This window comes from Arcobacter rhizosphaerae, assembly GCF_049472155.1.
Lineage (GTDB): Bacteria > Campylobacterota > Campylobacteria > Campylobacterales > Arcobacteraceae > Arcobacter_B.
Window position 1 is genome coordinate 100196 of sequence record NZ_JBMOVW010000004.1, and the last position, 201555, is coordinate 301750.

General features: G+C 27.7%; 187 protein-coding genes, 5 tRNA genes, 2 rRNA genes and 1 CRISPR repeat array (1 of these 195 running past the window's edge). Of the genes, 47 read left to right on the plus strand and 147 right to left on the minus strand.

All coding sequences use genetic code 11. The annotated features are described in order from the left end of the window. Positions 1-2457 carry the 5' portion of a hypothetical protein gene (locus ACH5BH_RS08015; RefSeq protein ID WP_423298009.1) on the minus strand. It extends 1302 nt beyond the left edge of the window, so 2457 of the gene's 3759 nt are visible here — the first part of the coding sequence; its start codon is at positions 2455-2457; its stop codon lies beyond the left edge, outside the window. Positions 2458-2666: 209 nt separating this feature from the next. Between ACH5BH_RS08015 and ACH5BH_RS08020 the strand changes: the two genes are divergently transcribed. Together ACH5BH_RS08020 and ACH5BH_RS08025 are read left to right on the plus strand one after the other, a co-directional pair. Then, entirely contained in the window at positions 2667-3854 is a 1188-nt protein-coding gene (locus ACH5BH_RS08020; protein ID WP_423298010.1) for an HNH endonuclease signature motif containing protein, read from the plus strand. 65 nt (positions 3855-3919) lie between these two features. After that, positions 3920-4252 carry a hypothetical protein gene (locus tag ACH5BH_RS08025; protein WP_423298011.1) on the plus strand — a complete coding sequence of 111 codons (333 nt, stop codon included), beginning with the start codon at positions 3920-3922 and terminating at the stop codon, positions 4250-4252. A gap of 596 nt (positions 4253-4848) precedes the next feature. Here the strand turns inward: ACH5BH_RS08025 and ACH5BH_RS08030 are convergent. Then, complete coding sequence (locus tag ACH5BH_RS08030) at positions 4849-5625, minus strand: NYN domain-containing protein (protein ID WP_404305474.1); 777 nt, start codon at positions 5623-5625, stop codon at positions 4849-4851. Between the two features lie 123 nt (positions 5626-5748). Between ACH5BH_RS08030 and ACH5BH_RS08035 the strand changes: the two genes are divergently transcribed. Then, entirely contained in the window at positions 5749-6081 is a 333-nt protein-coding gene (locus tag ACH5BH_RS08035) for a hypothetical protein (protein WP_404305476.1), read from the plus strand. 246 nt (positions 6082-6327) lie between these two features. Here the strand turns inward: ACH5BH_RS08035 and ACH5BH_RS08040 are convergent, their stop codons facing one another. Beyond that, positions 6328-9171 carry an EAL domain-containing protein gene (locus tag ACH5BH_RS08040; RefSeq protein ID WP_423298012.1) on the minus strand — a complete coding sequence of 948 codons (2844 nt, stop codon included), beginning with the start codon at positions 9169-9171 and terminating at the stop codon, positions 6328-6330. Between the two features lie 3 nt (positions 9172-9174). Beyond that, positions 9175-10113 (minus strand): cytochrome-c peroxidase, encoded by a 939-nt coding sequence (locus tag ACH5BH_RS08045; RefSeq protein WP_423298013.1) that lies wholly within the window; start codon positions 10111-10113, stop codon positions 9175-9177. Between the two features lie 121 nt (positions 10114-10234). On the opposite strand from ACH5BH_RS08045, the gene ACH5BH_RS08050 reads away from it, so the two are divergent. The 6 genes from ACH5BH_RS08050 to ACH5BH_RS08075 all read left to right on the plus strand — a co-directional run bounded on the left by ACH5BH_RS08050 (position 10235) and on the right by ACH5BH_RS08075 (position 13899). Next, positions 10235-10534: a hypothetical protein gene (locus ACH5BH_RS08050; RefSeq protein WP_423298014.1), complete on the plus strand. Its 300-nt coding sequence runs from the start codon at positions 10235-10237 to the stop codon at positions 10532-10534. A gap of 83 nt (positions 10535-10617) precedes the next feature. After that, positions 10618-10845 (plus strand): hypothetical protein, encoded by a 228-nt coding sequence (locus ACH5BH_RS08055; RefSeq protein ID WP_423298015.1) that lies wholly within the window; start codon positions 10618-10620, stop codon positions 10843-10845. A 113-nt stretch (positions 10846-10958) separates the two neighbouring features. Continuing rightward, positions 10959-12047: an Opr family porin gene (locus ACH5BH_RS08060; RefSeq protein ID WP_423298016.1), complete on the plus strand. Its 1089-nt coding sequence runs from the start codon at positions 10959-10961 to the stop codon at positions 12045-12047. 238 nt (positions 12048-12285) lie between these two features. Further along, positions 12286-12618, plus strand: a complete 333-nt coding sequence (locus ACH5BH_RS08065) for a DUF2325 domain-containing protein (protein WP_404305485.1) — start codon at positions 12286-12288, stop codon at positions 12616-12618. 1 nt (position 12619) lies between these two features. Beyond that, positions 12620-13387, plus strand: coding sequence for a hypothetical protein (locus tag ACH5BH_RS08070; RefSeq protein WP_423298017.1), 768 nt, complete (start codon positions 12620-12622; stop codon positions 13385-13387). 17 nt (positions 13388-13404) lie between these two features. Further along, on the plus strand, positions 13405-13899 hold the full coding sequence (locus ACH5BH_RS08075) for a flavodoxin (RefSeq protein WP_423298018.1): 495 nt from the start codon (positions 13405-13407) through the stop codon (positions 13897-13899). 26 nt (positions 13900-13925) lie between these two features. Here ACH5BH_RS08075 and ACH5BH_RS08080 read toward each other — a convergent pair whose 3' ends face one another. From ACH5BH_RS08080 to ACH5BH_RS08120, 9 genes are all read right to left on the minus strand, one after another. After that, entirely contained in the window at positions 13926-14369 is a 444-nt protein-coding gene (locus tag ACH5BH_RS08080) for a Fur family transcriptional regulator (protein ID WP_404305491.1), read from the minus strand. 65 nt (positions 14370-14434) lie between these two features. Beyond that, positions 14435-14686 (minus strand): hypothetical protein, encoded by a 252-nt coding sequence (locus ACH5BH_RS08085; protein WP_423298019.1) that lies wholly within the window; start codon positions 14684-14686, stop codon positions 14435-14437. Further along, positions 14673-14795, minus strand: coding sequence for a hypothetical protein (locus ACH5BH_RS08090; protein ID WP_404305495.1), 123 nt, complete (start codon positions 14793-14795; stop codon positions 14673-14675). The genes ACH5BH_RS08085 and ACH5BH_RS08090 overlap by 14 nt, the downstream gene beginning before the upstream one ends. Before the next feature lie 82 nt (positions 14796-14877). Further along, positions 14878-16992 carry a heavy metal translocating P-type ATPase gene (locus ACH5BH_RS08095; RefSeq protein WP_404305497.1) on the minus strand — a complete coding sequence of 705 codons (2115 nt, stop codon included), beginning with the start codon at positions 16990-16992 and terminating at the stop codon, positions 14878-14880. Between the two features lie 8 nt (positions 16993-17000). Then, positions 17001-17456, minus strand: coding sequence for a YtxH domain-containing protein (locus tag ACH5BH_RS08100; protein WP_423298020.1), 456 nt, complete (start codon positions 17454-17456; stop codon positions 17001-17003). Then, entirely contained in the window at positions 17449-17814 is a 366-nt protein-coding gene (locus ACH5BH_RS08105; RefSeq protein ID WP_404305501.1) for a hypothetical protein, read from the minus strand. Before ACH5BH_RS08105 ends, ACH5BH_RS08100 begins: the two co-directional genes overlap by 8 nt. Then, complete coding sequence (locus ACH5BH_RS08110; protein ID WP_404305503.1) at positions 17804-18064, minus strand: hypothetical protein; 261 nt, start codon at positions 18062-18064, stop codon at positions 17804-17806. Before ACH5BH_RS08110 ends, ACH5BH_RS08105 begins: the two co-directional genes overlap by 11 nt. An 11-nt stretch (positions 18065-18075) precedes the next feature. After that, the gene (locus tag ACH5BH_RS08115) at positions 18076-18780 is read right to left on the minus strand and encodes a ferritin-like domain-containing protein (protein WP_404305505.1); all 705 of its coding nucleotides are present in this window, start codon (positions 18778-18780) and stop codon (positions 18076-18078) included. Continuing rightward, complete coding sequence (locus tag ACH5BH_RS08120) at positions 18781-19095, minus strand: hypothetical protein (protein WP_404305507.1); 315 nt, start codon at positions 19093-19095, stop codon at positions 18781-18783. 292 nt (positions 19096-19387) lie between these two features. On the opposite strand from ACH5BH_RS08120, the gene ACH5BH_RS08125 reads away from it, so the two are divergent. Then, complete coding sequence (locus ACH5BH_RS08125; RefSeq protein ID WP_404305509.1) at positions 19388-19612, plus strand: FeoA family protein; 225 nt, start codon at positions 19388-19390, stop codon at positions 19610-19612. Further along, positions 19606-21732 carry a ferrous iron transport protein B gene (feoB, locus tag ACH5BH_RS08130; RefSeq protein ID WP_423298021.1) on the plus strand — a complete coding sequence of 709 codons (2127 nt, stop codon included), beginning with the start codon at positions 19606-19608 and terminating at the stop codon, positions 21730-21732. The genes ACH5BH_RS08125 and feoB overlap by 7 nt, the downstream gene beginning before the upstream one ends. A 13-nt stretch (positions 21733-21745) precedes the next feature. Here the strand turns inward: feoB and ACH5BH_RS08135 are convergent, their stop codons facing one another. The 3 genes from ACH5BH_RS08135 to ACH5BH_RS08145 form a co-directional block, all read right to left on the minus strand. Then, positions 21746-23557, minus strand: coding sequence for a sensor domain-containing diguanylate cyclase (locus ACH5BH_RS08135; RefSeq protein ID WP_423298022.1), 1812 nt, complete (start codon positions 23555-23557; stop codon positions 21746-21748). Positions 23558-23640: 83 nt separating this feature from the next. Then, a complete protein-coding gene (locus ACH5BH_RS08140; RefSeq protein WP_404305515.1) occupies positions 23641-24087 on the minus strand; it encodes a Fur family transcriptional regulator in 447 nt (148 codons plus the stop codon). Continuing rightward, positions 24087-24212: a hypothetical protein gene (locus ACH5BH_RS08145; RefSeq protein WP_404305517.1), complete on the minus strand. Its 126-nt coding sequence runs from the start codon at positions 24210-24212 to the stop codon at positions 24087-24089. The genes ACH5BH_RS08140 and ACH5BH_RS08145 overlap by 1 nt, the downstream gene beginning before the upstream one ends. 136 nt (positions 24213-24348) lie before the next feature. Between ACH5BH_RS08145 and ACH5BH_RS08150 the strand changes: the two genes are divergently transcribed. Continuing rightward, positions 24349-24771: a hypothetical protein gene (locus ACH5BH_RS08150; protein WP_404305519.1), complete on the plus strand. Its 423-nt coding sequence runs from the start codon at positions 24349-24351 to the stop codon at positions 24769-24771. Here the strand turns inward: ACH5BH_RS08150 and ACH5BH_RS08155 are convergent, their stop codons facing one another. The 5 genes from ACH5BH_RS08155 to ACH5BH_RS08175 all read right to left on the minus strand — a co-directional run bounded on the left by ACH5BH_RS08155 (position 24772) and on the right by ACH5BH_RS08175 (position 30435). Continuing rightward, a complete protein-coding gene (locus ACH5BH_RS08155) occupies positions 24772-25128 on the minus strand; it encodes a hypothetical protein (protein WP_404305521.1) in 357 nt (118 codons plus the stop codon). Then, positions 25121-25351: a hypothetical protein gene (locus ACH5BH_RS08160; protein ID WP_404305523.1), complete on the minus strand. Its 231-nt coding sequence runs from the start codon at positions 25349-25351 to the stop codon at positions 25121-25123. The genes ACH5BH_RS08155 and ACH5BH_RS08160 overlap by 8 nt, the downstream gene beginning before the upstream one ends. Next, positions 25341-26078 carry an arginyltransferase gene (locus ACH5BH_RS08165; protein ID WP_404305524.1) on the minus strand — a complete coding sequence of 246 codons (738 nt, stop codon included), beginning with the start codon at positions 26076-26078 and terminating at the stop codon, positions 25341-25343. Before ACH5BH_RS08165 ends, ACH5BH_RS08160 begins: the two co-directional genes overlap by 11 nt. A gap of 1 nt (position 26079) precedes the next feature. Next, positions 26080-26835: a tryptophan synthase subunit alpha gene (trpA, locus tag ACH5BH_RS08170; protein ID WP_404305527.1), complete on the minus strand. Its 756-nt coding sequence runs from the start codon at positions 26833-26835 to the stop codon at positions 26080-26082. A 78-nt stretch (positions 26836-26913) separates the two neighbouring features. Beyond that, the gene (locus ACH5BH_RS08175; RefSeq protein WP_423298023.1) at positions 26914-30435 is read right to left on the minus strand and encodes a transporter substrate-binding domain-containing protein; all 3522 of its coding nucleotides are present in this window, start codon (positions 30433-30435) and stop codon (positions 26914-26916) included. 143 nt (positions 30436-30578) lie between these two features. Here ACH5BH_RS08175 and panB point away from each other — a divergent pair, with 143 nt between their 5' ends. From panB to ACH5BH_RS08190, 3 genes are read left to right on the plus strand one after another with little or no spacing between them, the layout of a single operon-like run. Beyond that, positions 30579-31388, plus strand: a complete 810-nt coding sequence (gene panB, locus ACH5BH_RS08180; RefSeq protein WP_404305531.1) for a 3-methyl-2-oxobutanoate hydroxymethyltransferase — start codon at positions 30579-30581, stop codon at positions 31386-31388. Between the two features lie 2 nt (positions 31389-31390). Beyond that, entirely contained in the window at positions 31391-32422 is a 1032-nt protein-coding gene (ruvB, locus tag ACH5BH_RS08185; protein ID WP_404305533.1) for a Holliday junction branch migration DNA helicase RuvB, read from the plus strand. Further along, on the plus strand, positions 32419-33465 hold the full coding sequence (locus ACH5BH_RS08190) for an AI-2E family transporter (protein ID WP_423298024.1): 1047 nt from the start codon (positions 32419-32421) through the stop codon (positions 33463-33465). Before ruvB ends, ACH5BH_RS08190 begins: the two co-directional genes overlap by 4 nt. Positions 33466-33493: 28 nt before the next feature. Here ACH5BH_RS08190 and lipA read toward each other — a convergent pair whose 3' ends face one another. Together lipA and ACH5BH_RS08200 are read right to left on the minus strand one after the other, a co-directional pair. After that, complete coding sequence (gene lipA / locus ACH5BH_RS08195) at positions 33494-34411, minus strand: lipoyl synthase (protein WP_423298025.1); 918 nt, start codon at positions 34409-34411, stop codon at positions 33494-33496. Beyond that, positions 34395-35138, minus strand: a complete 744-nt coding sequence (locus ACH5BH_RS08200; RefSeq protein ID WP_423298026.1) for a lipoate--protein ligase family protein — start codon at positions 35136-35138, stop codon at positions 34395-34397. The genes lipA and ACH5BH_RS08200 overlap by 17 nt, the downstream gene beginning before the upstream one ends. A 234-nt stretch (positions 35139-35372) precedes the next feature. Here ACH5BH_RS08200 and aceE point away from each other — a divergent pair, with 234 nt between their 5' ends. The 3 genes from aceE to lpdA are packed head-to-tail and all read left to right on the plus strand — an operon-like array spanning position 35373 to position 41580. Then, the gene (gene aceE / locus ACH5BH_RS08205) at positions 35373-38057 is read left to right on the plus strand and encodes a pyruvate dehydrogenase (acetyl-transferring), homodimeric type (protein WP_423298027.1); all 2685 of its coding nucleotides are present in this window, start codon (positions 35373-35375) and stop codon (positions 38055-38057) included. Between the two features lie 10 nt (positions 38058-38067). Continuing rightward, positions 38068-39798: a dihydrolipoyllysine-residue acetyltransferase gene (aceF, locus tag ACH5BH_RS08210; protein WP_423298028.1), complete on the plus strand. Its 1731-nt coding sequence runs from the start codon at positions 38068-38070 to the stop codon at positions 39796-39798. A gap of 9 nt (positions 39799-39807) precedes the next feature. Beyond that, the gene (gene lpdA / locus ACH5BH_RS08215; RefSeq protein ID WP_423298029.1) at positions 39808-41580 is read left to right on the plus strand and encodes a dihydrolipoyl dehydrogenase; all 1773 of its coding nucleotides are present in this window, start codon (positions 39808-39810) and stop codon (positions 41578-41580) included. A gap of 36 nt (positions 41581-41616) precedes the next feature. Here the strand turns inward: lpdA and ACH5BH_RS08220 are convergent, their stop codons facing one another. Next, on the minus strand, positions 41617-42366 hold the full coding sequence (locus tag ACH5BH_RS08220) for a ferredoxin-thioredoxin reductase catalytic domain-containing protein (RefSeq protein WP_423298030.1): 750 nt from the start codon (positions 42364-42366) through the stop codon (positions 41617-41619). Between the two features lie 279 nt (positions 42367-42645). Here ACH5BH_RS08220 and ACH5BH_RS08225 point away from each other — a divergent pair, with 279 nt between their 5' ends. Beyond that, positions 42646-44991 (plus strand): HD domain-containing phosphohydrolase, encoded by a 2346-nt coding sequence (locus ACH5BH_RS08225; RefSeq protein WP_423298031.1) that lies wholly within the window; start codon positions 42646-42648, stop codon positions 44989-44991. 77 nt (positions 44992-45068) lie between these two features. Then, positions 45069-49350: direct repeats of the CRISPR family, unit length 30 nt; unit sequence ATTTCAATACATTATATGTTTTGGTTCAAG. 164 nt (positions 49351-49514) lie between these two features. Here ACH5BH_RS08225 and cas2 read toward each other — a convergent pair. From cas2 to cas6, 9 genes are all read right to left on the minus strand, one after another. After that, the gene (cas2, locus tag ACH5BH_RS08230; RefSeq protein WP_423298032.1) at positions 49515-49832 is read right to left on the minus strand and encodes a CRISPR-associated endonuclease Cas2; all 318 of its coding nucleotides are present in this window, start codon (positions 49830-49832) and stop codon (positions 49515-49517) included. A 10-nt stretch (positions 49833-49842) separates the two neighbouring features. Beyond that, a complete protein-coding gene (cas1b, locus tag ACH5BH_RS08235; protein ID WP_423298033.1) occupies positions 49843-50847 on the minus strand; it encodes a type I-B CRISPR-associated endonuclease Cas1b in 1005 nt (334 codons plus the stop codon). A 17-nt stretch (positions 50848-50864) separates the two neighbouring features. After that, positions 50865-51356, minus strand: coding sequence for a CRISPR-associated protein Cas4 (gene cas4, locus ACH5BH_RS08240; RefSeq protein ID WP_423298034.1), 492 nt, complete (start codon positions 51354-51356; stop codon positions 50865-50867). Beyond that, entirely contained in the window at positions 51350-53788 is a 2439-nt protein-coding gene (gene cas3 / locus ACH5BH_RS08245; RefSeq protein ID WP_423298035.1) for a CRISPR-associated helicase Cas3', read from the minus strand. The genes cas4 and cas3 overlap by 7 nt, the downstream gene beginning before the upstream one ends. Before the next feature lie 8 nt (positions 53789-53796). After that, positions 53797-54606 (minus strand): type I-B CRISPR-associated protein Cas5b, encoded by an 810-nt coding sequence (cas5b, locus tag ACH5BH_RS08250; RefSeq protein ID WP_423298036.1) that lies wholly within the window; start codon positions 54604-54606, stop codon positions 53797-53799. Between the two features lies 1 nt (position 54607). Continuing rightward, positions 54608-55489: a type I CRISPR-associated protein Cas7 gene (locus tag ACH5BH_RS08255; protein WP_423298037.1), complete on the minus strand. Its 882-nt coding sequence runs from the start codon at positions 55487-55489 to the stop codon at positions 54608-54610. A 1-nt stretch (position 55490) separates the two neighbouring features. Then, on the minus strand, positions 55491-57233 hold the full coding sequence (locus ACH5BH_RS08260) for a hypothetical protein (protein ID WP_423298038.1): 1743 nt from the start codon (positions 57231-57233) through the stop codon (positions 55491-55493). Further along, a complete protein-coding gene (locus ACH5BH_RS08265) occupies positions 57223-57924 on the minus strand; it encodes a hypothetical protein (protein ID WP_423298039.1) in 702 nt (233 codons plus the stop codon). Before ACH5BH_RS08265 ends, ACH5BH_RS08260 begins: the two co-directional genes overlap by 11 nt. Before the next feature lie 304 nt (positions 57925-58228). Then, a complete protein-coding gene (gene cas6 / locus ACH5BH_RS08270; RefSeq protein WP_423298040.1) occupies positions 58229-58960 on the minus strand; it encodes a CRISPR-associated endoribonuclease Cas6 in 732 nt (243 codons plus the stop codon). Between the two features lie 227 nt (positions 58961-59187). On the opposite strand from cas6, the gene ACH5BH_RS08275 reads away from it, so the two are divergent. Then, entirely contained in the window at positions 59188-60114 is a 927-nt protein-coding gene (locus ACH5BH_RS08275) for a helix-turn-helix transcriptional regulator (RefSeq protein WP_423298041.1), read from the plus strand. Here the strand turns inward: ACH5BH_RS08275 and aat are convergent. From aat to ACH5BH_RS08300, 5 genes are all read right to left on the minus strand, one after another. After that, positions 60111-60782, minus strand: a complete 672-nt coding sequence (gene aat / locus ACH5BH_RS08280) for a leucyl/phenylalanyl-tRNA--protein transferase (protein ID WP_404305569.1) — start codon at positions 60780-60782, stop codon at positions 60111-60113. The two genes, ACH5BH_RS08275 and aat, sit on opposite strands and share 4 nt — an antisense overlap. Positions 60783-60860: 78 nt before the next feature. Continuing rightward, positions 60861-61523, minus strand: coding sequence for a c-type cytochrome (locus ACH5BH_RS08285; RefSeq protein ID WP_423298042.1), 663 nt, complete (start codon positions 61521-61523; stop codon positions 60861-60863). Positions 61524-61641: 118 nt separating this feature from the next. Continuing rightward, positions 61642-62490, minus strand: coding sequence for a flagellin (locus ACH5BH_RS08290; RefSeq protein ID WP_423298043.1), 849 nt, complete (start codon positions 62488-62490; stop codon positions 61642-61644). 130 nt (positions 62491-62620) lie between these two features. Then, positions 62621-64843 carry an ATP-dependent Clp protease ATP-binding subunit ClpA gene (gene clpA / locus ACH5BH_RS08295; protein WP_423298044.1) on the minus strand — a complete coding sequence of 741 codons (2223 nt, stop codon included), beginning with the start codon at positions 64841-64843 and terminating at the stop codon, positions 62621-62623. Positions 64844-64846: 3 nt separating this feature from the next. Next, the gene (locus ACH5BH_RS08300; protein WP_404305577.1) at positions 64847-65146 is read right to left on the minus strand and encodes an ATP-dependent Clp protease adaptor ClpS; all 300 of its coding nucleotides are present in this window, start codon (positions 65144-65146) and stop codon (positions 64847-64849) included. Positions 65147-65217: 71 nt separating this feature from the next. On the opposite strand from ACH5BH_RS08300, the gene bioD reads away from it, so the two are divergent. From bioD to ACH5BH_RS08335, 7 genes are all read left to right on the plus strand, one after another. Then, on the plus strand, positions 65218-65850 hold the full coding sequence (bioD, locus tag ACH5BH_RS08305) for a dethiobiotin synthase (RefSeq protein ID WP_423298045.1): 633 nt from the start codon (positions 65218-65220) through the stop codon (positions 65848-65850). A 335-nt stretch (positions 65851-66185) separates the two neighbouring features. Then, positions 66186-67316, plus strand: coding sequence for an HpcH/HpaI aldolase/citrate lyase family protein (locus tag ACH5BH_RS08310; protein ID WP_404305581.1), 1131 nt, complete (start codon positions 66186-66188; stop codon positions 67314-67316). Positions 67317-67330: 14 nt separating this feature from the next. Further along, positions 67331-69850: an aldolase/citrate lyase family protein gene (locus tag ACH5BH_RS08315; RefSeq protein WP_423298046.1), complete on the plus strand. Its 2520-nt coding sequence runs from the start codon at positions 67331-67333 to the stop codon at positions 69848-69850. Between the two features lie 10 nt (positions 69851-69860). Next, the gene (locus tag ACH5BH_RS08320; protein ID WP_423298047.1) at positions 69861-70919 is read left to right on the plus strand and encodes a MaoC family dehydratase; all 1059 of its coding nucleotides are present in this window, start codon (positions 69861-69863) and stop codon (positions 70917-70919) included. A gap of 30 nt (positions 70920-70949) precedes the next feature. Continuing rightward, positions 70950-71933: an HpcH/HpaI aldolase/citrate lyase family protein gene (locus tag ACH5BH_RS08325; RefSeq protein WP_404305587.1), complete on the plus strand. Its 984-nt coding sequence runs from the start codon at positions 70950-70952 to the stop codon at positions 71931-71933. 234 nt (positions 71934-72167) lie between these two features. After that, entirely contained in the window at positions 72168-73658 is a 1491-nt protein-coding gene (locus ACH5BH_RS08330) for a fumarate hydratase (RefSeq protein WP_423298048.1), read from the plus strand. Positions 73659-73839: 181 nt separating this feature from the next. Further along, the gene (locus ACH5BH_RS08335) at positions 73840-74673 is read left to right on the plus strand and encodes a DUF5718 family protein (RefSeq protein WP_423298049.1); all 834 of its coding nucleotides are present in this window, start codon (positions 73840-73842) and stop codon (positions 74671-74673) included. A gap of 26 nt (positions 74674-74699) precedes the next feature. Here the strand turns inward: ACH5BH_RS08335 and ACH5BH_RS08340 are convergent, their stop codons facing one another. The 40 genes from ACH5BH_RS08340 to ACH5BH_RS08535 form a co-directional block, all read right to left on the minus strand. After that, positions 74700-77654, minus strand: a complete 2955-nt coding sequence (locus ACH5BH_RS08340; RefSeq protein ID WP_423298050.1) for a methyl-accepting chemotaxis protein — start codon at positions 77652-77654, stop codon at positions 74700-74702. Between the two features lie 202 nt (positions 77655-77856). After that, positions 77857-78423: a flavin reductase family protein gene (locus ACH5BH_RS08345; RefSeq protein WP_423298051.1), complete on the minus strand. Its 567-nt coding sequence runs from the start codon at positions 78421-78423 to the stop codon at positions 77857-77859. Between the two features lie 112 nt (positions 78424-78535). Continuing rightward, positions 78536-80536: a sensor histidine kinase gene (locus tag ACH5BH_RS08350; protein ID WP_423298052.1), complete on the minus strand. Its 2001-nt coding sequence runs from the start codon at positions 80534-80536 to the stop codon at positions 78536-78538. Between the two features lie 4 nt (positions 80537-80540). After that, positions 80541-80765: a hypothetical protein gene (locus tag ACH5BH_RS08355; RefSeq protein WP_404305600.1), complete on the minus strand. Its 225-nt coding sequence runs from the start codon at positions 80763-80765 to the stop codon at positions 80541-80543. Further along, on the minus strand, positions 80756-81937 hold the full coding sequence (locus ACH5BH_RS08360; RefSeq protein WP_404305602.1) for an MFS transporter: 1182 nt from the start codon (positions 81935-81937) through the stop codon (positions 80756-80758). Before ACH5BH_RS08360 ends, ACH5BH_RS08355 begins: the two co-directional genes overlap by 10 nt. After that, positions 81924-83630 (minus strand): molybdopterin-dependent oxidoreductase, encoded by a 1707-nt coding sequence (locus tag ACH5BH_RS08365; protein ID WP_423298053.1) that lies wholly within the window; start codon positions 83628-83630, stop codon positions 81924-81926. Before ACH5BH_RS08365 ends, ACH5BH_RS08360 begins: the two co-directional genes overlap by 14 nt. Continuing rightward, positions 83617-84324: an efflux RND transporter periplasmic adaptor subunit gene (locus tag ACH5BH_RS08370; protein ID WP_423298054.1), complete on the minus strand. Its 708-nt coding sequence runs from the start codon at positions 84322-84324 to the stop codon at positions 83617-83619. The genes ACH5BH_RS08365 and ACH5BH_RS08370 overlap by 14 nt, the downstream gene beginning before the upstream one ends. A 3-nt stretch (positions 84325-84327) precedes the next feature. After that, positions 84328-85815 carry a BatD family protein gene (locus tag ACH5BH_RS08375; RefSeq protein WP_423298055.1) on the minus strand — a complete coding sequence of 496 codons (1488 nt, stop codon included), beginning with the start codon at positions 85813-85815 and terminating at the stop codon, positions 84328-84330. Positions 85816-85817: 2 nt separating this feature from the next. Next, positions 85818-87944, minus strand: coding sequence for a flagellar biosynthesis protein FlhA (gene flhA / locus ACH5BH_RS08380; protein ID WP_423298056.1), 2127 nt, complete (start codon positions 87942-87944; stop codon positions 85818-85820). Positions 87945-87973: 29 nt separating this feature from the next. Beyond that, positions 87974-89128: a flagellin N-terminal helical domain-containing protein gene (locus tag ACH5BH_RS08385; protein WP_423298057.1), complete on the minus strand. Its 1155-nt coding sequence runs from the start codon at positions 89126-89128 to the stop codon at positions 87974-87976. Beyond that, positions 89125-90429 carry a flagellar protein export ATPase FliI gene (gene fliI / locus ACH5BH_RS08390; RefSeq protein ID WP_404305614.1) on the minus strand — a complete coding sequence of 435 codons (1305 nt, stop codon included), beginning with the start codon at positions 90427-90429 and terminating at the stop codon, positions 89125-89127. Before fliI ends, ACH5BH_RS08385 begins: the two co-directional genes overlap by 4 nt. Beyond that, positions 90429-92423, minus strand: a complete 1995-nt coding sequence (locus ACH5BH_RS08395; RefSeq protein ID WP_423298058.1) for a tetratricopeptide repeat protein — start codon at positions 92421-92423, stop codon at positions 90429-90431. The genes fliI and ACH5BH_RS08395 overlap by 1 nt, the downstream gene beginning before the upstream one ends. 3 nt (positions 92424-92426) lie before the next feature. Beyond that, positions 92427-93479 (minus strand): flagellar biosynthesis protein FlhB, encoded by a 1053-nt coding sequence (gene flhB, locus ACH5BH_RS08400; protein ID WP_404305618.1) that lies wholly within the window; start codon positions 93477-93479, stop codon positions 92427-92429. A gap of 11 nt (positions 93480-93490) precedes the next feature. Continuing rightward, positions 93491-94240, minus strand: a complete 750-nt coding sequence (locus tag ACH5BH_RS08405; RefSeq protein WP_404305620.1) for a flagellar biosynthetic protein FliR — start codon at positions 94238-94240, stop codon at positions 93491-93493. 7 nt (positions 94241-94247) lie between these two features. After that, entirely contained in the window at positions 94248-96716 is a 2469-nt protein-coding gene (locus tag ACH5BH_RS08410; RefSeq protein ID WP_423298059.1) for a flagellar hook-length control protein FliK, read from the minus strand. A 3-nt stretch (positions 96717-96719) separates the two neighbouring features. Then, on the minus strand, positions 96720-97190 hold the full coding sequence (gene flgC, locus ACH5BH_RS08415; protein WP_404305624.1) for a flagellar basal body rod protein FlgC: 471 nt from the start codon (positions 97188-97190) through the stop codon (positions 96720-96722). A gap of 12 nt (positions 97191-97202) precedes the next feature. Further along, on the minus strand, positions 97203-97499 hold the full coding sequence (gene fliE, locus ACH5BH_RS08420; RefSeq protein WP_404305626.1) for a flagellar hook-basal body complex protein FliE: 297 nt from the start codon (positions 97497-97499) through the stop codon (positions 97203-97205). 10 nt (positions 97500-97509) lie between these two features. Beyond that, positions 97510-97851 carry a hypothetical protein gene (locus tag ACH5BH_RS08425; RefSeq protein WP_423298060.1) on the minus strand — a complete coding sequence of 114 codons (342 nt, stop codon included), beginning with the start codon at positions 97849-97851 and terminating at the stop codon, positions 97510-97512. A 68-nt stretch (positions 97852-97919) separates the two neighbouring features. Then, positions 97920-98747, minus strand: a complete 828-nt coding sequence (locus ACH5BH_RS08430) for a P-loop NTPase (RefSeq protein WP_423298061.1) — start codon at positions 98745-98747, stop codon at positions 97920-97922. Continuing rightward, a complete protein-coding gene (gene flhF / locus ACH5BH_RS08435; protein ID WP_404305632.1) occupies positions 98744-99898 on the minus strand; it encodes a flagellar biosynthesis GTPase FlhF in 1155 nt (384 codons plus the stop codon). Before flhF ends, ACH5BH_RS08430 begins: the two co-directional genes overlap by 4 nt. Beyond that, complete coding sequence (locus ACH5BH_RS08440) at positions 99895-100287, minus strand: hypothetical protein (protein WP_404305634.1); 393 nt, start codon at positions 100285-100287, stop codon at positions 99895-99897. Before ACH5BH_RS08440 ends, flhF begins: the two co-directional genes overlap by 4 nt. After that, entirely contained in the window at positions 100274-100651 is a 378-nt protein-coding gene (locus tag ACH5BH_RS08445; RefSeq protein ID WP_404305635.1) for a hypothetical protein, read from the minus strand. The genes ACH5BH_RS08440 and ACH5BH_RS08445 overlap by 14 nt, the downstream gene beginning before the upstream one ends. 9 nt (positions 100652-100660) lie before the next feature. Next, entirely contained in the window at positions 100661-100960 is a 300-nt protein-coding gene (locus ACH5BH_RS08450; protein WP_404305637.1) for a hypothetical protein, read from the minus strand. Further along, positions 100960-101736, minus strand: a complete 777-nt coding sequence (locus tag ACH5BH_RS08455) for an OmpA/MotB family protein (RefSeq protein WP_404305639.1) — start codon at positions 101734-101736, stop codon at positions 100960-100962. Before ACH5BH_RS08455 ends, ACH5BH_RS08450 begins: the two co-directional genes overlap by 1 nt. 4 nt (positions 101737-101740) lie before the next feature. Beyond that, positions 101741-102496, minus strand: a complete 756-nt coding sequence (locus ACH5BH_RS08460) for a motility protein A (RefSeq protein WP_404305641.1) — start codon at positions 102494-102496, stop codon at positions 101741-101743. A 3-nt stretch (positions 102497-102499) separates the two neighbouring features. After that, positions 102500-103372, minus strand: a complete 873-nt coding sequence (locus ACH5BH_RS08465) for a FliM/FliN family flagellar motor switch protein (RefSeq protein ID WP_423298062.1) — start codon at positions 103370-103372, stop codon at positions 102500-102502. Positions 103373-103383: 11 nt separating this feature from the next. Beyond that, entirely contained in the window at positions 103384-103701 is a 318-nt protein-coding gene (locus tag ACH5BH_RS08470) for a flagellin (RefSeq protein WP_404305645.1), read from the minus strand. Between the two features lie 87 nt (positions 103702-103788). Continuing rightward, positions 103789-105822: a tetratricopeptide repeat protein gene (locus ACH5BH_RS08475; protein ID WP_423298063.1), complete on the minus strand. Its 2034-nt coding sequence runs from the start codon at positions 105820-105822 to the stop codon at positions 103789-103791. Continuing rightward, positions 105797-106126 carry a hypothetical protein gene (locus ACH5BH_RS08480; RefSeq protein ID WP_404305649.1) on the minus strand — a complete coding sequence of 110 codons (330 nt, stop codon included), beginning with the start codon at positions 106124-106126 and terminating at the stop codon, positions 105797-105799. Before ACH5BH_RS08480 ends, ACH5BH_RS08475 begins: the two co-directional genes overlap by 26 nt. A gap of 46 nt (positions 106127-106172) precedes the next feature. Beyond that, the gene (locus tag ACH5BH_RS08485) at positions 106173-108404 is read right to left on the minus strand and encodes a flagellar hook-basal body complex protein (protein WP_423298064.1); all 2232 of its coding nucleotides are present in this window, start codon (positions 108402-108404) and stop codon (positions 106173-106175) included. A gap of 85 nt (positions 108405-108489) precedes the next feature. Then, the gene (locus ACH5BH_RS08490) at positions 108490-109950 is read right to left on the minus strand and encodes a flagellar hook-basal body complex protein (RefSeq protein WP_404305653.1); all 1461 of its coding nucleotides are present in this window, start codon (positions 109948-109950) and stop codon (positions 108490-108492) included. Between the two features lie 8 nt (positions 109951-109958). Next, on the minus strand, positions 109959-110717 hold the full coding sequence (locus ACH5BH_RS08495; RefSeq protein WP_423298065.1) for a flagellar hook assembly protein FlgD: 759 nt from the start codon (positions 110715-110717) through the stop codon (positions 109959-109961). Between the two features lie 11 nt (positions 110718-110728). Continuing rightward, on the minus strand, positions 110729-111016 hold the full coding sequence (locus tag ACH5BH_RS08500) for a FliM/FliN family flagellar motor switch protein (RefSeq protein WP_404305657.1): 288 nt from the start codon (positions 111014-111016) through the stop codon (positions 110729-110731). Positions 111017-111096: 80 nt separating this feature from the next. Next, the gene (locus ACH5BH_RS08505) at positions 111097-111762 is read right to left on the minus strand and encodes a FliH/SctL family protein (RefSeq protein ID WP_404305659.1); all 666 of its coding nucleotides are present in this window, start codon (positions 111760-111762) and stop codon (positions 111097-111099) included. Then, positions 111762-112775, minus strand: coding sequence for a flagellar motor switch protein FliG (fliG, locus tag ACH5BH_RS08510; protein WP_404305661.1), 1014 nt, complete (start codon positions 112773-112775; stop codon positions 111762-111764). Before fliG ends, ACH5BH_RS08505 begins: the two co-directional genes overlap by 1 nt. Continuing rightward, entirely contained in the window at positions 112775-114508 is a 1734-nt protein-coding gene (fliF, locus tag ACH5BH_RS08515) for a flagellar basal-body MS-ring/collar protein FliF (RefSeq protein ID WP_423298066.1), read from the minus strand. The genes fliG and fliF overlap by 1 nt, the downstream gene beginning before the upstream one ends. A 16-nt stretch (positions 114509-114524) precedes the next feature. Then, the gene (gene flgB, locus ACH5BH_RS08520) at positions 114525-114932 is read right to left on the minus strand and encodes a flagellar basal body rod protein FlgB (protein WP_404305665.1); all 408 of its coding nucleotides are present in this window, start codon (positions 114930-114932) and stop codon (positions 114525-114527) included. Then, positions 114932-115651, minus strand: coding sequence for a flagellar hook-basal body protein (locus ACH5BH_RS08525; RefSeq protein ID WP_404305667.1), 720 nt, complete (start codon positions 115649-115651; stop codon positions 114932-114934). Before ACH5BH_RS08525 ends, flgB begins: the two co-directional genes overlap by 1 nt. 9 nt (positions 115652-115660) lie before the next feature. Beyond that, entirely contained in the window at positions 115661-116734 is a 1074-nt protein-coding gene (locus ACH5BH_RS08530) for a hypothetical protein (RefSeq protein ID WP_423298067.1), read from the minus strand. A 16-nt stretch (positions 116735-116750) separates the two neighbouring features. Further along, a complete protein-coding gene (locus ACH5BH_RS08535; protein ID WP_404305671.1) occupies positions 116751-117122 on the minus strand; it encodes a response regulator in 372 nt (123 codons plus the stop codon). Positions 117123-117287: 165 nt separating this feature from the next. Here ACH5BH_RS08535 and flgG point away from each other — a divergent pair, with 165 nt between their 5' ends. From flgG to ACH5BH_RS08550, 3 genes are read left to right on the plus strand one after another with little or no spacing between them, the layout of a single operon-like run. Continuing rightward, the gene (flgG, locus tag ACH5BH_RS08540; RefSeq protein WP_404305673.1) at positions 117288-118076 is read left to right on the plus strand and encodes a flagellar basal-body rod protein FlgG; all 789 of its coding nucleotides are present in this window, start codon (positions 117288-117290) and stop codon (positions 118074-118076) included. Between the two features lie 15 nt (positions 118077-118091). Next, complete coding sequence (locus tag ACH5BH_RS08545; protein ID WP_404305675.1) at positions 118092-118505, plus strand: hypothetical protein; 414 nt, start codon at positions 118092-118094, stop codon at positions 118503-118505. Further along, a complete protein-coding gene (locus ACH5BH_RS08550) occupies positions 118505-119554 on the plus strand; it encodes a coiled-coil domain-containing protein (RefSeq protein WP_404305677.1) in 1050 nt (349 codons plus the stop codon). The genes ACH5BH_RS08545 and ACH5BH_RS08550 overlap by 1 nt, the downstream gene beginning before the upstream one ends. An 11-nt stretch (positions 119555-119565) precedes the next feature. Here ACH5BH_RS08550 and rimM read toward each other — a convergent pair whose 3' ends face one another. From rimM to rpsL, 31 genes are all read right to left on the minus strand, one after another. Then, on the minus strand, positions 119566-120096 hold the full coding sequence (rimM, locus tag ACH5BH_RS08555; protein ID WP_404305679.1) for a ribosome maturation factor RimM: 531 nt from the start codon (positions 120094-120096) through the stop codon (positions 119566-119568). 6 nt (positions 120097-120102) lie between these two features. Then, positions 120103-120342: a KH domain-containing protein gene (locus ACH5BH_RS08560; RefSeq protein ID WP_404305681.1), complete on the minus strand. Its 240-nt coding sequence runs from the start codon at positions 120340-120342 to the stop codon at positions 120103-120105. Between the two features lie 16 nt (positions 120343-120358). Next, positions 120359-120586 carry a 30S ribosomal protein S16 gene (rpsP, locus tag ACH5BH_RS08565; protein WP_404305683.1) on the minus strand — a complete coding sequence of 76 codons (228 nt, stop codon included), beginning with the start codon at positions 120584-120586 and terminating at the stop codon, positions 120359-120361. Positions 120587-120665: 79 nt separating this feature from the next. Continuing rightward, positions 120666-122018 (minus strand): signal recognition particle protein, encoded by a 1353-nt coding sequence (gene ffh / locus ACH5BH_RS08570; RefSeq protein ID WP_423298068.1) that lies wholly within the window; start codon positions 122016-122018, stop codon positions 120666-120668. A gap of 170 nt (positions 122019-122188) precedes the next feature. Beyond that, positions 122189-122944 (minus strand): pseudouridine synthase family protein, encoded by a 756-nt coding sequence (locus ACH5BH_RS08575; protein ID WP_404305687.1) that lies wholly within the window; start codon positions 122942-122944, stop codon positions 122189-122191. Beyond that, on the minus strand, positions 122931-124079 hold the full coding sequence (gene waaA / locus ACH5BH_RS08580; protein WP_423298069.1) for a lipid IV(A) 3-deoxy-D-manno-octulosonic acid transferase: 1149 nt from the start codon (positions 124077-124079) through the stop codon (positions 122931-122933). The genes ACH5BH_RS08575 and waaA overlap by 14 nt, the downstream gene beginning before the upstream one ends. Before the next feature lie 2 nt (positions 124080-124081). After that, positions 124082-124801, minus strand: a complete 720-nt coding sequence (locus ACH5BH_RS08585) for a zinc ribbon domain-containing protein (RefSeq protein WP_423298070.1) — start codon at positions 124799-124801, stop codon at positions 124082-124084. Then, positions 124794-125549, minus strand: a complete 756-nt coding sequence (locus ACH5BH_RS08590; protein ID WP_423298071.1) for a Nif3-like dinuclear metal center hexameric protein — start codon at positions 125547-125549, stop codon at positions 124794-124796. The genes ACH5BH_RS08585 and ACH5BH_RS08590 overlap by 8 nt, the downstream gene beginning before the upstream one ends. Positions 125550-125558: 9 nt before the next feature. Further along, positions 125559-126497 (minus strand): glycine--tRNA ligase subunit alpha, encoded by a 939-nt coding sequence (gene glyQ, locus ACH5BH_RS08595; RefSeq protein WP_404305694.1) that lies wholly within the window; start codon positions 126495-126497, stop codon positions 125559-125561. A 176-nt stretch (positions 126498-126673) separates the two neighbouring features. Further along, positions 126674-127978: a glycosyltransferase family protein gene (locus tag ACH5BH_RS08600; protein WP_423298072.1), complete on the minus strand. Its 1305-nt coding sequence runs from the start codon at positions 127976-127978 to the stop codon at positions 126674-126676. A gap of 10 nt (positions 127979-127988) precedes the next feature. Then, positions 127989-129269, minus strand: coding sequence for a peptidase U32 family protein (locus tag ACH5BH_RS08605; protein ID WP_423298073.1), 1281 nt, complete (start codon positions 129267-129269; stop codon positions 127989-127991). A 100-nt stretch (positions 129270-129369) separates the two neighbouring features. Then, complete coding sequence (locus ACH5BH_RS08610; RefSeq protein WP_423298074.1) at positions 129370-132162, minus strand: methyl-accepting chemotaxis protein; 2793 nt, start codon at positions 132160-132162, stop codon at positions 129370-129372. Between the two features lie 69 nt (positions 132163-132231). Then, positions 132232-133389, minus strand: coding sequence for an HD-GYP domain-containing protein (locus ACH5BH_RS08615; RefSeq protein ID WP_423298075.1), 1158 nt, complete (start codon positions 133387-133389; stop codon positions 132232-132234). A gap of 38 nt (positions 133390-133427) precedes the next feature. After that, positions 133428-134210, minus strand: coding sequence for an alpha/beta hydrolase (locus ACH5BH_RS08620; RefSeq protein WP_423298076.1), 783 nt, complete (start codon positions 134208-134210; stop codon positions 133428-133430). Positions 134211-134226: 16 nt separating this feature from the next. Continuing rightward, entirely contained in the window at positions 134227-134664 is a 438-nt protein-coding gene (locus ACH5BH_RS08625; protein ID WP_404305706.1) for a DsrE family protein, read from the minus strand. A 10-nt stretch (positions 134665-134674) separates the two neighbouring features. Beyond that, positions 134675-135115, minus strand: coding sequence for an MOSC domain-containing protein (locus ACH5BH_RS08630; RefSeq protein WP_404305708.1), 441 nt, complete (start codon positions 135113-135115; stop codon positions 134675-134677). Next, positions 135115-135903 carry a thioredoxin family protein gene (locus ACH5BH_RS08635; protein ID WP_423298077.1) on the minus strand — a complete coding sequence of 263 codons (789 nt, stop codon included), beginning with the start codon at positions 135901-135903 and terminating at the stop codon, positions 135115-135117. Before ACH5BH_RS08635 ends, ACH5BH_RS08630 begins: the two co-directional genes overlap by 1 nt. Before the next feature lie 89 nt (positions 135904-135992). Then, on the minus strand, positions 135993-137759 hold the full coding sequence (gene soxB, locus ACH5BH_RS08640) for a thiosulfohydrolase SoxB (protein WP_404305712.1): 1767 nt from the start codon (positions 137757-137759) through the stop codon (positions 135993-135995). A gap of 18 nt (positions 137760-137777) precedes the next feature. Further along, positions 137778-138431 (minus strand): rhodanese-like domain-containing protein, encoded by a 654-nt coding sequence (locus tag ACH5BH_RS08645; protein ID WP_404305713.1) that lies wholly within the window; start codon positions 138429-138431, stop codon positions 137778-137780. 105 nt (positions 138432-138536) lie between these two features. Then, a complete protein-coding gene (locus ACH5BH_RS08650) occupies positions 138537-138971 on the minus strand; it encodes a hypothetical protein (protein WP_404305715.1) in 435 nt (144 codons plus the stop codon). A gap of 12 nt (positions 138972-138983) precedes the next feature. Further along, entirely contained in the window at positions 138984-139919 is a 936-nt protein-coding gene (gene soxA, locus ACH5BH_RS08655; protein WP_404305716.1) for a sulfur oxidation c-type cytochrome SoxA, read from the minus strand. A gap of 40 nt (positions 139920-139959) precedes the next feature. Beyond that, positions 139960-140277 (minus strand): thiosulfate oxidation carrier complex protein SoxZ, encoded by a 318-nt coding sequence (gene soxZ, locus ACH5BH_RS08660; protein ID WP_404305718.1) that lies wholly within the window; start codon positions 140275-140277, stop codon positions 139960-139962. Between the two features lie 63 nt (positions 140278-140340). Next, positions 140341-140790, minus strand: a complete 450-nt coding sequence (gene soxY / locus ACH5BH_RS08665) for a thiosulfate oxidation carrier protein SoxY (protein ID WP_404305719.1) — start codon at positions 140788-140790, stop codon at positions 140341-140343. Positions 140791-140806: 16 nt separating this feature from the next. Further along, the gene (soxX, locus tag ACH5BH_RS08670; protein ID WP_404305721.1) at positions 140807-141157 is read right to left on the minus strand and encodes a sulfur oxidation c-type cytochrome SoxX; all 351 of its coding nucleotides are present in this window, start codon (positions 141155-141157) and stop codon (positions 140807-140809) included. Positions 141158-141168: 11 nt separating this feature from the next. Next, positions 141169-142350, minus strand: a complete 1182-nt coding sequence (locus ACH5BH_RS08675; protein ID WP_423298078.1) for a c-type cytochrome — start codon at positions 142348-142350, stop codon at positions 141169-141171. Next, on the minus strand, positions 142322-143656 hold the full coding sequence (gene soxC, locus ACH5BH_RS08680; RefSeq protein ID WP_404305725.1) for a sulfite dehydrogenase: 1335 nt from the start codon (positions 143654-143656) through the stop codon (positions 142322-142324). Before soxC ends, ACH5BH_RS08675 begins: the two co-directional genes overlap by 29 nt. Before the next feature lie 422 nt (positions 143657-144078). Further along, positions 144079-145608: an AAA family ATPase gene (locus ACH5BH_RS08685; RefSeq protein ID WP_423298079.1), complete on the minus strand. Its 1530-nt coding sequence runs from the start codon at positions 145606-145608 to the stop codon at positions 144079-144081. Next, entirely contained in the window at positions 145608-146474 is an 867-nt protein-coding gene (locus tag ACH5BH_RS08690) for an NAD(+)/NADH kinase (RefSeq protein WP_423298080.1), read from the minus strand. Before ACH5BH_RS08690 ends, ACH5BH_RS08685 begins: the two co-directional genes overlap by 1 nt. A 204-nt stretch (positions 146475-146678) precedes the next feature. Then, on the minus strand, positions 146679-148787 hold the full coding sequence (fusA, locus tag ACH5BH_RS08695; protein WP_423298081.1) for an elongation factor G: 2109 nt from the start codon (positions 148785-148787) through the stop codon (positions 146679-146681). A 112-nt stretch (positions 148788-148899) separates the two neighbouring features. After that, positions 148900-149367 (minus strand): 30S ribosomal protein S7, encoded by a 468-nt coding sequence (rpsG, locus tag ACH5BH_RS08700; protein WP_404305732.1) that lies wholly within the window; start codon positions 149365-149367, stop codon positions 148900-148902. A gap of 16 nt (positions 149368-149383) precedes the next feature. Next, a complete protein-coding gene (rpsL, locus tag ACH5BH_RS08705; RefSeq protein WP_152190696.1) occupies positions 149384-149758 on the minus strand; it encodes a 30S ribosomal protein S12 in 375 nt (124 codons plus the stop codon). A gap of 357 nt (positions 149759-150115) precedes the next feature. On the opposite strand from rpsL, the gene ACH5BH_RS08710 reads away from it, so the two are divergent. From ACH5BH_RS08710 to ACH5BH_RS08745, 8 genes are all read left to right on the plus strand, one after another. After that, entirely contained in the window at positions 150116-150991 is an 876-nt protein-coding gene (locus ACH5BH_RS08710) for a LysR substrate-binding domain-containing protein (RefSeq protein WP_404305735.1), read from the plus strand. Positions 150992-151143: 152 nt separating this feature from the next. After that, positions 151144-152142, plus strand: a complete 999-nt coding sequence (gene cuyA, locus ACH5BH_RS08715; RefSeq protein ID WP_423298082.1) for a D-cysteate sulfo-lyase — start codon at positions 151144-151146, stop codon at positions 152140-152142. Positions 152143-152144: 2 nt separating this feature from the next. Next, the gene (gene dctP / locus ACH5BH_RS08720) at positions 152145-153104 is read left to right on the plus strand and encodes a TRAP transporter substrate-binding protein DctP (protein ID WP_423298083.1); all 960 of its coding nucleotides are present in this window, start codon (positions 152145-152147) and stop codon (positions 153102-153104) included. Beyond that, a complete protein-coding gene (locus ACH5BH_RS08725; RefSeq protein ID WP_404305741.1) occupies positions 153101-153562 on the plus strand; it encodes a TRAP transporter small permease in 462 nt (153 codons plus the stop codon). Before dctP ends, ACH5BH_RS08725 begins: the two co-directional genes overlap by 4 nt. Positions 153563-153564: 2 nt before the next feature. Next, the gene (locus ACH5BH_RS08730) at positions 153565-154860 is read left to right on the plus strand and encodes a TRAP transporter large permease (RefSeq protein ID WP_404305743.1); all 1296 of its coding nucleotides are present in this window, start codon (positions 153565-153567) and stop codon (positions 154858-154860) included. Positions 154861-154862: 2 nt separating this feature from the next. Next, positions 154863-155621 (plus strand): alpha/beta fold hydrolase, encoded by a 759-nt coding sequence (locus ACH5BH_RS08735; RefSeq protein WP_404305745.1) that lies wholly within the window; start codon positions 154863-154865, stop codon positions 155619-155621. Between the two features lie 16 nt (positions 155622-155637). Continuing rightward, the gene (locus ACH5BH_RS08740) at positions 155638-156021 is read left to right on the plus strand and encodes a RidA family protein (RefSeq protein ID WP_404305747.1); all 384 of its coding nucleotides are present in this window, start codon (positions 155638-155640) and stop codon (positions 156019-156021) included. A gap of 200 nt (positions 156022-156221) precedes the next feature. Next, a complete protein-coding gene (locus ACH5BH_RS08745) occupies positions 156222-157253 on the plus strand; it encodes a YeiH family protein (protein ID WP_423298084.1) in 1032 nt (343 codons plus the stop codon). A 94-nt stretch (positions 157254-157347) separates the two neighbouring features. Here ACH5BH_RS08745 and ACH5BH_RS08750 read toward each other — a convergent pair whose 3' ends face one another. The 3 genes from ACH5BH_RS08750 to ACH5BH_RS08760 are packed head-to-tail and all read right to left on the minus strand — an operon-like array spanning position 157348 to position 158474. After that, complete coding sequence (locus ACH5BH_RS08750) at positions 157348-157791, minus strand: YaiI/YqxD family protein (RefSeq protein WP_423298085.1); 444 nt, start codon at positions 157789-157791, stop codon at positions 157348-157350. Then, complete coding sequence (locus ACH5BH_RS08755; protein ID WP_254576207.1) at positions 157791-157985, minus strand: YwbE family protein; 195 nt, start codon at positions 157983-157985, stop codon at positions 157791-157793. Before ACH5BH_RS08755 ends, ACH5BH_RS08750 begins: the two co-directional genes overlap by 1 nt. Positions 157986-157988: 3 nt before the next feature. Next, positions 157989-158474 (minus strand): hypothetical protein, encoded by a 486-nt coding sequence (locus ACH5BH_RS08760; protein WP_404305753.1) that lies wholly within the window; start codon positions 158472-158474, stop codon positions 157989-157991. 128 nt (positions 158475-158602) lie between these two features. On the opposite strand from ACH5BH_RS08760, the gene ACH5BH_RS08765 reads away from it, so the two are divergent. Then, entirely contained in the window at positions 158603-159967 is a 1365-nt protein-coding gene (locus ACH5BH_RS08765) for a chloride channel protein (protein ID WP_423298086.1), read from the plus strand. A gap of 2 nt (positions 159968-159969) precedes the next feature. On the opposite strand, the gene ACH5BH_RS08770 is transcribed toward ACH5BH_RS08765, so the two are convergent. Genes ACH5BH_RS08770 through ACH5BH_RS08800 form a run of 7 tightly spaced genes read right to left on the minus strand, consistent with a single transcriptional unit; the run spans position 159970 to position 165263 of the window. After that, positions 159970-161259, minus strand: coding sequence for a sensor domain-containing diguanylate cyclase (locus ACH5BH_RS08770; RefSeq protein WP_423298087.1), 1290 nt, complete (start codon positions 161257-161259; stop codon positions 159970-159972). A gap of 33 nt (positions 161260-161292) precedes the next feature. Then, complete coding sequence (locus ACH5BH_RS08775; RefSeq protein WP_404305759.1) at positions 161293-162108, minus strand: DUF2971 domain-containing protein; 816 nt, start codon at positions 162106-162108, stop codon at positions 161293-161295. A 38-nt stretch (positions 162109-162146) separates the two neighbouring features. Further along, positions 162147-162803 (minus strand): energy-coupling factor ABC transporter ATP-binding protein, encoded by a 657-nt coding sequence (locus ACH5BH_RS08780; protein ID WP_404305761.1) that lies wholly within the window; start codon positions 162801-162803, stop codon positions 162147-162149. Beyond that, positions 162787-163446: a CbiQ family ECF transporter T component gene (locus ACH5BH_RS08785; protein ID WP_423298088.1), complete on the minus strand. Its 660-nt coding sequence runs from the start codon at positions 163444-163446 to the stop codon at positions 162787-162789. The genes ACH5BH_RS08780 and ACH5BH_RS08785 overlap by 17 nt, the downstream gene beginning before the upstream one ends. 2 nt (positions 163447-163448) lie before the next feature. After that, positions 163449-163922 carry a hypothetical protein gene (locus tag ACH5BH_RS08790; protein ID WP_423298089.1) on the minus strand — a complete coding sequence of 158 codons (474 nt, stop codon included), beginning with the start codon at positions 163920-163922 and terminating at the stop codon, positions 163449-163451. Continuing rightward, positions 163919-164521, minus strand: coding sequence for a cobalt transporter CbiM (gene cbiM / locus ACH5BH_RS08795; protein ID WP_423298090.1), 603 nt, complete (start codon positions 164519-164521; stop codon positions 163919-163921). Before cbiM ends, ACH5BH_RS08790 begins: the two co-directional genes overlap by 4 nt. Before the next feature lie 19 nt (positions 164522-164540). Further along, on the minus strand, positions 164541-165263 hold the full coding sequence (locus tag ACH5BH_RS08800; protein ID WP_423298091.1) for a DUF4198 domain-containing protein: 723 nt from the start codon (positions 165261-165263) through the stop codon (positions 164541-164543). Between the two features lie 87 nt (positions 165264-165350). Between ACH5BH_RS08800 and ACH5BH_RS08805 the strand changes: the two genes are divergently transcribed. After that, the gene (locus ACH5BH_RS08805; RefSeq protein WP_423298092.1) at positions 165351-165971 is read left to right on the plus strand and encodes a transposase; all 621 of its coding nucleotides are present in this window, start codon (positions 165351-165353) and stop codon (positions 165969-165971) included. On the opposite strand, the gene ACH5BH_RS08810 is transcribed toward ACH5BH_RS08805, so the two are convergent. The 19 genes from ACH5BH_RS08810 to mraY all read right to left on the minus strand — a co-directional run bounded on the left by ACH5BH_RS08810 (position 165955) and on the right by mraY (position 183879). Beyond that, positions 165955-166242, minus strand: a complete 288-nt coding sequence (locus ACH5BH_RS08810) for a YciI family protein (RefSeq protein WP_404305773.1) — start codon at positions 166240-166242, stop codon at positions 165955-165957. The genes ACH5BH_RS08805 and ACH5BH_RS08810 overlap by 17 nt on opposite strands. A 42-nt stretch (positions 166243-166284) precedes the next feature. Continuing rightward, a complete protein-coding gene (locus ACH5BH_RS08815; protein WP_404305775.1) occupies positions 166285-166992 on the minus strand; it encodes an EAL domain-containing protein in 708 nt (235 codons plus the stop codon). Positions 166993-167464: 472 nt separating this feature from the next. Continuing rightward, positions 167465-171997, minus strand: a complete 4533-nt coding sequence (gene rpoC, locus ACH5BH_RS08820) for a DNA-directed RNA polymerase subunit beta' (protein WP_423298093.1) — start codon at positions 171995-171997, stop codon at positions 167465-167467. Then, complete coding sequence (rpoB, locus tag ACH5BH_RS08825; protein WP_423298094.1) at positions 171987-176135, minus strand: DNA-directed RNA polymerase subunit beta; 4149 nt, start codon at positions 176133-176135, stop codon at positions 171987-171989. The genes rpoC and rpoB overlap by 11 nt, the downstream gene beginning before the upstream one ends. 174 nt (positions 176136-176309) lie before the next feature. Beyond that, complete coding sequence (gene rplL / locus ACH5BH_RS08830; protein ID WP_404305783.1) at positions 176310-176684, minus strand: 50S ribosomal protein L7/L12; 375 nt, start codon at positions 176682-176684, stop codon at positions 176310-176312. A gap of 51 nt (positions 176685-176735) precedes the next feature. Next, on the minus strand, positions 176736-177224 hold the full coding sequence (gene rplJ, locus ACH5BH_RS08835; RefSeq protein ID WP_404305785.1) for a 50S ribosomal protein L10: 489 nt from the start codon (positions 177222-177224) through the stop codon (positions 176736-176738). A gap of 166 nt (positions 177225-177390) precedes the next feature. After that, positions 177391-178089 (minus strand): 50S ribosomal protein L1, encoded by a 699-nt coding sequence (rplA, locus tag ACH5BH_RS08840; protein WP_404305787.1) that lies wholly within the window; start codon positions 178087-178089, stop codon positions 177391-177393. A gap of 74 nt (positions 178090-178163) precedes the next feature. Then, positions 178164-178589 (minus strand): 50S ribosomal protein L11, encoded by a 426-nt coding sequence (gene rplK, locus ACH5BH_RS08845; protein ID WP_404305789.1) that lies wholly within the window; start codon positions 178587-178589, stop codon positions 178164-178166. Positions 178590-178687: 98 nt separating this feature from the next. Then, complete coding sequence (gene nusG / locus ACH5BH_RS08850; protein WP_404305791.1) at positions 178688-179215, minus strand: transcription termination/antitermination protein NusG; 528 nt, start codon at positions 179213-179215, stop codon at positions 178688-178690. A 9-nt stretch (positions 179216-179224) separates the two neighbouring features. Next, positions 179225-179407, minus strand: a complete 183-nt coding sequence (gene secE, locus ACH5BH_RS08855) for a preprotein translocase subunit SecE (RefSeq protein ID WP_404305793.1) — start codon at positions 179405-179407, stop codon at positions 179225-179227. Positions 179408-179487: 80 nt separating this feature from the next. Further along, positions 179488-179563: transfer RNA gene (locus ACH5BH_RS08860), tRNA-Trp, on the minus strand. 38 nt (positions 179564-179601) lie between these two features. Next, the gene (rpmG, locus tag ACH5BH_RS08865; protein ID WP_404305795.1) at positions 179602-179772 is read right to left on the minus strand and encodes a 50S ribosomal protein L33; all 171 of its coding nucleotides are present in this window, start codon (positions 179770-179772) and stop codon (positions 179602-179604) included. A 10-nt stretch (positions 179773-179782) separates the two neighbouring features. After that, positions 179783-180991 carry an elongation factor Tu gene (tuf, locus tag ACH5BH_RS08870; protein WP_404305797.1) on the minus strand — a complete coding sequence of 403 codons (1209 nt, stop codon included), beginning with the start codon at positions 180989-180991 and terminating at the stop codon, positions 179783-179785. A gap of 204 nt (positions 180992-181195) precedes the next feature. Next, positions 181196-181272, minus strand: a tRNA-Gly gene (locus tag ACH5BH_RS08875). 9 nt (positions 181273-181281) lie between these two features. After that, positions 181282-181366: transfer RNA gene (locus ACH5BH_RS08880), tRNA-Tyr, on the minus strand. A gap of 68 nt (positions 181367-181434) precedes the next feature. Continuing rightward, positions 181435-181511 (minus strand) — tRNA-Thr (locus ACH5BH_RS08885). A 15-nt stretch (positions 181512-181526) separates the two neighbouring features. Then, positions 181527-181602, minus strand: a tRNA-Phe gene (locus ACH5BH_RS08890). Between the two features lie 36 nt (positions 181603-181638). Then, entirely contained in the window at positions 181639-182814 is a 1176-nt protein-coding gene (gene murD / locus ACH5BH_RS08895) for a UDP-N-acetylmuramoyl-L-alanine--D-glutamate ligase (protein WP_423298095.1), read from the minus strand. 3 nt (positions 182815-182817) lie between these two features. Continuing rightward, positions 182818-183879: a phospho-N-acetylmuramoyl-pentapeptide-transferase gene (mraY, locus tag ACH5BH_RS08900; RefSeq protein WP_423298096.1), complete on the minus strand. Its 1062-nt coding sequence runs from the start codon at positions 183877-183879 to the stop codon at positions 182818-182820. 115 nt (positions 183880-183994) lie between these two features. Here mraY and gpmI point away from each other — a divergent pair, with 115 nt between their 5' ends. The 3 genes from gpmI to ACH5BH_RS08915 are packed head-to-tail and all read left to right on the plus strand — an operon-like array spanning position 183995 to position 188151. Then, entirely contained in the window at positions 183995-185470 is a 1476-nt protein-coding gene (gene gpmI / locus ACH5BH_RS08905; RefSeq protein WP_423298097.1) for a 2,3-bisphosphoglycerate-independent phosphoglycerate mutase, read from the plus strand. Between the two features lie 6 nt (positions 185471-185476). Further along, a complete protein-coding gene (locus ACH5BH_RS08910; protein ID WP_423298098.1) occupies positions 185477-186172 on the plus strand; it encodes an ATP-binding cassette domain-containing protein in 696 nt (231 codons plus the stop codon). A 2-nt stretch (positions 186173-186174) separates the two neighbouring features. Next, the gene (locus tag ACH5BH_RS08915; protein WP_423298099.1) at positions 186175-188151 is read left to right on the plus strand and encodes a transglycosylase domain-containing protein; all 1977 of its coding nucleotides are present in this window, start codon (positions 186175-186177) and stop codon (positions 188149-188151) included. Between the two features lie 75 nt (positions 188152-188226). Here the strand turns inward: ACH5BH_RS08915 and glnA are convergent, their stop codons facing one another. The 4 genes from glnA to ACH5BH_RS08935 form a co-directional block, all read right to left on the minus strand. Further along, positions 188227-189654 carry a type I glutamate--ammonia ligase gene (gene glnA / locus ACH5BH_RS08920; protein ID WP_404305808.1) on the minus strand — a complete coding sequence of 476 codons (1428 nt, stop codon included), beginning with the start codon at positions 189652-189654 and terminating at the stop codon, positions 188227-188229. A gap of 123 nt (positions 189655-189777) precedes the next feature. Then, the gene (locus tag ACH5BH_RS08925; protein ID WP_423298100.1) at positions 189778-190587 is read right to left on the minus strand and encodes a histidinol-phosphatase; all 810 of its coding nucleotides are present in this window, start codon (positions 190585-190587) and stop codon (positions 189778-189780) included. Continuing rightward, the gene (locus tag ACH5BH_RS08930) at positions 190587-191033 is read right to left on the minus strand and encodes a molybdopterin synthase catalytic subunit (RefSeq protein WP_423298101.1); all 447 of its coding nucleotides are present in this window, start codon (positions 191031-191033) and stop codon (positions 190587-190589) included. The genes ACH5BH_RS08925 and ACH5BH_RS08930 overlap by 1 nt, the downstream gene beginning before the upstream one ends. Before the next feature lie 2 nt (positions 191034-191035). After that, positions 191036-191257, minus strand: coding sequence for a MoaD/ThiS family protein (locus ACH5BH_RS08935; RefSeq protein ID WP_404305814.1), 222 nt, complete (start codon positions 191255-191257; stop codon positions 191036-191038). Positions 191258-191327: 70 nt separating this feature from the next. Here ACH5BH_RS08935 and ACH5BH_RS08940 point away from each other — a divergent pair, with 70 nt between their 5' ends. Both ACH5BH_RS08940 and ACH5BH_RS08945 read left to right on the plus strand, forming a co-directional pair. After that, positions 191328-191987, plus strand: a complete 660-nt coding sequence (locus ACH5BH_RS08940) for an MqnA/MqnD/SBP family protein (RefSeq protein ID WP_423298102.1) — start codon at positions 191328-191330, stop codon at positions 191985-191987. Beyond that, a complete protein-coding gene (locus ACH5BH_RS08945; protein WP_423298103.1) occupies positions 191987-192757 on the plus strand; it encodes an undecaprenyl-diphosphate phosphatase in 771 nt (256 codons plus the stop codon). Before ACH5BH_RS08940 ends, ACH5BH_RS08945 begins: the two co-directional genes overlap by 1 nt. On the opposite strand, the gene ACH5BH_RS08950 is transcribed toward ACH5BH_RS08945, so the two are convergent. Together ACH5BH_RS08950 and ACH5BH_RS08955 are read right to left on the minus strand one after the other, a co-directional pair. Then, positions 192744-193769, minus strand: a complete 1026-nt coding sequence (locus ACH5BH_RS08950; RefSeq protein ID WP_423298104.1) for a UDP-N-acetylglucosamine--N-acetylmuramyl-(pentapeptide) pyrophosphoryl-undecaprenol N-acetylglucosamine transferase — start codon at positions 193767-193769, stop codon at positions 192744-192746. The genes ACH5BH_RS08945 and ACH5BH_RS08950 overlap by 14 nt on opposite strands. Positions 193770-193777: 8 nt before the next feature. Further along, a complete protein-coding gene (locus ACH5BH_RS08955; protein ID WP_423298105.1) occupies positions 193778-195016 on the minus strand; it encodes an FtsW/RodA/SpoVE family cell cycle protein in 1239 nt (412 codons plus the stop codon). 28 nt (positions 195017-195044) lie between these two features. On the opposite strand from ACH5BH_RS08955, the gene ACH5BH_RS08960 reads away from it, so the two are divergent. Together ACH5BH_RS08960 and ACH5BH_RS08965 are read left to right on the plus strand one after the other, a co-directional pair. Beyond that, positions 195045-196919, plus strand: coding sequence for a peptidoglycan D,D-transpeptidase FtsI family protein (locus ACH5BH_RS08960; protein WP_423298106.1), 1875 nt, complete (start codon positions 195045-195047; stop codon positions 196917-196919). A 10-nt stretch (positions 196920-196929) separates the two neighbouring features. Then, positions 196930-197442 (plus strand): peptidylprolyl isomerase, encoded by a 513-nt coding sequence (locus tag ACH5BH_RS08965; RefSeq protein ID WP_404305826.1) that lies wholly within the window; start codon positions 196930-196932, stop codon positions 197440-197442. An 83-nt stretch (positions 197443-197525) separates the two neighbouring features. On the opposite strand, the gene ACH5BH_RS08970 is transcribed toward ACH5BH_RS08965, so the two are convergent. The 3 genes from ACH5BH_RS08970 to ACH5BH_RS08980 form a co-directional block, all read right to left on the minus strand. Continuing rightward, positions 197526-197933, minus strand: a complete 408-nt coding sequence (locus ACH5BH_RS08970) for a hypothetical protein (RefSeq protein ID WP_404305828.1) — start codon at positions 197931-197933, stop codon at positions 197526-197528. Between the two features lie 150 nt (positions 197934-198083). Further along, a 5S ribosomal RNA gene (gene rrf / locus ACH5BH_RS08975) occupies positions 198084-198199 on the minus strand. A 226-nt stretch (positions 198200-198425) separates the two neighbouring features. Further along, positions 198426-201338, minus strand: a 23S ribosomal RNA gene (locus tag ACH5BH_RS08980). Positions 201339-201555 lie beyond the last annotated feature (217 nt).

A 201555-nucleotide genomic window follows, 5' to 3' on the forward strand; every position in this document is an offset into this window, starting at 1 on the left:
AATATCAATAGTTTTATTATCTTTTCTTCTTATTTCATATTTATCAGTTGTCATAACCTTTTCTAAATCATAGATATGGTTATTAAATTTTATTCTTATTTCTTGATTATATTCAATTTCAAATTTTTCAAGAAGATCAAGGTATTTTTGTACTACTTTTGATTCATAATAGGAGTCTGAATTAAAATTGTCATGTATAAATTTTAAAATATTTTCACTATCCCATTTTTCAACTTCAGTTACATTATGTCTAAATCCTCTACCATATGAATATTGACTTAATAGATGTAAAATATCTTTTTGATAAATATTTATTTTATAGAGAGAATTTAAGTAGTTAAATATTTTTTCTCTTATCTTTTTTAATTCATCTGTTTCGGCTAATTTAAATCTACTTATCTGAATTTCTCTTCCTTTAGATTTATTTTCTTCAAATTCAATTTTTAGAAAGTCTTTACATACTTGAATAAATAGTTTAGTGATTAGTTCGTTCTTACCATCTTTACAGAAAGCCCAAATAGTATTTAGTACTACGTTTTCTCTTTCATAACCATAACGATAGCTGTCATATTTAAACCCATATTCTTTTGTAAAAACATATAATAATGGCTGAATTATTGATGGTTTCTTCTCAAAATAAGTTAAAAGTAATTCTGTAGCCATTTGAATATTTTGTATAGAGTCATTCTTAAAGATACTAAGTTTTTCTAAAATAGGATCATTTAATAAGTTTGTGTTTGGTCTATCTACAAAGTTGATTTCATTTATATCAAATGTTTCATATTCTATATTTTCAATTTTTTTATTAAAGTAAATAAGTATTTCAGTTTGTTTTAAAAACCAAAATGAGTTTATTACTTCATATAAAGTTCCTTCATCTTCTATATATTTGTGCCAAAGTTGATCTACAGGTTCTTTTAAAATAGCAATTATGTGCTGTGTATCAAATGTAGTTAAAAGTGGAATAAGAACATCTATAAATTTTGTTTTATACTTTGGGAAAAAGTGTTCTAGGAAAGTATTTATTTGTATCTTTTTATCTACAAAAACTATTTTATAAAATAAATATGTTGATAGTATTTGGTCGGAAACTTTTACTACTTCATTTTCATATAAATCAAATATTTCTAAATGATGCAATTCTTCTATATTTTTCCATAATGTGTCTATTGAAATACCAAAAGTAGTTTCTATTAATTCAACTTGTATCTCATTGGTTTTATCTAGCACTCTAAAAAAAGATACTATAACTATAGTTAAAAGTAACTCATCATTATTAAATAGTTTTAAATCATCTTTAATTTTTGAGAAATATTCATCATAAAGTGCCGTTACATCATAAATTGAGTCTAAGGTATTTTCTTTATTTACTACAGATGCTGCCATTATAGCTAAACGAGGATTTCCCGAAGATATATCTATAATTCTTTCAACATAAGAATGATTTATAATATTGAATTCTTCTTTTAATATTAGTTTTATTGAATCATCTTTTAAAGCTTTTAATTCAAATTCATCAGAATATAGTCCTGTAGGTATGTTATTTAGTATTTTATCTTTTGCATAATCTCTTACTGTAGCAACTATTTTTAATTTTTTAGTTTGAAATTTATCTCCATAATAACCTTGTATATAATCAAGTGCAGTATGTATTCTATTTACATCATCAATTAGTATTAAATAGGAATTATCTTCATCATTAAAGTATGCTAGAATATCATCTAAAATATCAGCACCTCTATTTAAAATTGCTTTAAACTGAAAATTGTTTTTTTTTGCAAAGCTCTTACAAGCTTCAAGAGCTAATTTAGTTTTTCCTATACCTGCTGACCCACTTATTATTGTGATATCTAAATTTTCTATATATGAGTAAAGCTTTTTAAATTCTTCTTCTCTACATAATAGTGATGTATCTAATGAAGTAGAATAATTATTAGCATTGTAGTTTTTTATAAAGTCATCATAGTCTAATATTTGCCTTGTATCTATTGAAATATCTAAAAAGTCTTTTGTAATGTTTGAATGTTTATTAGTAAGATCATTTGAAATTGTTGAAATCCCTAAAAAAAGGAAATCAATATTCTTTTCAGTACATTTACTTTTTAATGTTTCAATATCATCAGGAGTTAAGTCTGTATTACAAGAAAGTATTAATTTTTCTATATTATTTACTTTTACTCCTGTTTTTTCTTCATCAAAACACTTTTCTATATCATCTAAAAACTTGTCTTTAATCTTTGTTTTTTGTGTAGTATATTCAATAAATATATATTTACCATTTTCAAGTATTACAAAACTATCAGGTGTTCCTGTTGTTGGTTTATCTTCTGCTGTTTTTGTACCATTTGATGTGATTTTATAAGAATATTCTTTTGATAAATAAGAATCTATAAGTTTATGAAATTTACTCGCATCAATTTCTTGTAAGGCTTTTTCTATTTGATTTTTTTTAGACATTGTGTTTCCTAAACTTTCTATATAAGTAATTTTATTATATAAAATATTTTATCATTTTAGAATTATATATGAATAGTGTCACAGTTTGAGTGACAAGAATAAGAACAATTCAAAAAAATCTAAAACTTTTAAAAAATTGTGACGGTATTTGTGACAAGACTATTGTATTATTAATATTTAATTAAGTAATGATAAAAGGTTTATGTCAAATGTATAACAATACTGTAGAAAACTTTATTAAATATGGAATAGATAAAAGTTTATCTTTAAAATTAGAAACTAATGATTTAACAATATCTAAATGTAGAAATTTATCTAAAAAAGATTTGAAAGAGAAATATAACTTAAGTGAAAATGAAATATCAATAGTTAAAAATGCTGTTATAAGAAAGCCTATTGATAGTGATACAATAGATTCTTTACTTACAAACAGTAATTATATATGCAATATATGTAAAGGTAAAAAAAGTGATAGTTTTATAGTTCATCATATTGAAGAATATGAAAAGACTCAAGATAACTCATATGATAATTTAATTGTTTTATGCCCTTCTGATCATGATTTAGCACACAAACAAGGTCTTTCACTTACAAATAAAATTACAAAAGAACAGTTAAGAAAATCAAAATTATTATGGGAAGAAGAAGTAAAAAAGCATAATATTAGTAAGGCAAGTGAAAATATAAATATACATGAAGAAGTTGTTGACTTTGTTAATATTCAAAGGTTAGAGGAAATTGTGTTTCTAACTTTTAAAGAAATACCAAATACTTATGCTTCAAAATATTTAAGAAATAAAAAAATATTAAATTCTGATGGTTTTTTTGATGAATATTATGTTCGTAATAACTTATCTACATCATCTATGGTATTTAGTTACATTAGTTCAGGAGAAGGAATTCACTATTTAGAATTATTAAAAGAAGTTGCGAAAAAAAAGAATTTTATAGACTTACGAGATCTTTTTAAAATACGTTCTATTAACAAGCAACAAATTAATGGACAATATGTTTTTTTTACAGGAGGATTTTATAGTCGTTCTATTGAAATTCCTGTAAATGACACTTCTCCGTTAATTATGTTTCACTATAAAAAAAATAAAATTAAAATAGAATGTAATATCAGTCCACAATATGCCCTTTCAATGTCAGCTTTAGCAAGATTAGGTAAAAAAACTTTATATTCTATATATGGTGTTGTTAAAAATACGTTTAAAGATGGTGATAACTGGGTTATTTCGATAAGCCCTTATATTATTGGATTCCCTAAGAAGCATAATTCTTCGAATCCTTTTTTTAATCATGATGAATTAGAAGAAGACCTTTATTATAAACAAGAAGATTTATTAGTTGATGAAAATTTTATAAATGAATTACTCATAAAACCAGATATTTAATTTTCATAACATATATTTTAATTTTATGAAAAAACATACAATAAACTTACAAAGACAGGAATACTTTGGACTTAAAAACATTATATATAAGAAGAAAAAATGCACTTGAAAATGCAGAAAAATTTAAAGATGACAAAAGAAAATATAATTCATTTATAAAACTTTCTAAAAATATTGATGAAGAAATATCTAATTTAGAAATAACTAATTCTCAAAATATATCATTAGAAAACACTGATATATCCAGTACAAGTTCTGAAATAAAAACAAATGTAGAAAAAGAAATAGAATTATATATAAGAATATACATAACACATGGTTTTTCAAATTTTCCCCAACTAAATAATCACATAACTGGTAATAATTTATGGGATTTATTCCCAAATATAAGGCTCTAAATGATCATCGTGAATATAAAAAGATACCGGGAATTCTACCTCAGTATTATAAAATAGTTTGTAAAAAACTAGACATTTCAGGAGGTAATGGACGTCCTCTTGATAATGCATGGAAATATTAAATAATCTTCCAACCAGCAATGAAAAAAAATAAATAAAAAGTATTAAATTTTTATGGGTAAAATAATAGGTAAAAACTGAAATACAGCCATTAAATACGATATAAAAGTAAATATGAGTCCCATCGGTGGATATAAATTTATACATAACTTAAAAATAATTAATTTTTTACGTTAAAATATAAGATGAATAAGTTATACAAGTTATTTACAAACATAAAATTTATATAATTATTCTAAATAGTTAGTAAACTTTATGTTTGTAAATAAGAGAATCACTTTATATTTAAACATTAATTCTTGATTAAAAATATAACTTATAAAAATGCCAAATACTTATTCAAGAAAAAATCTTAGGGGGTATATAAAGGGGTATTTTATAATAAATGTTGCAACTGAGCCTCTAGTATAGTCTTCTTTGGTTGTGGACATCTCCACCAAAATAATTAACAGAACTTAATAAATCTACTTTTATTCTCAATACTTACCAAAAACCTTTTTATTAGGTTTTACAAGCATAGTTAAATTATCATTTATATACCTAACTTCAAAAATATCAAGATATTTTATTAATGCTCCTAATTTATTAAATCCATGATTAATTGGTGAAAAAGAACTATTTTGACTGATATATAAACCTACATCTTTTAAATCAGCCCATCCATTATCACCTGATACTTGCTCAACGGCATCAAGAAGAGACTTTTTTAGATTCTTATCTTTTTTTGCATCATAATCATCACCTTTATAACTTATTTTAAAATCATATTTATATTCATTAGTATCATCAATTACTTGTGCTTTTTCTTGTAATTGAATAAATTTTTCTACATAAATAAATTGAGAACAAGCTTTTACTAAGGCATCTGGTGTTTTTTCTTCTCCATATCCAAGTACGGTTTTTGCATCTGATAATATTCTTGCAACAAGTGGAGTAAAATCACTATCACTTGTAATCAAAGCAACTATATCAATATCTTTAGTATATATTGAGTCCATAACATCAATTACTATTGCAATATCAGAAGCATTTTTATTATTTGTGTAAGCAAATTGCTGATAAGGTTGAATACTATAGTCTAATAAAACATTTTCCCAAGCATTGAGATGTCTACTTGACCAATCACCATAAGCTTTTCTAATAGTGATTTTTCCATATTGAGATAGATCTTTAAAAATACTATCTATATATTTTGCACTAACGTTATCACAATCAATAAACATTGCAATATTTTTTTGTTGATTAGTTCCCATTGATAAAATATCCTCAAATTTATATAATTTAGATTTTATCTAAAATATAACAAAATGCAATAAAATCTAAACAATCAAAAAAGTTTTGTTAAAATATAAAAAACAAAAATAAAGGTTTATTTTATGGAAGGTAAAATTTTGGTTACTTACAAGATTTTGTGCAAGTCAGATTTTAACTTAGAAATCACATTAGAGCAATTGCTTACAAATGAAAAAGTTGCTAAAGCTATAAAAGCAGAATTTGCAAAAGGTATCAGAAATATAGCTCTAAATACAAAAAATAGTGATTCAAATATAAAAATAGAAACCCAAAAAGAGTTTTATCAATTTGAAGCTAGAAAAGATGATTTTGCAGATTTAGTATCATTAGCAGAAGAAGACGCCAATGCTAGAAAACTAAATAAAAAAGATTGTATAGGTATTGAACTAGTTGATATTGAAACACTTAAAGATTAATTATTATATAAATAGAAGTATAAAACTTCTATTTATGATGATTTTTTTCTATCAAGATAATAAACAGTCATTAAAGATACTAAACCTATAAAAGATATAGCTCCTAACATTGTATATAAATTATCCATTTAAACTCTCCTTGTCACTAATAATATAACTTATTAATAATAATTTTATCATTTAAATATTCTTTTTATATTAAATTATTATATTTTTTATAACATTTTTTATAACATTGTAACCAAATTACATATTTTGTATTTCTAACATTTCTTTTATGGCTTTAAATTCAAGTGGTTTTGCATAAAAAAAGCCTTGACCAATATCACAATGAAGCCTATTTAAAACATCTTCTTGCTCAGGATACTCTATACCTTCTGCTACTGTTTTATAACCTAAACTTTTAGCTAAAGCGATTATTGCTTTTGTAATTTGTAAGTTATTATTATCTTTTGGTATATAATCAATAAATGCTTTATCAATTTTAATAGTTTCTACAGGAAGTTTAGATAAATAACTCATAGATGAATAACCTGTACCAAAATCATCAATTGACATTTTAAAACCTAAAGATTTTAATTCATTCAACATTTTTATACTATCTTCACCAAAATCCATAATATATCTTTCTGTTAATTCCAATTCAATTTGATTTGGTTTTATTCCAACTTCATCTATTATCTTTTTAATATTAAGTAAAAAATCTGCTGATCTAAATTGTACACTTGAAATATTGATTGCTATATATTCTAAAGTTCTATCTATTGATTTAAACTTCATAAAATCTTCACAAGCTTTCTTAAAAATAAACTCTCCTATAGAAACAATAAGTCCTGTATCCTCAGCTATAGGAATAAAAGTAGCAGGTGATACAAAACCTAATTTATCATTTTTCCACCGTACAAGTGCTTCAAAAGATTTTGTTTTTCTAGTATTTAAATCATATTGAGGTTGATAAGTTAAATATAATTCATTTTTTTCTACTGCTTGTTTTAAAGACTGCTCTATAACTAGTTGATCATGTACATCAACAGAGAGTTTTTCATCATAATATTCAAAAGTATCTTTACCTTGTTTTTTTGCATAATACATTGCTGTATCTGCATTTTTAATTAATGTTTGCATTGTATCTCCATCATTTGGATACATAGCTACACCAATACTTGCACTTGTATTTAATCTAAAATTATCTATTTTAATAGGCTGTTTTACAATTTCTAAAATCTTTTCACATACAAAACCTGCACTATTTTTATTTTTGGCTGACTCTAATACTATTACAAATTCATCTCCACCCATTCTAGCAAGCATATCAGATTGTCTTAAAACTGATTTTATTCTTTTTGAAACTTCTATTAAAAGTTTATCTCCTATATTATGTCCTAGAGTATCATTTATAATTTTAAATCTATCAAGGTCTAAGAAAAGTAGTGATACTACATAATCATTTCGTTTTGAAATATCTATTACATGACTTAAGTGTTCTTCTAACATCACTCTATTAGGCAGAGATGTCAAACTATCATGATAAGCTAAAAAGTCGGCTTTCTCTTGTGTATCAATAATTTCTTGAAGATTTGTATGAATTGAAATATATTTTAATATTTTTCCTTCTTTATTTCTCACTGCTGTAATATTTAACCAAGTAGGAATTAAAGTACCATCTTTTGCGATATCATTTACTTTTCCTTTAAAATGCCCATATCTATTTAAATATGTTAATACTTTTTTATAAAACATTTTATCTTGTTTATTTGTCTTTAAAACATTAGGTTTTCTACCTATTAATTCCTTATTTGTATATCCAGAGATTTCCTCATAAGCTTTATTAGCAGAAATAATATCTCCACTTCTATCAATAATTAAAATACCTTCTTGAGTATTTTCAAATACAATAGCTGATTCTTTTAACTCTTCTTGTTGTTTTATATATTTTGTAATGTCAAGTTTTATAGCAAGATAATTTACAACTTCACCATTTAAAAAAATAGGAACAATTGAAGCTTTTTCATAATAAATCGTACCATCTTTTCTTTTATTAATAAATTCACCTTCCCATTTTTGACCATTTTTTAGTTTTTCATTTAATTTTCTATATCTACTTCGAGGTGTTAAACCAGATTGTAAAACTTTTGGTTTGCTACCAATTATTTCCCTTTTTTTATATCCAGAGTTACTTTCAAAAATTTCATTTACATATAATATTTTTCTGTTTGGATCAGTTAAAACTACCGAATTATCACTATGTTGTACAGCGTACTTGAAAGCTTGTAGTTCATTTTGGATTTTTAAGGTATTTAAATAAAGTTTTATCATAATAATTACTAAAAAAACAGATAAAACAAAAAAGACTAATGCAATAACTAATTGATAAAACAGTTCCTTGTCATAAACTTTTTCTAAATAATTTGAAGTTTCAACTATATTCTCACTTAAATGTATTTTTTTTGATTCTTCTAAAATCATCAATAGTTCTTTTTTTAGAACTAATATATTTTTTGTATGTTTTTGAAAAAAATCTATATCTAAATCAATATCTTTTTCTTGAATTTTAGATAAAAGTTTTTCTATGGCTTTTTTATTTTCATTTACATTTACATAATCTTGAACTAATAAAAAAGTTATTTGATTAATAGTATTTTTTAATTCATTATTTTTACCTTCATCATTTGTAATACTTTTATTTAAATCGAAAAGATAGTGTAAAGAGTTAAGTCTATTTGAATATCTTGATTTGAAATCTTCTATTAATTCCAGTTTTTTTAAATAAAGAATCTCAATATCTTTTAGTAATATTTTAAAATCATTTCCAAACTCATTTGTAAGACTACTATTTTGTAGTTTTAATAAATGTTCTTCAAAACTATTAGTTTTTTTTACAATAAAATCAAAATTTATTAGTTTACTATTTTTATTAAGGAAGTTTTCAAAGTCTTTGTCAATTAATCTTAAAGTTGTAAAACTATTTTTATAATTATCATAATTTTTTGTACTATTTTCTATTTTAAATAAATAAAATACAAGTCCACTTAATAAAAATGAAGCTATTAAAATTAAAGTTATAAATCCATTCTTAGTTTTAAAAAACATTATTTACTCAACCTCTTTAAATAAAGGTGCGGATAAGGAATATAAAAAACTAACTATTTTATCAACTTCATCATCTGTTATTGGTCTACCTATTTGATAAAGTGCCATTATTTTTACTGTATCATGTAAACTAAATGTACGTCCATCATGAAAATAAGGTGCAGTATGTTCAATATTTCTTAAAGTAGGCACTTTAAAATAATACTTATCTTTTTCTTTTTTAGTTATGTGATATCTTCCTAGGTTTGAACTTTGAGCATCATATAAAACACCAAATTTACTATATAAATTGCCTCCTAAATTTACTCCATTATGACAGGCAACACAACCCTTATTTTTAAAAAGTTCATAGCCTTCTTTTTGCTTTTCTGTAATTGCATTGTTTTCACCCTTAAGATATCTATCAAAAGGTGAATTAGGTGTTATAAGTGTTTTTTCATATTCAGCAATTGAATCAGCTATATTTTTTTTAGTAATTCCATCTTTATATATTTTTCCAAAAAGCTCTTTATATTCAGTATTTGCTAATTTTTTTATCAAAATATTAAAGTCACTTCCCATCTCAATAGGATTCTCAATAGGTCCTAAAGCTTGCTCTTTCAAGTTTTTTGCTCTTCCATCCCAAAATTGTCTAAAATTAAAAGTAGAATTTAAAACTGTAGGTGTATTTATATTTCCTACTTTACCATTTATACCTATTGCAAAAATAGTATTATCATCTCCACCTTCATTTAAAATATGACATGAAGCACAAGAAATACTATTATCTAAAGATAGTCTTTCATCATTAAAAAGTTTTTCCCCAAGTTTTACTTTCTTTTTATCAACTTTTATAGTAGAGGGAATAACTTGAATATTTGATGCACATAAATTAACATTAAAGATACTTATTAATAGAATAATTGTTTTTAAAATAGCATTTTCCTTCATTATTTTAATCATGTATTATAGTACTATTTAACTTTATTGCTAAATAAATTTATATTTAATTTTAATAATATAAAAAAAGCCTTATTTAAGTTTTTTATCCATAAAATATATTAATTTTATTAAAGGAAAAATATTGGATCCACAATACGAAAAAATCATAGTTTTACTTATAGTTTTATCAGCCGCATTTATTACTTGGAAAATGGTGAAAGATTTTTATATAACAAAACTTCATAAAGTATTTGCTCATTTATTAGCAGTTGTTACATCTTCATTTATGTTATTATCCACAATGTTCCTTTTTATGCCTAAAAACTATCAAAGAGGTGCTGGTTCTGAAGTTGAACTTAGTCTTATGTCTGTAATTACAGTTGTTGTTATGGTGGCTGTTCTTTACATTTTTTTTAAATATGCTCCACAAAGTAAGAAATAGAATTTTTCTATTTTTTACAGTTTTACTTTTTTTTAAGGAATAAATGATAATAATTCTCACTTATTTTATCAATAAGGATTTAAATGGAAACATATTTTTTAATAACTAACTTTGAAGATGGATATAGAATCGAGGAGTTTATCTATGATGAAGTAGTTATTGAATACTGCACAGAAGCTTTAGAAATTCCAGAAGAAAAAATTAAAGAAGCTGTATATACAAGTGAAGGCTTAGAACTTACATTAACAGAATTAGAGAAAGAAGATATTTCTGATGACTGGTATGTAAATTTACATAAAACATCTAATTAAAATTGATAACCATAATCATAATTAAGTATAATTTAATTTTTTATTCACTATTATTCCACTGCGAATTAGAATTTTTTCTCCTAAAAAATTCAAAAAATAAAAGGACATAATAAATGAAAAAATTAAGTATTATTGCAAGTGCATTAGTATTAACATCTGCTGCGTATGCTGCAAATAGTGTTGATGAAGCTTTTAAAAATGGAAGTTTTTCTGGTGAAATTACAGCACATCACCAATCATGGGATAATGGAACAGGAGAAAAAGATTCTGGCTTTACTGCTGGAACTTTTGATTTAAACTATGAAACTGATTCATTAAATGGTTTTAAATTAAACACTGGATTTAGAGCAAATCATGAATTCTCTGAAAAAGAATCAGGTGATTACGAAGGTGATTTTGAAAACAATGCTGTTATGCATACTGCAAACATTGAATTCTCAAATGATTTTCTTACTATCAAAGCTGGTAGACAAGAGATTAATTTAGAGTGGTTAGGTGATTACAACGAAGCTGTTGTTATTTCTTCATCAAAATTAATTCCAAATACAACATTAGTTGCTGGTTATACAACAAGACAAGCTGCAGTTGGTGCTGATGAAAGCAAAAAATTTGCTGATGTAACTAAAGATGGTGCTTACGTTATTGATGCAAAATTCAATGGAATTGAAAATGTTGTATTAAATCCTTATTTCTATTCTGCACAAGACGTAGCAAACTTCTATGGTTTAAAAGCAACTTACGAAACTGATATGTTTGGATTAACTGCTCATTATGCACAAAGTTCAGAAGATGCAGCAAACACAGAAGATGGAGAAGTTTTACATTTCGAAGCAAGTGCTAACTTAGCTGGATTCAGCTTAGCAGCTGGTTATATTCAAGCAGGTGAAGACAATGGATTAGGTTCAATTGCTGCATTTGGTGATAATATTGACCCTACAGAAGAGTTAGGTGATTATGTATATGCTACAGATGCTAGCACAGTTTATGCTACTGCTGGATATACTATCTCTGATGTAGAATTATCTGCATTATATGCTGTAGCTGATAATGACACTACAAATAAAGAAGATAAAGAGTTTACATTTGGGGCTGCCTATTCATTTACTGAAAACTTAGCTGCTGATATTATGTATACAGACTTATCTTTAGAATCTGACAAAGATAAATCAAAAGTAGCTGTAAACTTAGCTTACTCATTTTAATTAATACAATAAAATAAATTTTAAGGAAGAGAGTTTAACTTTCTTCCTTTTTTTATCTCAAAAAATTCAAAAAATAATGATAACTATTCTCAATATTAATATAAAATTAAGTTTTCTTCATGTAATATACTAATAATGATTATCAATATGAAAGGATTTATAATGATTACATGTTACGAAATAAAAAATAAAAAAGATTTAGTAGAACCAACTGGTTGTACTTGCTAAAGGAAGCAAAATGAGTATATTAGTTATTGGAGGAGACAAGATTACTCCTATTGTAAATATGTTAGAAAACCTTGGTGCAAAAAATATTAATCACTGGGATGCTAGAAAAAAATCATCTGCTCCTAAGAAAAAAGTACCGCAAGATACTGATTGTATTGTTATGCTTACTTCTTTTTTAAATCATAATACTATGCTTAAATATAAAAATGAAGCAAAAAGAAAAAATATTCCATTTATCTGTGCTAAAAGATCAGTTTCTTGTGTATATGATGAATATGTAAAGATTATGGGTATTAAAGATTGTAGTCAATGTTACGCAAATTGTACTCAAAAGAAGGCTTAAGATGAGTTTTAATTACTTTAACTACTGTGATGATTTTGTTGGTTTTGATAATAACAAAGAGTTTTTACCAGAAGGGTTTGATAGTTTTAATTCACAATTTAGATTAAGACAACTATTTTTAAACCTAAGTAATTATGTTTTAAAACCTTACTGTAATTTTACAAAATATGAACAAAGAAGATTAAGTATTTACTCTCTTAAAAATGCTTTTGAGTTTAAAATAAAATCAATGTTACCTATTTCTTATGTTAAAACATATAAGGTTTCTAAAAATTTTAAATTTTGTTCTAACTCAACTAAAATCATAAATAACTATTTAAACAAAACTATTAACTCAACATTCGTAACAAGTAAAAGTTTAGTTCCTGCTGCAAAACTGATTTCTCATTGTTTTATAAATAATAATATGCAGCTACTTATTGATAAACATTTACTATTTCATGAATTCGTTTTAAATAAGGTAAAAAAACTTCATAAAGACAAAAATGTAATAGATTTAGGTGACTCAATATGTATTGAAGCAAAAGATATATGTAAACTAAAAATTTATACATCATGGAAAAATATTGAAGTTAAAAATCCTAATATCAAAGATGAATTAGAAAGTGCTATTGAGTCAATAAAAAAAGGAGATTTCAATCAAATATATTTAGCTTATCCAAAAGATGATGAGTTTAAAAAACAAATACCTATTTATGTAGATGAATTAAAAAACAAAGAGTATCAAATCAAAGCAATACCGTACTCTTTTAGATCAATTATAAGATAAGAACAGGAGATTTACAAATGGCAACAGCTATATTTTATACAACAAGTACAGGAAATACAACAGAAATAGCAACTAAACTTGCAGAAGAATTAGGTGGAATTGAAGTTTTTGATTTAAGTGCAAACCTTGATAAGGTTGAACAATATGATAAAGTTATTCTTGGAGCTTCAACATGGGGTGATGGAGATTTAAATGATGATTTAGATGAAGTTTGGGATGAATTTTGTGAACTTGACTTCTCTGGAAAAAATGTTGCTTTATTTTCATTAGGTGACCAAGAAGGATATGGAGATACATTTGTAGATGCTTTAGGTACTATTTATGAGCAAGTTAACTCAAAAGGTGCAAACGTTATAGGTTTTACAGCAACTGATGGTTATGAATATGATGAATCAAAAGCTGAAATTGATGGAAAATTTGTTGGTTTAGTTATTGATGAAGATAATCAAGATGATTTAACTGATGACAGAATTAAAGCCTGGGCTGAAGATATCAAAGGTGATATTTTATAAAAAAACAAAACTAAAAGTTTAAACTTTTAGTTTTGAGCACATTTTTCACAAATTCCATATAATTGCATAGAGTGACTTGTGATTTTAAATTTATTCTTTTTAGCAATTCTTTCTTGTCTCTTTTCAATTTCATCATCTAAAAACTCAATGATTTTTCCACACGAAGTACAAATAAGATGATCATGATGAGATTTTGCATTACTTTCATATTTTTTGCCATCTGTTCCAAAGTTAATAGATGTAATTAAATCTACTTCTTCTAAGAAACTCAATGCTCTATAAACAGTAGCTATACCGATATTTGTATCTGGATACTGTTTTTTTATTTGATTATAAACTTCTTCTGCTGAAAGATGTTCCTCAGCACCTATTAATATATTAAGAACAATTTCTCTTTGCTCTGTATATTTTAAGCCTTTTTGTTTAACAATTCTTTTAAGTTCGTCTATTATCTCTTCATTCTCTACCATATAAATTTGCCCTTAAATTTTATAATAGCTAATAGTATAGCTAAAGTTTCCCAAAAATACAAACACTAAAGATTATCGTTTAATACAATTTCTTCTTTTGATTCTTTTTTTACAAGTTTTTTCTTTTGTTTATTTTCTGGTTGATAAAGCAGATGATGCCAAAGAGCAAAGCCACAAAAAGCTGCACCGGCAATGACATGAGTTTTTTTTGCTAGTTTATTTTTCATAAACATTGAAGTTACAACTGTCGCACCTAATGTTGCGGTCATTCCTATTTTTGCAACCTCTTTTTTAACCTCTAAATCAAGCTTTTTCATTCCTTTTTTTCCTTCTAGCTCTTCTATCAATAGTTTTCTTTGTTCCTTTTAAAGTCTCATAAGTTAGGGCTGCTGTTAAAACAGTAGCAAGTGGTAAAATAAATGGCATCTTAATCCTTTTGATAATAATTATCATAATAATAACTATTTTAACTTTAAAGTTAACTGATAACTATTATCAGGATTAAAATTTATTTACTTAACTTTACACCTCTTATTGAGTTTAAAAGTAATCCAATTGTTGTTCCATTATGTAAAAATGCAGTTACAATAGGTGAAAATGCACCAAAAGTAGCTCCTGCTAATATTGCTGAATTTATTCCAACTGTTGCATTAAAGTTTGTATTAATTAATTTCATTGTTTTATAAGCTAACTCTTTTGCTTCAACAACAGCAGCAATATCATCTTTTAACAAACTAACATCAGCAGTTGCTTTAGCAATATCAGCACCTTTACTCATTGAAATACCCACATGAGCTGAAATTAATGCAGGTGCATCATTAATACCATCACCTACAAAGGCTACTTTATTACCTTCATCCATCATTTTTTTAACAATTGTTGCTTTATCTGTTGGTAGTAATTCTGAATAAACCTCATCAATACCTAACTCTTTAGCAACACTTTGAGCTTTTTTATCAACATCACCTGTTAACATTACAAGTTTTTTTACACCAAATTCTCTTAATTTTTCTAAAGACTCTTTTGTATTATGTCTTATTTGATCAACTAGAGATATTGTTCCTAAAAGCTCATTGTTATAACCAATATAAAGTAATGTTTTACCTTCATCAAGTTTTTCATCAATTTTATCTTGATGTTCAGAAAAATCTATTCCTTCATCATCTTCTAAGAAGTGTCTACTTCCAATAACAACAGTTTTACCATTTACTTCTGTTTTTACACCATGAGCTACAATAAACTCAACTTCTTCATGGTGCATGTGAACAAAACCTCTTTTTTTAGCAGCTTTAACAACAGCTTCTGCTACTGGGTGAAAATAGTGTTCTTCTGTACTTGCAGATAGATTTAAAACTTCTTCTTCTGTCCATTTATCATTGAAAGACTGTACATCTACAACTTCTAAATCACCTTGAGTTAAAGTTCCAGTTTTATCAAAAATAAAAGTATCTGCACTATTTAAAGCTTCGATAGATTTAGCACCTTTTATCATAATACCTTCATGACCAGCTTTTGAAATTGTAGATTTAAAAGCAACAGGTGTTGCTAGTTTTAAAGCACAAGAATAATCAGCTTGTAAAACAGAAGCTACTCTTTCAAAATCTTTACTCATTACATAAGAAACTCCCGCAAGTCCTAACGTAACAGGTACTAGTTTATCAGCTAATTTAGTTGCTTTTAATTGAACAGAAGATTTTTCATTTAATGAGTTCTCAATATAATGCTTTATTCTTTGTGTCGCTGTATTAGCTCCAACTTGTTCAGCCCAAATTTTAAGTCTACCCTCTTCTAAAACCGTTCCAGATATAACTCTATCACCTCTTTGTTTTTTTACAGGTTCAGCTTCCCCTGTCATAGAAACTTGATTTACACTTGCACTACCATTTACAATATGCCCATCAACAGGTACAGTACTTCCAGCTGAAACAATAACAATATCCCCAACTTCAATAGTATCTGTATCAACTAACTTTTCAACTAGTTTACCATCAACTTCTTTTTCAATCCATGCTTCTTTAACATTTGGCTTAGCAAGTTCTTTTAATAAATCATCACTTCTATGAACTGTTGTTTCTTCAATATATTCACCAAGAGCTAACATTGTATTCGTAGAATTCGCTGCAAGATAATCTTTTCTAATTAAAGAGATACCAACTGCTGCACTTTCTAAAACTCTTGAAGTAAGACCTTCTTTAAAAAGTTCTTGTGTTCCCTCAATTAAAAGTGGTGTTGCAGCAGCACTTGAAATAGTTGCATTTATTAGATTATTTTTAATTAATCTTTCACTAACTAATGCACCTGAAGCATACATCAAAGGTTTTAAACTAGGTTCTTCTTCACTAATACAAGATACACAAACAGAAGCTTCTTCATCTAAAGAACTTAATAATTTATCTGCATCTACATTAGCTAATCTATCTTCAATAGCATCACAAACGTCTTCATCAAAAGTAAAAATAATACTTTTTGCTTTTTTATTTATTCGAACAGAAGTTACGTGTTCTACTTTTTCAAGATAGTTTTTAAGTATATTTTCATCAATATACTCATCACTTAAAAGTTCAAATTTATATCTTGCTCTAAAAGATGTACTATGAACTTTTTTAAAACTATTAATACTCATAATTAACCTTAGTAGTTTTTAGCTTCCATTTGAGCTTTTGCGTCTTCCATTCTTTCTTTTAACTCTTCAATTCCTGCTTGAACCAATTCACTACCTTTTGAAAAGCCATTAAAAATAGCTTTTTGTGTAGTTTTATTTGTTAAAAGAAAAGTCACACCAGCACCAATTAGTGCACCCTTTACAAAATCACCATTAAAAAATGAATCATTAGCATTATTTTGAGGCATTATATTTTGAGCATTCATAGGAGTTTGTACAGAAGTATTCACTCCTTGATTTATATATGGATTTACTTGTTGAGTATTATTCATATTTTGATTTTGATTGATATAAGGATTTGATAAAAAAGCACTTTGTACCATTTGATTATTCCCCATATTTTGTTGTTGATTTACTTGAACTTGATCTTGAACACCTGCAACATTTTGCCCTTGATTTTGTCCTTGTTGATTCATATTATTCATACTCTACTACCTCATTATTTTCTTTAGCACAAGAAACTGCTTCTACTTGTTCATCACTATTAAACTTTTTGTCAATCATTTCTACAGCATAAACTCCAGCTGCACCAACTGCTAAAGAAGCTAAAGCTTTAAACATACCATTTTTTTCATTTTTATATGAACTTGCAGCTACAACAGAAGCTGTTGCTATTGTACCTTGAGTTGTTCTTTTTACAACATCATACGTAGCTTTTTTAATATTTGTTTCACCTTTTTTAATTCTCATAGCATTAATTGTTCCCGCTGCTAATAAAGATACAGCTGCACCACTTACTAAATGGTGTGTCATTATCTTTGGTTCTTCAAAATTACTTTTCATTTTTTTCCTCTTCTTTTTTATCTTTACATTCTTCTTTAGACTCATTTTGAGTTTTATTTTTTTCTTTTTTGTCTTTTATGCAATCAACTGTCGCTTCAACATTTTGTTTTACATTATCTTTTACATCACAAACTATATCTTTTGATTTATCAAATAGTTCATCTGTTTTTTCTTTTATTTTTTTACTATTGTTATATGCAACAATTGCACCTGCACCAACTGCTACACCTAATAAAAATGGAAGTGCCATGATATACTCCTTTACTCTTGTGTATTATCTTCTTTATTCATCATACTACTAAGTGCCATACCACCTAAAGCACCTACAGCAAGACCACTCATCATTGACATATTCATACTTGATAACATAGACATAATTTTATTTTGGTCTATATTTCCATTCATTGCATCATCAAGTAGTTCTTGATATTGCGCCATATTATCCATCATATTAGCCCCATTTTGTTGAACTTGAGACATTTGATTATTCATTTGTGGGTTTGCTTGATTATAAAATGAAGCAACACAAGCTCTAAAAGCTGGTAAATGATTGTTAAATGAAGCTGCTTGAATTCTATAAAAAAGATCTCTTACATCAGGTTCATTTACATACATAAGTAAGTTATCATATAAAGCTACATTATCAATTTCAGCAGCAACTGCTATTTCACAACACTCATGTAAAGTATTTGGTAACTCTATTTGTGTTTGTTCAACAAAAGGAGCTTCAATACCATATTTTTGTATTAAAGTCATAAGCTCATTATAATGATTTATTTCAGAATTTATAATATTTGAAAAAGGTAATACATTTCCAAATTTAGCAATAACATTACTATAAGTATTATAAGCTTCAAATTCATCAAAAGCTGCTATTCTTAAAGCTTGAGATAAAATAGGTTGTGGGTCATTAGGATCAACTCTTTGAGCATCCAACAAGTTCTGGTCTACATTGTTTTGTTGCATTTACACTACCTCCTTTGCTAAGGTGTTAATTAGTTTTGTTACTTCATCTAAATTTCTATGAGCTATTAAATCTTCCCAAAGCCTTGGTTCAAAAATAGCTGGGTCATAAGTAATTGTAACCGAAGCAATAATCTTTTTAATTTTTATTTCTTTTATTCCATTAATTTTGTTAGGTAAATTTTCAATATCAGCTAAAGTAATATTTCCACCTTCATTTTTTATTTTAGGATTAACTCTTACTCTTAATCTTCCAGGAGAATGAGCTATTATGCTAAAATAATCTGCAATTTTTATAATATCTTCTGTACTTATCAATTTTATCCTTTATAGTGTAAGTTTTATATTTTATGTCTTAATTATTTCTTAATATAAATCTATACTCATTATCAATAATTATAATATTATAACAATAATAAACTTAATAATGATTATCATTTTAGACAAGTGACAATTTCGTGTCATTTTAATTTAGTCATATTTTATTAACATAGTATTAAGATTACAATATTAATAATTATAATCAATAATAATCAAAGCTTATTACATATAAACTATAAGCAAGTATTATTATATTATAATAATCATTATTAATAACAAGGAATATAAAATGACCCTAGATCAATTGGAAATTGATGAATCGGCTCTAGTAAAATCTGTAAATTGTGAACCTGCCTTAAAAAATAGATTTTATTCTTTTGGTATAGTAAAAGGTTCTAAAGTATATGTAGAAAAAGTAACTTTTACAAAAAGTACTATTGAAATAAAAATAAATAATACAAAAGTAGCATTAAGACTTACAGAAGCTTCAAAAATCGAGGTTGAAAAATGTTAACCAAAAATTTTAAAGAAGAAAAAATAATAAAAGTTGCATTAGTAGGACAACCAAATGTTGGTAAATCAATGCTTATTAACTCTATTTCAAATGCAAGACTTAAAGTTGGTAATTTTTCAGGAGTTACTGTAGCAAAAGAAGAAGTAATATTTAAATACAAAGATTATAAAATTGAAATTACTGATTTACCAGGAGCATACTCTTTAAATGATTATACCCTAGAAGAAAAAGTTACAAAAGAGTATTTAGAAAACTCACCTTATGATATAATCTTAAATGTATTAGATTCAACTAACTTAGAAAGAAATCTATATTTAACTTCAGAATTACTTGCCCTTGATAAAAAAATGATTATTGCTTTAAATATGATAGATGAAGCAACAAAAGAAAATATTGTAATTGATGAAGTTCAATTAGGGAAAATATTAGGGAAACCATGTGTAAAGACAAGTGCAGCTAAAAATCTTGGTATAAAAGTAATTCTTGACAAGATTGTAGAAAAACATGAATCTGCAAAACTTCCAACAAAACTTACTTTTTCAGAACCCATGGAAGAAGAAATTTCAAACTTAGTAAAAGTAATGGAAGAAAATGCTTTTAAAACTCCTCAAACATATAGACAACTTGCTATTAAACTACTAAAAGAAGATAAGCAAACTTATAAGTATTTTCATGATGAACCAATTTGGGTTAAACTTCAACCTGTTCTTACTCATGCTTTTGAGCATTTATATATTCATTATGATACAAAAAATATGGATGATATTTTTAGTGATGAGAGATTTGCTTTTGCTAAAGGTGCAGTTACAGAAACAGTTAAACAAGAAAAAAGTATAGCTAAATCAACTACTGAAAAAATTGATTCTTTATTAATTCACAAGTTTTTAGGTTTACCAATATTTTTATTTTTGATGTGGGGTTTATTTCAACTTACTTTTGAAGTAGGAAATATTCCTATGGATATGATTGATGCATTTTTTGCCTCTTTAATTGATAGTACAAAAGAAGTTTTAGGAAATAATCAATTAAGTTCAGTAACTGCCGATGGTGCAATTGCAGGGGTTGGGGCAGTAATTCTTTTTTTACCTAATATTGTAATACTATTTTTTGGTATTGCTTTACTTGAAACTACTGGATATATGAGTAGAGTTGCTTTTTTACTTGATGGTTTTTTCCATAAATTTGGACTTCATGGAAAATCTTTTATTCCTTTAGTTACAGGGTTTGGTTGTTCTGTTCCAGCTTATATGGCAGCTAGAACTTTAAAAAATGAAAGAGATAGACTTTTAACATTATTTATTATAGGCTTTATGTCTTGTGGAGCTAGACTTCCAATTTATGTTCTTTTTGTAGGTGCATTTTTTAATGAAGGAAATGCTGGAAACATCTTATTTATAATATATATAGGTGGTGCTATTTTAGGTTTAATTGCTGCTAAAGCATTAAAAGTTATTGTCTTTAAAAGTGAAGATGAACCATTTGTAATGGAAATGCCAAAATATAGAATGCCCTCATTTAAACTAATTTGGCATACAGTCTCAAACCAAGCTTTAATGTACTTAAAAAAAGCAGGTACATATATTTTAGCAGCTTCAATTTTAATTTGGTTTGCTTCAAATTATCCTCAATATCCTTTAATTGAAGAACAATACAATAATAAAATTGAACTGGTTGAGTCAGAAGATAAAAAAAGTGAATTATTAAATGAATTAGCTATGTACAAGTTAGAGAACTCTTATTTAGGTATTATAGGAAAAGCTAGTGAACCTTTATTTGCTCCACTTGGTTTTGATTGGAGAATGTCAGTTGCACTAGAAACAGGTTTAGCTGCAAAAGAGATTGTAGTTTCAACTTTAGGTATTCTATATGGACTAGGAGAAGATCATGATGAAAACTCAAAAGGATTAATAGAAAAAATCAAAGCTAATATTCCTTTTGCTTCAGCTATTTCATTTATTGTATTCGTAATGATTTACTTACCTTGTTTAGCTGCTTCAATGGTTTTTGCAAAAGAAGCAGGTGGATGGAAATACTTAGCTTATTTATTTGTATTTACAACAACAACAGCTTGGATTCTATCTTTTATTGCATATAATATTATAAGAATAGTAGTAGGCTAAAGCCTTCTACTATTTACTTTTTCATAACCTTATTTCTTCCACTATTTTTAGCAAGATATAAAGCCTCATCTGCAATTTTAAAATATTCTTCAAAACTTTTACCTTTAGTACAATATGTACAACCAAAACTTGCAGTAATTCTTAAATTTAATTTTTCATAATTAAAATTCTTTTGCTCAATCATACTTCTTAATCTATTTGCTATTTTTGATAGGTTTTCAACAGAAGTATTTACAGCAATTATAAACTCTTCTCCTCCAAATCTACCTATTAAATCATCACTTTGTAAATGTGCTTTTAAAAGACTAGCAACATCTTTTAAAATACAATCTCCTATAAAATGCCCATACGTATCATTTACATTTTTAAATTTATCTATATCAACAATTATTAAGCCAAACTCTTTTATATCAAGCCAATACTTACAATAATTTGTAATACTACTTTTATTATAACAAGATGTTAACTCATCAATTGAAGCCTTATTTTCAAGCTCTTTTATTTTTTTATTATAATTAGATACATCATTCATACAAACAATATATTTTCTAAGTTCCACTCTTGAAATATCAAAAACGAAATATTTTTCTTCACTATTATTTACTGTAAACTTAGCTGGCTTATCTATAGAAGAGTGTTTTTGAGCTATTTTTAAAAGATTCAATTTTGTTTTATTATCTAAAATTGCAATATTATTCATAAAACTATTACTATTTTGAAAAAGCTCTAAAAACTTTTTATTAGCACTATGAATTTCACTACCATCTGTAATAAAAATAATATGTTGTTGAGAATCTAATACTGATTGTAAAAAATCTCTTTCTTTTTTTATAGTTTCAGTTTGTGAATTATGAATAGTTTTAAACATTTCATTCATTTTTTTTGTAAGATATGTAATTTCATCATCATAAATTAATTCAATATTTTGTACTAAATCTTTTTTTTGAGAAACTGCTTTTACTGTTTTTGAGATTTTTTCAATTCTACTTGTAAAAATCTTATTTATAAAAACAAAAATTATAAAAATAAAAAGTAGAAAGGAAACAAAAAAAAGTTCTAAAAGTAATCTATTACTCTGCTTTATTTCATTAAAAATCTCTCTTTTCATTTTTAAAAATAAATAAAAACTATCATCAAAATAATCATTAACTTTTACATTTATATAAAGACTTTCTAGCTCTTCTCTATTAATATCATAATCAAAATCATTTACTGTTTTATAATTATCATTTAAAGTATAACTAGGAAGCAAGGAAACATAAACATCTAATGCACTTGATAATTCACTTAAAAAACTTGAGTTTAAAGCTTTAGCTACAAATATATAGCCTAATCCTTCTACTTTCTCAATTGAAAAAATTAATTTTTCATATTCAAAAGTTGTAAACTTTATTTTATCTTTCATATTTACATATTTATCAAGATCTGCATCATCAAAAAAATATTTAATACTGCTTGTTATATCCATATACTCTTTAGAACTAGTATCAAAGACTTCACTATATTTTATATTTTTATTTTTATCTAAAACTATAAAATAAGAAATATCAAGGTTAGAAGCAATTTCATGAAAATCATAATACGTTTCTTTTTTAGTTAAAATATCAATAATCTTTTCACTTTTAGAATATTCATAAGATATATTGTTAAGAAGAAGATTTTTTATATTTAACATTTTATGTAAACTAATCACCCTATTTTGAACAAGGTTATTCTCAAATGTTAAAGCATTAGACTCTCTATCTTTTAAAATAAAAAAAATCAAGGTTAATAAAAGCATAAATAAGCAAGTAAATAGTAGAAATATCTTTTTGTTTATAGTCATCATAATCCTCTTTATTTAAATAAAAAGAATTATAGTAAGTTTTTGTTTAAACTATAGTGATAATGATTATCAATAATTAATAATTATTGACAATCTTCACAAATTCCATAAATAGTCATAATGTGATCTTTTAGTTTGAAATTATTTTTTTTAGCCACTAATTCTTGTTGTTCTTCTATCAGTTCATCTGTAAACTCAATAATTTTATTACAATTAGTACAAATCATGTGATCATGATGAATTGAAATATTTAATTCATATCTTTTTGTACCATCACCAATATCTAAAGATTTTACAATATTCATTGATTCAAAAAACTTTACTGTTCTATATACTGTTGCTATTCCCATGTCTATTTTATATAAACTTTTAGCAATATTTACTATTTGTTCTGCACTTAAATGTTCATCACTAAAATAAAGTATCTTTAGAATATAATCTTTTTGAATTGAATTCTTATATCCTGATTTAGAAACAGACTTCTTAAAATTGGCCAAAAATGACTCAAAACTAATTTCATATCTTCTCACTACATAAACCCTTTAAAAACAATAACAATAATACTAATAGCTAATGCAAGGGCATAAACTTTTGATATATTATTCTGTAATTTTATATTTTTTTTATATAAATTTGTTTCATTTATATTTTTCATTTCATACCTTGATAATTAGTATCATTTTTATTATGATACAAAACAGTATCTTAATAAAACATTAATGATAATAATTATCGTTTTAAACAAGAATTAAGTATTTAAATTTTAAAATTTTAAATACAAAGGATTAAAAATGTTAAATATAGGTATTAATATTTTAGGACAAGTTGCAAAAACTGCACTATTTAGTGCTGTATCTACAAAGGTAGTTGATAGTATAATTACTTCAAAGATAAATAAAAAAAATGATCACAATAAATGGATGAGAGAAACAAAATTAAACTTATTTAGTAAAATATCAAATGAAATACTATCATTTGACATAAAAAACTCTACATCTCAAGATGAAAAAAGACTAAAAGAAGTTTGTAACAAAACAGTGTTACTACTAGATGATAAAAAGCTTATTTTAGAAATTCAAGAATATTTAAAAGAGTTAAATAATACACAAAGAGCTTTAGTTTTTGATGAAAATAATGAAAGCATAACTAATAGTTTTAATAAAAAATCTATGAATTTAGTAATTAGTTTAAACAATAATTTGAAAAGAAGTTAATTACTTCAATTCAAATTGTGTTGTATATTCTTGGTTTTCTAATATAATTTTAAAAGTCCATACTCCAAGAATTCTACCTTTTATATATCTATAGTCATAAATAGATCCATGTCCTGCTGGAACTATCATCTCCCTACTTCTTGAAACTTCTCCATTTGGATCAATCCATTGAGCTATAATAGTTTGATCTTTTACACTTCTTACTGTTTCAAACTTACAAATAATAGAGTTTTCATCTTTTAAAATAAGACAATCAACTGATGACCCACCATCCTCTTCTATGAAATTTTCATTTTCTTGAGTTTGAGCCATAGTAATTGTAACAAAAAATAAAATTGGAATTAAAAATCTAATCATCTTTACTCTCACTTTCAATTATATCTATGTCCATATATTTAAGTAATAAATGTTTTATAGGAGCATAAAAAGTTGTCATAGATACTATAGCTACGATTAGTTGTGCAATTTTAAATAGTGAGCTATTTTCATCTAAAAGTAGTAATACTCCATAATAACTTAACAATAAAGAAATTATAGCACAAATAACTACTGAAATGATTACAACAATATTATAATTCATATTTTTCCCATATAGTTTCTTCTTTTAAAGTTGGTCTATTTTTTAGAATTTCAAAAGGCTGATAAGCTTCTTTATAACCCATTGAAAAATGATCTTTTATCCAATATCCTAAATAAATATAAGGAATATTCATCTCTTTTGCTATCTTAATTTGTGCCAAAATAGAAAATTTTCCTATTGATAAATCTGAATAGTCATGATCATAATAACAATAAATAGATGATATAGATTTTGGTAAAATATCAACTAATGCAACACCTATTAACTTATCATCTTTCATATATAAAAACTCTTTTGCATATTCAGATTTTCCTTCAACATAGGACTTTGAGTATTCACCTGGTTCTATTTCATTAAAAGGCCAATCTTTTTTTTGATTCATAAAAGCATGATATTTATTATATAAATTCAAATGTTCTAAAGTCATAGAAGGAGGTCTTATATAAAGTTTTGTATCTTTATTTTTAGCAATTACTCTTTTTTCTGATTTAGAAAATTTATAATTTTTTACATCAATTCTCATAGATATACATTTTGTACAAGTTTTACACTCAGGAACAAAATGCATTTTTCCAAATCTTCTCCATCCTCGCTCAAGCATTTCTTGATATTGAGAACTTGAACAATCAAACATATATCTATATCTTATATCAGATATTTCATTATCAAAGTAAGAACATTCTCTTTGTTCTTCTACAAACTCGATATCTTTGTTTAAAATATGCATTTTATTGGTTTATTTTTTCTTTAATCTCTTTAGCAATTGAAGAGATTCTTTTTATTTTTTCATTATTTGAAAGAGTATCATCAATTAGATGTTTAACAAATGCACTACCTACAATAACACCATCTACACCTTTTGCTTTTTCTTGACAAGTTTTTTCATCAACTCCAAAACCTATATATAAAGGTGTATTTGTATATTTTCTTACACTTTGAATAACTTTTGTTAAATCTTCACTTTGCCCACTACCTGTAATACCTGCATAAGCAACCATATAAATAAACTTTTGTGAATTTTCAACAACTTTTTTAATTCTTTCATCACTATGAGTTGGAGCAACAAATGAAATATTTGACTTATTATATTTAGAATATAAAGAACTTAATGTTTGAGCCATTTCAAAAGGCACATCTGGAATAATAGTACCATTTACTCCAAATTCATCTGCTTTTTTTAAAAAGTTTTCAACACCATAACTAAAGAAAGGATTCATATAACCCATCCATAAAGTATCAATGTCTTTAGCTATTTTTGAAGATACTTCAAATAAATCATCTATTTTAAAATTATTTGCTAAAGCTATTTGATTTGCCTTTTCTATTACAGGTCCATCGGCAACTGGATCAGAGAAAGGAATACCTAACTCCAAAATATCAACTCCTGCTTCTTTCATACTAAAAGCTAAATCAACACTAAAACTATTATCAGGAACTGATGAAGTTATATAACCAACTAATTTCTTCTGTGTGTTTTCACTCATTTAAAATAATCCTATTAAATATTTATAAAGATATATTTTATCGAAAATCATCTTTTTTTCATATTTAACTTAATATTATTAATTTTTAGAGAGTCTCTTGGGAAGTTGAATAATTATTTTTGCTCCCATATAAACCTTATTATTTGATTTTATTTCTTCATTTACTATTTTTATATCTCCATTTAAACTTTCATTTATTATCTTATAACACATATAAAGCCCAAGCCCTGTACCTTGAGATTCATGTTTTGTTGTAAAATATGGTTCAAATACTTTTTTTAATAAATGTTTAGGTACACCACCTGCATTGTCATGAATAATAATAGATACAACATTATCTTCTTCATCTAAAAATACTCTAATAACTCTGTTTTCTTCATCAAGTTCTTTTAAAGCATCTTTTGAATTATTTAAAATATTTGATAAACACTGTATCAATTCATTTTCATAGCTTTCAATTTTTAGATTACCCTTCATTTTTGTTTGTATATTAATATAATTATTAGCCATAGCAGTACCCACTATATTTAAAGATTTATTTATAGTACTACTTAAATTAAACTCTTCTTTAACTTTATCCCCTTTTATAAAGTTTCTAAAATCATCTATTGTTTGAGATAAATACTTAGAAGTATCAGTAATTTTTGACATATCACGAATAAAATCTTCTTCCTTTATTTCTATTTTTAAGTCTTTTTTTAATTTATAAGAACTTGAAATAGAAGAAATAATAGTTAAAGGTTGTCTCCACTGATGAGCAATATTACCTATCATTTCACCTAGTGCTACCATTTTTGATTGTTCTGTAATAATTCTATTTTTATCTTCAATTTCTTTACTTTGATTTATTTCTTGAGTAATATTAATCATTTCTATTAAATAGTAATCATTACCATTTAATTTAACTAAACTAACATGAATTAAAAAATGTTCATCTTTTCCATCTTTTGTCAAAATAACTTTTAAATTCTTTTTACTTTTTTGATAAAGCTCTTGAACCCATCCTTGTAAATCTGTATTTAATGAAGATATATAATTTGGATTATCAACTTTTTTAAATAGATTAAAAATTGAAACATAATCTTTTTTGAAAGCTTCTAAGTCTTCATAAACTTCAAAAAAGTTTAAAAATGCTTTATTAACTCTAAACATCTCAGAAGCAGAATGAAGAACTAAAATAGTAGTAGAACCATTTAAAATAGAATTAAATTCTTCTTTTTGCTTTTCAATAGTTAGTCTTCGTTCTACTTCTTTTTTTATCTTTAATCTCATAAAAATAATTAATATTGCTAAACTTAAAATAATTAAAATAGCAACAGCTAAATATTTCCAAAGAAAAGTGTAACTTTCATTTTGTTTATACTCAACTTTTAACCATTTATCTATAATCTCATCTCTTTTAATCAAATCAATTTGATTAATACCCTTATTAAAAATAGATAAAAGTAAAGGTTGAGTATTTTTAACTGCAATTTTTTGATAACCTATAGTATCACTAAAATGAACTATATTTACTTTTAGATCTGAAATTAAATGTTTTTTTATATGATGTAAAATTACAGGTAACGGTGCAAAAATTCCATCAGCTTTATCATCACCTAATAAAATTAATGCATCTTTATAATTATTAACTATCATCAACTTTATTCCAGGATATTTTTTTGATAGATAATCTACTTCTGCTGTTTTTCTTTTTACAATTAGTATCTTATTTTTAAAAGAATCAAGTTTTTCATATTTTTTAAAATCACTTTTTGTAATAACTCCCATAGGAATATTTATATAAGTTTTACTAAACAAAAACTTTTCTTTTCTTAGTTCATTCTCATTTATATTAATTACTCCATCTAATTCATGATTCATTGCTTTATTAAGAATATTAGGCCAAGTATCAATATAAAATTTTATCTCTTTTCCTATTTCTTTTTCTAATGCTTTTATAAAATCTATAGAAAGTCCTTTTAAAACTCTATTTTCATCTAAAAAATTCATAGGAGCATAATCTTTATCTACACCTAATACTATTTCATTTTTATCTAGCCATTGTTTTTCTTTTAGAGTTAATTTAAAAGAACTATTATGTTCTTGAGTTGATACAAACCACTTTTTTTTAATTTCATCTAAATCTTCTGAAAAAGAAGAGTTTTGAAGTTTATTAATTAAAAAAATAAGTTGTTTATTTTTCTTATTTGTAGCCATATATAAATCATTATTAGACTCATTTTCCTTAACATATTTTAAGTTTGTAATATAATTTTCTAACATTACATGCTTTAATGCACCTAAAGTACCATGTCCTATATCTGCAAATCCATCAGAAACTGCACGAACTACCTCTGTAGAATTTTTTAGATACATCACTTCTATTTGTGGATATTTTTTTTCAAGAAATTCATCAATAAAATAGTCTTTTACTATAGCTAATTTCATAGATTTAATTTCATTAAAAGAGTTTATATTTGGTGAGTCTTTTCTTAAAACAAAACCATTACTTATTTTTAAAAAATTGTTCTCACTAAAGGTAAATAACTCTTCTCTTTTTTTGGTTTTAGCAATATTTAAAATTAAATCTATTTTATTTTCTTTTAATCTTTTAAAAGCTTCACTCCATGAAATATCACTAATAAACTCTATTTCTAAATCTAATTTTTTAGCAATAGCTTTTATATAATCAATAGAATAGCCTTTTGGTTTAGCATTTTCATTGTAATTATATGGGCCCCAATCTTTCTCATTATAAACTTTAATAACTTTTTTATTTTTAAGCCAAGCTAGTTCATCTTTTGTAAAGATATAAGATATATCTTTTTCTTGAATTAAGGAGTTTAAATTCCATTTCTCTTTTAATTTTTTATTTTCATCATAAGTTATTTGAGATATAGCGATATCTAATATTTCTTTAAAAATTTCCCAATCATTTCGAACTCCAATTCTCTCAAAATTTTTTGAAGTATCTTTTAGTTTAATTTCACTAGTCATGGAAACATTAGTAATAAAATATTCTCTAATTAAATGTTCAAAAGTAAATGACATACCTATAGTTGCATCAGCTTTGCCACTTGAAACACTATTTAAAGCATCTAAGTTATGTTCAACTGTTAATAAATTTATATCTGGATATTCTTTTCTAAATAATTCTTCAAAATAATATCCTTTTGGAACTGCTAAAGTTTTGCCTTTTAATTCATCTAATGAATTTATAGGATTTTTTTTATTTGAATAAATAAAAGGATATGACAATAAATAAGGTTTTGTAAAAAACATATTTTCACTACGTTTTTGTGTTCTTACTATATTTAAAATGATATCAATTTCTTTATTTTTAATCATCTCTAGGTATTCATTCCAAGTATAGCCTGTTTTATAAATAATCTTTATTCCTAATTTTTTAGCTATTAAATTCATAAAGTCAATAGAATAACCTTGTGAAATATTATTTTTGTTAAAATTTATAGGTACATAATCTTCTTCATTTTGAGCAGTAATAATGGGATGTTCTTTAAGCCATTGAGTTTGTTTTTCAGAAAGACCAGAAATACTAACATCTGCAACTAAATTCAAGATAAAAATTGTAAAAAATAAAATAATTTTTTTTAGCATTTGTATAATAACCTTTATTAGTCACATTTAAATTAATGTTATCTGTATTTATTTTAGCTAAAAAGACACCTTCTTTACAAGAATGTTGGGATAAATTAGATACAATTATTTAAAATTTAAATACATTATTAGGGAAATTTAAAATGAGTATAATCAAAAATGACTTTGAAAAAATGAACATTACAAAAATTAAAAAATCTAAGAATAATAAAAAACTTACAATGATTACAGCTTATGATGCACTTTTTGCTAAATTATTTGAAGAAATAGCTGATATGATTTTAGTAGGTGATAGTTTAAATATGAGTTTTGCAGGAAAACCAGATACCTTATCAGCAACACTTGAACAGATGATTTATCATACAAATGCTGTATGTGCAGGAGCCAAAAAGGCTTTTGTAATTTTAGATATGCCTTTTGGTACATATAATAATAAAGATGAAGCCTTAACAAATGCTGTAAAAGTTTATCAACAAACAAAAGCAGCAGCAGTTAAAATAGAAGGTGGAGAAGATAGAGCTCATATAATTAAGCATTTAACATCTAATTCAATCGCTGTGATGGGACATATAGGACTAATGCCTCAATATGTAAGAAGTGAAGGTGGATATAAAGTAAGAGGTAAATCACAAGAAGATACAGAACAACTTATCAAAGATGCAATTGCAGTTGAAAAAGCAGGTGCATTTGCTATTGTAATAGAAGGGGTTATGAGTGATGCAGCTAAGAAAATAAGTGAAGCCATTAGCATTCCAACTATCGGTATAGGAGCGGGAAATGTTACAGATGGACAAGTTTTAGTTTGGTCTGACATGCTTGGATTCTTTGAAGAGTTTAAACCAAAATTTGTAAGACATTATATGAATGGAGCAAGTGCTGTAAAAGAAGCTGTAAATCAATATAGAAATGATGTGCAAGATTCATCATTTCCTGCAAAAGAGGAAGAGTACTAAGTATGGAAAGAGTTGTAGAAGTTGAACAAGTCTCTTTTGAAGAAGATAACGCAGAAGTTAGCTTAAGACCCTCTTCTTGGGATGATTACATTGGTCAAGAAAAAATCAAAAAAAACTTAAAAGTTTTTATTGAGGCTTCAAAAAAAAGAGGTGAAGCCTTAGACCATATACTTTTTTATGGCCCTCCGGGACTTGGTAAAACTACTATTTCTTACCTTATTTCAAATGAAATGAATTCAAATATTAAAATTACAGCAGGTCCAATGATAGAAAAATCAGGTGATTTAGCTGCAATTCTTACAAACCTTGAAGAAGGTGATATTTTATTTATTGATGAAATTCATAGACTAAGTCCAGCAGTTGAAGAGATTTTATATCCTGCAATGGAAGATTATAGACTTGATATTATTATTGGTTCAGGCCCAGCTGCTCAAACTGTAAAAATTGATCTTCCTAGATTTACTTTAATAGGTGCAACAACTAGAGCAGGAATGCTATCAAATCCTTTAAGAGAGAGATTTGGTATGCACTTTAGAATGCAGTTTTATACCCATGATGAACTTGCTAAAATTATACAAAAAGCTTCTGTTAAACTTGAGAAAATATGTGAAAATGATGCAGCTCTTGAAATATCAAGAAGAAGTAGAGGCACACCAAGGGTAGCACTAAGATTACTTAGAAGAGTTAGAGATTTCTCAGAAGTTGAAAATGAAAACTCTATTCATATAAAAAGAGCTCAATATGCCTTAGATGAACTTGGTGTAAATGAAACAGGATTTGACGAAATGGATATAAATCTTCTTGAACTTCTTGTATCAAATAAAGGTAAACCTATGGGATTATCTACAATTGCTGCTGCACTTAGTGAAGATGAAGGTACTATTGAAGATGCAATTGAACCTTATTTATTAGCAAATGGATATATTGAAAGAACAGCAAGGGGAAGAGTGGCTTCTGTAAAAACTTATGAAATGTTTAGATTATCTTATCCAGGAAGTGAAAAACTTCATGAGGATCAAGGAAAGCTATTTTGAGACCAGTCTACTTTTTAATCGCTATTGCTATTGTTACAATCTTTTTTATGGTAGAACTATTTTCTCCATTTTTAAAAGCTATGTTTGTTTCACTACTTTTAGCAGTAGCAACAAACTCTTTGACTTTTTATTTGGAGAATAGATTAAAAAGTAGAATAGCTGCTACAAGCTTTATGACTTTAAGTTTAGCAGGAATATTTTTTGTTCCTGTAATGTATTGTATTTTTTCTTTTGCAAATGCTTTTAAAGGAATTGATCAAAAACTTTTGATCAACACTTTTGAAAAGCTAAAACTTTGGGTTGAAGGTATTTCTGATGATTTTCAATTCTTAAAGGAACTATTAAACCAAATATTAGAAAAAATTGATGTAGCACAACTTGTACAAAACATCATATCAACAGGAGCATACCTAGGTAGAAACTCTGCTTCATTTATGATGGATATGGTTATGATACTTATATTTTTCTTCTTTTTTACACTTTATGCAACAAATTTAGCTACTTATGTAAAAGGTTTATTACCTATAAAAAAAGATGATTCAGTTATTCTTTTTTCAGAATCTTCAAATGTAATGACTGTAGTTTTATATTCTATTTTAATTACAGCTGTATTTGAAGGTTTTTTATTTGGATTTTTCTTAACATTTTATAGATATGATGGTTTATTATTTGGTGTACTATATGGTTTTGCTTCTTTAATACCTGTAATTGGTGGAGCTATTATGTGGGTACCTATAGCTGTTTATGAAGCTGTAACTGGAAGTATTACAAATGCAATTGTAATTGCTGCTTATTCTATTTTGATGATATCAATATTTGCTGATACTTTTGCTAAACCTATCATCATAAAATATATAAATCAGAAAATAGTTAGAAGTCCTACAAAAATAAATGAGATTTTAATTTTCTTCTCAATTGTAGCTGGACTGTCAACTTTTGGTTTTTGGGGGATGATTATAGGGCCTGCTACTGTAACATTTTTTATATCTATAATGCACTTAATAAAAAAATATTCAGATGAATACAAAGAGAGTGTACCATAAGGTATTAAATCTTTTTATCATCTGAACCTTAAACTCCTATTTCTTTATTTGCACTTTCATGACCTAAATACTCATGGGCTAAATAAGAGCTTCTAGCATAAGGACTTGAGTGAACAAATTTAAATCCCATATCTAAAGCTAGTTGTTTATATCTTTCAAACTGCTCTGGTTTTACAAACTCTTTTACCTTTGCATAATCACCACTTGGAGCTAAATATTGACCTATACTTAAAAACTCACAACCTACATCTATTAAGTCTTTAAATACTTGAATCATTTCTTCTTCTGTCTCTCCTAGTCCTACCATAAGTGCTGTTTTTGTTTTTATCTTATCTTGACCTAATTCTTTTAATCTTTTTAAAACATGAAGTGATCTTTCATAAGAAGCATTTCTTCTAATCTTGTACATACTAGGTACAGTTTCAATATTATGCCCTATTATAACAGCTCCTGAGTCTATTACCTTTTGAAGAGACTCTTCATTTGCTTTAAAATCTGGAATTAAGACTTCTACTTGTGTTCCAGGTGATTTTTCTAAAATATCACGAGTTACTCTATAAAATTGATTAGCTCCACCATCTGGCAAGTCATCTCTTGCTGGACTTGTAATTACTACAAATCTTAAACCCAATTGAATTACTGATTTTGTAACCTGCTCTATCTCTTCTAGGTTAACCTCTGAGGGAAGTCCTGTTTTTACATTACAATAAGTACATCTTCTTGTACAAATATTTCCTAAGATTAAAAAAGTTGCATTTTTTTTAGAAAAACACTCACTAATATTTGGACACTTTGCCTCTTGACAGATAGTATGTAAACCACCTACTTCTTTTAAAAGGGATTCCATCTCTTTTTGAGCACTTGGATTAATCTTTTTTCTAAGCCACTCAGGTTTTCTAAACTTTACTTCTTTTTGTTTTGGAGCACTACTAGTAAATGAAGTCATATTTTTCCTTTAACAATTTTTTTTCTTCTTCTTTTTCATTATCATCTAAGTGTGAATTTATTAAATCTACATTAAAAGTCTCTTTAAATGCCTCAATTAAAAGCTTTGTAGCTTCATCATATTTCAAAACTATTCCTAAATCTTCTAAAGTAAGTCCTATTTTATTATCAAGAACTTTTTTATCTTTTATAGAATATAAAGGGATTGAGCCATGCTGAAACACAAGTCGTTTTGTTCTTCTTTGTGCATTTCCACCTATTTTATCTTTATTTATTAAAATATCATATGCTTCAAATCCAACTTGACAAAACTCATTTTTACTCAAATTAATGTCTTCTATATCTTTAGCATAATTAGCATTAAGTCCAAGTTTTTTATAAAAATTAATTAAAAAGTAACAAATCTTTTCATATGATTCTTTTATTTTATAATCTTTAAAATAGCTACTTGGTAAAACCAATGAGTATGATAAATCATGTCCATGAAAGAGCACGCCTCCACCTGTAACTCTTTTTGCTATATCTTTACTAAAATTATTTAGATATGAATACTCTTTAAGGTTTTGAGAAATACCAATAGTTATTGATTTATTCCAATGGTAAATTCTTAAAATAGGAAAAGAGCTTTCATTGAAATTTTTCATTAAAGCTTCATCTCTACACATATTTACTTTTGCTGAATTTTGAGTATTTACTATTATTCTAAATCTTGACTTTTTATCAATCAATATAAAACCTTCTTTTAATATTTTTCTATTATATTTTATATTCTCACTATCTTAACTTAAGTTCAAAAATAAATCTTATTTTAAGTCTACATTAACTAAAAATATGTACCATATTATCACAACATCATATAAAGTACTGTTATTACATTATTCCTGCATATTATTACAATATGTTGATAAGAAATACTTGTTTTAACTTAAATTTTTTATAAAAAATCTATAAGGAAAAAAGAAATGTCAGTTGAAAACTTAAACACGGTTTTAAAAGATATCGATCCCCTTGAAACTCAAGAGTGGATTGAAGCATTGGAAGCAGTATTAGAAGAAGAAGGTCCAAGAAGAGCACACTTTTTATTAGAGCAACTTATTGACAAGGCTAGAAGAAATGGTACATATTTACCATTTAAAGCTACTACTGCATATATAAACAGTATAGATGTGGCAAATGAGCCAAAAATGCCAGGTGATAGAGATATAGAAAGAAAAATCAGATCTGCTATTAGATGGAATGCTGCGATGATGGTACAAAGAGCTTCAAGAAAAAAATTGGAGTTAGGAGGTCATATAGCTTCATTTCAATCTTCTGCAACACTTTATGATGTAGGGTTTAATCACTTTTTCAGAGCTCCAAATGAAAAAGATGGTGGAGATTTAATCTTTTATCAAGGACATATTGCTCCAGGTATTTATGCAAGAAGTTTTGTTGAAGGAAGGTTAAGTGAAAAACAAATGGATAATTTTAGACAAGAAGCCTTAAGTGAAGGACTTTCATCTTATCCACACCCAAAACTTATGCCTGAATACTGGCAGTTTCCAACAGTATCTATGGGTCTTGGACCAATACAAGCAATTTATCAAGCTAGATTTTTAAAGTATTTAACTGATAGAGGTATAAAAGATTGTAGTGAACAAAAAGTATATTGTTACATGGGTGATGGGGAATGCGATGAACCAGAATCATTAGGTGCAATAGGACTTGCAGGACGTGAAGGTTTGGATAACTTAGTATTTGTTATTAATTGTAACTTACAAAGACTAGATGGACCTGTTAGAGGAAATGGCAAGATTATTCAAGAGCTTGAAGGTAACTTTAGAGGTAATGGCTGGAGAGTTGTAAAAGTTATTTGGGGAAAACAATGGGATGAGTTATTAAGAAAAGACACATCAGGAAAACTTCTTCAACTTATGGAAGAGACAGTTGATGGTGAATACCAAAACTTCAAACAAAAAGGTGGAGCTTACACAAGAGAAAACTTCTTTAACAAATATCCTGAAACTGCAAAATTAGTTGAGAATATGTCAGATGATGAGATTTTTGCTTTAAATAGAGGTGGTCATGATCCACTAAAAGTTTATGCAGCGTATAAAGCAGCTCAAATAACTAAAGATAGACCAACTGTAATCTTAGCTAAAACTGTAAAAGGTTATGGATTAGGTGAAGCAGCTGAGGGTAAAAATATCGCTCACCAAGTTAAAAAAGTTGATATTGATTCTTTAAGACAGTTTAGAGATAGATTTAGAATTCCTGTAACAGATGAAGAGTTAGAACACTTCCCTTACTATAAGTTCCCAGAAGATTCTGCTGAAATGAAATATATGAAAGAAAGAAGAGAAGAGTTACATGGTTATCTTCCACAAAGAAAAAGTAAATTTTCACAAAAGCTTGAACTGCCTGAACTAAGCGCTTATGATGCAGTACTAAAAGGTAGTGGAGATAGAGAAATTTCTACAACTATGGCATTTGTTAGAATTTTAAATGTATTAGTTAAAGATAAAAAAATTGGTAAAAGAATTGTTCCTATTGTACCTGATGAAGCTAGAACATTTGGTATGGAAGGTATGTTTAGACAAATTGGTATTTACTCAAATGAAGGTCAAAAATATATACCTCAAGATAGAGACCAAGTAGCATATTATAAAGAAGATAAAAAAGGGCAAGTACTTCAAGAAGGTATCAATGAGCTAGGAGCTATGGGTTCTTGGATTGCAGCTGCAACTTCATACTCAGTTAATGATTGTCCAATGATTCCATTTTATATTTTCTATTCAATGTTTGGTTTCCAAAGAACAGGTGACATTTGTTGGGCAGCAGGGGATCAAATGGCAAGAGGTTTCTTAATTGGTGGAACATCAGGTAGAACTACTCTTAATGGTGAAGGTTTACAGCATGAAGATGGACATTCTCATATTATTGCTAATACTATTCCAAATTGTATTTCTTATGACCCTACTTTTGGTTATGAGCTTGCTGTTATTGTTCAAGATGGTATGCAAAGAATGTATGGGGAAAAACAAGAAGATATTTACTACTATATTACAACACTAAATGAAAACTACAAACAACCAGCAATAATAGAAGGTGTTGAAGATGGTATTATCAAAGGTATTTACAAGTTAAAAACAGTTGAAGCAAAAGAAAACTTCAAAGTTAAACTATTAGGTTCAGGGTCAATTTTCCAACAAGTATTAAGTGCTGCTGATGTACTAGCAAATGAGTATGGAATTTCATCAGAAATTTACTCAGTTACTTCATATAATGAACTAACAAGAGAAGCTCAAAATGTTGAAAGAAATAATCTACTTGATATTGAAGGTGAAAATAAAATAGCTTATGTTGATGAAGTACTAGGAAGTGATGATGAAAATATTATTATCTCTTCTACTGATTATATGAAATCATACTCAGAGCAAATTGCTCCATTTGTAAAAGGTCACTTTAAAGCACTTGGAACAGATGGTTTTGGTAGATCTGATTCTAGAGGGAACTTAAGAAAATTCTTTGAAGTTGATTCTGACTTTATTGTATTTACTACATTAGCTCAACTTGCAAATGCAGGAAAAATTGAAAAATCAGTGGTATCAGAAGCTATGAAAAAATTCAATATTGATGCAAATAAAATCAACCCATTAAAAGCGTAAGGAGTAAATTATGGGAAAATTAATTGATATATTTATTCCAGATTTAGGTGGTGACACTGATGTTGATTTAATCGACATTATGGTTGAAGTTGGAGATAGGGTTGAAGAAGAAGATGGACTAATCACACTTGAAACTGAAAAAGCCTCTATGGATGTGCCTACTACTCATGGAGGTCTTGTAAAAGAGATTTTAGTTAAAGTTGGAGACAAAGTAAACTCTGGCGATTTGATAGCAAAAGTTGAAGTAGAAGAAGAGTCTTCTTCTACTAATGATGAAGAAAAATCTGAAATTTCTGATGAAAAAGAACAGAAACAAGAAAACATTCAAGAAGAATCTTCTGAAAATAAAACTGATTCTAAACTTGGTATAGAAGAAGCAGAAAATGAACTAAAAGCAGTTAGTGCAGCAGGAGCTGAAATCTCTTGTCAGTTTGTAAATGAGCAAACAATTTGTACTGTAATTGAAAATGTTTATATTCCTGATTTAGGCGATGATAAAGATGTTGATTTAATTGAAGTTATGGTTGAAGTTGGTGAAACAGTTGCAACGGAGTATGGACTTGTTACACTGGAAACTGAAAAAGCTTCTATGGAAGTACCAGCTCCTCATGGTGGTGAAATATTAGAAATTTTTGTAGAACCAGGAATGAAAGTTAACACTGGGGATCTAATTTGTAAAATGACAAAAACAGTTGTAATGGAATCTAAGGTTCCAACTTCTACTAAAAAAGAAGAAGTAAAAGTTGAAGAGCCTAAAAAACCAGTTACTGTTCAAGAAGTAGCAGCAAAATCAGCACCAGAACCTAAAGCAGTACGAACTGAAAAATCAAAAATAGTTTATGCTTCTCCATCTGTTAGAAAAGTAGCCAGAGAGTTTGGAGTTGATTTAAGTTATGTTAAGGGAAGTGGTAGAAAAGGAAGAATTCTAAAAGATGATATAAAAGCTTATGTAAAAGAGCAATTATCAAAACCAGCCCTAGCAGCAACTTCTACAGGGTCTGGACTTGGCTTTAACTTCCCAGAGCAAAAAGACATAGACTTCTCACAATTTGGGGAAATCGAGACAGTAGAGTTAAATAGAATTCAAAAAATTTCAGGACCTACACTACATAGAAACTGGGTTTCAATGCCTCATGTAACTCAGTTTGATGAAGCTGATATTACAGAGATGGAAGAGTTTAGAAAAACTCAAAATGCAATTGCAGATGGATTTAAGTTATCTCCACTTGTATTTGTAATTAAAGCTGTAACTAAAGCACTAGAAATCCATCCTAAATTTAACTCATCATTGAGTCTTGATGGGCAAAGCTTAATTATGAAAAAATACTTTAATATTGGTGTTGCAGTAGACACACCAAATGGTTTAGTAGTTCCAGTTATAAAAGATGCCAATAAAAAAGGCTTTAAAGATTTAGCAATTGAACTAAAAGAACTTTCAGCTAAAGCTAGAGATGGAAAACTTAAAGCTGCTGATATGCAAGGGGCTTGTTTTACAATCTCTTCTTTAGGTGGAATTGGTGGAACTAAATTCACTCCTATTATCAATGCTCCTGAAGTAGCAATTTTAGGATTATCAAAATCTGAAATAAAACCTGTTTGGGATGGAGAAGAGTTTAAACCTAGATTAATGTTACCATTATCTCTGTCTTATGATCACAAAGTAATTGATGGTGCAGATGGTGCAAGATTTACTACAACACTTTCTAATCTTCTAAAAGATATTAGATTGTTAAGTCTATAAGGATATAAAATGAGTAAAATTGTAGATATTTTAATTCCAGATTTAGGCGGAGATACTGATGTTGATTTAATCGACATTATGGTTGAAGTAGGAGACACAGTTGAAGAAGAAGATGGACTTATTACCTTAGAAACTGAAAAAGCCTCTATGGATGTTCCTACTACACATAGTGGAATCGTAAAAGAAATTTTAGTAAAAGTTGGAGATAAAGTAAACTCTGGTGATTTAATAGCTAAAGTTGAAGTAGAAGAAGAATCTTCTTCTACTGAAGAAAAAACTACTCCAAAAGAAACACAAGAAGAGAGTAAAACTGTAGAAAAAGAAAAAAGTGAAGTAGCTATATCTTCTGATGCAAGTGAAATAAAAGCAGATGTCGTAGTACTTGGAGCAGGTCCTGGTGGATATTCAGCTGCATTTAGATGTGCTGATTTAGGATTAGATACAGTCTTAATAGAAAGGCACCCTACGTTAGGTGGAGTTTGTCTAAATGTTGGTTGTATTCCTTCAAAAGCTTTATTACATGTAGCAAAAGTTATAGATGAAGCAAAGCATATTGAACATGCAGGTATTAAGTTTGGGAAACCAGAGATTGATTTACCAAGTGTTGCAGCATATAAAAGTAATATAGTAAAAAAACTTACTGATGGACTAACTTCTATGGCTAAGATGAGAAAAGTAAAAGTTGTTCAAGGAAATGCTAAGTTTATTGATGACAAAAATATCTTTGTTGAACATACGGATGTTGAAGGTAAACAAACAAAAGTTTCTTTTGATTCTTGTATTATTGCAGCAGGTTCACAAAGCTCTAAAATGTCATTTATTCCCCATGAAGATCCAAGAATTTGGGATTCTACAAATGCCTTAGAAGTGAAAGAAGTTCCTAAAAGACTTCTAGTAATGGGTGGTGGAATTATTGGACTTGAAATGGCAACAGTTTATCAAAGGCTAGGTTCACAAATTGATGTAGTTATAAGAGGACCTCAGGTTATGACAGGTACAGATAAAGATATTGTCAAAGTTTATACAAAAGCAAATGAAAAAAACTTTAACTTTATGTTTAAAACTCAAACTCAATCAATTATTCCTAAAAAAGAAGGTATATACGTGGAATTTAAAGGTGAAAATGCACCTGAACCTCAAATATATGATGCAGTTTTAGTTGCTATGGGAAGAACTCCAAATGGACTAAAAATCGGTCTTGAAAATACTGGGGTTGAAGTGGATGAAAAAGGATTTATCAAAGTTGATAATCAACTAAAAACTAAGGTGCCTCATATATATGCTATTGGTGATATTATTGGTGGCCCTATGCTTGCTCATAAAGCAGTACATGAAGGACATGTTGCTGCTGAAGTTATTGCTGGACATAAAGTCTTTTTTGAACCAAAACAAATTCCTGGTATTGCTTATACTTTCCCAGAAATCGCAACAGCTGGAATGAGTGAGATTGAAGCAAAGGAAGCTGGAATAAACTATGAAGTTTCATCTTTTCCTTGGTCAGCTTCAGGAAGAGCCTTAGCAGCTGATGTTGCTAGCTCTGGACTTACGAAACTTATTTTTGATAAAGATACAAATCAATTGATTGGTGGAGCAATTGTTGGAGATAATGCAGGTGAACTACTTGGTGAAATTTCACTAGCACTTGAAATGGATTGTGATGCAGAAGATATCGCACTTACAATTCATGCTCACCCTACTTTACATGAATCAGTGGGAATGGCAGCTGAAATTTTTGAAGGTACTATTACAGATTTACCAAATGCAAAAGCTAAGAAGAAATAATCTTCTTAGCTTAAGTTTATAATTTATTTTAGAGTATTACTGCTCTTCACCACTTAAACACTCACCTTGATAAGTTGAGATTCCATAATCTAAATTTGCTACTGATTTAAATCCTAAATCAAGCATAATTCTTTGACAATAAGCAGATCTACTTCCACTTAAACAGTAAACAATAACAGGAGTATCTTTTTGATCATCTACTTGCTCTAAGGCTTGATAAAATGCTGTAGTAGGTACTAAATAATCTGTTCCTTTGATTCTTTGACTTACCCACTCCATCCATTCTCTTGTATCTATAAGATTAAACTTTACAAAGCCTAACTCTCTTGCTTCAAGTAAGGATTCTAATTCAACTGCATTTACTTCTTGCTTTTCTAAAAGTTTTTCACACTCTTCTTTTGTAAGACCTCTTGAGTGAGTAGCAATAGCATCATGAAGTTCTTCTTGTTTTGCAGCTTCTTGTGCAAATTCAGGGGTACAGAAAATCCCACAGTGACAATTACCTTTTGAAGGTATTTCTTCTTCTAAAGCAGGTTTACATGGACATAATCGGTTATTGGCTGCTTTTTGTTCTTCTTTTGTTTCACCAATAACCATAAAACAGGGACAGTACCTTTTACCATAGATCATTTTATTTCTAGTAAGTCCCATTTGAATTGATTCATTAACTTCATCATTTGGGTTATATCTAAAATCAAACCTTTCTACTACTTTATCTGTAAATTGCTTTGTAAGTTCAAGTTCTACTTGATACTCTTGGCTTTCTATATCAATTTTTTTTATCATTTATAAATCCTAGTTTGTATTTAAAATGACATCTTAATATAAAATCACTTAACCTCTTAATACACATCATATATTAGAATTTCAATAAATAAAATATTTTTACAATAAATTTGTATAAAACAGAAACTAATAATATAAATAAGTTTTTAAATTCTAAAAAAGAATATATTTATTATAAATAGAGTAAAAAATATGATAAAATAATTTAATATAATATAAAGAGAAACAATCATGAATAAAAAAAATAATTATTTTATAAAAATAAGGCCAACCATTTCATTGTTATTAATATTTTTAATAACATCAGTGGTTATAACGACTCTTAGTCTTCAATACTACTTTTCTAAAGATCTTGCATTTAATGCTACAAAAGATAGATTTAAAGAAATGTCTGAAAAAATTGATCAAAAAGTTGAATCTTTAGATAAAAGAAATAATGATATTATATCTATTTTTGAAATTTATAACGAAGTAAAAATAACTCCAAAAAAAAATATAAGACATCCTCTTTTACCACTACTTACAACTACTTTAAATAATAATTCTCATATATATGCTTTATATGTTGGAAATAAAAATGGAAATTTTTATGAAGTTATAAATCTTGATATTCATGATAGTCTTAGAAAAAAATATAAAGTTAAAGATGATGTAAAATGGCTAGTTGTAAAAATATATGAAGAAAATAAAGTAAGAGTTCAATATGAAGAGTTTTTAAATAGCAAACTAAAACAAGTTGAAATAAGAAAAACAAATGCAATTTATAATCCAGCGGTTAGGCCTTGGTTTAAAGAGGCTATAAATAGCAGTGGTATCATAAAAACTAAACCTTATATGTATACAAATCTTGAGGCAAAAGGTATTACCTATGCTAAAGTTATTAAAAATTCTAATTTAGTATTTGGTATTGATGTATCACTTGATAGTATGAATAAATATTTAGAAAAACAAACAGAATCTAGTTTTGATAAAATTTTTTTATATAAACAAAATGGTGAAGTTTCATCTTGTGTAAACTATAAAATGGAAGAAAATGATGTAAGCTTTTTGCCCTATAAGCAGATAATAGAAAAAAGCAAAAAAAAGCTTATAAAACATGATTTTATGATGAAAATAGAAAATAAAGACTATTTTGTTTATCTAACACAAGTAAATTCAATATATAAATCAAAAGATTATTTAGCAATTTTAACTCCTACAGACAATATAATGCAACCTTATTTAGAAAAAATATACTCATCATTTTTTATAACTTTAGCAATTTTAACTTTTACTATACCATTAATTTATTATTCTACAAGAATTTTATCCGTACCTGTACATAATTTAGTAAAAGAAAATGCAAAGATTTCAAAAAGAGATTTTAAAAATGTAGGAGTAATCAATACTAATATAAAAGAGTTTCATGAGCTATCTTTATCTTTAGTTAATATGTCTAAATCTATAAAAAACTATCAAGATAAACAAGTAGAACTTATGGATTCTTTTATCAAACTTATTGCTAGTGCAATTGATGCAAAATCTGATTATACAGGAGGGCATTGTAAGAGAGTACCTGTCTTAACTAAACTCTTAGCACAAGCAGCTTCAAATAGTAATGAATCAATATTTAAAGACTTTAAACTAGAAACAAAAGATGAAAAAAGAGAATTAAGTATCGCTGCATGGTTGCATGATTGTGGAAAAGTAACAACTCCTGAATATGTAATAGATAAATCTACAAAACTTGAAACAATATACAATAGAATACATGAAGTAAGAACAAGATTTGAAGTTATATATAGAGATAAAACTATTGAAATGTATAAAAATATTTTAAATGGATCATCAAAAGATGAAGAAGAAAAAAGACTTCAAAATGAATATAAAAAACTTCAAGAAGAGTTTGAAAAGATAGCTCAAGCAAATATTGGTACAGAATTTATGGCTCAAAAAGATATAGAAGAAATACAAGAAATAGCCACAAGAAAATGGACAAAATATTTTGATGATACTATTGGACTATCAGAAGAAGAAAAACAAAGACTAGATAAAAAAGAAGAATTTAAACCAAAAGAAGTGAATCTTTTAAGTGATAAAAAAGAGCATATAATCAAACGACCCCATTTTGATAAAAAAACATACGAAAAATATAAATTTAAAATGGATGTTCCAAAAGATTTATATAACCATGGAGAAATTTACAATCTATGTATAAAAAAAGGAACTCTTACAAAAGAAGAGAGATTTAAAATCAATGAACACATGATTATGTCAATTATAATGCTAGAGCAATTACCCTTCCCTAAAAACTTAAAAAGAGTACCTGAATATGCAGGAGCACACCATGAAACACTAATAGGTACAGGTTATCCAAGAAAACTTACTAAAGAACAAATGTCAATACCCGCTCGAATTATGGCAGTTGCAGATATATTTGAAGCACTTACAGCTTGTGATAGACCATATAAAAAAGCTAAAACACTATCAGAATCAATCAAAATCCTAAGCTTTATGGTAAAAGACAAACATATAGATGAAGATATTTTTAAACTTTTTTTAACATCAGGGGTATACAAAGAGTATGCACAGAAATTTTTAAAAGTTGAACAAATAGATGAAGTTGATATTTCTTTGTATATGTAAAACAATAGAGAGAATTAAAAATATCTGATGTTTTGGTTTAAAAAATTTTTTATCTGTGATTTTGCAGGTCGTTTTGAATTTCAATACATTATATGTTTTGGTTCAAGAATTTCAGCAAGAAAAAAAGAAGATTATATTATTGAATTTCAATACATTATATGTTTTGGTTCAAGTATACCTGCTCTACCATTTTTTACTACTGCTAAAATTTCAATACATTATATGTTTTAGTTCAAGTATTAGTGGCTCTAATGGAGAAGTTAGATTTACGGAATTTCAATACATTATATGTTTTAGTTCAAGTAATCTATTATTTCGCCTTTTGATAAAAGTTCTATATTTCAATACATTATATGTTTTGGTTCAAGTCAGAAGCTTTCTATAAGTGCTACCAACAATGAGATTTCAATACATCATATGTTTTGGTTCAAGCTTAGTAAAAGTAAAAGGAAAAATGTATTTAGTTCTATTTCAATACATCATATGTTTTGGTTCAAGTCCTTTTGACTGTATTTTAAGTATCTCTTTATTTGATTTCAATACATCATATGTTTTGGTTCAAGAATTCGCAGTATTAATTGATGATAAATCAAAGGTATTTCAATACATCATATGTTTTGGTTCAAGCTGAAATTGCAGTTGCTTGTGGTCTAACACTTGAATTTCAATACATCATATGTTTTGGTTCAAGGTACACCACATTTGCACTTCTCTATGTTTCTTCCTGCATTTCAATACATCATATGTTTTGGTTCAAGAGATTTAGGGCATGGGCTTATCTACTTTAGAGTTTAATTTCAATACATCATATGTTTTGGTTCAAGTATCTACATTAAGAAGTGTAGATAATATTTCCGCTGTATTTCAATACATCATATGTTTTGATTCAAGAAATCACTTTGCGTAAGTGCTGTGATTATTTGCCCTATTTCAATACATCATATGTTTTGGTTCAAGAACAACTGGAATACTTATGTTCAAGTCATTTAGTTATTTCAATACATTATATGTTTTGGTTCAAGTCTACTTTATCTGTAACTGTTACAGTCGCATATTCATTTCAATACATTATATGTTTTGGTTCAAGATAGACAATTTGAGGATTTAGACTAATGTTAGCAAATTTCAATACATTATATGTTTTGGTTCAAGTTTTCTTTAAATGCTTTATCCAATAATCCTGCGCCAGATTTCAATACATTATATGTTTTGGTTCAAGATTTACATTTGTTAAACAGTATTTATATTTAACTTTATTTCAATACATTATATGTTTTGGTTCAAGCTTCCTTTAACCATCAAAAAAGATCCACCAATCATATTTCAATACATTATATGTTTTGGTTCAAGCTAAACCTTTATCTTCTGCATTGTTTTTATTTAAATTTCAATACATTATATGTTTTGGTTCAAGAAAGTGTTGCGACAAGATTAATAACTACTTTATAATTTCAATACATTATATGTTTTGGTTCAAGCATACAATAAAGGTTTCAAAATGATAAAACTAATATTTCAATACATTATATGTTTTGGTTCAAGTTTTATTTTCTGCTTCTTTTGCTAGTGCTTGTTCATTTCAATACATTATATGTTTTGGTTCAAGAAGAACAAAAAGCACCTGTGGAAAAACTTATTATATTTCAATACATTATATGTTTTGGTTCAAGTTAATATAATCACTCGCAAAAAATGATAATTCAATATTTCAATACATTATATGTTTTGGTTCAAGAAACAGCATTTTAACAGTGTTAAAGGTGCTACAACATTTCAATACATTATATGTTTTGGTTCAAGTTTTAATGAGCCAAGGTCAATTTACACATCAACTTTATTTCAATACATTATATGTTTTGGTTCAAGATAATAAAGCTGACATTATAGTTTGTCAAGCTGAATTTCAATACATTATATGTTTTGGTTCAAGTAATCAATAAAGGTTTTACATTAAGTTTATCTTCTTCATTTCAATACATTATATGTTTTGGTTCAAGTGTGTAACTTTTTCAATAAGTTTCTCACTTGATGATATTTCAATACATTATATGTTTTGGTTCAAGTATTGTCATTATTTATCTTTTAAGAACCCAACTTAATATTTCAATACATTATATGTTTTGGTTCAAGTAGCGAAGTAGATTCGGCACTAAGAGTTTTAAACTAATTTCAATACATTATATGTTTTGGTTCAAGACAGGCGAAATAGTTTTTATATATAACTATTCTTAATTTCAATACATTATATGTTTTGGTTCAAGCTTTTACAACTGTTCTGATTCTCTCAATTTGTGCATTTCAATACATTATATGTTTTGGTTCAAGATATCTACTACTGCTTTTAAACTTATGTTTTTTTGATTTCAATACATTATATGTTTTGGTTCAAGGATCTCTTAAGTCTTGGGTAACTTCATCAATTATAATTTCAATACATTATATGTTTTGGTTCAAGTAGATAAAAAAGAATCTGTAGCTTTAACTAATGGATTTCAATACATTATATGTTTTGGTTCAAGATCATTTCAACGTGTGTTAAAGTATCAGCTTTATTATTTCAATACATTATATGTTTTGGTTCAAGGTAACTTTGCTTTAGCCATAAAAGCCTATAACAAATTTCAATATATTATATGTTTTGGTTCAAGTTCGTAGTGAGTACCACCTTTACAAATTTTTCCCATATTTCAATACATTATATGTTTTGGTTCAAGTAAACAACGGCAGCTTGTGCACAAGTAGTTAATGAATTTCAATACATTATATGTTTTGGTTCAAGATTTCCCTCTTGTCTAACTGGTACAAAACTAGTTCCATTTCAATACATTATATGTTTTGGTTCAAGGATATTTTAGTTATTCTAATTCTTCCAAGTTTATTTAATTTCAATACATTATATGTTTTGGTTCAAGAAAGTTTTTAGAATATATTTCATAAGATATGCAACATTTCAATACATTATATGTTTTGGTTCAAGTGAATGTTTCGGCAGCTGTATCGTTTAAGTTTTCGATATTTCAATACATTATATGTTTTGGTTCAAGTAATGGACAAAGACAAGCTTCTACTTTTGTATTGTAATTTCAATACATTATATGTTTTGGTTCAAGTAACTGGTAAAAATAAAAACTTGCTTTTTCTACAATTTCAATACATTATATGTTTTGGTTCAAGTAAATTGTTTATCCCCTCTTAACAATTAACCTAACAGATTTCAATACATTATATGTTTTGGTTCAAGAAAAAAGGAAATATTAGTTTTTCATTTAATCCAAGATTTCAATACATTATATGTTTTGGTTCAAGAGGCTTTAACCCTAAACCTTTTGCATAATCAAAGATATTTCAATACATTATATGTTTTGGTTCAAGTATATCATGAAATATGTTACAAAGACTTTTAAGAAATTTCAATACATTATATGTTTTGGTTCAAGGCTCTGGAATTGCTCTATATTTTGAGTGTATAAGATTTCAATACATTATATGTTTTGGTTCAAGAAGAGTTATAATCACTTTTATCAAAGTAATAACCATTTCAATACATTATATGTTTTGGTTCAAGCAAAAACTTTTATTGTCATACATTTTTCAACATTATTTCAATACATTATATGTTTTGGTTCAAGTCCAGTTGAACCTCCACCAGTCCCAGCACCTCCAGTATTTCAATACATTATATGTTTTGGTTCAAGTTTTTGCATTTGTAAGTAATTCAGATACATTATCATTAATTTCAATACATTATATGTTTTGGTTCAAGAAAATTATCTTATTGACATAATTTTAGGTGTAAATGGATTTCAATACATTATATGTTTTGGTTCAAGAAAGTGGGATAAAAGGTATTGAATTTAATCAAGATAATTTCAATACATTATATGTTTTGGTTCAAGATCATTTGGTATATTAAAATAGAAAAGGATTTAAAAAATTTCAATACATTATATGTTTTGGTTCAAGTTTTATCAAGTAGTCTATCAAGCACCTAGTTTCGTTAATTTCAATACATTATATGTTTTGGTTCAAGAGAAGTGATATAGTAGATAATATAAAGTTAATATCATTTCAATACATTATATGTTTTGGTTCAAGTAAAAATCGTCAGTTATTTTAGTTAGTGAAAATTCTATTTCAATACATTATATGTTTTGGTTCAAGGATAGGGTCATAAGTGACCTTAGGGTAAGCTCAAAAAATTTCAATACATTATATGTTTTGGTTCAAGTAATTTACATATCTATCTCCGATGTTGGAAAAACCATTTCAATACATTATATGTTTTGGTTCAAGTGGTGCAGCTCTTGCAGTAGATGGCTTAGTAGGTTTATTTCAATACATTATATGTTTTGGTTCAAGGAAGATAAAATCGTTCATCATAAAATCATCTTTCCCATAAAAAGGTCTTTTCAAAAAGTTTTTCCAAACAATTATTATAAAAACAATAAATTGTAAAAGAACTCTTTAAAAGTTCGATATTATAGCTATTTTTAGATGATATTGTTTTTAAGTAGATTGGAAAATTATATAAAAATTGATTCAGATTCTTTTTTGTTTGAACCAAGAGTAATTTCTGCAAAACTTCCTGAGTTTTGTACTTTGATTATGGAAATAAAATCTAAGTCTTTATCTATTACTTTTTTTAGTTTATTTTCGAGCATTATTTGATGTGATGGAGTAATATTACCCCTAAAAATAGACTTCTGATGATGTTTTAAGTATTGTTTACAGATTTTAAAAACCTTAGCAACTCTATATTTCCCCGCTTCACTAAATTCATCTGCAATATCATAAAATAAAAAAACATAATTATAATTAAAATTTTGTTTCTTACTTGCCATAAGTACTCCCTTATATTTTCTCTTTTAAACTAAAAGGTTTAAACTCTTTATCTTCCACAATATACTTAATAAGTTTGTACCCATCTAACTTTATACAGTTTTTATAACTTGTTTTTCTTTTTAATCTTTTGTGCATAAAAGTCTCATTTATTCTTGTTTCAAAAGCATCAATAAAAATCTTTTTTCCTTCATCATTTAATAAAGCATAATTTAGACTTTTATCAAAATGCTTACTTACTTGAAGCCTCTTTTTACCAACTAAATCAAATATAGTTTTAAAAACTATTATAGGCTTAAAAGCTTCACTTATATCAAGACTTAAACTAAATCTCCCTTCTCTTGGAGAGTGCAAAAAGCTGATTGTTTGGTTTAGATGAGTTTCATATAAACTTGAAATAGTTTTTGTATAAAGTAGTGTATTTCCAAAGCTTACAAGTGCATTGATAGGATTATCAGGTGGTCTTTTTACTCTTTTATTCATTATAAAATCTTCAGGTAAAAAATATTTAAAACTATCATAAAACCGCGACCAAACTTGACCTTCTATAAAAAGTATTTGTTCAATTGTAAGCTCTTTTTCTAAAAATCTTTCAACATCACTTTTTAACCAATCAAGATAATTTTTCAACTCTTTTTTTCCATGTCTAAAATAGTGATACAAAGCCTCATGAATATTTAAAGCTATGGATTTTACTATTTGTTTTGCAATAATCAATCTCTTTTCAATAAAACATAAAGACTGTTTTATAGTCAAATCTCCACTTACAAGTTGCTCTTTTGGATAAAAACTTCCGCTATAATTTCCATGATAATTAAAAAGATGTAAAGTTATCCCAGCTTTTGAAATAAAATCTAAAAACTTTGTATTGAAACTCACTTCATTCATACAATAAAGCTCTCTTGTATCTTGTATAGGAATATAAAAATTGCCTTTTTTATTTATAAAAGCAATAGAATTATCCTTTCTTTTTAATTCACCCATTGAAAATATATATCTTGTATGATTTTTTACCATTTGTACCCTTTGCTTTTTTATATAAAACAGTACTCATAATAAGCACATTTTCTACACTTTGACTCAAACTTTGCTTGTGGTGGATTATCTTGATTTATCAAAGTTTCAATTTCATTCAAAATCTTTAAAAGCTTTTTTTCACTTAGCTCATCAAGTTCAATATAATGTATTTTTTTATCTTGTTTGTTTTTCTCAATAAACTCAATCTTGCCTTTTTTTATCACGCCTTTTTGCTTTAGTTTATAGAGATAAAGTAAAACTTGCCATTTTACAGATTCCACATCACTGTCAGATTTTTTTACCTCAACCAAATAATTTTTTGTAAGCTTGTCGATTTTTATATTTTCTATACTTATTTCAGATTTTTTAGATTTTTCTTCATTTATTTCATGTAAGATTTTTCCTATTCGAACATCTTCACTATTATCTTCTAGGTTTATACGGTTTGCATGTAAATAACACTGTCTTTTACAGTGAAAGTAGTAGTTTATTAGTGTACCGTTTACCAAAATATATCCTTATTTTTTTTCTGATATGCTTTTCTATTAAACTTACCATCTTCAATAAATTCTTCATAATTTGATATAAAATAATAAGCTCCACAAGTATAACTATGGTAAGGTGGTGTTTGAGTATCTGAATATTTTGTAATATTAAATGTAAAAAATTGCATTAAAGAATCAATTTTTCTTTTTTCTATTTCTTTTTTTGCATACCCTTCAATATCATTTAACTTTTCAAAATCCTCCCAAATAAGCTGACCATCTAATTTTCCATCATCGTCTAAATACTTAGATATACTTTCTTTATTTTTAAACTCATCAATTTCACAATTTGATATGTTAAGTTTAAAAGGAAAATAGAGTCTAAAACTTTGAGTATTGATAAGTTTCAGTTGTTCTTTTATTTCTTTATAATTTAATTTTTGGACTTTTTTACTAAACTTTTCAAAGTTCCCAAATATTCCATCTTCTATTTTTGAATCATCTTTTTTTATTCTTTGAAATACTTTTTCATAAAATTTTTTAAAATCTTTTTCTAAAAGAATTTCTCTAAATTCCTCTTTTTTTAAATTATCTTCTAATCTATTATCTTTTTTGTAAATCTTACTTTCATCATCTTTATTAAAAAAATAGACTTTAGGTTTATATTTATTATCTAATTTTAAACATGACCTATTTATTCTTCCTAAAAACTGTTCTTCACTATCTATTATAGAAATATCTTTAAAACCTAAATCCATATCAATATCCACTCCAGCTTCTATAACTTGAGTTGCTACTAATATAAGTTTTACATTTTTTTCTTTTTTTATCTTTGCTATTATTTTTTCTCTTGTAGCTTTATTATCATCTCCACTTAACTCATAAATTTCAAAATCTTTAAATTTTCTCTTATTCCTTTTTATCTCTTCAAAAAACTCTCTTGCACTATCTTTTTTTATAAACTCAAAAACTATTTTTGAGTATTTGTTTTTCTCTTCATCAAGTTTATTTATTAAAACTTTATATTCTTTTATCTCTTTATATTCTTCCAATAAAGAAAAATCAAGCTCAACTCTTGATTTAAAATATTTACTTTTAAAATATTCATCTTTATTTTTAATCAATTCAACAAAAATATTTTCTTTTGAAGTTAGTAAATCATCTAACTTTGGTAAAGTAGCCGACATAATTATGATTTTTATATTTAAAACTTTTGCATATATAGAAAAAAACTGAATCATATATGACCAAAGTTTATTATCATAGCTTTGTATTTCATCAAGTATTATCACACTATTTGCAAGTTGCCACAAAGGAAAGTTTTCTTCTTTAGAAGTGCCAAATAATATATCAAAAAAAGATACATGAGTAGTAAGAATGAGTTCATTATGAAAAAAAAGTCTATTCATATATGACTTTTGATACTTACTCTCTTCATTTTCTTGTTCTTCATCTGTTTTTTCTTTTATTGGTGTTATTGAGTTAATAACACATGTGTCTAAATCATCTTTAAAAATATCATCTATTTGCTTTTTTGTTTGCTCAACTAAAGTATTAAAAGGAAATATATAAAATATTTTATTTATCTCTTCTTTTTTTAATAACTTCATTGCAAGATTGATGGAAGTAAGGGTTTTACCACTACCTGTAGGTGCTTCAAGATAAAAAATATTTTTATCAAAATTTTTTATTATATTTTCTTCTGCTTCTAAAAACATTTTAGAACGAAGTATATTTATGCCCTCTAAATTTTCATTGTTTCTTATATTTTTGATTATTTTATAGTCCTCAAATCTATTTATAATCTTTTGTTTATCTTTTATAATTCCAAAATCTTCAGTTGGTAAATCTGCCATATATTCAGTTGTTGCATAATAATCACTCGAAACTAAAAGTGAAAAAAGAAGTTTATTTAATATATAAAATTCAAATTCTTCTATATCATATTTTTTAATATGAGTAAAAAAAGATATACATTTTTCATCATAATCTTCAAAAGCACTTAATTTCCCATGGTGTTTAGCTATGTGATAAGAAAAACAATATAAAATAAATTCTAACTTACTTTTCACTTTTCTATTTTTTATTTTCTCTAATTTTTTAGCATAGTATTTTAGATACTCTATTTTTGAAAAAGATGAATGTTCTGATGAACTTGTAGAGCCTCGATATTTATCAAATTTTTTATGAGGATTACTCATTTTATTAGCTTGAAAGTAACCATTTATTTTTCCCACATCATGTAAAAAAATAGCACTCTCAAACATCTGTTTTATAAATTCAAAATGTTCATTATCAATATTATAAATTAATCCATCTATAATCTCTTCTAAACCTTTTACTTTTACAATCTCTTGAAAATACTTATATGTTTGTTTACTATGAGAAAGAAGGCTTTCATTTGGAGTATGAGCCAAGAAAGTTGCATCTACTCCAAACTCTTTTAAATCTATCATTTTTTTTCCTAAATAAATACATAATTTTTATTTTTATAAGAAAAACTGTTATTAGGTCTGTTTTCTAATTCATAATTTGTAAAACATAATGTCTCATATTCATAAAAATGAAAATCTTTTTGTAAACTTATAGGAGATACTTCTTGAAAAATAAAAGGTAGTTCATTTTCTCTTTCAAATCCATCAATTTCACCCTCTTTTATAAATAAGGAATCAATATACAGTCCTTCTTCTGTATAAAGTTCTTCATTTAAATCTATCTCTTCAACTTTTTTAATATTTGCAGGATGGTTATTTTTACCTAAATAAGGAATATAAATCGCTTTTTTATTTAATAAGTACTCTTTTATTTTTTTATATTCATAGCTTTCATCTTCAAGTATTATTATTTGCCATCTTGGATTTTCAAGCCATTGCTCTCTTACTACTAAATTTCCACCTTGTTCGAAACTTGCATAACCTACACTATTATTAAAAGTTTGGATTTTTTTAGAAAAGTATCCATTTTTTGCCAAAGGTATTATAGATATTTTAAGATGTTTTAGTTTTTCATAGTACTCTGGATATGATTTATCCAAAATACTCTTTTCATCTTCTAATTGCTTTTTTTCTTTTCCCTTTAACTCTTTTATTTTTAAAGTAAGTTCAGCTTTCTTATCATGTAAATTAGTATAACCCTTTAGCCCAATAATTGCTCCAAGGATTCCTAAAAGTGCTGGTTTGTGAATATTATTATAAGTAAAATAGGCATACGAATTTACATCAGGTTTTTTAAACATGGCACTTTTGCCACCTATTTCAAAACTTATAGCTTTCATTTTATAGCTTTTCTTGTGTGAAAATGTTATATGAGTTTAAAGATGTACTTACTTTTAGCTTATACGGATTATAATAAACTTCTACATTTTCATATTTATCTTTTATCATATCTTCTATATTAGTTAAATTTATACTTCTTTCATCACTATTAAATTCAATATAATCGCTTAAATCAGGTAAATAACAATCTTCATCTTTACATTCAACAAATAATGCAAATTCATTTTCACAACCAAATTTTGAGTTTGTACTATACGCAGTAGCACTATGTAAAGCTACTTTTTTAAACTCTTCGTAATCTTCATTTTTATATTCACTATTTTCAACTATACTTTTATATTCATCATAAGCTTTTGGATTAATAGAAAAACCATAAAAATAGTGTGCTTCATCTACAGTTGTTTTTGTACCTAAAGTAGATTGTTTTGCACCTTCTTTTGTAGAATCAGCAAAAGGTGAAAGAATATCTTGTACTTCTACATTTGTATCATCAAATTTATTAAAGCCCTGTCCAAATTGCACTGCACCTGTAATTGAAATATTTTGTCCCTCTTCTGCAAAAGTAGCTCCAAAGTTTTTCACATCAACACAATCAAAAAGATTTTTCATTACATCTTTTGTAAGTGTTTTTTTCTTATCAATTTTTTCAAATAATAACGCATATCTTTCACCTAATTTATTAGGAGTAACATCATCTTTCCAAGATTTTATGTACATTACTTTTTTGTTTTCATTTAACCACATTTTTTTCATTGGATATTTCAAAGCTTTATCACTTCCAAAAATATCCCCATTACTAATGCTTTTTGGTCTACCTGTAAAATCTGCATTCCAATTTGCCATTTTTGCTTTTACACCTATTATTCCATATACTCTTTTCATTTTAGTTCTCCTCTTCTTTTTTCTTATCATAAAAAACATTTTCAACTGTAAAACCTACTAAAAACCTATCTTTATCATCTAATAATAACTTTTCATTTGATTCATAAGATTTTATTAAAGCTATTGCTTTTTTTGCTTTGGTATTATTTAGACCAATTGCATGTTTATATTTTTCTAAATCTACAGTCAAAACATCTTGTATTTTTTTTATATCTTTTGCCTTAAAATACCTTTCTGCAAAAGAAAAAGTTTTATTTTTAATATCTGCCTTACTTAATGAAAGTAAATAATACGCCCATTGAGCACTTAAAAATAAAAACTCATTTTTACTCAATGCAGGATAAGAATCTTGTGTTAAAAGTGTTCTTATATTTTCTAATTCCCTTTCTATATCCATCTCAATTCCTTTATAATGTTTTTTTAATGATAATTTCAAATTTAAAGCTTCTTTTGCCTTTTGTTTTGCAAAGTAAATCTTTTTCTCATCTGTTTCTTTTAAATACTCAAAGATAAAATCCCTTCCATATTTTTCTATATGCTTATAAAAACTCTTTTCATCTTTATAATATTTTCTAAAAAAGTTATTCATTTCATATCTAGTTGTTAAAACTATATTTTGCAAATTTTTTGATAAATACTCAGATACCTTTATATCTTTACTATCTTTATAATAGTTACTAATTAATTGCTTTTTATAAAAGAGTTCATCAACTATTTTTTCTAAAATAAAAAGTTCTTTTATTTCATAATCTGATATAAGTTCCTTATCTTTTTCTACTTTAAGATAATTTTTTACATAAATTGGTTTAAACTGTTTCTTTATATCATCACTTTTTAAAGGTATATAATCAAAATCAATAATTTCAGCTTCATCATTTTTTGATTGTTTTTGCATGAAAAAATGTTCTTCATCTAAAAATCTATCTTTTTGAATGTTCTTTTCATCCCTATAGTTTTGTATTTTTAACCAATCAAAAAACTTTTTAAGTATTAAAGCATCACTATTTTTTATCAAAAAAGGAATATTTAATTTTTTTGTTTTATTTTCAAGATATGGTTTTTTAGAGTTTAAGCCCATATTTGCATTTGAAAGTCCAAATATTTCATCTTCTATTTTTTGATTATACTTACTATCATTAAATATCTTTAGTGCAAAATATATTTCACTTTCACTTTTATATTTTTCTATATCTTCATCAAAAAATATTCTTATATAATTTTTTATATCTTGTTCTTCTGCTATTTTAATAATCTCGGAAAATAATGTTTTTAATATTTTTAATTTTTCTAAAATATCTTCTTTTCTTTCTTCTTTAGTTAAGACTTCTTTGTATTTTTCCAGTACTTGTTTATCTTCTTTACTTTTAAACTTAGAAAAATCATTTAAAATCTGAAAATGATCATCTATTTTTTCTTTTACATATTCACTATTTTCTACTTTAAAAAAATAAGATAAATAATTGATATTATGTATTTTTTTATCAAATAAAGCTTTATTAGAATTAAGATAGGAACTATAATAATCCCATTGTTTAAACTTTTCAAAAATTTCACTATTTGCAATTCCATTTAAATCAGTAAAAACTTTTTCTTTCTTGATAGTTTTTGCTTCATAAAAATCCAAAGTATTATCTTTATTTATTTTTACATATAATCCATCTTTTAAACTATATGAGCCCAAAATAAGTTTATCTTTTTTTTCGAAATAAAGTTTCTCAAAGGCTTCTAAAATATCATATATCATCTACTCTCTCTCCTAACAAATTATCTAATTTTTCTTCTATAACTTTTTCTTCGTTTTTATAAATATAATCAAAATCATCAAGTTCACTTACTAAATCATATATATCTTTATTTAACCACTTAATAACTTCTAATATCTGCTTATGTATTTCAAATAAACTCTCAATATTTACAATTGTGTCAAAATGAAAGACCTTATTTCTAAGATTCTTTATTGTATTTATAATTTGTGCTAATTTCCTTCTTTTTGCCATACTTTTAGGTATATTTGGAAAAATTTGTTTTACATATTTATTCCATATTTTTTGTTCATAGTAACGACCAAATAAATAACTCCAAAAGCCAAAATTTAATTCTGATATTATTCGTCCAGATGTTTGTTCTTTTGAATTTTCAATTTTACTTCTTGCTGTTCTTATATCTCCTTTAGCAATGGTTTTAGGATTTATAAAACTTTCATCCTCAAACCAAAATTCATTATTAAATTTTTGTGTTAAGACTTCATGAATACTATTTCTAAGAGTTGTTTCTAAAGTTTGTAAAGGAAAATATAAAGATTTTGATAACTCAACATTTAATATATATTTTTTGATTATTGATTTATTACTATTCAAATTAAATATTTTTGCATAATGCTCTAATCTATCTTTAGAAATTGCTTTTTCTAAACTTTTAAATACTTCATCATTCAAAATCTTTTCCTATTGTTTTTTTTGCACTTTTTTAGTATAATATATGTGCAGATCCTAGGTAACTCCTCTCCTGTACTTTTACAGTGATGAGCCTAGGGGTAATTTTAATTTGATGATACCATATTTATTTTTCTATGTCAACAAATTAATTTCAACAGTTAAGTATTTTAAATATTTTAAAGTTTTATATATCTTTTAAATATGTTTCGATAAAATTCAATTACAACATTACTTTTTTTAATTTTCAACCTAAACATATAATGTATTTAAATACAGTTAAGTATTTTAAAGTAATGTTGTAAACCTAGCTTAAAACAAACCCTCCACCATAACTTTGGCGCTCACCTAAGCCACAAGCAAGTGCTACAAATGCAAGTTTTTGACTTATTTCATCTTCATTTACTATTATTTTAAACTTATTTCCAAAAAGTCTTACTTTTTGCTCTTTTTTATCATTTATTTTTTTAGTAAAGTAAATTGATTGAGGTTTTTGGTTTTTTATTTCAAAAAGTTGTATAAAGTTCGAAGTAGCATTTAAGTCTTCATTATAAAATGACTTATATTTTTTTAATAAGTTATCTTGAAGTTGCTTTTGCAAGACAAAAATATCATCTTTGATACTCCAAAACATCTGTTTCTCACCTTTTTGTCTTGGAAGTGATACTATTACAGGTGTTACACTATACAATTCTGTTATAAAAAACTGTTTTACGACTTTTTTATTTGTTTCAACTATTTGTAAGAAGTGATTATTTATATTTTCACGAAGAAGACTAGACAGTAAGTCTATAAATTCTTCATCAAGTGAACGAAGGGTAAACTTATAAATTTTTCCTTTCTTATATAGTTTATCTTTTTCAAGGGGATAAAACCCACCAAAACTATAAGCCTTAAAGCCTTTTTGTTCATGTAATTGTTTTAGTTTTTCATTTTTTAACATAGAAAAGTTTATAAATTTTGAGATTACATCAAAACTATTTATAAACTCTATGTCTTCTTTTATAAATGCTGTGCATATTAGTTCAAAGTATTTCATATTAGCTCCAATTTTAGCTCTATTATTTTATCGCTTTTTTGTTTAAAAAATAAAATATTATTTTATTATACAAACTTCTCATCCTCTTCAAAAAATGTATCATACATCATATATAAAATCCCCGCAAAAATAAAAAGTTCCATTTCTTATCCTTTTTGACTATTTATACAAAAGTTTACTATACTTACTAGACAATATAATGTCCGTTTTTATACTAGGAAAAACTTATGAAAAAACATGATTATGATAAGATACTTTTTAGACTAACTTCCATTTGGCAACGCCTAAGAGAAGGGGAAATTTTAAGTGTAAAAGACTTAGCAATTGAATACAATGTATCCACAAAAACAATACAACGTGATTTCAATGAACGTTTAGCCTCAAAGCTACCTATTGAAAAAAGTGGACATAAATGGAAAGTTAAAGAAGGTCATAGTATTGATAAAACTCTTAGCTTTGAAGAAGACTTGGTTTTAGATATATTAAAAGAATTATCTTTATCTATGGGAAGTACTTTTAGCACTAGCACAAATAAATTATTTTCAAAGATACAAAATAGACATGAAACTCCTATTTTTTCTAAAATAGAAATAGAAGATATAAGTAATAAAACAAATATTATAAAAAATATACAAGAAAGTATCAAAAATAAAACCCAAGTTGAGTTCCAATATAAAGATAAATATAGATTCATTGAACCTTATAAAATAACTACTTTTGATGGCTACTGGTATCTTTATGGAAATGATATTTTATCAAATAAACTAAAAACTTTTTATATAAAAGATATTGAGTCTCTAAACACTACAGATAAGATATTTAAAGAAAACCCAAAAGCTATAGAAAAACTACGACTGGCTATAAATGTTTGGTTTGAACCCAATAAAGATTTCTTTGAAGTAAAACTTTTAGCTAAAAAAGAGGTTTCAAAATACTTTGAAAGAAGACCTTTAAACTCTTCTCAGATTATCACTAAAAAATATAATGATAGCTCCATTGAGCTTTCTTTAAATATCACAAGTGAAAATGAGATTTTATTTGAGCTTAAAAAGTGGCAACCATACCTTTTAGTAATACAACCAAAATCTTTAGCAAAAAAAATTCTTTCAACAAGTAGAGAATTTTTTGATAATCAACTTGAACTTATGATTTAAAAATCTAAAGGATTAGATATAGAGTTTTCTATATAGTTCAAAAACTCTTTTCTTGAAATATTTATAGCCCCAAGAGATTGAAGATGTGTACTTGGTACTTGACAATCTATAAGTTTAAAACCTTTAGTTTTTAACCTTTTAACTAGATAATATAAAGCCACTTTTGAAGCGTTATTTTCTTTTGAAAACATTGACTCTCCACAAAAAATATCACCTATGTTAATACCATAACCACCACCTACTAACTTATTATCTAGATATGCTTCAAAAGAGTGAGCAAAACCCATTTTATGTAACTTTACATAAGCTTCAATCACTTCATCCAATATCCAAGTACCTTCTTTATCTTTCCTTGCATTTGCACACTCTAAAATAGTTCCCTCAAAATTTGTATCAAATCGTATTTCATATATTTGTTTATTTATGATTTTTCCAAGACTTTTTGAAATTTTAAAATCTTCTAATTTTAATACCATTCGAGGATTTGGAGACCACCAAAGTATTGGATCATTTTGATTATACCAAGGAAAAATTCCTTTTGTATATGCAGTTATTATTCTATTTGGATTTAAATCCCCACCATAGGCAATAAGACCTTCATCATTAGCATATAAAGGATTAGGAAAGTTAAAAGAGTATTTATCTAAAGGAAATATATTTAAATTCAAAAGTAACCTTCATTTTTGAAGATTATAACAAATAAGTTAGAGAAGTAAAATAAAGTAGGAAACCCTACTTTATTTATTTTATAAATTTGAAATATAAGTAGCTAATGCGTCAATTTCTGCATCAGTTTTAGTAGCAACTTGTCCAGTCATTACACCTTTCATAGCTCCACCATAAGTTCCATTTTTATATCCATTTAAAGCATCAAGAACTTTTTGCTTATCCCAACCTTTTATAATTTGAGATTTACCAAGTGCAGCTTTTTCACCATTTTGACCATGACATGTAGCACATGAAGCAAATAAAGCTTGACCATTTACAGATGGTTTTGTTTCTTCTTTTTTCTCTGTCATAGAATCAACCATAGCAGCAGCTTCTTTACTTACATCTTTAACTACTTCTTTTGTTTTTTCCATAGTGTCATTTACAACTTCTTTTGTTTTAGCAACTGTATCTTCTACAACTTTTGGAGTTTCGTCTGCTACTTTAGAAGCAACATTTGATACTGATTTAGAGATATCTTCTGCTGCTTTTGTAACAGTAGCTTTTACTTCATCAGCAGCTTTCTCTACAACTTCTTTTGTTGTAGGCTCAGCTTTTTTAACTTCTTCAGCTTTTGGTTCAACTTTAGCTTGTACTTCTTGCTTTACTTCAACACTCGCAGTTGTTTCTTCTTTTTTATCTTCAGTACATCCAGTAAATAATAATACAGCAACAGCTGAACTTAATAAAACTTTTTTCATATTTAACCCCTTGATTAATAATTTTTATTTTACTTCAATTTCACTAAATTAGTGACAATTTTTTGAGATTTTAGAAAGTTATTGTATATTAATTGTGATAAAAAATAAATAACTTTATTTATCTAAAAAGGTATTTAATCATAATTTCTTGTATTCTATTTGCTTGTGCAATTGCATACATTCCAGCTTCCATTGCAATTTTAAGTCTATTTAGATTCATAACTTCTTTTGCATAATCCACATCTCTTATTGTAGATTCACTAGCTCTTAAATTTGTTTCCATAGTCATCATATATCTTATAGAAGATTCTAATTGATTTTGAGTTGAACCATACTCTGCACGATAAGTATTTAAAGTTGTCAAAGCATCATCTACAACACTCATATTTGCTGCTGCTATATCTGCTGTTAAAGCACCTTCTCCTAAACTTTTTAAAGCACTTAGATTTAGTCCTGCACTATTTGACCTAACACCTTTCATAGTTATAGTATCACTTGAAGTTTCACCTATTTGAAAAGATAAATCATTAGATAAAGTATCATCTCCTCTTCCTTGTTGTAAAAGTGAAATACCATTATAGTTTGTTTGTGTAGCAATATTATCAAGTTGCTCTATATACTTTACTATATCTTTTCGTATAGCTTCTCTTCCCTCATCAGAAGTTGTTGCTGTTCGTGCTTGTATTAATTTACTTTTTATGATATCTATTATATTGGATTGTTCAGCCATCGCTTTATCAGCTATTTGAGTTAGAGCTATTGCAGAATTTGCATTTTCTATACTTTGTTTTACTGAATTTGCTTGTGTTCTTAATTTGTCAGCTATTGCTAAACCTGAGGGATCATCACTTGCACTATTTATTCTAAGTCCGGTTGTTATTCGTTCTAATGATTTTTGATAAAGTCTACTATTAGTATTGTAATTTTCATAAGCTATAAAAGCTGAAATATTAGTATTTAATCTCAAAGTAAACTCCTTTCATAAAATCATTAAAATCACAAGTTATACAAAGTGTATTCTAATTATCTCATTTTTTATTTTAAACAATTCTTAAATCTAGTTTAAAATAAATATGGAGTTTAAAAAAAGCCACTTTTTAAAGTGGCTTATATTCAAAAGTAAAATCTTCTTTATAATCAATCTTAACTTGACCGCCTTTTTTAAGCTTTCCAAATAAAATTTCATCTGTAAGAACATTTTTAATTTTTTCAGAAATTACTCTATTAAGAGGTCTAGCTCCCATAGCTTTGTCATAACCTAATAGTGCTAACTCTTTTTTAGCTTTAGCAGTGATAGAAATCTTAATATTTTTATCAACCAATGCTTCTTCCAAGTCTTCTATAAACTTACCTGCAACTTTAGCAACTACATCTGAACTAAGTGCTGCAAAAGATACGATATTATCAAGTCTATTTCTAAACTCAGGAGCAAAGAATTTGTTGATAGCTTTATTCTCATTTAAGCCATCATCTTTAGCAAATCCCATTACATTTGCTTCTGTAGCACCTAAATTTGATGTCATAATTAAAATTACATTTTGGAAATCTGCTTTATTTCCACTATTATCAGTAAGTTCAGCATTGTCCATAACTTGAAGTAAAATAGACATTAAATCAGGATGTGCTTTTTCAATCTCATCAAGTAATAATACTGTATGAGGATGTTTTCTAATAGCTTCTGTTAAAAGTCCACCTTGCTCAAACCCAACATACCCAGCAGGAGCTCCAATAAGTCTTGAAATTGTATGAGCTTCCATATATTCACTCATATCAAATCTTTCAAAATGAACACCTAATTGGTTTGATAACTCTTTAGCAACTTCTGTTTTACCAACACCAGTAGGCCCAGTAAAAAGAAAAGATCCAATTGGTTTTTTATCAAGTCCAAGTCCTGCTTTATTTCTTTTAATAGATTGAACAATAGCTGAAATAGCATCATCTTGACCAAATACTCTTTTTTGCATATTCTTCTCTAGTGTTCTAAGTAGAGTAAGATCAGATTTTGTTGCACTTTTTGCTGGAATATGTGCCATCTTAGAAATAGTTAATTCTATATCTTTTGATGAAACATTTATATTATTTTTAGTTTTAGTCTTATTAGTAGCAAGCCCTATTTTTTTTGAAGCCCCAACCTCATCAATAACATCAATAGCACAATCAGGTAAAAACCTATCAGTTATATATTTCTTACTAAGTTCAACTGCACTGTGTATTGCATCTTTTGAATACTTAATACCATGGAACTCTTCATATTTAGATTTAAGTCCTTCTAAAATAGTAACTGAATCTTCTATTGAAGGCTCTTCAACATCAACTTTAGCAAACCTTCTACTTAAAGCTTTATCTTTAGAAAAGTCATTTCTAAACTCTGCAAAGGTAGTAGCTCCTATACATCTTAACTTACCATTAGCTAACATTGGTTTTAAGATATTTGAGGCATCCATAGCACTTCCACCAACAGAACCTGCCCCAACAATAGTATGAATTTCATCAATAAATAAAATTGCATTAGGAACTTTTACTACTTCTTTTAAAAGTGATTTTAATTTCTTTTCAAAATCCCCTCTATATTTAGTCCCAGCAATCATAGATCCCATATCAAGAGAAAATACTTTTGCATTATTTAAAAAGTCTGGTACTTTCTCATTTGCTATTTCTAAAGCTAAACCCTCAGCTATTGCTGTTTTACCAACACCAGGTTCACCTACTAAAATAGGATTATTCTTCTTTCTTCTTGAAAGTATTTCAATTACTCTTGAAATTTCTTTTTCCCTTCCAATTACAGGATCAATTTCACCTTTTTTTGCAAGAGCTACTAATTCAGTAGAGTTTTTATCTAATACTTTATTTTCTTGATTTTCATCATTTGATGAAGATTCTTCACCCTCTTCATCTAAATCTTTATGGGAAATTTCTTCAAGAATATCTACTTTTTGAATTCCTAATTTTTTTAATAAATAAGAAGCATAAGATTTTTCATCTCTTAAAAGTGCCACAAACATATCTTCTACATTTGCTTTTTGTTTACCACTCGTTTGAGTATGTGCTACCATATACTCAATAGTTGAAGTTAAAGATACAGTCTCAATTGGCTCATCTTCAATCCCTTCTGGTAAAACAGGTGTGTTCTCATCTATATACTTTTTTGTATCATCAAAGATTTTATTTGAATCAACGCCTAAATCAATAAATAAATTTTCTATTGTTTCAGCATGTAGTAACATTAAAAAAATATGTTCACTTGTTAAATATTCATGTTTACTACTTTTTGCATAGCTTACTGCTTGTGCAAAAATATTTCTTAATTCATTACTTATCATTTTTTACTCTTCTTCCATAATAGCTTTTAAAGGAAAGCCTTGCTCTCTTGCCATTGTTTTTACTTGTGCAACTTTTGTTGCAGCTATTTCATGGGTATAAACACCACAAACTTCTTTACCTTTATTATGAATATTCATCATAATAGATGAAGCCTCATCAACAGACTTTCTGAAAACTTTTACTAATACATCTATAACAAAGTCCATCGTTGAATAATCATCATTTAAAAGTAAAACATTAAACTTTTTTGGTTCTTCTAGTTCTAATTCATCATCTAATTCTATTTCTATTTCGTTACTCACTTCAAACCTTTTATGTGATAAAATATAATTTAATTTTTAAAATACATAAATTATACCAAAAAGAAAATTATATGATAAAAGAAAAAGATTATTATAAAAACAAAACAATATTTGTGAGTGCTACAAATACAGATGTAGGAAAAACTTATGCAAGTGAAAAGTTTTTAAGATATTTTGCAAGTTTAGGTTTAAAAGTAGGATATTTTAAACCTTGTGAAACAGGAGTGATTGATACTCCACTTGATGGAAGTAAAATGTTAAAACTAGTCAAAGAGTTAAATCCTAAATTTGATGTAACTATAAATGATATAGTTCCTTATCAGTTTAAACTTCCAGCAGCACCTTATGTGGCAAAAGAAAATACTATTATAGATATAGAGTTTTTAAAACAAAAACAAAAACAGCTACAAGAAATGTGTGATGTTTTAATTATTGAAGGGGCTGGAGGTCTTATGGTTCCAATAGAAAAAGATATATTTATTATTGATTTAATAAAAGAGTTTAAAGCTAAAGCTTTTTTAATTACTCCATCAAAACTAGGATGTATAAATGATACTTTACTTTCTATCCAAGCCTTAGAAACTAGAAATATTGATTTTGATTTTTTTATAAATTTATATGAAGATAAAGATAGTTTCAAAGAAGTTTCACTTCCATTTTTGAAAGAATATTTTGGAGAAATTCACTATTTAAATGACATATAAACTATTATATGCAATTTTGAAAAAAACTGATTTTTTTACAATAAATTTCAAAATTTGTAAAATTTCATTTTTTTTCACACTTTAATTTAGTGTTAAAACCTAGCCTTTTTTTACACTTTTTATACATTTTTACCCTTTGAAAGCACCATAAATACCTACTTTTATTATAAAAATAAATTTAATCTTAAATAAAATTGCTATTTTAAATAATATGAAAACAATTCATTTTAAATGCTGTATAACTTTCTCGTTCGTTTTTAATAAACTATAATCAGTGAGATTAAAAACAAGAAGCAAATATAAAAGCACAAAACAATAAAGAAAGGTAAAGTAAGATGACTTCTGCAATAGATTTATCTAAATTAACGGCAAATGATGACTTAACACCAGTACTTGGTGGATATTGGCCAGGTATACAAATTTACTACCCACCAATTAAGTTTAATCCATTAGATGGAACATACGAGAGTATGGAACAAGCAAAACTTAGATTACAAAAACATGCTTATAAAACAAAAGCACATACTGTACTTTTTGACTTAGAAGATGGCTGTAGACAAAAAGCTATGTCAAGAGAGTTATTAATTCAAGAACTTCCAAAGTTCCCTGAAAGAAACTTTCAAATAGCAGTTAGAATCAACCCATTTAGAACAGATGAGTATGAAGAAGATTTAAAAATGTTAAAACAAATTCACAAATATGTTGATGTAATTGTTTTAGCAAAAGCTGGAGAGGTTTATGGTTCAGCTGAGATTAGAGATTTATCTTCTTGGTTAGTATCTATTGGAAGTAACTTAACTATTCAACCAATTATTGAACACCCAAAATCTCTTCAAATTGCTGATAGATTAATGGAGCATTCAACTGTAAAACACGTTGTATTTGGTATTCATGACTTCTCAAAAGCAATGGCTTATAAAATCACTCCAACAGGATGGATTAATGAGTTAGAAACTTTCTTCAATATGTTAACTATGGAAGCAAGAGTAAAAGGTACAGGTGTAATTGGAGGGGTTGAAGTAATGTTAACACCACACTCTTTACCTGACAACTGTTTAGAGAAAAAAGATATCAGAAGATGGTTAGACTTACATGGGGATGAAGCATCAAGACAAGTTTATGCTCACGCGAAAAAAGAGTATGCTATGGGTCTTACAGGAAAACAAGTAATTACTCCTAATCATATCAATGTATGTAAAGTAGCATTTACACCATCTCCAAAAGAAATAGCAAAAGATGTATCTATCTTAAAAGCAGCTATTGATGCAGATGCACTACTAAGTGGAGCAATTAGATATGAAGGTGAAATGTTAGATCCACCAATGTTTGGTAAGTCATTACAAAACCTATTAAGAGCTTATGCCTTAAGAGCATTACCAAAAGAGGATGAATTATTTGCATTAACAGTATTAAATAAAATGCCAATTCATACATTTAAAGAAAACTGGCCTTATGGTCAAATTTAATAAGGAGTTATAATATGAGTTCAAATATTAAGATTGAAATACCTGAATTCTTAAATATCGGTGTTGCTTGTACATCTGCTCACGTAGGAACAGCAAAAGAAAACAGCACAGCTATGATTATTGAAGATGATAAATTAGGTACTGATGAAATTTCATATAAAGATTTAGCACAAAAATCTGACCAAGTGTGTAACTTCTTACAAGGTTTAGGTTTTGAAGCTAGAGATAGAGTATTAGTTTGTTTAAAAAACTCACTTGCTTACCCTATTTCATTTTTTGGTGCTATTAAAGCAGGAATTATTGCAGTTCCTACGTCAACACTTTTATCAGGTTCAGAAGTTAAATATTTAGCAGAAGATTCTCAAGCAAGAGCAATTGTAATGAGTGCAACTATGTTTGAGAATTTAACACCATACCTTGAAAACTTAGATAACTTAAAAACAATTATTGTTGCAGGTATTGATAGTGTTGCTGAATTAAAGGTGCCAAAAGGAATGAATGTTTATGCTTTAAATGAAATTTTAGAGCAAACAGATACAACTCCTAATCACTATAAATCAAAATCTGGAGAGCCTGCATACTTAGTATATACATCAGGTACTACAGGTTATCCAAAAGGTGTTTTACACTCTCATAGATCACTTGTAGGTAGAACTCCTGCAACTGAATATTGGTTTGATTTTAAAGAAAATGACAGAATCATGCATTCTGGTAAATTTAACTGGACTTATGTACTAGGTTCAGCTTTAATGGATCCTTTATATAATGGTCATACAGTTATTGCTTATGAAGGTGCAAATGACGCTTCTACATGGGTTGATTTAATTAAAAAACATAAATGTACTATCTTTATTGGAGTACCTACAATTTATAGACAAATTATTCAGAAAACTGAATTTACAGCAAAGGATTGTCCATCATTAAGATATTGTATGAGTGCGGGGGAGCATTTATCTGATGAAATGATTGGTTTATGGAGAGATAGATTTAAACAAGACATTTATGAAGCAATTGGTATGAGTGAATGTTCTTACTATATTTCGCACTCAAAAAATAACCCTATTAGACCAGGAAGTGCAGGTTTTGTACAACCAGGACACACTGTAAAACTTTTAAATCCTGAGACTTTAGAAGAAGTAGGATTAGAAGAAGAAGGGATGATTTGTATTGGTGAAGATGATCCAGGATTATTCTTAGAGTATTGGCAATTAGAAGAAGAAACAAGAAAAGCTAGACATAATGGATACTTCTTTACAGGTGATTATGCTAAAAAAGATAAAGATGGATACATCTGGTTTATTGGTAGAAAAGATGATATTATCAATACATTTGGATTTAGAGTTTCACCACATGAAATAGAAAGAGTTGTAAAAACTCATAATGATGTAGCTGATTGTGTTGCCTTTGGTTTAGAAATTGGAAAAGATAAAGTAATTGTTGCTATTGCTGTAATTGGACATGAAGAATTAAGTGAAGAAAAAGAGCAAGAGATTTTAAAATTCTCTCAAGATAACTTAGCTAAATACAAAGCTCCTAAAATGATTTTTGGAATGAGTGATTATCCAAGAACAAAAAATGGAAAAGTTTTAAGAAAACAATTAGTTAAAAATTTACATGATTTATACCATGCAAAAGAATCAGGTGAAGAGATTGTTGAATACAAAGCTAGAAGATCTATGTTATTTGTACCTTCATATAATAAACACAATGTTGAAAAAGCAAAAACAATCTTAGCAGATTCAGTAATCTTTGATTTAGAAGCAATTTTACCAGAACAAAGAGAAGCAGGTAGAGAGACTGTAAGACAAGTTTATAAAGAACAAGGTTGTAAATTTGGTGAATCAGAAAGAGTTCTTAGAATCAATAATCTTGGAAGTGAAGAATTAGCAAAAGATTTAGAACTTGCAAAAGAAATTGAACTAGACGCTTTACTATTCTCAAAAATTGAATCAAAAGAAGATGTATTAGAAGCAGTTAGATTAATTGATGAAATTAATCCAAGTTTAACTTTAATGATTATGATTGAAACGCCATTATCTGTTTTAAATATTCAAGAAATTTGTGCAGCAAGTCCAAGAGTTGCTGTTGTAGTTGCAGGTTCAAATAAATTAGCTAATAGACTTCAAATTGATATTAAAAAAGGTTCAAAAGCTATGTTTAACTACTTATCACAAGTAGCCTTAGCAGCAAAAGCTTACGGAAAAATCGTAATTGATGGACCACATTTTGATGTTCATGATGAATTTGCTTGTGAAGATTCAACAAAAGATGCCTTTAACTTAGGATTTGATGGTAAATCACTTATTCACCCAATTCAAGTTGAGTATATTAATGATATCTTTACTCCTAAACAAAAAGAAGTTGAAGATTATGAAGCAATGATTAATGAATACGAAGAAGCTAAAAAACAAGGTAAAGAAGTAATTATGCATAACAATAAACTTGTTGATGGTTCAAGAATTAAATGGGCTAGAAAAATGATTGCCTTATATGAAACATATAAATCATTAGGTCAAAACCTATTTGGTAAATAAGGAGCTTATAGTGTCTAAAATTAATATTGGAAACTTTTTTGAAGATTTCTCAATTGGTCAAAAAATAGTACACCCACTTCCAAGAACAGTAAGCCAAGGTGATGTATCTTTATACATCGCTTTTACTGGTTCTAGATTTGCTTTACATTCATCTGATGTAGTAGCAAATGAAATGGGATATGAAAAAAGACCTATTGATGATACATTAAACTTCCACTTGACTTTTGGTAAGTCAGTGCAAGATATTTCATTAAATGCAATTGCTAATTTAGGTTATGCTGAGATTTCATTTCCTAATCCAGTTTATGTTGGTGATACTGTAAGTATGACTTCAACAGTTATTGGTTTAAAAGAAAACTCAAATGGAAAAAGTGGAGTTGTTTATGTTCACTCTATTGGAGTTAATCAAAGAGATGAAGAAGTATTAAACTTCAAAAGATGGGTTATGGTTCATAAAAAAGATAAGGAAACTTTAACGGGTATTAAAGAAATACCAACTTTTGCTGAATCAACTCCTATATGTGAAGAGATTAATATCCCAGAAATTAAATGTGTAAATACTGATGCAACGGGTGGTAAATACTTTTTTGAAGATTACGAAAAAGGTGAAAGATTAAATCACCCAGAAGGTATTACTATTGATAATAGTGACCATACTTTAGCAACTAAGTTATACCAAAACAATGCAAAAGTTCACTTTAATGATCACATGATGAAAACAACTGCTATGGGTGAGAGATTAATGTATGGGGGAATTGTAATATCAATGGCTAGAGCTATTTCATTTAATGGTTTACAAAACGCTCAATGGATGTATGCTATTAATAGTGGTGCTCATGCAAACCCTACTTATGCAGGAGATACTATTTATGCTTACACAGAAGTAATAGATACTATTGATCACAAAAGAGACGATATTGGATTATTGAGATTAAGAACAATTGCCCTTAAAAATCAAAAACCTGATGAGATTGAGTCACCAAAAGGTGAAGATGGTAAGTACTTAAAAAATGTTGTACTTGATTTAGATTACACAGTTGTAATCCCAAAGAAAAAAACAAAAAAATAAATTTAACTTAATAAAAGGAAGGAAATTATTATGACACACCCAAACGAAGCACTATTTGAATCTGGTAAATCATTACCAATTATTCCAACTTGTGAGCACTTTGCAGGAAGCGAAAAGCTAATCCTAAAAGGTTTTGAAATGCAAAAAAAACTAGGACCTGTTTTTGATATCACTTGTGATTGTGAAGATGGAGCAGAAACTGGTAAAGAAGTTGAACATGCGCAGATGATCGTTAGAGTTGTTAACTCTGATGCAAATCCTTATGCAATGGCTGGTACAAGAATTCACGATTTTTCTCATCCAGATTGGAGACAAGATGTTGATATTTTAGTTCCTGGTGCTGGTGAAAAATTAGCATATATTACATTACCAAAATCAACTTCTTATGAAGATGTAAAAACTCAAATTGAGTACATCCAAGAAGTAGCTGCAAAAGCTGGTATCAAAAGAGAGATTCCAATTCATATTTTAATTGAAACTCATGGTGCATTACAAGATGTAGAAAAAATCGCTACATTACCATGGCTACAAGTATTAGACTTTGGTTTAATGGACTTTGTATCAGGATACCAAGGTGCAATTCCAGCTATTAATATGAGAAGTCCAGGTCAATTTGATCATAGATTAATTGGAGCTGCAAAAGCAAAAGTTGCACAAGCTGCTATTCAAAATCATGTTATTCCTTGTCATAATGTAACACTTGACCTTAAAAATCCATACCAAACTTACAAAGATGCTGAGAGAGCTAGAAACGAGTTTGGATTCATGAGAATGTGGTCAATTTACCCAACACAAGTACAAGCAATCGTTGATGCTATGAAACCAGACTTCACTGAGTTAGAAGCTGCACAAAATATTCTTTTAGCTGCACAAGATGCTGAATGGGGACCAATCCAGTATGATGGTGAGTTACACGATAGAGCAACTTACAGATACTTTTGGGAATTAGTACAAAGAGCTCACTTCTCAGGTGCTAAACTAATGGATGAAGTTAATACAAGATTCTTCGCTTAAAACTATTAATCTAAGGCCTTGCCTTAGATTAACTTCTTATAAATTACTTAATTTTTTTTCTTATATAACAAAGCCTTTTTTTCCTTAATAATTTCTAGTTAAAATACCTATTATCTACATAGCTGTTAAGAGTTAACACTTTTTTAAAATAAAAATGTTAAGTTCTAATGAAAAAAGATTTTTTTCATAATTACATAGGTATAATATTTACAATTTCTAAAGAAAAGGGAACAAATGAGCGTTATTACAGAACAAGATATTATTGATAGTGTTGCAGGAGCCTGTCAATACATCTCATACTACCACCCAACTGATTTCGTAGAAGGAATGGTTGAGGCGTATGAGAAGGAACAATCAGAATCAGCAAAAAATGCTATTGGGCAAATTTTAATTAACTCAAAAATGTGTGCAATGGGTCACAGACCTTTATGTCAAGATACTGGATCAATCAACATTTTTGTAAAAGTTGGTTTAAATGCTAAACTTGATATTTCAAGAGAATTAGAAGATATTTTAAATGATGGTGTAGCTAAAGGTTATACTGACCCAGATAATACTTTAAGATTCTCAGTTGTATCTGACCCAGCGGGAGAGAGAAAAAACACTAAAAACAATACTCCAGCGGTTATTCATATAAGTGTTGATAACTCTGATAAGATTGATATTACAGTAGCTGCTAAAGGTGGAGGAAGTGAAAACAAATCTAAATTTGCAGTATTAAATCCATCTGATTCAATTTATGATTGGGTTATGGATAATGTAAGACAAATGGGTGCAGGATGGTGTCCTCCTGGTATCTTAGGAATTGGAATTGGTGGTAACCCAGAGAAATCTATGTTATTAGCAAAAGAATCTTTAATGGATCACGTTGATATTCATGAATTAAAAGCAAGAGGTCCTCAAAATGCTCTTGAAGAGTTAAGACTTAAACTTTATGAAGATATTAACAAAGTTGGTATTGGAGCACAAGGTTTAGGTGGGGTTACTACTGTTTTAGATGTTAAAATCTTAGACTATCCATGTCACGCTGCTTCTTTACCAGTTGCTATGATTCCAAACTGTGCTGCTACTAGACATATTCACTTTGAATTAGATGGTAATGGTGCTGCGAAATTTGAAAAGCCTGATTTAGATATCTGGCCTGATTTAGAAATTCCAATGGATACAGTAAAAAAAGTTAACATTGAAGATTTAACAAAAGAGAACTTATCTCAATTTAAATCAGGTGATACTTTATTATTATCTGGAAAAATTTTAACAGCAAGAGATGCTGCTCACAAAAAAATCGTTGAGTACAAAAATGCTGGTAAACCACTTCCAAATGGTGTTGAATTAAAAGATAGATTTATCTACTACGTAGGTCCTGTGGATCCTGTAAGAGATGAAAAAGTAGGACCAGCAGGACCAACTACATCTACAAGAATGGATAAATTTACTAAAGACATGATGGAAATTGGTATCATGGGTATGATTGGTAAAGCTGAAAGAAAACAACCAACTATTGACTTAATTAAAGAGTACAAATCTACTTATTTAATCGCAACTGGTGGTGCAGCTTACTTAATTTCTCAATCAATTAAAGATGCTAAAGTTGTAGCATTTGAAGAACTTGGTATGGAAGCAATTTACGAATTTGAAGTAAAAGACATGCCAGTTACTGTTGCGGTCGACACTGAGGGTGTATCTATTCACACTACAGGTCCTGCAAAATGGAGAACTATTTAATTACAAAGGCTTTTGCCTTTGTAATTAATACTTCTTTTTTTAACCTTATTTGAAATAATACTCCCTCCTAAAATAATCCTTATACAAAAAAACTAAGTTATAACTTTGACTTTAAGAAGATAGATTTATGCTATATTCTTATTCAACAAAAAGATTGATATATTTTATAGGAAAACTCAATATGTTATTAGACGATTTAAAAGATTATTTAGGATTTGCTGTTGCTGGAAATTTTGCCAACCACTTAGGAGAAGCTGGGGAAGCTGATGAATTTTCAGTTATTAAAACAGAAGAAAAAGATGCACCAAAAGGAATGTTTCCTTTTTATATTAAAGGCCATGATTCATTTTTGGGAACATATCCTATTTGTGATGAAGTTATTTATACCCATGGAAGAGAAAATGATAACCTACAAGTAGAAGCGGAAGTTGCACTTATTTGTGACTTTATTTATGAAAATGGGAAAGTAAAAGATATTGTTCCTAAATATTTTTCTGCTTTTAATGACTGCTCTATTAGAATCCAAGATGGAAATAAACTAAGTACAAAAAAGAACTGGGGAGAGAATACAAAAGGTATTTCGCAAGATATTATTGAAATAGATAACTTCACAGAAGATGGAATACTAAATAGATACCATATTGCTTCATTTATAAAAAGAGATGGCATTGTACATGATTATGGAACTACAAGTGCAGTAAAATCATATAGCTATTTCTTTAAACAATTAAAAGATTGGATGATTGACAAACTAAACACTCAAGAAGATTGTGGACCACTTGAAGAGTTAACACAATTTATGACAAATGCTAATGAGGCAAAAGGTATATTAATAGCAGCAGGGGCTACTGCTTATGCTGATTTTGGAAAGAAAAACTTCTTACAAAAAGGTGATGAGATTTTTGTTTATGTTTATGATGCACACTTCCACTCATTTGATGATATGTATAATGATATGTGTGGTATGGATACTTTTTTAAGTAAGTGTTCTAAACTTCATCAAATAGTTCAATAAAGTATAAAAGGTATTTCCTTTTATACTTATTTTCTTAAAACTTTAGTATTTACAACTGCAATACTATTTAAACACCCAAATAACTCGCCAGTTATATCTTCAATTTCTTTTGCTTTTTGTTTTAATTCATCATTACTTGCACAAGAGGCATTTAAAGTCATAAACTCTTGCATTAAAATATGGAAAGTTTCTTTCTTATTTTTCAAGTTTTTCCATTCTAAGGATAAAGTATAAGGTAATTTTTTTCTTTCACTTTCAATAATCCATCGGCCTAGTTCAGTCTCTTCATTTTTAACAATATTTATATGACTATATGTATTTAGTTGTTTGTAGTACTCTTTTTTTAGATTAATATTATTATTCTTATATTTTGATATTTGCTGAATCAAATCTATATCATCAACCATATCATAATATTTTTTATTGATCTTTGTTTTTTTAGTAATCCCTAAAAGTCTTGATGATAGTTGTGCTACTTGATTTGATAACTCACCTATATTTGCTGAAGTTGTTGCATTTTCTTGAGTCATTTTATCCAGATTTGATACAGCATCATTTACTTGTATCATTCCTATTTCTTGCTCTTTTATAGCTGCACTTACATTATCAATAATATTTTTTGTATCAATAATTCTTAAAGATAATTTATCATAACCTTTTATCATATTATTTGCTATATCTTTACCTTCATTGGATTTTAGTGTAGCTTCTTGAACCAAAGATTTAATCTCATTTGCTGCTTGTGCACTTCTACTTGCTAAGTTTCTTACTTCTTGTGCAACTACTGCAAAACCTTTTCCAGCTTCTCCTGCTGTTGCAGCTTCTACTGCTGCATTTAAAGATAATATATTTGTTTGAAATGCAATTTTATCAATCACACTAATTGCTTCACTTATAGCTGTAACCTTATCATTTATTTCATCCATAGAGTTTGATGTTTTACTAGCTAAATCATTTCCTGTTTTAGCTGTGTGATTTAATTCATCTGAGATATCAAGCATTTTTTCTACATCTTTACTACTAGTTTTCATATTACTTGTTATTTGCTCAATTGAAGCTGCTGTTTCTTCTAAAGATGTAGCTTGTTCATTTGCACTAGTTGAAAGATTTTGAGAAGACTTACTTAAAGTAATTGTATTTAAATCTAACTCTCTACCTGCATTTGTAATCATTGCGATTAATTGTGAAATAGATTGTCCCAGTAAAACTGAACCAGCAAATAATGTCCCAAAATCACCATATAAACCATCTTTTTCATTTTCTTTTAATCTTGTATCATAAGCACCTTTTGCATAGCCATCTAAAATTTTATTTATATTGGCAACTTTTGAGCTTGTATTTAAAATCATATCATTAATACTAAGTCTTAAAGACTCAACCTCAGCAGTTGCACCATGTTCTTTAATTTGATATTGTAAAAATCCATTTGATGTTTTTTGTGCTATATCGGAGAGTTCACTTACTACTTTTCTATCTTGTTCTATAATCTCTTTTATTTTTACAATCTGTTTATTCATCTCTTTTGTCATTAGTGCAAACTCATCTGAGCCTTTAACCTCAATAGAACTTAAATTATCTTTTTTTCTTATAACATATAAAAAGAAAGATTCTAAACCTTGTTTAAAGGTATCTAAAGATGTGACAATTTTTTTTGTCATAATAAAAACTGATAAAAATACAAAAATTAATACTGTTAAAATTAAAATGGTAATCATTAAAAAGTTTTCATTTACATTTGAGATTTTATTCTCTATTGTATTTAGAAGTTTATTTGTAACATATAACTCTAATACTCTTAATTTTTCAATTCTATTTAAAGATACAAGCTCCCATTGTTTTAAATTTGCACCATAAATATTTTTTGATAAGGTAGATAAAGATTTGAAAGCTTTAGTATCATCTACTTGAATATATTCATTAATTTCCTCAATACTATTTCCATTGTCTCTTAATTCTTGTATTTGCGATGCCATTAATAAATATGTATCAAAAACTCTTTGAATTTTTTTGATTAGCTTTTTTTCTTCTTTTGTTACACCTTTTATTCTTTTATATGCTTTTAATTTTCTTATTATTGATACGTGTTGTTGCTGAAATTTTTGATAACTTTTTTCATTTCCTTCTAAAACATAGTTTTTAAAACTATGGATCAAACCACCATAACCAGCAAGCTCTTTTATTTGAGTTAATAGACTATCTTTACTATTTTTTATAGATATTAATTGCCTAAACTTTTCTACTTCTTTATTTTCTTTAGAATCTAAAAATTGTTTTAACATCTCTAATTCTTTTAAAGATGAAACCTTTTTGAAATTATCTAAATATGTGTCTTGGGAAGATACTAATGAGCCAAATTCAAAGCCTTTTTTAGTTGTAATTCTATCTACTTCAAATATCTCTCTTAAAACTAAAGACTCTTTATAAGCTTTTTCTTTTATATTTAATAAGGAAAGCAAAGCTTGTGAATACTTTGAAAGCTCAGCTTGAGTAGAAAATGAAACTAATTCATCAAAAAAAGATAAAAGATAAGTACTTAAAGAGGAATAGTATCTATTTGCTTTAAATTCATCAATTTGATTGTTTTTAATTTCTGCTCTAATTTTTGATAATTCTTTAAACTCTTTTCGTAGCTTCACAAGGTTTTCATGTACTTTTTTACCATATAAAGAAGAATCAAAACTATCTAAGAATTTATAAAAGTCTTCTATTTTCTCTTGAGTATTGTTTTTTTGTTCTTCTAGTTTATTCTTAAAACTATTTCCATAAGTAGAAATATAAATTGAAGAATAATATCTTTCTTTTTGAAGCTCATTCAATAAAGAACTAGCTTTTATACTAAAGTTTACATATAGTTTTGATTTATACATAGAATCTTTTAAGCTAAACTCTTTTTGTAAAATACTTACTGATAAAATTACAATACTTAGTATAGGAAAAAGCAAAATTAATAAAATTTTATTTTTTAATTTTAAATTATTCATTAGTACTCCAAGATAAATTTAAAATACTATAGTATAAAAAGTATCAATAGATATTGAACAAAAGTTAAAGTGTAACCGTATTGTAATCTACATATTATTAGTGAGTTATTTATTATTTAGAAAAAATTTTAATTATTTTTTGTAATGAAGAATATAACACAAAAGAGGAAATTTACAAAAAAGAGGAAACTCTTTTTTGTTTTTATAAATCAACTAAAGCTTTAAATTTAACTCCACATCTAGCAAGATTATCAATATTTACATGATTTCGTTCATTTATTTTATCATCTTCTATAAACTGATATTTTACTTCTAAGATAACAGGAGTAGTTTTACTTGGAATTTTATAAGTATCATAATATTCACAAAATAAAGCACTTTCACAAGAAGCAATCATAGGAGGGAATTTTTCCTTTATATTTTGAACTTCAATTTCAAACTCTTCTATTTCACTCTGTCCTTTATCAAGTGGAGTTGCACACTTTTGTACAAGTTCTGCATGCTCTTTTTTAGCAAAACATATCGTAGCTTTTTTAGTTTCATTAATATTGGCAAGGGAATCTTTTGGTGTTCCATCATCTTTTTGACCAATAGCAACTAAAACTAAGGCTGGATTTGAAGAAATAGGAATAAAATAAGAAAATGGAGCACAGTTTAAAATACCATTTTCATCTTCTGTAACTATCCAAGCAATAGGTCTTGGAACAACAGTTCCTGACATTATTTTATATCTATTTAAATCATTTACATCTTTGTAATCTAAAATCATTTACTTCCCTTATTTTTCGTTAAATATACAAAATTATAGCTAAACATTAGAATTAAAAAAAATATTAGTTATGATTTTTCAGACTTAATAAATTTGTGTTTCCAATAGTTATTTATTTACTTTCTAAAGGTAAAGTTATTTTAAAATTGGCACCTTTATATATTTGTTCATCTATTACAAACTCTTCATTTTGAACACTTATTTTTCCATTTAAGTGCTTTTCAATAATCTGTTTTGTCATATATAGACCAATACCCGTACCACTATGCTCATCTTTTGTAGTAAAATGTGCTTTAAAGATATCATCTATAATATCCAAAGGTATTCCCCCTGCACTATCTTTGATATTTATGTAAGCATTGTTTTCATCACTATAAATATCAATAACAATAAATCTATTAGATTCATCAACTTGAAGTAGTGCATCCTTAGCATTATTTAAAATATTTAATATTGCTTGTAATAGTTCATTTTTTATAGCTGAAATATAAACACTATTGTAATTTTCAATTATATTAATATAACTATTTTGCAAAGAAGCACTTGTAAGCGAAAGATTTTTCTTCAATAAATCAACTAAATTGAACTCTTCAATACTTTTACGTTCTCTAAAAAAATTTCTAAAATCTTCTATTGTATTAGATAAATGTTTTGTAGTTTCTACTATCTTAGAAAAGTCTTTTTCTAACTCATCTTTTTCTAAAATATCATACTGCATTTTTAAAGAGTTTCCACTAGCTATTGTGGAAATTGCACTTAAAGGTTGTCTCCATTGATGTGCAATATTAGCTATCATTTCACCCATTAAAGCCATTTTAGATTGACTATAAAGTAATTGGTCTTTTTTTCTATTTTTACGAACTTCTTCTTTAAATCTATTTTTTAATTTATCATTTAACTCTTCAAGTTCTTTTGTCTTTTCTTCAACTTTAAACTCTAAAGAAGCATTTATATTTTTAAGTGCATTTTTTTGGCTTTCTATTCTTAATTTATGTTTTTTTAATAAGTAGTTTAGTTTTGATGAAATAAAGTATGAAAAGATTAAAGCAATTACTAAAAATATTAATACAATTTGAAGCATTTCTTTAATACTTTCTTCTATTTTTTCTTTATTTGAACCTAATATTTGTTCAATATTTTTATCTATATTATTTACATCAATTGCGATTGTTATAAGCCAATCCCAATGTTTTATATAATTTACTACATATAACTTATAATTTTTATCATTTATTTTTTTCCAAATAAAACCAAATTTTTCATTTGACAAGCCTACTCTTGATTTATTCATAAAATCATATATAGACTCTAAAACCTCTTCATTATTTTCATAACTCTTAAAACTTCTATTTATATATTTTTCATCTTTTGAATGTTGTAATATTCTAAAGTTTTCATCAAGAGTTAGAATATATCCATTTTGAGGAATACTCATTAAGTCTAATCTTTTTTTTACTTCATCTTTTGTTATGGTTTCATACTCATCTACATCGACACTATAACCTACAACAAAATTAAGATTTTTAAAGTTTTTTATATATGAAACCTTAAGCTTATCAATTTTTTTATTTAATGAAAATGATTTATTATATAAAATAAACCCCTCTTCTTTATTTTCAATTATATACTTAAGTTTTTGTAAGAACTGTTTATTTGAGTAAAGTTCTGATTCTGAATCATGAATATAATCTGAATTCACTAAATTTAAACCATTTTCATAGCTAAATATAAAATATTTCCCTTTATCTTTTTTTTGTATATCATTCAAAGCCTTTAAAAGCTCATCTTGTATAGCACTTTTTGAAATATTGTTTTTTAAATCAAACCTACTTAATATATTATTAGTAAAACTTATTTTTGATTTTATATTATCTTTTATTATATTTAGAGTACTTGCTTTTTTAAATTTAATATAAGAATTAACAGATTCAACTATTGTTGAAACTCTTAACTCTTCTTGATCTAAAAAATTATCTTTTAATTTATTATAGTCTGTTTCAAATTTTAAATTTGATTTTTGTATATGAACAAAAGTAAGTATTGAAGCTGTTAATATAATAAACACCATAGGTATTATATATATTAAACCTGTTAAGTGTTTCTCTTTAAACATTCTTTTAGATTTTAAACTCTTGTTCTACTTGCTTAGCTAAAAGTTCACCTTTCACACTTAAAGTTGAATCTGAAATATACTCTTGTTTTTTAAGATTTTTTAATAAACGTTTTCCTTCTTTTAGTGAAAAAAGACCACTATTTTCAAGCTTTAAAACTACATCATTTAAAGATTCGTCATCATCTTTTTTCAAAATTCCTAAAAGCAAAACTTTTTCATTTATATCCATGTTTTAATCCTAATAAAATATAGAGCAAATAGCATAAATGCTAAGCCTAAAACAATGGTAATTATAGCAAGTGAAGTTAAAGTTGCCATTAATCCAATAAACAAAGTTGTTATCACACAAGCAATCATAAAGAACATATCATTATAAGAAATAACTCTTCCTAAATACTCATCATCACATTTTTCTTGTAATAAAGCATAAGTAATTGACCATAAAACCGTTGTAAATAAACCTGTCATAAACACAAATATAAGAGATAAATAGAAATTATATTGAGTTAATCCCCAAAGAATAATAGCAATACCTTGAATTATTAATAAGTAGTGAATATTTGTTTTATTTACATACTTTGATATAAAAAATGGTCCTATCATTAAAGCAAAGGCTCTTACTGCATTTGATATACCTATAGCTAAAGGTACTGCAATTACATATTTATACTCATTTTTTGCTAAAAGTGTAACTAAAGTATCAAAAGAGGTAAGTCCTACACTTGCATGTAAAAAAATCAAGTGCATTATCTTTGGATTTTCTTTTATATAAAAAAAGCCATCTTTTATTAAAGCAAATATTTTATGTTTTATTTCGCTTTGTTTTACTTCAAAATCAATTCTAAGTAGTACTAAAAGAGCCACTAGAAAAAATCCTGCATCAATTATAAAAGCTGTTCTAACTCCAACATAATTTACGACAACACCACTTACACCCATTCCAGCAGAATATGCAAAAGACCATATTATCGAATGAATTTCATTTGCTTTTTGTAAGGCTGGTCCTTTTACTAACTTAGCAAGTAATGACATCTCCGTTGAGAAGAACATAGAAGCACAACTCATTCTAATAAATATAAATATCATTAAAAGCCAAATTTCACTTTTATCATCAATAAAAAGAAAACAAAGTGTCATTAAAAGTTCAACACTTAAAAGAGCAACCATTAAATTTTTAAGTTTAAACCTATCAATAATTGCCCCTGAAAATGGAGCTATTAATACTGCTGGTAAAAAGTGCATTGCTGTAACAACAGCAATAGCAAGTTCAGAAGAGCCAAACTGTACAAGCATAGTATAAATAGCAACATTTGAAAACCACGCTCCAAAATATGCTATTAATTGTACAGCTGATAAATCTCTAATTACTTTATGTTTTGAAAATAACTCACGATAATTCAATTTGGATTAAAACCTCTTGATACATTGCAGAAAAAGAATCTTCATCTTCTTTATTTACAGTTAAGTAGTTTACATATTTATTTCCAGCATAGAAAAATGCACAGTTTTCTTTTATGTCATTATTGATTTTTACTTTAAATTTTGCACTTCCATATTTTGAAGAAATCTTAACTTCTTGATTATCTTCAAAACTACTTTTAGAATTTAGATATACAAAATTATCACTATTAAACTGTGAATTTAAAGATTTTTTACTTTTTGCAGTTATTAAATAATAGTTATCGTCAGTTTTATCTTTATATAAAGGTTCAATATCAACCTCTTCTATAAACTCAAAAGTTTCAAATTTTTCATATTCTACTTTATTATCTTTATAATATTCTAATATTTCATCTTTTTGCATCAAAGGTTCATAAGAAAATTTTTCAATTAAATATTTTGCTAAATCATATTCATTTATTGTTTCTTTTAATGGTTCATTTACAATTTCAGAAATAGCAATATTTTCATGTCCATAAGATAATCTAACATCTTCTTTACTTAAAAAATCAGAAGAAGGAATAATAAGATTTGCATATTCACAAGTATCATTATTTGTTGTACCAAAAAAAACAACAAATGTATTTTTAAGCCCGTTTATCACAGCTTGCGTATTAGGTGCAGATACAACAGGATTTGCTCCTTGAATAAATACTAAATCATAAGCAGAAAAATCTACACTAGGAACAGGGATTTTTTTATTTTTCCCTTTAACTTCAAACTGTTTTTCATAGCCATAATTTGAATCACTTAAGTACCATACTCCACCTGTTTCTTGCTTATAAATACCTAAAAACATTGCAAAACCATCAATACATCTCATGATTTGAGAACCTTCAAAATATTTTTGAACCCCAAGCCCTAAAACTATTGATACTTTTTTATTTTCTATAATATCAAAAAACTTATATGCATCATCAAGTGCAATTCCTGTAGTAGCTTCATAAGATACTAAAGGTCTGTTTTTAGAAATATCAAAAAACCAATCATGCCCTTCACTATTGTCTTCCAAATACTCTTCATCATCCAATCTATTCATAAAAGCTAATCTAGTTAAATATAAAGCTAACTCGTAATCAGTTTTAGGATTTAGTTGTAAATGAAGTTCTGATTTCTTAGCAATTTGTGTTTTTATTGGATCAATTGTAATAAATATCTTATCTTTTACAAGCTTATATATATGAGAAGAAGTTTCAGTAAAATTTCTACCCCAAACTATAATCACATCTGAATCAATTAAATCTTGAATTGGAGGATTTTGTACACTTCCTCTACTAGCTTCAATACCAGCACCTCCACCTCCATCACATAAGCTACCTTTTGTTAAAACAGCTCCGTGTTTAGCAAAGAAGTTTTTAGGAGCACTTTGCATTACACCTAAGTTTCCACTTCCCTTGTAATATAAAGTAGAACTTGAAGGTGTAGTCTTTAGTTTTTTCTCTAAAATATCTAAAGACTCTTCCAAAGAGATATCTTTTCCTTCAAATTTTGCATTTTTTAAATTATCTTCTTTTAATAAAGAAGCAAAATTAACACATAATCTACCATTTGTGATTTTATTTTCTTTTGAACCTTTTATAACTCCTTCATTACTTACTGCTTGACAAGTATCATAACAGTCTAAAGGACAGGCTACTTTTTTATTTAAACTCAATTTTTACTAACCTTGAAAATGTTTTTACCTTATCTACAATAATTTCTACTTTATATGATGAAATATGTGATGAATCAGCAACAGAATATATTTTATTTATTTTTATATCTGATTCTTTTCCATCTAAAAATATTTTTTTATTTTTTATAGTTTCAATACTTGAAATTGGCACAAAAAACTCTAGTTTACCTTTTGATAAATCTTGTGCTTCATATAAAAGTGTTCCAGGATTTACATAATCCCCTTTTTTTACTGCGATATTAGATATATAATTTGATTTTTCAATCAACCTTTTTTTTGAAATTGTATCTTTTAAATTCTCTATTTTTATAATAATATCTGCTTTTGATGATTTTAAATTTACAACTTTTAATTTTTGAGAGTCTTTTTCAAAAGCAGGCTTTGAAGATACTCTTTTTAATCTATCATAGTTTTTTTGTTCAATATTAATCATTTCATTAATATATGAAAGTTTATTTCTTGATTGTTCTAAATCTATTTTATCTACATTTGAATCTATTTGAACAATTAAAGAATCATTTGCTTTTGTTCCTTCAACTTCATCATTTGTATAAATAACTTTTCCTGAAACTGAAGATTTTATTTTATAACTATTCACTGGTTCTAATTTTGCATAATATTCACTTGCAAAAACTGAACCAACAAAAAACATACATATTAACAATGCTCTCATTTATTATCCTTTTAGATTAAGTCTTCTTAAAAGCTTTATAATATCTTTTTTTAAAATATCAACATCTTTAGTATTTTCTAAATTATAAATCAACTCATCTAATTTTGGGTCTTTATTTATATAAACACTCAATATTTTCAATAGTTCATTAGATGATTTTGTTAATTTAACCTTCTTAATTAAAGGCATTTCATTAAGCTTTTTAGAGTTTCTTAAATTTATAACATAATAATATAAACCTAATGTTAATAGTGTTGATATAATACCTAAAGAAAAGTATATTAACTTATCTTTTAAAGAACTTTCTTCAATAATCTTAACTATTTGTTTCTCTTTGAACTCTTTTACTTCTTTAGGTAGCTTTTCTAAAACAGCTTTATTTAAAGAAGAATCACTTACCTTTGAATCTAAAATATCTATATATATTTCTTTTGTTTTTTTTGTAAATACTTTATTTGTTTTTTTATCAAAATAACTAAGAGAAAAAGAAGGAATAGTATAAGATTTATCAGATACAATTGTATAAGTTTTTTTATAAGTACCTTTATTTTTATTATCTATATACTTAGTTTCTATTTTAGGCTTATTAGAATAGATATTTACATCTGGAATTTCTAAATTAAAATCTTTTATATCATCAAAGTTACCATGTCCTACTATTTCGATAGTATAATTTATAGCTTCAAGACTTTTAGTTTGAGATTTATTTACATTTGCCTTTATTTCAAAATTACCAATAAGATTAATATTTTTGGGAAGTTCTTTTACTTTAAATTTCAAAGCATTTGAATATATTCTTTCTTTCGATATCGAATTTGAAAAGAATGAAATACTTCTACTACTATTATCTACATATTGAGTATCTATTCTTAAAGGTTCAATTACTAATTCTCCTGCTTTTTGAGGGAAAAGTAAAAATTTCAATTCTGTAATAGTAAAACCATTTTCTTCATAACTATTTTGATAATCAAGTTTTTTATACCAAAAATTTTTAAAATCAGGATTAATAAAAGATAAATCTAAGATTTGTGTTTGTGTTTTATATTTAAATTTTAATAATAGTTCAAAACTTTCTGATACATATAGATTTTTCTTACTACTTGATATCTCAAAATCAAAAATATTTGACTTACTTTTTTGAGGTAAAGATAGTTTTATTTGTTTTTCTTGTGTTTTAAACTCTTTACTATCAACTATAAAGTTTAATGGGGGAAATACAAAATCTTTTGTGGGATAAATAGAATATACTCTATTTATTTTTTTACTTATTGTTGAATTTATAATAGAAGTAGATGATGTATTAGAAATAATAGAAGTTTTAAAACCTGCTATTTCATCTAGTTTTGGAAACTTTATATTTTCACCTTCTACTTCAATGTTAAAAATACAAGGTTCATCTTTTATACAAATAGAAGGTAAATCTAATTTGACATCAGCAAATAAACCATTAAGAAAAAGAAAAAAAAGAAATATAAATCTAAATTTTTTCATATCTAAAATTCCAATGTTCCTTCAATAGCGAAATTAGCTTTAGAATCAAGTTCCGCATGGGATAAAACTGCCACTTGTAAACCAAATTTCTCATATATTTCTGAAATTCTTTTTCTAAGTGAAGGATCAACAACCATTGCTACTTTACTAAAACCTTTTGCTTCTATTTGCTCTATTAAATCTTTTGTATGAGTAACTAAATTATTAATTTCTGCAATTGATAACATAAGTTGTGTAGCTCCATGTTGATCTTGGATTTTACCAATGAACTGTTGCTCTAACTCTGGTTTAATAGTAATAATATGTAAAATACCATCATTATCAACAAACTTCTGTGTAATTAATCTATAAAGCTTTGATCTTACGTGTTCTAATAAAACATCAGGAGCTTTTGTAAATTCTGCTATATCAGCAATTGCTTCTACAATTGTTAACATATCCACAATAGGTATTTTTTCATGAAGTAAATCTTTACATACTTTTAATAAAGTACCATAAGAAGTAACTTTCATAGCTTCATCTACAACAATTGGGAAATCTTTTTTTAATCTATCAATAATATCAACAATATCTTGTCTTGTAATAATATCCTCAGCATGCTTTTTGATAATTTCAGAAATATGAGTTGATATAATTGTAGGTGCATCAACTACTGTAAATCCTTTCATTAATGCTTCTTCTTTTAAATCTTGCGAAATCCAAGTTGCATCTAAATTAAATACAGGTTCCTTTACTTTTAAACCTCTTAGTTTTTCACTACCTAAACCACCCATAGCAAGTAGTTTATCAGTTTCAACTCTTCCTTTTACTAAAGGAATTCTTTTTAAATACAATTGATATTCATTTGGTGCTAAAGAAGCGTCATCAGATATTCTAATTTGAGGAATAATAAAACCTAATTCCCCTGCTATAGTCTTTCTAATTGCTTTTATTTTATCTAATAACTCTGAATTTCCTTGAACTAATTGAAGTAGTCTAATTCCAAGCTTTAACTCTAATACTTCTAGCTTCATTATAGTCTCAATATTCTGTTCTTCATTAGCAGCTGATGCTTGTTTTTTCTTTTCTTTGATAGTTTCAACATCATCTGACATTCTTGCTTTTGGTTTAAGCTTATCCGCTTCTTGAGTTTTAAAGAATCTTGTAACAGCATTATCTTGCTCATTTTCAATCATGCTTATAGTATAACCTATAAAGATCATAATTGAACCCATTACAATTAAAATACCTGTTGGAAAACCTGGAACAAAACCAAATAAAATCATTCCTATTCCAACTAATACTAAAGCTTTAGAGTCTTTTACAAGTTGCATAACTGATTGATTAGCAAACTTATCTTCATCCATATTTGAACGTGTAATAATAATGGCCGTTGCTGTTGATAATATAAGTGCAGGAATTTGAGCTACTAATCCATCTCCAATAGTTAAGATTGTGTATATCTCACCACTTTGAGCTACAGTCATATCGTGTTGAAATAAACCTATTAATAGTCCACCTATTAGATTTACAAGAGTAATAATAATACCAGCAACAGCATCACCTTTTACAAACTTTGAAGATCCATCCATAGCACCATAAAAATTTGCTTCTGAAATCAAAGACTTTCTTCTTTCTTGGGCTTGTTTATCATCAATAAATCCAGCATTTAAATCAGCATCAATTGCCATTTGTTTACCAGGCATAGAATCAAGATTAAATCTTGCTGTAACTTCGGCAACCCTTGTAGCACCTTTTGTTACAACCATAAAGTTAATAAGTACCAAAATAATAAATACAATAATACCAATAACCATATTTCCACTAACAACAAACTCACCAAATGCAGAAATTATGGAACTTACAGCATCAGGACCATTATGTCCTTCGCTTAAAATTGATCTTGTTGTAGCAATATTTAAGGACAGTCTGAATAGTGCTAAAATAAGTATAATTGTTGGAAAAGTAGTTAAGTCTGAGGGTTTATGAATATATAATGATATTAATAAAATTAATAAAGATAAAGATAAAGATATTACCAAGAAGAAATCTAATATACCCTTAGATAAGGGAACTATAATAATTACTAATATAGATACAAATAATGCAACTACAAATAAATCTTTCGATAATATCTTTCTAATGTTCATTTACGACTTTAACTTTTTATTTTAAATAACTATCTAATAAAATTAACTAATGATAATTCACTAGTTTTTTGAATTGTTGAATATAATGCTGTAAATGTTAATTCAAGTGCTTTTGCTTCCATAGCAACTTTACCTAAATCAACTCCTGCAATCTTTTGAAACATAATATTATATTGTGTTAATTTAGCAGAATTTTTTTCCTCTGAAATTTCAAATACTTTGTTTCTACCACCTAGCTCTGCATGAGCAACATTTACTGCATCATAAGCAGCATTAATATTGTTTAAACCTTCATCTAATAAAGTATTTGCTTCTGCTGTAGTAATTGGATTACCATTTGAATCTACTTTATTTAATGAATTTACTATTGAATCAAGTTCATCAAAAATATTTGTTTTAGCTTGAAATTTTGTACCATCAACATTAGGTGTAGTTATTTGATATGGAAATTTTGTTGAATTTGCACCTGTATTTGCACTAACTGTTAACTCTTCAGTTGTTGCATTTCCATTAAAATCATATTTAACTAACTTTGTAGGAGTTGTTAAAGAATCAGGCTTCCACTCAAAACCATCTTGATCTACAATTCTTTGAGAAGTTGAAAACTCTAATGTATCAGCTTTAGTTGCTATATCCGTTGGATACATCATCATATCAAAACCATTTACACCTTTTTCTCTATAAGAACCCTCATCAACTGCAATTTTTCTTAAATGATTATCTCCATTATAAGAAACTTTTCCTGTAGTAGGATCTTCTGTAAAAGCTGGGATTGATGAATCAGAACCAGAAAATAAATATTCACCATCTATTCTTGTATTTGCAAGATCTAACATATTTTGTTTAACACCTGCTATACTTACAGCAATTGCTTTTTTACCTTCATCTGTTGTAGTATCAGTATTCGATTTTAAAAGCTCACTTTTAACTTGTTCTAAAAGACTTTTTATCCCTGTAACAGCAGAATCAGAAGCTTTATTATGAATAGTTGTTTTATTCAATTGAGCTTTTATTCCTTCAAAAGTTCTAATTTTATCTTCTGTAAAAATTTGTCTTGTAAAAAGTACCGCATCATCACTACCATTATCAATTATTTTACCACTAGATTTTTGATAAGAAATTCTTTCTTGCTCAGCATTTAACTTATCTAATCTATACATTGTAACTTCAGTTTGATTTATCATTGTAATACCTTTCTGAACATTTGTATAATTTCATTAAAATTATATTGTTCTTGTGTACCTTGAGTTAAAAACTCTCGTATTTGTTCTTTTTTAGCCATAGCCTCATCTAATTCAGGATCCATTCCTGGTTTATATGCACCTACTCTCACTAAAACTTCATTTTCTTTTATTAATGATAATACTCTTTTTAACTTTAAAAAGCCATTATAATGCTCTTTATCTACAACTTTATCCATAACCCTTGAAGCTGATTTAAGTAAATTTACAGGAGGATAAAAACCTTGTTCTGTTAGCTCTCTTGTTAAGACAATATGCCCATCAAGAATTGATCTACTTTGATCAGCAATAGGGTCATTCATATCATCTCCATCAACTAGTACAGTAAAAAAGGCTGTTAAAGATCCTTTTTCATTATTTCCTGCACGTTCCATCAATTGAGGTAAAAGAGCAAATACTGAGGGTGGATATCCCCTACTTACAGGTGGTTCACCAGTACTTAAGCCTATTTCTCTTTGAGCCATAGCAAACCTTGTAACTGAATCCATCATTAATAAAACATCATGTCCCTTATCTCTAAAATATTCAGCAATTGCCATAGCTGTAAAGGCCCCGTATTTTCGCATAAGAGCAGATTCATCTGAGGTTGCTGCAATTATTACAGTGTTTTCTAAATTATTATCCAGATTATAATGAATAAATTCAGGAATTTCACGACCTCTTTCCCCAATAAGTGCAACTACTTTTATTTGTGCTTCACAACCTTTTACAATCATTCCCATAAGTGTAGACTTACCTACCCCTGAACCTGCAAAAATACCTACTTTTTGTCCTTTTCCAGAAGTAAGCATAGAATCAATAGATTTTACTCCTGTTGAAAATCTTTCATCAATTATTCCTCTATCCAAAGGAGCCATAGAAAGCTTATTTATAGCAGATGTTTCATGTAAATCTTTTATCTTACCTTTATCATCAATAGGCTCACCTAAGGCATTAACTACTCTTCCAAGTAAGCCATAACCACATTTAACAGATAAGCCTTCTTTTTGTAAATAAACCTTGTCATGTATTCTAAATCCATCAATAAAAGAAAAAGGTACAATTGTAAAGTCAGCCCCATTAATAGAAGCTATCATTCCAAGAACTGTATAAAGATGTTGTACCGATTCAATCTTTACAATATCTCCAACTGCAACTTCAAGACCTGTTGCCGTAACTGTTGTAGTTGAAATATTTTTTATTCGCCCAAAAGCAATAGATAAATCACTTGAATCAATATTATTTATAAGCTTATCTAAATCCATTACATCTCATCACACATTTTTTTGTATAAACTATCAACTGTACCATTAACCTCTTTACATTTTAAAATATACTCTTGCTTTTTTGTTTGATTATTTAAACTATTATAAATATTTATTAAATCATAATAAACTTTAACCTCATCATTAGGCTTAATTCTTCTTGTATTTTTTAGACCTTCCAGTAAATAATCTTTTGATTTTTGAATATTATTCTCATCTTCTTGTAGTTTAGCCAAAGACATTTCCACAAAAGGAGAATAAACAAAAGCATTTATTTCTTTTTGTTTTTCATAAAGTTTCTGTAAAAACTCAACAGCTTTATCTTTTTTTCTATGTTTTAATAAATAAAAATAGTAATCATAATAAAAATCTACAATAACTGGATTATTTTTATTTTGTTCAATAAATTGTTTATTTCTTGTTGCATAAGAAAAGAATTTATCTAAAGATAAAGTATCATTTTGATGTTTTATGATTTTATATCTAATTAAAAACTCTTTAGAAAGAATATCTTTATTATTTACCATCTCAACTTTAGCAGAAAAATCTAAAGCTTCATCATATAAACCTAAAGCTAAAGCCATTTTTTCTAAATATAAATATATATTTGCATCTCTACTTGTATTAAAAGTGTTTTTTATTTGAGTATAAGCTCTTTCATAAGGTACATCAATTAAACATTGAAAAAATTTATATTTTACACTATCATCTTCAATTAATCTTTCTAAAGTTGAACTTCTAGCTGTTTGAAGTGCATCATGAAGAGTAAAGCATTGGTCATCATTTAATAACATTTTTATTCTATCTATATTAACTTCATCAAAAAGAACAGTCATTGAATCATAACCAAATCTTCTAGCAATTGTATCTGAAATAGTTCTGTAAATTTTTTTCTTTCTTAAAATTTTATCAAATTGTTTACCCTCTTTTTCATTTATAAGCTCTTGTAATAAAGCCTTTTGTTGCATAGACTCTGAATTTTCATACTTCTGTGAAACAACTGTTGTTTTTAAAATATTTTGTCGCATTAATATTTCATCAATATACATTTTTGCTTTTTGGAAATATGCCCCTTGTGAATAATCATTTATGATATCTTCATATAAAGCTTTTGCTTTTTCTAAGTAATAGTTTGTTCCATCATACATTAACATATATGTATTTGCTAATTTAAATTTAAAATCCTCAATTGATTCTTCTTTTGTTGTTCTATTTAAAAGCTCTTTTAAAATATTAGCTGCATGTCTTGGCATATTTGCTTTTATTAATTTATTTATTTTTTTATTTGCTAAATAAGAATCATTAGCATAGAAGTCTATATTATTTTTTAATACCTGAGATATTAATTCATTTGCTTTATCAAACTCTTCTGTAAAAATATATAAATCAAAAAGTTCATTTGCTACAATAGTAGCTACTTCTTTATCTTTTGTTTTAGTTAATATTTCATATAAAATTCTAATAGCCATTTTTGGCTCTTTTTGATATTTATAAACCTTCGCAAGAGCGATTTTACCTCTTGTTTTAACTATTTTATCATTAAAGTTATTAACTATTATTTCAGCAAAATACTTAGCATCTTTTGATCTATTTGATTCTAGTTTTAAATCAACCAATAACTCATAAGCCCTTGGTAAATCATACTCATTTATTTTAGAAGAATTAATAGCTTCTTCTAAAACTTTTGCTCCATCAACAATAAATCTTTTTGACTCTTTTTTTAATGATAATTCACTATAAAGAAGAATAATATCAGAGTTTAGAACTTTTAATCTATTTTTATCTTTAAAGCTTTTAATCTGAGCATAAGCTTCATCAACTTTCCCATCTTTAGCTAGTTGTCTAGCATTTTGTATTAAATCAAAACCATCACTTATTTTTTGTTTTCTTTGTTCTGAAATTTGAATACCTGAAGAGTTAATAAAACTATAATAAAAATCTTTTTTTGCATATAAAAAATTTACAATTAGAAAAAATATAATTAAAAATTTCAAATCTTACCTTTTATTCTTTTTTAGTTCATAAACATACGAGAAAATTTCTGCCAAAGTCTTATAAAATTCACTTGGAACTTCTTGATCAACTTCAATTTGATCATGTAATGCCCTTGCTAATGCAGGATTTTCAATAATTGGAATATCATTCTCTTTTGCAATGTCTTTAATTTTTATTGCTAAAAAGTCAATTCCTTTTGCAATCATTTTAGGTGCAGAATCTACAGTATTATCATATTTCATAGCTACAGCATAATGAGTTGGGTTCGTAATTACAACATCAGCATCTGGTACATCTGACATCATTCTTTTTTGAGCCATTTGCATTTGGATTCTTCTAATACGCCCTTTTACTTGTGGATCTCCATCCATATTTTTAAATTCATCTTTAATCTCTTGCTTACTCATCTTAAGAGACTTCATATAATAATGTCTTGTAAAATAAAAATCAATTATAGCAAAAATAATTATAATAAGAAGTATAGCTGCTAAAAAATAGCTAGTAAGCTCAATCATAGAATTAATAGTACCAAGTGTTTCTTGATTCATCATAGCAAGCATCATTTCACCTGTGAAAAGAAATAAAACAACCATCACTGCAACAATTATTAAAAGTTTCATTGTTAATTTGAAAGCTTCTATTAACTTCTTTACTCCAAAAACATTTTTCATTCCCTTTATAGGATCTAGTTTTTGTAAATCAAGTTTTATAGGTGTTACAATCATTCCAAATTGTACCCAGTTAAAAACTAATGCTAAAATAAATACTAAAATAAACATGGGAGCTAAAGCTTTTAGTGTTGCCATTGTTACAGAATAGGTTAAGGAATAAAAAATTGTATTATCCATTTCTTGTCCTATTAAACTATAACAAAACAACATTAGTTTTTTTATTTCCAACATTGAAGATGATGAGAAAAAAAGTAAATATAAAGAACCAAAAAAAAGTATAGCAGCACCCGTTACTTCCATAGACTTAGCTACATTACCTTCCTTTTTAGCATCTTCTATTTTTTTGGGTGTGGGTTCTTCTGTTTTATCATCTTCATCAGCCATATATTATCCTACTATTGAAACTTTGAAAGGAAATAATTTGTAAAAGTTTCTGTAAAAACTTCCATTCCAAACATTAAAAATAAAAAAATTAAACCAAACTTCATTTGAAAAGTAATTACAAAAGGAGAAAAAGCTGGCATTGACTTTGTACCATACCCATAATATAAATCCATAATAAAACCTATAAAAAATAATGGTAATGCAAAGGCAAAAGCAAATGTAAACATTCTTTTTACCTCATCAATAGCTAATTGTATTCCATCATAAGAAAAAATATCAAAAGAACCTAAATGAACCATAGAAAAACTTTTTACTAGCATAACAATAGTCATTTCATACATTCCTGTTTGGAAAAATAAAGCCACAATTATCCAATATAATAACCTTGAAACTAAGCCCTCTTGTGAACCAGTAGAAGGGTCAAACATCATTGCCATTGATAAAGCAGTTGAATAACCTACAAAATCACCAATAATCCTAACTGCTGCAAACATAATTTGAAAAAGTAAAGAAGCTATTGCTCCTAAAGTTATTTCTGATATTAATCCTAAAATAAAAGTATCTTGAGTAATAGCTGTAGTTACATCAACAACAGGAAATAAAAAAACAGTTATATAAAAAGCAAATGCTATTCTTATTCTTACACTAACAGCAGCATCTCCAAATATAGGCATAAAAGCAACAAATGCTAATATTCGTCCAAGCAAAAGTAAAAATTCATAAACTACATTTTCATTTAGTAACGATAGAAAAGCTTCCATTTAATACTTACATATAATCTAATTTTTTATCATCAGTTTTATTATTTTCTCTTGCTTCTAATATACTTCTTGTATCTGAACTATTTTGTGTGTTTCTATTTTGATTTTTTTCTTCTTGATTATTTGATTGATTTCCACTATTTTCATTTGAATTAAAATCTAGGTTAAAAGTTGTTTCTTCACTGAATGTTTTATTTAATACATTTCTTAAACCACTTTGATTATCTACAAAAGCTTCTAAAGTAGAATTATTTGAAATATTCATACTAATACTTATAGCATTATCTTTATCACTTTTCATTACAATAGCAATTGAACCTAAATTAGAAGGATTTAAATTAATTCTAAATGCAGTAACAGGAGGCTTATAGTTTTCATACATTTGTCTAGCTACATCAGACATCATTGTTGACATCTGCTGTCTTGCTCCAATTATTCTAGCTTGAATACTTTGAGCCAAAGATGGATTAACATTTACAGTTACTTCCTCAACTTTTGTCTGTGTTGAACTATTTACTATTGTTTCAGTAGCTTTTGAAAGATTTGCATTATCAATACTTTTATTAATAATATTTCTAATTTCATCATTTTTAACACTATTACTCATAGCAAGTTTATCTAAAAAGTTTCTTCTATCAGTATATGCACTATCATTTACTTTTATTTCTTGCTGTTTAGATACGTCTACCTCTACTTTTTGAACATTTAAATCAAGTTTATTTCCACCTTGTTTTACATCTTCAATATTTTTAGCATCTTTTACTTGATTTATAGCTTCGCTTTTATTTACTAAAGAACTTTTATTTGCATTATTTCTTTGAGTACTTAAATAAATATTTGTTAAAAACTCTTTTGAATCATTGGTATTTTTAACAACAGAACTTTGATCATTTTTATTTATTTCTATGTTAGATTTAACTTCATTAATAGTTTTCTTTTCATTTAACTGCTTACTATCATCAACTAATTTATCAAGCAATGATTTTTCTTCTTTTTTTACATCACTTTTTAAGCTATTTGTATTTTGCTCAATATCCTTTTTTGAGATATTAATATTTTCATTATTATCTTGAGTCTTTAAAGAAGCAAGTTCATTTGCAACTTTTTTATTTTTTACTTTGCCTGTTTCTTCAAATAAAGCTTCTTTATTAGTACTTTCATTTTTAGACTCTAATACATTTTCTTGATTAGTACTTATATTTTTATTCTTAGAAGTAATATCTTTTTCAATATCTTTTACTTCTACTTTATTATCTTGTGTTTCTACTTTTGAATTAGCCACTTTACTATTGTCTTGACTAACTATTTTCTTTTCATTTTCAATTTTAACATTAGTTGTTAAATCACTTTTTTCAAACTTATTATTTTGAATAGTTTCAGATTGATTTAAACTCTCATCTATATTATTTGTTTCATCTATTTTCAGAACTTTTGAAATATCTTTATTTACTTTGGATTCAGTAGTTTTTTCTTCATTTTTAGTATTTAAAATACTCTCTTCATTTTCATTTATTTTTTTTACATTTTTATTTAGATCTATCTTTTCAATTGTTTGCTTCTCTTGCTTTTGCTTATCAATTTTTGAAATATCTTGACTATTATTATCTTTAGTATCCAGTTCTTTTAATAAATCATTTACTTTTTCATCTTTATTATCAACAAGTTTTTTTGAATCTATTTTAGAATCATCTTTATTTAAATCTTTTTTTATTTTATCAATATCTGATATATTTTTTCTAGAAGATTTCTCTTCTGTATTACTACTGTCAGTTTTTTGATTTTCTTTAATATTTACAAGTTCAGAATTTTTATCACTAAGTTCTTTTTTATCTACTTTTTTTTCTTTTATAACTTCATTTGTATTTTCTAATTTACTTTGTTTATCTAAATTATCAATTTTATTTTGTTTTTTTAAGTCTTTTATTTCTTCTTTAACTTTAGCAGTAACATTTGTTTTATCTTCATTTTTAGAAGATATTAATTCTTGTGTTTTTGATATATTAGTTTTTTCTTTAGAGTCTTTAATATCAAATTGATTATTTTTTTCTTGAGTTTTTGCTTCAACAATTAACCTATCAAGTAAAGAAGATGATTTTGGTGATGTATTTTGTTTTTGATTTTCATTATCTTCAACTTGATTTGTTTCTAAGTTTATGCTCTTTTTATTTTCTAAAGTATTACTCTTTGAGTTCTCTTTTTTATTAGTATTTTCTTGTGTTAAATTTTGAATATTTGTTCTTTGTGTATCATTTTTTGAAGTTTTAACAGTAGTTTCATTTTTTTCTTTTATTTTTTCTTGAACTAAAGAAGTATTTGTTTTATCTTCTGTTTTACTAGTATCTTCTTTCATTCCACCTAACATAGAATCAAAAAGAGACAGTCCTTCTTTTTTTTCACCTTTTATAGAACTTTTGCTACTAGATGAGGCTTCATTTATATTTGTTTGTTTTGATAAAAATTCAACTTGTTTGCTCATAATCTATGCTTTCAAAATATCTAAAGTTTTAGTATCAATATTTTTATGGGTATTAAATGCTGCAACATTTGACTCATAAGATCTCATTGCTTCAATTAAATTTACCATTTCAATTACAGGATTAATATCTGGATAAGCTACGTAGCCATCTTCATTTGCATCAGGATGATGTGGTTCAAATCTCATAACTGGTTTTGCATCTGATTCAACAATAGATTTAACACCAACTCCTCTTAAAGCAACTTCTGTTTGTTCTTTACTACTCATTTTATCTAATGCTTGAGCACTATTGTTATTACTATTTGTTTTACCAAGTAAGATATCTTCAAAAACTACTTCTTGTTTTTTATAAGGTCCGCCTTGTTCTGTGTGCGTTGTTTTAGCATTTGCTATATTTGCACTAGTAATATTTATTCTTGTTCTTTGAGCACTCATACCAGAAGTTGCTACATTATATCCATCAAAAAAACCCATCACTAACTCCTATTATATTTGCATTCTCATAACTTCTTTATAGGCATTTAAAGCTTTATTTTTAACTTCTAAACCAAGTTTCATAGAAAGTTCTGCTTCTTCAATTTGCTGAACTGCTTGTTGAAGATTAGTTACTTTTCCACTTGCTATTTCTTCCATAGCCTTATAACCTTCTAACTGTTCTTTATTAACTTGAGATACTGCATCATTTAACATATTTGAAAAAGAATTATCTTTTTTATTGTTTAAAGGTGTATTATCTTTTAAAGAAAGGGGATTAATTGTGTCTGCAATTGAAGATATTTTCATCTAAATTCCTTTAGCTTACTTTTTGTTTTTGTTGTAATTTTTCTTCCGCTTTTACTATATCTTGTACATTTAATTCATTTAACATAGCATCTATTTTTTCTTCATTATAATTAAAATCTAATTCAGCTTTTCTATCTTCTAAACTAAAAAAAGAAATTATTAAAGATAACATCATATTACTAATACCTTTAAGTATAACTGTTACACCAATTATACCTAAAATCATTTCATAAGGAGTAAACAACTCAATATTAACTACAAAAAATATCACTGTAGCAAAAAAGCCAGTAGCAATGTATAATCTAAACACACCACTGTTTATAACATTTTGGGAGAATCTTTCTACTACCATGTTACTCTTTTGTTTTTAACAATAAAAAAAGTACAAATATTAATATGTTCTTGCACTTTGATTTACCTTTAGTGAATATTTTCTAATAAATAGTCAATTATCACCTGCAATTGTTTAGTAGAATCATCTTGAATAAACTCTTTTGTAAAAAGTTTTCTCAATCTTCCAGTCGTTGAAATGTTAGCAGATGTTGAAACGTTACCTATATATTTTACCATAAAATCTTTACTTAGTCTATTTTTTTTTGCCAAATTAACTAAGGAATTTACAATAGTTTTTCCAATTTGGTAACTATTAGTATGGTTAAAACATAACATAAGCTTACTTTTATCATTGGATAGCATTTTTATCAAAGAATATACATCTGTTAAAGCACTTGGATCTGTTGTTGTTATTGCTAAAATATTATCTGAAATTGATAAAAATTCCTTTACATAATCATTTAATCCAGCACCAGTATCAACTAAAACAATATCAAATTTATTTAAGGCTATTACATCCTCTACAATTCTTGAAAAAACAAATGAATTAGAGTGATTTGAATACTGATAACCACTTTTCCCTGCAACTAAAAATAAATCCTCATATTGTGTTTTTAAAATAACTTCGTCTAAACTTCTCATACCATCTATATAATCGAAAAGCGTAACTTTAGGTTTTATATTTAATAATACTTGCATATTTGCTAAACCTATATCTGCATCTATTACAGCTACTTTGAAACCTCTTTTTGAAAGAAGAAAAGCCATATTTGCAGTAAAAGTTGATTTACCTACTCCACCCTTTCCTGATGTAACAGTAACAAGTTTAGTTTTTGAAGCATAGTTACCTCTTGCTTTATTAGTTAAGTTCACAAGCTTACTAGCTTGCGATGAAATTGCGTCGAACAAACTCATCTCCTAACACATTCATTATTCATAAAACAATCAATTAAAAAAGAACTATCCGAAACAACTAAATCATCAGGTACATTTTGACCAATAGAAAAATATGTTATTGATTTTTTTGTCTTATGGGCAAAAGATATTAAATTACCAAAACTTTTTGTTTCATCTAATTTTGTAAAAGTTAAATAATCTATATTTAATCTTGAATAATTTGCATATATTTCCAATAAATCACTTTGTTTAACATTTGCTGGCATTACTAATATTTTTTCAATTGGTAATTCTTCAACTTTTTTTTGATAATCATTTATCATTTCAATTTTATCAACATCGTATTGACTAGAACCTGCTGTATCGATAAAAATATAATTACAATCTTTTAACCTAAGAAGCGCTTCTGCTAAATCTTCTGGCTTTTTCACAACTTCTAGGGGTAATCTCATTATATTAGTATACGCTTGAAGTTGTTCAATTGCTCCAACTCTAAAAGAATCTAAGGTAACAATACCAACCTTATAGCTTTGACCTAATTTATAAGCATATCTAGCAGCAAGTTTAGAAATAGTCGTTGTTTTTCCTACTCCTGTAGGACCTACCATCATAATAATTTTTCTTTGATGTTTTCGCAAAGGCATTTCATACTTTACAGGAATAATTCTTCTTAAAATTAATTTGAAAAAATCATTTATTTTTTTAGGATTAGACTTTAATGAAATTGGTAATTGCTTAATTGTTTTTTTCATTATTGTGTATGTCATTTCTTGATCAAACTCATTTTGTTCAAAAAGATTATAAATATCTACAAATTCATGGGGAATTGTTAAATCATAAAGCTGACTCTTAGGATTCCATAAGGATTTTTGTACAAGTTCAAGTTTTTCTTGCATTTTAGAGATTTCTTCTTTAAAATCATAAACTTGCGTTTGTATTGGCTTTGAATCTTGTTGATATTTTTTTGTAATTGCAGGTTTAGCATAAACAGAACTATTTTTATTGTCTTCATCCTCTAATGCAACAACAACTTCATACATATTTTTCCCTGCATCATGAGCATTTGCTATTTTTTTTGTAGAGATTACAATAGCTTCTTCACCACACTCTTCTTGGGCTAATCTTAATGCAGCAGTAGGTGTTTCTCCTAGAAAAGAGAGCATATTCATTTTAATCTTCCATCTTTGTAGATTTTTTCAATTGTACCATCTGCTTTTTTTATTCTTATAAAGTCATCATTTTCGTAAATAATTCTACCTTTTTTCTCTATTTCTAAAGCACCAAATTTAAATGTAACACTCTCTTTTTTATAAAGTTTAACATTTTTTTTACAAATGATAGAGCCATCATTTATATAATGTCGTGTGATATAATCATTTTCATTTATATCTTTAATAGTTAAAGGGACACAAGACTTTCTTATTTTATTTACATTTATAAGTCTTAGTTTTGCTTTTGACAACTTTTCTTCATAAGCAAAAGATTGTTTTGCTACAAGTACTGTAATTGCATAAGAATGAATAGATAATAATATAAGCAAAATACTATGCTTTAACATCAAATATCTGTCCTCCATTTACAGCAGAAATTTCATCAACTAAATCACTATACATTTGTTTTACTGGTAATACTATTGATGCTAATTTTTTATTTAATTCATAAAGTTCTCTTAATTTATCTTCAAGACTATCAACCTGTTCTCTATAAATATTAACATCAACTCCTTCTTTCATTTCAGATATAAGCTCTCGATTTAAATCTGACTTTAAAGAAGCAATATCATTAATCAATTCATGTTTAAGATCATTTCTTTCTAATAAACCTTCATTATTAGCTTGTCTAATATCTTCAATATCTAAATTAATAGCATTTTTAAGTTCTTCAACTTGTTGTGTAATTTTTTGTACTACTTCTTCAACCACAAGTGCTCCTTATTTATTATTTCTTGATAAAAATTCATAAAGCATATTACTAATTCCCAAACTTCCAGTAGAACTATCAGATACAGCTTGTGTATACATACCTTTAATAATATCAGAACCAGCTGCTTCACCTGCTACTTTTGTTGATTTCAATGATATATCCATAATTTGTTTTAAAAAGAAAGCTTCAAACTCATCGCTTACTTTTTTTAGTTGTTCATTTTCTAAATTATCTGTTTTTATATTATCAAATTTTTTCGTATTATTAATTACAGACATATCTACTAAATTATTGCTATTAATTTCCATTATTCCAACCTATCAAAGAAATTTTCTTCACTTAATATATCATCTTGCTTCTCTTGAGCAAAAAATCTCATTTCTACTCTTCTATTATCAGCTGAAACCTCACTTTTTGGATGAAAAGATGAATATGCTGAAACTTTTAATATTGAAGGATCTATTCTATTTTTTATAAGTTCTTTTACAACAGAAATTGATCTTAAAGCTGAAATATCCCAACCATCTCTTGGTATTTCATTGTTTTGAAGATTATTTCTATCTGTATGACCTACAATTTCAATATTAAAAGTTTGAGGCATTGTTCTTATTACCCTAGCTATTTTTGAAACAAAGTTTTTAGCCGCAGGATTTGTTAAATCATATTCACCCTCTTTAAACATAATTGTTGAAGGTATATCTAAAGTAAATTCATTCTTACCTTTTTCAATATTTACTTCTTGTAATTCACTCATTGAATTTGCATTTATTTCTTGAACAATCTGTGCCATTTCTTCTGCAGCATTTTCTGCCGCTTCTTGACTAGACCCTTCACTATTATCATCTTCTGAAGTACTTTGAGCAGTATCATGTTTTTCTGTTTGTGTTTCAACAGAAGTTGTAGTATCAATAAAGCCCATTGCCTTTTTCATTACTTCAAAATATTCTTCAACTTTTTTCTTATCCATAACTGCCATGGATAAAAGAAGAATAAAAAAAGTTAAAAGTAATGACATAAGGTCACCAAATTGTACAAGCCAACCTGGTAAACACTTAGGGCATTCTGGACACTTATCTTTTCCCATAATTTTACTCTTCTACGTCTGTTAAAATTGCATTTAATTGCATTTTGATATTACCGATTGACTCTTCTGCTGCAATCATTGTTGTTCCTTTAATAATTACCTCACAAGCAACCATTTCTTTTTCATGTTTTTGTGTTAATTTACTTTCAAAAATACCTGCAATTAAAGTACCAACTAAAGCTCCATACATTGTAGTAAGTAAGGCAACAGCCATTGCAGGACCAACAGCAGCAGGATCAGAAAGGTTTGCAAGCATTGCTACAAGACCAACAAGAGTACCAATCATACCCATTGCACCTGCTGTACCACCAATATTTCCAAAAATACTAATCATGGTTTTATGTCTTTTTTCCATGTGTTCTAGTTTATATTCAAGTAAAGGCTCAAGCACTTCTGCTTTTGTACCATCAACTAACAGTTGGAAACCTTCTTTAAAAAAAGGATTTGTTTCTTCCATAACTTTTTGTTCAATCTGCATAACACCATGTTTTTTAATTTCTGTAGCATAAAATATAATCTTCTCAACTAGTTCAGGTAAGGGCTCTACTGGAACTTCATTAATTGCAATTTTCATAGAAGCACCTACTCTTTTTAAGTCACTTGCTTCAAATTGTCCTGCTGTAACTGCTATTGTTCCACCAAATACAATAACAACAGATGGTATATCAATATAAGGTCCAAAACCAACTCCCCCTAAGATGATAGCAAGAGCAACTAGTCCCCATCCACCACCAAATCCAGCTAAGGTACTTTTATCCATTATTTACATCCCTATTTGACTTAATCTTAAGTCTTCATTTCCAATTTTTTTGATTTTTAAACCAAATTTACCTTCAACAATTACAGCTTCACCCTCACCAATCTTTACACCATTAACTAAAACTTCTAAAGGTTCATTTACCATCTGTTCTAATTCAATAATTTCACCTACATCCCATTTTAATATATCTTTTAATAATACAATTTTTGTTCCAAGTCTTACACTAAGTTTTAATTTTACATCATAAAGTAACTCTAAATTTCTTGGTGGTTTATATGTATTTTCAACTGAACTTTTCATATTTTGAACAGGTGCTTGAACACTAGGAGAAGAAGGTTCTTCTACTGTTCCTACTGAATTACCAACTATTGTAGAGAAGAAAGGTAGAATGATTTCATCGAAACTTAAAATTAAAGGAAGTTTTTCATCTCCTAAAGCTATAATAAATTCATAACTATTATTTTTTGCTTCTAAAACATCTAGTTCTACAATTTTTGAACCTACAACTTCAGCTTTTATAGATTCAACATCAGCAAAACCTTGTGCATTAACTGCTGTACAAAAACTTCCACAAATATTTGAAATAATTTCATTTACAGCATCAGTAATTTCATCATCAATATGTTCTTTTAAGTCACCCATACCTCCTAGCATTAGGTACTCAAATTTTGTAGCACTTATTGTAGGCACATAAAAATAACAAGTAGAAGAGATAGCCTTAAAATCAAATTTTACTTCAGCTTCAATAAATTGAGAAGATTCATAATTTTCTATTGCTAATGGGTTTACTGTTTCAACTTGTGAACTATTTGATAATAATTGCTCTAATGTATTTGCAAGTTCATCTTTAAATATATTTGATAAATCTGAAGCCAATTAAACTAACCTTATTTTTTATTTTGTGTTTCTTCTAACTGTTGAAGGATAAATGCTTTTACTTTCATCATATCTTCAGTAGGATATTTATACTCAGCATCACCTTTTGTAATTTTTACAAAGAAGTCTTTTGAGTTTTTGTTGTATCCAAATCTTATATTATCTAGAATTACTTCATTTGCTTGAATTTCTTGTTTACTTCCAAGTGTTTTTTTATATTCTTCATCTTTGATGACTTTGTTTTTTTCACTTGTTTCGTTTATTTTTTCAATTTTCTCAACGTTATTTAATTTTGCGTTGTCAATTTCAGCTATTCTACCAAGTTCCATATCAGACTCCTTGAAAGATACTATTTTTAGATATTATAGCAGAAAAAAATTTAAATAATTAGTTCTATAAAAAGTTTTAGGTAAAAATTATAAAGATTCCAAATATTCATCAAAACCTATAAGTTTAAAGTCAATCAAAGCATCTTTATAAGCTTGTGTAATATATTGCTTTGCACTTGATATTTTCAACTCTTGAATTAACTGTACAGCAGTTAAAAAATCAGCATCTTTATCATTTAATATTGCCTTTATCAAAGAGATTTGTATTGAAGCATCATTGTATCTGCCAGCTTCAAGTAGTGCTGCTACTAATAGATACATAGTATATTTATCTTCTAACTTGTACTCTTTTTGTAAATATTCTATAGTTTTTATTGTTTCATCTGGTCTACCTAAATGTAAATCACTTAAAGCTTTTGTTCTTAAATAAGAAGGAGAATTTTTTCCTACTATCGTTAAGTCAGCTTTTTTCATTAAACCAATAGCTTTTAAAACATCAATATAATATTTTGTAATAATTAAAGGACCTTCAAGAAAATTATTATTTAAAGATAAAGGTACACTATCTTGAAGTCTTGAGAAATAAGAATAATTACTTTCATTTTTTTCTCTTTGAACTAATCTCATAAGATATGTTAAAGGATCTTTAAAATACTTAGATAATAAAGGATGATTATTTAAGGGTTCATTGTTGTTTAACTTTTCTAAATAATCTAAAGCTTTATAAAAAATAGTACTCTTATAAGATAATGGTTTTATTTCAAGTTTATATTCAGGATTAAAAAATAGTGTATATATTTTTTTCCCAAAATAATTGTAAATACCATCTTTTGACCTAATTATTGCATTTATATACTCTTCATCAGCAAGTTTTTTACCTAATTTATTAGCAGTTAAAAGAGTCATAACTGCATATAATTTATTTCCAGGATTAAGCTTAAATGCTTTTATAAAATATTTATGCGCATTAAAATAATCTTGTATATGAGTATAAGATAAAGCAAGATTATAATAAATATAAGATTTTGTGTCAGTAGACAAAAGCTTTTTTAATTTTACAACTCTTATAATAGGGTCTTCTTTTATTATATCAAGAAACTTATTATTGTATTCAACCATTTCTTCTAAACTATTTAAATTTCCCTCAGAGTTAAAAATAAAACCTTTTGAACTATCATAAATTATTTCTTCTGAATCTGAAAAAATAAAAGGAGCAAAATAAAAAAGGAAATTGTATTTTCTATTATCATCAAATTTTGAAACAAAATCTAAATAATCTTTTGATGAATACTTATTCTCATTAAAAAATATTTCTAAAGGTAAATCTTGATTAGCTTTAAATAAACTTTTCTTTTCTTGGATTAAATCTAAATTTTCTCTTAGTCTTTCAATATTATTTGATTTTAAATCTACAAAAACTCTAAACCATAAAATTTGATTTAATCTTGAAGGATTCAAGGTATTATTTTGTGATTTTTCTAATAAAATATTAGCCTTTTCATAATCTTTTAATTTTATATAAAGAAGTGCTTTTTTTAAATCCATTGCATAGTTCATTGAATTTAAAATTTTTAATGCACTTTTATACTCTTTTAGAATTATATAAGTATCTGCTAACATTCTTTTAGAATGTTCTGTTAAATTTTTATATTTTCTTGAAATTTTTACAATAGTATCTAAATACTTATTATCTTTAGAAATTTGATATAAATAATAACAAGCAGACATATAAGAATAAGTATCACTAAGAGCTACTGCCTTATTTTTATAAATATCATTTAAGTAAACAATAGCTTTATCTATAGCACCCAACTTATAATATGCAATACCAATATTTAAATTTGAAGGTACTTTTATAATTAAGGCTGTTTTTTTTAAAATATCAATGGCTTTTTTATATTTACCTTTTCCTAAAAATAAAACAGCTTTATTAAATTCAACTTGTAAAGCTAAATTATCTTGTGTTTTTTTTAATTTATCATATTGAAATAATATTTCTGGTTGAGATTCAATTAATTCATTTTTAGCATATAAAGTACAATTTAAAAATAAAAATATTAATAATATTTTATATACTAAAGTATCTAATTCGATATTAAACCATTGTATTAACTTGTGCATATAACTCTTCATTTCTTTTTTCTAACTCATCAACTCTATGTTTTAAATTCATATTTTCCAATCTTGCTTCTTGTAAATCATCTCTAGCAACTTGAAGGTTGTCATGGCTATTTGCTAATGTATTAGAACTTATCTTTGCTTGTTTTTCATATCTGTCTACAATTTTTTGTAATTTTTTAATTTCTTCTTCTAATAAATTTTTCTCTTCATTAACTTTTTTATATAAAGATTTATATACATTTGCACTTGAAAAGAAATATAATAATAATATTCCAATAATTGTGATTAATAAAAAATTTTCCAAAACAATCCTATTAAAATAAAGTAGTAAAGAATACTACTTTATTTATTTATCTTTTTAAGTTAATTAATGTATTTAATAATTGATCTGAAGTCGTAATTGACTTAGCATTTGCTTCAAAAGCTCTTTGGAATACCATAAGATTTACTAAGCTTTCACTTAAATCAGCTGTACTTAACTCTAATGTTTTTCCTTCAACTTTTGCAGTTTTATCATTGTTTAAGTTATAAATAGGCTCACCTGATTCATTTGTTTTTGCAAGTAAGTTATCCCCTGATGGATTTAATCCTCTATTATTATTAAATAAAGCAATTGCTACTTGACCAATAGCATAATCAGCTCCATCTTGTTTCATCATAATAAGACCTGTACTATCTACAGAAAAGTCTCCAAAGGCAGAATCTGAAATACCTAAAGTATCAAGTCTTAATTGCAGTGAACCTTTTGTAGCAGTTTGATCAACTTTATTTATAAGTTGTATAAACTCAGCTCCTGCACCTTCTCTTCCACTATAATCACTATTTTTATCAAGTGGTGTATAAACAGCTGTTAAGTTAGCAGCTCCATTATCTACAGTATGATCATCTGCAATTTTCATAGATCCTGTAAATTCAACATCATAATTTTCATCTAATGTTTCAAGTACTAAGTTTCCATTTACATTTTTAGCAACTATATAATCAGGTAAGTTATTTGTAACTGTAGAGGTATTACCATTATCAGAAGTAAAAGTTGTTCTTGATGAATCATTAATTGCAGCAACTATATCATCTATAGAAGTTGCACCATTAATATGAATATTTAAAGCACTTGGAGGAGTTGCACCATCATTAGGAATTGGTATATTTTGACCTAACTCTTTATCATAGATTGTAATACCATAAGTAAAGTCTTTAGTAACACTACCATCTTTTGCTAAAGATAAATCAGTTGTAGTATAAACATCTCTTTGCTTACCTGTAACTAATTTAGCTAAGGCATCTTTTGATGAATTTAATGCTCCAATACCCTCACCTTTTTGTGATGCTATTGTTGTCAGATAATTCCCCTGTACTGTTGTATCTCCTGAACGTTCACCTACTTCTGATATTGTAAACTCTTGTCCTGGAATTAATGACTTAATTTGTATTATACCTTTTGACATTTGATATAAATCATGTGAATTTGGAGTTAATGTATCATTTAATTCTAATACATCATTATTTGTTCCTCCTCCTTCATCTGACATATACGCTACTACTCCTGGTACTCTCTCTGATATCTCATTTGCTAGTCCCTTATATGTCTCTATTCTACTTGCTATTACATTAAATGTATCTCTTTGCTCACTTGTTAATGTCCCAATATTTGCATCTGATGGTGGATTTGAAAATGTTCCTGATGTTGGTAGTCCAAAATCTGTTAAATATGCATCTCCAAAAGGTGCATTTGCTGCTGCATCTACATAAAAATCTTTTATCCATTGATCAGTTGCAGTTGTTGATATATAGTTTTGAGAATATTTTGTTCCATTTATAAATGCATATATTTGTTGACCTTCACTTCTTATTAAAGAGTCTGCTTTTGTTGTTTTAAAGTTTATATTTGATATTTGTGCTGTTGATGTTGCTGATGCGCCATCTGGTTCTTCTGATAATCTTTGTAACCATGTTGCATAATCTTTTATTGCTTCTTCAATATCTGATACTTTTGAAGATTTACTTTTTAATCCTGCTCCATCAAATATTGTCTCAGAATCACCCTTTGCTGTTTTTGTATAATCTGTAGCTTTTGCTGTAATTGTCTCTACATACGTACTATGTTTTATAATTTTTGATGATAGTAATTTTGTATAATCATTTGTAAATACATTTACATTTGGGTTTGTGCTTGTTACATCTTTTGCTGTATCTATTGCTGTCATCATCCAACCTTGCACTTCATTACCTGCTGAATCTTGTAGGGTTCCATTATCACCCATTCTAAAGTTTCCTGCTCTTGTATAGAAGTTCTCTGTTGAACCTGTTGCTCTTGTATTTGATACTGTGAAAAATCCTTCTCCACTTAAGGCCATATCATAATTAACTCCTGTTAATTTTAGGTTACCTTGTGTGTATAGTTTTTCTGCATCTAAAATTTTAGACCCTTTACCTATTCTATCTTGGTACATCTGGTCTGCAAATGATATTCTTGATGACTTAAATCCGATTGTGTTTACATTTGAGATATTATTTGATTCATTATCTAATGCTTGTTGTTGTGACGATAATCCTGAGATCCCTGTCCATAGTGCGCCAATCATGATTTATCCTTTTTATATAAAAATGGTGAACAAAATGTTCACATATTAACATTAAAGAAATGCTAATATGAAAACACTACAGCTATTATTTTCTAAGATTAATAGCTGTTTTTAATAACTCATCAGATGTAGTTATTGATTTTGAATTTGCTTCAAATGCTTTTTGGTATGTCAATAAATTTGTTAAAGTATCAGCATTATTTGTATTACTAACCTCTAAAGAATCAGAGTGTAAAGTATTTACTTTTCCTGCATATTGTGCCTCACCAGCTTCATTTGTACTTTTATAAAGATTATTACCTTGTGCATCTAAGCCCTGATCATTTCTAAAAAATGCTGTTTGTACCTTACCAACTACAAATTTATTATCTCCATCAGCAAGATAAATAATACCTTCATCAACACTAATACCACCAAATGTATATTCTGATAAGTTTAGATTTGCTAACTTCATCTGAATATCATTTACTTGAAGGTTTCCTTGATTTTCTAAATTAATAGTATTTGTAATTTCTATAAACTCTGAACCAGCAGCTTCAACTGCTGCTTGTAAAGCATCTCTTGCACTAACTACAATTCCATATCCTGTACCTAAACTTTGATTTTGTACTTGATTAATTGAAGCTGCTTTATCGTTTACAGTTCCATCATAAATAGCTATTTCTTTTGCAGGAATCATAGATTCAACTGTAACTTTTCCTAATGTTGTATCAACTGTACCTTTCATACCTTGAATAGCAGAAATTTTATCTGCAAAAAGTCGCATTGTATTATCTACATTTGTATCAAATTGTTGTCTAACCTCTTGATTATTGATTGTAACTTTTATAAAATCGTTTTGATCTTGTAATTCAGATAGATAACTACTGAAATCTAAGCTAGTAATTTGATTTGAAGATGGAGTAGCTTCTTGAGTTGATACAGACCTATAAAGATCTAATTTATCTTTATAATCAGTAATCAAGGCTTCAATATCAACTACTTTTGAACTTGCTGTTTTAAAGCCTTCCCCATTAATTCCCGTAGTTTGAGCTGTTTTTGAATAATCCCCTATTCTTGCATTAATTGTTTGAATAAAATTCTCATTTGCAATTGATTCACTTGCTACGAAACCAGAATGTATTTTACTTAATTGAACTAGATCTGGATTAGTAGTAATAACTTGTGGAACTTGAGGAGTTAAACCTTGTACTTTTAAACCATCAGGTGTTTGTAAAAATCCATCAGAACCTAATTGAAAATTTCCAGCTCTAGTATAATATGTTTCATTGTTTTGGGGGTCATTTACAATAAAATACCCTTTACCTTCAATACCAATATCTAAACTATGTCCAGTTGGTTTAATATTACCTTGTTGAAATCTTTTAAATACTTGTTCAATCTGAGCACCTTTTCCTATACCATCTTTGTACATTAAATCCTCAAATCTTACATCATTAGCCTTATAACCAACAGTGTTAGTATTTGCAGAGTTATTAGATTCTGCACTTAATGCTCTTTCATAAGTATTTAAACCTGAATATCCATTCCAAAGTCCGCCAATCATAATTTATCCTAGTATACTTTTACAATTTCTTCATATTGTATATTTGTTTGGTTAGAAGAATATATTTCTTCGGTATTAATAAACTCATATCGTAGAATATCTTCGTCTTCAACTTTGTAAGTAGGTGAAATAGTTTTACCATCTTTATCTACAAGTTGAATATCACCTGAAGCATTCGTTTCAAAACGTCCATCCTCTGTCAATTTTATATAATACTCTGTTAAGTTACCTTCTTCATCTTTAATTTGACCTGTTTTAAAATCATACTTAACTACTTTATTAGTTTTATAGTCAATGGCTACATCTTTAAAACCTACTAGCTCATGACTTTCAAATTTAGTAACTCCATTATCTAACTGAACTGTAGCAATTTTGTATGAAGATTTTACTTTTTCAGTAACAACATCACCATTTTTATCTCTTTTTACACTACCATCTTCCAAAATAACAGGCTTATCAACAATTGCATCAACTTTTTTACCCATAAAAGTAACAGCATTTGTTAAAGTCATATTAGATAAAGAAGCTTTTAAACTCTCCATTGATTTAGCTAACTCTTGGTTAGTACTAATTGTAGACATTTGCATTTGAGAAGCTAGCATTTGTTTTGAATCTGTAGGTTTTGTAGGATCTTGTAGCTTTAATTCTTGAATCATTAACTTTAGAAAATCTTCATTCGTTAATTCATCATTTGTAATTGCTTTAGTATACTGACTTCCACCTATTCCTGTACCTGTTTTAATTTCATCATTACTATTAACAGTCATTATTTTAACTCCTATACTAAATTTTCATCAAAGAAATATCTAACAACATTGTCAGAATCCATTGCATCTTGTACTCTTACAGCTAATTTATCATCAATTACAATAATATCACCCGTACCAATAATTCTTTGATTTACATATATATCTCCACCAGCACCAGCTGGCTTATCTAATGAAATTATATCTCCATCACTCAATTTTAAAAATTCTGCTATAGTAATGTCAGAATTTCCAAGCATTACATCAACAGTAATTTCTGTATCAACTAATATATCATAATCTCTTTCACTTATTTCCATAACCAAACTTTTATAAAAAATATCATTCTAAACTATTATAACATAAACTTTTAAGAAATTAAATAGTAGTTTAGTTTTAATTAAATTACAGTATCAAGTGTTTCTAGCATTGAAGCAACTTTTGCTTCAATATTACCATCAAAATTACCTAAATCACTAGCAATTACAACACCACCAGTAGCAACATTTGGATCTTCTCTAAGTTCTATATATGGTTCTAAAGTAAGTTGGTCTTTTAACATTTGATAATCTTTAGGGTTTAGATGTATTTGAACTTTAGAAGCAGTTTTTATTTTATCTAATAAATGAGAAATTGTTTGCTTAGCAATTTTTGCAGAATTTTCACCAACTTCAATACTTATAATTTTTTGTGCGATTGAAATAGATGTTTTTAAAAGTTTAGACTCCATTTGAAAAGTTGCTTGTTCAAAAAAAGCGGCATAATGTTTTAAATCTTTTATAGCTTGTACAACTTGTGCATCAATATCTCTACCTTGAACACCACCGTTTTCAATACTTTCAACTTTTGCTGAAATATGACTAATTTGAGTAGCTAAATTTCTTACTTCACTTAATACAGGGTCTATATAGCCATTTATTTCTTTATTATCTAAAACTGCTTGAGAAGGTATTTGTTCTTCTTGAACTTGATTTGTACTATTTATGAAATTACCTAATTCATACTTTTGTACATCTCCCCCACCATTTAAAACTTTTGCATTTGATCGAACATTATTACTAGCCATTATTCATCCATTTCTCTATCAATGATTCCATCTTCAATCATTTTTTGTGCAACATCAAGCATTTTTCTTTGAGCAGCTTCAATGTCTTTGATTTTAACTTTATTTAACATCTCAAACTCTTCTTTAAATCTGTCTCTTGCTCTTTGAGACATTGCACTTGTAATTTTTTCCATATCTTCATCAGGAGCATTTTTCATAGCGACTGCAACATCAGCAGTATCTACATTTTGTAAAATTTTCATAACGTATTCTGTATCTAAATTTAATAAATCTTCAAATACAAACATATTTTCTTTAATTTTTGTGGCAAGTGAAGTATCAACACCATTGATATTTTTTAAAATATCTTGTGACTTTGGACCTAGTCTATTTAACATATCAGCAACAACTTTAACTCCACCTACATCAACAATAGAAGAAAGTAAAGACTCTAATTTTTTCTCTAATACAACGGATATAGTTCTTACTACATCTGGTGAAACATCTTTTATTGTTGCCATTTGCATAGTTACTTTTACTCTTACTTCTTCTTCAAGTTGCATTAAAACTTCTGCCGATTTTGGGGCATCCATGTGTGAAAGTATTACAGCTATAGTATGGGGAGATTCATCTTTAATAAAATCTGATAATTGTTTTGGATTAATTGCATCAAGGTAAGAAAAAGATTGCGAAGCAAGTTTTAATTTTGAAAGCTTAGCTAAAACTTCATCTGCTTCTCCTTTTCCTAAAGACTTATATAAAATATCTCTAGCAAAATCATAACCACCTGAACTAATAAAACCTTTTGTTCTTGTATATAAATGAAACTCTTCTAATATTGCTAAAGATGTTTCTTTATCAATTGAATTTATTTGAGTAATAGAAGTAGAAATATCCTCAACTGTATCCTTAGGTAAATGTTGAAAAATTTTTACAGTTGCTTCTTCTCCAATTAGGACAAAAAATCTAGCAACTTTATCCTTCATTGACATTCCTTTTAGAACTTCATGTAAAGTAGTAATATTTTCTGCCATTATTTTTTACCTTTTAAGTTAGCATCACCTTCTGATAATAGAAGTTCTATCATAGATGCAATTTCTGCTGGATTATTATTAACCTCTTTGTCTAATTCTTCTACTAAAACTTCATATTTAGCAGCTGATTCTTCATCTAAACCTTCTATATTATTTAAGATTTGACTTTTAATTTTGTTTTTCAATCTACCTTTTGCAGATTCTCTATCAAATTGATCTCCATAATCACCTAGCATATCATTAACTAAATCATCATCTTCACCATCTTCTTTTTTCTTTGCTGTACCATCACCTAATATTACAACTTCATGATTTACTATAAATTTCTTATAAAAAATAAATAAAAGTATTGCTGCAATTAAATATTGAATATATTCACTAAACTCTTTTAGTATAGCTTTTATCATTGATAAACTGTCTAAAGAAGAACCTTCACTAACTTGTATAGGGTTTCCATTTTCATCAAGTTGTACACCACCTTCTCCAATGGGTTTAACTCCTATAAATTTAAAGTCTTTTACGGTTACTTTATCACCTCTTTTACTATCATATCCAATAGTATCTTGAACAATAGACTCAATTGAGTTTAAAAATTCATCTTTATTTTCAACGTCTTTTAATACAGTAGAATCAAAAGTAACACCAGCGGTAATTCTATTTATTCTTGAATAATTGTTATCTTTTTGTTTAATTATTTTTTTAGAGATTTCATAATTTGTTACAGTATTTGTTCCTTCACTACTAGCTTGTGAATTTGAATTTCCACCAGTACCACCTGGTACTTGAATATTATTATCAACACCAGCTGTTCCGCCTGCTTGTGATGGCATACCTTGTGAAGATGATACATTCTCAATAACTTGTTGAGATCGAATAGTACCTTCTGGGTCATATATTTCTTCTTCAATATCTTGCATAATAAAATCTAAAGATACAGAAACCTTTGCTACAACTCTTCCAGGTCCTACAAAAGGTTCTAATAATTCAACAATCTTTTTCTCATAATCATCTTCTATTTTCTTTTTATATTTACTTTGTGAATATGATTTTTGTGTTGCCATATCATCTTTAGACTTTTGAAGTAAACTTCCATCTTGATCAATTAATTTAATATTTTCATGTGTTAAATCAGGAACAGCTGATGCTATAAAGTTCTTTATTCCATCTATTTGTTTTTGAGTTAAAAAAACCCCTGGTTTTAGTGAAAGAACTGCAGAAGCAGTTGGAAGGGTCTTTCTTTCTGTAAAAATAGTATCTTTAGGAATTGCTATTTTTACACTTGCTCTTAAGACTCCTGTTAAAGATTCTAAAGACCTTGAAAGTTCTCCTTCTAAAGCTCTTAAATACTTTACTTTGTTTTCAAAATTTGTAGTACCTAAAGAAGATTTTTCAAAAATCTCCCACCCAACATGTTTACTAGTTGAAGCTTCACTAGTTACAAGTTTAATTTTGGCAATATTAATAAACTCTTTTGATGTTTTTAATGTTAAGTTATTACCTGAACCAATTACACTAAAGGCAATTCCTGAAGCTTCAAGTTCATCACTTGCTAACATAACTTGCGATTTAGTTAAATTTGAGGCAATTGTATAATTTAATTTTTTATCTTCTGCTTTTATATTTGAATAAACTAATAGACCAATTAATAGAATAAATAAAAGGGAGAAACCTCCTATTATTACTGCTCTTTGGGCAGCATTCAAATTATTTATAAATTTTAAAAGTTGATCCATATATTACTTATCCTGGTTAATTTTTAGCTGACGATTCTATAACTGATCTAAAAAGTCTTGAATCTTTTTTTATTGCTGACTGCAGGGCATCAAAAATAACTTTATTTTTTGACATTTCACCCATTTGTGTATCTAAATTGACATTATTTCCATCATTTTGTTCTTCAAGACCTTTTACTTGTACTAATCTAGGGTTAGGAACATTTTTATTGTGATTAATATTTGATAAATGTTGTCCATTAGTTTGTGCTAATGATAATCTTGGTTCTTTAACTGTCTTATTTAATTCATCTTCAAAAACTAATTCTTTAGTTTTATAGTTTGGTGTGTTTATATTAGCAATATTACTAGATATTACCTTTTGTCTTTCACCTCTAAAATTTAAATGTGCGAAAAGAGTATTTGTTACGCTACTTGCTTCCATTATCTAGTATTATTTCCTATTTTATCAATTACTTTAGAATTAATTTCATCTATGCTTGAAACTGCTTTTTGTGATTGTTCAAACCTTCTATGTGCATCTATTAATTCAACCATTGCTGTAACAGAATTTACATTTGATTTCTCAATTGCACCTTGCTGAAATAAACCATCAGAATTCTCAAATAAAATCAGATCATTATCATTTTTTAGTTTATATGTATTATCTCCAAGTTTTTGAAGGTTTGAATAAGGAGTTTGAGCAACTCCAATATTATTCTCGAACCCTTCTTCTACTAAGATGGGTTCATTATCAGGATTTAATACATTATTTCCATTTGAATCAACTAAAAAGCCATCAAAATTTTTAAAAGCTCCATCTCTTGTATAAACAATATCTCCATTTTGATTTTGTATTTTAAAAAATGTATCTGGCTGAGTTAACGCAAAATCTAAATTATTACCTGTTGGTGTAATAGGACCCATTTCACCATTTATAAATTTTGAATCAATTTTTGGAATATTATTAGTAACTTCATTAATTTTTGATGGAGTAAAACCTTCATTCTTTGCTCTTTGCATATAATAGTTAAATGTAGTTTCAGTTGTTCCTTCTTGTTTAAAACCATTTGTATTAACATTTGCTAGATTATTACTTATTTGGTCTAATCTATTTATCTGATTAATCATTGATGCTGCAAGAGGGTATGTTCCTTGATTCATTAAATTTCCTTACTTTCCAAATTCTTCAATTAATTTATCTAAATCTTCACCAATAAGTACTTCACCTTCATCTCCATGAATATGTTTAGCTACTGCAATTTCTTGATCTGTATATTCATCTTCAAATAAATTATTTAAGTACAATGATAGTTTTCTAATAACAGACATTACTCTTTCAATTTTTTGCCTATTTATATCATTAAACTGCATTAGTTCCATTGCTTCAAATATTTTCATATCTTCTTCATTCATTATTGATTTCATAGATTCTAAACTTTTATTAACTTCTTCTATTTTTTCAATATTTGATTTAAAAATTTCAATATTTGGGAATTTTGCATGTAAAGACATTAAAAGCTTATTTTGAGAAACTAAAAGCTCATCCATTTCAGAAACTTTTGTTCTAAAAGCATTATTATTATCTAAACTAAGACTTAAGACATCAAATATTTGTGAAACTTTTTCTTCTGAATCATTTGCAACTTGATTAAGTTGACTTACTACTTTTGTATCTTTTTCTGCAGGCAAAGGAATTACTCCTTCATTTATTTTAGTATCAGTCCAATCTTTAACTATTTTGTCTGCATTAATATCTTCTTCAACTACTTTTTCTTTAACTTGTACGGGTTCATTAGTACTTTGTGTTTCTTCTGTAATACCATCTATTTGAGACATAATGTCATCAAAATCATCATTTGAATTTTCTGATAATGAATTATTTTCTAAATCATCAAAAATTTCTGTTTCACCTTCTTGTGAAGAACCTTCTGCTTCCAAATCTTTTAATAACGCATCAATGTCATCATTATCAACTGTATCACTTGTTTCAGTTTCATCAAAAGAAAGCATTTCTTCAACTTTTGGTTCTTCCTCAATATTAGTAGATGATTCTTCTACAGAATCATTTGCTTCTTCTAAAACTGGATTAGGTTCTAACTCTTCTTCGTTTTGTGTTTGAGATATTAACTCATCAATTTCACTTGTATCAACAGTTGTATCAGTTGATTCAGAAGATTCATTTTCATCATCAGAAATATCAAGTCCATTCATTAATGCTTCAATTTCTTCTTGGCTCATACTCATAATAATGCCTTATTATTTATTTTTTTAATACCCCATCAAGCTTCTCTTTTAAGACTTCTGCATTGAATGGCTTTACAATATAATTATTTACTCCAGCTTTTAAAGCTGTAATAACTTCACCTTTCCCACCTTCAGTTGTAATCATGATTATAGGAGTCTTTTGATGAGCACCTTCTGCTCTTACTTTTTTAACTAAATCTAAACCGTTCATATTAGGCATATTCCAGTCAGTTAAAATTACATCGTAATTAGATTCGCTTAAAAGTTTCCAAGCCTTTACACCATCTTCAGCTTCATCAAAATCTTCTTTTGCATAACCTAATTGCATTACAACATTTCCAATAATTCTCCTCATAGTAGAACTATCATCAACGATTAGAATTCTCATCATACTACCCTTTAAATCTTTATTAATATTCAATTATCGATTATTATATATAATTTGTTTTAAATATCCACTTAATCTAAAGTCATAAATAACTATATAAATTTATCTTTTTTTAATTGTTCTTAAAATATAATAATTAGAATCTAAAACTCTAAAGGAAATTCCATGATAAGAGGACTTTATACTGCTGCTACAGGAATGAATTCAATGCAACATCAAATTGATGTTACATCAAACAATATCGCCAATGTTAATTCAACTGGATTTAAACAAGACAGGGCTGAATTTCAAGATCTTATGTACGAAACATTAAACTATACAGCAGGACAAACATCTCAAACTACATTAAATCCAACAGGTATTGATGTTGGTTTAGGTGTTAGAATTTCAGGAGTTCAAAAAAACTTTACAGAAGGTGATTTAAAATTAACTTCAAATCCTTTAGATATTGCAATTGAAGGAAAAGGATTTTTTCAAATTACAATGCCAAATGGAGAAACAGCTTATACAAGAAATGGAACTTTTAAATTAAATTCAGAAGGTACAATAGTAAATGGTAATGGATATCCTTTATCACCTCAAATTGTAGTTCCAGATAATGTAACAAAATTAACAATAGGTAAAGATGGAACAGTAACTGCAACAAATCCACAAACGGAAGAAATAGTTAATTTAGGACAAATTCAAATTGCAGATTTTATAAATCCTGCTGGTTTAGCTCCAATGGGAGAATCTTTATTTAGAGAAACAGAAGCTTCTGGTGCTGTAGTAACAGGAAATCCAACTACAGAACAATTTGGTAATACTAGACAAGGTATGATAGAATTATCAAATGTAAAATTAGTAAATGAAATGGTAGACTTAATTACAGCTCAAAGAGCTTATGAAGCTAACTCAAAAGCAATTACTACTACTGATGGTATGCTTGATACAGTAAATAGGCTAAAAAGATAGGTAAATAATTAAGAAATGGATTTAGATGAATTAAAAAAACTTCGAGAAGAAAAATTTTTAGCTCATAAACGAAAAAAAAGAGAATACTACTTAAAAAATAAAGCAAAAAAGAAAAGAAAAGTCATTGATTATGAAGATGAATTAAATGACTTAAATTTTACAAATAAAATAAAAGAAATAGCTAAAGTACAAAAAGCTCACGTTGATGATAGAAAAGAATTAATTGTTGCTAAAATAAATGAGTATAAAAATAAGAAAAAAGAGTATTACGAAGAAAATAAAGAAAAAAGATTAGAATACGACAAAGAGTATAGAGAAAAGAAAAAAGAAGAGCTAAGAGAGTATAGACGCCAATATTATCAAAAAAACAAAGATAAAATATTAGCAAAACAAAAAGAAAAAAGAAAATATTCAAAAAAGAGTGACTAATGGCAGAAGTAAAAGAAGAAGAATTAGAATTAACACTAGATGAAGATAGTACACAAAATGATTCAGACAAAAATAATGATGATGCTTCAGCTGAAGAGTCAGTTAAAATAGAAAATGAAGCATCTCAAAAAGATGAAAAACCTACTTTTAAAAAGAAAACAGAAAATAATAAAATTAAATTAATTCTTTTTGGAGTTATAGGATTTTTACTTGTAACTTTAGTCATTGGACTAATTCTATATCTAATAGGTTTTTTTGATCCAGAAGAGCCTAAAAAAGAGCCTATAACTCCTAAAAAAGTCCAAACAAAAAATATAGAACCTAAGAATGAATATAAATTTAGTTTAAAAAATGTAAATACTGATAACTTAAATAAAGAACTATCAAAGCTAACAAATAAAAATATTTTAGAAAAGAAAGCCTTAGATAAAATTGATGAACAAAAACAAATTCTTGAAAAAGAGAAAAAAGAGTATAAAGAGAAACTTGCTCTTCAAGAAGAACAGTTGACAAAAGAAAAACAATTATTACAAGCTAAAAAAGAACAGCTTGAAAATCAAAAAAATGAACTTGAGATACTAAAAGAACAAGCAAAATCATTAAAAGAAGAAATGCTTAGAGAAAAAGAAATTTTAGAAGTAAAAAGAGAAAAACTTATTCTTGCACAAATGGAAATAGAGAATACTATAAAACATGAAGAGAACAAAAAAGAACAAGAAAAATCAGAAAAAGATGTAATTAATAATGTTCAAGTAGATACAAAACCCATGAATAATGAAAAACCTAGCCCCTCAGGATTTGTAAACCTTATTAATGTTGCTAAAATAAAAGGTGAGTTATACAAAGACTATTTAGATAAAATTTTGATGATACATAATGATGTATTACTTTGTAGAGATGATTTCAATAATATAGAAATATATTTTGGACCATTTTTTGATAATAATAAAAGAAATGAAATTTATAATAAATTAATAGAAGAAAATTTTTCTAATGCCTATGAAGTTGAACTAACGAAAGAAGAGTTTGATAAAAGATGTAATTATTAGTAAGCTCTTAATTATGAGTTTTCTAATATTACCATTGAATCTTTAACTTCAATAATTTTATTTTCTACATCTACATTTAAAATATATGTATCAAATAAATGAGGAATTAAAAATGTTTTAGGTAAATCTTTGTCTACTAAATCTTTTGATGTTTTAACTTCTAAATAATCACTAGCTGGATATCTATGAAGCTCAATTACTTCACCTAATTCTAAACCATTTTCAATTACTTTACAAGATATTAAATCAAACCAAAAGAACTCATTCTCTTTTAATTTACAGTTTTCTCTTGTTTGTTCAATTGTTGAAAATAGTTCCTGATTAGTAAGTTTTTTTGCAGTATCCACATCTTCATAACCTTCAAATAAAACAAGTTCTCTGTTTGAGTTATATTCTTTAACAGTTAAGTTTATTTTTTTATTTGTTATAAATTGTGAACCTTTTTTAAATTGTTCAGGGAAGTCTGAGTCTATAAAAAGTCTTAATTGACCTTTTAGACCCACAGCTTTACCAAGTTTTGCTACATAAATCTTATCATTCATAGAAAACTACTTTGATACTACTTGAATTTTATATGAAACACCATCTTTTGCTTTACAACCATTTGCCATAGTTTTTAAAGCATTAATCATATTTCCATTTTTTCCAATAAGCTTTCCAATATCAACACTATTTGCTACTATTGTAATCTCCGCAAAAGTATCATCAACCATTTCTTTGTAAACCTTAATATCTTCGGGTTGACTAACAATTAATTTTGCGTAGTTTTCTATAAATTTAATAATCATTACTTATCTCAATAACTTATTTAGCTGCTAATTTTTTAACTTTTTCAGAAGGTTTAGCACCTACGCTTAACCAATAGTTATATCTTTCTTCGTCTAATTTTAATACTTTTGGCTCAACTACTGGGTTGAAGTAACCAATTGATTCAATCCATCCTGAATCTCTTCTTTTTCTTGAGTCTGTTACAACGATTCTGTAAAATGGTTTTTTGTTTCTACCCATTCTTGTTAATCTAATTACTGTCATGTTATTCCTTTAATTTTTTAATAATAGTATTGAATTCTAATCTCTTCGTAAGTTCACAATTCAATACTATAAAATGTTTTTATCTTGGTATTTTTGGCATCCCACCAGGTCCCATTTGAGACATCATATTTTGAAGTCCTTTCATACCACCTTTAGATGAAAGTTTCTTAGCCATTTTTGAAGCATTTTTAAACTGCTTTAATATTTTATTTATTTGCATTTCTGTTAAACCAGAACCTTTAGCAATTCTCTTCTTTCTTGAAGCGTTCATTAAACTTGGTTGTTCTCTTTCTTTTGGAGTCATTGATCCAATTAAAGCTTTAATTCTTTTTATTTCATCTGAGTTTTCAAAGTCCATATCTTTTAAAGGTCCAGCCATAGCAGATAAGCCAGGGATCATTCCAATAATTGATTTCATAGAACCTAACTTAGACATCATTGATAATTGATCTAAGAAATCATTAAAATTGAATTCACCTTTTTTAATCTTCTTAGTAACTTCTTTTGCTTTTTTCTCATCAATAACAGCTGATGTTTTTTCAGCAAGACCTTCGATATCTCCTGCACCCATTAGCCTTGACACAATTCTATCTGGAATAAATACTTCAAGATCTGGCATTTTTTCACCAATACCTATAAATCTTAAAGGAACTCCTACTTGATGTGCAATAGATAAAGCAACCCCACCTTTTGTATCACCATCATACTTAGAAAGAATCACACCATCTATTCCAATTTTTTCTTTAAAAGTAGTTGCTGTTTTTGTTGCATCATGACCAGTTAAAGAATCAGCTACATAAAAAATTTCATCAGGTTTCACTCCTTGTTTTACATAGTCTAATTGTGTCATTAACTCTTCATCAATAGCAAGCCTACCTGCTGTATCCACTAATAATACATCATAATGTTCAGCTTTAGCTTTCTCTTGGGCTTTAATAGCAATTTGTACTGGATCTTTTTCATTATCATCAAAGTAAATATCAACTTCAACTTGTGCAGCAATTTGTTTTAATTGTTCAACTGCTGCTAACCTTTGTAAGTCAGCTGCTGCTACTAAAACTTTTTTCTTTCTTTGTTTTAAATAATTTGCTAATTTACCTGTAGTTGTTGTTTTACCAGATCCTTGTAATCCTGTCATTAAAATCGTTGTTGGAGGAGTATTTGAAAATACAAAACCTTGATTACCTTCTGTAGTTAAAAGTTTTGTTAACTCATCTTTTAAGGCATTTAAAAAAGAGTCTTGCCCTATTCCATTTTTCTTTGTTTCAAGTTCAACAGCAGCAGCTAATTCTTTTGTAGTTTTATGATGTACATCAGATTTCAATAAAGATTTTTTTAATTCTGTTACTGCTTTCTTTAATGAAGCAGCATCATCTTTATGTCTTATTTTATTAACAGCATTTCTTATTGAACCGGTTATTGAATCAAACAAAATGAAACTCCATGATTTTAAATTTTGTGGATTATACTTTTTTAATACTTCAAGAAAGATTAAATTTAATTAATTTAAGTTTTTTTTTAGATTAAAGTTTTTCTTCAAATCACTTTAAGCCCAAAAAATGGGCTTTTATATTATTTAAGAGTATTTTTAAAGCTTAATTTTTAATTAAATTCATACACATTAAATTCTCTAGGTTCTTTTGCTTCAAATTCATAATCGAAAATTTTAGTTTTTTTAGAATGCAATAATACTCTATTAATATTAGGTGCTGCTTTTCCATATACAGAATCACCAATAATAGGTAAACCAACTGAGTTTAAATGTACTCTGATTTGATGTGTTCTACCTGACTCTATAAGAACTTTTATTTTTGATTTTTTACCCTCTACAAGCATTGGATAAACAGTTGTTTTAGCAGGTTTCCCTTTTTTCATATCAATTTTAGATTTTGCGCTACCTTTTCTTTCTCTTGTAGTTAAAATTGGTTTATCAATTTCTATTTCATCAATAACTCTACCATCTACAACTGCTACATACTCTTTATATACTCTATTTGCTGCAAACTCTTTTATTGCTTTTACTCTAAATTCTTCTGTTTTAGCAAACATCATTACTCCTGATGTTTCTTTATCAAGTCTATTTAAAAGTATTGCTTCCTTAAACTTCTTTGACACTTCATCTGCTGTTAAAAATGCTGGTTTATCAACTGCAATAATATTTTCATCTTCAAAGATTACTTTAACTTCTGCTGGATGCTTTACAGTAAATTTAGTATTAGTACTAATTTCACCTCTTGCAATCATTACTTTTTTACCCTCAGCTCTTACTAAACCTTTATCGATTAAATCTTTTGCTTTTGAGTTAGAGATATTTTCTTGTTTTGCTAATACTTTATATGCTTTATCATAAGTTGCCATTTATTTCCTTTATTATAGGCTCTATTGAGCCTATTTTTTTTAATTCTGCTTTTTCTAAAGTATCTAATTTATTTAGATACTCACCTATTTGTTTATTTTCAATTAAATAGTAGTTTTTTACACATTCAAAAAGTGATTTTTGATTAAATATATTTTTTCCACTAATTATTTTACACCCAAAGTATGCTGGTTCAATAGGATTGTGTCCTCCTATTTTTTCAAAAGCTCCACCTAATATCACAATATTTGATATTGCAAAAATCTCATTTAGTATGCCCATTTTATCAACTAATATTATATCAGCTTTAAAATCCTGTTTTGTTGAAAACCTATTATAAGTTAATTTTTTATCTTTTATAAAATCTTTAATTAACTTATCTACTTTTTCAAACCTTTCTGGATGTCTTGGAACTATTAAAAGTTTACCTTGTGACTTATTATAAGCTTTAAGAATTAACTCTTCTTCTTTTTCATGAGTACTTGCAGCCGTAATAACATTTACATCTAGTTTTTCAAATATATTATTTACTTTTGGAAGTTGAGCTAATTTTATATTACCTATTACTTCTACGTTTTTTGCACCTAGACTCTCTAATCTTTCCTTATCAATTTGACTTTGTGCAAATACTTTATCAATATTTTCAAAAATTTTTTTATATAAAAAAGATAATCTTTTATAAGAATTATAAGATTTATCTGAAATTCTTGCGTTTATTAAAAAAGTCTTTGCACCTTTTGCTTTTGCACATAAAAAAAGCATATACCAAAGTTCAGCTTCCATCACTACTAAAACTTTTTGTTTAGTTATCCAAAAAGGTAAAAATATTTCAAAAGGTAAATATCTTACATTTGAAGTTGATTTTTTTGCTTCCTCATAACCAGTATTAGTAATAACTGATATATTAGCTTTTTCTAAATAAATATCAATCAATGGTTTAAGAGCTTTTGTTTCACCCATAGAACAAGAATGAAACCATATACCATTTTCATTAAATCTCTTATTTTGTTTTAAAAAAAATTTTGCGGGAATTGCTACTTTGTATTTAGATGTTCTTGATTTATATAATAAATAAGGTAATGCAAGTATATATACTATTGAAAGTATAAAATAATAGAATATACTAAAAAGGCTCAAAATTAAGCCTCTTCAGTTTCATCTTCTTTATATAGAATTCTTCCACAGTGTGGACAGTTGATAATCTCTTCTGATTTTATTACTTCTGCATACGTTTTGTCATTGATTTTCATATAACATCCGTAACAAGCTTGTTTTTTTACAGGAACTACAGCTGAGTCTTTTGCCCATCTTTTAATTTTTTCATAGAAAGTTAGAATTTTATTATCAAATTTCTCTAATAATTCACTTCTTTCTTGATAAACTACATTTCTTTCTTTATTAATTTCTTCAATTGTATTATCAACTGCAACTTGAATATCTTTAATAGATTCTTCTTCTTCAGCAAGTTTTTCTTGAAGTTCTTTAAGTTCTTCTTCTTTTGCAGTTGCTAAAGTATCAAGTCTTTCAATCTCTTCATTTGCAAATGAAATTTGCTCTTTAGCTATTTCTTCTTCTAACTGTAAAGCTTTTAACTCTTTTTCAGTTTGTACATCTTTATTTTTCTTTGCAATATCTTCTAATTTAGTTTTTAATTCTGCTAAATGAATATTGTTTTTTGTTCTTTTAGATTTAATTTCATCAATTTCTAAATATATATCATTTATTGATTTTTTAATTGACTCTGCTGTTTCAATAAATGTTGCTAATTTTGCCTTTTCATTTTCAATTTTAGGCTCAAACATACTAATTGCTTTATCAAATTTTGATAACTTGATTAGATCCTGTAAATACTTATTCAACCGTTTCTCCTTGTTTAAAAAACTCAAATGGATTTTTTGAAGCTGTTATTATAGCTTTTAATTCATTTTTTTTCAAATATTCTGAAAGTAGTGACTCTAAAAGTTCACTAAAAAATCTTTCACTCTCATAATGTCTAATATCAATTAATGAAATTCCTCTAGCTTTTGCTTCCATAGCATCATGATATTTTATATCTCCTGTTAGAAAACAATCAGCTTGAACCTCACTTAATAAAGACATCCCTGCACCTGTAACAATAGCAACTTTTTTTATGTGTTTACTACATTTAACTGCTTTTGTTGTCTTTAAATTTAATTTATTTGATACATACTTCACTAAATCTTCAAAACTCATATCTATATTTGCATAAGATATAAATTCATCAGTATTTAAAACCTCAAATCCTAAGATTTGATTTATTACATACTTATTTAAATGAGTTTTATCAATATTTGTATGCATAGAAATTAATGCAATATCTTTTTTTATTAATTGCTTCAAGATTTTTGTACTATAAGAATCAAAATTAACTCTTTTTAAACCTGAAAAAATCAATGGATGATGTGTTATTATTAAACTATTAGGTTTAATTTGTTCAACTAAAGACTCATCTAAATCAATACTAATATGTACTTCTTTAACTTCATCTTCCATTGAACCTACTAATAAACCCGAATTATCCCATTTTTCTTGTAATTCAAAAGGAGATAATTCATTTAAATAGTTATAAATATCTTTTACTTTCAAATGTCTACCTTATGCAAATAGCTCTGGTTTTGTTTCTTTTAAATTAGCTAAAGCTTTTTTAGCTGCTTCACTATCAACTTTTTCTAATCTTTGAATTTCTTGTTCTTTATATAAAACCGCACAACCTTGTGCTAGTTCTCTAACTTTTAAAATATAGTTTTGTCTTTCAGTAACTGAAATAGCTTTTCTTGCATCTAATGTATTAAATGCATGAGAAGCTATCATACATTGATCATAAGCAGGAAGAGGAAGTCCCTGAGCTAAACAAGATTTACATTCATTAAAAGCATCATCAAAATGTCTAAATAACATATCAACATTTGCTACTTCAAAATTATATTTTGAAAATTCATACTCATCTTCTTTATGTACATCAGCATAAGTTGTAATTCCATGAGCATTTTCATTCCATACAATATCAAATACAGAATCTACACCTTGTAAATACATAGCAAGTCTTTCTGTACCATAAGTAATCTCAACAGCAACAGGATCACAAGGAAGCCCCCCTACTTGTTGAAAATATGTAAACTGTGTTACTTCCATACCATCAAGCCATACTTCCCATCCAAGACCCCAAGCACCAAGAGTTGGAGATTCCCAGTTATCTTCAACAAATCTAATATCATGTTTAGATAAATCTAAACCTAAATATTCTAATGACTGTAAATATAAATCTTGAATATTATCAGGACTTGGTTTTATTAAAGTTTGAAACTGATAATAAGCACCTAATCTATTTGGATTTTCTCCATATCTTCCATCCGTTGGTCTTCTACTTGGTGCTACATAAGCAGTTGACCAAGGAGTTGAATCTAAACTCCTTAAAACTGTTGCTGGATGAAAAGTACCAGCACCTGCTGGAATATCATAAGGTTGAACAATATTACAACCTTGATTAGCCCAGAACTCTTGTAATTTTAATAGAATTTGCGAAAATGTAACCATTAATTTATTTCCTAACTCTTAAATTTTCAAAACCATAGATCTAATAATAAAATTTTCTACTTTACTACATCCATGCTTTTGATTATTTATTCTTGTATATTTTAAAAGAAGTAAACTATATATATTTTTGAAGTTTTTAAAATATATAGTTTACTTTCATAAAGTTGTAGATTATATCAAAATGTTTCTAATAGTTTGATAATCTTAGATATTTTAAGCTTTTTCCAAGATTCGAATTTGTAAAAAGTTAAAGACTCATTTTCAAAAATAAATTTAGACATGCTCTTTGATTTATCTTGAATTCTTATTGCTTTAACATAATCATAATATTTAATTTCTTCTTCTATTCTTTGACTTGTAGAAATAACTACAGTAGGAATCATAAAAGCATCACTTATATGCATTGTTGAAGTATGAGTAGTTATCATTTTATCTGCAAAAGAAATAATATAAACTAAATCTTGAAAAGTTTTTGAATATTTATTTAGATTTACAAGCCTATCATCTTTAAATTTATTATCTATATTTAAAGTAGTAATAATTGTATAATCTTCACATTTTTTAAGTAATTTTCTTAATATTTTTAAAGCAAATTCTTGTGGAATAGATTTATTTATATCAGCTGCATAAGGATGATATAAAAGAATTTTTCCTTTTGATTTTAAAGCTATTAATTTTTCTTTTAATTTAAAATCAATTGTAAACTTATCAATATTTATTTGATTATGTTTTTCTAAAACATTAACTTTTTTATAATTTATACCAAATTTATATAACCAAGCATCAGTCCAATTTAACACATCATAATAGCTTGAATGTTTACTAACCATACTATTATCAACAAAATAATCATAGGTACAAAATCTTTTTACATTTAAGCTTAATGGATAAACTTTATTTATAAAATCTTGGTTTAAATATATTTGCTTATCCCTAGAAAAAAAAGTATTATTTGAAGCATTTAAATACACATCAAATAAAACCTCATCATAAACTTCTTTTAATTTATTATAAAAAACTCTAAGTGCACTACAAGAACAAAGCATTTGTCCTATTGTATCACCCATAGTTCCAATAAAAGCTACATTTATTTTGTTTTTCTTAATAATAAGTTGTTTTTTTAAATCAACATATTCACTACTTTGTAAAAAAGTTTCAATCTCTTTTTTATCATTAATAAAATATTCATTACTTATTTGTTTATATTTCGAAAATTTTAAAAACTCATTTTTATTTGATATTCCTAATTCAATAGGAAAATCCTCTAAACTTCTTATTTTATCTTCAATAAGAAGTCTAGCTTTATACAGCTTTTCATCTACATTTTTAAAAACCATTTTTAAATCTTCAAAATCATCATAAGTAGTAATATATGCTGTCTCATTATTAAGATTAGATGGTGTTTTAAATTTAAAATACTTAATTAAACTACCATCTGTTGTTTTGACATTAATATTTTGAGTAACTCTAAAAAAAATCATTTATTAAAAACTATACTTCTTCTGTATTTTCTACTCTTAACATTGTTAAATAAGGTAGTTTTCCTGGTAATTGAATTTTATTTGTGTTTCCACTATGAACAGAAGCTAATTCTTTATTTGTTTCAGTTAAAATCTTATTAAAGTTTACATAATAAATACCATCTTCTTTTTTGAAGATTTTTCCTATTTCATTTTCACACTCTTGAATTTGCGCGCCTCTTGGAGCAAAAATCTCTACATCATTACCTGGATAAATTTTATATTTACACATAAAATGACTTTCATCTTCTGTTACTAATCCACTTACTTCATAAGAACCTTTTGATAATGCATACTCATGGTTTTGTGTAGTTGTTTTTTCAAATGGTCTATGTACTAAATAAGCATCAGTGAAGCCTCTATTTTTAGTAGTGTGTAATTCTCTTTGATACTTTTCAGGTTTAAATTCACCTGCATAATAATCATCAATAGCTTCTCTATATGCATTAGCTGTAACTGCTGCATAGTAAGGTGATTTTGTTCTACCTTCAATTTTAAGAGAATCAACTGCACCAGAATCTAAAATCTCTTTAATATGTGAAGCTAAGTTCATATCTTTTGAGTTAAAAATATAAGTTCCCACACCTGGTTCTTCTTCTAATCTAAATAGTGTATTTTGATTTGTACTTTCTGCATAAAGTGTATATTCAAATCTACAATCATTTGCACATGAACCTCTATTTGGAACTCTACCACTTTGAACAGCAGATACTAAACATCTACCAGAATATGCAAAACACATAGAACCATGTACAAAAATTTCAATTTCCATATCAGGTAAATGCTCTTTAATTTGCTTAACATCTTTTAAAGAAATTTCTCTTGCTACAACAATTCTTTTTACACCTAAATCCCAAAATACTTTTGCATCTAAATAGTTAAGTACATTTGCTTGAGTTGATAAGTGAACATCAATCTCTGGTGCAATTTCTCTACAAAGTTTAACAACTCCAGGTGCTGCTACAATAAAACCATCAGGTTTTACTTCTGCCATTTTCTCAATATGCTTTTTAAGTAAATCTATTTGATTATTAAAAGGGAAACCATTAATAGTTGCATATACTTTTTTACCTCTAGCATGTGCATAATCTATACCCTCTTTAAAAGTTTCAAATGTAAACTCTTTTCCAGCTCTAATTCTTAAACTAAAGTGACTAACACCAGCATAAACTGCATCAGCACCATAATTAATAGCAATTTTTAATTTTTCTAAGTTCCCTGCGGGGGAAAGTAGCTCTACTTTTTCGCTCATAAAATTCCTTTAATAATATTTATCATTTATATATATTTTCTAAAATCTGGAATTATAGCGAATTTTGCCATAAATATAAAAGTTAAAATCAAGAAAGCTTTTAAAAGCTTTCCCAATCATTTGAAGAAGATGAAGTACTTAAAGAATTATCCTTATTCAGTGTATTATTATCATTATTTTCTTTTTTTATTTGATCTAAATGCGAGAATACTTTATTCATTGACTCTTCTAAATTTGTTGCTATTTCTTCTAATTTATTATTATTTATTGAATCAGTTGCATTTACATCAACATATTCTTGAACTAAAGCATGAACTTTATGATGTTCTTTTTTCAACTCTATCCAATTTGATGTTTTTGTAAAACTTCTATTTTTAGATTCTTCTTCAAGTATCCATTTCCCAAACTTACACTCATTTGATGTTTTTACTTTCCATGAATTTTTAGTAGTTCCAACTTTTTCAAAATTTTCATTTTTAAATTTAATATGATCATTTTTTAATTCTGAAATTTTATATACTAAATCTATATCAGATAATTCACTACTTTCATACTCATCAAATTTTGCACGCTCTGCCATTTTTAATAAATTATCAGAAAGAGAACTAACCTCAACTGCAAGATTACTAATTGTAGTTGCAGAATTAGCATTTTCTTGTGTAGCTTTATCTAAATCATTTATAGTATCATTTATTTGAACAATACCTCTTTCCTCTTCACTACTTGCTTGTGTTACATCTTTAATTAAACTAATAGTTTCATTTATTTTTTCATTTAAATTACTATAACCACTTATCATATTATTGGCAATGTCTTTACCTTCATTTGCTTTTTGAGTTGCTTTTTCTACTATTTCTTTTATTTCTTTTGCTGCATCTGAACTTCGATTTGCTAAATTTCTAACTTCTTGTGCAACTACTGCAAACCCTTTTCCTGCCTCACCTGCTGTTGCTGCTTCTACTGCTGCATTTAGAGATAATATATTTGTTTGAAATGCAATCTGATCAATAATAGTAATTGCTTCATTAATAGAATTTACTTGTTCATCAATTTCATCCATTGATTTAGTTGTTTGTGAAGCTAAATTCTTCCCTTGAGAAGATGAATCATGAAGTTGTGACGCAAGACCTGACATTTGATTTACTTTTTCAACATTTGACTTAATAATTGCGGTAATTTCTTCTACAGCTGCTGCTGTTTCTTCTAATGATGCTGCTTGTTGATTTGCAGATGTTGATAAATTTGTCGCACTTTTTGATAAGACTTTTGTATCTTTATTAAGCTTTTTACCACTTTGTGTGATCATAGATAAAAGCTCAGAAACACTTCTACCTATAAGTTTAGTACTAGAGTCAATAGAACCTATAATTCCATTTGCATGCTTATTAGTATTTGTAATTTTAAAGTCAGAACCTCCATATTTAATCAATATGTTATTTAACTCTATCAAGTTTTCGTTTGTTTTATCTATCATATTATTAATTGAATCTCTTAACTTAGTTATTTGAGGATTTGCTGAACTTTTTTCTATTTTATAAACATAAAACCCATTATTAACTTTTGTTATAACGTCATCAACTTCTTCAATAACTTTTGAGTCCTCTGAGGCTTGATCAATTAATTTTCTAATATATTTATTAAAACTTATTACAAGTTTCCCGAATTCATCATTAGATGTTAATTTAATTTCTTCATTTGTATTATTATGATCACTCATTTTTTTAATTGCATTTTCTAAGTTATTAATTGGATTTACAATTGCTTTTTTTACAAAATATGAATAAATTAAATACATAATAATTATAGCAACTAAAGAAAAAATTATAATTCCTTTTATAATATCATTTATCTCATTAGCTGTTTTTTCTTTCATTGCTATTATATCAGCTTGTATATCATCAACATAAGCACCTGTTCCAATAACCCATCCCCAAGGTTCAAACTTTTGAACATAAGAAAATTTTTTTTGTGGTTTATCATAACCTGGTTTTGGCCAAAGATAAGGGACAAGTCCTCCTTCTTTGTTTTTATTAGTTATTTCAACAAACTCACGGAAAAAATATTTTCCATCTTTATCTTTTAAATTAGTTAAATCCTTTCCATTTAAAGTAGGTTTAATAGGATGCATAATCATTTTTGAGGAAGTATCATTTATCCAAAAATATCCACTCTTACCATATCTCATTTTATTTATTGTATGTAAAGCTTCTTCTTTAATTTTTTGTGATACATCATCAACATAAGATCCTGTTCCGATAACCCAATTAAAAGGTTTGAATAATTTTACATAAGAAACTTTTGGTTGTGGCTTTTCAAAACCAGGTTTTGGCCAAACATAATCTACAAAACCCTTACCACTTTTTTCAGCAACTTCAACAAATTCTCTAAATATTTCTTTTCCACCCTTATCTTTATATTTATAAAGATTTTTCCCATTTAACTGTGGTTTAATAGGATGCATTACTATTACTGCTTCCATATTATTTATCCAAAAATAACCATTTTCCCCATATCTAGCTTTTTGAACTATTGATTTTAATCTATTTTCAAGTTCTTCTTTTGAAAGTGTATTTTTGTATTTTTCATATTCACCATTAAGAATAGTAAAAATAAAATCAGTTTGACTTTTTAATTGATCTTGTACTTCATCTTTTATTTTTTCTATTGATGTTCGTTTGTGGTAAGCATCTACTGTTTTCATAGCAAGAGAAACATAATTTTTAAGTTCTTTCTCTTTTTTCAAAAAAGCTTCATTTGAATACTCTTCAATATTTTGCGATGAAAATCTTTTTATAGACAGTATTGATTCAACTGCAACTACACTTGAAACAACTAAAATTGTAAATAGTGCTAATAATAAAAGCTTAGCTTTTATCGTAAGATTTAAAAACATACTCAACCCTTAAAATAAACTAGTTTATGATAGCTTCTAAAGCAATAAAAAGTCAAGTATGTATATATATTATTCTAATATTTTTTCAAAGTCTTTTACTATAGATAAATCTATTTTACCACTTTCTGACATTTTATACATAATATCAATAACTTTTTTGTGACTATATGAATTTCTATAGGATTTATTAGTTATTAATGAATCATATATAATTATACATGCTAAGATTCTTTCTTTTAAACTTAAATCTTTTGCCATATAAGAATAAGGATATCCTTCCCCATTTAACCTTTCTTGAACCTTACTTGTCCAAATACTAATATCATTAAATCCTATAATATTACTTAAAAATTTTTTATTATAATAAGGATATGCCTTTATTATTTCATACTCACTTTTACTTAACTTATCTTTTTTATTTAAAATTTTACTAGGTACTGTAAATTTACCTATTTTACATAAAGAAGCTGCAATTAAAAGTGTCATTTTATCTTTATATTCAAAATCATAATATTCAAGAAGCTTCTCTAATAACAATAAAATTTGACTATTTTTTGATTCTAAATTAGCAAAAATTGAAGTAATAGATAGAAGTTCATCATAATTTAAAACTTTAGAATAATCTAAAAGATTAGAAAATATATAAAAAAGTATCTCATTTTCATTTTGTAAGTCTAAATAAAAACTTGTTTTTTTTGAATAAGATAAAAAATACTGTGCAAACTCCTTTTTAAATAAAACTCCTTGATTTAATTTTATAAAATCATTTATTTTCTCTATATTATCAATACTATTGTTTGATAAATCAAATTTGATATCTAATGTACTTACAAAAGATATTATCTGCGAGAACAAAGGAATTTCATCATCTTTTAAAGCAAAGATACCTGAACCATCTATCTTTTCGTGACTATATTTTAAATTATCATGATTTGAGTTTAAAAAAGGCAATTTACTAGCATAAGATTCATTTAAAAGACAAAACTCTTCTGATATTTTTTTTGCTTCATATAAACCAATATTTGATATCAAACAATAAGCACACAAATCAAATTTTTCTTCATTTGAAAGTTTCAGTTCATTTGCTATCATTAAGCTTACATAAGCAACTCTTTTTGAATGCCCTAAAGATACATTAAGGTACTCTTTTGATATATAATCAATTGCATTTGAAATACCTAATAAAAAATTATTTAAATTAAATACAATTTGTGTTTTTTTATCCATATAAATATCCCATAAAATAAAAAAATCCGAAAGGATTTTTAGTAATCAAGTAATTCTGTAATTGCTTCAACAGATGAATCAGTCATATCTAAATCAAGATGTACACCATCTTTAACTTCAATTAACTTAACATTTAAACCTTTTTGTTTAGCAATTTTATAAAACTCTTTTGTCACTTCTGGTTTTGAGATTTTATCTTTTGTTCCATATATAAGTAAAATATTTGTATCTTTTGAAATATTATCAATCACATCAATAGCAGAAATAAGTTCTTTATTATTTGCTACTTCATGAATATTATATCTTCCTCCAACCAAAGCTATATTATCTATTAATTCAGGTTTTAAACCAAGAATAGTTGCTCCTATCATAGCACCTGCTGAATGACCTATAAAGTTTACTTTTTGAGCATTATATTTTTGTTTTAGTTTTTCAATTGCTTTTGAAACAAATAAAATATACTCTTTTTTAGCTGCCAAATTTTTAATTTTATCATTATCTAAAGCAGGAAATATATTAGAAGTAGAGTTTGAATAACCAGGTAAAGAAATTGCTACTGTTGTATAATCAGTAATTAGATTTAAAGTTTCAACAAAGGGAGCATATCTTCCTAAAGTATTTGTACCTCTATCCCATGTACCATGAAGAATAATATTTAAAGACTCACTATCTTCTGCATTAACAACTGCTAATTCAAGACACTCATTTTCAACATATATATAATTATTACCTTTTGCTGTACATTCAGTCTCATTAGCATAAGCTAAAACTGACATAAAAACAAAAAAAACTGTTATTTTTAAAATTTTCTCAAATTTCATATTTAACTCCTTTAAATTAATATGCAATTATTCCTGTATAACCATCAATTTGTCTTTCAATTAATTCTACAATTCCTGCTTGAACATAATCAACATCTTCAATAAAATCATCTTTAGTCCATTTCATAGTTTCCATTGTATTTTTACACACAATAAATTCAACATCATACTCCATTAATGAATTAATTCTTGTAAGTGTTTTTTTATCATAATCTTTTTTTAAAGCTCTTATTCCATTTCCATAAGCAATTACTACAACTTTTAAAGACTCAGCTGGGTACTCCTTTAAAATATTATAAATAGTACTAAGATTATGATTTACTTTTTTTAATTCTGAATCATAAAGTTGAATTGCAACTTTCCTTGGATTATCAAAAGTTGGTTGAGGATCATTAAAAGTTGATTTTCCATAAACAAATACACTTATAAATAAAACTAACAATATCTTTTTCATATACATTCCTTTAATTTTTTGTTACTAACATATTTTTCTTTATAATACCACTTTTTATTATTTTACAGTATAAACCTCTACAGTCTTTTATTATAAGTGGTAATTTTTTACCAAATACTGATAAATGATTACAAATCGTGCACTTTTGAGTAACTTCTAAAACTGCATCTTCTACAATAAATCTTGTTCCAACTTTATAATCATGTGGATTAAAATCAAGTAAAATATTTTCTCCTAAACTCCCATATTCTAAACTTATATTATTTTTTTTGGCAAGTTCATAAGAGTTTACACCTACAATCATAACAGTACTATCTAAATCTTTTAAAGCAAACTTATCAAACTCAATCCCATAATCTTTTATAAGATTTAAACTTTCAACCCTTGGTCTAGGTAAACCACTTTGCTCTTTTTTTGCACTAAATATTTCAACTACTTTTCCTAAAGACATTATAGATTTTCCTTTAAAATCTCAATAAAATCTTTTTTTACCCATGCCCCTGGATAAATATTTAAAAGTGCTCCGTCTTGTGTTAAAACAAAAAACGTTGGGGTCATTCCTTTAAATTTCTTTTTTAAATTAAAAGGTAAACTCACAAAATCAACATCAACTTCTAAGAAAATATAATCATCATTTATTTTTTCTTGAATCTCCTCTAAATCTAAGACATCTTTTTTCATTTTCTTACAAAAATAACAACTTTGAGATGTTGCATAAACTAGAAAATGCTTTCCTTCTTTTTGTGCTTGATTTAATAACTCTTTTTCATTATATTTTTTATCTAAAACTTTTACTTTTGAAGAACTATTTTTTAATCTATTTTTTTTATAATCCATAAAATAATATGCTAAATTAGAAGCTTCCTCTTCTGTAATTTTCATCGGCTCTTTCTTTTTATAATATTTAAGAACATGAGAATCACAAATACTATTGTTTAGATCTGGATTTCCTAAATACTCTTTTAAATACTCTTCAATTTCAATTACTCTCATTTCAGGATCATTTGGATCTCCTATTTTTCTTGAGCTTTCCATTATTGCCCAAGCTAACATATTTACAGTTGGTATTTCAAGTTTTAATAATTTATTATTCCTTTGGAAATAATTTTCTTTTAATTTTGAAAAAGATATATATCCTTTATGACAACTTGCACATTTGTTATCAAATATTTCTTTTCCTTTATTATAATCTGCATTTAAAATATTAATTATAAATAAAAATATTAATAATATTCTCATAACTTTTCCTCATTTCAATTTAATAAATAGCCCTAAAGCTACTTATTAAATCAAAAAAGTATAAAGAAAACTCTTTATACTTTTGTTGATTAAACAATTCCTGGATTACCTTTTATTCCAATAATATCAGGAGTATCAACTTTTAAATTTTGAATATGTTTTACATTTTTTAAATATGTTTCAACTGTTTCCCATACCGGTTCACCTGGTGATTTTGCACCAACAGTAGACCATCCTGCAACAGAATATTTTTTACTTGGATCTAATTTTGAGCCATTTCTAGTTAACTGAATATCAGAAATTCTCTCTCCCATTTTTGCAGTTGGATTAATTCTATATGAAATACCACCTGTTCTTACCATATCTCCACCTTGTTGATAAAATGGATCTTCATTAAATAAGTTATCAGCAACATCTTCTAAAATTAGTTTAATATCTTTTCCTGAAATATCTCTTCTATAAGTTTCTGGATATGTCATAGCAGTTTGAGTCATTAAATCATCAAAAGTAATCGCTTGACCTGGAATTACAGATGTTCCCCATCTAAAACCAGGAGATAAAGATATTTCTGCATCTTTAACTTCCATTAGGGCATCACAAATAATTTGATCCCAAGAACCATTAAAGTTACCTCTTCTAAATAATGTTTCATCAGTAGTTGCTATTTCTCTTGTTAACTCTTTTAAATAAGGAGCTCTTACATCTTCAATATATTTTTTCATCTGTTTATCTTCTGGAATTAAATCAGAAAAAATAGGTAATAGTGTAAATTTAAAATCTTTAATTTTTCCATTTTGAATATCTAAATCAAGAACATTTAAGAACTTACCATTTGAACCTGCATTACAAACATAAGTAACACCTGCTTCATTTTTAACAGGATAAGCTTCTGGTACACCATCATGAGTATGACCACCCATAATAAAATCAATTCCTGTTACAACCTCAGCCATTTTCTTATCCGTATCATAACCATTATGAGAAAGAACAATCACGGCATCTGGTTTTTCTTCTTCTCTTATTTCATCAACTAATTCTTGCATTCCCTCATCATTAATTCCAAAAGTCCAATCTGGAATAAATCTTTGTGGATTAGCAATAGTTGTATAAGGGAAGGCTTGACCAATAATAGCAACTCTAGCATTACCCATTTTTTTAATAGTATAAGGTTTAAATGCATGACCAGTATCTTCATCATAAGCTTCTGCTGTTCCTTCAAACAAAGAGTCTTCTTTTACTTTAACATTCTGTGCTAAAAACTCAGCATCTAATAATTTTACATTTTCAAGAACTTCAGAAGCTTTATATGTAAACTCCCAGTGACCTACTGCAACATCAACACCAAGTAGGTTCATAGCACCAACCATGTCACGACCTCTTGTATATAAAGCTGTTGCACTTCCTTGCCAAGTATCTCCACCATCTAATAATAAAGTTTTATCTTTACCAAATGAATTAGTTAGAAAATCAACTACAGTTTTAATCTGAGCAAAACCACCTGTTCTACCCATAGCTTTAGCATGTTTCTCAAAATTTACACAAGAATAAGCATATTCTAATCTTTTATTACCTTTTATTCCATAATAATCAAGCAGTTTTTCACCTACAATATGTGGAGGCTTACCATAATTACCATGAAACCCTAAGTTTACACTAGGCTCTCTAAAGTAAACTGGCAAAAGTTGTGCATGAGAATCAGTCATGTGCATAAATCTTGCATTACCAAATGGTTTTAACTTATAATAATCTTCTAGTTTATTTGTATCTGTCATTCTTGTATGTGAATTAGCAAATACTGGTGCAGCTCCTAGCATAGCCATCATGTATACAAATTCTCTTCTACTTAATTTGCTCATTTATTAACCTTTTATTGTTTATTTTCCTGAACCTGCTACTGTGAAACCAAAAGAAGTCCACGCTTGCATTCCACCTCTATAATATTTAATTTTGTGTGCTGGATATCCCATGTTTAATAAAGAATATTTAACATTTTTTATCATTGCAGGAGTTTGTCCACACCAAAAGCCGTTACAATAAGCTACAATTGTTTTAGCTTTAGAAAAATCAAGTGTACCGTCTTCTCTTTCAACCACACCCATTTCATCTTCCATCATTTCAATTGAAGTTTCTTTTGAGTCAAAGTTTGTAAAAGGAACATTTACAGAACCTGGTATTCTTAATTTAGCATGCCACCCTGGTTTTCTTGAATCTAAAATTACAATAGAATCATCAGTTTGTGCTTTCTTCATATATTCAATAAATTCCAACTCACCAACAGTTTCAACACCTTTTGCTAATTGAATTGGTTGAGGAGCACCTCTGTTTGTAGTATTGTATAATTCAGAAATTAAATTTCCTGATTTTTGATTTCTCATTAGAGTAAACTTTTCACCATTTAAATTCATTTCTATTGATTTAACACCCTTTGAAATTGGTACAAACTTTGAGCTTTCACCCTCTGCAAAAGAGTTTGTTATACACAAAGTAGTAATAGCTGTTGCTAATAATGTCTTTTTAAAAAATGTCATTTTATTCTCCAGTTTTTTATTAATTAATAATATTTAATAATTCATATCACAAAAAAAAGCCAAGATAAAAATCTTGACTCTTAAAACAGTGTTTTAAAATTTAAATTAGTATTTATAACCTTCACCTGGTTGTGCTAATTTCCAAGTTGATTTTGCTTCGTGGGCTTGTTGTAAAGCTCTTATAGCAAATTTACAAGCTCTGTGAGCAGCAAAGTTTGTTTCTAATTTTGTTTTTGATTTTTTACCTTTAAAAGTTTTAGGGTTAACTTCTTTTGCATTTGTTTTAATAGCTTCTTCAACAGAAACAATAATAGCTGAGTTATTAACACCTAATCTTCTAAATTCTAATCCCTCTTTTTGAGCAATGGCATTATATTTTTTTGCTGTTTCAATAACATTTTTAATACCATTTTTTTCAACATTACAAACTTTTTCTATATCAATTTTAGAAGCCATTTCAGGAGCTGAAGGAGTCTTTGCACAAGCACTTAATGCAAATATAGCTGATACTGCTAGTGATAAACTTAATAATCTTTTCATAATAGTTCCTTCTTACTTTCTAATATCTGGGCCATCAACTGGCATTCCATTTGACATATAACTCATAAAGTATAATAACTCTTTCATAGTTTCTGATTCATTCTTAGGTGGTACTTGCCCTTGGTCTTTTACACATCCAGACATTCTTCTCTCTAATGTTCCTAAACCATCATTATTAGCATCTTTTGCTCCCCATTTTAATCTATATACAGGGAAATGTGATGTTTGACCTAATAATTGAGATAAACTTTCATTTCTAACTCTTTGACCTGCACCTTGAACATGGCAAGTTGCACAAGAAAGTTTTAAATAACCTCTTTGAGAATAATAATACTCTTTTCCTCTTTCATAAGCTTCTGCTGCTGCTTTACTATTAATTTGAATATTAACTTTTTTCTCAGCATCTCTTGCTTCATTTGCAAAATATGCTTGTAAATGTGCCATTTTACCTTTTGTTGTTTTCCAAGGTTTTTCCCCATTATCTTTTAAACACGTATTAATAGCTGAAGTTAAAGAAACTAATTGTTTTTTCTTATCATCAAAATAAGGATAATCTCCCGCAATATCAGGATTTGGGAAACAGTTTTTAAATGATTTACCATTTGCAAATGCTTTTGTATATAAAGCCTCTCCTGCTTCTATAAAATCTTCGTATGGAGGAAATTCATTTATTTCTTCATAAGAAGCTCTACCATTTTTAGAAAAAGCATAGTTTCCTTTAGAAAACTCTTCATGTTTAACTCCACTTATAATATTGTTTTTTAATTCATCATCAGTAGAATATGGGAAAAATGTATTTTTATTTCCATAAGGATCTTTGAACTTTGCTTCAAAATAATCAATTAAAGCAAGTCTATCTTTTTCTGCTTGAGCATTAAAATCAGCTGCATTTAAAGCACATGAAGTAAGTGCAACTAAAGCAGTTGTTTTTGCAATTTTTATTAACATAATCTCTCCTTAGGTTTAGCTAGTTACATAATGTAACTAACTATTTAATCTTACTTTTATCAGTTCTTGAATCACCTTTTAAGTCAATCCAAGAAATCTCAACTTTATCACCTTTTTTAGCACCTACTGATTCAGCATTAAACTTAAACTTTAAGTATGGATTTTTTGATAAAAATTGTGATGTTGAAGCTTCAAATACAATTTTGTCATTTACTTTTGCAGTTAAATATGTAATAAAATTCGCTTCTTTTTTTGCTCTTTCTGCCTCTTGGTAACTTAACATTGAATGTTTCGCCATAGCTTTAACAGTTACAACACCTTTTTTTAATTTTGCTTTAATTCTTGTTTTACCAGCCATTTTTATTCCTTTAATTTTCTATTTTATGCTTTTAATTTTATGTATTTATTAGTTGGGGTTAAATCAACCACCACATCCACCAATTGTTACTTTTACTAATTTTGAATCAGAATATAATTTACCATTTTCTTCTACAACAGCTGTAACTGTTCCTGTTTTAGCCATTTTAATTCTAATAGAATAATCAATAATTCCACCTTGTGGTACTGTAAATACAGCAACTGCACTTTCAGGGTTTGCATCTTGGAATACAGCTACTTTTGAACCAGCTAATTTTGAAGAAACAGTTACAGGAATAACTGCACCATTTTCAGCAATATCTGGAGCTTTTAATTTTACTTTACCTTTAGTAGTAGAAGTTGTTCCAAAAATTTCTTTCATAGCTTCATCAACTTTTGTTGCAGTCCAAGCTTTTGGCTTTGTTTCTCTAAAATTTACAGCACTTAAAGTTGAAGGTGCTATAGATAATGCTAATGCTCCTAATCCGAATCCTAAAAAATTTCTTCTATTCATAATTTATTCCTTTTCTTTATTTAATTGTTTTTAAAAATGCTACAACAGCTTTAATTTCACTATCACTTAACCAACCATTTTTACCAAAAGCTGGCATTGCTGAAATTGGATTTGTTGTATATGGATCATAAACCTTGTCATATAAAGCCTCATCAGGCCAATATTGTAAAGCTTGAAGTTTAGGCCCCATACTACCAGGTCCATCAACTTTCATACCTTCAATTGCATGACATGCAAGACAATTACCTTTATTTTTTGTCATAAAGATTTCTTTACCTTGCTTAATTAGTGCATCATTTGCTACTGCACCAGTAAACGAAACTGCGGTAATCGCAGATGCAAGTAGTAGTTTTTTAATTACCTTCATTCCTTACCCCTTTATTTGCTAGAGTTGATCATATAATCAACTACTTTTTTGAACTCTTCATCAGATAAATTCATAGCCCCACCTTTAGGAGGCATTGCATTTATACCTTTGATACCGTTATTATACACTGCTTCTTTACCTTTTTCAAGTACAGAAGCCCAAGCTTCTTTATCACCAAGTACAGGAGCACCAATAGCTTTGTTTCCATGACAAGCTGCACAAGATGTTTCATAAGCTTGTTTTGCTTTAGGGTCTGCTACATTTCCTTTTTCTTCTTCAACTTTCCAAAATCTTTTTGTTGAAGCAGGTGGTTCAAAATCATTTAACTCATTTTTAATTCTAAGAACAGGAACTTTACCTTTTATACAATCTTTCATACATCTTGTACCAGTACCATAGTTTTTAGGATCACTTAAAAATGCTCTCATATTTTCGATACCTTGTTTAGGATCTTTTGTATCAACATTTGGATAAAAACCATCCTCATTAGGCATTTTTATTTTTAAAAATTTTTCTCTATCTAAAACATACTCTTCATCAAGTTCTTCCCCATCAATTTCAATACCATTTTCCATTAACAAATATGCAGTAAGAGCATATACTTCACTATTAGTTAAAGATTTTGGATGATTAAAAGGCATTGAATCTTTAATATACCAAAAAAGTGTACTTGCATAAGGCCAATATGTACCAATTACTTTTATTGGTGCCTCAGGGCTAGGATTTTTATCTGCTGGATTTAATAATTGATTAGTTAAAGATTCAGTTGAAGATTCCCCAACAGATAGTCTAGGATAACCTTTACCACCAGCACCAAATTCGCCATGACACATAGCACATTGTGCATCATAAAGTTCATTACCCCATTCTACAGAACCTTGTGCTTTTTTTGGTTTTCCATTTTCTAATACTGGTTTTCCATGTTTTGTATCATACATAGGAAGACCTGTACCATCAGGCATTACATCAGTATTCCATGCTGCTATTTCATTCTTAGTAGCAGTTCTAAAATGATTAAAATTCTTAACTTTTTGTGTATTTACATGATAAGAAGTATATTTACCATCTTTTACTTCATATTTTATAGCTCCATCTACAACCTTTTGTGCTGCATAAGATGAAGTTAACAATGTTGAAGCAGCAATAAGCCCTAGTAAAGTTTTCTTAAGCTTTATGTTTTCTAATGTGAACATTATTAACCTCCCCTTTAGAGTTAACTTCCCAAGTTACCATAGCATTTCTATGATAAACATTTTCTACACCAACAACTGAAGTTTCTTGATCAATTGTAGGTTGTACATTACCTGTATCATCAACTGCTCTACTTGTTAATAAAATAGGCTTTCCATCCCATTTATAAATATAACTAAACCTTGTCCATGCTTTTGGTAGTACTAAACCTTTTAAACTTGCTTCAACCCAATTATCTCCACCATCAAATGAGATATCTACATGTTTAACAGTACCTTGTCCAGACCAGGCAATACCTTGAATTTCAACAATATCACCTTTCTTAAGGTTAGTCCATGGCTTTTCAGGACAGGGAGATGTAATTACAGAATTAACCTCATTAATCCAGAAAAACTGAATTGCTTTTCCTGATTTCTGAAGCATTGTATATTTTGAAGTTTCTTCTTTAGCATGCCATGGCTTATCTGAAAACTCTAATCTTCTTAGCCATTTTGTATTTAAATTACCTTCCCAACCTGGAACTAAAAGTCGTAAAGGATACCCTTGTTCTGGTCTAAGAGCTTCTCCATTTTGTCCCCAAACCAGCATTGCATCATCTAAAGCTTTTTCAACAGGAATTGTTCTGGGATTTGTAGCGTTATCACTTCCTTCTGCTAACATCCATAAAGCATCATCTTCTAAACCAATATCTTCTAATACAGTTTTTAGCATAACTCCTGTCCATTCAGCTTGGCTCATCATACCTTTCATAAACTGTAAGTTATTAAATTGAGGTCCTCTCCAACCTGTACTTCCATTTGCTGGACACTCAATAAAATATATTCTACTTTCACTTGGATATTTTTTTAAATCATCTAAAGTTAAAACTACTTCTTTTTTAACTTTTCCATGAATCATTAATCTAAATTCATGGGGATTTACATGAGCTGTTCCTCCATGATTTCTAGTAAAGAATAAACCATTTGGAACAATAATACCATCTAATTCATGTAAAGGACACATAGAAACTGTTGCATATTTATCACCAGAAGATAGAAGTTCAGTAGTTCTTCTTACTACATTATGTTCATAAGGAGATGGTACTCCGTATGGATACTTATCAGTCTTATCACCAAGCTTAATTCCCCATTCAGCTTCGTTCATAATTGCTACATCATCTGCTTTTGCTTTTACGGGACCTAAAACATTTGCAGCAGCAATTGCACCAGCTGAATAAACCGCAGTTTTTCTAAAAAAATCTCTTCTACTTAGTTTCTTTGATGAAACATTATCAAGAGCTTTTTCAGAATTATTACTAGCTTTCGTCATCATTCCTCCTTATATATTGGTATTTAATTATACCAGACAAACAAATCTATTATAGATATGAGTATCTTAATAAATACTAAATATATAAATATAAACTTTTCTTATAATTATATATATTCAATTTATTATTACTTTATCATATAAATATCATAACAATTTTTTATCATATTTTTTAAAATAGCAATTAAATAGCTATAAATACTAGTTTTTAAAGGATTAAACAAATTTATTTATATTTATGATAATTTTCATTTATCATTTGTTGAATATAAAAAAATTTACAAGAATTAAATAATAATTTGGTATTTGAGTAGTAATGAAACATAAAAAGAGATAAATATTGATTTTAGCATAAAACTGAATATGTATTCAGTTTTATGCTATTTAATTTTATATATTTGAGATTTTTTTACTTATAAAATTTAGTTTAATAAGTTTTTAGCAAATCTAACAGCTTCTTCTGTTATATTTTCACCACTTATCATTCTTGATATTTCATTTACTCTTCCTTGTGTATCAAGTTTTTTTACAATTGAAGTACCTTTATTTTTATCAACTAAAAAATGTTGATTTGAAGAGGATGTAAGTTGAGGCTGATGTGAGATTGCAAAGATTTGATAAGATTTTGCTAACTTTGTAAGTACTTTAGAAATTGCTTCACTCTCTTTTCCACTTAGATTAGCATCAATTTCATCCAAAAATAAGATTCCATTATCAACAATATCAAATTCACTCATCGATGTAAGTAATGCTAATCTTAATCTATTAAATTCACCCGAACTTATTGTTTCTAAACTTACTCCTGCTAATTCAAATTTAATTAAATCAATACCTGTAATATCAATTTCTTTAATGTCAAATATGATTTTAGCATTCCCTAAATATAGATCTTTTAGATATTTATTGATTTTATTTTCTAATAATACACTAACTTTTTTTCTAATTTTACTTATTGATAAGGACAAGATTTCTAATTCTTCTCTTAAATCATTTTGTTTTTTTTCTAATACGCTTTTTTCAAAACTAATATTTTCATAAGATTCTAATTCTTTTATTTTTTCTTCTTTATATTCTAAACACTCTTTTATAGAACCAAATCTTTTTTGTAAGGAAGAAAGCTTCTCAATTCTATCTAAAACATTTTCAATATCTATATCTTCAAGTTCATATAAAGAATCATTAAATTTCTCAAATATATTTGTTAGTTCATTCATTGTATCATCAAAAAAACTACTATCTATTTCTAATAATTCTAAAGCATTATTTACTGATGAATTGTAATTTAAAATGACAGAAGCTTCTTTGATAGCTGCTTCAAGCTTATCTTTTTTCGCTAACTTCTTTTTTATTTCATTTAGTTCTTCATATTCATCAATTTTTGGATTAATAGCTTCAATTTTGTCTATTTCAAATTTAGCAAACTCTTTTAAATCTTCAAGTTTTGATTCATCTTCATAAATTTTTTCAAGTTTTGCTCTTACTGATTTAAGTTCTTGATAAAATTTAATAAACTCTTTTTTTAAAGTATTAAATTCTTTATTTTCTTTTGAAGCTAAATTATCTAAAAAACTTATAAGTTTTGAACTTTGAAAGTCACTTGTGTCTTTTAAGTTTAAATGTTTAATTAACTTAGAACTAAACTCGTTTAGTTTCTTTTTTGAGATAGTTTGATTGTTTAAGAAAAATCTTACTTTTTCTTTTTTAATAGTTTTTATAATAATTTCATCATTATTTGAAATATCAAAAGCTTCATTTTCAATATTTGAGTTTACAAGAATAACCTCTCCTAGTTTTGATTTTACATCACTTAAAGAAAATAAAGAAAGAATTGCTTCCATTAAAATAGATTTACCTGCTCCACTAGGCCCTGTAAAAACATTTAGTCCTTTTTCAAAATTTAATTCTACTTTTTCAAAAGATAAACAGTTTTCTAAATAAACTCTATCAATCATTAGTTACCCCATCTTAATTTTTCATTTAAAACATCAAAATAGTTTCTCTCACATCTATGAATTAGTTTTGCATTATCTTGTGCAATTTTTATTTTAATCGTTTCATTTTGCTCTATTTCGTAAATATCTTGTCCATCTACAATTATAACTGCCCCTTGATTATCTGAAATATTAAACTCAATTTCAAAATCAGCAGGCATTACTAAAGGTCTTTGAGTTAAAGAATGAGGTGCAACAGGAGTAATAATGAAAGCTTCTGTTAGAGGATATACTAAAGGGCCTCCTACAGAAAGGTTATATGCAGTTGAACCAGTAGGACTTGAGATAATAACACCATCACCATAATAAGAATTAAAAGGTTTACCATCAATTTTAGCATCTATTGATATCATAGAAGAAATAGATTTTCTTGAAATTACAATATCATTAAAAGCAACAAAATTATTTAAGTTTAAATTACCTTCTATCATCATTCTATTATCAATTCTATAATTATCTTTTTTTAAATCAGCAACAAATTTTTCTAATTCATCCATATTTATATCTGTTAAAAAACCTAATGTTCCTAAATTTATGCCTAAAATAGGAATATTATATTTAAAAGATCTTCTTACAACAGATAATAAAGTACCATCTCCACCAACAGAAACTAAAAAATCAACTTTTTTACATAATGAGTCTAAGCTATAGCCCTCATCATCTATCATCATAGCTGAATTATATTCTAAATATGTTTCTATGTCATTTTCATTAAATATTTTTTTTATTTTTAGATAGTCAGTTTTTAATTCAGGGCTTGAAGGTTTTAAAATAACCCCAACACTTTTGATATTTTCTAAAAGATTAAGACTTTTTTTTAGTTTCAACTTTTCATCCTAATGAAGATATATTTTTAGGATTTTAGCATAATTATATTATAAAGAGTATTATAATTACAAATTGCAATATTTTTATAGGAAGTTTATTTTGTTTTTGTATAAAAAAAGGGAAGTTTTTAAACTTCCCTTTTCTTAATATCAAAAGCTTGTTAAAACATAAAAGAGTGACTCATGTCACTCTTTTATACTGTCTTAACCATTTCTTTTAGAAATAATTTCCTCAGAAACATTTTTTGGAACTTCAGCATAGTTATCAAATAACATACCGTAAGTTGCTCTACCTTGAGTCATAGATCTTAAGTCAGTAGAGTATCCGAACATTTCAGATAATGGAATCATTGCAGTAACTAGTTTAACACCAGCTCTTTCATCCATAGATTGAACTTGTCCTCTTCTTTTATTAACGTCACCGATAACATCTCCCATATACTCTTCAGGAGTTTCAATTTCAACTTTCATCATTGGCTCTAAGATTACAGGTTGAGCAGCAGCTGTTCTACAACCTTCTTTGAATCCCATAGATGCAGCTAATTTAAATGCCATCTCAGATGAATCTACATCATGGTAAGAACCATCATATAATGTAACTTCAATATTAACCATTGGATAACCAGCTAAAATACCACCAGCCATAGCTTCTTCACAACCTTTTTGAACAGCAGGGATATATTCTTTTGGAACAGTACCACCTTTAATTTCATTGTGGAATTTGAAGTTATCTTCTGAATCAGCAGGTAATGGTTTAATATCTAAATATACGTGACCATATTGACCTTTACCACCAGATTGCTTAGCATATTTGTACTCGTTTTTAACAGGGTTTTTAATAGTCTCTCTATATGCAACTTGTGGAGCACCAACTTCAGCTTCAACTTTAAATTCTCTTTTCATTCTATCAACAAGAATTTCTAAGTGTAACTCACCCATTCCTGAAATAATAGTTTGTCCAGATTCTTCATCAGTATTAACTCTAAATGATGGATCTTCTTCTGCTAATTTTCCTAAAGCAATACCCATTTTTTCTTGGTCAGCTTTAGTTTTAGGCTCAACTGCAACAGAAATAACTGGCTCAGGGAATTCCATTCTTTCTAAGATTACTGGATCTTTTTCAGAAGCTAATGTATCACCTGTAATAGTGTTTTTTAATCCAACTACTGCACCGATTTCACCAGCATATAATTGAGAAACTTCTTCTCTATTATTTGCGTGCATTTGAAGTAATCTTCCGATTCTTTCTTTTTTCATTTTTGTTGAGTTCATTACATAAGTACCAGACTCTAATTGTCCTCTATATACTCTTGTAAATGTTAATTGTCCAACAAATGGGTCAGTCATAATTTTAAATGCTAATGCTGCAACTTCACCTTCATCAGTTGAAGGAACGATAACAGCTTCACCATCTTGAGTCTCACCTTTAATATCAGCAACCTCTGTTGGTGCTGGTAAATACATAGCAACAGCGTCAAGTAAAGTTTGAACACCTTTGTTTTTAAATGCAGTACCACAAGTCATTGGAGTAATTGTCATATTTAAACAAGCAGTTTTTAAACCAGCAATAATTTCATCTTCTGATAATTCACCCTCTTCGAAGTATTTTTCCATTAACTCTTCAGAAGACTCAGCAGCAGCTTCAATCATCTTTTCTCTATATTCTTCAGCTTGGTCTAATAAGTCAGCAGGAATTTCTTCTACATGGTAGTTAGAACCCATAGCAGCATCTTGATCCCAAACGATAGCTTTCATTTGTACTAAATCAATTACACCTTGGAAATCTTCTTCTGCTCCAATAGGAAGTTGAATTGGAACTGGATTAGCTTTTAATCTTTCAGATACTTGCTTTTCAACATTAAAGAAATCAGCACCTGTTCTATCCATTTTATTAACGAAGATCATTCTTGGAACACCGTATTTATTTGCTTGTCTCCAAACTGTTTCAGATTGTGGTTGAACTCCACCTACTGAACAAAATACAGCTACAGCACCATCTAAAACTCTCATAGATCTTTCAACTTCAATAGTGAAGTCAACGTGACCTGGTGTGTCAATGATATTAATTTGTAATTGTTCATTAGTTTTTGGGTGTTTCCAGTGACAAGTTGTTGCAGCAGAAGTAATTGTAATACCTCTTTCTTGCTCTTGTTCCATCCAGTCCATAGTTGCAGCACCATCATGAACCTCACCAATTTTGTGAGATACACCAGTATAGAATAAAATTCTTTCTGTAGTTGTTGTTTTACCAGCATCAATGTGAGCAGCAATACCGATATTTCTAACTCTATTAAGAGGTGTTTTTCTTGCCATCTTAAATTTTCCTTTTAAGTTTAATAGTTTTCGTAATTTTATCTAAATTACAATAAAAAAAAAGGGCGTAAAACACCCTTTTTTAAATATAAAATGATTTATTACAGAATGATTACCATCTGTAGTGAGCAAATGCTTTATTAGCTTCTGCCATTCTATGCATATCTTCTTTCTTCTTGAAAGAAGCTCCTCTTTCATTAGCAGCTTCAAATAATTCGTTTGCTAATCTCTCAACCATAGTTCTTTCATTTCTTTTTCTAGCAGCGTCAACTAACCATCTTAATGCTAAAGTTTGTCTTCTTACAGCTCTAACTTCTACAGGTACTTGGTATGTAGCTCCACCAACTCTTCTAGATTTAACTTCTAAAAGTGGCTTAACATTTTCAATTGCTTTTTCAAATAATTCAATACCAGACTCTTCACCTCTAGCATCTAAGTTAGCAATTGCACCATACATAATTTTTTGTGCTGTAGATTTTTTACCATCTAACATAACTGTATTAATAAATTTAGTGATCACTTTACTATTGTAGATAGGATCAGCCATTACTTCTCTAACTGGAGCTTTTCTTCTTCTCATTTTTCTATCCTTCTACTTATTTCTTTGGTTTCTTAGTACCGTATTTAGATCTTGCAACAGTTCTGTTTGCAACACCAGCAGTATCTAAAGCACCTCTAACTACGTGATACTTAACACCAGGTAAATCCTTAACTCTTCCCCCTCTAACTAATACGATAGAGTGTTCTTGTAAGTTGTGACCCTCACCACCAATATATGAAATTACTTCAAATCCAGTAGTTAATCTAACTTTTGCAACTTTTCTTAAAGCCGAGTTTGGTTTCTTTGGAGTTGTAGTATATACTCTAGTACATACACCTCTTCTTTGTGGACATTTATCTAATGCTGGTGATTTTGATTTTTTAATCACCTTTTTTCGCTCTTTTCTAACAAGCTGATTAATAGTAGGCATTCTTTCCCTTTATTTTTATTATAGAGAGTCTTATAAAGTCAAAATGAATCTTTAAGATTCTCTATTTCTTGGTTTGAGCTTTAAAGCGGCTCATGCTTCTCGTTACGCCAAATGACGCCATGACATATGATAAGAATCATAATCAAAACGATACTACCATTCTAGAGAAACGTTGAGTGTTTTCTAAAAAAGTTATAGATTATATTTAATAATAGCTTAATTTTTTCTTATATTAAACTGAAATGTTGTTATAATAAACTTTACATAACTTGAATATTTTATATTTATTAATAATTAATACTAATTAATAGCTTTTATATTGTACTATTATTAACAAATTCTATATAAGGAATAAAAATGACAATTAGAGAAATGGATATATTTGTTAATGTTGTTGAGTTATCAAATTTAACTGAGGTTTCAATTAATATGAATTTAACTCAACCAAATATTTCAATAACAATTAAATCTATTGAAAAAGAGTTTAACGAAAAAATGTTTGATAGAATAGGTAAAAAATTAATTGTAAATGAAAGAGGAAGAATTTTATATAATGAAATTTTACCTATATTAACACAAATAAAAGAACTTCAAAATAAATTTTCAAAAAATAAATTAATTGGTAATATAAGTGTAGCGGCTACTAATACAATAGGTGTATATGTTCTTCCTTTTGTACTTTATGATTATAATAAACTATATCAAGATGTAAAAATCACTCATTATTACAAAGATGTTAATTCTATTATATCTCTAATTAATTCAGGAAAAATTGATGTAGGATTTATTGAAAGTGATATCAATGACAAAAATATCGTTAAAGAATTGCTTTATAAAGATGAACTTATAGTAGTTAGCGCAGATAAAGAACTTACTAAAAAAAGTTTTTATATTGATCAATTATTTTCAAAAGAATGGATAATTAGAGAAGAAACTTCAGGAGTAATGAAAGTATTTTTTGATTATCTAGGAGATTTAAAAAATGAATTAAATATTACTCTTGCACTTGAACATGCTCTTGCAATAAAACAAATATTAAAAAACTATAAAGACACAATCTCAATTTTACCTGCAAAAAGTGTTGAAAATGAATTAAATGAAGGTATCTTATACAAAGTTGATACTATCAATATGAAATTTGAAAGAAACTGTTATATGGTCTATCATAGAAATAAATTTAGAAATGCAGTATTTGAATCATTTAGAACTTTTATTATTGAAAATATAAATTAATTACTTAATTTAATTAATTAATATTTCTGTAACTATAAATTTCTTTTATCTAAAAAATAAAAAAAACTTATTTTTTATAATATTTCATTTCTGATACTATTTTAATACACAGATACTAGTATTTAATAATTTAAAAAGTGTTAGGAGAAAAGATGGATATAAACAGATTTAAAAAAAGAGGTTATGTAAAAAGACCTACATATATTGAGCCTCTTAATAATTTAACAAAGCTAATGAATAAGAATATAAATCTATACGTAAAAAGGGATGATTTACTTGAAAGTGGAGGAAATAAAACTAGAAAGTTAGATTATCTTATTGCTGATGCAATAGAAAAAGGTTGTGATACGCTTATTACTTGTGGGGCAGTACAATCTAATCATTGTAGAATAACTTTATCTTGGGCAAATCTTGAAAAAATGGATTGTCATTTAATTATAGAAGAAAGAGTAAAAGGCTCATATAAAGAAGATGCAAATGGAAACAATTTTTTATTTCATTTAATGGGAGCTAAATCTATTAAAATGGTACCTGGAAAAAGTGATATGATGGCTGAAATGGAAAAGAAAGCTGAAGAATTAAGAAAAGAAGGTAAAAAACCATATATAGTTCCAGGTGGAGGTTCAAATGGTATTGGTGCGTTAGGATATTCATCTTGTGCATTAGAATTAATGGAACAACTTGCTAAAGAATCATTGGATATTGATACTATTGTTGTACCATCAGGAAGTTCTGGTACTCATGCAGGTATGGCTGTTGCTCTAAAAGCTTTAAATAGCAAAATAAATCTTGTTGGTATAAACGTATCAAGAACAACAGAAGAACAAAAAGACACTGTTTTTAAAGTTGCACAAGAACATATAGAAGTATTAGGTCTTGATAAAAATATCTTAAGAAGAGATGATTTAATTTGTATTGAGGATTATGTGGGAGAGGGATACTCTCTTAAAACTGAAGGTATGAAAAATGCAGTTGAAGTTTTTGCTAGAGAAGAGAGTATTTTACTTGATCCTGTTTATACAGGAAAAGTTGCAGATGGATTCTTAGACTTAATTAAAAAAGATTATTTTAAAGAAGGTTCAAATGTATTGTTCTTACATACTGGTGGGTCAATAGCCTTATACGCATATCAAAATTACTTTAAGGATTAAAAATGTTACGAAGTATATTATTAATTTGTCTTGTTGGAGCTGTTGCAGTAAATGCTAAAACTTTAAGATTATCTACTTATGTTAATTCAATAGATGTAAGATACAAAGGTTTTGAACATTTTGCCGATTTAGTAAAGAAAAAAAGTAATGGAAAACTAAAAATCAAAATATATGGTTCATCTACACTTCATGGTTGGAGTGAAGGAGTTGATGCAGTATTAGGTGGGGTAACAGATATTTCTTGGTTACCTTCTGATAAGAGGTTAAAGTGTCAAAGAGTTACTGCACTATATCCAGCAGTAGTTGATTTTAAAAAGCAAATTGAAACAGATGCAAAATATACAGAACTTTTAGAAGATGAACTTTCAAAAAATAATTTAAAAGTAATCTTTAATTCAAACTATTCTTATGACCAAGAATGGTGGTTTAAAGAACCAATAGCAGATTTAACAAAACTTGATGGGAAACAAGTAAGAAGTCCTTATCCTGTTATAAGTGAAATGATTAAACAATGGGGAGGAAACCCAGTATTTATCTCACCAAAAGAAGTTTTTCAATCAGCAGAGAGAGGTGTTGTAGATGGTGTAAGTATGGGTGTAGCTACTTATAGTTCTTGGAAATTATGGGGTGTAATGCCACACATGGTAAATGGAAGTTTATTTTACGGTAATACTCAATATGTAATAAATAAAAGTTCATTTGAAAAACTATCAAAAGAACACCAAAAAATCCTTCTTGAATCTGCAAAAGAATCTGAAGTTTGGTTAAAACCTAGATACGAAGCTTGGGTAAATGAAAGAGTTGGTCAAGCAATCATGGAAGGTGGAGGAAGTGCATACTCTTTAGATATTGATAAAAGAAAAGATATTGTTAAGAAAATTCAAGCAATATGGGATATAAAAGTTAAAAAAGAGTGTGGAGAAGATTTAGCAAATAAAATAAAAGAATTGGTTAATCAATGAATAAATTAGACAAAATCACAGTATATTTATCCTATCTAGGTGGGGTTATTATTGTTATCCAAAGTCTATGGATAGGAGTCTCAGTTTTCTTACGAAAACTGGGGTATCCAGATCCATACGTTACAGAGGTTACAGCATTGATGCTTTTACCACTGGCTTTTTTAGGTATGAGTTATTCATTAAAAGTTAATGGTTATCCAGAAGTTACATTACTTAATGAAAAGCTACCAACAAAAATAGCAAAGTTTTTTAATAAGGTTAAATATCTTGTAATATTTCTAATAGGAATATTTTTTACATTGACTTTATATAAAGCTTTTACTTTAGCCTATGTAAGTGGTGCAAGTAGTGAAATATTAGAAATACCGAGAACGTATGTTGCATTTCCAACATTGGCCTCTATGATATTTTTTAATATTTACAGTTTATATAAATTATATTTAGAGTTTAAGGATTAAAAATGGAATGGTATATTGTTGGCATAGGACTATTAGGTCTTTTAATGCTATTTATTAGTATAGGAATCCCTATTCCATTTGCTTTAGTGGGGGCGTCATTGCCTTTTTTATGGACAATTCAAGACTTTAATACTTCTTTGATGTCTAATCAATTACAGTTATGGAGAACTTGGATAGATTACATATTATTATCTGTACCTATTTTCATTTTTTTAGGTGAGCTTATTGCAAAATCAAATCTAGGTGAAAAGCTATATGAAGCATTTTATAGAGGTATTCCAGTAAGAGGAACTGCTGCTTATGGTAGTATTGGAGCTTGTGCAGGTTTTGGAGCTGTTTGTGGATCTTCAATGGTTGGTTCTTTAACAATAGGTGGCGTTGCATTAAAACAAATGTTAAGACTTGGTTACAATAAACAATTAAGTGCAGGTATTCTTGCAGCAGGTGGTACTTTAAGTGTACTTATTCCACCTTCTTTAATTTTATTATTTTATGGAATTGTAACAGATACTTCTATTGGTAAGTTATTTATTGCGGGAATTATTCCAGGTATTATTTTAACGGGAATGTTTTTCTCAATAATATTAATATGGCAAAAATTTGATGATACTTCTATTCCAAGAAAAGATTCAATAGAAACTGTAGGTTTCAAATTTGTATTTTTTGCATTTTTACCTATTATTGTAGTTGGTTTAATTATTATCACATCAATATATTTTGGAATTGCAACTCCAACGGAAGCTGCAGCATTAGGTGTAATTGCAACTTCTATTTTTTCATATTTTTTAGGTGGAATAAATTTCAAGAAATTTCTTGAAGCTATTCTTTCTACAATGAAAACAATGGGTTATTTAGGTATTCTTTTAGCTGGTGCATCGCTTTTTGGTTTTGTAATTGAGTATTATGGTATACCAGATGAAATTACAGATTTTATGACAACATTAAATCTATCAAAATATGAGATTTTATTTGCCGTTATTATTTTCTATATTATTATTGGAATGTTTTTAGAACCTGTATCTATGACATTTATTACTTTACCAACTATTTTCCCTCTAATTAATTTAGTTGGATTTGATTTAATTTGGTTTGGTATTGTTTATACAATTACAATGGAAATAGCTGTTTTAACACCTCCTGTAGGTCTTAATTTATATGTAATACAAGGTATATCAAATAATGAAATTACAATATTCGATGTAATAAAAGGTGTATTACCATTTTTAGTAGCTCTTGTACTAATGATCGTATTATTAATTTTTGAACCAACTATTGCTATGTATTTAACAGGGGATTAATTATGATTCTAAACTATAAAATATACGGAAATAAAAGTAATGAAAACTCAATTCTATTAATTCATGGATATTTAAGCTCTCATGAACATTTTAAATTTCAAATTAATGAATTAGTTAGAAATAACTTTTGTGTATATTGTATAGATATGCCAGGCCATGGCTTAAATAAAGAGGTATTATTGCCAAATATGACATCATTTGCAGAATCAATGATTGAAACAATAAACTTCTTAGAGCTTAAAAATTTTTCTTTACTTGGACACTCTATGGGTGGAATGTTAAGTATTGAAATTGCTGTTACTATTAGTGAGCAGATAAATAAACTTATATGTTATGGTACTGCAGCTAGTGGGAATTTAAAAAATAGATTTGAAACATTTGAACAAAGTAGAGATAGAGTAAAAAAAGATTATACAACTTTTAAAAAAATGGCCCATGCAAAATGGTTTTATAAAGGTGAAAATGATAAATATTTTGATTTGTGTTATAACTCAGGAAAAGATATTTCTATAAGTTCAGCTATTAATTCATTAAATGTTATGGAGACATTTAATGCAAAAGATAGAATATCAAATATAAAAAATAAAACTCTTATTATGTATGGAGATAGTGACAAAACCTATGGATTAGATGATATTTTATTTCTAAAATATCACATTGAAAAAAGTAGCTTATGTGTACTACCTAGATGTGGACATAGTCCCCATCTAGAAAAAGTAGAACTTTTTAATCAAATTTTAATAGATTTTTTAAAGAATTAATATAGAAGGAATAAAAATGAAAAAAATCATATCAACAAATAAAGCTCCAAGTGCTATTGGACCTTATAATCAAGCCACGGCATTTGAAAACTTAATATTTACATCAGGACAAATTCCCCTTGTAACTTCAACTATGGAAATTGTAGAAGGAGGAATAGAAGAACAATCAAAATTAGTATTAGAACACTTAAAATCAGTTTTAGAAGAAGCTGGTTCATCATTAGATAATGTCTTAAAAACAACTTGTTATTTATCTGATATGGATAATTTTCTTAAATTCAATGAAGTTTATAATAATTTCTTTGGTGGAGAAAATGCTCCTGCTAGAGCAACTGTAGCAGTTAAAACTTTACCTAAAAATGTCCTTGTTGAAGTAGATGCTATATCTTTCAAAAACTAACAATAGATAGATTATTTAATCTATCTATTTCTTAATTAAAAACTCTTTATTTATTTTAATATTATCAAGTCTAACAATAAAATTAACAATTATTCAATAATATATTTTCTTTACTTATAAATATTTTTTATTATAATAATTAGTTTAATATATTTTACTTATTAAAAAATTAATTATACAATTACTAAAAAAGGATTTTAATGCTTAATTTAAATAAAAATTTAGGCTTAATTTATGGATTAGTATTTGTAGGTTTATTTGCATTTATTTCAGTTCTTATTTCAAAACTTGAAATATTTCAAAACTATCATATAAGTCCTCTAATTATAGGTATTATATTAGGAATTTTATTTTCACATACTTTTAGAAGTAAATTACCAGATAGTTGGAAAGCAGGAATTATATTCTCTACTAAAACTTTATTAAGAACAGCTATTGTTTTTTATGGATTTAGATTAACATTTCAAGATATAACTGATATTGGTGTTGCTGGAGTTGTAAGTAGTTTTTTAATAGTAACTTTAACTTTTATAATTGGCATGTTTGTAGGGATTAAAGTACTAAAATTAGACAAAGAGACTACAATACTTACATCTGCTGGAAGTTCTATTTGTGGTGCAGCAGCAGTATTAGCAACTGAATCAGTTATAAAAGCACCTGCACATAAAAGTGCCATAGCAGTTGGTACTGTTGTTTTATTTGGAACTATTAGTATGTTCTTATATCCTTACTTATATAGTATAGGATTTTACTCTTTTACAGAACAAGAATTTGGATTATATTTAGGAGCAACATTACATGAAGTAGCACATGTTGTTGCTGCAGGAAATAGTATTAGTGAAGAAGTAGCAAACTTCTCAGTAATAGAGAAAATGTTAAGGGTAATGTTTCTAGCTCCATTTTTAATAGTAATCTCTTATTATATAACACAAGTTGCTAAATCTAAAAAAGAAGAGTCTTCAAAATCAAAAATTGTTATACCATGGTTTGCTTTTTTATTCATTGCAGTTGCTATTTTTAACTCTTTTGATTTATTAAATCATCAAACTGTAAATGTAATAAATGAAGTTGATACTTTCTTTCTAACTATGGCAATGGCAGCACTTGGAATGGAAACACACTATAATAAATTTAAAGATGTAGGAATGAAACCTATTTACCTTGCTACAATCTTATTTTTCTGGTTAATGATAGGTGGAATTGCAATAACACTTTTCTCTTTAAAAATATGATTTTTTATAAAAATGATTTAAGCAAATAAGTATTTATTTACTATCATTTGCTTAAATCTATTAAATAAAAGAGATTAGTCTTATTTTTTAATAATTATAGTTTTTGTAAAACCATATTTAATGAATTAGCAAAACGTTGAGAATCTTTTTGATTAAATGGTTTAGGGCCTTTTGTAATCTCTCCACTATCTCTTATTTCTTCCATTAAATTTCTTATAGCTAGATAGTGTTTGATATTATCTTCTGTAAATATCTCTCCTCTATGATCAATAGCCATTGCATTTTTTTCAATAACTCTATTTGCAAGAGGAATATCAGCTGTAATAACTAAATCATTTTCGTTCAATAACTCAACTATTTTATTATCTGCTTCATCTGCACCTTCATTTACAATTAAATATTTTATAAATGAAGATTTACCTATATTTATTTTTTTATTAGCAATAACATAAGTATTTAGCTTCTTTTTTTCAATTGCTCTTAATATAATAGGTTTTAAAAGATTGGGAAAAGCATCTCCATCAATAAATAAAGTCATTATAAAATCTCTTGCACTCTTCCTACTTGTCCATCTTGCAATCTAACTTTTATTCCATGAGGATGGGAAGGAGAATTAGTCAAAATATTTTTTACAATTCCTTGTGTTAATTTTCCACTTCTTTGATCTTGTTTTAAAACAATATTAACTTTTTGTCCCTGCTTAATAGAAAATCTTTTTTTAGGATCATTCATAATCTAAGCCTTAAAACTTAATGCTTGTTTAGCAAAATCTTTTCCATAAAAAAATATGATTTTGTACGATAAAGATACTTTTGCATTTTGTCCATCAGTTATATCAATAATATTAAAGTTAAAACCTTCATCAGCGTTATTTTTACTTCTAACTTTTATTTCTACTGGTTTTAAAGTTCTCATCATATTTTCAATATTTTTTTTCTCTTTTGGTTTTACAGTTGATAAATACTTTTCATCTTTTTCCATACTTTTTAAATAGTTATGTAGTAAAAGTTTTGTATCTTTATAAATTCCTTTACTCCAAGAAACCTTTCCTTTTGAGAAATGAAAAATATTACTTTTATTTAAAAGAGGAAATATTGTTTCTTTTTTTATATCATCTATAAGCTGTAAGAAGAAGTTTACTCCACCAATTGAGTCTGCATATTTTGTTAGAAGCTCGTTGATTTCTTTTTTTTCTTCTATACTTAAATCTTTGAAATTCATTTATTACCTTATTTTTTTCGTAAGTATATCTAAATCTTAAAACTTTTCTACATCAATTGCTTTTTTTTAATTTTGTCTTACTTTTATGTGTTACAATTTTAATATAAATATTTTCCAAAGATTCTATTATGAAAAAACATTTTTTAGAACAATCTCTTATATTTTTTAGTGTAACTAAATGGGTACTTTTATCTTCAGTAATTGGAGTAATTATTGGTGCAATTATTACTTTCTTTTTAAATATAATACATAGTGCAAACACACAAGGTGAACTTTTACCTTTTCCAACATATTACCTCCTTCCTTTTGGATTAATGTTAACAATCTTCATAGTAAAAAAATTTGCACCAGATGCAAAAGGTCATGGAACAGAAAAAGTTATTGAAGCGGTTCATAAAAAAGATGGTTTAATGGATGTAAAAGTTATGCCTATAAAACTTTTTGCCACTGTAATTACTATATTTACAGGAGGTTCAGTAGGAAAAGAAGGTCCTGGAGCACAAATAGGTGCTGGTGCAGCTTCTTTTATATCTCAACTTGTAAAATTTTCAGCAAGAGATAGAAAAAAACTTGTTATTTGTGGTATTAGTGCAGGTTTTGCATCTGTTTTTGGTACACCAATTTCAGGTGCTATCTTTGGAGTTGAAGTTTTAATTATTGGTATTATAATGTATGATGTTTTATTACCATCATTTATTGCTGGGTTTGCAGCTTATACAACAGCTAAGCTTTTAGGAATAAACTATACTTATTATCACATGGAATTTTCAAATACAATTCCTTTTGATATTATTCTTATACTTCAAGTTATTATTGCTGGTTTATTCTTTGGACTTATTTCGTATTTTATGATTATGACTTTAAAAAATACAGAGATACAAATAAAAAAAATTAAATTGAATATTTATTTAAAAGCTTTTATATCTGGTTCTTTTTTAGTAGTTTTATCTTTTTTTATTGGAGATAAATATTTTGGCTTAGGGTTAGATACTATTTCAAGTCTATTTTATAGTGATCCTAATATATCAAATGATATACCATGGTACTCTTTTATCGCAAAAACAATCTATACCTCTATCACTTTAGGTGCAGGGGGAAGTGGTGGTGTTATAACACCTATTTTTTATGTGGGAGCTACAAGTGGACAATTTTTTGGAACCTTAATAGGAGATAATATTGCACTATTTGCAGCACTTGGACTTACTAGTGTACTAGCAGGAACAACTAATGCTCCAATAGCAGCAACTATAATGGCTGTTGAACTTTTTGGAATCGAAATAGCCCATTATGCTGCAATTAGCGCAATTATTACCTTTTTAATTACAGGACATAGAAGTGTCTTCCAATCTCAAATTTTAAATATGAAAAAATCTGATATGCTTAATATTGAATATGGAGATAATGTAGATAAAAGTAGTATTGACTTATCGGATAAAAATAAAGAAAAAGTAAAAAATTTCTTTGAAAAAGTAAAATTTAAACAAAAGAAATAAGCTTACTTAATACATAGCTTATTTCTACCTGATTGTTTTGCTTCATATAAAGCATCATCTGCTCTTGAAAAAATATTTTCATAACTTAAATCCATTTCATAAAGAGAAGACAATCCTACACTAAAAGTAATTTTAATATCATCAGAACATAACTTTTTAAAAGGATTTTCGTGATGAAACTGCATTAATCTATGAGCAAATTCACTTGCTTGAACTACATTAGTACAAGGTAATATAAAAGCAAATTCTTCACCACCTACTCTACAGAACACATCTTCTTCTCTTTTCATTTTTTGACAAATTTTTGTAATTTCAATAAGTACTTTATCTCCTACTAAATGACCATAAGTATCATTTACATTTTTAAACCAATCTATATCTAAAAGTACAATAGATATATCTAAACTATATCTTTTTGATCTCTTAAACTCTTTTTTTGCTTGTTCAACAAAATATCTTCTATTATTAGCTTTTGTCAATTCATCTGTGATGGACTGAATTCTTAACTTTTCTTTTAGTTTTTGTAACTGGGTTATATCAGTTGATAAACCAATTAGGGACATATAGTCATCACCTTGCATTTTAAAGGGTATTTTTTTACTCCAATAATGCCTTTCTTCCCCTTCCTCATCAAAATAAATTTCTTCTTGACTTTTTTGTTTATTTGACTTAAATACTTCTTTATCCATCTTCCAAAAGGCATCAGCTATTTTTTTATCAATAATTTCAATATCTCTTTTTCCTACAACATCTTCTGCTTTACAATTAAAAAGTCTTGCTACTTTTGAATTAACATATCTAAACTTTCTATTTTCATCTTTCATATAGATATAAGCATCAACATTATCTAAAATAGTATTTAGTAACTTTGTTTGTTCAGATAGTTCTTCTTCTAACTTTTTTCTTTCAGTTATATCTGTAGAAATTCCACACATACCTATAATTTCTTTATTTTTATTATAAAGTGGCTTTTTAACAGTCCAATAGGTTTTTTCTTCTTTAGTTTCAAAAATATAATTTGTTTCTTCTTTTTCTATAACTATCCCATTTTTTAAAACTTCTAAATCATTCTTTCTTAATTCATCTGACATTTTTAAATCAAAAAATGCTCTATCATCCTTTCCTATAACCTCAGCTAAAGAACAATTAAATAAAGATAAAACTAAATTATTTGCATAAGTATATTTGCCTTCTTTATCTTTTGTATATACATAAGCACCTGTTTCATTAATAAGTGTTTTCAATGATGCTAGTTCAATTTCTAAGTTGTTAATTTCTTTTTTACTTTTCATAGAAACTCCTTAATTAAATAAATTATATAATAATTATCTATAAGATGATTTTGAACTTTTGATTTTTACATTATAAAAACCGTTATTTGATAAAAATATTTTGATCTCTTTATCAATAAATTTGTTTTTTGGTCCTTTTACAATTTCAACAATTGCTGGAATATCTTCAAACTTTTTACTAAATTCAAATTCAAAATAAGGAATTAAGTTTCCACATACTGCTCTAAACTTCATATCTGACAGATTTTTCTTAAAAACAAAACTTTCACTTTTTTTATCATCTATTATAACTGGATTATGAATCAGTCTTACTTCTTTTTCTTCTTCAAAAAGTTCATTTTTACATTTAGCTGCTAAATTATTAATATTATTAATTACTTCATTTACAATATCTTTAAAAGTATTTGAATTAAAATCTATTTCATTAGAAATAGTTTCAAGAGGAAGAAAAATCTTATCTATTTGTTTTTCTTGTTTTTTTTCATCATATAAAACATCAGTTGTATGAACTAATTTATTAGTTTTAAAATAATCAGAATTAAAACCAATTGCTACTCCATAACCATCATTTGCATAAGCTCTCCACTGACTTAATAAATCACTTCCTTGAGAAAATGATGCTATATATACACTAGGTAGTTGTTTATTAAAGATATCTTCAAAAGCTTTATATTTTGAAAAATTATCTTTATTTCTAATTTTTTCTAATTTTTTACTTACTTTGTCATTTATCCAATGTATTTCTTTGTAGTCATTAAGATTATAAACAGAACTTAACCATAGTTTTTTATTTTGAATAATTGCTCTGAAAGCTTCAACATGGCAATAATGATATATAATTTTTCCCATAAGATACTCCTGTGAACTATCATATATCAATATCTTAACTAAATTTTCATTAGCTCTAAGCCTGTAGGTTTTAATTCATATATCGTAGAAGTTAATTTTTCTATAAAACTTTTATGGTGAGATATAATTACCATAGATTTATTTATAGAGTTTAAAAGTTGTAATATTCTCTCTTCTGATTTTGAATCTAATGCATTTGTTGGCTCATCTAAAAGTAATATTTTAGGTTTAGTAATCAAAATACTAGCAAGTGCTACTATTTTTTGTTCTCCTCCACTTAAATCATAAATAATTCTGTCTTTTAAATGCTCAATATTTAACTTTTGTAAAATAACTAAAGCTTTATGATAAGCTTCTTCTTTTTTCTCTTTTTTAGCTCTAAGATTAAACATTACATCTTCAATTACTGTTGGACATAAAAAAAAGTCACTAACATCTTGAGGTAAGTAACCTATATCACTCCTAAATTGTTCATACTGTTTTTTTGAAGAAATTAAGTTATGAAATAAATGAAGTTCTCCATCATAATTTGATTCTAAACCAGCTATTATTTTAAGAAGAGAACTCTTACCTACTCCATTTGCACCAATAATCGCAACTTTTTCTTCATGTCCTACATTTAAAGTTACCCCACTAAATAACTCTTTTGAATCATTTTTATATCTTAAATTTTTTAAATTAAAAGAACAACTCATAAATAACCTTTGTTAATATTGTAAATAAAACTGTAAAAATCAAGTACTTATCATATACTTGAACAATAAAGTCTTCATTTAAATAAATTTTATTTTTAAAACCTCTATATATAAAAGTTTGTCTTAAAGAATATGATTTTCTTATGGCCTTTACAAAAAGTAAACCCATAATATTTCCAAAAGTTTCATAAGTAAATAAAGAAGTATCTGCTTTAAAACCTCTAGCTTTTAGACTATTTTTTATTAAAGTAAAATCTTTAGTTAAAAACTCTATCATTTTTAAAGTAAAATATGTAGAAGAAACCACAGAACTTGGGAAATTCAAACTATTTAAAGCTCTAACTATATCATAACCTTTTGAAGTAAAAAAAAGTGCTATATTAAATAAAAGTATAGCATTTGCTCTTATATAAATATTTAATGCCTCATTCAAACTACTACTATATAAAAGAGTTAAAAATAGTATAAAAATAAAAAAATTTAAAAAAAGAAGTTTTCTTAAAATTAAAAATAAATGTTTTTTTTGGCAAAAAAGTAAAAATATTATAGGAAAAATATAATAAAATTCAAAAGCTGAAAAACTAACTAAAATTGAATAAATAAAAGCACTAAGTAAAGAAATAGAAGGATTAAAATTTATCAATTTTAATCCTTTTTTATTTTTTTAAGAAAAATAAAAATTCCTATAATAATAAATAAAGCAAACAATATTTTAAATATTTCAAAATATGATAACTTTTGTTCTAAAAGTTTAACTTCTAATTTTAATTTCTTATTTTCTTCAAGAAGCTTTTCCAATTTTTTATCTAGATTTATTTCATTAGTTTTATAAGTTCTTTTAATTATATTTGATACTGCATGACCTGAACCTGCATCAACAATTAGATTAAAAAAATCTTCTTTAATATCTAAATAGACTTCACCTTTATCATTTGTTTTATCTTCAAGTAATAGTTTATCATTTTTATATATTTTAACACTACAATTTTTACAACCTGCGCCACTAGCAAAATATGCACTTACAAATAACTTATCATTTTCAAAATTTGTAAAAACATTTAATTTGTGTGCATAAGTGAAAGATATAATTAAAAGTAAAATAGTAAAAATTCGAATCATATATTTGCCTCTTTTAAAAGTTTTGGGATTGACTTTTTGATATATAAAAGTAAAAATAGTGAAATTAAACCTTCTAAAATTATAGCTGGAATATTAGCAAAAATTAAAGAATAAGAAGCTATTAAATATTCATCCTTCGCAAAATATAATACTAAAGCTAAAAATAAAACACTAAATAATATTCCTAAACTTCCATAGAAAAAAAATCTAACTTTTTCATTTAATTTTTTGAATAAAGGTATTTTATTGATAAAAAAAACCAAATATGCTGGGAGTGCCATTATTATTATATTTGCACCAAGAGAACTTAATCCTCCATATCCCAAAAGTAAAGCTTGTAGAAGTAAAGCAATAGCAATACATAAAAAAACAGCTTCACCTAAAAATAGGCCTATCACTCCTACAAGTAGTAAATGTATTTGAGTAGGACCTAAAGGTATATGAATAAATGAAGCAATAAAAAATAAAGCACTCATTGCAGCAAGTAAAGATATATCTTCACTTTTTAATTTCTTAATTGAATAGGCACATAAACCTAAACTAGCAAAGCCTAGACTACTAGCAACTTCAATACTTAAAACACCATCAGATATATGCATTTAGAATCCTACTTATTTATTAATATGTTTTAACCCATATTAATGCACCATTTTCAATTGGGTACATTTTACCATTAAACTCTTTTTGTCCTTCTTCAATCAATGCAGCAAATCCCCACCAACCTTTTTGGTTCATTACAAAACTAAATTCACCTGCATTATTAGTTTTAACTACTTGAGTTATATGTGCATCACTAGGAGCTTTTAATCCTAAAGTATTATAAAACTCTACTTCAACTTCAACATTAGATGCAGGTTGCCCTTTAACCAATACTTTTCCAGTAAAAATATTTCCACTATATAAAGCAAAAGGTTTTACCATTGGAACAATTTCATATTCTAACCCAATTGGTTCATCCCAACCATCCTCAAAACCATAAGCACTTAGAATTATTTTTGGTACATGTGAAATAAATTTACCTTCTGCTGGTTCAAAATAAGGTTTAGGAATAGTAAAAAACTTATATACCCCAGGTTTTTTAACCTTATAATTTGTACTCCATGCTTTATGATTAAATACTTCAAACTTTTCCAAAGGCAAAGAATTTTCTTTACTATTTACATATATATCAAGAGGTTTTTCCATTGTCATACCAGTTTGTTCAAAAGGATGAATAAACATCGTCTTAATATTTATATTTGATTGATCTTTATTTTTCACATTATCTGTATTTGGTAACATTGTAAGAAAATGTGCATTTGCGATAATAGCAAAACTAAAAAATAAAATTAGCTTTTTCATGAGAACTCCTATATTTTTAGAAATTTTATCTTAAGATGTTTACTGTAAAATAAATTTTACAATTTCTTATATATTTTTGGAACCAAAATGAATAAATGTATATATTGCAATAATGAAAAACTATATGTATTAAAAAACAACTATCTGAAATGCTCTAAATGTAAAAAAAAGTTTTCTTTAATTAAATACAATAGACAATTAGCTTTAATAGAATGTTTTTCTCAGAATTTAAATGCATTACAAACAGCTAAAAAATTAAAATGTAATTATATAACAGTAGGAAAAAGGTTTTTTCAATATAGAGAATTAATTGTAAGTTTTTTAGATAATGTTTATAAAAGTATTAAAAGAAATAAATATGAATTTGACGAATATATATACTTAAAAAATAAAAATATAAAAACTGCTCAAAATTTTTTAACATTTAATTATGAAAATCATATTTATAATATTATGCTTCCTTCTTTAAATAAATTTTCTGAATCAAACGCGGAAGAATTATCCACTTTTCTTAAATATAATAAAATTGCACAATTAAAAAGTTCAAATAGTTTAATAAATGATTTTTGGGATTTTTTAGAAAATTTTTTAAAAAAATATAAAGGAATAAAAGAAGAAAATTTTATCTATTACTTAAAAGAGTGTGAATTTAAATTTAATTATGATAAAAAAACTCAAGAAGAAATTCTTCTTAAGCTTTTGGCATAACCTTAATAGGAACTACTTGAATTTCTTCCATATTCCAAACACCATTTTTTACATAAGGTTCATTAACTAGCCACTCATCAAACTCATCTTCATTTTCAAAGTTTGTTACAACAGAAGAGCCAACCATTTTATCATCTTCAATTAGTGCACAAGCAGAAACTATTTTTCCCTCAGCCATTAACTTTTGAGTTCCTTCAACATGTTCAGGTCTCGCTTCCATTCTTTTTTCTAAAGCATCTTCATAATCATAAGCGATAATTAAATATTGCATCTTAATCCTTTTTTGTTAATATAAAATTTTAACTAAATAAAATTAAACAATAGTTACAAGATTATCAAAATAATAACCTTGAACAAAATCACAATCTAGTTGTTTAATTAAATCATAATCATCTTTAGTTTCAATTCCTTCTATAATTGAATATTGATTATTAAGTTTAATTGTTTTTAGTACTCCATCTAAGTAATATTTATAACTATTATTTAACCTTATTTGTCTTATAAATGATTTATCAATTTTTATATATTTACTATTATTCATCATGTGAAAGGAAAACATAGAACCATCTTGGGCAAAATCATCTAGAGCAGATTCAATATTCATTTGTTTTAACCAGTCAGAAAAATCTTTCATAATGACAGCACTTGTTTCATCATCACTTCCATTTTCAGTTATTTCAACAACTAAATTTTTTTTATTAAGAAGTAAAAAATCTTCCCAATACTTTTTTTGTTCATCAGTAACAAAAATATCTGCATCAAAATTTAAAAAAAGTTTTTCATTATGAGTAAAATTTTGTATTTGTAAAAATTTATTTCTTTTTTCCAATTCAAAAAATAGTTTATTATTATTATGTAGTTTTTTAAATATATTTTCTGTACTTATTATATCATTATTAATGTCAAACTTTGACAACGCCTCATACCCATATATATCTAAAGTATCTTTATATAATATAGGTTCATATTTTGTATAATATTTAGCATTTAATATTAATTGTTTAAATTCTATAGCATTCATAAATAGTATAATAACAAAATGAAGCTTATTTTAAAATGATAATTACTATTGATATTAATTAAATAAGTTAAGTGAAAATATGAAACTAATTGGGTATATTAGTACATTTATATATCTATATATATTTGACATTTCTATATTTATGGGCATTACTTCTTCAATAGAAATTCCTGCTAATAATTTTTTCATCATAGATAACTTAAATGTAATATCTAAAAATTTTATTATTAAAATAGAGCTCATCCAAAAATCAAAATTATTTAAATAAAAACATAAAAAAATTGTATAAAAAAATGTAGTATGCATTAGAAAATACAAAAAAATATTTTTTCTAAATATGTAAAAATTATTTAAAATCAATCCATGTAGAGTATCAGCTTTTTGCCATTTTGATTCAAAAATTTCTAAAAAAATAAAAATTAAAAGTAGTAGTAATATTTCCATTTGAAAGGTTAAACAATAAGGCTAAGCCTTATTGTTCATTAGGTTGAGAAAAACTAATTTTCTTATCTTTATAAAGTCCTGTTCCAACTGGAATTGTTCTACCAATTACAACATTCTCTTTTAAGTCTTCTAACATATCCATTTTTGCAGAAATTGCAGCTTCTGTTAATACTTTCGTAGTTTCTTGGAAAGATGCAGCTGAGATAATAGAATCAGATGTAACAGCCGCTCTTGTAATACCAAGTAATAATGGTTCAGCAATTGCAGGTTGTCCACCAAGTTTAATAATTCTTTCATTCTCAATTTTAAATCTTTTCTTAGATACCATATCACCAATAATGAATTTAGTATCTCCACCATCTAAAATAGATACTTGTCTTAACATTTGAGATGTAATAACCTCAATATGCTTATCAGCAATATTTACCCCTTGAGATCTATATACTTGTTGTACTTCTGATACAATAAAGTAATGTAATGCTTTTTCACCTAAAATTCTTAATACATCATGAGGTGAAACTTGACCATCTGTTAATGCTTCGCCAGCATGAACAAACTCACCTTCATGTACTAAAATTTGCTTAGATTTTTCAACTAAGAATTCACCTTTATTACCATTTTCATCAGTAATAATTATTCTTTGTTTATTTCTAAGTGGTTTACCAAATGAAACCATACCATCAAATGAAGCAAGTACTGCAATATTCTTAGGTCTTCTAGCCTCAAATAATTCAGATACTCTTGGAAGACCTCCAGTAATATCTTTCGATTTTTGAGTTGCTTTTGGTGTTTTACCAATAATATCAGCAACTTGAACTTTTTGCCCTTCTGAAACATTAATAGATGTCTTAGGATCTAATGAATATCTAATAATCTCTTTATCTTCTGTTGCTAAGATAACAGTTGGTTTATATCCACTTGGAATATATTCATTAACAACTAGTTTAGAAGTACCTGTTAATTCATCAAATTGTTCAGAAACAGTTACACCTGGAATAATATCTTCAAATGATATAACACCTTCTTTTTCAGCAATAGATGGATTTGAATATGGATCCCACTCTGCAATTACAACTTGTTCAGTAGTTTCAGGTACAGCAATAACTGAATCTTTTTCTACAGCAACGTCATCACTTAATTCAACTTGTGAACCTCTAGCAATATAGTGTCTTAAAGCTTCTCTACCTTCACCATCAACGATTACAGCAAATAAACCTTTCTCATCAACTTTATCACCAGCTTTAATATCTTTTCTTCTTTCTAAATAATCACCAGTTAATTTATAGTATTTTACAACACCTTTTGCACCAGTAATAATTTTAGAAGTAATTGGAGCTCCATCTGCAACTCTTAATTCAGAAGCAAAAGGAATTCTATTTGGAACATTCCAACCATCTTTAATCATCTCAACGATTGATTCATTTTCTTCAACTTCAATACCATCTGAGTATGGTAAGTATAGCTTACCTTCAATCTTACCAGATACACCAGCAAGCTCATTTGGTTTAGCAACATCATTTTTTCTTAAGTAATATTTCTTATTTTCACTTCCATTAGAAATTGTTAAAATAACTTCTTCATGAATCGTTTCAACAGTAACATTACCTTTAAATGGTGCATTTATTTTTGGTTCTACTAATAAAATACCTGCATTTCTTCTGTTTGCAACAATATTTTTACCTTCACTATTAGTATATGTTCTAATATTGTAGTATCTAATAAAACCTTCTTTATCTGCTCTTAACTCTCTTTCAGTTTGAGTTGCAGATGCTGTACCACCAACGTGGAATGTTCTAAGTGTAAGCTGTGTTCCTGGCTCACCAATAGATTGTGCTGCAACAACACCAACAGCTTCACCAGGAGTAGCTTTTCTTTGCTCACCAAGGTTAAGACCATAACATTTAGAACATAAACCATGTTCTTCTTTACAAGTTAATGGAGTTCTAATTACAACAGATTTTACTTCAGCTTCTGCAACAACTTTTGCATTCTCTTCTGTAATTAATGTTCCTTCTGTAAATAGAATTTCATTTGAAATTGGATCAATAATATCTTCTGCAATAACTCTACCTGTAATTCTTTCTTCTAATGATTCGATTAACTCATTACCAGAAGAAATATCAGTAATCTCAACACCTTCATGAGTTCCACAATCTTCAATAGTAATTCTTACATTCTGAGAAACGTCGATAAGCTTTCTTGTTAAGTAACCTGCATTGGCAGTCTTAAGAGCTGTATCGGCAAGACCTTTTCTAGCACCGTGCGTAGAAATAAAGTACTCAAGAACGTTTAGACCTTCTTTAAAGTTTGAAATAATTGGCGTTTCAATAATAGAACCATCAGGTTTTGCCATAAGTCCCCTCATACCTGAAAGCTGTCTAATCTGAGCAGCAGAACCTCTTGCCCCTGAGTCAGCCATCATATAAATAGAGTTGAATCCATTTTTATCTTCTTCAACTAAATTCATCATTTCAGATCCAAGCTTATTATTAACTTCTGTCCAAATATCAATAATTTTATTATATCTTTCTTGCTCAGTTAATAAACCTTGTGCAAACTGCTTTTGAACTTCAATAACTTCTTTTTTAGAAGCTGCAATATGTCCAACTTTAGTTTCAGGAACTCTAATATCATCAATTGAAACTGAAATACCAGCATCTGTAGCATATCTAAAACCTAAGTTCTTTAAGTTATCTAAGAATCTAGGAGTTACTTCATATCCACCATGCTTGTAGATATAATCAACTAAAGTTCCAATATCTTTTTTCTTTAAAATTTTATTCCATAAATTAGCAGGAACAAAGTCAGGTAAAATTTCATGAACAATTAATCTACCTACAGTTGTATGAATTACTTTATTATCAATTTTAGTTCTAATTTTTGCATGTAAGTCTACTTGACCCATATCTAATGCAATTTTTGCTTCATTTACATCTGTAAATAATTTATGTTCACCTTTTACACCATCTTTTTCTAATGATAGATAATAAATACCTAAAATCATATCCTGTGATGGTACGGCAATAGCTCTACCAGAAGCTGGTAAAAGAATGTTCATAGATGACATCATTAAAATTTTAGCTTCTGCAACTGCTTCTTGTGATAATGGAACGTGAACGGCCATCTGGTCACCATCGAAGTCGGCATTAAATGCAGCACACACTAATGGATGTAACTGAATTGCTTTACCATCAATTAATACTGGGTGGAAAGCTTGAATAGAAAGTTTATGAAGAGTTGGAGCTCTGTTAAGCATAACAGGATACTCATCAACAATTTCATTTAAACATTCCCAAACTTCATTAGTTTCAGACTCAATTAATCTCTTTGCAGATTTTAATGTAGTTGCATAACCTTTCTCTTCTAATTTAGCCATTAAGTGTGGTTTAAATAACTCTAAAGCCATTTTCTTAGGAATACCACACTGATCCATATTTAAAGTAGGTCCAACAACAATTACAGATCTACCAGAGAAGTCAACCCTTTTACCAAGTAAGTTTTGTCTAAATCTACCTTGCTTACCTTTAATAATTTCAGATAATGATTTTAATGGTCTTTTGTTAGCACCTTTAACTGCATTTGCAGTTTTACCATTATCAAATAGAGCATCAACTGCTTCTTGAAGCATTCTTTTTTCATTTCTGATAATAATTTCAGGAGCATCAAGCTCTGTTAATCTCTTAAGTCTGTTATTTCTATTAATAACTCTTCTATATAAGTCATTAACATCTGAAACTGCAAACTTACCACCATCTAATGATACTAATGGTCTTAAATCAGGAGGAAGAACTGGTAATTGAGTTAACATCATCCATTCAGGTCTATTTCCAGAATTAATAAAGTTTTCAACTACTTTTAGTCTTTTAATAATAGTTTTTCTTTTTGCTTCTGATTTAGTTGCAGACATTTCTTCTTTTAACTTAGTTAATAATTCAAATAAGTCTAAAGTTTCTAATAATTCTCTAACAACATCTCCACCCATATCAGCTTGGAAACCTGTATGTTCAAATAAATCAGAAATAGTTCTATATTGTTCTTCGTTTAAGATATCATATTTTAAAACTTTTTTAGTTTTTTCATTATCATAATAAGCATCACCTGGCTCATTTACAATATATGCTTCATAATATAATACTCTCTCTAAATCTTTTAATTTTACACCTAATAAAGTACCAATTCTTGTTGGTAAAGATGAAACCATCCATATATGAGCAACAGGAGATACTAAGTCAATATGTCCCATTCTGTGTCTTCTCACCTTTGAAGATGTTACTTCAACACCACATTTTTCACATACAACACCTTTGTATCTCATCTTTTTATATTTACCACAAAGACACTCATAGTCTTTTACAGGTCCAAAGATTTTAGCACAAAATAATCCATCTCTTTCAGGTTTTAATGTTCTATAGTTAATAGTTTCTGGTTTTTTTACCTCACCAGAAGACCAAGAAAGAATTTTTTCAGGACTTGCTAGTCTTAATTGAAAAGCCGCAAAATCTTGCGGTCTTTCTAATTCTTTTATTTCAATTGGTTCTAATACTTTTTCATTATTGCTCATCGTTTTCTACCTCGTCAAATATCTCAACATCTAAACCTAAAGCTTTCAACTCTTTCGTTAATACGAAGAATGTTTCAGGTACACCTGAACTTGGAACATTTTCACCATTTGCAATAGCTCTATATGCTCTTGTTCTACCTTCAACATCATCTGATTTAGTTGTAAGCATTTCTTTAAGAACATTTGTAGCTCCATAAGCTTCAAGAGCCCAAACTTCCATTTCCCCGAATCTTTGTCCACCAAATAGTGCTTTACCACCTACTGGTTGTTGTGTTACAAGTGAGTAAGGACCTGTTGATCTTGCATGCACTTTTTCATCAACTAAGTGGTGAAGTTTTAACATATACATATAACCAACATTAACTCTTTCATTCATTGCACTACCAGTTTTTCCATCATAAAGTTGAGTTTTTCCATCAGAATCAATTTTTGCTAATTCAAATAATTTAACAAACTCTTCTTCTTTTACACCATCAAATACTTGTGTAGCGAACCTAACACCTTTTGACCAATCTTGACCATATTTAATAAGCTCTTCATCAGATAAAGAATCCATAAACTCTTTTCCATTCATAAGCTTAGCAACAGATGCAATTTCTGTCATTTTAGCTCTTAATTCACTTACAAATTCAGCTTTTTTGTTCTCAAATAGTTCTTGAATTTGAGCACCTAGTTTCATTCCAACTAAACCTAAGTGAACTTCTAAAATCTGACCAATATTCATCCTTGAAGGTACCCCTAATGGGTTAAGAATAACATCAACCGTTGAACCATCTTTCATATATGGCATATCTACTTGAGGAACGATATTAGAAACAATACCTTTATTACCATGTCTTCCGGCCATTTTATCCCCAACTTTGATTTTTCTCTTAGTTGCGATATAAACTTTTACTTGTTTAATAACACCAGATGGTAAAATATCATCATGTTCTAATACTTGAAGTTTCTCTTCATGTTCATCTCTTAATTGAGCTTTTTGCTTAATGAAGTAATCTTTAATTTCATTGTATTTTTTCTCAACTTCATCAGAGTAAGAAGCAACAACTTTTTTCATAGCAAATCTGTTTACATTAGTTAAAATATCAAAAGGAATTTTTTCACCTTTTTTATATGTAACATCTTCAACTTCAACATCTTTAGCTAATTCAGATTTAGATAATAAATCATTGATTTTTAAAATCTCTTCTCTATCAAGCATTAAAAGTTTATCATGGTGTTTTATATCAAGTTCTGCTTTTTCAGCTTCAATTTCAGCTACTGCTCTTTCGTCTTTTTCATAACCTTTTTTAGTAAATACTTTTACATCAACAACTGTACCTTCCATAGAAGTAGGAGTTAATAAAGATTTATTAATTACGTGACCAGCTTTTTCACCAAAAATTGCTCTTAAAAGTCTTTCTTCTGGAGTTGGTTTAATTTCACCTTTTGGAGTTACCTTACCAACAAGAATCATACCTGGCTTAACAAAAGTACCAACTTTAACAATACCAGAAGCATCTAAATGAGTAATTGACTCTTCTTTTACACCTGGTAAATCTCTAGTAATTTCTTCATTACCATGTTTAAGTTCTCTACACTCAACATCTTTTTCATAAATATGAACAGATGTAAATGCATCTTCTTTAATTAGTCTTTCAGAAAGAACAATCGCGTCTTCATAGTTATATCCATTCCATGGCATAAATGCAACACAAGCATTAACACCAACTGCTAATTCACCATTATCCATTGATGGACCATCAGCAATAACTTGTCCTTTTTCAACAATATCACCCTCTTTTGTACCTATTCTTTGTCCAAATGAAGTATTATTGTTTGTTCTAACATTTTTATTTACTGTATAGTGATCAATAAATGCACCATTTTCATCTTCACCTCTAATGTAGATGTTTTTAGCATCAGCTTTTTCAATAACTCCGCCTCTTTTAGCTTTAATAGCTTCCCATGCATCTCTAGCAACTGTTTTTTCTAAACCAGTTCCAACAACAGGAGCATTAGGTCTTAATAATGGAACAGCTTGTCTCATCATATTTGATCCCATTAATGCTCTGTTGGCATCATCATGTTCTAAGAATGGAATTAAAGATGCAGCAACACCCATAACCATTTGTGAAGAAATATCAATTAAGTCAACTTTATTTCTTTCAACTAAAAGAATTTCACCATCTTGTCTAGCTTCAATTAAGTTTTCAACAATTTTACCATTTTCATCAATTTTAGTTGATCCTGGAGCAATTACTAATCCCTCTTCTTGAGTTGCAGTATAGTATTTAATTTCATCAGTTATTTGACCATCTTTTACTGTCTTATATGGCGCTTCAATAAACCCTAAATCATTAACTTTTGAGAAAGTTGATAAAGTATTAATAAGACCAATATTTTGCCCCTCTGGAGTTTCAACTGGACAGATTCTACCATAGTGAGTTGGGTGTACGTCTCTTACTTCAAATCCAGCTCTTTCTTTTACTAAACCACCTTCACCAAGTGCAGAAAGTCTTCTTTTATGAGTAACTTCTGATAATGGATTAGTTTGATCCATAAATTGTGATAACTGTCCAGATGTAAAGAACTCAGTAATTGTTGATGTAATCATTTTAGAGTTAACTAAATCATGTGGCATAATATCTTCTAATGTACCAGATAAAGTAGTCATTTTATCTCTAATAGCTTTTTGCATTTTGATTAATCCAGAATGCATTTCATTAGCTAGTAATTCACCAATTGCTCTAATTCTTCTGTTACCTAAGTGATCTCTATCATCAATGTGACCATGACCAGATTTAACTTTTACTAAGTACTGAACTGTTTTAATAACATCTTCATAAGTTAAAGTCGTTACATACTCAGGAACATTTACACCTAACTTGTGGTTCATTTTCATTCTACCAACTTTAGTTAAGTCATATCTTTCAGGATCAAAGAATAGTTTTTTAACAAACTCTTTTGCAGCTTCTTTTGTTACAGGCTCACCTGGTCTCATAACTTTATAAATTCTAATTGCTGATAAATCATTTTCATCATCAATTTCTTCAGTTTGTTTTAAAAGTTTTAAAGACTCTGCATCTGCTTTAAATGCATTAATAATAGAATCATCAACTCCAGCAGCTAAATCATTTGCTATATCAAAATTATCAAAACCAAGATCTAATAGTTTTTTTAATTTAATTTCATCAAGATTAGTTAAAGCATCAAATAATACTTCACCTGATTCTGGATCGAAAATTGTAGAAGCTGTAGATCTATCCATTAATAATTCAACAGGGTATTCAACTAACTTTAATCCACCTTCAACTAAAGCTTTTGCTTTTCTAGCAGTTAATCTTTTACCTGCTGCTAAAATTAAATTACCTTTTTCATCTTTTAAATCAAATTCAACTCTTCCTGTAAAATCATCAGGATTAAATTCTGTTAAGAATTTGTTGTTTTTAATTTTTACATTTAAAATTGGATAGAATAATTTAATAATATCTTCTTTAGAGTAACCTAATGCTCTAAATAAAATAGTTACAGGAACTTTTCTTCTCTTGTTAATTCTTACATATAATACATCTTTTGCATCATATTCAAAATATAACCAAGAACCTCTATCTGGAATTATTTGTCCAGTATAAATAAGTTTATTATCAGATGTATTAGATTCTTCTTCTTTAAAGATAACACCTGGAGATCTGTGAAGTTGGTTAACAACAACTCTTTCAACACCATTAACAATGAAAGATGTTCTATCTGTCATTAAAGGAATTTCTCTGATGAATAAAGATTGTTCTTTCATATCTTTAACACCGATTTTTTCACCAGTCTTTTCATCTAAATCCCATAAAGTCAATCTAATATTGATTTTTAAAGGAATAGAGTATGTAAGACCTCTAACCATTGATTCTCTTACATCATATTTAGGTTTACCTACGTCAGAACCTAAATAGTCTAATGTAATCCTATTTTGTGCATCATGAATTGGGAAAATTGATTTGAATACTTTTTCTATACCAGCATCAGCTCTATCTTCTTGTCCAATCATTAAAAATGTATCATATGAATTTTGTTGTAATTGTAGTAGATTAGGAATTTCAATTTGTTGTGGATTTTTTGCAAAATCAACTCTAAGTCTATTACCAGATTTTAAAGAGTTTAACATTTCAGGCCTTGTTATAAAATTTGGTTTAGTTTTAAGCTTTATATATAAAGCACAAAAGCATCCATAAAGGATAGGGTTAAAATTTGAGGTAAATTCTAACCTTAGCCTTCAAAGATGCTAGTCTTTTACACAAGGCCGTCGCCTTGTGTAACGTTTAAAAGATAGATGGGAGAATTATGCTAATTCTACAGTAGCTCCAGCACCTTCTAATTCAGCTTTTGCAGCTTCAGCGTCGTCTTTAGAAATTCCTTCTTTAACAACTGCACCAGCTTCTTCAGCCATAGCTTTTGCTTCTTTTAATCCTAATCCAGTTAACGCTCTAATTACTTTAATAACGTTAATTTTCTTAGCACCAGCGTCTTTTAATACAACGTTGAACTCAGTTTGTTCTTCAGCAGCTTCAGCAGCTCCACCAGCTACAGCACCAGCTACAGCTACAGGTTGAGCAGAAACTCCAAATTTTTCTTCGAATTCTTTTACTAATTCAGATAACTCTAATACAGATAAACTAGAGATGTATTCTAATACGTCTTCTTTAGAAATTGCCATTTCTTAATTCCTTATTTTATTTTATTTTATATTTTTATAGTTTGCTTATAATTAAGCAGCCTCTTCTTCTTTTTTCTTTGCAAGAGCATCAAGCCCAATTGTAAAGTTTTGTACTGGAGCCATCCAAGTAGCAGCAAGCATACCAAGAAGTTCATCTCTAGATGGTAATTTAGCGAATGCATTAACAGTTGCAAGATCCGCAATTTCACCTTCAATGATACCAGATTTAATAGCAAATTTATCTTTGTTTGCAGTTGCAAACTTATCAGCTACTTTACAAGCAGTAATTTGATCTTCAGACCATAAGAAAATGTTTGAACCACTTAATTCAATATCACCTAATTCAGCATTCTTTACAGCAACTGTAACTAATGTATTTTTAGCAACTTGAACTTTAGCACCATTTTCTTTAGCATCTTTTCTTAATTCTTCTAACTCTTTATGAGAAATTCCATTAAAATCACAAACTACGATAGCTTGAGACTCTTTGAATTCTGCAGTTAAAAAATCAATTACTTCTGATTTTTGTTGTCTAGTCATATTTCCTCCCTTCAAAACATGGACTTAGGCGGGATTTACAAGAAACGAGGAATGTTTCTAACCTGCTGTCTTTAGTTTTATATCAGTGCTTTGAATAACACTCAAAAATATTGATTACTAATCAACACTTTTGAATGTTTGTAGCTATTAAATAAGGAAAATATCCTTATTTAATATCCATTAACTCAGATGCATCTACAGTAATAGATGGTGACATAGTTAATGATACAGCAGCATTAGTAAAATATCTACCTTTAGCAGATGCAGGTTTTGCTTTATTAATAGCTGCAACGAAAGCTTCAATGTTTTCTTTAATTGCTTCAGTTGAGAATGAAATCTTACCAACTGCTGCTTGCATATTACCTTTTTTGTCAACTCTATATGCTACTTGTCCACCTTTAGCATCATTAACAGCTTTAGTAACATCCATAGTTACAGTACCAGTTTTAGGGTTAGGCATTAAACCTTTTGGTCCTAAGATTCTTCCTAATTTACCAACAAGTCCCATACAATCAGGAGTTGCGATTAATACGTCAAAGTCAATATTTCCAGCTTGAACAGATTCAACTAAATCGTCATTACCAACGATATCAGCACCTGCAGCTTTTGCTTCATCAACTTTAGCACCTTTAGCAAATACTGCAACTCTTACAGTTTTACCAGTACCATTTGGAAGTACAACAGCACCTCTAATCATTTGGTCTGCATGTCTTGGATCTACATTTAAGTTTAATGCAACTTCTACTGATTCATCAAATTTAGCAGATTTAAGTTCTTTTAATAACTCACAAGCTTCTACTAAAGAATAGTTTTTATCTTCAATTTTTTCTGATAATGATTTATATCTTTTTGAAATTTTTGCCATTTTGTTCTCCGCAATTTTATTTTTTGCTACCGCCTTTTTAAGTCTGGTGGTAAGACTGTTAAAGAAACTAAAGCTTATGCTTCAGTTTCAATACCCATTGATCTAGCAGAACCTGCTACAATTTTTGCAGCTTGTTCTTTATCATCTGTATTTAAGTCAGCGATTTTCATATCTACAATTTCTAAAATTTGTTCTTTAGATAATTTTCCAACTTTATTTTTTAGTGGATTATCACTACCTTTTTTAACTCCAGATATTTTTTTAATTAAATCTGTCATTGGTGGTTGTTTAGTAACAAAAGTAAAACTTTTGTCTGAATAAACAGTGATTTCAACAGGAATATTGAATCCACCTTTATCTTTTGTTTTCTCATTGAATGCTTTACAGAATTCCATGATATTGATACCTCTTTGACCTAATGCAGGTCCAACTGGTGGTGATGGGTTTGCTGCACCAGCAGGTATTTGTAATTTAAGTGTACCTTCAACTTTTTTAGCCATGCTATTCCTTTTTTTATTTGGTTTATAATGTACTTAGGCATTAGGCAAGAAAACTATAAAAGAAGCAAGTTTTATTGCCTAATGCCTAATATATATTTTTAAACTACTCTTTCTACTTGTGTATAAGAGATTTCAACTGGTGTATTTCTTCCAAAAATAGAAACATTAAGTTTTAATAAACCAGAAGCCATATCAAAGTCTTCTACTAAACCATTAAAGTTAGCAAATGGACCTTCGTTAATTCTTACCATTTCTCCTTCATCAAAAGAAACTTTTGGCTTAGCTGCTGCTCTATTTTGAACTTTTTCTAAAATCATATTAATATCTTTATCAGATAATGGTGTTGGTTTCTTAGATTCACCAATAAATCTTCCAACTCTAGGCATTGATTGAATTCTATGCCATAATGCAGTATCTAAATCTATCTTTGCAAAAGCATAAGCTGGGTATAAAGGTCTTTCAACAATAGACTTTTTACCTTTTTTTATCTCAATTAAATCTTCAGTTGGAACTAATACTTCTGAAATTCTACCATCTGCCATTTCTTCAGAAAGTTGTAATAGTGCTCTCTTAACCGCTAATTCACTTCCTGAGTAAGTTTGAATTGCATACCATTTTTGTGCCATTTATATTCCTTAGTTCATTACAGAAGATAAGCTTAAAGACATTACTGTGTCAATTAATGCTAAGAAAAGAGAAATAACAGTAACAACAATAAATACTGATAAATAAGCAGATCTAATTTGTTCCTTTATAGGAAAAATAACTTTTGATATTTCTTCTTTAGCATTTTTATAATAGTTTTTTAATTTGTTCACAATTGACTCCAAGTATGATAATAATAATAAGCTTGTAAATTCTTTTAAAAGGAGTCGTGACTTCTTTTAAAAAAATTTAGTGGCAGGCCAGGAGGGATTCGAACCCCCAACCATCGGATTTGGAATCCGGCGCTCTACCATTGGAGCTACTGACCTGTAAGTCAAGGCTTGTTACCAAGCCTTGATATAAAGTCTTACGACTTAAGTTTTACTTCTTTATGTAAAGTATGTTTTTTTAATCTTGGACTATATTTCTTAGTCTCAAACTTTTCAGTATGAGTCTTAGGATTTTTAGTCGTAGTGTAGTTAATATCACCACACTCTTGACATTTTAATCCGATTTTAATTCTAACTCCGTTTGCCATGAATCAACCCTTACTTGATGATTTCAGAAACAACACCTGCACCTACAGTTCTACCACCTTCTCTAATAGCGAACTTAGTTCCCTTTTCAAGAGCGATAGGAGCAACTAATGCAACAGTCATTTCAACGTTATCTCCAGGCATAACCATTTCAGTACCTTCTGGTAACGTACAAGAACCAGTAACATCAGTAGTTCTTACATAGAATTGTGGTCTGTATCCTGAGAAGAATGGAGTATGTCTTCCACCTTCTTCTTTAGATAAGATATAAACCTCACCTTTGAATTCAGTATGTGGAGTAATTGATCCTGGCTTAACAAGAACTTGTCCTCTTTGAACATCTTCTTTTTTGATACCTCTTAAAAGAATACCTGCATTATCACCAGCTTCAGCATAATCCATTTCTTTTCTAAACATTTCAATACCAGTTACAGTAGTTTTAACAGTATCTCTTAGACCAACGATTTCAATCTCATCACCTAATCTAACTGTACCTTGGTTAATAGCACCAGTAACAACTGTACCTCTACCAGAAATTGAGAATACATCCTCAACAGGCATTAAGTAATCTTTATCAGTAGATCTTTCTGGAGTTGGAATATAAGCATCAACTTCAGCCATTAATTGATAAATTTTTTCAGACCACTCACCAGCGTTTCCACCTTTAGCTTCTTCTAAAGCTTGGAATGCAGATCCAGCAACGATTGGAGTATCATCACCTGGGAAGTCGTACTCAGAAAGTAATTCTCTTACTTCCATTTCAACTAATTCTAACATCTCTTCTTTATCTTCGTCATCTAATTGATCTTCTTTGTTTAAGAATACAACAATGTAAGGTACACCTACTTGCTTAGATAATAAGATGTGCTCTCTAGTTTGTGCCATTGGTCCATCAGTTGAAGCGATAACTAAGATAGCTCCATCCATTTGTGCAGCACCAGTAATCATGTTTTTAACATAATCGGCGTGACCTGGACAATCTACGTGAGCGTAGTGTCTTGTTTCAGTTTCATATTCAACGTGAGAAGTAGCAATAGTAATTCCTCTTTCTCTTTCCTCTGGAGCATTATCAATTTGATCATAATCCATAGTAGCTTGACCATTTTTAAGCCCTAAACACATAGTGATAGCTGCTGTTAATGTAGTTTTACCGTGGTCAACGTGACCAATAGTACCGATATTTACGTGCGGCTTACTTCTTTCGAATTTTTCTTTTGCCATAAAATTCCCCTTCTAAAATTTGTGGTTATAGCCCTCTGAGTAGATAAGCCCATTGGCTTCTCTATTCAGAGGGGATTACTATTATTTTGTTCGACGTGTATTATATTTAAAAAATACTAAAAAAAACTTTAAAGGGAGTATAAATTTGTATAGAGTTATAAAAAAAGTGCTTATAACTCAGCTCCCAGTAAACAATAAAATAAATGGAGCGGGAGACGAGACTCGAACTCGCGACAATCTGCTTGGAAGGCAGAGGCTCTAGCCAACTGAGCTACTCCCGCATCATTTAATGGTGGTGAGGGAAGGATTCGAACCTTCGAAGCCGTAGGCGGCGGATTTACAATCCGCAGGATTTGACCACTCTCCAACCTCACCGATGTTAAAATTATTATTGTTCTGGTCAAGCGCTGGTCTTTTGACTTACGCACGACAATTATTAAAAATGGAGCTGGTGAAGGGACTTGAACCCCCGACCTGCTGATTACAAATCAGCTGCTCTAGCCAACTGAGCTACACCAGCGCCAAAAAATTTGAATGGTGGTTCGAGGCAGAATCGAACTGCCGACACAAGGATTTTCAATCCTTTGCTCTACCGACTGAGCTATCGAACCCTTTCAAATTGGAGTGAAAGTATACACATTAGTATATTAATTTTTCCTTAAATTAAATACTAATTTTTTAAATTCTTCTCCTCTTTGTTTATATGAGCTAAACTGATCTAATGAAGCAGCCGATGGAGACAGTATTCCAAGAGTTTTTGTAGTATGTTTTAAATTGATAGAATTCACTGCATTTTCTAAAAAATTGCATTTAATTACTGATAAATTATATTCTTTTGATAAAGAAACCAACTTATTTGTATTAGAACCTATTGCATATATTGTTATATTAAGATTTTTGATAAATTCAAAAAGTGGTTTTAAATCAGCTCCTTTATCATCTCCTCCTAATATAAGATGTATTGTTTTCTCTTTATATGAAGATAAAGCATTTATTGTTGCATCAACATTTGTAGCTTTACTATCGTCTATCCATAATCTATTTTCTTTATCAAAAAATTCTTCTACTTTATGTTTATCTACTTTATATGTATTTATATTTTCATAATCTACAATATCAAATATAATTTTTTTAGCACATAATGCTAATAAAGCATCTAACAAAAAAGGTTCTTTAAATTTAATTTTTGATTTATCTATATCAAATTTTTCACATAAGTCATCACTATCTTTATAGGTAATTAGTGTCGCATTTGTTTTTACATATTTATATACTTCGGGAACTATAGCTATTTCACCTTCGTTCATCATTGATAAGGGTTTAAGTTTTGCATTTTCATACTCTTTAAAAGAACCATGCCATGAAATATGATCTTCTGATATAGGTAACAATAAATATAAATTTGGTTTTGCTTTATTAGTATAATGAAAAGTAAAAGATGAAGTTTCTAAAATCCATATAGAACTATTAAGTGAAAGATTTGATATTGATGTTCCTATATTGCCTCCACATTCACTTCCCTTTTCTTCTAAAATGTGTTGACACATTTGTGTTGTAGTTGTTTTACCATTTGTTCCACTAATCCAAATTGAAAAAGGCATTATATTATAAAATAAATCATAGTCGCTTATTATATTTTTAGAATTCTTAACCATTTCATTAAAAGGAGGTATACCGGGACTTACAACAGTAAGTTCATTACTCTGCTTATCATACTCATGAAAATCATTATCATCATATAATATTGCTTTTGGAAATTTTTCTTTTACTGCTTTAGCAGTTAATCCTTTACCTAAAACTCTTATTTTTTTACTATAATCCATTTATTACCTAATTTTTAAACTCATTAATGCAAAAAGATTTGTCATAAATGATATGATCCAAAATCTTACAATTATTTTATTTTCTTTCCATCCTTTTTCTTCAAAATGATGATGAATAGGAGCCATTAAAAAAACTCTTTTTTGTCTTAATTTATATGATCCAACTTGTAAAATTACAGATACAGTTTCTAGCACAAAAATGAAACCAATTAATAGTAACAATACTTCTGATTTTGCTACAATTGCCATATATCCCATAAAAGCACCAACAGGTAAGGAACCACTATCTCCCATAAAAACTTGTGCTGGATGAGAATTAAACCATAAAAATGCAATTAATGCACCAGATATTGCAGCACCCATCACAGCTAATTCACCTGCAATTTGTATATTTGGTAATAATAAATAGCCTGCAATAATAGCATGTCCAGTTACATATACTAATACAGACAATGTAAAAAATGCCATAATTGATGGAACTGTAGCTAAACCATCTAAACCATCTGTCAAATTAACTGCATTTGAAGTAGAAACTAAAACTAATACCCAAAATCCTAATGCAAACATTCCCATATCAAAAATAGGTAATTTATAAAAGGGAGTAAATAAAGTTGTAGTATGTTCATAAAAATACAAAACAAGTCCAACAAGTAAGGCACAGAATATTTGAAGTAAAAGTTTACCTCTAGCACTTAAACCTGCATCATTTTTATCATTTGAAATTTTTGAATAGTCATCTTGAATCCCAATTAAAGAGAATAATCCAATTGTTAATAAACCACCTACAATATAGAAGTTATTCAACTTTGCAGTTAAAAGTGTAGCTATTATAGTAGCAAAAATAAATACTATTCCACCCATAGTAGGAGTTCCTACTTTTACTTTATGAGAATCAGGTGCCAAATCATAAATGGGTTGAGATGCTTTTTTTGATTTAGCCCAATTAATAAATTTTGGTAACAAATACATTGTTAGTAAAAAAGCAATAAAAAAACTAATACCAGCTCTTACTGATATGTATTGAAAGATATTAATATCTAGATGTCTATAAAACCAATAAAACAATTTAAACCTTCATTTTGTATTAATATTACAAAATATGTTTTCAGCAAACATATTCCTATATTTTGATATAATCCATGCGATTATATTATATTATAGTTTTTAAAAGGTTTAAACAATGGTAAATAAGACAATTCTAATAATTACTGATGGTATTGGGCATAATGATTCAAATGAATTTAATGCCTTTACAAATGCAAATACTCCTACGTATGATTATCTATTTAAAAATGTTCCTTACTCACATATTCATACTTATGGTAAGCATGTAGGTTTACCAGATGGACAAATGGGTAACTCAGAAGTTGGACACATGACAATAGGAAGTGGTAGAACACTATATCAAGATTTAGTAAAAATAAATATAGCGTTAGAAGAAAATACATTAAAAGATAATAGTGTATTAAAAGATACTTTAGAAAAATCAAATGATATTCATTTAATAGGGTTATTAAGTGATGGTGGAGTACATTCTCATATTGATCATATTATTGGAATTGCAAACATTGCTAAAAACAGTGGGAAAAAAGTTTTTATTCATATAATTACAGATGGTAGAGATGTAGCTCCTGATTGTGCAAATAAATATGTTCAACAAATTTTAGATATCTGTGATGAAGATATAAAAATTGCAACTATTGCTGGTAGATATTATTCTATGGATAGAGATCAAAGATGGGAAAGAGTACAAAAAGGTCATGATGCTATTACATTAGGTTTACCAAAAACTAATAAATCTGCTATTGAATATATAAATGACTCATATAAAGAAGATATATTTGATGAGTTTTTAATTCCATCTGCTTTTGAGGGATATAATGGACTAAGAGAAAATGATGGGATTATTTTCTGTAATTTCAGAAGTGATAGAATGAGAGAATTATCAGCTGCTTTAGGCGATAAAAACTTTTCTGCATTTCCAAAATTTGCTAATAAAATAAACCTTGCAACAATGACACAATACGACAAAAATTTACCATTACCTGTATTATTCCCTAAAGAAGCTCCAAAAAATACTTTAGCGGAAGTTATTTCAAAAGCGGGATTAAACCAACTTCATACAGCCGAAACGGAGAAATATGCCCATGTAACATTTTTCTTTAATGGTGGAATTGAAGAACCTTTAGAAAATGAAACTAGAGTTTTAATTCCCTCTCCAAATGTTGCCACTTATGACTTACAACCTGAAATGAGTGCACCACAAGTAGGTGAAACAGTAAGAAAAGCAATGGATGAAGAAACAGATTTTATTGTTGTAAACTTTGCTAATGGTGATATGGTTGGACATACGGGCGTTTATGAAGCTGGAATAAAGGCTGTAGAAGCTGTGGATAAAGAATTAGGTCTTATTTTAGAAAAAGCTAAACAGAAAGATTACAAACTTGTTCTAACATCAGATCATGGTAATTGCGAAATGATGAGAGATAAAAATGGGAATACTCTTACAAATCATACAGTTGGAGATGTATTCTGTTTTGTAGTTTCAAAAGATGTAAAAGAAGTAAAAAGTGGTAGTTTAAATAATATTGCACCTACTGTTCTAAAACTTATGAATTTAGAAGTTCCCGAAGAAATGGATGAGGCATTAGTTTAATACATTATGTTGAAAGTTGATATTAAAAAATTAAGAATAACTCATAAAGATAATACTTTAGTAGATATATCTTTTAATATCACTACATCTACTGCATTAATTGGAGAAAGTGGAAGTGGTAAGTCCTTAACCTTAAAAAGTTTATTAAACTTACTTCCAAACTCTTTAGATATTCAAAAAGATATTCAATCTAATTTTGAATTAAATCATAAGACAATAGGATTTATTCCTCAAAATCCTTTTACTTCATTATCTCCTATGACAAAAATATCTAAACAATTTTTTTGCTCAAAAGAAAAACAACAAAAACTTCTAAAGTTAGTTGATTTACCTAATGAAGTTTTAGAAAAATTTCCCAATCAATTAAGTGGAGGTCAAATTCAAAGAATAATTATAGCAATTGCTTTAAGTAATGATGTTAAAATCTTACTACTTGATGAGCCAACTACTGCACTAGATATAAAAAACAAAGAAAACATAATAAAGTTAGTTGATCAGTTAGTAAAAAAGTTTAATATTCTTATACTTTTTGTAACACATGATATTGAATCTATTAGAAATTTATGTGAAAAAATATTAATTATAAATAAAGGAAAAATTGTAGAAGAAGGTCTTACAAAAGAAATTTTACAAAATCCACAAGAAAAATATACAAAAAAATTAATAGATTCAAATTTTAAAAATAAAGATTTTAGGAAATAAATATGATGAAATATATATTTGGATTCTTTGTCATAGTAGCTTTAGTAACATTAGGTTGGCTTTATACTTTATATGATGAGATAAAACATGATGTTGATAAGGTAGTTAATTACAACCCTAAGCAAAGTACACAATTTTATGACAAAGATGGAAGATTAATTGCTAATATTTTTAAAGATGAAAATAGAGAGTATGTAAAATATGATAATATTCCTGCAAGGATTATTGAAGGTTTAGTAGCAATTGAAGATACTCAATTCTTTGAACATCATGGAGTAAATCTTGATGCTATCTCAAGAGCAATGATTAAAAATATAAAAGCTGGTGGTTATGTTGAAGGAGCTAGTACTTTAACACAACAATTAGTTAAAATGTTAGTTTTATCAAGAGAAAAAAAATTAATAAGAAAAATAAAAGAAGCCTTACTTTCTGTTAGACTTGAAACTATTTTGACAAAAGAAGAAATATTAGAAAGATATCTTAATAATGTTTACTTTGGACATGGATATTATGGTATTAAGACAGCTGCAAAAGGTTATTTTAAAAAAGATTTATATGAACTATCTTTAAAAGAAATGAGTATCTTAGTAGGACTTCCTAGAGCACCAAGCTTTTATGACCCTACAAAAAACCCAAAAATTTCTTTTGCAAGAGCTAATCAAGTAATCACTAGATTAAATACATTAGGCTGGATAAATAAAGAACAATATGAAAGATCTATAAAAGAGATTCCTGAAGTATATAACCAAACACTTACAAGAAATAAAGCACCTTATGTAATTGATTATGTGTTAAAAAAATTGAAAAAAGATATTCCTGATATATATTATGGAGGATATGATATAAAATTAACAATTGACTTAGATGCACAAGAAATTGCAAAAGAAGCATTAAAAAAATCCTATGAACAAGCACTTCAAAGAGATATGCAATACAGAAAAAAAGAAAAGGATTTAGATAATAATTATTATGTAGAAAAATTAAATGGAGCCTTAGTTTCAATTGATAGTAGTACAGGTAAAATCTTAGCTTTAGTTGGTGGGATTGATTATAATGAATCAATGTTTAATAGAGCAGTACAAGCTAGAAGACAACCTGGTTCAGCCATCAAACCATTTTTATATCAAACAGCATTAAATGAAGGATTAAATCCAGCTTCACAACTTGTAGATATATCTAGAACTTATGATTATAAAGATGCAAATGGAAATAAAAAGAAATGGCAACCTAAAAATTACGGAGGAAGATTTAAAGGCTTTATAAATCTTAGAGACTCTCTTGTTCAATCAAGAAATTTATCTACTGTAAACTTAGTAACAGATACAGGAATAGATATTATGTATAAATCCTTAGAAGAATATGGCTTTAAAGGAATGCCAAGTGATTTATCTATTACACTTGGTTCTATGTCAGTATCTCCTTTACAACTAAGTGAATACTTTAGTACTTTTTCAAATCATGGTACAATTGTTAAACCTTATATTATAGAATCTATTTCTAATAAAAATGGTGAAAAACTTATATTTGAACCACAAACAAGAGAAGTAAACTCTCCTGAGCAAACATTTTTAATAACATCAATATTAAAAGATGTAATAAAAAAAGGAACAGGAAGAAGAGCTCAAGTTTCAGGTATAGAACTTGCTGGTAAATCAGGAACTACAAATGATAATGTAGATGCATGGTTTTGTGGATATTCTCCTTCAATTCAAACTGTTATATGGTTTGGTAAAGATGATAATACTCCAATGAGAAGAAGTGAAACAGGAGGAAAGACACCAACACCTGCTTTTGCTTACTTTTATAAAGAATATTTAAAAATACACCCTGAAATTCCAAGAACATTTGAAAAACCTGCAAATGTATATGAGTCAAAAATTAATGGCAAAATTGAATATTATACACATAAATCTCCTCTACCTGAAATAGAAGTAAATATAGTTCCGGAAAACCCTGATGAAGAATTAATAGAGTTTTAATACTCTATTAATTTTATATAAAAAAAGGCAAGTTCTTATGAACTTGCCCTTTTAAGTATCTTAACTTAATAACTATTAACAAGAATACGTTGATTTAAATTCAAAGGCTGTTGGTCTAGACTCATCTGGCCAAACTTGTGTTTCAAATTTATAATGTTGATAAGTATCTACCATATCTTGAGTAAATACTGGTTTTAAGAAATCATTATCTCTAATTAGTGCTTCTAATGATCCTCTTAAAGTATGAGGCATTTGTGGAATTTCTCTTTCTCTAATTTCATCTAAAGGCATTTCAAATAAATCTTCATCCATTGGACCAATAGGTTCAACTTTATTAGCAATACCATCAAGACCTGCCATTAACATTGCAGCAAATGCTAAATAAGGACAAGCTGTAGAATCTGGGAATCTCATTTCAATTCTTGTTGCTTTCTCACCAGCACCATAAGGAACTCTACAAGAAGCTGATCTATTTTGAGACGAGTAAGTTAAAATTGAAGGAGCTTCAAATCCAGGGATTAATCTTTTATAAGAGTTAGTTGATGGGTTAGTAAATGCTGCAACTGCTCTTGCATGCTTAAAGATACCGCCTACATAGTGTCTAGCCATTTCTGAAAGATTTCCGTATTCACCTTCTTTATAGAATAAGTTTTTACCATCTTTCCAAATTGATTGGTGTACGTGCATACCATTACCATTATCACCAAATAATGGCTTAGGCATAAATGTACAAGATTTACCATTTAAGTGTGCAACCATTTTACAAACATATTTATATTTTTGTACGTTATCTGCAGCTTCAATTAAATCTCCAAATACAATACCAATTTCACCTTGTGCTTGTGCTACTTCATGGTGTCCTAAAACAACTTCTAGTCCAACTTGTTCTAATACTTGCATCATTTCAGCTCTTAAATCAACCATTGAATCAGTTGGTTGAACTGGGAAATAACCACCTTTAGTTCTTGGTCTATGACCCATATTACCTAATTCAAAATCTGTAGCATCTGACCATTCACCTTCTTCTGAATCTACTTTATAATAAGATTCATTTACAGAATCAATAATTTTTACATCATCAAAGATAAAGAATTCATTTTCTGGTCCAAAGTAAGCAACATCACCAACACCAGATTCACTTAAGTGAGTTAAGGCTTTTTTAGCAATAGATCTTGGACATTTTTCATACATTTGACCTTTATAAATATCATAAACATCACAAAATACAATAATTGTAGAATCAGCTGTAAAAGGATCTAAGAAAGCAGTTTCAACATCTGGTTTTAGAATCATATCTGATTTATTAATTGGTTGCCAAGCATCAACAGATGAACCATCAAAAGGCATACCAAATTCTAATTGATCTTCAGTAACTGCACTCATCATATAAGAGATATGGTGCCACATACCTTTCATATCTGTAAATCTAAAATCTACAAATTTTACTTCATTTTCTTCACAATATTTAAAAAACTCTTCAGTATTGTTTACAAACTTACCCATAGTTTTAACTCCTTAAAATAATTAATACAAATATTGTATCAAAAATAAAAAAAACTAAGATAAAAATACTGTATAAAAAATATACAATAGTATAAAATATTATACTTTTAAATAAAACAATATTTAAAAATCAACTTCTATTCTATCTCTTTTATTAAAGTAAGAACATTTTTTATATCCAATTTGTTTTGCTAGAGTAGTTACTTTATCATAAGAAAAACCAATTTGATCAAGATGATGAGCATCAGAAGAGAAAGTTATTGGAATATTTAACTCATAAGAAAGTTCTAAAAGTTCTTTTGAAGGATAAGGTTGTTCAATTGGCTTTCTCAAACCAGCACTATTTATTTCAATTACCATATTAGATTTTTTAATTTGTTTCAAAGCATCTTTTGCAATTTGCTTAATATCTTTATTAGGTAAATACTTAAAAACTTTTATTAAATCTAAATGCCCAATAACATCAAATTTACCAGTTTTTGCAAGTAATCTTACTGCTTCAAAATAATCAATCCATATATCATCAATATTCTTTTTTTTATAATTACCTATAAATTCAGGATTATCAAATCCCCATGGTTCATCATCTAGGTTATTTTTTTTTGATTCTAAAAAATGAATAGAACCAATCAAATAATCAACATCTGCATTTAATATTTCATCTAACATAGGAATATTTTGCATAAAATCAACTTCATATCCTAAAAGAATATTAATTTGATTTTTATATTTATTTTTAAAATGTAAAATAGTACTTTCATAAAACTCTTTGAAATCTATTGACATTCTATATTTTGGATCAAAATTCATAGGTGCATGGTCTGTAAAACCATAAACATCAATTCCTAAGCTAATTGCTTTTTGAATATATGATTCTACACTACCTTGTGCATGATTACAAAGAATAGTATGATTATGTAAATCAACTCTCATTATTTTAAAATCCCTGCTCCATTAATAATCGTACTTCGATCTTCGGCATAAACTCTTTCTCCTTTTATGATATCATATTTCCAAATTGGAGCTTGAGCTTTAAAATCTTCAACAAATTCATCAATCATTTCTAAAGCAACTCTTCTTTTAGGTGAACAAACAGCTGCTATATAAGAACTTTCATGATTTAAAACATCACCTTTTGAATGAGCCATCAAAACAATTGCATTTTTTTGTTTTGCTTTATTTTGCCAAGCTTCGAACCAAGATTTTAAAATTGGCTCATATATATCAAAAGATAAGCCATCTATACTATTTTCATTCCTTACAACACCAACAAAAGTAATAATAGCTCCATAATTTGAATTTTTAAATTCATCATACCATTTTGAGTTTATCTCATTTACATCTAAAGGGCCATCACATAAAATTAGCTTTTCATTCATTATCATCCACCACAAACAGGAGGTAATAAAGAGATTTTATCTCCATCTTTTAAATCTACATCTTTACTAGATACTAAAGTATCATTGATTGCAACAGCACATGTTTCTAACCACGTTGAAACATCTTCATCACTTTTTAAAATTTCACTTAATTGTGATAAGTTATTAATTTCAAGTTCTAATGAATCTTTATTAATAGGTCCGAGAAATTCTACTTTAACCACTTTAACCCCTTTTTACATATTTTTAAGTATTATATCAAATTAAATTTAATAATAGGATGACATAAATCAAATGATATTTGCTAAAATTGATTTCATAAATCTATTACCATTTAATATATACATAAAAAAAAATATTAAATCTAATCAAATTAAATCTATAATAAACTACAAAAAATCTTATCCCTCAGCAATTAATAAAAGATTTAAAAAAAGAAAAGTAGATGCTGCTTTCATCTCATCAATTGCATCAAGGAATGAAAAAAAATTAAATCTTGGTATAGTAGCTAAGAATGATGTATTATCTGTATTATTAATTCCAGGTGAATATGAAAAAGATTATCAAAGTGAGACATCAAATGCTCTAGCAAAAGTTTTAGACCTAGAAGGAAAAGTAATAATTGGAGATAAAGCACTAAAATATTATCATACGACAAAAGATAAAAACTTTATTGATTTAGCACAACACTGGAAAGAAAAATATAATTTACCTTTTGTTTTTGCTGTATTATGTTTTAATTCAAATAAAAAACTCCTTACTAAAATAACAAAAAATTTTGATAAAAAAAAGATAAAAATACCTCAATATATATTGAAAGAATATTCAAAAAGAAGTGGAATATCACCTAATAATATTTTAGAATACTTAAATAAAATAGATTATGACTTAAATATAAAAGAAAAAAGAGCTTTAAAACTCTTTTTAAAACTTACAAAAGAAAAAGGTTTATAATGAATATATTAGATACTATCATTTTAGGTATCATTGAAGGTTTAACAGAGTTTTTACCAATCTCTTCAACTGGACATTTAATAGTAGCAAGTGAGTTTTTAGGATTAGAACAATCAAATGTAAATAAAGCTTTTGAAGTTATTATACAGTTTGCAGCTATACTAGCTGTAATTCTAAACTATCCATCAAAGTTTACATTTTCTCATATTAATTTATGGACAAAAGTATTGATTTCTTTTCTACCAATTGCAACAATTGGTTTTATATTCTCAGATCAAGTAAAAGCAATGTTTTCAATTGAAATAGTTGCTTGGATGTTTATAATTGGTGGTATTATTTTTTTAATAGTAGAAAAATTTTATGATGAAAATGAAACTCATACACATGATGTAGAAGATGTAACCTATAAACAAGCTATATGGATTGGTGTTGCACAAATTTTTGCTTTAATTCCAGGTACAAGTAGAGCAGGTTCATCTATTATTGGAGCAATGCTTGTAAAATTAAATAGAAAAGCAAGTGCTGAATTTTCTTTTCTTTTAGCTTTCCCTGTTATGTGTGCAACAACAGGATATGATTTACTAAAACATCATGAAGAACTTTTTGCCGCAGGTAATATAATAAATTTAGCTGTTGGTTTTGTAGTTTCATTTGTAGTAGCATACCTAGCAATAAAACTTTTTATTAAATTTTTAGAAAACTTTACTTTTATTGCTTTTGGTATTTACAGAATTTTATTTGGAATTATACTTTTAGCTATTTTTGTATAATATCACTTATAATATTTTCTACAGCATTAGGCTTAATTGAATTTTTAAGCCTAATACTTATTTCATTAATATCAATTTTATCAATAAGTTTTAAAAACTCATCTTCTTTTAAATCATCTTCCTCACAAATAAATGCCATATTCTTTTCTACTAAATCTTTAGCATTAAAATACTGATGATTCCCTGCTGCATACTTGTATGGTACAAAATAAGCAGGTAAACAGTTCGCACTCATTTCCCACAAAGTTGAAGCACCTGCTCTACTTATAGCAAAATCTGCTTCTCTCATTTTTTCTATAATATTTCTAGAAAAATCAAATACATCAACATCCAAATCATTTTTAGAGTAAAACTCTTTTACTCTCTTAAAATCATTTTTTCCTGTCTGATGAATAACTTTTATTCCTAGATTAATAAGAAAAGGTGTTAGCTTTAATGCAAAATCATTTATAGCTACTGCACCTTGAGAACCACCAAAAAATGCAATTGTTTTTATTTCACTTCTTATTCTTGCTTTCTCAAAAAACTCATTAGATACAGGATAATCTTTAATTGTAGAAAAATCATGAAAAGAAGAATAAACCTGCTTTGCAAATTTTGATGTTATTTCATTTAACTTTCCCATTTTAGAATTCTGTTCATGAATAAAAAGTTTTGTAAAAGGTTTAAAAATAGAAGCAAATGTTCCAGGTGCTGCAGAGAAACCTCCTACAGAAATAACTTTTGAAATATCATATTTATAATACAATCCTAGACAATATATTGTTTTTCTTAATATATTAAATAAAGATAAAATTTTACCTAAACCTTTTTTATTAACAACACCCTTTGTATCTAAAAAAACTTTTTTATATAACCTTTTATCATTTTCAAACCATAATTTATCTTGTCCATTTATTGAACCAATAAAAATAATATTAAATTCTTTCTTATAAAGCTCCTCAATAAACGCATCAGCTACTTTTAAATGTCCACCAGTACCACCACCTGTGACTACAATATTATTACTCATTTAAACTTTTACCTTTTTTCTTTTATATCTTCTTTTTCTACAACTCTACTTATAGATAATACTAAACCTAAAGCTAAACACATAGCAAGCATAGATGAACCACCATAAGATAAAAATGGAACAGCAATACCTTTAATTGGAATCATTCCTGAAATACCATAAGAATTAATCAAAAAAGCAATTATAATCATCAATGCAACCCCTAAAGTAAATAAGTGGTAAATAGGATTTTTAACTCTTCTGCTTATTTTAAATATTCTCCAAACAATAGTAAATATTAAACCAACTAAAATAACTAAACCAAGTAAACCAATCTCTTCTGTCATACCTGCTAATACAAAATCCGTATGAACCTCAGAAAGAAACCCTACTTTTATATCTCCATTTGAAATACCCTGTCCAAAAAAGCCACCATTATGCATTGCATTTAAAGAGTGGGATACTTGGTAAGGTTCTGGTAATTCATCAATCCTTAAATATCCTTCGGCCCAAGCAGGCATAACTGATAAAATTCCATCTTGTACCATAGCCCACCATGAGTATATTCTCTTTATTCTATGAGGTGCAGCTAAAATCAAACCTACTAATCCTATTAAAGCAACACCACCTAATACTAAAAATATCTTAAATGATCTATTAGCAAAAATAAGTAAAACAACTAAAATAACTCCTAATAAAACAACCTGTCCTAAATCTTTTTGTAAAAAAGCAACTATAAAAACAACTATAAAAAAAGTTAAAAAATATGGTGCTAATAATAAAGCTTCATCTTTTAAGCCAATTTTTTTAGGCTGATCAATAACTTTTCTATGAAATGACCAAGATAAAAAATATATAAAACCAATTTTAAAAAACTCTACAGGAGATAAAGAAAAACCTGGTAATCTTATCCATCTGTTAGCTCCACCTGAAGCACTAACCATTGAAGATGGTAAAATTGGCATAATTGCCATTAAAATAAAAAAAATTATAAAAAGTGTCATACCAACTTTATTTATTAATTTATCAGGATCTATTAAAGAACAAGCCCACATTAATAATATACCTATAATCCCCACAAAAGCCTGTCTAATAAAAAAATGAAACTGATTATAACCATAAAACTCAACTGTATAAATTGTAAGAGAATATGAAAAAATAATACTTGTAACAATTAATAAAGACACTAAAATAAATAGTGGATAATCGGCATTAACATTATTGATTTTTTTTTGTCGTGATTTAATATTTATTTTGTTAGAATACATACTCTATTATATAATATTATGGATAAATATGTCTTCAAACAATACCGAAAAAATTAATAAAACAAAAAAAATTGCAATTTTATTTATGCTTATATTTTTATTTTTATTAATTCTTCTATTATCAGTTTCAAAAACAATCTCTGATTATAGAAGATTACCAACATTACAAAGCGAGAAAAAAGAATTATCCGTAAGAGGAGATATAATAAGTGCTGATAATTTTAAAATAGCTTCATCAAAAAAATTATATAAAGCATCTATTGATACAAGACATTTAGCAAAAGATAAAAAAGAACTATTTTTAAAACTATTTTCAATTTATAGCAATATTCCTTACTCAAAATTAAAAACAAAACTTGAAAAAGATAAAACACCTGGATATTTAGTTTTATCATATAATATTGACTCAAGAACAGCTAAAAACTTAAAAGAATTAGCTTTTAAACTTAGAAAACTTGATGTTTTTATTTCAAGAAAAGTAAGAGGAGGAAAAGTCCTTAGAGGATTAAGTATAGTTGAAAGTGGAGAAAAAAGACTTTTTTCTTATGAAGATACATTAACACCCGTTATTGGTTATGTAAGAAAATATGAAAGTCAAAAAGGCAAAACAAGAGTTAAAGGTATCAAAGGACTTGAAAGAAGTTATAATAAAGTATTAAATGAATCAAAAGATGGAATACTAAAAGGAAATAGAGACGTATTATCATATATTTCATTTGATAATAACTCAATAATTAGAAAAAGAATTGATGGAGCAACATTAAAATTAAATATTCCACTTAAATTACAAAAAAATATAGAATTAACAATTGATAGATATAAGGAAAAACTAAATGCAGATGAAATAATTGTTTCAGTTGTAGAGAGTAAAACAGGAAAAGTTTTAAGTTTAGCATCTTCAAATAGATTTAATCCAGAAAATATAAAACAAAGTGATATTCCTTCATTAAACGTAAATGCAATAGAATATCAGTTTGAACCAGGTTCAATATTAAAACCAATTTCAATTGCTTTAGTTATGGACAAAGGAAAAATAAAAAAAGATGAATTGCTTTTTGCTTATAATACAAAAGGAAAACCAAATAAAAAAGGTGAATATCCAAAAGGAAAATATAAATTAGGTAGATATACTATAAAAGATGACCATAGATTCAAAAAACACTATTTAACATTAGATGACATTGTTATTTTCTCTTCAAATATAGGTACCTTACAATATGCTCAAAGATTAACAGGACCAGAATTTTATGAAGGATTAAAAAGCTTTGGAATAACTAAAGAAACAGGAATTGATTTACCTTATGAAAGAGAAGGTATAATGCCAAAAGTTTGGCAATTTGCTGCAGGAGATAAAGAAGGCGAAGATAATGTTTTTAAAGCTACTGTATCTTATGGACAAGGAATGACTTCAACATTTATGCAAATGATAAAAGCATACACAGTATTTCAAAATGATGGGTATATGATTACACCTAAAATTGTAGATTACTTAATCCATGATGGAAATAAATACAAACCTTATAAAGATCAACCTCAAAAAGTAATATCAAAAAAAACTGCAAGAGAAATTGAAAGATTATTAATAAAAACAGTTGAAGAAGGAACAGGTAGATCAGCAAAAATTGAAGGATTAACTGTTGGAGGTAAAACAGGTACAGCACAAATAGCAAGAAGAGGTAGATATTTAAAAAAATATATATCTTCTTTTTTTGGTTTTGTAAATGATGGTGAAAAATCCTATACAATAGGTGTAACAGTATTAAATCCAAACTCTACAGGTAGATATTGGTATTATCATTATGCTTCATGGTCAGCAGTTCCAGTATTTAAAGAAGTAACTAAAAATTTAATTAAATTAAACTATCTTACACCCAAAAAAGATATAATTTCAAATAAAAATTAAAAGGATATTAATGTTTGGTTTTGGAAAAAAAGAACTAAAAGAATATAACTATTCACAAGAAGAACTGGCAAAATTTAATTATGCGAAAGTTACAACAGATAACGGTAGTATTTGGATAAAACTATTTAATCAAGAAACTCCAAATACAGTTGCAAACTTTGCAACATTAGCAAATGAAGGTTTTTATAATGGTTTAAATTTTCACAGAGTAATTGATGGATTCATGGCGCAAGGTGGTTGTCCTGATGGAACTGGTGCAGGTGGACCAGAATGGGCTATTCCATGTGAAACATCAGCAGAAAAACAAATTCATAAAATAGGAAGCTTATCAATGGCACACGCAGGAAAAGATACAGGAGGTAGCCAATTCTTCATTTGTTTTGTTTCTTGTCCACATCTTGATGGAGCACATACTGTTTTTGGAGAAATAGAAGATGAAGATCAAGATAGCTTTGAAACATTAAGTCAAATATATCAAGGAGATAAAATAGTTTCTATTGAAATTTTTGAAAATAAAAACTAATTAAAATTTTATTTAAAGGATTAGTAATACATAAATATTTGTATTACACTCCTTTTATAAATAAGATAATATAAAATTTAATACTAAGAATTTTCTTTTAGAATTTTTTGTTTTAATTCATTTCTATAATCTATAAATTGACTATAACTTATATTCTGATTATGAAACATATTTAATAACTTGTAAGTTTCATCTACATACTTTGAAGGGATATCAACATTTTTTTGTATTTCATATTTCATAAAGATATCTTTTTTTTGTATATTTTCTAATTCTACATCTATATATTTTTTATTTATATCTGTGAATATACCTAAATATGAAATATCATTTTTAAGATATAAAGAAGAAGTAGTAGACTCTAAAAACAATTCCTCATCATTATCATTTATTACTTTTAAATTATATGATTCGTAATATTCTAATACTTCTCTTTTTAATTTTTCAAAAAATACATTTTGTTTTTTTACAATTAAAAAATGTTCTTTCATAATACTTCCTTTAAAAAGAAAATATTAGCAATTATAAGTTTAACGTAAAATAATAGGTAAAGGTAAAGAAAGTGGGCTAAAAAAAAAGCTTCTACCTAAAGGAACTGTAAAGAAGTTCAAATAGATAAAAGCTTTTAGATAAAACTCAAGAGCTGGCAGCGGCCTACGTTTCCACAAGTGAAACCTGCAGTATTATCAGCGATGAAGTGCTTGACTTCCAGGTTCGGAATGGGGCTGGGTATTTCCACTTCTCTATAACCACCAGCAATATGAGTATAAAAAGTTCAAATAAACTCTTTATACTCACATTAGGGTAATGAGTGTAAAGATAATGTTAAAGTCTTAAATGAGCTTCTTAAAAAGATGTTCATCTTTTCAAGGAAACGCTTTGTGAAACAATTCACACATTTATTAAGTAGTGTTCCCTTTAAAAAACAAGTTTTTTAAAGCAACAGATATATACTTAATAAGATAGTAAACCAAGAAATTTATTAAAAAAAGCCAAACGATCTATTAGTACTAGTCAGCTAAACGTCTTACAACGCTTACACACCTAGCCTATCAACCAGCTAGTCTTGCTGGGATCTTCAGGGAAAGTTCATCTTGAAGTTGGCTTCGAGCTTAGATGCTTTCAGCTCTTATCACATCCGTACATAGCTACCCAACGATGCCCTTGGCAGAACAATTGGTACACTAGTGGTACGTTCATCCCGGTCCTCTCGTACTAGGGACAAATCTCCTCAACTTTCCTACGCCCACGGAAGATAGGGACCGAACTGTCTCACGACGTTCTGAACCCAGCTCGCGTACCGCTTTAAATGGCGAACAGCCATACCCTTGGGACCTGCTCCAGCCCCAGGATGCGATGAGCCGACATCGAGGTGCCAAACCTCCCCGTCGATGTGAGCTCTTGGGGGAGATCAGCCTGTTATCCCCGGCGTACCTTTTATCCTTTGAGCGATGGCCCTTCCACACAGAACCACCGGATCACTATGACCGACTTTCGTCTCTGTTCGACTTGTATGTCTCACAGTCAAGCTAGTTTATGCCATTATACTCAACTGGCGATTTCCATCCGCCATGAACTAACCTTTGTAAGCCTCCGTTACTTTTTAGGAGGCGACCGCCCCAGTCAAACTACCCACCAGACATTGTCCTGGTATAAGATAATTATACACAGTTAGTAACTCAAATATTCAAGGGTGGTATCTCAAGGATGGCTCATCATATACTGGCGTCTATGAATCAAAGCCTCCCACCTATCCTGCACAAGAATATCCAAGCTACAGTGTCAAGCTGTAGTAAAGGTGCACGGGGTCTTTCCGTCTTTCCGCGGGTAGGAGGAATTTTCACCTCCACTACAATTTCACTGGATCCCTGGTTGAGACAGCTCCCATCTCGTTACGCCATTCATGCAGGTCGGTATTTAACCGACAAGGAATTTCGCTACCTTAGGACCGTTATAGTTACGGCCGCCGTTTACTCGGGCTTCGATCAAATGCTTCGCTAATGCTAACATCATCAATTAACCTTCGAGCACCGGGCAGGCGTCACACCTTATACATCCACTTACGTGTTAGCAAAGTGCTGTGTTTTTGGTAAACAGTCGGGAGGGACTCTTTGTTGCAACCTCTTTAGCTTTTGAGAGTAAATCTCTATACCAAAGTAGGCACACCTTATACCGAAGATACGGTGCTAGTTTGCAGAGTTCCTTAACCAGGGTTCTTCCACGCGCCTTAGAATACTCATCCCACCCACCTGTGTCGGTTTACGGTACGGGCAACAAATAATATACTTAGTGGCTTTTCTTGGCACGACAGTATCATCGATTCTCTATCTCCTCCGAAGAGTGTCAAGAGCCTGTAAGATCTCGGCTTCATGTAACCCGGATTTGCCTAAGTTACAGCCTACGTCCTTCGACCCACTATTCCATCAGTGTGCTCGATTAACTCTATGCGTCCCCACATCGCGCTTATTTGTTGGTATTGAAATATTAATCAATTTGCCATCGTCTACCCCTCTCGGACTCGACTTAGGTCCCGACTAACCCTACGATGACGAGCATCGCGTAGGAAACCTTGGGTTTTCGGCGAAGAGGATTCTCACCTCTTTTATCGCTACTCATGCCTGCATGCTCACTTCTATCCGCTCCAGCGCTCCTTGCCGGTACACCTTCAACGCTGAATAGAACGCTCTCCTACCACTCAAGTAAACTTGAGTCTAAAGCTTCGGTGCATATCTTAGCCCCGTTATATTTTCCGCGCAGAATCACTAGACCAGTGAGCTGTTACGCTTTCTTTAAAGGATGGCTGCTTCTAAGCCAACCTCCTGGTTGTCACAGTAACTCCACATCGTTTTCCACTTAGATATGACTTTGGGACCTTAGCTGTTAGTCTGGGTTGTTCCCCTCTCGACATAGGATTTTATCACCCTACGCCTGACTCCTGTGATTACACATATAGTATTCATAGTTTGATAGGGTTTGGTACCGCGGTAAGCAGCCCTAGCCCATTCAGTGCTCTACCCCTATATGCTACTACACAAGGCTATACCTAAATATATTTCGGAGAGAACCAGCTATCACGAAGTTTGATTGGCCTTTCACCCCTATCCACAAGTCATCCGAGGACTTTTCAACGCCCACCGGTTCGGTCCTCCACTGGCTCTTACACCAGCTTCAACCTGCTCATGGATAGATCACTTCGTTTCGGGTCTGCAGCATCTGACTAATTCGCCCTATTAAGACTCGCTTTCGCTACGGCTTCGTACTTGACTTAACCTTGCCAGACACCACAACTCGCAGGCTCATTATGCAAAAGGCAGTCCGTCACCCTGATAAATCATAGGGCTCCGAATGATTGTAAGCTAATGGTTTCAGGTTCTATTTCACTCTCCTCACTGGAGTACTTTTCACCTTTCCCTCACGGTACTTGTTCACTATCGATCTGTAAGTAGTATTTAGGATTAGAGGGTGGTCCCCCTAGATTCAGTCAAAATATCACGTGTTCCGACCTACTCAGGATACCATTAGAGCTATTGAAAATTTCGATTACAGGAGTATCACCTTCTATGCTATAGCTTTCCAACTATTTCTTCTATCTTCTTTAGTCTCATGTTATGGTCCTACAACCCCCAATGCAAGCATTGGGTTTGTCCTAATCCGCGTTCGCTCGCCGCTACTAACGGAATCTCATTTGATTTCTCTTCCTGTGGTTACTGAGATGTTTCACTTCGCCACGTTCGCCCCTCGAAAGGTAACATATATCTCTATATGCTGGGTTGTCCCATTCGGAAATCTACGGATCAAAACTTCTTGACAGTTCCCCGTAGCTTATCGCAGTCTAGTACGTCCTTCTTCGCCTCTTACAGTCTAGGCATCCACCATTAGCCCTTAATAGCTTATTTTTGTTGATAAAGTAATTTACATTACTTCACCGTTTTGAATAATTATTCCTTGGCTACTATCTTATTAAATATATTGCTACATCTAATAAAAAAGTTGTGTTTTTAAAATTGTTTCGTTTTTTAGTTTATATTTAAACTCTCATTTAAATATTCGCTAGAAAAATTTTAAGACTTTAACATTATGTTTTTAAATATCATATCCTTTATTTCTAAAGAA

Coding starts and splice junctions, on each gene's coding strand:
- ACH5BH_RS08045 (WP_423298013.1), bottom strand. CDS start 10,113: ATGATTAAAATAATGAAGGAAAATGCTATTTTAAAAACAATTATTCTA.
- ACH5BH_RS08475 (WP_423298063.1), bottom strand. CDS start 105,822: ATGCACAAGTTAATACAATGGTTTAATATCGAATTAGATACTTTAGTA.
- ACH5BH_RS08425 (WP_423298060.1), bottom strand. CDS start 97,851: ATGGTAGTAGAAAGATTCTCCCAAAATGTTATAAACAGTGGTGTGTTT.
- ACH5BH_RS08810 (WP_404305773.1), bottom strand. CDS start 166,242: ATGCAATATTTAATTATCGCTTATGATTATGAAGATGCTTTAGAAAAA.
- ACH5BH_RS08530 (WP_423298067.1), bottom strand. CDS start 116,734: ATGAGTATGAGCCAAGAAGAAATTGAAGCATTAATGAATGGACTTGAT.
- ACH5BH_RS08780 (WP_404305761.1), bottom strand. CDS start 162,803: ATGAGTTGTTCTTTTAATTTAAAAAATTTAAGATATAAAAATGATTCA.
- ACH5BH_RS08430 (WP_423298061.1), bottom strand. CDS start 98,747: ATGAGTTTGTTCGACGCAATTTCATCGCAAGCTAGTAAGCTTGTGAAC.
- ACH5BH_RS08775 (WP_404305759.1), bottom strand. CDS start 162,108: ATGGGAAAAATTATATATCATTATTGCCATGTTGAAGCTTTCAGAGCA.
- ACH5BH_RS08275 (WP_423298041.1), top strand. CDS start 59,188: ATGAAAAAACATGATTATGATAAGATACTTTTTAGACTAACTTCCATT.
- fliE (WP_404305626.1), bottom strand. CDS start 97,499: ATGAAAATATCTTCAATTGCAGACACAATTAATCCCCTTTCTTTAAAA.
- ACH5BH_RS08915 (WP_423298099.1), top strand. CDS start 186,175: ATGATGAAATATATATTTGGATTCTTTGTCATAGTAGCTTTAGTAACA.
- ACH5BH_RS08315 (WP_423298046.1), top strand. CDS start 67,331: ATGAGTTCAAATATTAAGATTGAAATACCTGAATTCTTAAATATCGGT.
- ACH5BH_RS08625 (WP_404305706.1), bottom strand. CDS start 134,664: ATGAAAAAGATATTGTTAGTTTTATTTATAAGTGTATTTGTTTATGGA.
- ACH5BH_RS08505 (WP_404305659.1), bottom strand. CDS start 111,762: ATGGCTAGTAATAATGTTCGATCAAATGCAAAAGTTTTAAATGGTGGG.
- ACH5BH_RS08925 (WP_423298100.1), bottom strand. CDS start 190,587: ATGAGAGTTGATTTACATAATCATACTATTCTTTGTAATCATGCACAA.
- ACH5BH_RS08750 (WP_423298085.1), bottom strand. CDS start 157,791: ATGACTTTATTTATTGATGGAGATGCTTTTCCCAATCTTTTAAAACCT.
- ruvB (WP_404305533.1), top strand. CDS start 31,391: ATGGAAAGAGTTGTAGAAGTTGAACAAGTCTCTTTTGAAGAAGATAAC.
- ACH5BH_RS08095 (WP_404305497.1), bottom strand. CDS start 16,992: ATGAGTATTAATAGTTTTAAAAAAGTTCATAGTACATCTTTTAGAGCA.
- ACH5BH_RS08940 (WP_423298102.1), top strand. CDS start 191,328: ATGATATTTGCTAAAATTGATTTCATAAATCTATTACCATTTAATATA.
- ACH5BH_RS08135 (WP_423298022.1), bottom strand. CDS start 23,557: ATGACTATAAACAAAAAGATATTTCTACTATTTACTTGCTTATTTATG.
- ACH5BH_RS08080 (WP_404305491.1), bottom strand. CDS start 14,369: ATGGTAGAGAATGAAGAGATAATAGACGAACTTAAAAGAATTGTTAAA.
- ACH5BH_RS08630 (WP_404305708.1), bottom strand. CDS start 135,115: ATGTCTTTAGGAAAAGTAGTTGAAATATTTAGTGCAAAAAAAGAGCAA.
- ACH5BH_RS08145 (WP_404305517.1), bottom strand. CDS start 24,212: ATGAAAAATATAAATGAAACAAATTTATATAAAAAAAATATAAAATTA.
- ACH5BH_RS08105 (WP_404305501.1), bottom strand. CDS start 17,814: ATGAAAAGTAATTTTGAAGAACCAAAGATAATGACACACCATTTAGTA.
- ACH5BH_RS08550 (WP_404305677.1), top strand. CDS start 118,505: ATGGCAGAAGTAAAAGAAGAAGAATTAGAATTAACACTAGATGAAGAT.
- ACH5BH_RS08090 (WP_404305495.1), bottom strand. CDS start 14,795: ATGCCATTTATTTTACCACTTGCTACTGTTTTAACAGCAGCCCTAACT.
- glyQ (WP_404305694.1), bottom strand. CDS start 126,497: ATGGTTACATTTTCGCAAATTCTATTAAAATTACAAGAGTTCTGGGCT.
- flhA (WP_423298056.1), bottom strand. CDS start 87,944: ATGAACATTAGAAAGATATTATCGAAAGATTTATTTGTAGTTGCATTA.
- ACH5BH_RS08035 (WP_404305476.1), top strand. CDS start 5,749: ATGGAAGGTAAAATTTTGGTTACTTACAAGATTTTGTGCAAGTCAGAT.
- ACH5BH_RS08385 (WP_423298057.1), bottom strand. CDS start 89,128: ATGATAAATCAAACTGAAGTTACAATGTATAGATTAGATAAGTTAAAT.
- flgB (WP_404305665.1), bottom strand. CDS start 114,932: ATGGAAGCAAGTAGCGTAACAAATACTCTTTTCGCACATTTAAATTTT.
- ACH5BH_RS08500 (WP_404305657.1), bottom strand. CDS start 111,016: ATGGAAATAAGTGAAAGAGATTATGATATATTAGTTGATACAGAAATT.
- flgC (WP_404305624.1), bottom strand. CDS start 97,190: ATGGGTTTTTTTGATGGATATAATGTAGCAACTTCTGGTATGAGTGCT.
- ACH5BH_RS08065 (WP_404305485.1), top strand. CDS start 12,286: ATGAGTATATTAGTTATTGGAGGAGACAAGATTACTCCTATTGTAAAT.
- ACH5BH_RS08115 (WP_404305505.1), bottom strand. CDS start 18,780: ATGCAACAAAACAATGTAGACCAGAACTTGTTGGATGCTCAAAGAGTT.
- ACH5BH_RS08175 (WP_423298023.1), bottom strand. CDS start 30,435: ATGCTAAAAAAAATTATTTTATTTTTTACAATTTTTATCTTGAATTTA.
- murD (WP_423298095.1), bottom strand. CDS start 182,814: ATGGATTATAGTAAAAAAATAAGAGTTTTAGGTAAAGGATTAACTGCT.
- fusA (WP_423298081.1), bottom strand. CDS start 148,787: ATGGCAAGAAAAACACCTCTTAATAGAGTTAGAAATATCGGTATTGCT.
- ACH5BH_RS08325 (WP_404305587.1), top strand. CDS start 70,950: ATGACACACCCAAACGAAGCACTATTTGAATCTGGTAAATCATTACCA.
- cbiM (WP_423298090.1), bottom strand. CDS start 164,521: ATGCATATATCTGATGGTGTTTTAAGTATTGAAGTTGCTAGTAGTCTA.
- cas2 (WP_423298032.1), bottom strand. CDS start 49,832: ATGGCAAGTAAGAAACAAAATTTTAATTATAATTATGTTTTTTTATTT.
- ACH5BH_RS08950 (WP_423298104.1), bottom strand. CDS start 193,769: ATGAGTAATAATATTGTAGTCACAGGTGGTGGTACTGGTGGACATTTA.
- trpA (WP_404305527.1), bottom strand. CDS start 26,835: ATGAGTGAAAACACACAGAAGAAATTAGTTGGTTATATAACTTCATCA.
- ACH5BH_RS08745 (WP_423298084.1), top strand. CDS start 156,222: ATGCTTAATTTAAATAAAAATTTAGGCTTAATTTATGGATTAGTATTT.
- panB (WP_404305531.1), top strand. CDS start 30,579: ATGAGTATAATCAAAAATGACTTTGAAAAAATGAACATTACAAAAATT.
- rplJ (WP_404305785.1), bottom strand. CDS start 177,224: ATGACTAGACAACAAAAATCAGAAGTAATTGATTTTTTAACTGCAGAA.
- cas5b (WP_423298036.1), bottom strand. CDS start 54,606: ATGAAAGCTATAAGTTTTGAAATAGGTGGCAAAAGTGCCATGTTTAAA.
- ACH5BH_RS08375 (WP_423298055.1), bottom strand. CDS start 85,815: ATGAAAAAATTTAGATTTATATTTCTTTTTTTTCTTTTTCTTAATGGT.
- ACH5BH_RS08545 (WP_404305675.1), top strand. CDS start 118,092: ATGGATTTAGATGAATTAAAAAAACTTCGAGAAGAAAAATTTTTAGCT.
- ACH5BH_RS08155 (WP_404305521.1), bottom strand. CDS start 25,128: ATGATTAGATTTTTAATTCCAATTTTATTTTTTGTTACAATTACTATG.
- ACH5BH_RS08605 (WP_423298073.1), bottom strand. CDS start 129,269: ATGAGCGAAAAAGTAGAGCTACTTTCCCCCGCAGGGAACTTAGAAAAA.
- ACH5BH_RS08350 (WP_423298052.1), bottom strand. CDS start 80,536: ATGTTTAAAGAGAAACACTTAACAGGTTTAATATATATAATACCTATG.
- ACH5BH_RS08930 (WP_423298101.1), bottom strand. CDS start 191,033: ATGAATGAAAAGCTAATTTTATGTGATGGCCCTTTAGATGTAAATGAG.
- ACH5BH_RS08485 (WP_423298064.1), bottom strand. CDS start 108,404: ATGATTGGCGCACTATGGACAGGGATCTCAGGATTATCGTCACAACAA.
- ACH5BH_RS08525 (WP_404305667.1), bottom strand. CDS start 115,651: ATGAATCAAGGAACATACCCTCTTGCAGCATCAATGATTAATCAGATA.
- cas1b (WP_423298033.1), bottom strand. CDS start 50,847: ATGGTAAAAAATCATACAAGATATATATTTTCAATGGGTGAATTAAAA.
- ACH5BH_RS08355 (WP_404305600.1), bottom strand. CDS start 80,765: ATGGATATAAATGAAAAAGTTTTGCTTTTAGGAATTTTGAAAAAAGAT.
- ACH5BH_RS08060 (WP_423298016.1), top strand. CDS start 10,959: ATGAAAAAATTAAGTATTATTGCAAGTGCATTAGTATTAACATCTGCT.
- ACH5BH_RS08085 (WP_423298019.1), bottom strand. CDS start 14,686: ATGAAAAAGCTTGATTTAGAGGTTAAAAAAGAGGTTGCAAAAATAGGA.
- rpmG (WP_404305795.1), bottom strand. CDS start 179,772: ATGGCAAACGGAGTTAGAATTAAAATCGGATTAAAATGTCAAGAGTGT.
- rpoB (WP_423298094.1), bottom strand. CDS start 176,135: ATGTTAAACTCTTTAAAATCTGGTAATAGACTTAGAGTTGATTTTGCA.
- ACH5BH_RS08575 (WP_404305687.1), bottom strand. CDS start 122,944: ATGGCAACTTATGATAAAGCATATAAAGTATTAGCAAAACAAGAAAAT.
- flhB (WP_404305618.1), bottom strand. CDS start 93,479: ATGGCTGATGAAGATGATAAAACAGAAGAACCCACACCCAAAAAAATA.
- ACH5BH_RS08560 (WP_404305681.1), bottom strand. CDS start 120,342: ATGATTATTAAATTTATAGAAAACTACGCAAAATTAATTGTTAGTCAA.
- ACH5BH_RS08965 (WP_404305826.1), top strand. CDS start 196,930: ATGTTTGGTTTTGGAAAAAAAGAACTAAAAGAATATAACTATTCACAA.
- bioD (WP_423298045.1), top strand. CDS start 65,218: ATGATAAAAGAAAAAGATTATTATAAAAACAAAACAATATTTGTGAGT.
- ACH5BH_RS08725 (WP_404305741.1), top strand. CDS start 153,101: ATGAATAAATTAGACAAAATCACAGTATATTTATCCTATCTAGGTGGG.
- cas3 (WP_423298035.1), bottom strand. CDS start 53,788: ATGATAGATTTAAAAGAGTTTGGAGTAGATGCAACTTTCTTGGCTCAT.
- ACH5BH_RS08955 (WP_423298105.1), bottom strand. CDS start 195,016: ATGTATTCTAACAAAATAAATATTAAATCACGACAAAAAAAAATCAAT.
- ACH5BH_RS08470 (WP_404305645.1), bottom strand. CDS start 103,701: ATGGAACTTGGTAGAATAGCTGAAATTGACAACGCAAAATTAAATAAC.
- fliI (WP_404305614.1), bottom strand. CDS start 90,429: ATGGATTTAGATAAGCTTATAAATAATATTGATTCAAGTGATTTATCT.
- gpmI (WP_423298097.1), top strand. CDS start 183,995: ATGGTAAATAAGACAATTCTAATAATTACTGATGGTATTGGGCATAAT.
- ACH5BH_RS08645 (WP_404305713.1), bottom strand. CDS start 138,431: ATGACATTTTTTAAAAAGACATTATTAGCAACAGCTATTACTACTTTG.
- ACH5BH_RS08770 (WP_423298087.1), bottom strand. CDS start 161,259: ATGAAAAGTAAAAAAGAAATTAACAACTTAGAAATTGAACTAGCATCA.
- ACH5BH_RS08100 (WP_423298020.1), bottom strand. CDS start 17,456: ATGAATAATATGAATCAACAAGGACAAAATCAAGGGCAAAATGTTGCA.
- cas6 (WP_423298040.1), bottom strand. CDS start 58,960: ATGAAATACTTTGAACTAATATGCACAGCATTTATAAAAGAAGACATA.
- ACH5BH_RS08685 (WP_423298079.1), bottom strand. CDS start 145,608: ATGATTGATAGAGTTTATTTAGAAAACTGTTTATCTTTTGAAAAAGTA.
- ACH5BH_RS08620 (WP_423298076.1), bottom strand. CDS start 134,210: ATGAAATTTGAGAAAATTTTAAAAATAACAGTTTTTTTTGTTTTTATG.
- ACH5BH_RS08910 (WP_423298098.1), top strand. CDS start 185,477: ATGTTGAAAGTTGATATTAAAAAATTAAGAATAACTCATAAAGATAAT.
- ACH5BH_RS08440 (WP_404305634.1), bottom strand. CDS start 100,287: ATGTTAAAGCATAGTATTTTGCTTATATTATTATCTATTCATTCTTAT.
- rpoC (WP_423298093.1), bottom strand. CDS start 171,997: ATGAGCAATAATGAAAAAGTATTAGAACCAATTGAAATAAAAGAATTA.
- rpsP (WP_404305683.1), bottom strand. CDS start 120,586: ATGACAGTAATTAGATTAACAAGAATGGGTAGAAACAAAAAACCATTT.
- ACH5BH_RS08055 (WP_423298015.1), top strand. CDS start 10,618: ATGGAAACATATTTTTTAATAACTAACTTTGAAGATGGATATAGAATC.
- soxY (WP_404305719.1), bottom strand. CDS start 140,790: ATGAATAGAAGAAATTTTTTAGGATTCGGATTAGGAGCATTAGCATTA.
- ACH5BH_RS08455 (WP_404305639.1), bottom strand. CDS start 101,736: ATGGGAAAAGATAAGTGTCCAGAATGCCCTAAGTGTTTACCAGGTTGG.
- ACH5BH_RS08460 (WP_404305641.1), bottom strand. CDS start 102,496: ATGGATAAAAGTACCTTAGCTGGATTTGGTGGTGGATGGGGACTAGTT.
- ACH5BH_RS08755 (WP_254576207.1), bottom strand. CDS start 157,985: ATGAATGATCCTAAAAAAAGATTTTCTATTAAGCAGGGACAAAAAGTT.
- rpsG (WP_404305732.1), bottom strand. CDS start 149,367: ATGAGAAGAAGAAAAGCTCCAGTTAGAGAAGTAATGGCTGATCCTATC.
- lpdA (WP_423298029.1), top strand. CDS start 39,808: ATGAGTAAAATTGTAGATATTTTAATTCCAGATTTAGGCGGAGATACT.
- aceE (WP_423298027.1), top strand. CDS start 35,373: ATGTCAGTTGAAAACTTAAACACGGTTTTAAAAGATATCGATCCCCTT.
- ACH5BH_RS08760 (WP_404305753.1), bottom strand. CDS start 158,474: ATGAATTTCAAAGATTTAAGTATAGAAGAAAAAAAAGAAATCAACGAG.
- ACH5BH_RS08160 (WP_404305523.1), bottom strand. CDS start 25,351: ATGAATTATAATATTGTTGTAATCATTTCAGTAGTTATTTGTGCTATA.
- ACH5BH_RS08030 (WP_404305474.1), bottom strand. CDS start 5,625: ATGGGAACTAATCAACAAAAAAATATTGCAATGTTTATTGATTGTGAT.
- ACH5BH_RS08710 (WP_404305735.1), top strand. CDS start 150,116: ATGACAATTAGAGAAATGGATATATTTGTTAATGTTGTTGAGTTATCA.
- ACH5BH_RS08260 (WP_423298038.1), bottom strand. CDS start 57,233: ATGATATATGATATTTTAGAAGCCTTTGAGAAACTTTATTTCGAAAAA.
- ACH5BH_RS08495 (WP_423298065.1), bottom strand. CDS start 110,717: ATGACTGTTAATAGTAATGATGAAATTAAAACAGGTACAGGAATAGGT.
- ACH5BH_RS08285 (WP_423298042.1), bottom strand. CDS start 61,523: ATGAAAAAAGTTTTATTAAGTTCAGCTGTTGCTGTATTATTATTTACT.
- ACH5BH_RS08450 (WP_404305637.1), bottom strand. CDS start 100,960: ATGGAAATTAATAGCAATAATTTAGTAGATATGTCTGTAATTAATAAT.
- rplA (WP_404305787.1), bottom strand. CDS start 178,089: ATGGCAAAAATTTCAAAAAGATATAAATCATTATCAGAAAAAATTGAA.
- ACH5BH_RS08790 (WP_423298089.1), bottom strand. CDS start 163,922: ATGATTCGAATTTTTACTATTTTACTTTTAATTATATCTTTCACTTAT.
- ACH5BH_RS08490 (WP_404305653.1), bottom strand. CDS start 109,950: ATGATTGGCGGACTTTGGAATGGATATTCAGGTTTAAATACTTATGAA.
- ACH5BH_RS08735 (WP_404305745.1), top strand. CDS start 154,863: ATGATTCTAAACTATAAAATATACGGAAATAAAAGTAATGAAAACTCA.
- ACH5BH_RS08675 (WP_423298078.1), bottom strand. CDS start 142,350: ATGTTCACATTAGAAAACATAAAGCTTAAGAAAACTTTACTAGGGCTT.
- ACH5BH_RS08345 (WP_423298051.1), bottom strand. CDS start 78,423: ATGATTTTAGATTACAAAGATGTAAATGATTTAAATAGATATAAAATA.
- ACH5BH_RS08615 (WP_423298075.1), bottom strand. CDS start 133,389: ATGGATAAAAAAACACAAATTGTATTTAATTTAAATAATTTTTTATTA.
- ACH5BH_RS08330 (WP_423298048.1), top strand. CDS start 72,168: ATGAGCGTTATTACAGAACAAGATATTATTGATAGTGTTGCAGGAGCC.
- rplK (WP_404305789.1), bottom strand. CDS start 178,589: ATGGCTAAAAAAGTTGAAGGTACACTTAAATTACAAATACCTGCTGGT.
- ACH5BH_RS08340 (WP_423298050.1), bottom strand. CDS start 77,654: ATGAATAATTTAAAATTAAAAAATAAAATTTTATTAATTTTGCTTTTT.
- rpsL (WP_152190696.1), bottom strand. CDS start 149,758: ATGCCTACTATTAATCAGCTTGTTAGAAAAGAGCGAAAAAAGGTGATT.
- lipA (WP_423298025.1), bottom strand. CDS start 34,411: ATGACTTCATTTACTAGTAGTGCTCCAAAACAAAAAGAAGTAAAGTTT.
- ACH5BH_RS08125 (WP_404305509.1), top strand. CDS start 19,388: ATGACCCTAGATCAATTGGAAATTGATGAATCGGCTCTAGTAAAATCT.
- nusG (WP_404305791.1), bottom strand. CDS start 179,215: ATGGCACAAAAATGGTATGCAATTCAAACTTACTCAGGAAGTGAATTA.
- ACH5BH_RS08635 (WP_423298077.1), bottom strand. CDS start 135,903: ATGAGAATATTATTAATATTTTTATTTATAATTAATATTTTAAATGCA.
- ACH5BH_RS08150 (WP_404305519.1), top strand. CDS start 24,349: ATGTTAAATATAGGTATTAATATTTTAGGACAAGTTGCAAAAACTGCA.
- ACH5BH_RS08255 (WP_423298037.1), bottom strand. CDS start 55,489: ATGAAAAGAGTATATGGAATAATAGGTGTAAAAGCAAAAATGGCAAAT.
- clpA (WP_423298044.1), bottom strand. CDS start 64,843: ATGATAAGTAATGAATTAAGAAATATTTTTGCACAAGCAGTAAGCTAT.
- ACH5BH_RS08335 (WP_423298049.1), top strand. CDS start 73,840: ATGTTATTAGACGATTTAAAAGATTATTTAGGATTTGCTGTTGCTGGA.
- rimM (WP_404305679.1), bottom strand. CDS start 120,096: ATGAATGATAAGATTTATGTAGCAAAACTTGGTAAAGCTGTGGGTCTA.
- flgG (WP_404305673.1), top strand. CDS start 117,288: ATGATAAGAGGACTTTATACTGCTGCTACAGGAATGAATTCAATGCAA.
- ACH5BH_RS08020 (WP_423298010.1), top strand. CDS start 2,667: ATGTATAACAATACTGTAGAAAACTTTATTAAATATGGAATAGATAAA.
- dctP (WP_423298083.1), top strand. CDS start 152,145: ATGTTACGAAGTATATTATTAATTTGTCTTGTTGGAGCTGTTGCAGTA.
- ACH5BH_RS08600 (WP_423298072.1), bottom strand. CDS start 127,978: ATGATTTTTTTTAGAGTTACTCAAAATATTAATGTCAAAACAACAGAT.
- ACH5BH_RS08800 (WP_423298091.1), bottom strand. CDS start 165,263: ATGAAAAAGCTAATTTTATTTTTTAGTTTTGCTATTATCGCAAATGCA.
- soxB (WP_404305712.1), bottom strand. CDS start 137,759: ATGAGCAAATTAAGTAGAAGAGAATTTGTATACATGATGGCTATGCTA.
- ACH5BH_RS08970 (WP_404305828.1), bottom strand. CDS start 197,933: ATGAAAGAACATTTTTTAATTGTAAAAAAACAAAATGTATTTTTTGAA.
- ACH5BH_RS08220 (WP_423298030.1), bottom strand. CDS start 42,366: ATGATAAAAAAAATTGATATAGAAAGCCAAGAGTATCAAGTAGAACTT.
- ACH5BH_RS08535 (WP_404305671.1), bottom strand. CDS start 117,122: ATGAGAATTCTAATCGTTGATGATAGTTCTACTATGAGGAGAATTATT.
- ACH5BH_RS08370 (WP_423298054.1), bottom strand. CDS start 84,324: ATGAGAGCATTGTTAATATGTATGTTTTTTGTTGGTTCAGTTTTTGCA.
- ACH5BH_RS08165 (WP_404305524.1), bottom strand. CDS start 26,078: ATGCATATTTTAAACAAAGATATCGAGTTTGTAGAAGAACAAAGAGAA.
- ACH5BH_RS08740 (WP_404305747.1), top strand. CDS start 155,638: ATGAAAAAAATCATATCAACAAATAAAGCTCCAAGTGCTATTGGACCT.
- ACH5BH_RS08730 (WP_404305743.1), top strand. CDS start 153,565: ATGGAATGGTATATTGTTGGCATAGGACTATTAGGTCTTTTAATGCTA.
- soxA (WP_404305716.1), bottom strand. CDS start 139,919: ATGTTAATAAAAATTGCAAAAACAACTGCTTTAGTTGCACTTACTTCA.
- fliF (WP_423298066.1), bottom strand. CDS start 114,508: ATGGATCAACTTTTAAAATTTATAAATAATTTGAATGCTGCCCAAAGA.
- ACH5BH_RS08960 (WP_423298106.1), top strand. CDS start 195,045: ATGTCTTCAAACAATACCGAAAAAATTAATAAAACAAAAAAAATTGCA.
- ACH5BH_RS08040 (WP_423298012.1), bottom strand. CDS start 9,171: ATGTTTTTTAAAACTAAGAATGGATTTATAACTTTAATTTTAATAGCT.
- fliG (WP_404305661.1), bottom strand. CDS start 112,775: ATGGCAGAAAATATTACTACTTTACATGAAGTTCTAAAAGGAATGTCA.
- ACH5BH_RS08070 (WP_423298017.1), top strand. CDS start 12,620: ATGAGTTTTAATTACTTTAACTACTGTGATGATTTTGTTGGTTTTGAT.
- flhF (WP_404305632.1), bottom strand. CDS start 99,898: ATGAATATGCTCTCTTTTCTAGGAGAAACACCTACTGCTGCATTAAGA.
- glnA (WP_404305808.1), bottom strand. CDS start 189,654: ATGGGTAAGTTTGTAAACAATACTGAAGAGTTTTTTAAATATTGTGAA.
- aceF (WP_423298028.1), top strand. CDS start 38,068: ATGGGAAAATTAATTGATATATTTATTCCAGATTTAGGTGGTGACACT.
- ACH5BH_RS08110 (WP_404305503.1), bottom strand. CDS start 18,064: ATGGCACTTCCATTTTTATTAGGTGTAGCAGTTGGTGCAGGTGCAATT.
- ACH5BH_RS08815 (WP_404305775.1), bottom strand. CDS start 166,992: ATGAATGCTATAGAATTTAAACAATTAATATTAAATGCTAAATATTAT.
- soxX (WP_404305721.1), bottom strand. CDS start 141,157: ATGAAGGTAATTAAAAAACTACTACTTGCATCTGCGATTACCGCAGTT.
- ACH5BH_RS08610 (WP_423298074.1), bottom strand. CDS start 132,162: ATGTTTTTAAATCTTACGATAAAAGCTAAGCTTTTATTATTAGCACTA.
- ACH5BH_RS08075 (WP_423298018.1), top strand. CDS start 13,405: ATGGCAACAGCTATATTTTATACAACAAGTACAGGAAATACAACAGAA.
- ACH5BH_RS08310 (WP_404305581.1), top strand. CDS start 66,186: ATGACTTCTGCAATAGATTTATCTAAATTAACGGCAAATGATGACTTA.
- ACH5BH_RS08650 (WP_404305715.1), bottom strand. CDS start 138,971: ATGAAAAGATTATTAAGTTTATCACTAGCAGTATCAGCTATATTTGCA.
- ACH5BH_RS08410 (WP_423298059.1), bottom strand. CDS start 96,716: ATGAGCAAACAAGTTGAATTTTTATCAAAACAAACAAATATAAATGAA.
- tuf (WP_404305797.1), bottom strand. CDS start 180,991: ATGGCAAAAGAAAAATTCGAAAGAAGTAAGCCGCACGTAAATATCGGT.
- cuyA (WP_423298082.1), top strand. CDS start 151,144: ATGGATATAAACAGATTTAAAAAAAGAGGTTATGTAAAAAGACCTACA.
- soxC (WP_404305725.1), bottom strand. CDS start 143,656: ATGACGAAAGCTAGTAATAATTCTGAAAAAGCTCTTGATAATGTTTCA.
- soxZ (WP_404305718.1), bottom strand. CDS start 140,277: ATGGCTGGTAAAACAAGAATTAAAGCAAAATTAAAAAAAGGTGTTGTA.
- ACH5BH_RS08405 (WP_404305620.1), bottom strand. CDS start 94,240: ATGGAAGCTTTTCTATCGTTACTAAATGAAAATGTAGTTTATGAATTT.
- feoB (WP_423298021.1), top strand. CDS start 19,606: ATGTTAACCAAAAATTTTAAAGAAGAAAAAATAATAAAAGTTGCATTA.
- ACH5BH_RS08945 (WP_423298103.1), top strand. CDS start 191,987: ATGAATATATTAGATACTATCATTTTAGGTATCATTGAAGGTTTAACA.
- ACH5BH_RS08805 (WP_423298092.1), top strand. CDS start 165,351: ATGAATAAATGTATATATTGCAATAATGAAAAACTATATGTATTAAAA.
- rplL (WP_404305783.1), bottom strand. CDS start 176,684: ATGGCAATTTCTAAAGAAGACGTATTAGAATACATCTCTAGTTTATCT.
- ACH5BH_RS08765 (WP_423298086.1), top strand. CDS start 158,603: ATGAAAAAACATTTTTTAGAACAATCTCTTATATTTTTTAGTGTAACT.